This is a genomic window from Hyunsoonleella ulvae, assembly GCF_016827605.1.
GTDB classification, from domain to species: domain Bacteria; phylum Bacteroidota; class Bacteroidia; order Flavobacteriales; family Flavobacteriaceae; genus Jejuia; species Jejuia ulvae.
Genome location: NZ_JAEPJQ010000001.1, coordinates 575,207 through 805,892, shown reverse-complemented (window position 1 = coordinate 805,892; position 230,686 = coordinate 575,207). Strand labels below are relative to the sequence as shown.

The window sequence follows — 230,686 nt, the reverse complement described above, 5'->3', positions numbered from 1 at the left end:
TAAATCAAATTGATTTAAGGCATATTGTTTTAGAAACAGATGCACCTTATTTGTCTCCAGTGCCGTACAGAGGAAAACGAAATGAAAGTGCCTACATAACACATGTTCTTGAAAAATTATCAGACATATATAATGTACCTAAAAGGGACATTGCGAAAATCACAACTCAAAATTCAAAAGATGTTTTTAAAATATGAGTGATAAAAAGCCTAATATTTTACTAGTATATACGGGAGGCACAATAGGCATGGTAAAAGATGCTGAAACAGGAGCTTTGCATGCATTTAATTTTAATAATTTATTAAAGCAAATACCAGAACTCAAATTATTGGATTGCAAGATAGAGACCACATCTTTTAAGAATCCTATAGATTCGAGTAATATGAATCCAGAATATTGGGTGCAAATTGTAGATACTATAGAGCGTTATTACGATGCGTTTGATGGTTTTGTGGTGCTTCATGGCAGTGATACGATGAGCTATACAGCATCGGCAATTAGTTTTATGTTGGAAAATTTATCAAAACCAGTTGTTTTTACAGGAGCCCAATTACCTATCGGGGACTTAAGAACAGATGCTAAAGAAAATTTAATTACCTCAATTCAAATTGCTTCATTACAAGAGAATAATGTACCAATAATTAAAGAAGTGTGTTTGTATTTTGAATACAAGCTTTACAGAGGTAATCGTACCACAAAAATAAATGCTGAGCATTTTCAAGCATTTAATTCTTTAAATTACCCATATTTAGCCGAATCAGGGGTGCACTTAAAAGTAAAGCATGAGTACTTATTAAGACCTACGCTTAACAGCACCTTTAAAGTACACAGAAAACTCGATAACAATATTGCATTGCTTAAGCTTTTTCCGGGCATTACACCATCTTATTTAAACAATGTGCTTAATACTCCAAATTTGAAGGCTTTAATTTTAGAAACCTACGGATCTGGAAATTGTACAACTGATACATGGTTTCTTGAAGCATTAAAAGAAGCAATATCTAATAATATACATATTATCAACGTTACGCAATGTGTTGGAGGAGGCGTAAATATGGGACAATATGAAACTAGTAATCATTTAAAACATATAGGAGTAATATCTGGAAAAGATATGACTACTGAATCTGCAATAGCTAAAACAATGTACTTGTTGGGCAAGTTAGAATCTCCAGAATTGTTTAAAAATAAGTTTGAAATACCGCTTAGAGGAGAAATAGCCTAAAATTAATTAGAAAGGTTTCATTGTTTGGTTTTTTTTTTGTTATTTGCTCACCCTTAAAAATTACGATTAAGCCACAGAGAGGTGGCCGAGTGGTCGAAGGCGCACGCCTGGAAAGTGTGTATACCTCAAAAGGGTATCGAGGGTTCGAATCCCTTCCTCTCTGCTCAATTATATTTAATATTTAATTGTATTTTTTATATCTTTAACACTTTAACTAATAAAATTAAGATTTTAGAACATGAAAAGATTATTTTCTATCCTTGCCATTACAGGAATGATGGTGTTTGGAACAGCAAATGCAACTACTAGCGCAACGGTAAATACTGCAGCTACAACAGTTGTAACTACTCAAGAGACCGATGATGCAGCGCCTGCTGAGGAACTTGGTTTTCATCAAGGATTAAAAAAGCGTTTTATTGAAGGAGGTCCAGGATTTATGGGCATTGTATTGTTGTGTTTAATTCTTGGATTAGCAATTGCTATTGAGAGAATTATCTTTTTAAACCTTTCAACAACCAACACAAAAAAATTAACTCAAAATGTAGAAGATGCATTAGCCTCTGGAGGTGTTGAAGCTGCTAAGGAGGTATGTAGAAATACTAAAGGGCCAATCGCTTCTATCTTTTATCAAGGTTTAGACAGAACTGATGAGGGTATTGAAGCTGCAGAAAAAGCTGTGGTTGCTTATGGTGGTGTTCAAATGGGACAATTAGAGAAAAATGTGTCTTGGATATCTTTATTTATTGCATTAGCACCAATGCTTGGTTTCATGGGTACGGTAATAGGTATGATTCAAGCATTTGATAAAATTGAAGCCGCTGGAGACATGAACCCTTCACTTGTAGCAGGAGGTATTAAAGTAGCACTTTTAACAACTGTATTCGGTCTTATAGTAGCAATTATTCTTCAAATATTTTACAATTACATTATTGCTAAAATAGATAGCATCGTTAATGATATGGAAGATTCTTCTATTTCTTTAATGGATATGCTTATCAAACACAAAAAGTAATAATTTAAAATTGTAACTATTATGAAAAAAATATTAACCATAGTATTAGCAGTTGTTGGAATTCTTTCTATAGCATTTCTGGCAATGATAATATCAGCAGGTGATGAAGCCGTAAAAGCAGGAGAAGCTAGTGGATCGGTTGATTCTATCATGTTTGTAGCCTACATCATACTAGGATTGATTGTTGCGTTTGTTGTAATATTTAGTTTAAAGAATATTTTAACAAATCCTGATACCCTTAAAAGCACGTTAAGAAGCTTAGGTATATTTGCGTTGTTGGCAATCATTTGTTACTTCGGTCTTGCAAAAGGAGTAGAAACACCTCTTAAAGATGGAGGAACATTATCAGCGAGTGGATCAAAATTATTAGGAGCAGGGTTATATCTGTTTTATTTCTTAATCTTAATTGCTGGAGCATCAATGTTGTTTTATGGAGTTAAAAAAATGATTAAATAATTATGGCAAAACGAGCAGCACCTGAAGTTAATGCAGGCTCAATGGCCGACATTGCCTTCTTATTATTAATATTTTTCTTGGTAACAACAACCATTGAGAAGGATTCGGGAATTAACCGAAAACTACCTCCAATGGAAGATAATACTGAGCCTCCAATAATTAAACAGAAAAATATTTTTACGGTATTGGTAAACAAACAAGATCAATTACTTGTTGAAGATGAGCCAATGGAGATTAAAGATTTAAGAAAAGCCGCAAGGGAATTTTTAGATAATAATGGAGATGGATCATGTGGTTTTTGTAAAGGAGCTAAAGATCCAAAATCGTCTGATAATCCTGATAAAGCTATTATTTCTTTAAAGAACGATCGAGAGACGTCTTATGCAGCGTACATAGCAGTACAAAACGAGTTGGTAGCTGCTTATAATGAACTAAGAAATAGAAGAGCATTAGAACTTGGAGCCTCTCAAGGATTTCCTAATATGAACTATATTGAGATGAACCAATTGCATGACGATGTAAGATGGAGCGGAAATAAAACAAAGTTGAAGAAGCTTATCGATAAGATAAAAGTTGAGATTCCTCAAAAGCTTTCGGAAGTAGTTGAATAAATAAAACTTAAAGATATGTCTAAGTTTAAAAAGAAAAAAGATGGAGGGCTTGCGCCAATTAATACTGCATCTTTACCAGATATTGTTTTCATGTTATTATTCTTCTTTATGGTGGCTACTGTGATGAGAGAAGATACGCTTAAAGTAAAAAATACGCTACCTTTAGCAGATCAAGTTGAAAAGTTGGATAAGAAGAACCCAGTGAGCTACATTTACATGGGGAAACCTAGTGAAAACTATAAGAAGTATGGTACTGAAGCTAGAATTCAGCTTAATGATGATTTTGCATCAGTAAGTGATGTTGCAGCTTTTATTGCTGCAGAACGAGCTGCGTTAAGAGAAGAACTTATTCCTTTTTTAACGGTTTCTCTTAAAGTTGATAAAGATGCAAACATGGGAATTGTTGGTGATGTAAAGCAAGAGCTTAGAAGAGTAAATGCTTTAAAAATAAACTATACTACTGGTACAGGAGATGCATTAACCAACATGGAATAAAAAAATAATCTTATAATTTTATAAAAGTCAAGATTTAATATCTTGACTTTTTTTTATCCCATTATAAATCGACTGCTAGTTATTAGGCATAATATTTACTAACTTTATAGAATAATTTTAGTTAGAATTTAATATAACATGTTATTACACAAGTCTAAAAGCCTTACCTTTTTTAACCCTCAAATTTTAAATAATTCTGGTACTACTTTTTTTGATATGGGTATCTCTGCTGGATTTCCTTCTCCTGCAGATGACTTTAAAGAACAACGATTATCTTTAGATAGAGAACTTATTAAAAATAAGGAAGCTACTTTTTTTGCCCGAGTAAGTGGGCAATCTATGATAGGAGCAGGACTAGATGACAACGATTTGTTAGTTATAGATAGAAGTTTGGAACCTAAACATGGTAAAATTGCTGTATGTTTTTTAGATGGGGAATTTACCGTAAAACGATTAAAGGTAGAAAAGAGTGGTATTTGGTTACAACCTGAGAATCCAGATTATTCCCCCATAAAAGTAACGGAAGAGAATCATTTTGTTATTTGGGGAATAGTAACTAATGTGATAAAAAAAGTATAATGTTAAAATATAAAAGGCGAAACATTTATCTTGTTTCGCCTTTTTTGTAAAACTATATGGATTCTTATAGCTCTAAGGCTTTTTTGATATCGTTATCCATTAATAGTTCTGTTGGATTTTCAAGAGCTTCTTTAACAGCAACTAAGAAGCCTACACTTTCTTTTCCATCTATAATCCTATGGTCATAGGATAGAGCCACATACATTATTGGTCTAATTTCTACCTTGCCATCAATTGCCACAGGGCGCTCAACAATATTGTGCATTCCTAAAATTCCACTTTGTGGAGGATTAATAATTGGTGTAGATAACATACTTCCAAATACCCCACCATTTGTAATGGTAAATGTACCTCCAGTCATTTCATCAACAGTAATTTCTCCTTCTCTAGCACGAATAGCTAAACGTTTCACTTCAGATTCTACACCTCTAAAGCTTAAATTTTCGGCATTTCTTATAACAGGAACCATTAAGCCTTTAGGTCCAGAAACCGCAATGCTAATATCACAGAAATCATAAGAAATCATTTCCTTACCATCAATCATGGAATTTACAGCAGGGTACATTTTAAGTGCCCTAACTACTGCCAAAGTAAAGAAACTCATAAACCCTAAGCTAACTCCATGTTTAGTTTTAAAGGTTTCTTTATATTCTTTTCTGAGTTCAAAAATAGGAGACATGTCAACCTCATTAAACGTAGTTAACATTGCCGTTGTGTTTTTGGCCTCAACCAAGCGCTCTGCTACTTTACGGCGCAACATGGACATTTTACTACGTGAAGAACCACGACTGCCACCAGAAGGTGTTCCCATAGAAGGTACAGCCTTTACAGCATCTTCTTTTGTAACCCTTCCGTCTTTGCCAGTGCCCTTTATTGCGGCGGCATCCATACCTTTTTCTGCAAGAATCTTTTTAGCTGCTGGACTAGCGCTACCTGTTGCATACGTTTTTGCTTCAGGGGCTGGTGCTGCTTTTGTTTCAGTTTTTGGTGCTTCTTCTTTTTTCTCTTCTTTTGGAGCGTCTCCTCCTTCTGGTTTTGCTGCACTTGTATCAATATGACAAACTACTGCTCCTACGGCAACAGCATCACCTTCTTCAGCTTTTAATGTAATAGTACCACTAGCTTCAGCTGGAAGTTCTAATGTGGCTTTGTCACTATCTACTTCAGCAATAGCTTGATCTTTTTCAACATAATCCCCATCTTCTACTAACCATTCAGCAATCTCTACTTCAGTAATAGATTCTCCTGGAGACGGTACTTTCATTTCTAAAATCATGTGTAAATAATTTTAATTATTTTTTAATTTATTTTTATTCTATATCGAAAACAGTATTGATAACACGTTGTTGTCTTGCTTTATCTCTTGTGCTCGAACCTGGTGCCGGTACTGAAGCAAAAGATCTGGAATTTACTTCAAGAGGTACCAATCGCATACGTTGTAACATGTAACTCCAAGCACCCATGTTTTCTGGTTCTTCTTGTGCCCAAACATAGGTTTTTACATTTTTATAGCGGTCTATAACCTTTTGAATTTTATCCAAATGCAACGGGAATAATTGTTCAATTCTAACTAATGCGATATTGGTGGAATTCAATTCCTCTCTTTTTGCCAAAAGGTCGTAATAAAATTTACCAGTACAGAAAACGAGTTTTTCAACGTTATCTGGGTTTATAGTATCATCGATAACTTCTTCAAAACCACCAGTAGCTAATGCTTTAATGGAGGATATTGCTTTTGGATGGCGTAATAAACTTTTAGGCGTGAAAACAATAAGTGGTTTTCTGTAATCACGTTTCATTTGACGCCTTAGTAGATGGAAAAAGTTTGCAGGTGTTGTACAGTCTGCGACAATCATATTATCGTTACCACACAACTGCAGGTAACGTTCAATTCGCGCCGATGAATGCTCTGAACCTTGGCCTTCATATCCATGAGGTAATAGAACAACAATTCCGTTTTGTGCCTTCCACTTATCTTCGGCTGCAGATAAATACTGATCGAATATAATTTGTGCACCGTTACTAAAATCGCCAAATTGAGCTTCCCAGATGGTTAGCGTATTTGGGTTAGCCATGGCGTAACCATAATCGAAACCAAGAACACCATATTCAGATAGGAATGAGTTATAAATATCCATATTCCCCTTATTGTTGGGGTTGGTGTTTAATAAATTTACACGCTCTTCAGATATGACATCACGCAGAATAGCATGTCTATGACTAAATGTACCACGTTCTACGTCTTGTCCAGAAATTCTAACATTGTAGCCTTCTTCCATTAAACTTCCGTAAGCTAACGTTTCGGCCATTCCCCAATCCAAGTTGTCGGTTTCAAAAACCATTTTGGCTCTTCCTTCAAGAATACGTTCAGCTTTACGTAAAAACTTTTGTCCTTCAGGTACTGTAGATACTACTTTAGAGATATGCTTAAGACTTTCTTCTGGGTATGTTGTATCTTCACTTAGAAGCATTGCATCAATGCCTTTACGCTCAAAACCATCCCAGCGTTCCTGCATAAATTCACGAACTTTAGATGATTCTGCTTCTTTTGATTTTTCGTATTCCTTTTCTAAAGTGTCTTTAAATTCTTTAACTATCGCATCTGAATAGCCTTTATCTATGGTGTTTTCAGCGATTAATTTATCAGAATATATTTTAAATGGATTAGGGTGCTTTGAAATGTTCTTATATAAATTAGGCTGTGTAAAACGAGGTTCATCCCCTTCGTTATGGCCATATTTACGATATCCTAATAAATCAATGTATACATCTTTTTTATAACGCATACGATAATCTAATGCCATTTCTACAGCATGAACCACAGCTTCAGCATCATCAGCATTTACATGCATTACAGGAGATAGGGTTACTTTTGCTACATCAGTACAGTATGTACTCGATCTCCCGTCTAAATAATTTGTAGTAAAACCTATTTGGTTATTTACAACGATGTGAACTGTACCTCCAGTTTTATAGCCATTTAATTGACTCATTTGTCCAACTTCGTAGGCGATACCTTGCCCAGCGATTGCTGCATCTCCATGAACTAAAATTGGTAATATTTTTGAATCGTCCCCATCATAATCACTGTCTATTTTGGCACGTGTAATACCTTCGGCAACAGGGCCTACAGTCTCTAGATGCGAGGGGTTTGGCACTAAGTTCATCTTAATAGACTTACCGTTTTGATAGGTTTTATCTAAAGTTAAACCCAAGTGGTATTTTACATCCCCATCAATATTTTCATCTTCAAAATCTTTTCCATCAAATTCACTAAAAAGTTCTCGAAGTGGTTTTCTAAAGATATTTACAAGTGTGCTTAAACGTCCACGATGCGCCATCCCTAAAACACATTCCTTTACACCATATTTTTCAACTGACATGTAAAGTGCGTTGCTTATGGCAGGAATTAAAGATTCTCCTCCTTCCAGTGAAAAACGTTTTTGACCAACATACTTGGTTTGCAGAAAGTTTTCGAAAGTAACCGCTTGATTTAACTTAGAAAGGATGTACTTTTTAGTTTCTGGTGAGTATGACGGATGATTGTCATTTGTATTTAGTTTATCTTGCCACCATTTAATTACTTCAGGATTACGCAAATACATATATTCAACCCCAATAGAATCAGCATAAATACTATTTAAGCGTTTTAAAATTTCTCTTAGAGGTTGCGCTCCATGACCTAAAACTTCAGCAGCATTAAATACCGTATCCAAGTCACTTTCAGACAATCCAAAGTTTTCTAAAGCCAATGTTGGCGTATAAGTTCTCCTGTCCCTAACAGGATTTGTCTTGGTAAATAGATGCCCTCTACTTCTATAACCATCAATAAGTCTGGCTACCTGAAACTCTTTTTGAATGTGTTCTGGAATTTGAGTTGAAACACCTTCAATAATCTCGCCATCTAATCCGTAATTTTCCGAACCAAAGTCATAGCCCTGAAAAAAGGCTCTCCAGCTAGGTTCAACACTATCAGGGTTTTGCAAATATTGGTCGTATAAATCTGCAAAATATGCTGTGTGTGCAGCATTTAAGAAGGAATATTTATCCATGGTTATAGTATCCTATCGCTTGTTGAAAAAACATTCTTCAAAAATACAACTTTTAGGAAAAAAAGATAGGTGTTTCAAAGTATTTGTAAAAGCTTAGAGGTGTTTTAACAAATCCACTAAAATAACCGTTAAAATTTTAGAGATTTTCATATAAATGGTTTGAAAATTTAAGGAACAAAAAAACACCTTTAATTTAAAAGGTGTTTTTTTGGGTTAGTTACAATGTGTTTTTATTTGTTAGGGTAATGCAAAGGGATAATTTACGGGATAATTACTTGCTTTTGCAAGATTACCAGATGCCACAAAGTTAGAACCAAAAGCTTCGTCTATGGCTTCTAAGAATTTGTTAGCCATAAGAGCGTATCCTCTAGCATTAAGATGTATACCATCTAAGCCAATCGCACCCCCTGTAACCAAACCTGCTGTTAAGGTAAAGTCATCAAAACTAATTCCAGTACTGGCTAGTTCGCTAAGTATGGCATTTAAATTAACTAAAGCAATGTTTTCATTAGAATTAGCCACACTTTCTATGGTAGCATTATAAGCATCTGTTGCAGTTATAATTTCAGATAGTTCATCACTATCTAACGCATCTTTATCATCAATACCGTTTACAGCAGCTAAAACTAATCCTGCTTGTTCTGGTGTTGGAGTGCCTCCTTGTTGTAATAGCCCTAAAACTTGAAGAACTTCAGGGGTTAAAGCTACAGTGCCATAACCTTGTGCTAATGCAGCTTGGTCTATGGTTAAAACTAGTAACTCATCTTCTGTCATTTGTCTAAAGCCCAACGGATTTGTTTGCGTAACGGGTACATCAATGATCCATCTATTAGGGCCTTCATTAAATGTAATGGCATATTGTGCAGCCAGTGCTTGCGCTTGTTCAATAGGGACCCCCTGCAAAACAGCTCCTTGTAGAAAAATACCACTTACAGCTTGAAATACACCAGTTAATTGTGCAGCTGTAGCAGCATCCAGAACTAAGGCGTTATTTGGTACAGTTGTAAAAAAAGGCAAATCAGTAACATAGGGCACATTGGAAACAACACCTTTGGCCCCGTTTGAGGTTAAAGCACCTACTAAAGCGTTAAAGGAAGCGTCAAAAGTTGCGGTATCTGTAATAGGATTTGAACCATCTCCACCTGAAGTAGCAAAACCTAAAACATCATTTCCTCCAATTTCTGAAAGCGTGAAGAAAGTTGGGTTTTGAGCCAAAGCATCACCTAAAATCGTTGCTGTTGGACTAGACGCCATTCTTACATAGTAAGGATTTGCTAATTCTAGGGATAAATTTGCAGGATTACCATAACCGTCAAATAATAAATGAAAACTTTTGGCTCCTGGCACCCCCATATTAGTAAAAGTACCACCTAAATTTGCTGTACCTTCAGTTGTTGGTGTTGCAGGTAATCTTTGAGGTCCTGTACCATTAAAAAATAATCTTGGTAAGAATTCAGGGTTTGGCATTCCTCCTATAAGTAAACCTCCAATATTATCATCCATTAAAGGTTGCGTAAGTTCATTACCACCAACTTTCATAAATTGTTGCGACAGAATGTTTGGAAAAGAATTTTCTTGACCAGCTATAAACAATGCGCCATCAGTAAAACCAGCTGTAAATGATGCGCCTACCGCCACATAGTTAGAAAAATCTGCAGATCCAGAAGTTAATTCAGGAAGTATTATTTCTTCAGTACTATTTTTATTTCTTAGTTCTTCTAACTCTTCGTTCTCACAAGCTAAAAAACTCAGTGCTAATATTGATAAAATGATGTATTTTATATTTTTCATTGCTTAAATTTTTAAAGATTGTTGATGGTTAACGCTACATAATACTGAGATCCTATGAAACCTGTTCCAAAGGCAGTAAAATATTCATCCGCTAATAGATTAGTGGCTCCAGCCTTAATAGTTGTTTTTAGGTTTGGTATCCTATAGTTAACTTGTGCATCTAATACATTGAATGCAGGTATTTCTCCATCACCAAAGGAAGCTTCCCAGAAGTAATTATCGCTCCATCTCCAAGCAAGGTTAAATCCAAAGTTTTTGAACAGCTCTGTTTTTCCAAAGCCTAATTTTACTTTATGTTCTGGTGTATTGAAATTGGTCCTAAAATCTGGATTACCAGCAACATCAAAGTCTAATCGAGCCCATGTGTAGTTGGCGCTTAAGTCAAAATCATCAAATACTTTTGTTGATACTCCAATAGCGGCACCATAGGAGTTAACTGTTTCTTCAGTATTTGTATATGTTTGATAACCTACTACATCTCCGTTACTCAAAGCTGCTAATATTTGTTGGGTATCTGCATTAAGACCTGCTACTGAAGCTGGGTTATTTGGATCATAGCCTGTTAGGTCAAAGTTAGATACATTACCATAAAGTGGTGCAATTACAGATTCATTGGCTAGAAAGTCGTTGTAGGTACTATAGTAGGCAGATGCGTCTATTATAAAACCACTTACTTTTCCTCTATATCCAAGCTCAAAAGAACTAACCTGCTCAGGTTCTGCAAAACTTGAGTTACCAATAAAATTACTGCCATTAGATGATGGATCATGGGTTCCTAAACCATTGGCAATTGAAGCAAAAAGCGAATTAGTATAAGCTGCTGCTCCTGTTTGGGTAATACTTGATGGTTGACCAAGGTTGTTTTGTGCAAACTGGCTTACGTCATAATCTCTAGAATAGCGTTCTCCAATATCGGTTGCACCACCAATTAAAGTTCCTAAGGCAGTTCTTAATCCAATGTATAACGATTGTGTATCTGGGTTTCTAAATCCAGTTTGGAATGAAGCTCTGAAATTATGATTTTCGTTAACTGTTAATCCAGCTGAGATTCTAGGAGAGAAGAAGCCGTCAAACAATTCTGATTTATCATATCTGATAGATCCTGTTAATTTGAGTTCCAAACTTTCATTTAAGTCAACAGAACGTTGTAGTTGGGTGTAAATTCCTAATTCTGAATATGTAATGGGACCATTAGCATCAGCATAAATAGTACCAAAAGAATTTAAACGATATGTTCTATATGAACCTCCTACTTGTACTTCAGCAAAATCTACTTTATCCTTGAAATTGTAGTTTAAATCTCCATGATAAATTTTGGAATTATCTTTAAATGCAGAGCCTGTCAAGAAATCAGTGTCTGATGTAACTTGATTGAAAAGACGTTGAAATTCATCTGATTCTAAATCAGGTCTTCCTTCTTCTGCAGCTATTCTTGCAGCATTATGGGCTTGTGCATCAGTAGCACCTCCTAAAACAGAAGCAGCATAAGTACCAATATAATCTCCAAACCAATCTTGATGAGATTTCCATGCTTGTAATAAATTTGGACCTGCAACATCCATTACATAAGTGTCGCCAGCTTTATCAGATGTTACATAGCCTCTTATGAAAAAGTCATCATTTCTAACTTCTAATTTATGTTGCTGTAATGAAAATCCATCTATTCTATAACGTTGTGCTCCCTGGTAAATGGTAGATCCTGTTCCTACTTTTCCAACATATTGGATTTCAAAATCGTTACCCCAAGGGCGGAAATATAACCCCCAATCAGCTTTAACACTTTCAGCATCATAATCCGTTAGATCTATTTCTCTATAACCAGTTCTACTAACATTTACATCTGGTATTATACCTTTTATACTTGCTGGTGCCGCATCTCTAATATTTGTAGTTACATTATCGCCATATACGTTAACTCCATCATAATTAATGTTAGATTCTCTCGTGCCACCGGGAGTATCTTTATCGTCATAGTTAGTCGCAAACCAATCGGTGCCTTTTAGATATCCAAAGTTTACCTTGGCTGCAAAATGATCACTAAATTTATGTGAAACACTTATGCCTACATCTGTATAATCGTTATTTCCTGCTGCTTCTTGAGATGTAATACCTCGTTTAATATAACCTCTCACACCTTCATGGTCAAAAGGGTTTTTACTAGTCATAAATAATATCCCGTTAAAAGCGTTGGCGCCATAAAGTGCAGATGATGCACCTGGTAAAAGCTCTACACTTTGTACGTCGGTTTCTACCATTCCTAAAAGGTTACCTAATGGAAAGTTAAGTGCAGGAGCAGAATTGTCCATACCATCTACTAATTGCATAAAGCGCGTATTGGCAAAGGTTGCAAATCCCCTTGTATTAATTGATTTGAATGTAAGACTGTTGGTGTTTATATCCACACCCTTTAAATTTTCTAGTCCGCCATAAAAATCAGCTGAAGCAGTGTTTTTTATAGCCTTAATACCAAATCTTTCCACGGTTACAGGAGATTCAAAAATACGCTCGGGTGTACGTGATGCTGAAATTACAACTTCATCAAGTTCATTACCTTCTTTTAAAATAATATCAACGTTTTGGTTATTTGAGGTTATCTCTTGGTTTACCGTTTCAAAACCTACACTACTAGCTTGGATTGTGAATGGAGGATTTTGATTAGCTGTCAAAGTAAAATTACCATCAAAATCAGTAACCGTACCAGTGGTTGTACCTAGTACTATAATATTGGCTCCTGGTATAGGTTGACCACTATCGTCCTTAACGGTCCCTGTAATAGTTGTTTGGGCAAAACTACTTGCACAAAACAACAACAAAATAAATTTGAGTATTGTTTTCATTTATATTAATTAGTTTACTTAATAAAGGAGTTTATTATTTGGTTGGCACTAAAAATATAAAAAAATTATGCACGCATAGTATATTTTGTTAAAAAAAAGCAGTAAAATTTATATTTTTAACAAAAAACAGGAGTAAAAATGAATAATATAAAAAAATAAATAGGGATTCTAGTTTTAAAATCCCTATTTAAAAATTATTCCACAGTAACAGATTTTGCAAGATTTCTGGGTTGGTCTACATTTTTATCTAACATTACTGCTATATGGTAAGATAATAATTGAAGAGGTATAGTTGTTAATAATGGAGATAAAGCTTCTATGGTTTCGGGAACTTCGATAACATGATCAGCTAGTTCTCTAACTATAGTATCTCCTTCTGTAATAACTCCAATAATTTTACCTTTTCTAGATTTTATTTCTTGAATATTGCTCACTACTTTATCATAGTGTTCAGCTTTTGTAGCAATAACAACGATTGGCATATTTTCATCAATCAATGCTATAGGGCCGTGCTTCATCTCTGCAGCTGGATAGCCTTCAGCATGAATATAGGATATCTCCTTTAGTTTTAAAGCACCCTCTAGAGCTACAGGGAAATTATAGCCTCTACCTAAATATAAAAAGTTAGAAGCATCTTTGTATATTTTGGATACCTCTTTTATATGAGCATCTGATTCTAAAGCTTTCTCTACTTTCTCAGGAATCATTTCCATTTCTAATAAGTAGCGACGGAAGTCTGAACTTGAAACAGTGCCTTTGGCTCTAGCCAAACGTAAAGCAATTAAGGTTAAAACTGTAATTTGAGTAGTAAATGCTTTGGTTGACGCAACTCCAATTTCAGGTCCAGCATGTGTATAGGCCCCTGCATCTGTTTCTCTTGCAATAGAAGAACCAACTACATTACATACACCAAAAACAAATGCACCTTTGGCTTTAGCCATTTTAATAGCTGCTAAAGTATCAGCTGTTTCTCCTGATTGTGAAATAGCTATAAGTACATCGTTTTCAGTTATAACCGGGTTTCTATATCTAAATTCTGATGCATATTCAACTTCAACAGGAATACGTGCTAAATCTTCAAAGATATACTCTGCAACCAAACCAGCATGCCATGAGGTACCACAAGCTACAATAATAATACGATTAGCATTTAAGAACTTTTTCATATTATCTTCAATACCAGCCATTTTTATGATAGCTTCATCTCTTAGTAAACGACCTCTATAGGTGTCATTGATTGCTTTTGGCTGCTCGTGAATTTCTTTAAGCATAAAGTGTTCGTAGCCTCCTTTTTCAATCTGCTCTAAGTTCAATTGAAGTTCTTGTATATATGGGTCTACTAAAGAGTCGTCTTTTATTTTTCTAACTTTTATGCCTTTATGAAATCTAATGATAGCCATTTCTTCATCTTCCAGATAAATAGCATTTTTAGTATATTCTATGAAAGGGGAAGCATCACTAGCGATAAAAAATTCATCTTCACCTATCCCTACTGCAAGCGGGCTTCCTAGACGCGCTACAACTACTTCTTCTGGTTTGTTTTTATCGAATACCGCTATGGCGTATGCGCCAACAACTTGGTTTAAGGCAATCTGTACTGCTTTACCTAATTTGACGCCCTCTTTGGTTTTAACTTCTTCTATAAGGTTAATAAGGACTTCTGTATCAGTATCAGATTTAAAGGTATAACCTCTTTTTATAAGCTCCTGTTTTAATGACTCGTAATTTTCAATGATTCCGTTATGGATAATCACTAGATCTCCCGAATTTGAAACATGTGGATGGGAATTCACATCATTAGGTACGCCATGGGTAGCCCATCGGGTATGCCCAATTCCTAGATTACCTGATTTAGTAATATTAGTTGCAACAGATGCTTCTAAATCAGAAACTTTTCCTTTAGTTTTTGATACCTTTAAATCTGTACCATCATATAAAGCGATACCTGCACTATCGTATCCGCGATATTCCAAACGTTTAAGACCTTCTATAACAATTGGGTAAGCATCCCTATGACCTATATATCCAACAATTCCACACATAGTTTTTAATTTGATTTTGGGGTTATATAATTAATGGCAAATATGAAAAATAAATATTTATAACTCATAAATATTTATGTGAACGTATTGTTTTATACGATAAAAGCCACTTCACTTTTTGAATTAATTCTCAATAGAGAACATGCAACAAATATCCTAATCTATTTTAATTCAGTAAAAAACACTTCCAATCGGAATTTTTTACTTGTTCCATCACTAGTTGTAGCCGTTGTGTTGCTGCCGTGTAATACAGTACCTCTGGGTGTAATAATAGCGGTTGCAGGTGTGCCTGTAACGTTATCTACACTGTTTAATAACGAGGTGTTTAAATTAATATTAACATTGTTGGTAAGCACTAACCCTAATTTGTTAACATCGGCATCTCTAACTAAAATGTTGTTTAGTAGATCTGTGACTTTAAGTTTGTATTTAGACACGCCATTTTCATCAGTTATCCTTCTACCTAAGCTAAATGTTCTTGATATTAGAGGATTGCTAGCATCTGTAGTAATATCTGTATTGTAATCTAAAATGGGAGCGTTGTTTTCTAAATCGTAAAGATATAGCCTGTCATACCTGTGATAATCTTCACCATTGAGGTCTTTTGGGTCTTCAGGTGTTATAAAAGCATTATCTTCATAAACAACTAGATGCGCTTCATTTATTAAGCGCTTAAGTCTGTATTGTTCGTTAATTGGGTCCAATACATTACCATTTTCATCAGTTTCCCTAAAAAACGTTTTAAAACATTCCAGAGCATCCTCTCCACAATCTCCAATGCCACTAAATAGTTCAATAACAGCCATAGCACCTTCAGTGCCTTTTAAATATAATTTTTCATCGCCCTCGGTAGTATTGGGTGTTGTAGGTAAAATAGAGTTGTAGTTATTTATAAATGTATTTAATCTGTTACCAGTAAAGTTAAGTGTATAACTTCCCGTGTCTCTATCAGTATCTGCATCGGTGCCATCATCGCTGGAGTAATTTATTGTAAGGGTTGCTCCGCTGTCTGCTAAATTTAGCAATACCATACTACCTTGATTATTTACTGCTTGGGCTTTTATGTACAACCCTCTAAAATGATTAAGAAAATTGTTAGAGTTGCTAAGAGTAGGTAAACCAGCTTGATCCAATATTAAGGATTGCCAACGGTTTTTACTCGTTTGGGTTGTTGCTAATTCAAGAACAAGAGCTGGAGGTAAAAACGTCGACGGAGTGTTCTCAATCTCTGTCTCTATCTCTCTTGCATCAGGAGATATGGTGTATAGGCTGTCACAAAACATCAAGCCTTTATGTTCGTCAAAATTAATTGTGCCGCTTTCAATTTCAGAAAAATTATCAATATTGTTTATTGTTCCATCAGCTTTAGAAAAATAGTTTTGAGAGTTGTTTTCTAAATCGTTTGGATTGAAAGTTCTCAAAAAATATGTATTCTCATATACCTTTAAACTTATTTCTTTGATATTTTCTGGATTGTTGTCTTCAACAAATAATGAGTCTATTTTATATTCAGGTTTCCCATCTGTATCTATACTTGTTTGCGTACTAAAATAAGGGATGGTAAGCGTTACGGATTCTATTACAGGATTTACTCCAAACATAGTAGCGCTATTTGTAGCAAAACTAGATGGAACAACTTGTGTAACTATGCTAGCAGTGGTTTGCCCATAAATTGGATCGTTGAAAAAACCAAGCAAGTTGGCCGTTAACCCATTTATCTGTTGTGCTGATAAGTTCTTGTTGTATGTTTTAATAGGAATTTCGTAAGCACTAGCATTGAAGTTAAAATTATTTTCTCCTAGAACACTACTTTCTATAGAACTGTACTCTGTATCACAACTTAATGCTATTAAAAAAATACCCAATAAGGCAACAGCATAGCGAGGGGCTTTCAATATCTTATTCATAAATATCTAAAGGATAATTTGGAGTATTAACCTAAAACTTCAGTGTTAAAAAACTCAGTGTATGCTTCTCCAAATTCATCTTTACTTTTATATTCTAACACAGGCTTGTTAGAATCTTTAATATACTTTTCTAAATGTTCTGGTAAAACTTCAGAACCCATAATTAAAGCATCAGAGTAATCCACTGCAACTTGCATTAAGTTGTTATATGAAGGCTCCTCTAAAGATTTTATAGCTTCTTCGTTTATGTTGTCAAATTTAATCTTATTGACCATATCTTTATTTAACGTATTGTTAAAACTTTGATTGTATACTGAAGTTACTATTTTACTCTCATTAAATAGAGGCTCGTCTTTATAATATTCTCTTAAGTAAAGTGGAAGTAATGAAGCTAGCCAACCGTGGACGTGTATTACATCTGGAGACCAGTTCAACTTTTTTACTGTTTCTATAACACCCTTGGCAAAGAAAATGGCACGTTCGTCATTATCAGAAAACAATGCGCCGTTTTCATCGGTTAACGTTGCTTTTCTTTTAAAATATTCGTCGTTATCTATAAAATAGACTTGAATACGTTCTTTAGGTATAGAAGCTACTTTAATGATGAGTGGCATATCCAAATCATTAATTACCAAGTTGATACCGGATAATCTTATCACTTCATGTAATTGGTGTCTTCTTTCGTTAATATTGCCATATCTTGGCATAAAAATTCTAATTTGACCACCTTGTTGATTAACCATTCTAGGCGCCTCGAACGACATTGAAGAAATTTCAGTTTCAGGTAAATAAGGCACTACTTCAGATGATACATACAATATCCTCTTATCTTTCATATATGGTTTGCTTTTGAAGATTCAAAAATAAAAACACGCAAAAGTACAAAAATTTATGCAAAGTCCCCGTAAAATCTTAAGTTTGCACGCGTTAATTTTTATGAAAAGTTGAAGGTTTACACTGAAAAAAATACAATTAGTAATGCGGTTGAGGCATTAAAATCAAAAGGTTTATCCGTTGGAATGGTACCCACGATGGGGGCATTACATGAAGGACATTTACAGTTGGTAATTAGAGCGTTAAAAGAAAATGATACGGTAGTAGTAAGCATTTTTGTAAACCCAACGCAGTTTGATAATAAAACCGACCTAGATAAGTACCCCAGAACTTTAGAAAAAGATGTTGAGTTGCTCAAAACGGTGAGTAATCATACTATTATTGTTTATGCACCTACAGTAGATGATATTTATGAAGGAAATACAGTGTCACAGTCTTTTGATTTTGATGGTTTGGAATTTGAGATGGAAGGTAAATTTCGTCATGGACATTTTGACGGTGTGGGTACTATTGTAAAGCGCTTTTTCGAAATTATAAAGCCCAACAAAGCCTATTTTGGCGAGAAGGATTTTCAGCAACTTCAAATTATAAAAAAACTTGTAGAAAAACACCAATTACCCGTAGTAATTGTGGGTTGTAAAATTCATCGTGAGACTAACGGGCTTGCAATGAGTTCTAGAAATACTAGGTTAAAACCAGAGTATTTAGAAGCGGCACCATTTATCTATAAAACCTTAAAAATTGCCAAAACAAAATTTGGCACAAAAAGTGCAGGAAAAGTATCGGAATGGGTTGATAACCAGTTTGCAACTCACGATTTATTAGAGTTAGAATATTTTTTAATAGCAGACGCTTCAACCCTAAAACCAGTAAAACGAAAATCAAATAAAAAAACGTATAGGGCGTTTATAGCTGTTTATGCTGGCGAGATTAGACTTATTGATAATATCGCTTTAAATTAATTAACTTTGCCTCATGCAAATTCAAGTAGTAAAATCTAAAATTCATAGAGTTAAATGCACAGGTGCAGAACTCAATTATATAGGTAGTATCACTATTGATGAAGACTTAATGGATGCTGCGAACATTATACAAGGCGAAAAAGTTCAAATTGTAAATAATGATAATGGAGAACGTTTGGAAACCTATTGTATTCCAGGACCACGTAAAAGTGGAGAGATTACTTTAAATGGTGCGGCTGCTAGAAGGGTTTCAGTAGGTGATACTTTAATATTGATAACCTATGCATTTATGGACATAGAGGATGCGAAAGTGTTTAAGCCATCGCTTGTGTTTCCAGATGAAGCCACAAACTTGTTAAAATAGAAGTTTGAATCTTAAAATAAAAAGAATATTAACCATTGCACTCCCTTTATTATTGGGAGTGTTTTTAGTTTGGTATTCTTTATCGCAAATTTCAATTAAAAAGCTTATTGATTATTTTCAGCAAGCAAATTATACATATATTATTCTTGGTGTATTTTTTGGTTTGCTTAGTCATTTATCAAGAGCCTATCGTTGGCGATTCCAATTAGAGCCAATGGGTTATAATGTTAAACTGGGAAATAGTATTATGGCTGTTTTCGCAACCTATTTAATTAACTATACAATTCCAAGAGCTGGAGAGGTGGCACGAGCTACAATTTTAACAAATTATGAAGACGTACCGTTTGAAAAAGGTTTTGGAACTATAGTTGCAGAACGTATTGCAGATATGATAGTAATGTTAGGGATTATTGCTATAACATTATTTCTGCAATTCGATTTTATTTATGGTTTTTTAGTTGAAAAGTTCGACCCTTCAAAAATCATACTAGCTGTGGCTGGATTATCGGTGCTTCTCGTTTTCTTTTTCAGATACATAAAAAAAAGCACATCAAAAATAGCCCTAAAAATAAAGAGTTTTGTGAATGGTTTGGTGGAAGGTGCTTTGAGTATATTTAAAATGAAGAAGAAATGGGCATTTATTTTTCATACCCTATTTATTTGGGCTATGTACGTATTAATGTTTTATGTAACTTCATTTGCTTTAGAGCAAACCAGTAACGTGCCTTTTGCAGCTATTTTAATTGGTTTTATAGCCGCTAGTTTTAGTATTGCAGCAACCAATGGAGGTATAGGTTCTTACCCTGAAGCCATAGTGCTAGCGTTTTCTTTGTTTAATCTTCCAGAAGAACCAAGTAGAGCTTTTGGCTGGATAATGTGGGGTTCACAAACTTTACTCATTATAATTTTTGGAGGACTGTCTTTAATTTATTTACCCGTTTTCAATAGAAAGAAAACATCAGGACATAATTAGGACAGGCTTTTAATCTCTAGCTTTATTTACTACCTTGGCGGTATAAAAAAATCTCAAATCATTTTAGAAATGAAAAAAGCTATTAATCTCATTTTGATGTTTTTGCTTGTGCTTAATTGTGTAAATGCCCAAGTAAAGTATGAGAACTTTCAATCTTCAAAATTAGGGGGAGAACGTCAAATTAAAATCCAATTGCCTAGAGGCTACAATACAAATGAGGAAAAATACTATCCTATTTTTGTGGTATTGGATGGCGATTATCTATTTGAAGCGGTAGCAGGTAATGTAGATTATTATTCTTATTGGGAAGATATGCCAGAAGCCATTGTGGTTGGGATAAACCAAGTGGATACCCGTTATGATGATTGTTTATATTCAGAGCAAAACTCTTTGCCAGTTGAAACGGGAGCTGCTTTTTTTGAATTTTTAGGTATGGAATTAGTGCCTTATATTGAAACTAATTACAGGACAGCAAACTTTAGGGTAGCAGTTGGTCATGGTAATACCGCAAATTTTATTAATTATTACCTTTTAAAGTCTAATCCGTTATTCCAAGGCTACATTGTTGTAAGCCCAGAGTTAGCCCCTAACATGCTAGATTATATTCCAGAGAGTTTATCCAAAATGGAATCAAAACTGTTTTATTATTTAGCAAATTCTAGTGCAGATAGTAAATCTTTAAAGCAAATGTCTGAAGCTTTGCACTCTGATATATCTGCGATAGAAAACAAGAATTTATCATATAGTTTCAATAGTTTTGAAAACGCCACGCATTATTCAGCACCTGCGCACGCCATTCCCAATGCACTTCAAAATATGTTCAAGGTATTTCAACCCATTAGTAAGGAAGAGTATAAAGAAGAAATTTTAGAATTGGAGATTTCTCCAGTAGTGTATTTAGAAGAAAAATATCAAGCCATACAGGATTTATTTGGTATAGATAAGCAAATACTTATCAACGATTTTAGAGCCATTGCTGCAGCCATAGAAAAAACTGAATTATTTGAATATTACGAACCATTAGGAAAGCTTGCCAGAAAGCAATACCCAAAAACATTATTGGGTAATTACTACATAGGAAGATTTTACGAAGAAACAGGAGAACCAAAAAAAGCAATGAAAACCTACCAATCTGCCTATACCTTGGATGAAATAGCAGGTATTACAAAAGATAAAGTTTTAGAGTTGGCAGATGCCATAAAAGAAGATTTTGGATACTAAATATAAAATTCAAAGTTCCAAGCACCAAAACCCAAAGGAGAGAAAAAATACATTTAAACGAAAGCATTATGCTTTGTACTTCTAACTTCCAACTTAATACTACATGGCAAAAGTAAAAACTACATTTTTTTGTCAAAATTGTGGCACACAATATGCCAAATGGCAAGGGCAGTGCAACGCATGTAAAGAATGGAATACTATTGTAGAAGAAGTATTGCAAAAACCTGAAAAAAACGATTGGAAAACTCAATCTAATCCTAAAAAAAGAGCATCACAACCTTTACAGATAAAGGATATAGATCTTTCGGAAGAAGCACGATTAAGTAGTCTGGACAACGAATTTAATAGAGTTTTAGGTGGAGGCATCGTACCAGGGTCGTTAACCCTTTTAGGAGGGGAGCCAGGTATAGGGAAAAGTACCTTATTGCTTCAAATTTCATTGAGGTTACCCTACAAAACGCTTTATGTTTCTGGAGAAGAAAGCCAGAAGCAAATAAAAATGCGTGCAGAACGTATTAACCCAGAAAATAACAATTGCTATATCCTTACGGAAACCAAAACTCAAAATATATTCAAGCAAATAGAGGCGTTAGAACCCGATATTGTTATCATAGACTCCATACAAACATTACATAGTGATTATATAGAGTCGTCCTCTGGCAGTATTTCCCAAATAAAAGAATGTACTACGGAGCTTATAAAGTTTGCCAAAGAAACGGCTACACCAGTAATTTTAATAGGTCATATAACAAAGGATGGCAATATCGCAGGGCCTAAAATTTTAGAACATATGGTAGATACGGTATTGCAGTTTGAAGGCGATAGAAATCATGTGTTTAGAATTTTAAGAGCGCATAAAAATCGTTTTGGTTCAACAAATGAGCTGGGTATATACGAAATGCAAGGTTCGGGGCTTAGAGAGGTATCAAACCCTTCAGAAATTTTAATCTCCAAAAAAGATGAAGAGCTTTCTGGGAATGCCATTGCGGCAACCTTGGAAGGAATGCGTCCTTTAATGATTGAAGTACAGGCTTTGGTAAGTACGGCAGTTTATGGTACACCACAACGAAGTGCTACTGGGTTTAATGCAAAACGCTTAAATATGCTATTAGCAGTTCTAGAAAAACGTGCTGGTTTTCGCTTGGGTGCCAAAGATGTATTTCTAAATATCACTGGAGGCATAACCGTTGATGACCCCGCAATTGATTTGGCAGTAGTAGCAGCTATTTTATCTTCAAATGAAGACCAACCATTACAAAATGATTTTTGTTTTGCCGCTGAGGTTGGACTTTCTGGAGAAATACGGCCCGTACAGCGTGTTGAACAACGCATTTTGGAGGCTGAAAAATTGGGCTTTTCAACTATATTTATATCAAGATACAATAAAATAGCATTAAAAAACACATCGATTAAGATTCAGTTGATTTCAAAAATTGAGGATTTGGTTGATAGTATAGTCTAAATTTTTTGTCCAAAACTTTCCTTTCATAAAATTTGAAAACTATCACTTCATTCTTGTTTGTCGGAAAAAATATGCTTTTTATCCGATTTTTTGTTGTTTTTGTCGATTATTTAATCTAGATTTGCTCCAATTACTTAATCCACAAATAGTAAAATATTAGTTTGAAATAGTCTTCCCTCAATTTATTTCAAATGTAGTTCAGTTAGTTTAATCTATCTGATACAACCTAAATCGACCATTATATGAAGCTAAAACTACGTTTAAGTGTTTTACTGCTTACATTTTGTGTTGTTCTTGGCAATGCACAAAAAAAAACGAGGGAAAACGCTGCTAAAGCATCAAACCATCAATTAGAAGATTCTGATAAAGATGGTATTGCTAACATCATAGATCTAGACGATGATAACGATGGTATAAGTGATGTAGATGAATCTTTTGGTAAAAACCCTGATGAAGACATAGATAAAGATGGTACGGTCAATTTTAAAGATCCCGATTTCGAAGCTCTGAATAATTACGGTATCTGTAAAAGTTTAGATAGAGATAATGACGGTGTTCCCAATCACCTAGATTTAGATAGTGATAATGATGGTATTTTAGATAATATCGAAGCACAATCTAGTATAGGATATAAACCGCCTAGTGCCGCAACAAATCCTGAAACAGGAATTTGTAACAACTATAACAGTGGACTTAAACCCATAGATACTGATGGTGATGGCACATACGATTATTTAGACAGTGATAGTGATGGCGATGGTACTCCAGACATTGAAGAAAATGGTATGGCAAATTCCATTTCTAATTCCGATAAAGACTTTGATGGTTTAGATGATGTATTTGAAGGAAACAAAAAGAGAGATGGATATAGCATTCAAGATGAAATAAAAAACAATATTTTACCAGATAGCGATAACGATTTAAGCTTTAATGGAGATTTAGATTATCGTGATTTGTATGATATCAATCCGCCAGAAAAAGCCGCTATTCATTTTGATGGGATGGACGACTATGTTTCAGGAAAGGCAATACTTTCTAAATTCAATGAAACAAATGCTAAAGGTATTACATTAATGGGTTGGATTAAGAATGATGCTGAAGATGAAAGCACCGTTTCGTCTTTCCTTTTTGGAGAGGATAACGCCTTAGAATTAAAATCAGTGGGGTCTACTTTAGAGGTTGAAGGACACTTTAAAACACCGTTTGGTCGTCTACATACTGTGAAATTTTCAAGGAAATATGGCTTAAAAAAGGGGATATGGAGACATGTAGCGGTTGTAATTGATTTTGAAAATGATACCGCAGACATCTCAATAGATGGTATGTGGGTACATCATCAAAATTTAGCTTATCCAGGAAAACAAGATATAGTTGGATTTTACAGTGAGGTTACAAAAACAAGCGAAAAATTCATGATGGCTAAAGAGCATGATGCGTCTAATGTATATTATACAGGTAGCATGGACGAAATTCGTTTGTTCAATACTACCTTGAGTGATAAAGAGATTAAAGCTATTGTGTTTCAAGAAATTAAAAATGAAAACGGAGTGCTTAAAGGTACTATCACACCAAATCAAATAGGCTTAGTAGATTGGAAAGATTTACAAATGTACTACCCAATGACGGCTATCGTAGACGCTAAAGTTGAAGATAAATCCAATAAAAGCAATACGGCAATTATTCATAACATGGCAGCCTTAAATCCGCAAACAGCACCAATGCCTTTTGTAACGAAGCAAGATGGGTATTGGTATGAAAAAAGCACTTGGCTATATGGAGATGAATGGGCAATTCCAGGTGATGGTACTATCGATAATATGTCCAACTCAGATGAGGATTATAAATGGGGGATTTATCATGTAAGAAATAATGTAGTGTTGAATAAGCCCTTAAAATTATCAGAGGACGCAAATACTGTAAATGATTTTAAGGCAATGGCATTAATAGTTGATAAAAAGCATTATCAAAACGATGAAGACTTGGTTTTTACCATAGGAGATACAAAACAAAGTGTACAATTAAAGATAACGAGTTACCTTGATTTGGAAGGAACTTTAAATTTAGAAAGAAACTCTTTGTTAATAGAGGCAGACACTAAATTTAATGACGTGCTAGCAAGAGAAGATGTGACCGATTAAAGTGCTTTAATAAAAAAGAGAAATATAATATTTATCAATATAAAATCAGTTGTTATTCAGATTTATGCCTAACCAGTAAAAATATGAGACAACTTAACACTATATAATTTTGATTACCCCAAATCTGTTAATTATGAAACTAAAACTACTTTTTAGTCTGTTCTTAACCTTTTTTGCGTTTAATTTTTCTTTTTCGCAATATTCTGACGTGCAAATAATCGTTGTTTGGGATAACGATGCTTATGAAAATAAGCTAGAAGTTTACAATACATCAAACGACTTGATTGCTACTATTTGTGATGATAATCAGTGTTATGTTTCATCTCAGCAAGGTTCTACAAATGATTACGGTTCAAAGTATAACTTAGGCTGTGTTGCAAATGGTACTAATTATTACATAAAATTATACGATATAGCCAATGACGGATGGAATTCTTCAAGTTATGTATCAGTTACAGTAGCAGGAACAGAGGTAATAAATGATAATGGTAGTGCCGCAAATTCCACAGGACACGATATTTATTTTAATGTTTCAGGAGGAGATGCCAATTGTAGTTCACAGCCAGATACAGATGGAGATAGTATAATAGATAATTTAGATTATGATGATGATAATGATGGAATACCAGATGCCATTGAGAATTTAGGAGAAAATAGATTTGAATGTTCATTACCTGAATTAGCATTTGAAAATGGAGTTTATGATGCAGCAGCAAGCACAGGACCAATAGATACAGTTGGTGCTGTTTATAGGTTTAGTAATTCTATCCAAGGATATGACATCTTGATGGAAATCACAGAGTTAACAAATACTACAATTGACAATATTGATGATGATACTGTAGATACACCTAGTAATTTACAAACAAGACTAACTTTTTCTGGAACAGGAACACCTGGGGCCACATTTAATTTTACTATAGTAAATGCAGGAACTACTACACCGTCAACTGAAATTTTTAGAGTTAATGGGATAACTTGGGACTGTGATGGCTTTGGTGGTGTAAAAGAGTCAGTAGTATATTATAACCCTGCTGCATACGGTATAGAAAATCCATCCTCATTAGAAATATTAGATTTGGGAGGAGATATTCAAATAAGTGCATCTGGACTGCAAGAAGGACCAGGTTTCTCTGACTTAAAAGTGCTTAGAGCTTATTATCAGTTTGTTGGAAATTCTTTTTCCATGAGAATGCAAGCTATAAAAACCTTTTCATTCACGAGCACACGATTGTTTGGGATGTCATTCACACAATGTCAGTTTTTAGATTTTAATGCAAATTCATTAAATATTGTAAGGGGTGAAGATACGGATGGAGATGGTTTCTTTAATCATTTAGATATAGATGCAGATAACGATGGAATTCCCGATAATGTTGAAGGGCAGTCTACATTGGGTTATATTTTACCAACAGGAACAATAGATCCTGTAACAGGAATAGATCTAGCCTATGGAAGTGGAATTTATCCTCAAGATACTGATAATGATAATATTCCAGATTTTATTGATTTGAACTCCGATAATGATAATTATGATGATATTCAAGAAAATGGGATGGCAGATACTTTTACGGCTGTAGATGTTGATTCAGACGGATTAAATAATGCATTTGAAACTACTGGTGTTAATGATAACATCTGGGATGTAAATGAAGATATAGAAGACCCAACAGATTTATCTATATTACCAGATGCAGATTTTGACTTAACCTTAGGAGGAGATTTAGATTATAGGGATTTGTTTGATATCAACCCTCCAACTTATGCATCCATTGATTTTGATGGCGTAGACGATTATTTGTCAGCAAATAGTTTTATAGATGGCTTGGGTAATGTTACCATCATGGCTTGGGTAAAAACAGATTCTGGAAATACGACAGACATGGTAATTGCTGGAGAAGATACGGGGTGTAAATTATGGTTAGATAATGGTAATAGACCTATGTTTACTATAACAACCGATGGTAATGCCCCAGTAACTATAGGTTGTAGTTGTACAGCAATTGCTTATGATGAATGGCATCATGTTACTGGCTCCTACTCTAGTGCCACTGGCGATGTATTTTTATATGTTGATGGTGTTCAGAGTGATTCAGGAAATGTTGGAAATACAGGTGCTAATATTAGTAGCACAGAGAATTCAAACGATAATTTTGAAATTGGGAGACTGTCAACAGAAGATGTTTCAGACCATTTATACTTTAAAGGAGATATAGATGAAGTAAGGGTGTTTGATACAGCACTTACATCCAGTCAAATCAGTCAGATGGTATATCAAGAGATACAACAGAGCGGTGGTGTAGTTGGAGGAGAAACAGTAATAAAGCCTATACACGATACTAGTACTAGTAACACGATACCTTGGAGTAATTTGATTGCTTATTACCCTATGACCAATATTGTTATGGGAAGAACAACAGATTATTCAGGATATGATAAATGGTTATACATACATTACATCTCTACTATTCAAGATCAGACAGCTCCAATGCCTTATTTGGCATCAAATTCAGGGTCATGGACATCAGAGTCTACTTGGGAGCATGGTAACGTATGGGATATAGAAAACCCATCATCCGTTAATGCGCATGGAATAGTGCAAATATCAAACGACGTTACTATTGATGAAGATATTTCATTTTCAAGCTTACTCGTAGATTCTGGAGCAACTTTAACCGTTGAAAGTGATCATTCCATTACGAATACCTGGTACCTAGACCTAAGCGGTACCCTAGACCTTTTAGGGGATTCTCAGTTGGTACAGACCATGACGAGCGATCTCGTTACCTCATCAGAGGGTAAGGTGCTAAGACGCCAAGAGGGGACATCGAGTCCATACTGGTACAATTATTGGGCATCTCCCATAGGGACATTACGAGCCACTAGCTATAAGGACAACAATACGTCAAGTAACAATACAAATAATTCCCCCTTTAATGTTCGTATGCTCAGGGACGAATCTGGTTTAGCGTGTAACTTTACTACAAATTACACGGCCAACGGCAATATAAGTACCTATTGGCTTTACACCTACATAAATGGATTAACCTACTACGATTGGGCCCAGATTACGCAGAGCACTGACATAAGTGCTGGTATAGGTTATACCCAAAAAGGTACCGGTACAGCCCTGCCAGAGCAGCAATATTTATTTGAAGGTAAGCCTAACAACGGTACAATCCTAGTAGCCGTAGAAGATAGAGGTGGCGCAGGTTCTGTAGCAGGAACAAGTAAGACCGAGTTTTTATTGGGTAACCCCTATCCATCAGCATTAGACGTTCATGAATTTATAGACGATAATGTAGGCGTGATAGATGGAACTTTACAATTGTGGCAACAATGGAGCGGTACGTCCCATAATTTAGATGCTTACAATGGAGGCTATGCTCAGATAAATAAAACAGGAGCGATAAGAGCCTCACAGTTTATTGGTTTAGAAGGTGCCACAACAGGAGGCCTAGAGGGAACAAAAGTACCAACACGATACTTGCCAGTAGGTCAAGGATTCATTACCGAGATTGTAGCTGATGGTAACGTAGAGTTCAACAATGGGCAACGTATTTTCATAAAGGAAACCGATGCAGATGGTAGCTACAATAATGGGTCGGTATTCCTGAAAAATAATAATAAAAAATCCAAAACAGAACAAACCAAAACAGCGGAAGTTAAAACAGACAGTCTTCAGAAGATGCGTTTAGAGTTTAAAGCTGTAACAGGTCCAGATACAAAACGAGAATTATTGCTAGGTTTTAGTAGCCAAACTACCGATGGTTATGATTATGGTTATGATGCCGAGACCCATGATGCAAGTAATAATGACTTAAGTTTGGTTATGGAAGGCAAGAATATGAACATTCAGGCCTATGGGGAGATAGCTCCAGATAAGGTGGTGCCATTGAATTTTAGGTCATCTGGGGACCATGCGTTCGAGATTAGAATATCAGAGCTGGAGAACATGCCAGAAGACCAGGAAATTTATTTAAGGGACTACCTGACAGGAGAATATTTTAACCTAAGGAACAATCAGCCCTATAGTTTTACTTCAGAGCAGGGAATCTTTAATGATAGGTTAGAAATCGTATTCCAGTCAGAAGCGGTTACTTTAAGCAATGAAGAAGCAATAGCTCAGGAAAACTATGTGTATTATGATGTTTTAGATAACAGATTATATGCTAAGAAACTCAATGGAGAGGTAAAACGGTTTGCGCTGTATAACATAAGAGGGCAATCCATAATGGAGCTACAGGATGTGGGCAGTACAGTCCTTGAAAATGGACTAGAAATGCCCAACAGTGCAAGTGGTACGTATATCGCTGTATTGAGTATGTATACTAATGAGGTAATTGCTAAAAAATTAGTAAAACCATAAAAAAGAAAACATGTATAATGACGATGCATTTGAACGATAAAATTGTAGCTAGCAGATTTTTTAAGTTTAGATGCTTTATTCAATATCATTAGCATGTTCTAATTTAATAGTGACTTATTTATGTTAAATGAGTCCAATTAATAAAGAGTTTAAACATAAATGAATAATGAATTTTGTATTTATTTAAATATCTAACAAGTGTAGATTTTTAATTCATATCTGCATTTAAAGTTACCCAAATCTATTAATTATGAAAATGAAATTACTACGTATTGCATTTTTGATTTTACCTTTTTTTGTGTTTTCACAAACACCGGGTTTAATTGTAAGAGATGGTGCTGGAAATATTCCCCCTCAAAGTTCATCTTCTGTTTTAGATCCTAATGGTGATGGGTATGTCTCTGCAACCAATACTGGGTTTACAACTACAGATATAGGAGTGGCAAGTGAAATTCCCTATTATGCTGTTCCCGTTATTACTGCAGAATCTTCAGGAGACATCTCAATGGGGCCCAGTGGTGGATTTAGCGACTTTGTTCAAGATGAAAATGGAAACGCATTTTATCAATATTTTGATGGAACTAATTTACTTACAAGATTTCGTTTGGGTAACATTGTTGCGGGAGCAAAAGGTTATAGTGTTTTAATAGATACAGATAGTAAGTTTGGGGTTTCTGATCCCACTTATACTACATCCAATCCAGGATTTGAATATGAAGTTGTTGTACAAACTGGATTCACTATTTCTATCTATGACGTGAATAATGGAAATAGCTGTAATCTTCTATGGGAAAGAACCTTGTTAACAAATCCACAGCATGTTCAAACCTCAGCGGCATTAACTAATAATGATGGTGATAGCGATTATTTCATTGATTTTTATGTGCCATTATCCGCCTTCTCGGGCGGAAGTACCCCTTTAACAAGCACTACGCCTTTACGATATGATATTGCTACGGTAATGGCACCTAAACCGTCATTATGTGGACCTTCTTCAGACACATATCCTTCAGGTAACCTTATAGTTACACCTCCCTGTACGCCTCAACAAATATTAGATGGAACTTGTCCTACAGGTTTGTGTACTAATGCGCCAACGGTTAATTCTCCAATAACAGTTGGGGCAACGACCATTTCTGGAAGCTGGACGGCTGCAAGTTACTCTACACAAAGTACGGCAACGATTACCGTATTTAATAACGGAACAGCTATAGGAACCACTACAGCAACCTCTGGAGGAAGCTGGAATTTATCTGTTAGCGCACTTGCAGACGGAGATGTTATTAATGCCTCTGCTGTTAGTACTGGAGAAGCTACTTGTTATGATAGTAATAATGTACAGGTTTCTAATGAGGTTGCTTGCAGTGCAACTTCTAGCTGTTTTGACATCGACGATATTTGTACAACACATAGAGGAATTAGAATTGGAACTAACAATGCTATTACAGGAACTGTTATTCCTGCAGGTGTTACAGCAAGGGTTTATAGATATAGTAGCACAGGAGGCGTGGTTCTTGAGTTTGAGCACACATTTGCTACATCAGTTACGCAATGGGGTTGGGATGGGAGCGTTTATGACACTGGTAACGCCTGTTCTGGAACTGCAGGAGGAGATATACCAGCTGGAAGTTATTTTATAACCTATCAAGAATCAGGGAAATGTGAATCCAGATGTTACGATTTTTGTACGTATGTGAATAATAACATTGAATCAGATACACCAGTAGCAACAATAGAAACTAATCCCATATCGCCAAATACTTCAGAGGTAACTGGTACTGCACCTGCAAATTCTAGTGTAGTTTTAGCAGTGTATAAAAATGGTTCAGCTGTTCCAATAAATTTAGGTATAACAACAGCGACAGCAGCAGGAACTTATTCGTATGACACCACCAATTCATTTTTGCAAGTAGGAGATGTGGTGGAAGTAAGAGCAATTCTGCCTAGTACGGTTGATAGTAGTCAAGATAAATGTTCAATTCCTGTTCAAAGAAATGTGATTTGTGATGTGCTATTACCTTTTATCTATAATGATAATGGTAATGTAGTTGCGGGAAGCCCACTACAAGGAAGTGCTTCTGTTGAAGGAGGAACAATTAATGTTTATGATAATGCGACTAATGTATTATTAGGAACTACCACAGTAGGGGCTGGAGGAAATTGGACGTTGTCCTCACCAACTCCTGTTGCAGGAACAGTTTACTATGCTACGTTAACTACAGCTTGTGGTACCAGTGGAAATTCTAATTTGGTTACAGCACTTGCGCCAGTTTCTAATCTGCGTTGCGGAACCATAAGCCCTATATCCAATATTAATGTAACAACGGTTAGTGGAACTTTAGCAAGTGCTGTTGCAAATACGATAGTTTCACTATATATAGATGGATATTATTTGGGTGAAGTGACTACATCTGGAACAACTTGGTCTATTCCAGTAAACACTACGGTAGCAAACCAAATTTATGAAGGAGGTGTTTTAAGTATTGGAGTTAAAGAACCCAATACATCTGAAATTATTTGTCCTTCTACTTATACTATTCCTTGTTTTGGGCCTAGTGCGCCTATTACAGACAAAACTAGTTACACCGTTTTTACTAATCAACCACAAAGTATAATTATCTCAAATTCTGCAGAAAATACCTTATATTTTATTGAAAATGCTTCAGAAATGAGTATGAGCGATAGTATTTTTGGAGATGGTGGCTCTATTACTTTAACACTTGAACCAATAACCTCTATAGGAACATACAATTTTAGTGTAATAGCATTAGACTATCTAACTAACCAATGTAAAGCTTCAAGCAATATTACCATAAATGCAATTAATATTTTAGCAGTAGATGACTTTTTTTACAACACATCAGTCACAAATATTTTTGGTGGAATTGCTGGAGATGCTACGATAAATGATATATTGAATGGAAACCCCGTAGTAGATTCTGATGTTACTATGTCTATTATAGCAGATGGTGGATTAACAGGCGTTTCCATTGATACATCTGGAAGTGTAATTGTTCCAGCAGGAACAACAGTTGGAACTTACTCCGTAACTTATCAAATTTGTGAAGTAGCAAATGCCGCTAACTGTTCTTCGGCTATAGCTACTGTAACAGTTTACAATGATTCAGATGCAGATGGTCTTTCAGATGTAGTTGATTTAGATGATGATAATGACGGAATTTTAGATACTGATGAATGTCCAGGAATTATGTATAGTGAAACAATTGGTGGAGATATTGCTAGTCCTGTTTTTGTTGATGGCATGTCATGCGCAAAATCTATTAATGAAGAAGAAATTGTAGTAGGAAGTTTTTCTGTGCCAGCAGGTTATACGGTAACTGATATATCAATAAGAATTAAATTTGAAATGTTCGATGGGGTATTTGCTGGAACACCAGGAGATAAATGTAGTGGTTCACCTGGTCGTATTTATGCAGACGAAAAATATTTTGGATTAAAATCACCGAGTGGTGCTGTTATTAACTTTGTTGACTATGGAGATTACGGCTCTGGAGCTGGTTCTGGGGTGTCTTTTATTGATGCAGATCAAGTATTTAATAGTACAGGTACAGTAATTGCAAGTGATGCAGATCCAACATACAATCTACCACAATCTGGTACGTTTTTGCCAAAAAATAGTCTAACATCTTTGTACCACGAAGATCCAAATGTGGGAACATGGAATATAATAATTGGAGATGATTATGCAGATGATTATTTATTCGTAGACTTTGTTGAAATTACTTTAACAGCGGTGTATCGATTTTGTGATTCTGATTCAGACGGAAAATCAGACCATTTAGATATAGACTCTGATGATGATGGAATACCAGATAATGTGGAAGCGCAACCCACAGTTGGTTACATAGGGCCAAGTGGAAATGGTTCAGCAATTACAGATACTAATAATGATGGTGTAGATGATAATTATGGACCTGGACTATTATCTATAGAAGATACCGATGGTGATGGAACACCAGATTATTTAGACACAGATAGCGATAACGATGGTATCCCAGATATCGAAGAGAACGGTATGCCAAATACATTAACAGGCTCTGATACAGATAATGATGGGTTAGATGATGCCTTCGAAACTACAAACATTAATGACACTAATTTAGACGTAAATGAAGACATTGAAGATCCTACAGATTTAAGTATTTTACCAGATACAGATTCAGACCTTACTTTAGGTGGAGACTTAGACTATAGAGATGTTTTTGATGTTAACCCGCCACCTAGTGCATCTATAGATTTTGATGGTATAGATGATTACCTAACCAGAGCATCGTTTTTAAATGGGTTAGAGAACTTAAGTATCATGGCATGGGTAAAATCTGATGGAGGTAATACCACAGATATGGTAATTGCAGGCGAAGATACTGGTGTTAAGCTATGGCTGCAAAATGGAATAAAACCAATGTTTACTGTTAGAACAAGTAATAGTACAACCACAACAATAGGTTGCGGTTGTACAAGTGTAAACCAAGACGAGTGGCATCATATAGCTGGTATTTATTCGGGTAGTACAGGAGATTTATCGTTGTATGTTGATGGAGAACTATCAGGTTCGGTTAATATAGGAGCTACAAGTGCTGTTATAGAAAGTTCTATAAGTACTAATGGTAATTTTGAGATAGGCAGATTATCTTCAGAAAATGTTACAGATAACCTTTACTTTAAAGGCGATATTGATGAAGTACGCGTTTTTAATGTGGCGCTTACAGCAGACCAAATAAGCCAGATGGTGTATCAAGAAATACAAGAAAACGGTGGTTTTACAGAGGGTACTATTGTGCAAAAGACCATTAAGGATGTTAGCACAAATGTAAACGTACTTTGGAGTAATTTGATTGCTTATTACCCTATGACAGATATTGTAACAGGAAGGACTAATGATTATTCACAAAATAACGAATTTCTATATCTCCGGAATATTACCACCATACAAGAGCAAACAGCACCAATGCCTTATGTTACCGGTAGTGATGGTAATTGGAGTTCAGATGCTATATGGTTACATGGCAATGTTTGGGACCTCACAAAATTAACATTAAATACTAACTATAGTATCGTAAAAATATCAAATAATATAACAGTTGATCGAGATACCGAACAGTTAGGGTTGATTATTGATGATGGTAATACACTTACAGTAAATGGAGATCATCTTATTCGTAACACATGGTACTTAGAATTGAACGGTGCATTAGATTTATTGGGAGACTCCCAATTAGTTCAAACCCAAACTAGTGATTTGGTAACATCTGCTACTGGTAAGGTGTTAAGACGACAGGAGGGTACCTCAAGTGCCTATTGGTATAACTATTGGGCGTCTCCTGTAGGAGGACAAGGCGTAACTACACTTACAGATAACAATGGAGCGATTAACAATGCAAATAATTCAGTGTTTAGCCTAAACATGTTAAAAGACCAATCAGGGTTTAACTGTCAGTTTATCCAAAGCTATACAGCCAACGGCAACATAAGTACCTATTGGCTTTACACTTATATTAATGGATTAACCTACTATGACTGGGCAAAGATAGATACAAGCACAGCTATAAGTCCGGGAGTAGGTTATACACAAAAGGGAACAGGAGTATTAAGCCCAGAACAACAGTATATATTTGAAGGTAAGCCCAACAACGGTACTATCCTGGTAGCCGTAGAAGATAGAGGTGGTGCAGGTTCTGTAGCAGGAACAAGTAAGACCGAGTTTTTATTGGGTAACCCCTATCCATCAGCATTAGACGTTCATGAATTTATAGACGATAATGTAGGCGTGATAGATGGAACTTTACAATTGTGGCAACAATGGAGCGGTACGTCCCATAATTTAGATGCTTACAATGGAGGCTATGCTCAGATAAATAAAACAGGAGCGATAAGAGCCTCACAGTTTATTGGTTTAGAAGGTGCCACAACAGGAGGCCTAGAGGGAACAAAAGTACCAACACGATACTTGCCAGTAGGTCAAGGATTCATTACCGAGATTGTAGCGGATGGTAACGTAGAGTTCAACAATGGGCAACGTATTTTTATAAAGGAAACCGATGCAGATGGAAGTTATAATAATGGGTCGGTATTCCTGAAAAATAATAATAAAAAATCCAAAACAGAACAAACCAAAACGGCGGATGTTAAAACAGACAGTCTTCAGAAGATGCGTTTAGAGTTTAAAGCTGTAACAGGACCAGATACAAAACGGGAATTATTGCTAGGTTTCAGTAGCCAAACTACCGATGGTTATGATTATGGTTATGATGCCGAGACCCATGATGCAAGTAATAATGACTTAAGTTTGGTTATGGAAGGCAAGAATATGAACATCCAGGCCTATGGGGAGATAGCTCCAGATAAGGTGGTGCCATTGAATTTTAGGTCATCTGGGGACCATACGTTCGAGATTAGGATATCAGAGCTGGAGAACATGCCAGAAGACCAGGAAATTTATTTAAGGGACTACCTGACAGGAGATTATTTTAACCTAAGGAACAATCAGCCCTATAGTTTTACTTCAGAGCAGGGCATCTTCAATGATAGGTTAGAAATCGTATTCCAGTCAGAAGCGGTTACTTTAAGCAGTGAAGAAGCAATAGCTCAAGAAAACTATGTGTATTATGATGTTTTAGATAACAGATTATATGCTAAGAAACTCAATGGAGAGGTAAAACGGTTTACACTGTATAACATAAGAGGGCAATCCATAATGGAGCTGGCTGATGTGGAACGAACAACTTTAAATGATGGATTAGAACTTCCTAATACAGCCAGTGGCACCTACATAGCGGTGTTAAGGATGGATAATAACCAAGTAGTTACTAAAAAATTCATCAAGAATTAAAAACAAAATACTTTAAGTAAAAAGCCAAACAATATGTTTGGCTTTTTTTATTTAAAAACAAATCAATTTCGTGATAATTCATTAAATTCGCGAACTTATAAGATTTGAGTATAAATGAGCACGAAATTTGCTGAATATAAAGGACTTGACTTACCAAAAGTAGCTAGCGACATTCTAAACTATTGGAAGGAAAACTCTATTTTTGAAAAAAGTGTAACCACAAGAGAAGGAAACGAACCTTACGTGTTTTATGAAGGGCCGCCATCTGCAAATGGGCTTCCAGGAGTACACCACGTTTTAGCACGTGCCATCAAAGATATTTTTCCACGTTATAAAACCATGAAGGGTTACCAAGTAAAGCGAAAGGCGGGTTGGGACACGCATGGATTACCAATAGAACTTGGTGTTGAAAAAGAACTGGGTATTACTAAAGAAGATATAGGAAAAACCATCTCGGTTGAAGAATACAATGCCGCTTGTAGAAAAGCGGTAATGAAATATACCGATGTTTGGAACGACCTTACCGAAAAAATGGGCTATTGGGTAGATATGGATGATCCATACATTACTTACGAGCCTAAGTATATGGAATCTGTATGGTGGTTGTTAAAACAGATATATGACAAAAAGTTGTTGTACAAAGGATATACTATCCAGCCATACTCACCAAAAGCAGGTACAGGTTTAAGTTCGCACGAGTTAAATCAACCTGGAACGTATCAAGATGTAACCGATACAACAATTGTAGCACAATTTAAAGTAAAACCAGAATCGCTTCCTGAGTTTTTACAGAATGAAGGAGATATTCATTTTTTAGCTTGGACCACTACGCCTTGGACATTACCAAGTAACACAGCACTAACAGTGGGTCCAAAAATCGATTATGTTTTAGTTGAAACATATAACCAATACACATTTCAACCTATAAATGTAATTTTGGCTAAAAAATTGGTTAACTATCAATTTTCAGGAAAGTTTACACAAGTAGATACCAAGCCAGAATTGTTAAACTATAAATCTGGAGACAAAAAGATTCCATTTTATGTGGTTAAAGAATTTATAGGTAAAGATTTAGTGGGGATAACCTATGAGCAATTATTGCCATATACACTTCCAAATGATAATCCAGAAAACGCATTTAGAGTTATTTCTGGAGATTTTGTTACCACTGAAGACGGTACAGGAATTGTACATACAGCACCCACGTTTGGTGCAGATGATGCTCTGGTAGCAAAACAAGCTACGCCAGAAGTGCCACCAATGTTGGTAAAGGATGAGAACGGCAATTTGGTGCCGCTAGTAGATCTACAAGGAAAGTTTCGTCCGGAATTAAAAGAACTGGCGGGTAAATATGTAAAAAACGAATATTATACCGAAGGAAGCGCTCCAGAACGTTCAGTTGATGTAGAAATAGCCATTAAATTAAAAGAAGAAAATAAAGCCTTTAAGGTTGAAAAATACAAGCACAGCTACCCAAATTGCTGGCGTACCGATAAACCTATTTTATACTATCCATTAGATTCTTGGTTTATTAAGGTTACCGATGTAAAAGATAGAATGCATGAGTTAAACAATACCATAAACTGGAAACCTAAAAGTACAGGAGAAGGACGATTTGGTAATTGGCTGGCTAATGCAAACGATTGGAATTTATCACGTTCACGTTATTGGGGAATTCCTTTACCTATTTGGAGAACCGAAGATGGCACCGAAGAATTATGTATAGGTTCAGTTGAGGAATTAAAGGCAGAAATGGCGAAAGCCGTTGAAGCAGGAGTTTTAGAAAAAGATATTTTTGCAGATTTTGAAGTAGGTAATAACTCAGAAGAGAATTATGCCAAGTTAGATTTACACAAAAATATTGTTGATGAAATTACCTTAGTATCTCCCTCGGGACAACCTATGAAACGTGAGAGCGATTTAATAGATGTGTGGTTCGATTCTGGTTCTATGCCCTATGCACAATGGCATTATCCGTTCGAGAATAAAGAATTTATTGATGAGGGCACAACCTTTCCAGCGAATTTTATAGCAGAGGGCGTTGACCAAACAAGAGGATGGTTTTACACGTTGCATGCCATAGGAACTATGGTGTTTGATTCCATTGCCTATAAAAATGTAGTTTCTAATGGATTAGTACTAGATAAAAACGGACAAAAAATGTCTAAGCGTTTAGGAAATGCTGTAGATCCTTTTGAAACATTAGGTACTTACGGTGCAGATGCCACGCGTTGGTACATGATTTCCAATGCAAATCCATGGGATAATTTAAAGTTTGATTTAGATGGTGTAGAAGAGGTAAAACGTAAGTTTTTTGGAACACTTTACAACACATACTCGTTCTTCAGTTTATATACCAATTTGGATAAATTTAGTTATGCTGAAGCTAATATTCCATTAGCAGAACGCCCAGAATTAGACCGTTGGATTCTATCAGAATTACATACGTTAATCCAAAAAGTAGATGCGTATTATGCGGATTACGAGCCTACAAAAGCGGCTCGTGCCATTTCAGATTTTACACAAGATTATTTAAGTAACTGGTATGTGCGCTTAAGTAGAAGGCGTTTTTGGAAAGGCGATTACCAAACCGATAAAATTTCGGCGTATCAAACCCTATACACATGCATGACAACAATTGCGAAGTTAGCAGCGCCAATAGCACCATTCTTCATGGATAAATTGTATTTAGATTTAAATGCAGTAACCCAAAAAGAAGCTTTTGAGAGTGTACACTTAGCAGATTTTCCAGTATACGATGCATCATTTGTTGATAAAAGTTTAGAGCGAAAAATGGAAGCAGCACAAACAATATCTTCGCTGGTATTATCGTTGAGAGCTAAAGAGAAGATAAAAGTAAGACAGCCGCTTCAAAAAATTATGATTCCAATTGATAGTGCACAACGGAAAGAAGAAATTTTGGCGGTATCTAACTTAATAAAGCATGAGGTAAATATTAAGGATATTGAGTTGTTAGAAGATGCTTCAGATATATTGGTAAAACAAATAAAACCAAATTTTAAAGTACTAGGACCTCGTTTTGGGAAAGACATGAAAGCCATTGCGGGAGCAATTATGAACTTTAATGCTGAAGATATCAACAAAATAGAGCAAAATGGAAGTTTTGATGTTGAAATAAACGGAAAAAATATTACATTAGGACTCGAAGATGTAGAAATAACTTCTCAAGACATAGAGGGGTGGTTAGTAGCAAATGAAGGGACCTTAACAGTGGCTCTAGATGTTACAATTACCGATGATCTAAAACAAGAAGGTATTGCGAGAGAATTAGTAAATCGTATTCAGAATTTAAGAAAGGATTCTGGGTTTGAGGTTACCGATAGAATAGATGTAAAATTACAACAGGATGAGCAGCTTAAGCAAGCTGTAGACTCCAATATAGAATACATAAAAACTGAAACATTAACCGAAGAACTTGAAATTATTGACCAAATAAATAATGGTATTGATATTGCTTTTGATGATGTAAGTACCAAATTATTTATTACAAAACATTAAACCTATGGCTTCAAATACAGTAAGATATTCAGATAATGAATTAGCAGAGTTCAAAAAGCTAATACAAGAAAAAATAGAAAAAGCGCAACATGACTTAGAGTTAATTAAAAGTGCTTACATGAACGACCATAATAACGGTACAGATGATACATCGCCTACATTTAAAGCGTTTGATGAGGGTAGTGCTGTTATGAGTAAAGAATCTAATTCACAATTGGCTATCCGTCAAGAAAAATTTATTCGCGATTTAAAAAATGCATTAATCAGAATAGAAAATAAAACCTATGGTGTGTGCCGTGTAACAGGTAAACTAATTAATAAAAAACGTTTAGAGTTAGTACCGCATGCCACTTTGAGTATAGAAGCTAAGAATATGCAGAAATAGTAAATTCCTTTTAATAAAGGAATTTCATAAAATCTAAGGCGTCAGTTTCGTAAATAGAAATTGACGTTTCTTATTTAAGGTCGTTTGTCATCCCTGCATAACCAAGAATCTATTTTAAGATATGTCCCTAAAAAGATCCATTTTAATAGTAATTATAATCTTACTTGTAGACCAAATAAGTAAGATATACATCAAAACGCATTTTGCGCTTAACGAAAGTGTGGAAGTGTTTTCATGGTTTAAAATTTATTTTATTGAAAATGAGGGTATGGCTTGGGGCACGCGTATAAGCGATATTATTCCAAACCTATCAGACAGAATAGCTAAAACCTTTTTAACGGTATTTAGGATAGTTGCCATTTTTGGTATAGGTTACTGGTTGTATACAGCTACCAAAAAGAGAAGTTCGAAAATTTTAATTTGTGCCATATCCTTAATTTTTGCAGGAGCGTTAGGTAATATAATAGATTCAGTATTTTATGGTGTTTTATTTAATGATAGCGTTAATCAAATAGCTGTTTTTTTACCAGAAGAAGGAGGCTATGATACGTTATTGCATGGGAAAGTGGTAGACATGTTATATTTCCCCTTTTATAAAGGCTATCTTCCAGAATGGGTGCCAAAGTATGGTGGCAAATTCTTCACGTTTTTTGATCCTGTGTTCAACATAGCAGATATGGCTATAAGTACTGGGTTTATAATGCTAATTGTATTTAACAAACGCGCTTTTGCTAAAAAAGATTAATTGTTAACGTGATGTGATTTTATTTTTATTTAATTGAAAATACACAAGTTAATATCTGTTGTCAGGGGTTGAGCGCAGTGGAAACTTAAATGAAATAACGTTATTTATAATATTTTTTAGTGTAGCAAAATAAGTCCAACTAAAATTGATTTTAAGATAATTAGCCTGCTTTAATTAACTTTTGAAAAAATAGCTTCCAGATCTTTAATATGCACAGGTTTTGATAAATAATCATATACTTCTGGGAAAGATTTTGCTTTACTTATATCCGCAGGGTTTATGGAGGAGCTAACCACATATAGCGAAACCTCCTTTTTAAGCTTACTTTTAATTAACTTAAAGTGTTTTAAAAATTCCCAACCATCCATAATAGGCATGTTTAGATCTAAAAAAATAATTTCAGGAATGTTGTTGTACTCAGAATCCCTAACCTTGTCTTCAAAGTAGTTTATGCTTTGTTGTCCGTTATTAAAGACAATTAGGTCGGAGCATAGTTTTTTAGTTTGGATAATCTTTTTGAGTAGATTGATGTATATACTATCGTCATCAATAATACAAGCAAGCTTTACATTAGAGGGTGCCATAAGCTAAAATTCAATTTTAAAAGTGCTACCTTTATTAACTTCGCTAGAAACAGAAATTTGGCCATTTAAGGCTTCGACCTGATTTTTGGTTATAAATAATCCTATCCCTGTAGCATCTTTGTTGTAATGAAATGTTTTGTACATACCAAAAACTTTATCTCCAAATTTATCCATGTCTATTCCCAAACCATTATCAGTAATTTCAAGGATTTTTTTTGTGTCTTTAACACTAGACTGTATGGTGATTACTGGATTGCGTTCTGGGTGCTTGTATTTAATAGCGTTTGTAATAAGGTTTAAAAGAATACTCTCCAAATATGCGGGAATGTATTGTATAGCTTCTAACTCAGAAAAATTAGTATGTATAGTTGTGTTCTCTTTAGCAATAATCTGCCCAATAGAGTTTACAACCTGATTGAGTACATCATCAAAATAGACTAAAGATTTACTTTTATTAGTACTGGTTTGTATGGTTACAACCTCATTAAGATGTTCTATAGTTTCATGTAAGCTAAGAGCAATGTCTTTAACGTTCTCAATTAAGGTTAGCTTTTCTTCACAGCTTTCATAAGTATCAATTAATTCAGAAATAAGTGTAAGATTACTGGTATGGGATCTAAGATTATGAGATACAATATGGGCAAAGTTGAAAAGTCTCTTGTTTTGAGAAGCTATGATGTTAGAAGTTCTTTGCAAACTTAATTCTTTAGCTTTAGAAGCATCTATGTCTTGGAAGATGCCACGCATTCCTATAATGTTTTTAAACTCATTAAAAACAGGTTTTCCCATGGCCCTTACCCAAAAAGAACGATTGTTCTTAGTGAGCATTTTTATTTCAACATCAAACTTTTTTCCCTCAATGGCACATTCAATGAATGTATTTTGTGCCAATTTTTGGTATTCTTTTGGATAGTACTTTGCAGAATTTTTTAATGAAGGGATGTAATCTTCAGGGTATTCTAAAATTCTTCTTGTTTGTTGATCCCAATAACTTTTTTGCTTTACAAAGTCTAGATACCAACTCCCGGTTTTGGTCATTTCTGCAGTTTCTTTGTAATAGAATTTGTTCTTAGTTACTTTCTTATTTGTTTTAAATTTTCTTTTGTTGAAAAAAATGAATTTAGAATTTCCATGAGATTTCAGGGAAACATTGTTATTTGTTGTGCATACAAATTCCTTGTACTTGCCGTTTACAGATTTTAGAAGCATACTTTGTCTAAAATCGGTACCATTTTTTATGAAGCTAAAAAAATTATTCCGGAATAAATCGTGATCTTCCTTGTGGATAATATGGTTTAAGAAGAACTTTAGGCTAATTTTTACTTCTTGTTCTGAATACTTAAGGCTGGATAAAAATGCTTTAGACCATAGCAATTCTTCAGTGTCTTTGTATTCCCAGTAGCCGATATCTATTTCGTCTACTGTTTTACTGGTTAGTTGGTTTAGTAACATTGTCTGTATAGTGTGAGAGTTTGACAATAATTTCCGTAAACATAACATAAAATTAACATATGTTAAAAATATTTTCGCACTTAATCGATGAAATACATCATTTAATCGAAATAATTTCAAAAGGAGTCACACAATAATCTAACCCAATATCTCCCTCAAAAATATCTTCAATGTTATTTTCAGCTTCAAAAAACGACAATCCAATTTTAATAGTTTCAGGGTTGCATTTGCTTAAAAATATGTCATAAAATCCTTTTCCATAGCCTACACGATTTCCCTGTATATCAAAAGCTAAAAGAGGAATAAAAACAACTTCTAATTTTTTATTTGAGATTTCAATACCATCAACAGGTTCAGGAATATTATAGCTGTTTTTTTTGATGACTGTACTGTCAGTTAATAGATAGTGGGTCAATGTATTCGTTTTAAAATCACTTTTGGAAATCACAACATTTTTATCCTTACCAGAAAGGATGTTTAAAATATAATCGGTGTTAACCTCTTTTTGCTCTTCAATAGATAAAAAAATATGGTAAAAGGAGTAATCCCAAATAGGTAAATTCAATAATTGATTGGCAATGGCAATACTATAATCCTGAATTTGATCTTCCGAAAGCTTAGAACGAAGGGTTTTATATTTTTTTCTGAGTTCTTTTTTAGTCATAAAAGCGATATAAATATTGTAGTTGAGAGAAAGGTGTCTTCTTGTTTCTTGTTCGAGATGACAAATTATTTTTTGCCAACATGAATACTAAGTTTTAACTTCAGAAGAAATATGAAATAACGCATCGCCTTGATACACTATTGGTAGTTCATTAACATTGATTACAAAACCAGAGCTTTGCGCCCTAACAAAATAATTAAACTTCCCATAGGGGTCGGTAATATTTCCAATGATATCCTCCTTTTCTACTTGAGAACCTACGGGGATAGAAGCTTTAAACATTCCAGAGTACTTGGCACGTTGCCATTTGCTTTCTTCAATAAAAACACATTTCTTTTTTGGTTTAGAAGCTTTAAAAACTGTTTTTAACATGCCCAAATGTTTCAATAACCGTTTAGAACCATTTACACCCGAATTAGTTACAACATCGTCTATATGAAAGGATTTGCCACCTTCAAAAAGTAATAAATCTTTCCCCAGTTTAGAACATGTAGTTCTGAAGGATTTGGTTAAGTTTTTGGAGTATAATACAAAAGGTGCTCCAAACACTTCAGCTAATGCGTTAAGATGTTTTTGGTCTTTGGTATATCTTAGCTGAGGAGCATTAAATCGCCCTGAGCCCCCAGTGTGAAAATCGATAATTAAATCTGCATGAGGCACTACCTCGTGTATCAGCTTATGTGCCACACGACTAGCCAAAGAACCATTGGTGCTGCCTGGGAAAACACGATTGAGGTCTCTGCCATCAGGAAACTCACGTTTTAAATTTATGAATCCAAAAATATTAATAACTGGCATGCAAATTATAGTTCCTATTTTAGGTTGGTTGATGCCCTTGGCGATAAGCTGACGAATAATTTCAACACCGTTAACTTCATCCCCATGAATACCAGCAGTAAATAAAACCGTAGGACCTGCTTTTTTAGACCGACTAATAATCACAGGTACATTTACTGGAGATGCAGTATGCAGATTAGCAACATCAAAATTAACCTCTTTGGTTTCTCCAGGTTGTACTTCGGTGCCTAGAATAATTAAAGGTGTTTTTTCTACAGTCATTAAGCGTTGCTTTTTAGATGTTGATATTTTATTGTTTGGAATTTAGATGCTAATGTCTATTTCTTTCAATGTAAGTTATAATGCTTCTGGCTATATTTTTTCCAGTGGCACCTTCTATGCCTTCCAGACCTGGCGTAGAATTTACCTCTAAAAGTAAAGGTCCACGGTTGGACTGTAGCATGTCTACACCACAAACAGGAAGCTTTAAAGCACGAGACGCTTTCATGGCTACCTTTATTTCGGCTTCGGTAAGCTTTACTATCTCGGCCGATCCTCCACGATGTAAATTAGAGCGAAACTCTCCTTCTTTTCCTTGGCGTTTCATGGCACCCACAACATGGCCATCAACTACCAGAGCTCTTAAGTCGGCACCTTTGGCCTCGCCAATATATTCCTGGACCAAAGCACGGGCTTGAAGTCCGTTAAAAGCCTCTAGAACAGATTCAGCAGCATTTTTGGTTTCAGCTAAAACCACGCCAAGCCCTTGTGTGCCCTCTAAAAGTTTTATAATTACAGGAGTGCCACCTACATGCGATAACACCTTTTCAACGTCTCTAGAGTAATTGGTAAATACTGTTTTAGGCATGCCAATGCCCGCTTTAGATAAACGCTGAAAGCTACGTAGTTTATCACGAGAACGAATAATGGCATCAGAAGTTACAGAGGTAAATACATTCATCATTTCAAATTGGCGAACTACTGCACAGCCAAAAAAGGTAACAGAAGCACCAATTCTGGGGATAATAGCATCTACATAATCCAAATAACGGTCTTTGTAAAAAATGGTAGGCTTTTCTTTTTCAATAATAATGTCACACTTCAATGGGTCGATAACTTCCATATCGTGTCCACGGTGTTCTCCCTCCTCAACAAGCCTGTTGGTAGAATATAAATTTGCATTTCTGGAGAGTATAACTATGTTCATAAAAGTGCTTAAAGAGTAAAGTCACAAGTATTTAAAGTTTGCTACGCATTACTTTTAACTTTAGGCGCTATAGCGTACTTTAAATTCTAGGCACTTATCTCTATGTGCAAGATAACAAAAACAATAAGGAATTTTTTAGGTTTTCACGATTTAATATACCTTTACAGATATGGATACCCCCAACTTAGAGATACAGTTAAAAACCTTACCAAATCAGCCTGGAGTATATCAATACTACGATAAGGATAATACACTAATATACGTAGGGAAAGCCAAAAACTTAAAGAAGCGGGTAAGCTCTTACTTTACCAAGAACCACGAATACGGAAAAACTAGAGTATTAGTAAAAAAAATAGCGAGCATAAAGCATATAGTGGTAGAAACCGAAACCGATGCGTTACTTTTAGAAAACAATCTCATAAAAAAGTATCAGCCTCGTTACAATGTGATGTTAAAAGACGACAAATCTTACCCATGGATTTGTGTAAAGAACGAACGTTTCCCAAGAGTGTTTTCCACCAGACGTGTGTTTAAAGATGGTAGCGAATATTTTGGGCCATATACCAGTATGAAAACCGTAAAGACCTTGCTAGACTTAATTAAAGGCTTATATGCGTTACGCACGTGCAATTATAATTTAAGTCAAGAAAAAGTAGAGGCTGGTAAATATAAAGTGTGTTTAGAATATCATTTAGGAAATTGCAAGGGCCCTTGTGAAGGGTTAGAATCCGAAGGAGCCTATCACAGCAATATAAAAGCGATAAAGCAGATTATAAAAGGGAATTTTAAAGATTCTTTATCTCAGTTTAAAAACCAAATGAAGGTTTATGCCGAAAATATGCAATTTGAGGAGGCACAAAAAATAAAGGAGAAAATAGAGGTTCTAGAAAACTATCAAGCAAAATCTACCATTGTAAATCCTAAAATTAGTAATGTAGATGTGTTTTCTATTACTAGTGACGAAAGTTATGGTTACGTTAATTTCTTGCAGCTGTCGTATGGTTCTATCATTCGTTCGCATACCTTAGAGATAAAAAAGAAGTTGGAGGAAACAGATGCAGAACTTTTAGAGTTAGCCATAACAGAAATAAGGCAGCGATTTAATTCTAACTCCAAAGAAATATATGTGCCTTTTAAGGTAGATTTAGGAGAAAATGTTAAGGTAACGGTGCCCAAATTAGGTGATAAAAAACATATTGTGGATTTATCCTTGCGAAACGCAAAGTATCACAGGATGGAGCGTTTTAAGCAAATGAAAATTGTAGATCCAGATAGACATGCTAACCGTATTATGGCACAAATGAAAGCCGATCTACGATTAAGCGAGGAGCCAAGGCATATAGAGTGTTTTGATAATTCCAATATTCAAGGTACTAACCCAGTGGCAGCATGTGTGGTATTTAAAAATGGGAAGCCAAGTAAAAAAGATTACCGCCATTTTAATATAAAAACGGTAGAAGGGCCAGACGATTTTGCTTCAATGGAAGAAGTAGTACATAGGCGTTACAAACGTTTGCTTGAAGAAGGCCAGCCCTTGCCACAATTAATTATTATAGATGGCGGAAAAGGGCAGTTGTCATCAGCATTAAAGAGTTTGGATGTATTAGGTTTAAGAGGAAAAATTGCTATTATAGGTATTGCAAAACGATTGGAAGAATTATTTTATCCAAACGATCCTATTCCATTATATCTTGACAAAAAAAGTGAAACATTAAAAATAATACAGCAATTGCGAAACGAAGCCCATCGTTTTGGTATAGAGCATCATCGTAATAGACGTAGTAAAAATGCGTTGAATACAGAATTGGAAACTATTCCAGGTATTGGTGAGAAAACAGTTGTGGAATTGTTGAAACACTTTAAATCAGCTAAGCGTGTGGCGCATGCAAAGTTGGATGAATTGGAAGGTGTAGTTGGAGTGTCTCGGGCGGAAAAGGTTTATAGTTATTATCATGAGAAGTAAACTTCTCAAAATATTATTAGGTTTGAGTATAATCTTTTGTCTAGGACTAACTTACTTAAACACACGTTTTTTCATTGAAAAGCAAACATGGAAGTATGGAGAAGGAACTCATATAGGAGATTGGTTAAGTGAAAATAATTTTAGAATAGAAAACGGACATATTTCTTCTTACCGAGGTAAGGCTAAAATAGTTTTTTCTAATGGTAAATATCTAATCATCAGGGACGTCAAAGCAAAAGGAAAGGGAATCTATGTAAATAAGAATCTGTAAAAAATGAATCCAAAACCAATCATATTGACCCTATTTCTATTTGTAATGTTTTCCGCAAAAGCGCAAAGCAATCTAGAGGAAAAACCTCAACCCAAAGTAGGTTTAGTGTTAAGTGGTGGAGGCGCAAAAGGTTTGGCACATATAGGTGCTTTAAAGGTCTTAGATAGTCTTGGTGTTAAAGTAGATTATGTGGCAGGCACCAGCATGGGAGCCATTGTTGGAGCATTGTATGCAAGTGATTACACCGGAAAAGAACTGGACTCTATTTTTAACAATATAGATTTTGACAAAATAATTAGTGATGATTTACCAAGGGCTTCCAAAGCATTTTACGAACGTAACAATTCAGAACGATACGCCATAACTTTGCCTTTTGATAATTTAAAAGTAAAACTACCTTCAGCACTTTCAAGAGGACAAAACACCTATAATTTGTTGTCAAAATTATTACTTCACGTAAGTGCTGTAAATGATTTTGAAAAGCTACCAATTCCATTTTTTTGTATCGCAACAAACGTTGAAACTGGGCAACAGGTGCAACTAGAGCAAGGTAACTTAACTCAAGCAGTTATGGCAAGTGGTGCTTTACCATCACTGTTTCAACCTGTGAAAATTGGCAATCAAATATTAATAGATGGTGGTGTAGTAAATAATTATCCCATACATGAACTTAAAGCCAAGGGTATGGATATAATAATAGGAGTTGATGTTCAAGATGATTTACTCTCAAGAGAAGAGTTAACATCAGCACCAGATGTACTTATTCAAATCAATAATTTCAGAACAATTAAAGATATGAAGACAAAATCGGGTAAAACCGATATTTATATTCGCCCCGATATTAAAGATTTTAATGTAGTGTCGTTCAATGAAGGCAATAAAATTATCGCAAACGGAGAAAGAGCAGCTATAGATAAATTAGAGGCTCTACAAAATGCAGTGCATGTTACACCTAAACCAGATAATAAAAGCATTACTAAAAAGGTAAGAGACAGTTTGTTTATTAAAAATATTTACATAAACGGTAATGAAAAATATACGCGTGCTTATATCTTAGGAAAATTAAAACTAAAAGGACACGAAAAAGTTGCGTATAGCGATTTTGCTAATGGCGTAAATAACGTAGTTGCAACTAACAATTTTGATGCCTTTCATTATAGACTCATACCTTCAGCGTTACATAGTGAGTTTGATTTGGTTGCCGATGTAAGAGAAAACAAAACCACTACGTTTATTAAACTAGGAGGGCATTACGATGATCTATATAAAAGCGCAGCCCTAATAAATCTTACTAAAAAGCGATTGTTTTTTAATAATGATATAGTTTCCTTGGATTTTATACTTGGAGATAATGTACGCTATAATTTTGAGTATTTAATCGATAAAGGGTTTTACTGGAGCATAGGTCTACGTTCGCGTTATAATCAATTTAGAAAAGGCATAAGTGCCCAATTGCTACTAGATGATACCCAAATTACAGGAACTGGGTTAAATCAAATAGATGTGTTGTTGCAAGACCAAACCAATCAGTTTTACCTAAAAACCTTGTTTAGGAAAGATTTTGGACTAAGTCTAGGGGCAGAACATAAACGCTTAGAAATAAAATCAGAAACCATAGCCAATACAAACCAAGATGCGTTTTTATTTGAGAGAACAGATTATTTTAGTGTATTTGGAAACTTAGAACTAGATACCTACGATAATAAATATTTTCCAAAAAAAGGCGTGTATTTTAACGGTGATCTACATATGTACTTATTTGCATCTCACTTCAACGAGGGTTTTGATAGCTTTTCTATAGCAAAGGCAGATATAGGTTATGCGGTAACTGTTGCCCCAAGACTTTCACTTAATTGGACAGCTGGTGGCGGTTTTAAATTTGGAGATAAATCTACAACAACCTTAGACTTTGCTCTTGGTGGTTATGGTAACAATCTTATTAATAACTTTATTCCGTTTTATGGTTACGATTTTATTGCCTTGACTGGAAATAGCTATGTAAAAGCAGGTTTAAGTCTGGACTACGAAATCTTTAGTAAACATCATCTTACCTTAGAAGGAAACTGGGCAAACATAGAAGATGATATATTCGAAACAGGGGAATGGTTTACGTTGCCAGATTACAGAGGTTACGCTTTAGGGTATGCCATAGATAGCTTTTTTGGACCTATCCAAATAAAATACAGCTACTCTCCAGAACAAAATGATAGTGTTTGGTATTTTAATGTAGGCTTCTGGTTTTAATTAAAAAAGTATTTCTATTGTTCTGTCTTTAGGGTGTTTTATTTCAAGAGGTTGTTTTTTGTCGCTACCACAACCTTTCGGTAATCTCAGGGCAGATGTTCGGTAATGCCTGCCGGTAGGCTTTCGCTAGTCGCCCTCTGTGAGGAGCCCCAGTACTTTGCAGGGTGCTCATTTACCAACAAAAAGCATATACCTCTACGCCTTTGTTTATCAGTAGGTAATAGAGCGAAGGTTTAAGTAGTTCCATTTTTTTTACGATATTTGTATAGATATGGAGCTTTTATTTAAAGATTTACTACAATTTCTTCATTACCTTATCAAGAGAAATCCTGAATAAGCAGGCATTTTTGTCTTTACCAGAAAGACATAATCTTTTTAATTTATTATCTTTAGTATCATTCGGTTAACCTATTATAAGGTTACGCTAAAAATTAGAAAAATGCCATTTTATCATAAATTAGGGAGTATTCCCCCAAAACGACATACCCAGTTTAGAAAACCAGATGGGAGCTTGTACTACGAGCAGCTATTTGGCACCATTGGTTTTGATGGGATGTATACAAATAGTTATCATGAGCAACGGCCAACACAAGTAAAAGCTATAAAAAGCCAATACAGTGTGGCCCCAAAAATAGCCCAGGCCAATAATATAAAGTCTTATAAGCTTAAAGGCTTTAAAGTTGTGCCAGAAAACGATTTTTTAGAAAGTAGAAAAACAGTTTTAGTTAATAGTGATTGTGCTATAATATTAGCGGCTCCAAAGCAATCAATCCAAGATTACTTTTATAAGAATACCAATGCAGACGAGCTGATTTTTGTGCATAAAGGCACAGGGAAATTAAGAACGATGTTTGGTAATATCGATTTTAAATATGGCGATTATCTGCTGATTCCAAGAGGGATTATTTACAAAATAGACTTTAATACTGAAGATAATCGGTTGTTTATAGTGGAGTCAAAAAGACCAATTTATACACCAAAACGTTACAGAAACTGGTTTGGCCAGCTTTTGGAGCATTCACCATTTTGCGAACGTGATATAAGAAGGCCATATGAGTTAGAAACCCATAACGAATCTGGAGAGTTTTTAATAAAGGTTAAAAAGCAAGATGATATCATTGAAATGATATACGCGTCACACCCATTTGATGTTGTTGGGTATGATGGTTACAATTATCCATATGCCTTTTCTATACACGATTTCGAACCTATAACAGGGCGTATACACCAACCGCCGCCAGTACATCAAACCTTTGAAACAGATGCTTTTGTGGTATGTAGCTTTGTACCAAGGTTATACGATTATCATCCCCAATCCATACCAGCACCATATAATCACAGTAATATCGATAGTGATGAGGTGTTGTATTATGTAGATGGTGATTTTATGAGTAGAAACGATGTAGAAGCAGGGCATATCTCTTTACATCCAGCAGGTATACCACATGGCCCTCATCCAGGAGCAACAGAGCGTAGCATTGGAAAAACCAAAACAGAGGAGTTGGCAGTTATGGTAGATACCTTTAAACCACTTATGGTTACAGAAGAAGCTATGAAAATAGCAGATGATAACTACCATAAATCATGGTTGTAGAAGCTTCTCCTAACCCCTTCTAAGCAGGGGAAATAGCATTGAAAATTTAATGCTAAATGGTAATGCAGTTCAAAAAATATAAATTAATAAACTCCGTTAAGTCCGTTTTGGGGTTCCCTCCTTTTGGAGGGTTAGGGAGGGCTTATAATTATGAGTAAAAACATAAAATCAGTAAACTACGGTTTAGAAAAAATATTTGAAGGCGCACAAGATTTCTTGCCGCTTCTAGGTACCGACTATGTAGAATTTTACGTAGGCAATGCAAAACAAGCAGCACATTTTTATAAAACCGCTTTTGGTTTTCAAAGTTATGCATATAAAGGTTTGGAAACAGGATCAAAAGATGAGGTAAGTTATGTGCTAAAGCAAGATAAAATTAGGCTAGTGTTAACAACGCCTTTAAATAGCAAGTCGCCCATAAACAAACACATTGTAAAACATGGCGATGGCGTAAAAGTAATAGCACTTTGGGTTGAAGATGCTAAAAAAGCTTACGAGGAAACCACAAGCAGAGGTGCCAAATCTTATATGGAACCAACTGTTGAAACAGATGAGTTTGGTGAGGTAGTGCGATCTGGAATATATACCTATGGGGAAACAGTACATCTGTTTGTAGAACGTAAAAACTACAACGGTGCATTTTTACCAGGATTTAGAACCTGGGAAAGTGATTATAACCCTGAGTCTGTTGGGTTAAAATATATAGACCACATGGTAGGTAATGTAGGTTGGGGACAAATGAATACATGGGTAAAATGGTATGAAGACGTTATGGGGTTTGAAAACTTTTTATCCTTTGATGATACACAAATCCATACAGAATACTCAGCACTAATGAGTAAGGTAATGAGTAATGGTAACGGACGAATAAAGTTTCCTATTAACGAACCTGCAGAAGGTAAAAAGAGGTCTCAAATAGAGGAATATTTAGATTTTTATGAAGGTGCAGGCGTACAACACATAGCTGTGGCTACAGATGATATTATCACAACAGTCTCTCAATTGCGAAGCCGAGGTGTGGAGTTTTTATCGATTCCGCCAGATGAATACTACAGAGCAGTTCCCGGGCGCTTAGAAGAACATAATCATGAACTCAGGGAAGATATTGAAACCTTAAAACGTTTAGGTATTATGATTGATGCAGATGAAGAAGGGTATTTGTTACAGATATTCACTAAACCCGTTGAAGATAGGCCAACGTTGTTTTTCGAAATTATTCAACGTATGGGGGCAAAAGGTTTTGGAGCAGGAAATTTTAAAGCACTTTTTGAGTCTATAGAACGAGAGCAGGCTAAAAGAGGAACCCTATAAACAACATAACGGCACGATTTTAAGACTGATTTCTATCGTGCCGTTTTCAACTAAACTAACTCAAACACCTATTACAAAATTCTAAAGCCTACACCTATAAGCAAATAATTTGCTTTAGAGCTTATATCAGAGTCGCCTGTGTAATAATCATTCACTTGAATGTTATACTTGGCTTGGGCATATATCTTTTCTGTAAAATTATAAGAACCACCTACAGCTAAGGAGATTCCAAATTTCTGATAGTTTCTGGCGACATCTTCCAAGAGGTATGTAAATGTTGGGCCAAAAAGTGCACTAAATGCTTCTGTAACTTCATATGCAGCAATTGGGCCAAGGTACAGTACATTACCTTCGCTATTAATGGCCAATAGTAATTCTGGAAGTAAGTTTACTTTTTCAGCTAGCTCTATTTCACTCTGGGCGCCAATATAAAATCCGCTACTTTTAAAGTCTAAATCGCGTTTTTCCCCATCAACTTTAAAGATAGAATTGATGTTTAAATACCCCGCAGTAGCCGACAAATTAAAATCTTGAGCAAAAGTGGTTGCAGATACAAGAAATAATAAACAAACGGTTAATGTGTGTCGTTTCATAAATTTTGGTTTTAATTAATTACACACATACATCGAACTGTATCAAAAATGTGAGCATACCAATTTTAAAAAGAGGTTTGCAAATCATATTCTAACATAACTATAACAGTTGATACAGCAGGGTTTTGGATAAAATTTCTATTTTTGGAATAGTAATTGTAATTTCTAAAATAAAACAATAAATTTTGCGAGAAGAAGTTACATTATAATTACCCAAATAAAATGAAAAAATTACTACTTATATTAATAGCTTTCTCTGTTGCTCAGATGTCTTCTGCGCAACAAGAATCCGCTTTTGGAGATGGCGAATGGTTTAAATTTAAGATGAGCTACAGCGGTTTTTTAAAAGCAGGAAATGCAACCCTTGCTGTTAAGGACTCTAAGTTAGGGGATAAAGAGGTGTACCATGTTGTTGGAAAAGGGTGGACAACAGGCATGATTAAATGGTTTTTTAAGGTAAAAGACAGGTATGAAAGTTATTTTGATAAGAACACCATTATGCCATATAAGTTTGTGCGTAATATTGATGAAGGAGGGCATACCAAAGATATAGTAATTGATTTTGACCATGAGAACCAAAAAGCCCATGTGAATAATAGAAAGCACAAAACAAAAAAAGTAATAGATACAAAGCCCAATATTCAAGACATGGTATCAACCTACTACTATTTACGTAATAGTATAGATATAACTAAACTTAAAGTGGGTGATGAATTTAAAGTAGATATGTTTTTTGATGAAGAAAACTATGGGTTTAAATTGCAATATTTAGGAGAGGAAATTATTGATACAGATTTTGGAGATGTAAAAGCTTTAAAATTTAGACCTTATGTAATGGCAGGACGAGTGTTTAAGGAGGAAGAAAGTTTAACGCTATGGGTGTCAAAAGACAAAAATAAAGTACCTTTGCGCATCAAAGCAGATTTGGCTGTGGGGTCGCTTAGAGCAGACTTAGAAGCCTTTAAAGGGTTGAAGCACCCGTTTCAAATAGTTGTTAAAAATTAATGAAATCAGACTCTCATATAACCAACCAACTAAAAGCCAAGTACGATTCCATAGATCAAGATTTAGAAGTTCATTTAGAAGGATTGCTTCATAGTAAACCAATTAGTTATTGGGACTACATCCAAACAGATGTGTTATTGAATCTGCAAAAACCCAGAACCAATTTTCCAGATGAAAAGGTGTTCATTATGTATCATCAAATTAGCGAATTGCTATTTAAAATGATACTTTCTGAGATTGAGCAGGTAGCAGAAAATAATTTTGGAGTTGAAGTTTTCACAGATAAAATAATGCGTATAAGCCGTTATTTTGATGTGCTTACGTCCTCTTTCAGTATCATGAAAGATGGAATGAATATAGAACAATACAATCAATTTAGAACCACGTTGACGCCAGCTAGTGGATTTCAAAGTGCTCAGTATAGACTTGTAGAATTCGGCTCTACAGAATTAATTAATCTTATAGATAAACGTTTTAGGGATAAAGTAAGCAAAGATATTTGTTGTAATAATGCCTTTGAACAATTGTACTGGCAATCTGCTGGTAAAGACTATGAAACAGGTAAAAAGACCTACACTCTATCAGCTTTTGAAGAACGTTACAAAGACGAGTTTATAAGATTTTCTAAAACATACGAAGACAAAAACTTATGGTCTAAATACAAAAGGCTTCCAGAAAAAGATAGAAAAGATAAAGCTTTGGTAAAAGCCATGAGGCATTACGATTATACCGTAAATGTAAAATGGGTAATGGCACATTATAACACGGCAAACCACTATTTAAATATAGGAGGAGAAACAGCAGAAGCAACAGGAGGTAGCGAATGGGTAAAGTATATGCATCCAAAATATCAAAAAAGAATATTTTTTCCAGATTTATGGACAGAAAAAGAAATAGAAGATTGGGGGACAAATATTTAGTATTTCTAATTATAATAGTTGCTGTTTTTGGTTGTAAAAGTGAACCAAAAACAGAAATTGAAACACAAGACTTGGCTGTTATAGAAGCGCCAGAGCCAAACATTGAATTTGGATTTACATTGGACGATTATATTGTTAAACGAGATACTATCCGGAGTGGCGATACTTTTGGAGTTATTTTAGAACGTAACAATGTTGGGTATCCTAAAATTTTTAACATAGCAGAAAAAGCCAAAGACACCTTTGATATTAGAAGAGGGCTTCAAGTGGGGAAACCTTATACATTATTATGTGCAAAAGATTCTTTGGAAACAGCCACATGTTTTATATATCAGCCTAATTTAGAGGATTATGTGGTAATAAACTTTCAGGATTCCATTCAAGCTTATAGAAGCAGAAAACCTATTAAATATGTAGAAAAAACAGCTACAGGTGTTATAGAAGACAATATTTCACTTACCTTAGAAGAGCAAGGATTAAGTCCGCGTTTGGCATATAAAATGGCCGATGAAATTTTTGCATGGACTATTGATTTTAGAAGGCTTCAGAAAGGCGATAGATTTAAAGTAATATATACAGATAAATATATAGACGATACCATTTATACAGGAGTAGATAAAGTAAAAGCGGCATATTTTGAACACAACCATGAGCCCTTTTATGCCTTTGAGTTTATGACGGATACCACCAAGGGAATTGTAGATTATTTTAATGAGGAAGCCAAAAATTTAAGACGTGCATTTTTAAAAGCGCCAGTAAAATTCAGCAGAATATCATCTCGGTATAATTTAAAGAGACGTATAGCGGTTTATGGGTATCGTGTAAGGCCTCACAAGGGTACAGATTTTGCGGCACCTATAGGTACGCCTATTATGGCGACCGCTAATGGTACCGTAACAAGATCAGAACGAAGAGGAGGTAATGGAAACTATGTAAAAATTCGTCATAATGCCACTTACGAAACACAGTATTTGCATATGAGTAAGCGAAAGGCCAAAGTGGGGCAGTTTGTAAAGCAAGGCGATGTAATTGGATGGGTTGGAATGACAGGAAATACAGGAGGTCCCCATGTATGCTATCGCTTCTGGAAGAATGGTAAACAAGTAGATCCATTTAAGCAAAAATTACCAGAAGCAAAACCCATTTCAGATTCTTTAAAAGTGAAGTATTTAGAGTTTATTCAACCTATAAAGTACAAGCTAGATAATATAAATTTTAAACCTCAAATTACAGAAGAATTAAAAGATGAAACTGTAATTTACCAATCAAATTCATAATATGGCATTACCAAACATAAATCCAACAACCACAGATGCTTGGAAAAAGCTTAAAACTCATTTTGAAGACACCAAAAATCTTCACATGAAAGATTTATTTGCTCAGGATAAGGATAGAGCAAATACGTTTACCATAAAATGGGACGATTTTTATGTAGATGTTTCAAAAAATAGAATTACCGAAGAAACACTTAACTATCTTTTAGAATTGGCTGAAGATGTAAAGCTAAAGGATGCCATACAAAGTCAATTTACAGGCGATATCATAAACGAAACAGAAGGGAGAGCAGTATTGCACACCGCCTTAAGAGCACCAGAATCAGCAACCGTAACTGTAAATGGAGAAAATGTAATACCAGAGGTTTACAAAGTAAAACAAAAAATAGAAGCCTTTACTAATGAAGTGGTAAATGGAGAAAGAGAAGGCTATACAGGTAAACCGTTTACCCATGTAGTGAATATAGGTATTGGTGGTTCCGATTTAGGGCCAGCCATGGTAGTAGATGCGCTGCAGTATTACAAGAATCATCTAACCACCTATTTTGTGAGCAATGTAGATGGAGATCATGTGAATGAGATTATAAAAAAACTAGACCCAGAAACTACATTATTCGTTATAGTATCCAAAACGTTTACTACGCAAGAAACTATTTCAAATGCCAATACCATAAAATCGTGGTTTTTAAAGTCAGCATCAGAACAAGATATCGCAAAGCATTTTGTAGCGGTATCTACGAATTTAGATGCAGTTTCAGGATTTGGAATAGACAGTGATAATATTTTCCCGATGTGGGATTGGGTAGGTGGCCGTTTTTCCCTATGGAGTGCAGTGGGGCTATCCATAAGTTTGGCAGTTGGTTATAATAATTATGCCAGTTTGTTAGAAGGAGCCCATAAAATGGATGAGCATTTTAAAAACGAAGATTTTAAAAGTAATATCCCAGTAATTTTAGGGTTAATAAGCATTTGGTACAATAACTTTTTTAATGCCGAAAGTGAAGCAATCATTCCTTATTCTCAATATTTAAATCAGTTTGCCACCTATTTGCAACAAGGCATTATGGAAAGTAATGGAAAAAGTGTGGATAGAAATGGTAACCCAATAAGTTATCAAACAGGAACGTTAATTTGGGGAGAACCAGGAACCAATTCGCAACATGCGTTTTTTCAATTAATACATCAAGGTACAAAACTTATTCCAGCAGATTTTATTGGTTTTGTAAAATCACTGCATGGAAACCAAGATCATCAAGATAAGCTTATTTCAAATTTCTTAGCACAAACAGAAGCGCTTCTTAATGGAAAAACAAAAACACAAGTTGTTGCAGAAGATACAAAAGAAGCAATTATTCCATTTAAGATATTCGAAGGGAATAAACCAACAAACACCATATTTATTAATAAGTTAACACCAGAAAGTTTAGGTAAACTTATTGCTATGTACGAACACAAAATCTTTGTACAAGGCGTTATTTGGAACATCTTTAGTTATGATCAATTTGGTGTGGAATTAGGAAAGCAATTGGCAAGTAAAATATTGAAAGAATTTGTTGGAGAAGCCCAAAATGAGCATGATAGTTCTACTTCAAATCTCTTAGCATATTATAAGCAAATCTCTTAAAACGTTATAAAATTCTTAATAAAAGCACCGATATTGTGAATATCGGTGCTTTTTTGTTAATAATAAATGTTAAAATTATTAACATTTAAATAATATACTTCTTTTAAATATCAGTATTTTTGCACTGACTAATTTCAAATTATTAAATAATTTTTCAAAAATTATGAAAAAAACTACTAAATTTTTGTTTTTGGTAACAGTTTTGTTTTTTATTACTGTTGCTACGGCGCAAAGTACCATAACAGGTACCATTGTGGAGGCAGGTACAAATCTGCCGCTCCCAGGTGCAAATGTTATTGAGAAGGGTACTACTAATGGGGTAACTACAGATTTTGATGGTAATTTTACGATTACCACAGAGTCAACCTCAGGGGAAATTGTAATAACCTATATTGGTTACAATTCTAAAACAATTGCCTTTTCTGGCGATGCTACTTTAGGTAAAGTAGAAATGGAGTCTAATCAAGTAGGTCTTGAGGAAATTCAAATTATTGCATCTGTTGCGGTTGATAGAAAAACACCGGTTGCAGTGTCTACTGTAAGAAAGGAAAGTATCCAATTAAAACTTGGTAATCAAGAGTTTCCAGAAATTTTAAAATCCACGCCAGGTGTTTTTGTAACACGTAACGGTGGTGGTTTTGGAGATGGAGAAGTAACCATGCGGGGTTTTAACTCTGAGAATGTTGCCGTACTAATAAATGGTATTCCTGTAAATGATATGGAAAATGGGCGTGTGTTTTGGAGTAATTGGGCAGGTCTAGGAAGCGTTACATCTTCTATACAATCGCAAAGAGGTTTAGGGGCAGCTAAAATAGCTGTGCCTTCTATTGGAGGTACGATAAACACGATTACTGAATCTACAGATTCAGAAAAAGGAGGGTTTGTTGGTTTTGATGTTGGTAATGATGGTTATACCAGATATGGCGCTAAGGTATCTACCGGACTTCAAGAAAATGGTATAGCGGTAACAGCTTATGCCGACAGAACAGTTGGTGACGCCACTTATGCCGATGGTACTAACTTTAATGCTGTATCTTACTTTTTGAATATATCATACAAATTAAATGAACAACACAAATTTGCATTTAATGTATTTGGGGCTAAACAACGCCATGGCCAGCGCCAAAACCGCTCTTTAATAAATGATTATAGAAAGAGTGAGAGAGGTATTCGTTATAATCCAGATTGGGGTTTTAAAAACGGACAAATAACAAACATAGAAGATAACTTTTATCATAAGCCTTTGGCATCTCTAAATCACTATTGGAGAATAAACGATATCACTACATTATCTACATCTTTTTATGGATCTACTGGTACAGGTGGAGGTGGTGGAACTGCTGGAGACGAACAAGGTAAGTTTACTAATGTGGATTATAAGATAGGGAATTTTGGACCCGTAAATTTAGATAGAATAGTAGATGAAAATATTGCTAGAGGTGCGGAAGGTTCTAATGCTATCCTAAGGGCTAGTAGAAACGATCATGTATGGTTAGGGGCTCTTAGTGTTTTAAATACAGAGCTAAATGATTATATAGATTTGAACGTAGGTGCAGATTATCGTTATTATGTTGGTGAGCACTTCCAAGAAGTAACAGATTTGTTAGGAGGTCAATATTTCTTAAGCAATGATGATATAAATAACCCTAATAGAGCTACTTTGGTAGGAGACAAAATAAACTATCACGATAAAGGTTATCATCAATGGATTGGTGGTTTTGCTCAAGCAGAATATGATAAAGATAATTTTACAGCGTTCGCAGCAGTCAATTTTAATAATAGCAGGTATCAAAGAGAAGATTTCTTTCAAAAATTAGATGAAGATCCTGCACAATTAACAGATGCTGAAAACTTTTTTGCCGTTGGAGGTAAATTTGGTGCAAGTTACCGTTTCGATAGTATGCATAACGTGTTTTTCAATGCGGGCTACTTCGAAAGAGTACCGTTTTTGGATGATGTTTGGTTAAACTTTAGTAATGATGATTTTAATGCAGGTGTAGAAAATCAAAAAATAACAAGTTTTGAAATTGGTTATGGTTTACGTTCGGAAAAATTAGCGGCAAATGTGAATGTATACAACACTATTTGGAAAAATAGAACGTTGACCTCAGATCAAGGAACTGGAGAAAACCTTATAACTGCAAATATTAATGGTTTGGAAGCTTTGCACCAGGGTGTAGAAGTAGATTTTGAATACCGTCCTTTTGATTTTGTAACTTTAACAGGTATGGTGTCTTTTGGAGATTGGACTTGGAATAATAACGTAATAGATGTTCCATTTTTCGATATTGATAGAAACCCTGTCCTTGATTCTGAAGGAAATGTTAGAACAACCGATATTTTCCTAAAAGGAGTTCCTGTTGGACGTTCTGCGCAAACAACATCTGCTCTAGGTTTGCAGGTAAGAATATCTCCTAAAACATCGTTTACATGGGATTACAATTATTACGATAGATATTATGCAGATTTCAATTTGGAATCTAGAAACTCGGAGGCAACTTTAGAAACCAAACCATGGAAAGTACCTAGTTACTTTTTATCTGACGTAATTTTAAAACATGATTTTGAATTTGGTCCTTTTAATGCCTCGATTATAGGAAGAATTAACAACTTGTTTAATGAGGAGTTTATAAACAGAGCAGATGATGGTGTAGATAACGATGCTGCTACTGCTTTAGTATTCTTCGGACAAGGAAGAACCTTTAGTATAAGTACGAAAATTAATTTCTAAAAAAGCTACGAAATGAAAAAAATTATAAACTTAATTATGATACTAGCTCTTGTTCTAGTATCGTGTGAAAGATCACTAGAAGATACTTATGATGAGTTGGGTCTAGATAATACTGTTGTTGGGAATACCGAAATTACCCTTTCAGATGACGACTACGAAGAAATTGGTGTTGCTGATAGTTTTTTTGAATCTATTGATGATGCTAAAGAATTGATTCCAGATTACCTATCAAACTTATATCCAACTTGGGGTAAAGGGTCTTCCGTATTGGTAAGTTATGAAGTAGAATTTGGTACAGATTTACAAGAAGTTGAGGCCTATACAAATGCCACAATTTATCAATTAGACCTTGATGATTATGCTACCACAGGAGATGAGGGTGCAGCGTTTTGGCCAGAGGTTAATTCAGATGATTATATTCCTAATATTCTGGATGTTGAGATTGACTCACCTATGGATGGTGATTATGTTTTAGCAAGGTATGAGCAGTTTTTTGAAGCCCCTGTTGTTGGTCTTGCCAACGTGTATCAAGCATCATTTCCCACCAATTATGATGATTTCGAAAATATTGATTTTCTTGGGACTCAGGGTTGGACAGTAGGTTCCGCAAACGTGCAAGGTTCTGGTTTTCAGAGTGGTGCTTTTGCAAATGAGGATTGGTTGATTTCTCCAGAGATCGATCTAACTGGTCAAACAGACTTAAGGTTTCAAATCAATCAAGAAATCGACTTATTTGGTAGCCCAATCGATTTATTTGATATTATAGTATCTACAAACTATACGACTGGAACAGATCCTATGGCAGCTACTTGGACAGTGCTGGATTTTGACAAAACGGCTTATGGCAACTTAACTTTGTCCCCAGATTTAGATTTTTCTGCTTATGATGGAGAAACCATTCATGTTGCATTCAAATATTCCTCTACAGATGATGACTCACCAAGATGGAGGGTAGAATCATTCGCAATAAAAACTATTGGGGTAGAAGGTGATACCGATAGAAAAGGTGCATATTACAAATACAATGGATCTCGTTGGGAATTGGATGAAGAGTCTTATTATCTTAGTTCATCAGATTACGATGGTATGGGAGAAGAAAGTGGAAGACCGGGTAGATTTGATAACTTTAGTAATTCGGTTGCTCCCGAAGATTTTTTACCTAGATTTTTGGATAATACACCGCCATATAATTTTGCTCAAGAGGAAGATCAAGTATTTTTAATTTACAGATTTTTTAACGGAAGTACTGTGTTAAGAGGTAATTCTTATACATTTATTAATGGTAAGTGGACACCGCACCAAACTCAGTTACAATTTGGACACGATGGCAATAAATGGATACCAGATAATACCATTAAATACGCCATGAGCAGTTCTGATTATGATGCCATAATTGAGGCATTATCAACGGCCTATCCAGATGCTACGAGTAGTATGGCAGATTTCGGAAATATGGATAGAAGGGCAGGTAACAGTGCAGAGTGGACTAATGAAATGGTGCTTGAGGCTATCGCTGTAGTGTTAGATAACATTAATCCTGGAGCTGAGGTTGGGCAGAAATACATTGTAACTATTGATGTTTTTAATGGTTCGAGAACTACTGAAGACTTCGCAGTAATTAAAGATGAAATGGGTGAATGGGTTTACCAATAATATATAATTTAAAAATACATAAATGAAAAGATTTTTTTTAATACTCATAGCGACTTGTTTTATTGGGTGCGCTAGCGATGACAGGCCAACTATAGATGTAGGTTTAGGTTTAAATGTACCAGCTGAGTTGGAATTATATTACGCAACACTTAATTTAAACCAAGATGCAGAGGAAAATTATGACGCTGTAAGAAAGCATACGGTAGACAATCATACTAATATTTTGTCTTATGGTAGAAGACATGATTATTTATATGACGCTGACGAAGATTTGTCTAATCCTGATAATGTAACTTTAATGTATACTGGGGAAAGCAGGTATTGGGAAGAATATACCTCTAGTAGTAATGATTACGAACCGCAAACTTTTAATACCGAACATGTATATCCACAATCTTTACTAAGACTTGCAGATGCTGTAACAGATTTACATCATTTAAGGTCAGTGGATGCCGATGTAAATAGTGATAGAAGTAACCTGCCATTTGTAGATGGTAGCGGTGCTAACCAAAGAATTGGTGATGGATGGTATCCTGGTGATGAATGGAAAGGCGATGTGGCTAGAATGATTTTATATCTTAACGTGAGATATAGAGAAAAAATCGAAAAAGTAGGAACCGCAGAGTTATTCTTAAAATGGAATGTGGAAGACCCAGTTTCCCCTTTTGAAATACAACGCAATGAAGTTATTTTTTCCGCTCAGGGCAATCGTAACCCATTTATTGATAATCCGTATTTAGCAACTCTGATTTGGGGTGGTGACCCTGCAGAAAACAAATGGCAATAAAAATACATTATACTATTAAACCGCTTCGAAAGAAGCGGTTTTTTTGTAAACTAAAATCACTATTTTTGACAATAATTTAAATGAAACACCATGTACGAAACAATTCAAGTATTACATTCTTATTGGGCATATTTAGTGCTTTTAGTTTTAGTAATTGCCGTAATTAATGCTATTGCAAAATCTGTTGGCAAGAAAGAATACAGTCCCAAAGATTTTAGAATTTCATTATTTACATTGATTGTTTCACACATTCAATTATTAATAGGGTTGGTTCTGTATTTTGTCTCACCTAGACTTCAACTTTTTAGCGAATTAGGTATGGGAGGTGTTATGAAAGATGCTGTAAATAGACTATATCTTGTAGAACACCCAACCATTAATATCATTGCTGTAGCTTTGATAACAATAGGCTATTCAAAACATAAAAAGAAGTTAACATCTGCACCTAAATTAAAAACAATTGCTGTTTTTTATACAATAGCTTTAGTGCTATTCTTATCAAGAATACCATGGAGCACTTGGTTAAGCTAAAGATATTTTTTCAGTTAAAGACAGTTTTTTTAAGTTGTTCTATTTAGGAGAGGTGTCCGATAGCGCTGCTGGGACTTCTTTAATCAAATACATATAAACAGGAAAATGGTCGCTATAGCCATTGCTAAATCCACTGTAGTTCCAGCTTCTATAAGGGTATCCTTTGTATTTTCCATTCGACGTAATTAAATAGTTTTTGTTAAAAACACCAGCTTTGTAATACCTAAGAGACGAATACTCTTTTTCTAATAGGGGTTTGGATATTATAATTTGGTCAAACAAGCTCCAGTTATCTCTATAAGCTGTTGTGCCTAAGCCATCTCGATAAAAATTTTCGTAAGGGTTATACAAACCTTTAAAACGTACATTTTTTCGTTTTCTTTCCGTATTTAATATATGCTTTATACTAGGATTATTAGGATTGTCGTTGAAATCTCCCATGATACATATTTTGGCATAGGGGTCTTGGGTTTGCAACGAATCTATAATATGTTTGTTTAATTTAGCTGCAGCGATACGTTTTGGTCTGCTTCTGGCTTCTCCACCTCGTCTAGAAGGCCAGTGGTTTATAATAATATGAATTATCTCATCTTCCAATTGTCCGCTTACAACCAATTGATCTCTTGTGGTCACACGCGTTCCATCCTGATCGTCGTAAATCTTTAATTCATAGGTTCTTGAATTGGTAGGTGTAAATAAGTTTTTTTGATATAATAAGGCCACGTCTATTCCACGCGCATCAGGCGAATCATAATGTACAATACCATAGTCTTTTTTAATCAAAAGGGAATCATTAATAAGATGTTCTAAAACAGTGCTATTCTCAACTTCGCAAACCCCAAGTATAGCAGGAGCGTTTTGAGTGTCTTCCATTCCAATTTCAGATATTACACGAGCCATGTTTTTTATTTTTTGGAGGTAAACGTTTTCTCTATTCGCTTTTAATTCCATAATAGGACTATACTCATCAAATTTTAAAGGATCGTTTATAGTATCAAATAAGTTTTCTAAATTGTAAAAAGCAATAGTGTGTATTTTAAATGTTTTATCCTGCGCAAATGAAGATAAAGAGGCACTTAAAAAAATGATAAAACAAGTAAGTTTAAAAAAATTCATGCTTTAAAAGTTGTGGTTTTTATATCGCAAAACCCAAGCCAAAGTTAAATTAATGATTTAAATTTATTGGAATCAATCAGTTACTTTTTCTTATTATTGATGTCTCAATATTGAACGTAAGCTAAAAACCCAATCGAAAAACAGTGAAAAAAACATTATACGATTTAACCAAAGAGGACTGGAATACACTTTTCCCGATTGAATTGGTTGACCATAATCCTGAGTGGAAAAATATCTATGAAAACGAAAAACAGCGGATTTTAGAAAAGGTAGGACAAAAAATAATATTAAGAATTGAGCACTTTGGAAGTTCTTCAATTACATCAATAAAATCTAAACCGTATATCGACTTAATGATTGAAATTCCAAAAGATTTATTGTTTGACGAACAATTAATCGACCAATTCACTGAATTGGGCTATTCTCATTTCAAAGTTCCTGCAAGAGAAAATATTGAGGAATATTCAACATTTGGAAAAGGATATAATATTGATGGAAAAAAAGAACAGATTTTTCATATTCATATGTGTCCGAAAGATAATGTGATGTGGAAACAAATAAACTTTCGAGACTATCTAAATGCGAATAAAAAACGAGCAAAAGCATACGAAGATTTAAAAATTGAATTAGCGTCTAAGTTTAAAAACGATAGAGGCTCGTATGTAATAGGAAAGACAGATTTCGTCAAAGAAACATTGGAATTAATAGAAAAAGAGCCTACACACAAAAGGTATTAATTGTATTGCTAGTTTTTTGCTCACTTGTCAAAGTTTTCGCGGACTCTCTAATCAATAATAATTTGCTTACTTTTAGCTAAACAAACACGCAACAAAGTTTATACAGAGCCGTTAGATATGAATAAAATTACCCTCATATTTTTATTCGGATGCTTTACTTTTTTTGGTTTTTCTCAAGAAGCTGTTATTAAGGGAAGTGTTAAGGATGCGGTATCTTTTCAGCCTATTTTAAATGTTACGGTAGAGGTAGAAGGTACGGAGTTAGTAATGCTCACAGATGTTCAAGGAGAATTTATCTTTGATACTAATGTACCCTTTGGAGAACAAATACTTAAAATTTCTAAAACAGGCTATACCGAAAAACGTTTTCCAATCATAGTAAACGAAGGGCAAGCGGTTGATATTAGCGATATGACTCTAGAGCGAGATGCGTCTCAAAGTCAAGATTTATTTACCATTACATTATCAGATGATGAGCTGGATAATGATGCTTTAGGTGCTGATAATATTACAGGTCTATTAGCTTCATCTTTAGATGTATTTCAGCGTACAGCTGCTTTTGAATTTAGCCAATCCTTTTTCAGATTAAGAGGCTTAGATTCTGAAAACGGTACAATACTTATCAACGGTATTTCAATGAATAAACTATTCAACGGTAGGCCACAATGGAGTAATTGGGGAGGTTTGAATGATGTGATGCGAAATCAGGAACTAACCACAGGTTTGGCACCATCAGACTATAATTTTGGAGGTGTTTTAGGTACAACAAATATTAATGTTAGGGCATCTCGGGCTAGAGCTGGCGGTCGCCTAACCTATTCTTCTTCAAATAGAAGTTACACCAATCGTTTAATGGCAACCTATGCATCTGGCTTACTAAAAAATAATTGGGCATATACTATTTCCATAGGCCGACGTTGGGGCAATGAGGGTTATCAAGATGCTACGCTCTATGATGCTAATTCTATTTTTCTATCCGTAGAGAAGAAACTTAATGAGAAACATAGTGTGGGTTTTACAGGTATTTATGCACCTAACCGTCGAGGAAAATCATCGCCAAATACACAAGAGGTTTTTAATATTAAAGGCATTAGGTATAACGAATATTGGGGTTGGCAAGATGGCAAAAAACGAAACTCACGTATCAAAGAAGTAGAAGAGCCTATTTTTATGTTACATCATTATTGGAATGTATCACCAAAAACAAAATTAAATACCAATGCAGCCTATCAGTTTGGAAAACTGGGTAACAGCCGTTTGGATAATAATGGTACAGATTTGGTAAATGGTGTTCCAGAAGGAGGAGGCGCTAACCCCAGTGCTGCTTACTATCAAAACCTACCAAGCTATTTTGAACGTAACTTTCCTAACGATTTACAGTTTGCTTTTTTAGCGTTAAAAGAGTTTCAAAATGATGGTCAGGTGGATTGGAATACGTTTTATGAAGCTAATATTTTAAATACCCAAAATGGTGGAAATGCAAGATATGCACTATATGAAGATCGGGTGGACGATACACAACTTACATTTAATTCTATTTTAAATTCAGAAATAAATGATCATATTATTCTAAATGCAGGGTTAAGTGCTCAATTTCTGAAATCAGAGAATTTTGCTGAGGTTTTAGATTTATTGGGAGCAGAAACATATCTTGATGTTGATCAGTTTGCAGATGATACTAATGATGCGCAAAACGATTTGCAAAACCCTAATAGATTGGTAAGTGTAGGCGATAAATTTAAATATAACTACAACTTGTTTGCCAATGTGTTTAGTGGATTTGCCCAAGCCCAATTTCGATATAATAAGGTAGATGTTTTCATGTCTGGAAGTGTTACTAGCACCCAATATCAAAGAGAAGGGTTGTATCAAAACGGGGCATTCCCAGATAATTCTTTAGGAAAAGGAGAGCAATTGCACTTTACAGGTTTTGGAGCTAAGGCAGGAGTAACCTATAAAATTTCAGGGAAACACTTACTAAATTTTAATGGAGGTTATGTTGCCAGGGCACCATCACTACGAAATACATATTCCAATTCACGAGAGAATCACAATGTTGTACCAAATATTACAGAAGAAAAAATACTATCAGCCGATGCGAGTTATGTTTTTCGTTCGCCAATTATAAAGGGAAAATTAACAGGATATTATACCAAAATTAGGGATGCCAATGAAATCTCTTTTTTCTTTGCTGATGGCATTGGTGGCGATAACGTAGCGTTTATCCAAGAGATATTGCAGGGAATAGATAAGCAACATATTGGAGTAGAACTAGGTTTGGAAGCACAGGTAACACCAACTATTAAATTAAAAGGCGTGGCTTCTGTGGGGCAATTTACGTACGCCAATAACCCTAATCTATTTTTAACAACAGAGGCTGATGATGAATCTATTGCTGCTGGTTTTGTAAATGGCTTTAAGGATTTTGGACAATCTAATCTTAAAAACTACAAAATTGCTGCAGGGCCACATCGTGCGTATGCTGTTGGATTCGAATACCGCGACCCAGATTTTTGGTGGTTTGGAGCTACGGCAAATATTTTTACAAATACTTACATTGATGTGAGTCCGTTAACACGCTCTTTAAACTTTACTACAGATTTTGATGGTAATGTATTTAATGATTATGATGAAGCTTTAGCACGAGAATTATTAAAACAAGAACGTTTTGATGATTATATGGTTGTGAATTTAGTAGGTGGAAAATCATGGAAAATAGGAAGTGATTATATAAGTGTATTTGCAAGTGTAAATAACGTGTTGGATGAGGTGTTTAGAACAGGAGGTTTTGAGCAGGGACGAAATGCCAATTTTAGACAATTACGGGACGACCAAGCTTTGGATACACCAGTATTTGGATCAAAATACTGGTATGGTAGAGGCGCAACGTATTTTTTGAATGTTAATTATAGATTTTAGGCCTCCCCTAACCCCTCCAAAGGAGGGGAATGCGCACTCTTGCGTAATTTGTTCCTTCCCTTTGGGGAGGTTAGGAGGGGCTTTCGTTTAATATAATATTATGAAAAAATTTAACAATCTTTTAATGGGAATGCTGGTGTTACTGGGATGGTGTTGTGTACAAGATGATGATTTTAATGTCCCAAATATTGCTACAGAGGATCCAGATATTCCTGTAGAAAAAATCACTACGTTTAAAGCAATGCAATCCCTGTATGAACAAGCTGTAAATGGAGGAAACAGCACTGTGATGATTGAAGATGATGTGTATATTGAGGGGTATGTAGTATCATCAGATAAAGGAGGTAACTTCTTTGAGGAATTGATTATTCAAAATAAAACAGATGACAGTAACCCAGATAACGATCCTAGGCTTGGCTTTAAGATAGACATTAATCAAAGTAGTCTTTCTGACACCTACCAATTTGGACAAAGAGTATTTGTGAAATTACAAGGTTTAACCATTGGAGAAACCAGTGGTGTGATAACCATTGGTAAAGGTAATGGTGTTGAGGTACAGCAAATCCAAGCTTCCGAATATCGAGATATTGTGTTGCGAACTAATACGATTGCGGAGATTCAACCCAAGATTGCAGAACCTCAAGAGTTAACCACGGCCGATGAAAACACCTTAATTCAACTAAATAATATGCAACTTAATCGTTTTGAACGTGGGGCGACGTTTGCCAGCGAATCGTTTGATGAATTTGATGGTTTTAGAGTCCTGGAAAGTTGCGATTCTGGAGTGCAAATCATTATGCAAACCAGTACGTTTTCAGATTTTAAATCCTTGATTGTACCGCAGGGCAATGGAAGTATGGTTGGGATTTACAGTAGGGACTTTAGAGATGATTTTAACGTGATGCTTCTTAATAGCTCATCTGATCTTAATTTTGAAAGTGCAGAGCGTTGCGATCCTCTAGAATTCTCATGTGGTATAGCATCAAGTTTTGGGACGGAAAATTTATTTTTTGAAGATTTTGAGTCACAACGTAACAACCGTCCCATTGAAGGTAATGGCTGGACAAATTATATAGAAGTAGGTACTGAGGCATGGGAAGCATGGTCTTCTACGGCCACAAATGCCTCCTTAGGGCGTTCCTGTAGATTTCAATCTGCCAGTTCTGGCGATAGCAGTAATATTGGTTGGTTAATTACACCAGCTATCAATTTGGATACTCAGGATGGAGAGACTTTACGTTTTAAAACTTCTAATAGTCGTGCAGACAGCAGTTACATGGAAGTGTTTTATGCTGATGATTGGGATGGTACAGAGGAAGGGGTAGTTGCAGCCACATGGCAAATTTTAACTGATGCTTATGTGGTAAAGGATAGCGATGCTTTTGTGGAATGGTTACCTTCAGGAAATGTAGATTTATCGTGTCTTTCAGGTACCATTCATATTGCTTTTAAATATACAGGAGGTGGTCAAGATAGTTTTGATGGTGTTTATGAGTTAGATGATGTGAGTGTCGATTACCTACAGTAATAAAGATTTTTGTTTTTAATCCATCAATACTGATATAAGTCATTAAATTTTAAAATGGGTAGGAATAGTTTTGTTGTAACATAAAACTATTTAAAAAATGAAACGTAAATTAATAACCGTATTTACAGTTTTATTAATTGGCGGTTTAGGTATTTCCCAAGAGCATGAAGCAACAAGCCACAAAGAAGATACAAACCAAAGAGATAAAAAACATCGAATAGCCTTTGTTTTAGCACATTCTTATATTTCCTTAGAAAATAACGAAATACTATCTATACCTACTTTTGGGTTAGATTATGAGTATTGGTTAAGTAAACGTTGGGGAGTTGGTGTTTTTAGTGATATTGAGTTAATATCTAAAGAAGTAAGTCCAGCAGTAGATGGTATGAATATAGAACGGGAATGCCCTTTAGTTGTAACTCTGGATGTATTGTGGAATCCTGTGGAGCATTGGGAATTTGTTGTAGGGCCCGGATTAATCTCAGAAAGGGGGGATGTACAGTCCCTAGTAAGAATGGGTGTGGAATACGACTTGGAGTTATCGCATCATTGGGATGTAGCGCCCAACCTTTTCTACGACCAGAAATTTGATGGTAATTATGCTATTTCTATAGGTATTGGTATCGCTAAGAGTTTTTAAAACCCACTATTTTTTTAAAATAGTATACACAGGAAAATGATCACTATACCCGCCTTTATATTTCTTGCCCACATAAGTTCTAAAAGGGGCACCTTTAAAATGTCCTTTAAACTGTTTTAAAAAATCGGCATCAAAAATGTTGGCTTTAAAGAATTCAAATTCCTTTTTAGAGCTTTTAAAAAAGTTGGTAGAGATTAAAATTTGATCGAACACAAACCATTGACGCCTATGTTTTACAGTGCCTCGTGTAAAGGAACGTAAAGTTTCAAAGGGGTTAAACAAGCTGTGGTCTTCAGTTAGGCGTTTTACACTTTCATTGTAAGGATCGTCATTAAAATCACCCAAAACCATGATTTTAGCATCTTCATTTTTTGAGGTTATTCCATCTATAATTTCACTTACCTTTTCAGAAGCAGCTAAACGCTTAAACTCGGTTTCTTGTTGCCCTTCTCGCCTAGAAGACCAATGGTTTACAATTAAATGCACAAGTTCGCCATCTAAGTTACCGTTAACCAATAAAATGTCGCGTGTGTAATCAGGAGAGCCATCATCATCAGTTAAGATTACAGAAAATGTTTCGGTATGTAAAGGCTTAAATACTTTGGTGTCGTAAATCATAGCCACATCAATACCACGTTCGTCTAAAGAGTCAAAATGTACATAGTCATAATCTAAATCATCTAAGTGTTTAGAATCTAGTAAGTCTTCAAGAACTCTTGCATTTTCAACTTCGGCTAATCCTATAATGGCAGGATGTTTTCCTGTTTCTTCTCTTCCAATATTAGAAATGGCAAATCCTAATTTGCGCAATTTATTCTTGTAGCGTTTAGGAGTCCATCGCTTTACAGAATTCGGCAAAAAGTCATTATCGTTAGTGAATTTACTGTTTCTTAAATCAAATAAATTTTCAATATTGTAAAAGGCCACAGTTTGCATATCGTGGCGTACTGGGATATCATCAAAATCGTCTGTCATGGGTCAAAAATAGGCTTAAAATTAATAAAATAAAGAATTTACAAATTCTTTATTTAAGATTCTCGTATTCACGAGAATGACAGTTTCAAAGGAAACCCCGATACTAAAATATCGAGGATTTTTTTTCAGACATAAAATCCATGCAATTACGTAACTTTGTCAACACAATTTTTTTATAATAGTAGTGCATATATGGGATTAGAAAAAGCTGTTTTAATTGGTATTATAACTAAAGATCAAGACGAAGCCAAACTTAAAGAGTATTTGGATGAGTTGGAGTTTTTAACCTTTACTGCTGGGGGTTATGCCGTAAAACGGTTCACTCAAAAAATGGATATGCCTAATCCTAAAACTTTTATAGGTTCTGGGAAAATGGAAGATGTAAATGCATTTATTAAAGAAAATGATATTGACACTGCTATTTTTGATGACGAACTTTCTGCAGCACAAGAGCGAAACATTAGTAAAATACTAAACGTAAAAGTTTTAGACAGAACCAACCTAATTCTAGATATTTTTGCGCAACGTGCACAAACGAGTTATGCTAGAACCCAAGTAGAATTGGCGCAATGCGAATATTTGTTGCCACGATTAAGAGGTATGTGGACTCACCTTGAACGCCAAAAAGGGGGTATTGGAATGCGTGGACCAGGAGAAACCGAAATAGAAACCGATAGACGTATTGTACGTGATAAAATAGCCTTATTAAAAAAGCGCATAAAAACCATTGACAAACAAATGGAAGTGCAACGTGGTAATCGTGGAAAAATGGTACGTGTAGCACTTGTAGGTTATACCAATGTAGGTAAATCCACGCTTATGAATGTTGTTAGCAAAAGTGAAGTATTTGCTGAAAACAAGTTGTTTGCTACACTTGACACAACTGTTAGAAAGGTAGTGATTCAAAATTTGCCATTTTTGTTAAGTGATACTGTTGGGTTTATTAGAAAATTACCAACACAGTTGGTAGATAGTTTTAAGAGTACGTTAGATGAGGTTAGGGAAGCCGACTTATTATTACATGTAGTAGATATTTCGCATCCAAACTTTGAGGAACATATAGCATCTGTCAATAAAATTTTAGGGGAAATTAATAGTAGTGATAAGCCAACTATTATGGTGTTTAATAAAATTGATGCTTACCAACCAGAGCCCATTACTGAAGATGATTTAGAGACCGAAAAAACTAAAAGACACTATACACTTGAAGAGTGGAAAAGTACATGGATGAGCAAAATAGGAAATAATGCTTTGTTTATTTCGGCCATTAACAAAAGCAATCTTGAAGATTTTAAAAAACGGGTTTATGATGAGGTAAGAGAGATACACGTTACACGATTTCCATATAACCACTTTCTATATCCTGATTATAATTACGAGGATATGAAATAGATTTAGATATATCTTTAACGATTATTGAACCGTATCCTTTTTCTTTTTACCCAACAAACCACCTAGCACGTTTTTAATTGCGTCTTCGGTAGATTTTGTGTTATCTGTTGTAGTAGAATCTTGTGTTTTCTTCTTTATTATATCGTTTAACACATCCTTAACCACATTATCTTGTTCTTTTTTAATAGAATCTGTTTTTGTTTTATTACCTCCAATTACACCACCAATTAGGTCTTTCACTTTATCCTTACCTTGATTTAATAATTTTTGTTTTTGGATTTCAATGAGTTGGTTGGTAAGGTTTTTTACACCATTGGTTAAATCAGTTTTAACCGTAGGATTGGTAAAAGCTCCAGTAATATTAGCAGTTACAGGAATGGTAATATTGTTAACCTCGGTATCGTTTATTTGCCCTACAAGTCGATTTACTTCACTACCAAGATATTTGGTAGGTACGTTAAATACTGCGTTGTAGTTGATGGTTTTATCAAAACCGTGTGCTCCAGAAACTTCAATAGCTATATCTTTATACTTAAAATCAAAAGGTTGTACCGCTACTTTTCCATCTGCAAATTCTAGCTTCGTTTTTATATCCTTTAAGTCTAATTTATCAAAGTCAATGAAGTTTAGGGAGCTTTCCAATTTGTTCAAGAGCCCATCTTTAGTATTGATGTTTGTGGTAAGTAACTCAGCCAAAGCGTCTCCTGAAACTGAGCTTAAAACAGGAGAAAAATCCTTATCTAAAGATCCTGAAAGATTCAGTGAAGTGTTTAATTTTCCCTGTAATAACTTAGCAATGGGTGCAAGATTTTGTAGGAGCTCCATGCCTTTAAACGATTGGGCAATATCAAAATTATTAGCGCCTAATTTTAAATCGAATACAGGTGTTTTTTCTTTTGTTGTTACTGCACCATTTATAGATAGTTTCCCATCAAAAATAGAGGATGACATATTTTGTAACTCTGCTTTTTGATCTTTTATAAACAATGTACCTGTAACGTTTTTAAGGTTTAAATTATCATACAACACAGTTTTTGCATTAGCATTTATGGTACAATCTAAAAATGCCGGAATTTTAAGGGATTCCTCGTCTGTAGTGGTTTTGTTATTTTCAGATACAGTTTCATCTTCAGACATAAAATCACTAACCTTAAATGTATTAGAGTTTACATTAAAGTTACCTTTTAGCGTATTATCGCTTAGTAAAAACCCAAGTAAGTTTTTAATGGTGCCTGTAGCATCAAGATCACTATCTCCAGTTTTGGCCTTAAAATTATTAAGTGTTACTGTACCAGGTTTAAAGGTCATGTTTGCTTGCGAAATATGGATGGGGTTCACGATGTCTTCAGAAGAAAATACAAAATCTGTAATATCAACAGAACCATTGTTTTTAATACGATTGTAAGCATTGGTTTCAATGGCGTTCATATCAAAAGCAGTATTTATTTTTCCTTTTAAAATCCCCGTAAGTGTGTTTTCTAGATCTACAGGATACACTTTTGTAATATTGGCTAAATTTAAAACGCCATCAATGTTAGCGTTTACTAACATGTTTTTAGTGAGGTTTTTCAAAGTGATGGATGATTTAAACACATCTTCATCAATTTTAAAATTTAAGGTTTTAATATCGATATAGGTGTCATCTACATTTCCTGTTTCATTTTTAATTTTGGTGTCTATGGTAATGTTGCTAACCCGTTTTGGTAAATCTGGGTATTTAAAGGAAGCATTGTTGGACGAAATACTTATATCTATGTTTGGGATGGTTTCTTCAGAGCTTAAACCTTTTATGGCACCCTTTACCTTAAAATCCCCAGTGGTTTGCACGTTTTCAATGCTTTTAGAGTATGCTTTTGGGATTATAGCTAAAAAGTTTTTAAAGTCAGATTCTGGGTTTTCAAACGTAATATCAATCTGTTGTCCGTTATCAACTTGTTGTACAAACCCATGAAATTCTAATGGGAGATCGTTAATGTAGCCTTTGTTGTCTTTAAAGCTGTACTTTTTGTTTTCTAAATTTAAATCGATTAGAGCGTCTAATTTTATTGGGTTGTTACTCAAATAATTGGTACTGTCTAATGTAATGCTAACATTGGCTTCACTTTTCGTGTTCAATTCTGAGGTTTCAGCAGAAAATGTACCGTGGCCTTCGTGATTAAGCTCGGTTACATGAATCAAAATATCTGCACCTTCGTCTATATAAGAAAAAGCACTGTTGTTAATGTTGTAGTCTTCAATGCTAAATGCAAAACTGGCATCACTTTCAGGCGTGGTTTGTTTGCCTTCTTCTTCCTTAGTGATATCGTAATTGGTGTTGCCTAATTTATCCGTTTTTAGGGTTAAAAGTGCTTCTTCTACAGCAATAGAATTTATAATGATAGGGTCGTCGCTGGGGTTTTTAAACAGCTCTTTAATCGACATGGTAAACGCAATGTCTTTAGCCGTGGCAAACGTTTCATCTTTAAACGGTTCAAAATTAGTAATTACCAAATCGTTTACACTAACATGGGCTTGAGGAAAGCTTTTAATAAAACTTAAATTTACATCGCTAAATTCTACCTTGGCATTTAAATTTTGATTGATGAAACGCTTAACCATATCTTTAATTTGCCCCTGAAAAGCAAAAGGTATGGCTATTAAAAGCGCAATTATAATTAAAAGTGTGATACCGATAATCTTTAAGACTTTCTTCATAAATTAAAACTTTGCTATAATATACGTAAGACACAGGTTTTACGACTAAGTAACTAAAAGTTTAATAAAAATTTAACCTAGGTAAGTGGCTTGCTAGCAGGTATGGTTACAGTAAATCTATCTCTTGGTTTACTTTTAAATTAAAGCGTTTTCTAAATAAAAACACACCTAAATAAAGTAGCGGTGTATCTAAAACAGCAACAAAAACCTTGAATAAGAATCCGCTAACCAGTAAGCCTTTAAAATTAGCCCAATCTATAATGCCAAACGAGCACAATAAAAATACTATGGTAAAGGTGTCTACAAATTGCGAGAACCATGTAGAAAAATTATTGCGTAGCCAAAGGTGTTTACCTTTGGTTAAGCGTTTCCAGAAGTGATAGATTTGTATGTCTACAAACTGTGCAAATAAATAAGTAAGCATACTGGCGAATACAGCTATAGCTGAATTTCCAAAAACTCTACCAAACAAAAAATTACCCACATAAGACCAAGAGGTAGCAGGAACCTGCATAGCTACATAAATAATTAACAATGAAAACAATGAAGCAAAAATACCAACCACTACTACATCATTAGCTCGTTTTTTACCATAGATTTCACTTATTAAATCTGTAATTAAAAATGTAATGGGATAAGGTAGGATACCAACTGAAATTTCAAACAGCTTACTTCCAAAAATCTCAATATCAAACGGGTGCCAATAAAAAAACTTTTGAAAAATAAGGTTAGATACCACCAAGGATGTGATAAACAAGCCTCCTAAAATTAAGTAAATACGTTGAGCGCTAAGTTTGTCTTTTTGTGTCATCTTTCTTCTTAGCTAATTTAGCATTTTATTATATGTGTTCTTAATAGGAGCTTATTTTTATTATTCGCAATTAGTTTTACTCTAAAGATGATTGTCTAATCTCTTAACATTAGGGTAACATTTTAATCATTTAGGATTAATGCTTTGGTAACATCTTAATTACAATAAACTAGTTTATTTGCACCAAATAATTTGATAAAGTAATTATGAAACATTTTCTATTCACTATGGTTTTATTTGTAACGATGTTTGCATCTGCACAAAACGGGACTATTAATGGAAAAATTACAGATGCAGAGGAAGGTGATAATCCACTACTATTTGCCAAAGTTACTATAAAAGAAACAGGAGCTAGAGTGATGACGGATGAAAAAGGTGTTTTTAAGTTTGATAACATAAAAGAAGGGAGTTATACTTTGGTTTGTAGTTTCACTGGATATGAAACAAAAGAAATTAAAGCTGAAGTAAATTCTAAAAACACAAATACTATAACATTATCATTAGGTGCTAGTGTTTTATCTCTTGATGATTTAACAATGGTATACGCTTCTTCAGAACAAAAAAATACTACTACAAAAAACAACTAGAAACAACTAGAAGATTTTTTAGTTAGCATAAGTAAAAGTCCTTTTTGTATTTACAAAAAGGACTTTTGTTTTTTAGACTATTAAATAATAATAGAAGCTAATTTTCAAGTTAACAAGGTGTTTTGTAGGCAATGTTAACTAACCGTAAACTTTCTTGTTAAAAAAGTAGCTTTTAGGTAATGTTAAGCTAACACTTTTATTACAGTTCTTTAATCGTCAGGTAACACAATGTTTACAAAACGGTAGTTTCTTTGCAGCGAGAAATTTAAACAAAATAATGAGACATTTTACACTATTATTACTACTCTTTACAACTGTGCTGTCTTATGCGCAAACAGGATCTGTTAAAGGAAAATTAACAGATAAAGAATATAATAATGAGCCTTTAGCGTTTGCAAACGTATTAATAAAAGGCACAACAAAAGGAACCACCTCAGATTTTGATGGTTTATATGAATTGGCAGATTTAGATGCTGGAACTTATACCTTGATTTTTAGTTTTGTTGGTTATGAAACTCAAGAAATAGAAATAACGATTATTGCTGGAGAGGTTAAAGAACTTAATGTGGTAATGGGGGCTAGTGCAGCATCGCTTGATGAGGTTGTTATAACAACTACCACTAAGCGCGAAAGTGAAACAGCATTATTATTAGAACAAAAAAATGCTGTTGCTATAAAGCAGAGTATTGGAGCTCAGGAACTCTCCAGAAAAGGTGTTAGTGATGCTGCAGGCGCTGTTGCTAAAATTTCAGGAATATCTAAGCAAGAAGGTTCTAATAGCGTTTATGTGCGTGGTTTGGGTGACCGTTATTTAAACAGTACCATGAATGGTTTGTCACTTCCTTCCAATGACGTCAATAAGAAAAATATCGATTTGAATTTATTTTCGTCTGATGTTATTGAAAACGTTGGTGTAAGTAAAGCGTATTCAGCAAGATTTTATGGCGATTTCTCAGCTGGTAATATAGATATTACTTCTAAAGAATACACTGGTCAAGGATTTTTTGATGTTGCTCTTGGTGCTTCTGTAAACTCTAGAGCAGTTGGAAAAACTTTTTTAAGAAATGAAGGCCCAGGATATGTTGGGGACTATGCTAGATATAATCACAATCCGTTTGCTGTTATTTTATCCCACGGAGTAGATCCAATTGAAGCTGAAACACCAGCTATTAATATGGGGATTAGTCTTTCTGGAGGGAAATCATTCACATTTAAAGATGACTCTCGTTTAAGTCTGTTTGTAACAGCTTCATTCGATAATAGCTTCTCTTACAGGGAAGGTTTGGTTGCAGATTATACTGCTGGTTATAACAAGCTGTTTCCAGAAACTGAACAATATGATTATTCCACAACCTCTACAGCAATGGCAACAGCGTTGTATAGAATTAATAGCGACCATAAATTAAAATTATCTTCTTTGGCCATTAATAGTTCGTCTGATCAAGTAGGTTTTTATGGAACTGGGGGGAATGGAATTCTATATGATTTCTCTGATGAGCCAAGTGGATATTTTCAGAGTAACTTACAGTTTAACCAAGATATTGTATTAGTAAATCAATTAATTGGTGAGCATAAATTTGATGATAAAATAGCTGTAGAGTGGGGTATAGGGCATAACCGCGTATTTGCTCATGAGCCAGACAGAAAGCGTTTTTCATTATTAGGTTATGATAATTTATTAGACACAGACCCTAATACAGTACCTAGTTTTGATCAAAATAACAATTTTAATAACCAGCGTTATTTTCAAAATATTGAGGATGAAGAGTTAAACAGTAGATTATCCCTTTCTTACAAACCTACTGAAACTGTAAAGTTGATTATTGGTTACGATGGGAAAACAAGAGAGAGGCATTTTGATAACATTCGTTACGGTTATAAAAACATCAACACATCTACTTTTGGTATAAATAGTATCACTAATTTTAATAGCATATTCAACTTACAGAATTTTCTAGATGGTGTGTATCAAACACATGTGTTTAATCCAATAGATCCAATTAACGGTGTTACCCAGACTAATTTCCCAGGAAACTTAGAGAATACTTATAAGGGTGTTCAAGATATCTATGCAGGTTATGTTTCAGCCGAGATAAACCTTAGTGAAAAATGGTTAGTAATTCCAGGAGTGCGTGTTGAAAACTTTAATCAACGTATCGAGTATGATGCTATTAACTTGCGACCTAATGATCCTGGTTTTTCTGAGTCTTCTGAAAACTTCATATTGCCAAGTTTAAACGTTAAATATGCTATTACTGATGACCAGAATTTACGTTTTGCAGTTAGTAAAACAGTATCGGTTCCAGAATTTAAAGAAATTGCACCATTTGTTTACGAGGGTATTAGTTACAGAATTGGTGGTAACCAAGACTTACTAGGAACACGTACTGGTGTAAATCTTACCGATAAATCATATTCAGATATTTACAATCTTGATTTAAAATACGAATGGTTTATTAGTAAAAGTGAAGTACTTTCTGTAGGCGTATTTGCCAAGCAAATTAACGATCCTATTAACTTAGTACTTGCTGCAGACGCTACAGGAACCCAGCGTTATTTTAGAACAGGTGAGAAAGCAGAGATTTTAGGAGCTGAAATTGAGTTAAGAAAAAATTTAATACTAAATGAAGATGAAGACGCTATTCTTTCCTCTGGTTTTAACTTCACTTATATGCATACAGAACAAGATCTTTATAACTCTATTGAAGGGTCTTATGGAACATCATTTAACAGAGATACAGATGAATTGGAAGGAGCATCTCCAATTATTGTAAATGCAGACTTAAGTTTTAAACCTACAATCAGCGAAAACTTTAAGCCAGCTGCTAATTTAGTTTTCAATTATTCTTCTGATAGAATATTTTCTTTAGGATCTGGTGATGTTGGAAATGTAATTGAAAAAGCAGTACCTACTTTAGATTTCATCCTTAAAAACAAGTTAGGAGAAAAGACAGAAATAAACTTTAGTGCCAAAAACCTATTAGATCCAAAAGTAGAAATGATACGTGAAAATACTGGTGATGGAGATGTTTTACTTTCTAGTTTCCAAAGAGGTATTACTATTGGCCTTCAATTTAAATACAATTTTTAATAATTAAATAAATCAATAACGAACAAAAAACTTTAATATTTAAATCAAAATGAAAATGAGAAATAACCTTTTACTAAGTTTAGTTGCATTAACGTTACTTTTTACGTCTTGCGCTAACGATGATACAGCAGATATTGTATTAAACATTACTAATAATAATGCTGGTAATGGAGGTGGTACTCCAGTAGATACAGATGTATTTTTATCAGGAACATATACTAATGACTTAACATTAGATGCTAATAAAAATTATAAAATCAATGGTTCTTTAGTAATAGCTGATGGTGCAACACTAACTATTCCTGCAGGTATGACAATTGAAGCTCTTGCAGCTGGATCTGACGTTTATGTAGCTATATCTCAAGGAGCTCAAATTATAGCAGAAGGAACAGCGGATAATCCAATTGTATTTACTTCAGATGCTTCTAATCCTGAAGCTGGAGACTGGGGAGGTTTAATCCTTTTAGGAAAAGCACCTATTAACTCTGTAACTGGTACTGCAACCTCTACTTCTGAAATCGCTGGTTTACCTTACGGTGGTAATGAAGCAGGTGACAATTCTGGTTCGTTAAAATATTTAAGAATTGAATATTCTGGCGGTTCTGCTGATGGTCAATCAGAAAACAACGGTTTGTCTTTTTATGGTGTAGGTAATGGTACTCAGGTAGATTACATCCAAATCTACGAAGGTAAAGATGACGGTGTTGAGTTCTTTGGTGGAACTGTAAATGTTAGCCATGTTGCTGTAATGAATTTACAAGATGATTCTATCGATTGGACTGAAGGGTATTCAGGTACAATCACTGATGCTTATATTCAACATATCCAAAACCCAACAGAAACTTTCAACTCTGATAAAGCGTTTGAGTGTGATGGATATAATGATGATTTTGGGAACAATTCAAACCCAATTTTCTTTTCTAGCCCAACTGTAACTAATGTAACTATTGTTGGTGTAGGATCAGATAATACATTTCAAGATGGTAAAATAATTGATCCAACTGCATACGAAGCTGTTCGTTTAAGAAGAGGTACAGCGGCTATTTTTACAAATATAAGTATCACTGGTTTTGGAGAAGCGTTTGATATTGACGGCAATGATACTTCAGATCCAACGGGTCAAGCGATTGTTGATGATGAGTTACAGGTTAACAATGTAACATTTGTAGATGTAACCACAAAGTTTAAAAATGATACTGGTGTTGATACTTTAACAGAAGGAGATTTAATTTCTGGTGAAGGTAACGGTACGGGTACTGATTTTGCAACTTGGGGATCTGGTTGGACTAGATAGTATTTTACATTTTTAAGACATAAAAAAGCATCACGTTATCGTGATGCTTTTTGTCTTTATCTAGTTTGGAGTTTATAGAGAGGCCACATTTTTAGAATAATCAACCTCTTTTAATTTGCCATCTATTATATAAGTCCACTTGCCAACTTTTTTACCTTCTTTGTAATATGCGGTAACTGTCTTTTCTCCTGCCTCATTATAACTAATCCATTGTCCTTGAAGTTTACCATCAGCGGTGTAAGATCCTGTTTGGCTTACCTCTCCGTTATCGTGATAATAAACAACGTCAATTAAATTTGTTTCTTTATTTAAGGTTAATGTTCTCTCTTTTTGAGCAAATACTGAAGCACTTATAAATAAAGCAGCTAAAATTGTTATATATTTTTTCATGTCTGTGGGGTTTTAATTAATAATTACTTTACAAATATAGTATTTATTTTACTTTTTCAAAACATTAACGTAACATTAAATTAACATTAAACCTGCAAGCACTTGTTTGTCAAATGATTAAAATATTTAAAAATAGCATTTCTTAACATTGAATTTCCTCAAGACCGATTTTATATTAGAATATAGTATCTTTTATTCAATCGTATACAGTTAGAACATAACATTCCGTTAACATAGAGTTCATTTTAAAATAAGACATTTGCTTATTAAATTTTTCTAGCTTAATACATGGAGAACATATATATCTACATGCTAGTTGCCTTGGCATTTTTGGCAATTGCAGATTTAATAGTAGGTGTTAGTAACGACGCTGTAAATTTTCTTAATTCAGCTATAGGGTCGAAAGCCGTTTCATTTAAAACCATCATGATAGTTGCCAGTTTAGGTGTTGCCGTAGGAGCACTTACATCTAGCGGTATGATGGAGGTAGCTAGGAAAGGTATTTTTAATCCAGGCGAATTTATGTTTGATGAAATTATGGTCATTTTTATGGCTGTAATGATTACAGATATATTACTTCTGGATTTTTTCAATACACTTGGGCTGCCAACCTCTACAACGGTTTCTATCGTATTTGAGCTTTTAGGTGCCTCTGTGTGTATTGCGATTATTAAAATAATGTCTAAAGATAGCCAGCAAACTATTTTAGATCTAGGTAATTATATAAATAACGAGAAAGCTATTGAAATTATACTAGGTATTCTACTTTCTGTAATAGTAGCATTTACCATTGGAGCCATTATCCAGTTTGTTTCAAGATTATTGTTGTCATTCGATTTTTCAAGTAAGCCTAAGTTTTTTGGTGCTATTTTTAGTGGTTTTGCTATCACATCAATTTTGTATTTCATTTTAATCAAGGGTATTAAAAATGCATCTTTTATGAGCAGTGATATAAAAACCTTAATTGCTGAAAATAATTTAGCTTTAATAGCTATTAGTTTTCTGGTTTTTACCTTGGTATCGATGGCTTTAATACAATTTTTTAAGCTAAATATTTATAAGATAATTATTGTTATTGGGACTTTTGCTCTTGCTGTAGCCTTTGCAGGTAACGATTTAGTTAATTTTATTGGAGTGCCTATTGCTGCATATAATTCGTTTGAAGCATGGTCTGTAAGCTCCGTTTTACCCACAAATTTCCCAATGTTGGCTTTAAGCGAACCGGTAGCAACAGAACCATACTTACTGCTTATTGCAGGCTTAGTAATGGTGTTAACGTTATGGTTTTCTAGTAAGGCTAAAGCGGTTGTAAAAACATCGGTAGACCTTTCTAGGCAGGATGAGGTTAATGAGCGTTTTGAACCTAATTTCCTATCTAGAAATATTGTGAGACTAAGTATTAATGCCTCTAACCAATTTAACAGTTTGCTATCAGAATCGGCAAAAAAATACATTGATAAACAATTTACGCAAAGTAATTACAATGCTGCAGTAAAAGCTAAGGATAAACCTGCGTTTGATTTGGTAAGAGCATCTGTAAATTTGATGGTAGCTAGTGTATTAATCTCTATTGCAACTTCTATGAAGTTACCGTTATCTACTACCTATGTTACGTTTATGGTAGCCATGGGAACCTCTTTGGCAGACCGTGCTTGGGGCGCTGAAAGTGCTGTGTACCGCGTTGCAGGTGTGCTTAATGTAATAGGAGGATGGTTTTTTACTGCGTTTAGTGCTTTTGTCGCTGCAGCCATTATGGCTTTTATCCTTTATTTTGGAAAAGGTTATGCGTTAACTGGTTTGTTAATTTTGGCAACTGCACTCCTTATAAAAAACTACTTAACACACCGTAAACAGTCAAAGGAATTAAAGGAAGAAGATACATTGCAAAAAGCAGAGAGTAGTTCTACGCAAGGGGTTATTGTAGAGAGCGCCAGTAATATTGCAAATGTAGTAAGACGCGGTAACAAGATTTACACCAGTGCGGTAAATGGTTTGGCTACCCATAACCTTAAAGATTTAAAGAAGAATAAAAAACAAATAGAGAAATTGTCTTATGAAATAGACGATTTAAAGGATAACATCTATTACTTCATAAAAAACCTTGAAGATCCCAGTGTAAATGCCAGTAATTTTTACATAAGTGTTTTAGGGTATCTTCAAGATATGGCACAGTCTTTAACATATATATCTAACGCTAGTTTTAAACATGTTAACAATAACCATAAGAAGCTTAAGTTTAGCCAGATAAAAGAGTTAAAAGAAATAGATTCCCATTTAGAGCAGCTTTTTGAGCACACTAGAAAGGCATTTGATACAGAGACATTTGAAGAAATCGGGATAATTTTAAGTGAAAAAAATAAGTTTTTTGATTTAGTTACAGATAAGATCCAAAAGCAAGTAGAAAGAACAAGATCAGAAGAATCGAGTCCTAAAAACACAACGTTGTATTTTAGTCTGTTACTCGAAACTAAAGACTTGTTAAAAGCGACTTGGTCGTTACTAGATGAATACCATAATGCACACGATGCTAGTGTAAAACCTGCTACTATCACAGATCAAGAGGAATAATAAAACGTTTTACTTTAAAATTCCTTTTTCCCAAATTCACTATCTATAAAGGTCGATTTGTTTTTACCTTGTTTAAAGGTATAAGATAGGTTTAATATAATCATGTCCACTTCATAAATGTAATTAGTGGTTGTAAAAAACTCATTTGCCCTAGCGGTGGTAATGCGCTGTTCGTTAGTGTCCAGCAACCCTAAATCTATATGCTGCCATTGTAGCGTTGCAGTAAGCCTATTATTCATAAATGATTTTTGGAATGTAAGATTGGGTGAGTAAAATCGAGAATCTTCGCCTTGAGCTGTATTTCTATCAGATAGATAATTAAATGTAAACTGAAGTGATGCATTATCCCAAAATTGCCATGTTGAATTTAGATTAATGGAATAAATTGTAGCATCATTATTGATAGTCCTGTTATCAAAATTACCTTTGATGCTGTAATTATAAATATTTGCGCCTATAAAATTGCTCCACGTTTTGGTGGGCTTTAATGTTGCACCTAGTTCTAGCCCAATAGCTTTGGCATTTCCAACATTAGAATATATTCTATTTAAAATAGTATCATTAAATACTGTATTAACCCGGTTTACTACGTTATTAATATGTCTAAAATACCCGGTTGCAAAAATAGAATTGCCACCTTTTAAATCTTTGGTCACGCCTATCTCAACTAAATCAATAAACTCGGGTCTTAAATTTTTATCGCCTTGTTCTAGGGTTTCAGAATGCTCACGTTCAGCAAACGGGTTCATTTTAAATGTAGAATTACGTTCCACACGTTTGCTATAAGCAGCTTTTATTTTTGTACTCCTATTGATTGTATATTGAAATGAAGCGGACGGGTAGAGTCTTACAAAATCGTAATTCAAAGTTTCATCAACAGTATTGGTTTTGTCTTTTAATCGGAACGATCTATCCATCACTTCTAATCGAGATCCGGCAGCATATTCCCAGTTTCCGTTTTGTCCTGAAAATTGAATATACCCAGAGTGAATGGTTCTTTCTAAATCTACTTCACTTGAAAATTCCGGAACCAACTCAAAATCATCATTAAAACTAGTACGTCTTTCATAAATAAAATCCCCCGTATGGGTTAAGTCCCTGTATTGATATCCTGTTTCTAGAGTACCAAAATTAAAAGGTTTGAATTTGTAATCTAATTGAAAACGTACCCCGTTAAGCGGATTGTCATTAGTATTAAATTCATCTTGAAATAAAATAGAACGATCAGGCTCTCCTAAGTTTTGATTTACCGTTGGTCCACCCAAAAGCGTATACTCATAAAGTAGTGATGCAGATAATTCTGAACTATTTTTAAAACTATGTATCCAGTCTAAACTTCCTAAAATAAAATCGCCTTTGCGTTCTCTAAGGTTGTGATTAAAATACTGGAATGTATAATCTCTATTATTACTGTTTGCGGGTGTTACAGCATGATTATCAAAATATACGATATCAGCTAAACGTGCCTTGCTTCGTTTTCCTGCAAAAAAACCAAAGGAAAAGATGTTGGTTTCGTTGGGTGTAAAATCTAAAGTAAAACGGCCACTATAATTGGTTTCGTCAAAACTACGTTCGCCTGTTGATGGGAAACGTGTTAGGGTATCATTTATAATTGTAAACACATCGCCTTCTCGCCTTCCACCTAAATCATTTCTTTGATAATTTACACCTAAAGAGATGTTCCAGATATCATTTCTAACATTATACGTGGCATCAATACCATGGCGTTTATGTGATACATCGTTACCATACGTTTCAATGGATGGTAAACCGCCCTTAATATTTACTTGTCCAAAGGCTCCATTTGTTACACCTTTATTAGTTAAAATATTAATAATTCCAGCTTTGCCCTCTGGGTCGTACTTGGCAGATGGGGCCGTGATTACTTCAACTTTTTTTATTGCATTGGCTGGCAGCTGCGCTATAAGGTTGGTTGCACTCCCTTGAATTGGTTTACCGTTTAACAATACCACAAAACCAGAACTACCACGAACAGTAATTTCTCCTTGACTGTCTATGCTTACGGATGGTAAGTTTCTAATAACATCAATTCCAGAGCCACCCTGGGCATTTTTAAACTTTGAAGCTTCAAAAATTTGCCGGTCAATTTTATTTACCACAGATTTTTTTTCTGCATTTACAACCACTTCATTTAATTGTGTGCCTAATACCAATTGTATAGTCCCTACATCAATGGCCTCTCCTTTTTTTGTAATAGTAATGTTCTCAATTCGCTTTTTTTCGTAACCTAAAAAAGAAGCTTCCAAATAATAGCTTCCTTTTTTAATGTTTTTAAAAGTAAAAGCACCATTGTTATCTGATATTACTCCAGCTATTAAAGTTCCATTTTTTAATTCAAACAAAGCAGCAGTAGCATACTCTAGGGGTGTGTTTTGTTCGTCAACTATTACACCTTTTATTTGCGAAAAACCATTGTAGGTTAGAAGTAAATAACCAATAAGTATTAAAATAGATTTTTGATGTAATAGCATATAAGTTCCTTTGTTTAAAAAGCCAACACAAATGTAAATAAACCTATGGGTTAAGCATTGGTTATGGTATTAAAATAGAGGTATTAGGGACTTAATTTTTTCGTTATGTAATTAAAGAACATGTATCTGTGTTTTTCTGAAAATAAAATAGTATTTCAACGTCCAAAACAACACTTTTATCGTATATGTGACAAACCTAAAGTTATTATTATGAAAAAATTTTCTATTACACTTTTAATTGCAGTAGTTACATTGTCTTGTGTTTCAAAGAAGAAATACATAGCCTTACAGCAGGAGAATGGCGAAATTAAAAGCGAATTACAAAAAACTAGAGTTGCTAAAGAAGATTTAGAAGCAAAATTCGACAAAATTCAAGCTAGAGTTGAGACGTACAATTCTAAAATAGCATCGCTTAAACAAGAAAATGATGTAAAACTAGATGCTGTTGGAAATGTTGCTGTAATTTCTAACGATACGAAATTAAAAATGCGAGAAACGCTTAAAAATGTTGATGCAGAAAAGTTAGCACAAGCAGAGACGCTTAAAGATTCTATGAATTTGGCTGTTGCTTACAACTTAGAAAAAGCTATTAGTGAAAGTAATATTGATGAAGATGAGGATTTCGCCGTAAATATTAATGAAACTGTGGTAATGATTTCTATTGCAGATAACATGTTATTTAATACTGGGAGTTACAGATTAAGTCCTAAAGCGGATACTGTACTTAAAAAATTAGCTGATGTTATCAATTCAGAACCTAGTTTGGATATTATGGTAGAAGGGCATACAGATGCAAGAACCATTAACACAGAATTTCTTGCTGACAACTGGGACTTAAGTGTGATGAGAGCTACTTCAGTAGTGCGTAAACTCCAAGAAAAATATAATGTATCTCCAGAACAGTTAATTGCAGCTGGGAGAAGTAGTTATCAACCAATTGCAGAGAATGATTCTAGAGAAAACAGAGCAAAAAATAGACGTACAAAAATTATTATTTTACCAAACATAGATAAGTTTTTTGCTTTAATGTCTGAAAACGATACTACTATTGCAGAACATAACATCTTAGATTAATTAATCCATTTATCTAAAATTAGAAAAGCACTTCACGTTGTTGAAGTGCTTTTTTTGTGGTGTGTAGCGTTTGACAAAAAACTATATTTGCCAACTTAATTTAAAACTAATTATTATGATTCCAGTAAACGAATATTTTGATGGTAATGTAAAATCATTAGGCTATAAATTTAATACAGGAAACTCTACTATAGGTGTAATGGAAGAAGGCGAATACGAGTTTGGAACTAGTACTCATGAAACTATGACGGTTATTGAAGGCGAGATGCTTGTAAAACTTCCAAATTCTAATGAATGGAAAACCTTTACGGCTGGAGAAAGTTATGACATCGAAGCCAACGAGAAATTTACTGTAAAAGTTTCGAGCCAGACGTCTTATTTGTGTAAATACGCATAGTTTTTACAGGAGCAATTACAATACAGTTATTTTAAATAAAAAAGCATCATTCCTTGGGATATGATGCTTTTTTTTAATTTATAACTTCCTCACAAATCAGGAAATTGTTTATCCTTCACAACTCGCACACTCTTTTTTCTGTTTGAATTTTTGAGCGGCATTCATACTGTGTTGATAGTATAGCGACTTTAATCCTAGTTTCCATGCCGTAACATAAATTTTGTTAATGTCTTTCACAGGCATATCTGGATGCACAATAATATTTACAGACTGTCCTTGGTCTATATGATTTTGTCTGTTTGCCGCTTGATATACAATAGTTAGCTGGTCTATTTCAGAATAGGTTTTAAACACATCACGTTCAAGTTCTGTTAACTCTTCTTCTAAGTGTTGTACAGATCCGTCATGATCACGAATGCTGCGCCATATCTCAGGCGTGTTTAAGCCTTTTTCTTCTAATAGATTTAACAAGTAAGGATTCTTAATCGTTGTTTTAATTTTTGCAATATCCTTTACATAAATGTTAGACCAAATAGGCTCGATACCTTGAGATACTTGTCCTAAAATAAATGCCGAAGATGTTGTTGGCGCAATGGCGTTTAGTGTGGCGTTGCGTCTACCATACCCTTTTAACACTTCTGGTTCGCCAAATAGAGTGGCTAATTCTTTTGATGCTTTATACGATTTCTCTTCTATCGTTTTAAATATCTCACTATTTAAATTGAAAGCTTCCTGGCTATCAAATGGTAGCATTTTAGACTGTAATAATGAATGCCAACCTAATGCTCCTAAACCTAATGCTCTGTTTGATTTTGCAAAATTATAGGCACGCTCCATGAACATAAATGTCTGTCTGTCATCTAGATCATCAGAGTCCCTGTATTCTTCTAATTTTTCGGTAAATTCGGTAATAACAGCATCTAAGAAATATACCATGGTTTCAACAGCATCGGTATCTTTCCATTTATCATAATGCAATAGGTTTACTGATGATAATACACATACAAAAGACCATTGGTCGTTTGAAGGTAGCATAATTTCTGTACATAAATTACTAGCTACAATTTTATGATTATTTTCTTTATATACATCTGCCGCTTGGTTATTAGCATGATCTTTAAAGAAAATGTATGGATATCCTATTTCTCCACGACGTTGTATTACTTTGGCCCAAATAGAACGTTTCTCAACATCACCTTCAATCATCTCTTCCATCCATTTATCAGTCACAGAAATACCATGTGTTAATTCTTGGATAGAATTACCTTCTGTACCAATTTCTAGGAACTCATTTATATCTGGGTGCTCTACAGGTAAATATGGAGAAAAACGTCCTCTTCTTACAGATCCTTGGCTCACAACATCTACCATTTTTTCAAAAAGTTGCATAATGTGTACCGCACCAGAAGACGATCCGTTATTTTTTACTGGCGCACCTCTATGTCTTAAGTTTCCAAAGTACCCTGAAGTACCACCTCCTAGTTTAGACATCATTCCTACTTCAGATTGGGTATATAGAATATTACCCATGTCATCAGCAATATTAGAGCCAAAACAACTTATTGGTAAACCTCTCTTTTTCCCAAAATTAGACCATACTGGAGATGCTAAAGAGAAAAAGCCTTCTGCCATGTATCCGTAAAATTTATCTGAAAAGCCATCAATTTTTAAAATTTGTTCGGCTCTGTCTGCTATTTCACGAATGCGTTCTTCAGGTGTAGCATCATCAGTTAAATACCCTGATGCTAAAAATTTACGGCTATTTTCTGTTAACCATTCAAATTTTGGTGCTGTTTGGGTTTGATTTGCATTCTTAATTTGCTCTTTTCTGGCATTAAGAAGTTGATCGTATTGAGATTGTTCTGTTTTTTGCTCTTGTTGTTGGTGGTTTTTGATTTTCATGGTTTAAAAAAGGTCGTCGCTAGTTATACTTTTAGTTCTTTTGCTGTAGTTAATGGATCGTTTTACAAAGAAATCGCCGTGCTTGGTTCCGATAATTTCGTCATCAAACCATTCGGTTTGAGCTATTAATTCGTTGTTTACTTCAAATACTTTATCAATGCCTATACTTTCTAAGGAGTCGTTAAAACGTTTTTTAATAAATTCGTTTACAACGTTTTTTGGAAGGAAGTCTAATTCTCCGTCTTCAAAAATCCAGTCGATGATATCGCTTTCGGCTTTATAAGCTTCCATGCAAATGGTTTGTATTTTTGCATTATAATCTTCCCCAAACCAACTTGGATTTTCTTTTTTGATGATTTTAATAACGTCTATACCAAAATCGCCATGTATTTGTTCTTCTTTTGATGTGGCCTCAACAACATTTGATATGCCTTTAAGCATGTTCTTATGTTTATTAAATGCCATAATGATCAAAAACTGGGAGAACAACGATACATGCTCAATAAAAAGTGAGAATAATAAAATAGATTCTGCATATTCTTGAATGTTTTCACTCTTAGAGTTTTTGAGGGCGGTTTCTAAGTAGTGTACACGTCTCATGATTACGGGCTTCTTCTTAAGGGCTTTAAACTCTGCATTTAAGCCTAAGATCTCCAATAGATGTGAATAGGCATCGTGATGGCGTACTTCGCTTTCTGCAAACGTGGCACCAACAGAACCTATTTCTGGTTTTGGCATCTTGTGGTAGATATCTCCCCAGAACGATTTAACCGCTACTTCTATTTGAGAAATAGCTAGCATAGTATTTTTTATGGCAGATTTCTCGGTAGGGGTAAGTTGTGCTTTAAAATCCTGAATATCGCTGGTAAAGTTAAATTCTGTATGAATCCAGTACGAATGTCTAATCGCATTTACATACTCGTATAAATCTGGATACTCATAAGGTTTTAGGTTAATACGCTTTTCAAAGATGTTGGATTGTCGTTTTCTAGCCTGTTCATCTCTGTATAATATAAATGCCTTTGCCGCATCATGAAAAGCACTATCCATGAGTTTGTCTTCTACAATATCCTGTACCTGTTCAACGTTGGGAACATATCTAGCATCTACAGCTTTTCTTGCCAATAGGGATTCGAATACCCTATCAGAAATATCTTTGGCATCTTGTCGTGTACCATGGTTTACCGAAAGCATCGCTTTTTCTACGGCATTAGTAATTTTGTCTAGTACGAAAGGTGTGGTTTCGTAATCTCTTTTGATGATATGTGTTATTTCCATGCGTTGATATAGGTTAAATATTGACGTACAAAATCCTGCAGGGGAACCCTGTAAAACAAGCCTCAAACTAGGCTCATTTTTTTAAAAAATTCATTGAAAAACACCCTTTTGGTAAAATGCCTTCAACAAAGATTATAAATTGTTAAATGTATTTTGGTTAAACTTAAAATACATTTTTAACAAGTTTATTAACAAGTTAAAATTGTGTTTTTACTCAGAATTGAGTTCAACAAAGATTGCAAAATGATTTATATGTTTTTAAGGGAATACAAAAACGTTTTCAACAAGTTTTTAACAAACAAATAACTGCTTGCTAATCAATAAGTTTACAGAAAAAATTAGTTATTTCACTGTTTTTCAATGAATTACGTTTTTTAGAATCTTAAAAAGTTTACAAAAAAAAATAAAAGTTTTTTAGATAAAACCCTCTGTAAATAAAGGGTTTTTAAGGTGGTTTGTAGGTTGTTTTTTATGATGTTAAAAAGTCTTCGGCAACTTTTTCTAATTCGGCATACCAGTCCTCGCCAAATTTTCTTATGAGCGCTTCTTTTACGAATTTATAGATGGGGATCTGTAATTCTTTTCCAAGTGTGCAGGCTTCATCACAAATTTGCCATCTATGATAATTTACACTAGAAAATTCTGTGTAATCCGTCACACGAATTGGGTATAAGTGGCAGGATATTGGTTTCTTCCAAGAGATTTCTCCTTGATTGTAAGCTTCTTCAATACCACAAAGTGCAACATTATTTTCGTCGAAAATAACATATGCACAATCAGCACCATTAATAAGAGGTGTTTCTAATTCTCCATCTTCGGTTACTATGGAGGTACCCTGGTCTTCAATGGCTTTTCTTCCTTCTTCCCTTAAAAATGGCTTTACCTTAGGGTATATGTCTTCTAAAATTTTAACCTCATCTTTCTCTAAAGGAGCTCCAGCATCCCCATCAATACAGCATGCGCCTTTACATGCACTCAAGTTGCATAAAAAGTCTTCTTTTATAATGTCTTCTGAAACAATGGTTTTGCCTAGCTGAAACATGCTGTTCTAAAATTGAAGTGCAAAAATAACTAAACTTTACAATGTAATTGGTATGGCGATTTAATAATAAATATAGACCTTTGTATAAACATTAACTTCCTGAAGTTATGCAGCTTAATTTTAAAGAAATTTTTACAGCCTTTATGGTGTTATTTGCCGTAATTGATATTGTAGGTAACATTCCTATTGTAATTGATTTACGAAAAAAAGTAGGGCATATACAAAGTGGAAAAGCCTCTTTAATTGCTGGTTGTATTATGATCCTTTTTTTATTTCTGGGAAAAAGTATTTTAAATTTAATTGGTATTGATGTTAATTCCTTTGCTGTTGCAGGTGCTTTTATTTTGTTTTTTATAGCTCTAGAAATGATTTTAGGTATTACACTATACAAGCAAGAAGAAACCAACCCGATGACAGCTTCTATTTTCCCATTAGCGTTTCCGCTTATGGCTGGTCCTGGTAGTTTAACGACTTTGCTTTCGTTACGTGCGGAGTTTCAAGTCCAGAATATTATTATTGCCATAGTTTTAAATGTTGTTTTTATTTTTTTGGTACTAAAGACTTCTTCTAAGATAGAGCGTTTTTTAGGAGCTAATGGCATAAGTATTATCAGGAAAGTGTTTGGCGTTGTATTGTTGGCCATTGCAGTGAAATTATTTACTCATAACATAAAAGCTTTATTTGCTTAATTAAATCGTAACATATGAAATATATAGCGTATACTATTATAGTTTTGGCCTTTGCTTTGGGTGTTTATAATGCTACTAAGCTAAACTTTGAAGCACTTTTTGAAGGTGAGAGTATTGTAGGGCTCATTACCATTTTGGCGTCGTGTTGCGCCATCTTTTTAATGTTGATTTTGTTGACGTCAAAGCGCATTGAAGAAAAGGTAAAGCAAAAACGATAGCCAATGTACGATGCTTTAATTATTGGTGGTGGCACTGCAGGTATGTCCTGTGCTTTGGTGTTGGGTTCTGCAAAACATAAAGCTTTTGCTAAGGATAAAACTATAGGTATTATTACACACCAAAAGTCTTCGCATTTACAAACCGCATTGTTTAATAACGTGTTGGGGTTAGCGCCCGGAACCACTGGTGCATCCATTTTAGAAAGTGGTAAAAAGCAGCTTGCTGATGTATACCCGCATGTAAACCAGATCGAAAAAGAAAAAGTATTGGAGGTATTAAAAACGGAGGATGGTTTTAAGGTTAGAACTAATAAAAATACATACCTAGCAAAAATAGTTGTGGTTGCCGTTGGCTATACCAATTTAATGCGAATTAAAGGTTTGGAAGTATATGTAGAGCCTCATCCCAGGGCCCAACTGGAAAAAGATCGCATTTGGTTGAAAAATACAGACCATTTAATTGAAGATAATTTGTATGTTGCTGGTACTTTAGCTGGGTGGCGTAGCCAGTTTGCCATAGCTTCAGGAAGTGGTGCGCAGGTAGCTACCGATATTTTAACCCTTTGGAATGGCGGAAAACATACTAAGGTGCATGATAAGGTAGAGTTTTAATTCAAAAAAAAAAGCAGACTCTGATATTGCTCTGCTTAATATGTTTCTAAGTTGTATTGACCTACCAGAACTTCCACCAAGGTTTGCTTTCGGTTTCTGCAACTGCCATTTCTACTTCGTTGGCAGCATCCTTCATTGTTGTAGCCAATACGGTGTATACTTCCACCCAAGCGTTTTTAACGTCTGGAGTAAATGCATCGCCTAATCCAGTTTCTAAGGTATAGATTAATGCAGTGCCTACAGTGTCGTAATGACTATCTTTAACACCATAACCTACATGGTTTCTGCCTAGGTTTTGTACTGCTGGAACTATGGCTTCTAAGTTGTTAAGTCCGTTTACGGCAGTCCCAATCATGCTCATCAATTTAGCGCCTTGTTCTTTCATGTCGCCTTTAAATAAAGGCTTTAATGCTGGATCTAAATCAAAAAGTTTAGCATAAAATATTTCTGCTGCTTTATCGGCAATAGGAACTACTTTTTTAAATGTACCTTGAACGAGTTCAATTGTTTTGGCTTCCATAGGGTTTGAGTTTGCTTTTGTTTATTTTAAGGAAACGAAACTAATTGGTAATCCATAAATTAAAAATGGATAGTGACAGACCAAAACATGTTTTTAAGTAGTGAAAAAAATGCGATATAGCATATGCGACTAAATCAACATAAAATAGCATAAGAGGTTCTAAAGTTCTTTAAGGGGAAGCAGTGGGCTGAGCGGTAGGTTTTTTAAGAATGTGGTTTTAAATGATTTATTCTCCGTCACTTAGCCGAATAACCTCATCAATCATAATATCACGTTGATTGATAACCTCTTCAAAAGCGCCGTCTCCAAATAATTGATCGGCAAAGGTAGCCTTGAGGTATTGTTTTACTTCTTCATGATAGGCTACAAAAGTAATATTAGACCCCGTTCTTACATTTAAATAATCCTGAAATTCTAATAGCATATCATCAGTAACCTTAAAACTAGCTATAAAATCTTTGCGGTTGTAGTTGCTAAAAGCATTCCGGTCCTTCTCTAACATTTCAAACGCAAAATATCCAAAAACACCTCTGCGTTTCAAATATGTCAAGGTTTCATTGTTCATGGATTTGTCTACAGGTACAAATATATCGGGAATAATACCGCCGCCACCGTAAACAACTTTTCCTTTTGGTGTGGTAAATTTTAAAGAGTCTGCAATCTCAATTTTTGTCTCATCAGTGAGTTCTCCGTTTTCTATGCGCTTGTAATAGTCTTCATAGTATTCACGATTGCCTTTATTGTATGGGCGTTGAATGGAGCGTCCTGTTGGTGTGTAATATCTGGATACAGTTAAGCGTACTGCGCTACCATCTCCTAAATCCATTTCACGTTGTACTAAGCCTTTTCCGTAGGAACGACGTCCTACGATTGTACCTTTGTCGTTGTCTTGTAATGCTCCGGCAACAATCTCGCTCGCCGATGCCGAGTTTTCATCTATTAAAACAAAGACTTCTCCCGTTTCAAAATCGCCTCTGTTAGTGGCATAGCTTTTTTCTATATCGCCACGTTTGTTTTTAGTGAATAAAATAAGTTTATCGTCCTCTAGGAATTCATCCAAAATCAGTTCTGTAATATCCAGTCGGCCTCCGGGGTTGTCCCTTAAATCTAAGGCGATTTTAGTGGCACCCAGAGCAATAAGTTTATCTAATCCTTTTTTAAATTCCTTATAAGTGGATTCTGCAAACTTGTTTATTTTGATGTATCCTAGATTTTCGGTTAACATGTATGATGCATCAACGCTTTTAATAGGTATTTTTCCGCGTTTTACTTTAAATGTTAACAATTCGGGTTCGCCTTTTCTAAATATTTTTAGCTCTACTTTAGAATTTAATGGCCCTTTTAATTTTTTTACTAATTCGCCATCCTTTAGGCTATTGCCTATTAGGGTGTCATTGTCGGCCATAATAATACGATCCCCGCCTTTAATGCCAGCTTTAGCACTTGGGCCGTTTTCAATAGGACGTATTACCGCTATGGTATCTTTATAAGTATAAAAACTAACGCCTATGCCCACAAAATTCCCGCGCATTTCATCGGCAACACGCTCCATATCATCTCTTGGGATATAAACAGAGTGCGGATCTAGATTTTCTAAGATGCCATTAACTGTAACATCAACAATGCTGTCGGTGTTGATATCATCTACATAGTCGTATTCAATGTAATCTATGAGCCTATTAAGCTTATCTTTTTTGCTCTTTGCTGTAAAAAAACGATCTGGTGCATCGCTAAAATTTAACTTTCCACCAATAAAAATACCAGTTGCAATGGCAACTCCAAGTATTAAGGGCAGGTATTTTCTATCAAATTGCACTATTCGTTTAAATCTTCTATAAATTGTACATCTACTCCAGCACGTTCTAAAAATTTTAATCCAGAATCATCTTTGTAAGCTCGTGAATACACAACTCTTACAATCCCAGATTGATGTATTAATTTACTGCACTCTCTGCATGGCGACAGTGTAACGTAAAGTGTTGCGCCTTTGCACGATTGCGTAGATGCTGCTACTTTTAAAATTGCATTTGCTTCGGCATGTAATACATACCATTTGGTGTAGCCTGCATCATCTTCACAATAATTCTCAAATCCTGTTGGTGTGCCATTGTAACCGTCAGAAATTATCATTCTATCCTTTACAATAATTGCGCCAACTTGTTTGCGTTTACAATACGATAGTTTTCCCCATTCTTCAGCCATTCTTAAATAAGCTTTATCGTATTTTAATTGTTTTTTGTTCTGCATCAATTTTTATTTTTGGCGCTTACTTTTAGTTGAGTTTCCCTAGATTAAACAATCTAAATAGTATACCAACTTTACATGTTTGTGTTAGGCTTGTTTTCGACCATAATCTGGGAGTTTCAACAAATATCTAATCTTTAATGTAAAAGTCTATAACGAAAATAAGATGTTCATAGTGTAATTACTAATGTACGGACGTTAAAGTTTTACAAAACTAGTTATTTAGCTCGGGCTTAGTTTAAAAAATCACTATCCATCAACATGGGAATTACCAAACCAATAACTATAGATGATATTACCATTACCCAATCGCGTTTAGAAAACCTAAATATAGTTTGCGTTAAATAACCCAGAAATAACACTATAAATACTATGATAACTTGGGCTATTTCAATGCCTAATGCAAACTCTAAAAGTAAAACTAGTTTATTGTCTGTTTCTCCTAGAAGCATATGGAATTCTCTAGCAAATCCCAATCCGTGGATTAATCCAAAAAATAATGTTGTTATAAATAAAACACCTACACGTTCTTTTTGGGCACCTTTGCCAGCAGTAAATACGTTATAAAGTGCGGCGATGAGTATGGTAACAGGGATTAGAAATTCTACAAGAGAGCCATCTACTGTTACTACATTGTAGGCGGCTAACACTAAAGAGAGTGTATGCCCAAGGGTAAACATAGATACTAACAACAGTACACGTTTCCAATCTTTAAAAAGATAGGGAATAGCAAGTAGCATTAAAAATAAAACGTGGTCGTAACCGTTAATATCAAGCACGTGCTTGATGCCGTACTCTACATTGAAAAGAAAATTATCAAACATTTTAACTAGATTTTAGGGTTCATCAAATATACAATTAATCAAAACATAAATATATATTTGCATAGCAAGTGTTAAATTTAAGTATCGTATGTCTTTAAGGGTATTATACATTCTGGGTTTGTGTTTGGTAGTTATGGCTTGTAATAATAAGTCCCAACAGCCTACTGAGCTGCTAACCGAAAATACTGAAAACGGTAGTATCACTAAAGCTGATATTGAAAAGTTAAAATATTTAGAATTTGCTTTAGACCCCAAGGTGGAAGTTTTAACTGAACCATGGCAGCCTTATGACCAATTGCGAACAGCAATGGAAGGTGTTAAAAACGCTGATTTTTCTTTTTTTGAAGAAGAAAAAGCTATTTCAGGACTGCTAAGGGAGTTACGTAAAACCATACCCGATACACTCAATACGCAATCTGTATTATCTAGAATAACTATAGTAGAGAATATGCTGTACAAGTTTGAAGATGCGCGCACATTGCATACTACTACTAAACCCGAACTAGCTGGGGTTTTAAAAGAATTATTGGTGTCTTACTCTAATTTAAATTTTCAGCTCAATAAGAAAATTGAGAAAGACGGGCAGCGTATTGCGCGGCCTTATTGAGGTTTTCATGATTATCACATCTATCTACTCACTCACATCTTGTAGATGAAAAAATTAATATTTCGATTAATTATACCTTTTACTTTAGTTTCATTTGGAGCTGTAACAAAATGGTGGTATGGAATTGCGATAGATGCAAAAGATGTTTATTTCTATGGATTTCCTTTAATTTATAAGTGTGAAGGATTTCACACATCTATGTCAACTCAATATTTTCTAACTGAAATGGTGATCAATTTACTAGTCTATTTTATTTTTTGGTTGATAATAATCTTATCTGTCAACCATTTTTGGAAAATCAATATTCCCAAAAAGATTTCTAGAATATTTTGGATTGGATTTTGGGTTTTGCTCTCAGGATTTATTTATTTATCCAACGATTTAGATGACCGATATTTAATAAAACGTAGTTTTGACGTAAAAATATTTGATAATGGAATTACAATTTTTGAAAGCCATTATATCGATAGGGAGAAATATCAATTAGAAATAAAAAGTTCGAATTAAAAACAACAGCTTAGGATTCTTAACTATGAATTTGATTGATGAAAACAAAAAAAGGATATCATAACGATTACGATGTCCTTTTTTTTTTTTGATGTATTTTAATGTACTTATTGCTTGGGTTGTTCAGCTTGGGCTTGCATTATTTGTTTTTGTCTTAACAATTCTTTTTTGGTAAGGTTTACCAAATTAAAATTAGGAGAAGCCTTTAAAGTGTCATCTAAAATATCAACTGCGGCATCAATATTGTTTTTTCTGTCTTGTTGAAAAAGTTGTAGGGCTTTTAAATACATAAAGCCACTTTTAAGTGCTACTTGATATGGTGTTTGCTGTTCGTAGTATGCATGCATCATGTCTGGTTTAGCATTAGCCAAACCATAGTTAATATGCTTTAAGGCTTCATCTAATTTTTGAAGCTGCATATTTAGCTCTGCCAATTCGTAGGCAAGGGCAGGGCTTGGTTTTCTCTTAAACATTTCGTTAAAATGTACTAAAGCACGCTCAGGTTGTTTAACTGCTTTTAAAGACATGGCTTTTACTTCAACAGCAATATCAGAATCATCAACCTTGGCATCAATGCCAATTGTATTTAAAGCTTGCATATATTTCCCTTCAGACATGTAAATGTAGGCTAAGGTGTCTTTTCTCGCTTCAGACGGTGCTAATACATTTAAATGCGTCATCGCATTAATAATCCCTTGAACATCGCCTTGCAAGCGCATTTGTTTGCCATAGGCCTCAAAATGCTTTATTAATTCAGCGTTACTTTGTGCTCCTATTTGAAGTGTTATTGCAAACAACGCCAACATCATAATTCGTTTCATCATTCTTTAGTTTTAATTTGATGCCCAAAACTATAAAAATTTGGGACTTAATCTCTTAAAAGTTTATTAATTGTTGTAATAGGAGATGTATAGGTTTACAGTTGCATATGTGGTATAAGGTTAGCTTTGAGGTTTTGTCTTGCTTTAGGGTTCGTTACAGGTAACATCCCTTAATTTTTTATGGTCACATGAAGTTTTAGGAAAACTCATTTTTTTTAGCTACATTTAAAATACTAAAAACTAAATATTATGGGAATTAAGAGTTTTCAAGGTGCTAGGAGACAACAATCTACGACTGCGAATGATACACCTTTAAAGGTAAGGGACTACATGACAAGGAATTTAATAACCTTTACCCCAGACCAAAGTATAGAAACAGTAATGCAGGCTTTAATAAAAAATAGAATTTCTGGAGGGCCAGTGGTTAATGATAAACATGAATTAATTGGGATTATTTCTGAAGGTGATTGTATAAAACAAATTAGTGAGAGTCGCTATTACAATATGCCGATGCAAGACCAAACCATAGAAAAACACATGGCTAATAATGTAGAAACTATTGATGGTAATATGAATATTTTTGATGCTGCCAAAAAGTTTTTAGAAGCTAAACGGCGTCGTTTCCCTATTGTGGAAAATGGAAAATTAGTAGGGCAAATAAGTCAAAAAGATGTTTTAAAAGCAGCCATGAAGCTTAAGGGGCAAACCTGGAAATAGTTACAAGCGCCTTTTCTTTTGTGATATTGCTTCAGGTAAATCGGTAATAATAATTTTTTGTGTGTCATTGCTTTCTAAAGCTGCGATTTTTGAATAGTTGTAGCCGTTTATAGCTGTGTCTAAAGCTTTCCACTTTGCAATACCACCAACGGTAACGGTTTCTCCTACTTCTAATATCCTTTCGGTATAACGTAGGGTTTTATTAAATCCTAAAATAGTGGTGCTTTCTATGTTATAGGCTTGCAGTAAATTTTCAAATTCGGGCGAAGGGTCGTTTAAAAAACCTGACGAAACACGTTTATCTTCCTCTAGATACATATTAAAGTTTAAAGGATTTGTTTTTGGTTTTATCATAGCCACCTCTCCCTTTAGCTCGATAAAAAAGTCTTGAATGTTTTTTTCATCAATTAATGTTTTCCAATAGGAATTTTTGCCTCGTTGTTTTTTTTGCTGAATCTTAAACTCGAAAGCTACACATTTGCGCTTACTAAATGGTGCTACAAATGGCTCGTGTACATGCAAAACTTTACCAGTGACTTTAGTAGGTTCGTTGGTTCTAAATTGAAGGATGCTCTTTGCCTTTAATTTGTTTAAGCTTCTTAAAATTTTTTGTTTTTTGCTGAAATAATATGATAATACACCAATTACAATGATTAATGTAATTATAAGTATAGGAATTATTGCTGCTTCTGGCATAAATTAGTTGTTTGGTTAGCATATAAACGATGCTATTGTTACGTTATTAGCGTTGTCGTTTTACCAAAGCATAATAATCGCCCTCTATAGGCAAGTACCCTTGGTCGTAAACAAAATAATATACTTTTCCAGCTTTTGTGGTGTAAATGCTTGTAAAATAATTAAAATCGAATCCCATTTCTACAAGTGTAGCTTTAGAGCGAGTAACTTTACCGTCAGGGTTGAGCTTTTCTAAAATTCTATGGTTTTTTCGTAAGCGGTTATTGGTATTTCTAATTAAATTTTTACTGTCTTTGTTAATGCGATTATTATAGGTGTTTCTACAGCCATCGCTACAGAACTTTTTATCTATCCTACCTACAATTTTTTCTCCGCATTCTAAGCATTTCTTCTGATTTACTGTTTCCATTGGTATATAATATAAGGAGTATTGTATAAATTAGTTTCTTTGAGCGGAATAATCTCCGCTTTAAGTTCATACGCATGTATAAGTAAATCTTCTCCGTCAATTGCATTTGGAATACCTCTGTCTTCATACAAGACTGAAACTTGATGTCCAAAGTGAAGAATGATACCTTTTTTAACTACATCGGTTTTACTTAAGTATTTTACAATTCCTCTCGGGCCACAATAAGGCACTTTTAAACCTTCTCTACGTTTTCCATAAATAGCAAGTTCTGCACAATCTGTTGTAACACGTAGGTCAGTTTGATGTCCAAATTCTGTTAAAAATTCAGGGGAAAGCACAAAAGGGACATTCAATAATTCTTCTAAGTACCCTAGATAACCTGTTCTTTTTGTATAAATGATTTGATATATTTCTTCCTTTAAGAGGTGCAATGGTAATTTTGTGTTAGGTAATTCTCTTGGTTTAGAAAGGCTAAATAAGTGTGTGCCCACAGAAATTTTTTTAAGCATTTCTGTAGTTGCAACATATTTCGCTGTATATGCTATTTCCTGTGTAGTGTCATATGCATACTCTTTATAGATTGGTAGAATTTCATAAATAGAATCGTTTTCACTGAATGGAAAATCATTCAATGAATGTATATGAATAGTTTTACGATGATTTTGTGCAATTGTTTTTAAACAACAACTAATCAGTAAAAGGTTTATAACCAGGAAATAGTATTTCTGAAATACAGGTGTCATTATATTTTTCTCCTTTATAGGTTTCTAAAATATCAATTTCAATTTTTGAAGTATACATAAACATATCTCCAGAATCAGTATATTTTACCATATCATAAAAAGTATTAGTATTAATTTCTTGATATGGTATATCTTCTAGGTCTAGCTTATATGTAAAATTTCTTTTTATTGTGTCATACGATGTGTAATGTTGCGTAATTGCTACTTTTTTGAGCCTATTATTGTTGTAATAGGTCTCTTTAGATTTTAAATAACCCGTGGTAAAAACGATTGAAGAGACTTCAACACTATCTTTAAACGTAAATGTTAGTTTTGGACTTTTATCTTTAGTTTTTGCACACCAACATGTGGAAAAATCTACATCAACTAAATTATCTTTGCTATACTTTTGTTCCAATAGAGAAGAAGTAATAATCTTTTTTATTTGTTCTCTTTTAGGTAATTTTTTTAATATGTACGCAGAAGATTTATGTGTTTTGAGTTCATATTGAACTTCAAGATTCGGTGCTTCTTTAAAGTTAAAGTCTGTTATTTGAAATGTATAATGTCCGTTTTCTTCCTCAAAATTAATCCCATTAACTTTTAAAACCTTTCCATGCAGCATCTTTAAACCAGAAACATCCAACGATATATTCACACCTGTTGTTTTTCTACCACCCCAATATTGTGCTGCAGAGAAATCATAAATAAAAGTTCGTTCGTTAAACACTGGATAAAATGATTTAGAATAAGCAATATCTACAAAACCCACTTTGAATTTATAGTGAACCTCTAGCTTTACCTCTTCATTTTTTTTCATTTCAAATTTTACAAAGTACCATTTCCTTCTTGTATTATCTTCACTTGTCTGTAAATCGATTTGAGATTCTTGTTGTAGCAACTTACCATTCTTTTTAAAATTGATAAAGCTTACATTATTATCATTCCAATCATGAGTTTCATAGATTGAAGCAAATCCAAAATCTATGGGGAATGCATAAAAAATATTTTCATCTCTAAATTCTCCACCTTGCAGAGTGTACGCAACTTTAACTTCAGCATAATCTCCATCAATTCTTATAACTAAATCCTCGTTAATAATTTTTATATAGGGCATATTTATAAATTTTAAATCGCCAACTTTTTTAATAGTAGATTCATCAATAGGTCCGCCATTAGGGAATAGGAATAGCGGAAAAAAGCATAACATAAATACACAATAACATGTTTTCATAATACTATTTTTTATTTTCCATTTTATACCAGCGTAGTTGTAACTGTTCAGGCTCAAAATAAAAATCATTTAAATAAGTTAAACCTATTTTTAAAAGTGCATTGTGTGATGCTAGATTACCAACGTGTGTTGTGGCATAAATTCTAGAAAGCCCCATTTTGCTAAACGCATAATCAATTGCTGCTTTTCCAGACTCTGTAGCATACCCTTTGCCCCAATATTTTGGTAGCAATCGATACCCTACATCATGATATTTGGTAAATCCATTCATATTAAACTCTGTATTTAAACGAATTCCTGACCAACCAATAAACTCGCCAGAAGATTTTTCAATTGCTGCCCAACGTCCAATACAATGATCTTTATATTGGCGTAAAACACTTTCTAGAATTTTTTGCGATTCGGTTTTTGTTCTAACAGGCTTATTACCCAAGTATCTATGTACTTCAGGATTAGAGTCTAACTTAAACATGTTATTTAAATCTGTTGTTCGCAGTTCTCTTAAAATTAAGTGTTCTGTTTCAAGATGAAAAGTCATAAATAAACGGTGTTACCAATCTCCCGCATAACTTAAAGTTATATCAGAGGATGATTTTAAAAGTTCAAATTTATATCTAAGTATTTGCCTGATATGTAAATAATCATGAGCTAACCAATTCCTTAAAAATAGTTCGGCGGACAAATACCCAAGTTCAGGATGATTTAGGCTGTTATTCCAATTCACATCTTTTAATTGTTTTAACCATATAATTGAATTGGTACGCTCTTCTAAAAAAGAGTTTAATGTTGTATTATAATCTTTGTTTTTATAATTATGAGATGTAACCCATCCTTCAGGGTCAATTGGAATTAACTCCTTTTCTGGATAATATAATGCGTGTTTTATTCGCGCTTTAAAATCGAGAATTTCTTCATCCAGAAGATGGGCTACAATTTCTAAAAGGTTCCATTTTTCCGGTTTTGGTCGCCATTGATAATCTTCTTTAGGGATGTCTTTTAGAAGATTTTTAAAAACTACACTATTATATTTTAATTGCTCGAAAACAGCCTCAAAGCCCATTTTTACTTGTGTTTTTGGTAAATATAGCAAAAAAACAACCGTTTACAAACGACTACAAACATTTACAAACGAAATTAAATGTGTAATTACCGAATAAACTTTTGCTGCTGTTACATCTTTGCAGTGTCGAAACATAAGACCTGTTTATCGATAGGCAGGTTCGATAGTATTAACTGTTAAATATTTAAAAATTAAAATTATGAACGCACTTAGAAACAAAGTACAGTTGATTGGTAGATTAGGACAAGATCCTGAAATTGTAAACTTTAGTAATGGTAACAAGATTGCCAAATTTTCGCTAGCTACAGACGATAGTTACAAAGACAAAAGCGGTAACAAAGTAGAACGTGCTTATTGGCATAACATTGTTGTAAGAGGTGGCTTGGTAAATGTAGTTGAAAACTATATTTCTAAAGGCAAAGAAGTTGCCATAGAAGGTAAGTTAACCAATAGAACTTATGAAGACAAAGATGGTAATCAACGTTATATTACAGAAGTAGTATGTAACGAATTACTAATGCTTAGTAAATAAAACCTTTTTTTGTTCCAAAAATAGAAAGGCACTTTGAGGGAAGTGCCTTTTTTATTTGAATTAGATTTAGCCTACGATAACATTGATGTTATCACTATTAAAATAGCCGCCCCTATTTTCTTTCCGCTCTAAAGATTGATTAATGATTAAGTGAGCCACATTTATCATATTCCTTAGTTCACATAACGAAGTCGTTACTTTAGATTCACGATATAAATCTTCTACTTCTGTGTAGATAACATCCAAACGCTTAATAGCTCGTTTTAAACGTGTATTATTTCTAACAATCCCAACGTAATCACGCATTAAGGCTTGTAATTCCTTTAAATTATGCTGAATTAAAACATGTTCTTCTGGAATCACGGTGCCTTCATCATTCCAATGCGGAATGTTGAGGTCTATCGTTTCAATAGAGTGTTTTGTATGGTATTTGTATATGTTATGGGCGTAAACCAAAGCTTCTAACAACGAATTTGAGGCTAACCTATTTGCGCCATGCAGTCCAGTTCTGGAACATTCGCCACAGGCAAATAAATTTTTAATAGTGGTTTTTCCTTTTGCGTTTACCTTAACACCACCACACAAATAATGCGATGCTGGCACTACAGGGATCCAGTCTGTTTTTATATTAATATGTCGTCTTAGGCACTCGTTGTAGATGTTAGGAAAATGTTCTATGAAAGCATCTATATCTAAATGCGTACAGTCTAAATACACATGTGATGCTCCAGATTTTTTTAATTCACTATCAATACTTTGTGAGACAATATCTCTGGAAGCTAATTCAGCACGCTCATCATAGTCGGGCATAAACCTATAGCCGTCTTTATTTCTTAAATAGGCGCCAAAACCCCTTACGGCTTCAGAGATTAAAAACGAAGAGCCTCCTTCGGCATCATACAAAGCAGTTGGATGAAATTGCACAAATTCCATATCCTTAATACGTGCCTTGGCTCTGTAAGCCATAGCAATGCCGTCACCAGTAGCAATAACAGGGTTTGTAGTGTGGCCATAAACACAACCTATACCACCAGTTGCTAATAATGTACTGTCTGCCTTAACCGTAAAAACATGTCCTGTTTTTTCATTTAAAACATAAGCGCCATAGCACGTGTTATCCTCAGCTTTTTTATCTTCTATGTGGTGTTTTGTAATAAGGTCTATCGCAAAATGATAGGGTAGTAATTCTATGTTTGGTAGTTGATGTACTCGTGTTAATAGTGCACGTTCAATCTCAAAACCTGTAATGTCTTTATGGTGTATAATACGATATTCAGAATGTCCGCCTTCTTTACCTAAACGGAACTCGCCATCTGCATTGGTGTCAAAATTTGCGCCCCAAAGTAAAAGCTCCTTTAATCGTTTTGGGCCTTCTTTTACCACCATTTTTACCACATCCTCTTTACAAAGACCATCGCCAGCCCTTAGAGTGTCTTTTATATGCTTTTTAAAAGAGTCTTGGTCTTTATCTAAAACAATTGCTACACCGCCTTGGGCGTATTTGGTGTTAGATTCGTCCTCACTATCTTTAGTTACTATAACCACTTTTCGGTCTGGAAATTCTTCAGCAATTTTAACGGCAAATGTTAAACCTGCTATACCAGAGCCAATTACTAAATAGTTAGTAGTAATCATAATTTATTTTGAAAGCTCTAACATGCGTTCTATAGGTAATAGTGCACGATCGATAATCTCAGGATCTACTTGAATTTCAGGAGACTCATGTAGCATACAATCATAAAGCTTTTGCATGGTATTCATTTTCATGAAATGACATTCGCTGCAAGCACACGTATTGTCTTCTTTTGCAGGAGCAGGTACTAATTCTGTATTAGGCATTTCCTGTTGCATTTTATGTAAAATACCAGCTTCAGTAGCTACAATAAACTTTTGGTCTTGGTGCTCTTTTACATAATTTATCATGCCAGAGGTAGATCCAATGTAGGTAGCGGTGTTAAGTATGTGGGTTTCTGATTCTGGGTGTGCAATAATTTTATAATCTGGATATTTTTTATGGAGTTCTATGAGTTTATCCATAGAAAACGCTTCGTGTACAATACAACTGCCATCCCATAACAACATATCTCTACCTGTTTCATTGATAATGTAACGTCCTAGATTTTTATCTGGAGCAAAAATAATAGGGGTGTCCCTAGGAATTGAATTCACAATTTTAAGCGCATTAGATGAGGTGCAAACAATATCACTTAATGCTTTAATTTCTGCAGAACAGTTTACATAGGTTATCACAACATGATTAGGATGGGCTTCAGTAAATTTTTTAAATGCTTCTGGCGGACAGGAATCTGCCAAGGAGCAACCAGCATTTAAATCAGGAAGTACTACTTTTTTATCAGGACTTAGTATTTTTGCTGTTTCTGCCATAAAATGCACACCTGCAAATACAATCATATCAGCATCAGTCTCAGCAGCCTGTTGTGATAAACCTAGGCTATCGCCCACATAATCTGCAATATCTTGTATTTCGCCAACCTGATAATAGTGTGCTAAAATAACAGCGTTTTTTTCTTTTTTAAGACGGTTTATTTCCTTTACTAAATCCATTAATTTAAATGTTAATCAAAAATAGAGTTGGCTGAGGGTAGTTTATATTTTTAAAGCACAAATATCTTAATAAAAATGCATCATGACCCCGTATTTTGAATAAAAGTATGATGTAATAAAAGACCTTTAATCTTTTAATTAAATTGTTAGTTGATTATTAATAAAAGTAACAATTTTTAATAAAATCAAAAATTGGAATCTCTGGAGGTAGGTTCATAAAGTGTTCTCTAAATTGTGAATAAGTGCGAGTAGAAGTTTTTTACTTAACCTTTTAAACAACATATAAATTAAAAAGATGGCGTCTTTACCTGTTTTTATTTAAAAATTCACAACTAGAATTCTTATAATTATAAATATTGACAAAACTTAAAATGGACTGGTAGTTTCAACAAACCTTTAGTATTTTTGCGGGTAGTTTAACTAAAGCTGAATATATGTCTGTAGAACCAAAATTAAATAGATTTAATCAAACCGTACTGTCCAAATACAATATATACAATAGTATATTTATGACATTACCTTTTGATGCGGTAACCAAAACAGGTGTTTTACTGCCATTATTTCACGAAACATGTGAAAAAGGTTTTGCAAACGGAGATGACCCAACAACTATTGTCAATACGTTTTTCGAAAAATATCAGGCAAGAAGAAATGAAAAGAGTCAAATAGATCTTCTTTTTAGGTTTATACAATATATAGAGCGACAAGTAGTATTATTTGATGCTATAGAAGATGCAGCCTTTCCCGTAGTAAATAATATGGATGGTGTAGGTACTCTAAGAAACTTAAAGGGTAATGCAAGATCTGAAGGAAAACTAGAAGAGCTTAAAGACTTTTTAGAAGAATTTAAAGTACGAATCGTTTTAACAGCCCACCCTACACAGTTCTATCCAGGGTCTGTTTTAGGTATTATTACAAACTTAACTCAAGCCATTAAAGAGAACGATCTTAACGGTATAAATAACTTATTTGGGCAGTTAGGAAAAACGCCTTTCTTTAAACATAAAAAGCCAACACCATATCAAGAAGCTAAGAGTTTAATCTGGTATCTTGAGAATGTATTTTACAAAACATTTGGAGATATTTATAATTATATACAAACCAATATTTATGATGATGGTAAGAAGCATAACGATATTATAAATATTGGATTCTGGCCAGGAGGTGACCGTGATGGTAACCCGTTTGTAAAACCAGAAACTACACTAAAGGTTGCTAAAAAACTTAAAAAAGCGATCCTTAAAAAATACTATCAAGATTTAAGGGATTTAAGGAAAAAATTAACCTTTAGGGGGGTTGAAGAGCGTATTATTCGTTTGGAAACTATCATGTACGAATACAGTATTGATCTTAAAACCAAAAAGGCTATTTCTGCAAGTGAATTAAGAAATGAACTGTTAAGCATTCGTGATATTATTGTTGAGCAACACCAATCTCTATATGTCAACGAGGTTAATAATTTAATAAACAGAGTACACCTTTTCGATTACAGGTTTGCGTCATTAGATATTAGACAGGATAGTAGAATTCACCATAGCGTATTTACTACAGTTATAGATAGTTTAATTGCCAGAGGAGATTCATCTTTCCCAAGCAATTATCATGATTTATCTGAAGCAGAACAAATTGAAATACTTTCTAAAGCTACAGATGATATTAAGGATTTAGATGCTTTTGAAGATGAGATGGTTAGAAATACGCTTAAAACCATTGCCATTATAAAAGACATCCAAAAAGCAAATGGTGAGCGTGGTGCTAACAGGTATATTATTAGTAACAATCAAACAGCACTTAACGTAATGCAGTTATTTGCCATGTTAAAAATAGTAGCCTTCAAGGAGGATTTAACTGTTGATGTTGCGCCATTGTTTGAAACCATTCCAGATTTAGAAAACGCTCCTGGTGTTATGGAGCAATTATACCAAAACCCAGAATATAGAGCACATTTAAAAGCTAGAGGAAATAAACAACATATTATGCTTGGTTTCTCTGATGGTACCAAAGATGGCGGCTATCTTATGGCAAACTGGGGTATTTATAAAGCTAAAGAAGCCTTAACGGCGATGTCTAGAAAGTATGATGTTACTGCTATTTTCTTTGACGGACGTGGTGGACCACCAGCACGCGGAGGAGGAAAAACACATAATTTCTATTCTTCATTAGGGCCAACTATCGAGGATAAAGAGGTGCAAATTACCATTCAAGGACAGACGGTAAGTTCTAATTTTGGAACCAATGATTCTTCTCAATACAACCTAGAACAATTAATTAGTTCTGGTATTAAAAACAGAATTGATGGTGATAAGAATCGTTTGTCTGATGAAGATAGGGCGGTAATGAACGATTTAGCTGAGACAAGTTACCAGATGTACAAAGACTTTAAGAGCCACGAATGCTTTATTCCATATTTAGAGCGTATGAGTACCTTAAAATACTACGCTAAAACAAATATTGGAAGTAGACCATCAAAACGAGGTAAGTCTGATAAATTGGTATTCTCAGATTTAAGAGCCATTCCTTTTGTAGGGTCTTGGAGTCAATTAAAACAAAATGTACCAGGTTTTTATGGGGTAGGGACTGCTTTAAAGAAGTACGAAGATAATGGCGAATGGGATAAAGTTGTAAATCTTTACAAAAACTCTAAGTTCTTTAAAACACTTTTAGAGAATAGTATGATGTCTCTTACCAAATCGTTCTTTGATTTAACTAAATACATGGCGAAAGATGAAGAGTTTGGTGGGTTCTGGCAGATTATTTTTGACGAATACCAAATAACAAAAAGGCTATTGCTTAAGCTTACAGGTTATGAGGAGTTAATGGAAAATGAGCCTGCAGGAAAAGCATCTATTCAAGTTAGGGAGTCTATTGTATTGCCGTTATTAACTATACAGCAATATGCGCTTAAAAAGGTACAAGACTTTGATAAAGCCGATGTACCTAAAGATGATCCCCAGAGGTTAATTTTTGAAAAAATAGTAACACGCTCTCTATTTGGAAATATTAATGCTAGTAGAAATTCGGCGTAAACACCAATTTACATATTAAAGCTAAAAACCCTAATTTGCAAAATAGTGAATTAGGGTTTTCTTTTAACGCTTAATGATGAAATTGATAGTATTTGATATAGATGGAACTTTATTAGACTCTGTTAGGGTTGATGACGATTGTTTTAAAGACGTTTTTAAAACATTATATAATATAGATCTTTCAACGGCTGATTGGAGTAAATTTAAGCATGTAACAGATACTGGGTTAACTGTCGAGATTTTTGATAAATGGTTGCATCGCATACCCACACAAGATGAAATAAATCTTATTAAGCATGAATTCTATAAATTACTCAACCATAAAATTCATGAAATAAGCACAGTTTATGGAGCACTAGAATTTATTGATTATATATCATCTCACACTGATTTTAAGATTGCTTTTGCTACTGGAGGTTGGGAAGAAACAGCAAAACTTAAATGCAGTACATTTGGTTTACAGTTAGAGCAATATATTCTAAAGTCCTCTAACGACCACTTTGATAGAACGAAAATCATGCAACTTGCCATTGATGAGGCATTGTTAAGAACCAAGACAGATGGTTTTGATAAAATTGTATATTTTGGGGATGGACTATGGGATTATAAATCAACTTTAAAATTAGGGATAGATTTTATTGGTGTAGATTATCACGGGAGTGGTAAGCTTAAAAAGGCAGGATGTGAAACAATACTAAAGGATTTCTCTGATTTTGAATTTATATTAAACCTCTTAAAATAAAAATGCCTCACAATTTGCGAGGCATTTTTTGTACTAATATTGTTATAACTATTAGTGTTCGTTTAATCTAAAGTCTGGATAAGCGTCCATACCATGTTCATGGGCATCTAATCCTTCTAGCTCTTCTCTTTCAGACACTCGTATACCAACTGTTTTCTTCATTAAAAAGAATATGATGAAAGATGATGGTATACAGATAGCAGCATAAGATAAAATACCAACCAATTGGCTTATAAATTGATCTACACCAGCTAATTTACCAAAGATACCAACCGCTAAAGTACCCCAAATACCACAAATTAGGTGTACAGCAATAGCTCCAACAGGATCGTCTAATTTAATCGCGTCAATAAATGCTACTGCAAATACAATCAATGCACCAGCAATTGCTCCTATCACTATCGCATTCTCAGGGCTCATTTGGTCAGCACCAGCCGTAATACCAACTAATCCACCTAAAATACCGTTTAAGAACATAGTTAAATCTAAATTCTTATACTTTAGGAATGATACAAAAGCAGCTACAACACCACCTGCAGCAGCAGCTAAACAGGTAGTTACTAAAGTTAAAGATGTTAACTCAGGATCTGCAGATAACACGGAACCTCCGTTAAAACCAAACCATCCTAACCATAAAATTAATACACCGGCTGTAGCCATAGGAATGCTATGTCCCGGAATTGCCTGTGGTTTTCCGTTTTTAAATTTCCCTATTCTAGAACCTAATAACCATACAGCAATTAAAGCTGCCCAACCACCTACGGAATGTACTAAAGTAGAACCAGCAAAGTCATAAAAAGGTGTTTCTCTCATTTGTAAAAATCCACCACCCCATTTCCATGAGCCAGCAAGTGGATATACGATACCTACATAAAGCACGGTAAATAACATGAATGGGCCTATTTTCATACGTTCAGCTACAGCACCCGATACAATAGTAGCAGCTGTTGCGGCAAACATCCCTTGGAACAAGAAATCTGTCCACCAAGTGTAACCACCGTCTGCATACTCAGGAGTCATTCCGTTCTCAGGTGGCGCAATACCAAAACCTGCAAAATCGAAAAAACCAGCAGAGCCTTCTTCAAAACCTGGATACATTAAGTTAAACCCTAGAATATAATATAATAGCAGTCCAACGGTTATGATGAATATGTTTTTAAATAAAATGTTGATGGTGTTTTTTTGTCTCGTTAATCCAATCTCTAAAAATGCAAATCCTGTATGCATAAAAAATACTAGTGCTGTACAGATCATCATCCATACATTATTTGCTGTAAATAATCCTTCCATAATAATTAGTTATCTATATAAATTTTTGGTTTTATTTTAAAGTATCTCCTCCTTTTTCTCCTGTTCGTATTCTGTAGCATTCGTTCACATCAGAAACAAAAATCTTTCCATCACCTACTTCTCCAGTAGCGGCAGAATCTAAAATGGTTTTAATGGTAATTTCCTCAAAATCATCATTTACTACAATAGAAAGATACCTACGCTGAATATCGCTGGTGCTATAAGATACACCTCTGTATACATGCCCTTCTTTCTCGTTACCTAAACCTGTTACGTCCCAATAAGTAAAAAAATTAACACCCACAGCATGCAATGCATCCCTTACAGTGCTATATTTTGACTTTCTGATAATTGCTTCGATTTTTTTCATAATGTGGCTTTATTTTAAATAGTTAGCTTTCAAAAATAGAAAAATATTAGACTGACTAAGTATTATGCTCTATTAATAGAAAACTATTATTGGTTTATTAAAAAACATACAAAAAGGATGCTTTTTTTTTATCAAAAGCATCCTTTTTTATCAAACTAAATAATTTCAGATTCTGTGATCGAATCTATATATCTAAGATTTTTTGAGTATCTTAATCTTCTATTTCTCTTTGTCTCTTACCTGGGTACGCCAAAGCACCGTGCTCAGATAAATCAAGACCTTCAATTTCTTCTTTTTCAGTAACTCTTAATCCAAGTGTTTTCTTAAGAATAGTAAGGAATATCCATGACATTACTACAGCCCATATAGCGTATGCTAAAGCACCGATTAATTGAGCTAAGAACTGGTTTGCACCACCGCCGTTAAATAATCCGATACCAGCATCGCCATCAATTCCCCAAAGACCAATCACTATTGTTCCCCAGAAACCAGCTACGCCATGTACTGAAAACGCACCAACAGCATCATCGATTTTAAGTTTTTGCTCAACAAATTCCATGGCAAATACTACAATAATACCACCAATAAAACCAGCAGCAATTGCACCAAACTCACCCATGTTGCCACAACCAGCAGTAATACTAACTAAACCAGCTAAAGCTCCATTTAGTGTCATATCTAAGTTTGGTTTTTTGTACTTGATCCATGATAAGAATAAAGCACCAAGAGCACCAGCAGAAGCAGCTAAGTTGGTTACTAAAACTACCATAGAAGCACCTGTAGCATCATCTCCACCCCAAGCTAATTGAGAACCTCCGTTGAATCCAAACCATCCAAACCAAAGGATAAAAACACCTAGTGTGGCTAATAGTTTGTTATGTCCTGGAATGTTTACGGCTTTGCCATCAATATATTTTCCTAATCTTGGACCTACCAAGGCAGCGGCAATTAAAGCAGCCCAACCACCAACAGCATGTACAATAGAAGAACCTGCAAAATCAATAAACTCAGCTGGCATGATACCATCTGTATTGTTTAGCCATCCGCCGTTCCATTCCCATCCACCAGCAACAGGGTAAATAAAAGCAGTCATGATTAATGAGAAAATAATGTAAGTTGTGTATTTAGTTCTACCAGCAATAGCTCCAGAAACAATAGTAGCAGTAGTAGCACAGAATACTGTTTGGAAAAATAAATCAGCTGGCCCTTGGTTAAACATGAAACCGCCATATTCGTTTTCTCCCCAGTGGAACCAACCTCCTGCTACATCAGTACCGTACATTAAAGAGTATCCAATAAACCAGAATACAATAGAACCAACTGCTATATCTAACACGTTTTTCATAGCAATGTTTACCACGTTTTTAGAACGTGTCATACCAGACTCCACTAATGTGAATCCTGCTTGCATTAAGAATACTAGAATACCTGAAATAAGCATCCATAACATTCCCATATCGCCTTCAACGGCGGCTGTATCTTGCATTAAAAGGGGCATGTTTAATAATGACATAATATTTATTTTTAATGGTTAGTAATAAAATAGAAAGAGTGAGTTCCTTTTTCATAAAGAACTCACTCCATTCTTTATTTTTTTTGAGTTTTTCTCATATATATTAGAAAGAGTAGATTGCGGCTAATACGAAAGAACCTAAGCTTTTTTGAGCCATTAAGTCACTATCTAAAAATGCGTTATCAGAAGCACTGTCTAATCTAATTTCAGGCTTAATAGTTAAGTTGTCTACCTCTAAGCTTCCTGTTAAAGTTAAAGCTAATACGCTAGAATCAGCTACACCAGTACCTATAGCACCAAAAGCACCGTCTTCTGCGAAATACTCACCTCTTAATCCGATAGTAAATGTATCAGAAGTAGCTAATTGTGGGTAAAGTGCAACACCTGTAAATCCACCACCATCATTTTCTAAGCTTAAATGTGCAGCGTTAATTCCTAAGTAGAAATCATCAGATAAATCAAATCCACCTGTAAAATCGATTTCAAAAAATGAAGGGTCGTATAATACATTTAAGTACTGACCTGCATATCCTAACTGAGCACCAACAGCATAGTCACCAGTTACGTTAAATTCAGTAATGTCAGTGTCGTTAAACACACCTAACATTAAGCTAGCATCTTCTCCTAAAGCAAAATCAGCTTTTAAACCTGTATGGCTAAAAGGTCCATAAGAGAATAAGTAAGATGTACTATAGTTAAAGTTAGCAGTTGGAGAAATTACCTCGTAACCTAAGAATGTGTTAAAGTTACCCATAGTTAAAGTTACACTTTCACTAACGTTCCAATATGCATACAATTGGTTAACAATGTCACCAGTGGCAGAATATATAGGAGAAGCAAAAATTGCATCTGTTCCTCTAGGGCCAAACACTAAATCTGCAACAAAACCAGCTTTCTCACCTTCGTAAGCAAAAACTACGTTTGCCATACCAAGAGCAAATCCAGGTAAGTTAGCAAAAGAAGACCCAGGAGCTTGGTATAGAGTAATTGGCTCACCGTCGCCGTCAACAGTTTCGATATCGTTTGGTCCAGTTAAGTTAGTTCTGTAGTAAGCATCAATACTACCACTAACCGTGAAAGATGGTTTTTCCTCTTCTTGTGCAAATACAACAGTTGCAAAAAGAAGCATTGTAAGGGTAAATAATTTTTTCATAATTGTTTTAATTTTGGTTATTAATTTTTAAAAATTTATTCCTTAAGACGGGGCTAAACTATCTAAAAAAGATTTACCCCCATAAAAAAAAGGGGGTATTTGCCCAATTTTTATGATTTATCAAATTTTACCCCCTTTTTTTTAAAGGGTATTATTTTTTTAACGAAATTTTATGAAATATCAATAACAGTATTTTTTGAAAAATCATCAAGTTTTGTTTTGTTTTGGTGCGTTTTTTTTTAACAAAATCAGCTATTATTCACGATAATTCACAAATTCTTATTTATGCTTAAATTTTGTTAATTGAATATTTATTAAAATATCTCATAATTATTGATAGAAACTTATTTTAAAGTTGAGTTCGATTAAAAAATCGAAATAATGAAATAGCCCTTAATAGAAATATAAAATCAATGCCTACCTTTGTAGTTCGACGCTTTTTAAAATTAAATATATCGTTGATTATGCTGAAGAAACAAGGTCTATATTCCCCCGAATTTGAACATGAAAATTGTGGTGCGGGTTTTATTTGTAATCTTAAAGGAGAGCGAACAAATCAAATCATACATGATGCTCTAGAAATTCTTGTGAAGTTGGAACACCGTGGTGGTGTTAGTGCAGATGGTAGAACAGGTGATGGCGCAGGATTGTTAATAGATATCCCTCATGATTACTTTAAGCGTGTTTGTGATTTTGAAATCCCAAACCAGAGGGAGTATGCGGTGGGTATGGTTTTCCTTCCAAAAGTTGAAAACCAATACAATTATTGTAAAGATGTGTTTGAGCAAGAGGTAAAAGCTCAAGGGCTTTCTGTTTTAGGTTGGAGAAAGGTTCCGGTAGACTCTACGCAATTGGGACAAATTGCATTAGCTTCTGAGCCTAATATAGAGCAATTGTTTATAGCTAAGACAGAAGCTATAGATGAGGCTACATTTAAGGCAAAACTTTATGCTGCCCGTAAAATTACAGAACATGAAATAAGCACGTCTAAAATTTCTGAAAGTTCTTATTTCTATGTACCGAGTTTATCAAACACTACCTTAATATATAAAGGTATTATAATGCCCGAAGATATTGGGCCTTATTACACAGATTTACAGCAAGAAGATCTTGTAACCAGATTAGCGTTAGTACACCAACGTTTTTCTACCAATACGATGCCTACATGGGAATTGGCGCAACCGTTCCGCTTTATGTGTCAGAATGGAGAGATCAATACACTAAGAGGTAATGTAAGTAGAATGCGTGTGCGTGAAGAAATCATGAAAAGTGATGTTTTTGGCCCACAAATAGAAAAATTATTTCCTATCATACTTCCTGGTAAATCAGATTCAGCATCCATGGATATGGTGGTAGAACTGTTAACGCATACAGATCGTTCCCTACCAGAGATTATGATGATGATGATTCCTGAAGCTTGGGAAAAACATGCTACCATGAGTGATGACAAAAAGGCGTTTTATGAATACAACTGTTGTATCATGGAGCCTTGGGACGGTCCAGCATCAGTGCCATTTACTGATGGTGACTACATAGGAGCATTATTAGATAGAAATGGTTTAAGGCCGTCTCGATATACTGTTACCAAAAGCGGGAAATTAATCATGGCCTCAGAAGTAGGAGTGGTAGATGTAGAGCCAGAAGATATTGAAATGCACGGAAGATTAGAGCCAGGAAAAATGTTCTTGGTGGATATGAATGAGGGACGTATTATTGATGACGAAGAAATAAAAACAAAAATAGTTAATCAGCGTCCATATAAAGAATGGTTGGACAAAACACGTTTACATTTAAGGGATGTGCCTTATACAAACGATACTTGTCCTATTGAAACTATAGACATTAAAACAAGACAACGTTTATTTAATTATACGTTTGAGGATATACAAGAGGTAATCACACCAATGGCTCAAAATGGAAAAGAAGCTCTTGGTTCTATGGGTATAGATACGCCTTTAGCGGTGTTGTCAGATAGGCCTCAATTAATTTCAAACTACTTCAAGCAGTTATTTGCTCAAGTTACAAACCCACCATTAGATGGTATTCGCGAAGAGATTGTAACAGATATTAGTTTAAATCTTGGTAAAGACCGTAATATTTTCAGTATTACTGAGCGACAGTGTAGAAAATTAAGAATTCAAAACCCTGTAATCTCCAATGCTGATTTAGAGAAAATAAGAACAATTAAAATTGAAAGTTTTAAGGCTGAAACCATTCAAATGCTTTATCCAAAAGCGCAAGGTATGAATGGTTTAGAAGATGCTTTAGACGATATCATCGTTCAGATAGAAAAAGCTTTAGAGCGTAAAACCAATATTATCATCCTATCAGATAGAGGAGTTAATGAAGAGTTTGCACCAATACCATCTTTATTGGCATGTTCTTACGTAAACCATCAGATGAACCGATTACGCAAGCGTTCGTATTTTGATATTATTATTGAATCTGCAGAACCTCGTGAACCTCATCATTTCGCAACCTTATTCGGCTATGGTGCAAGTGCCATAAATCCGTATATGGTAAACGAAATTATTAGAATGCAGGTAAAAGAAGGCTTTATTTCTAATATGGACGAGCAAAAAGCTGTAGATAATTTCAATAAAGCTATTGGAAAAGGGCTTCTTAAAATCATGAATAAAATTGGTATTTCCACGTTGCATTCGTACAGAGGCTCACAAATTTTTGAAATTGTTGGTTTCAACTCAGAATTCGTTGAAAAATATTTCCCTTACACAGCATCTAGAGTTGAAGGTATAGGGTTATATGAAATAGAAAAAGAAATTAGCCAACGTTACAAATTAGCATATCCAGATAAAGCCATTGATAAAAAATTAGGTTTAAACATTGGAGGCGATTATCGCTGGAGACGTAATGGGGAGCGCCACATGTTTAATCCAACAACAGTTGCTAAATTACAGCAGGCGGTTAGATTAAGTGACCAAGCGAGTTATGATACGTATTCAAAAACAATAAACGAACAATCTGAGAATTTAATGACCATTCGAGGTTTGTTTGAGTTTGATAACTTAGATCCAATTCCTATTGAAGAAGTAGAACCTTGGACAGAAATCGTTAAGCGTTTTAAAACAGGAGCGATGTCCTACGGATCTATTTCTCGAGAGGCTCATGAGAATCTTGCTATTGCTATGAATAGAATTGGAGGAAAATCCAATTCAGGAGAAGGAGGAGAAGACAGAAATCGTTTTCATCCAGATGTAAATGGAGATAGTAGAAATTCCGCTATTAAACAAGTAGCCTCAGGCCGTTTTGGTGTTACATCACACTATTTAACAAACGCCAGAGAGATACAAATAAAAATGGCACAAGGTGCTAAACCAGGAGAAGGTGGGCAATTACCTGGCGAGAAAGTATTGCCTTGGATTGCAAATGCACGTAACTCTACACCTTTTGTGGGGTTAATTTCTCCACCTCCACATCACGACATTTATTCCATCGAAGATTTAGCACAATTAATCTTCGACCTTAAAAATGCAAATCGCGATGCTAGAATTAATGTAAAGCTAGTGTCAGAAGTAGGTGTGGGTACTATCGCAGCAGGTGTAGCAAAAGCAAAAGCAGATGTAGTATTAATTTCAGGATATGATGGTGGTACTGGGGCCTCGCCTCTAACGTCATTAAAGCATGCAGGATTGCCATGGGAGCTTGGCTTATCAGAAGCACAACAAACATTAGTACTTAACAATTTAAGAAGTAGAATAGTTGTAGAGTGTGACGGACAGTTAAAAACTGGTCGTGATGTAGCCATAGCTGCGCTTCTAGGAGCTGAAGAATTTGGTTTTGCAACGGCTCCGCTAGTGGCATCAGGATGTATTATGATGCGTAAGTGTCATTTAAACACCTGTCCTGTAGGTATCGCAACCCAAGATAAAGAGTTGCGTAAAAACTTTAAGGGAACACCAGAACATGTTATTAATTTCTTCTATTATGTAGCTGAAGAATTAAGAGCTATCATGGCGCAATTAGGGTTTAGAACCCTAGCTGAAATGGTGGGACAAACCCATAAAATCAATGCCAACAAAGCCATTAAGCATTATAAAGCTAAAGGCTTAGATTTATCTAGTATCTTACACAGACCTGCCGCTTACAGTGAGCTAACTGTTAGAAATACAGAGCAACAAGACCATAATTTAGATAACGTTTTAGACTTTACGATATTAAAAGATTCACATAGAGCTTTATATCGAAAAGAAAAAATGGTTCTTGAATATCCAATCAATAATATAAATAGAACTGTTGGAGCCATAGTTAGTAACGAAATTTCTAAGATTTATGGACATTTAGGATTGCCAGAAGATACTCTAAACATCAACTTTACAGGTTCTGCCGGACAGAGTTTTGGAGCTTTTGGAGCATTTGGTTTAACATTTACATTAGAAGGTAATACTAACGATTACCTAGGTAAAGGTTTATCTGGTGCTAAACTTATAGTTAAGAAACCTGAAAATGCAGATTTTGAAGCTAACAAAAACATAATTGTTGGAAATGTTTGTTTGTTTGGAGCAGTAAACGGTCAAGCTTACATTAACGGTATTGCAGGAGAACGTTTTGCGGTAAGAAATTCAGGAGCCACAGCGGTAGTAGAAGGTGTTGGAGATCACTGTTGTGAGTATATGACGGGCGGACGTGTTATTGTTTTAGGAAAAACAGGAAGAAACTTTGCAGCTGGTATGAGTGGTGGTATTGCCTATGTCTATGATCCAGATAACAAATTTGTGAATGGATTGTGTAATACTGAAACTATAGAGTTTGAAGATATTACAAGTGAAGATGCCAATGAACTAAAAGCATCTATTGAAAAGCATCAATTGTATACCAATAGTAAAATTGCAAAAACACTATTATCAGATTGGGATACAGCTTTGGGCAACTTTGTAAAGGTTATGCCAATTGAATACAAACGTGCATTGAAGCGTTTAGAGACTGAAGAACAAATGGTAGAAGAATTAACAGCTTAGAATCATGGGGAAAGTAACAGGTTTTAAAGAATTTGAAAGACAAGATGAAACGTACACGCCTGTAAAAGACCGTGTAACACATTATAAAGAATTTACAGTGCCTCTTTCAGAAGAGGAGATTACAAAACAAGGATCCCGTTGTATGGATTGTGGTATTCCGTTTTGCCATAGTGGTTGTCCATTAGGAAATCTTATTCCAGATTTTAACCATATGGTACACCAAGGCGAATGGCAAAAAGCCTCTTGGATACTACACTCTACAAATAATTTTCCTGAATTTACAGGACGCTTATGTCCTGCACCATGTGAAAAATCATGTGTATTAGGTATCATAGAAGATCCTGTATCTATTGAAAACATTGAAAAACAAATTGTAGAACGTGCTTTTAAAGAAGGTTGGATTAAACCACAACCACCAAAAACAAGAACGGGTAAAACTGTTGCCGTGGTTGGTTCTGGCCCTGCTGGATTAGCAGCTGCACAACAATTAAACAGGGCAGGGCATACTGTAACTGTTTTTGAACGTGATGATGAAATAGGAGGGTTGCTCCGTTATGGTATTCCTAACTTTAAAATGGAGAAGGAAATCATAGATCGCCGTCTAGCTATTTTAGAAGCAGAAGGTATTACGTTTAAAACAAATGTAAATGTAGGTGTAAACTATGATGTTGAAGATTTAAAAGCCTTTGATGTTGTAGTACTGTGTGGTGGTGCTACTGAAAGACGTAGTTTGCCAACGCCTGGCATTGATGCAGATGGTGTAGTACAAGCTATGGATTTTTTAACACAACAAACAAAAGTATTGTTTGGTAAAAAAGTAGAAAACCAGGTTATGGCTACTGATAAGAATGTGATTGTAATAGGAGGAGGTGATACCGGTTCAGATTGTATCGGGACATCTAACAGACATGGAGCTAAATCGGTGGTTAATTTTGAAATTATGCCTAAACCACCAGGACATCGTTCCCCAACAACGCCATGGCCTTTTTGGCCTTTACAGTTAAAAACATCGTCTTCTCATGAAGAAGGTGTGGAACGTAATTGGTTGATTAACACTAAAGAGTTTATTACAGATAAAGATAATAAGCTTACAGGTTTAAAAACTGTAAATGTTGAGTGGAAAATGGTGCCAGGGCAACGCCCTCAATTAATTGAAATTGAAGGTACCGAAAAAACATGGCCTTGCGATTTAGCATTATTGGCATTAGGTTTTACAGGTCCAGAAAGCACATTGGCCGACAAGTTAGGTATTCAAACTGATGCGCGTTCTAATTACAAAGCAGAGTATGGCAAGTACCAAACTAATATACCTAATATCTTTACGGCTGGAGATATGCGCCGCGGACAATCACTAATCGTTTGGGCTATTTCTGAAGGAAGAGAAGCAGCAAGACAAGTAGATTTATATTTAATGGGTAAATCTGATTTGCCAACCAAAGATGCGTCAGGCGATTTAGTAGGATTACATTAAAACTACGAGCCTAATATATAACATAAAAAATGCGAACTAACAGTTCGCATTTTTTGTTTGTTTTAGTATGATATTTATATGTTTTTACAATCTGGATAAGGTAAAATTTAATACGAAATACTTCCTTTTCGGTAAATGAATTTGGAGTTTAAAAAGTCAATCATATTTTTTAGTTCCGATTCCACAGCATTTTGAATCATATTTAAATCAGATGGTGTTTCTTTCGGTGTAGTAGAATATGGTAATGCTCTGTTTTGTTTTTTTGTTAAAGCATCTTTATCCCCTTTTAATTTGTACCACCTATCATGCCATTGGTTTAGACCACTAAAAACTTTAGAAAACATAATCTCATGTGAAGTGTTGTCTCTTATTTCTAGCGAAATCATTAACCTAGATTTACTTTCTTTTGAATAAATTACAGCGCTAGCGCTTACACTTTTTTTAATTTCGTTACCATTATCGTCTTTACCAGTTACTATCTCTCTTTCGTAATCTACATTTGTAGATTTTACACTTCCATGTTGTACATCAATGTCAGATATTTTTAAGTGGATGGAAAAATCAGTTAAGGTTTCTGGGGCATAAAGTTTTAAATGGGGTAAAGCACCATTATTTAAAGTCTGTGAAACTCTATCGGTAATTAATAATTGGAGTGATTTATCTAAACGCCTGTATTTTTGAGATTTTATATCCTCTGGCCTCACATTTAGAGTATATATAGAATGCTCTAAAGCATTTTTTTCTTTTTTATCTGCGTCTTGATGCCCTTTAAGGTATACATTGGTTATGCCATAGTAGGCCCTTACTTTTTTCCAATCGGATTTTGTTTGAGCTTTACTTTCAAGGTTCTGAGCTAATTCATAATAATATGGTGCAATGGCGGCCTTATTCTGTTCATAAGAATTCTGTAGGTCTTCATCTATTTTTTTATCAACAGATATTGATTTATAGTCCTCTAAGTTTTCTGAAGCAGTTATGAGTTCATTTACCTTTCTTAAATATTTTAAATGATGAATTAGTTTAAGTTGCTCTTTAACTCTTTCTATAAAGTCTTTTGTTGTGATAGATTTTTCAAGTTCTTGCTGTTCTTTAGACCACTCATTAAATGTAGAAGTAACAAAATCGTTAGTTAGTAATTTTTTAAACCTTTTTATTTGACCTCGCTTTTTTGTTTTAGAGATACCGGTCATTAAACTCAACATGGCAAGTTGATTATCATTTTTTTTTAAATAAGTTTTTGCTAGGCTTTTATACGAAGATGCTTTTAGAGAAGTGTTTATGGCTCTGGAAAAATCCCAGTGTTTTGGATTATCCTTCATGGATAAATTTGTTATTATACTTAGTTTATCCAGTTCTTTCTCGTTAGTTTGACCATAACTAAAAGTTATAATGAATAGAAATATAAGTAGTAAATGTTTGTTGTAGTTTTTCATTTTTAGTAGATGTTTAAATTTTGATGATGATTTATGTTTGTTATAGTTTTATTTATAGCGCATTGATAAGCATCTCTAGGTTAAAAAACACCAAAGAGAGAGGGGCTGTTGCATTTTTGTCCCAGTTTTCAGGATCCTTTTTAATGTATTTAGCGCATTTATTTAAACCTGACTGTATGGTGTTACATAACTCTTGTTTAGACCTACTTTCAAGCCCTAATTTGGAAGGCAAATCTTTATAGTAAAATTCCTTTTCTTTTATAAACCCAGTGAACTCATAAGCTAAGGCTAGACTTTCTCCATTTTGTATTTTCTTAAAGTGGTGTTCTAAATATTCTAAATCTGTTTTTAAAAGTTTTTTAGTGTAATCATAAAAATTTAGCATATCGTTTTGCAATAGCTGTATTTGCTCAATAACCCAATCTTTATCTTCAGCTTTAGGATGAAGCGTCAGATAAGTTTCAAATTTTTCAATAGCTTGTAAATGAAAATCATTCGCCTCGTACATTAATGCCAAGTTAAATGCAGCATTAAAGTCATTTTGATGCTCCTTGTAGAAATCTTCAAATAATTGCTTTGCTTTTCTGTATTTTTCGCCTTCAATAGCTTCCACACCAGTAAGGAACAGGTGTGCTTTTTCAAAGTCTAAATTTTGGATGCTACTTTGTGGTTTTGGATAGTAAACTTTAAAAAACTTCGTAAATGCCCTAGTAAGCTCAAACTCGTTTTGTGTATTTAGGTATTTACCACCAGATTGGCCAGCTAAATATTGTAGATCGCGTTCTGCGGGCGACCCTGGTTTAATATCAAAACCAATGGTAAAATACTTAACAGGAATATTAGCATTACCAACAAAAGAGCTTATTTGCGAGGATGCATTGTTATATGAATTTTTACCATGAGTGCTGCTTTTAGGGTTATTAGGCTGTTGTTTAGTTCTACTTCTGGTTGGAGTGTTTGTAGTAGGGGTGTTAGCACCTATGGTTACCATTGTAGTCCCTGTACCATAAACATCTTTAGGTCTTATCTGCCCACAAGTTGCCACCCCATCACTCAAAACAATGAGTTTGGAAACATCGCCATCTCCATAGTTAGAGCTGTAATCTTGAAGCCGTTTTTTAGCTGAAATTACAGCTTCGTGTAAGGGCGTGCCTCCTCCTGGTCTTCCAATAGCTTTAAGTTGTTGTGCGATATCTTTATAATCGCTACTAAATTTTAAGTTTTGCTGTTTGGTAGGATCTTCAACACAGCCTCCAGAGAATGTTAAAAAAGCAACTTGTTGATTTTCGCCATCTCCTTTTAAAATGGAAGATGTTGCCTTTAAAGCAGCTTCTTTGGCCTCTTCCCATTTGGGTTTTCCACTTTCTCCTTTTGTAGCCATGCTTCCAGATTTATCTATAAGAAATATAGTAGACGACTTGTTTACTATAGAATCTTTTAAAGGCATGTCTAATTTAGAGTGGGTTTGGTAGTGTGCTGTTTTTGGAACATGCCATACTACAGAAAGTATGATACAGCATAGTGTACTTAGTCCAATAAACTGTTTCATAACTATTGTTTAAAGATTCCTAAATAATTCATAAAAGGCTCCTCTCCCGTTTCTAACTTCGAAAAATCCGTATCAGAATATGTAGTGCTTAGCAAGGTATTGATGGCACCTAATCTTTTTATTGCCAATGGATGTGATGTGTAGATGGTTTCCATTAAATTTTTTACCAAAAGATCCATCCCGTCTTTTCCCAAAGCACTATAATCTGTCTCATCTAAATCTGTTTGTATATTGTTTACCATACCCAAAGTGGAGGTAAAGATTTTATTCATAAACTTTTGATTACCTGTATAGTCTTTCATGATGTTCCAGAAGTTTGCAGCTTCTCTTGGGTCGTAACCTGCTTCTACCATATAGTAAAGACCAGCTCTATCAGATTGTGTTTCATTCTTTTTATTAAATAAACTCATTACCGTATCGGGAGTTGTATGCTCTAAAGCCGTATCTAAAGCACCACCCAGAACAGAATCCTCGTTCAGATTTATTTTCTTCTTAAAAGTCTTCTTTATCCATTTAGAGGTTTTTTTACCTAAGTTGCTATTGGTAAACCTTGTGGTTTTATACCTTTTTATGCCATGTTCGTAGGTTACGTGAGCAATTTCATGACCTAAAACAGCAGCTATTTGGGCTTCATTTTCCATTAGTTTTAATAAGCCGGTGTGAATAAAAATCATGCCATTTGGTAGGGCAGAAGCATTTGGTATCTCGTTTTCAATAACATAAAATCTAAAAATCACGTCATGTTTCTCAGAAAAGCTCTCTTCTTTAGCATATGCAGGGAGTACGCTATTCCCTATCATGTTAATGTATCCTTGAATACGAATATCATCTAACAACTTAAATTCCAAGTTTCCCATTTTTATAGTGCCATTGTGTAGTCCATGAGCAGCTTTAAACACATTACTTGGTATACTTTTATATTGATTGAGGTTAGAGGCATCAAAATCGTTTCTTAAACTCATCATAAACTCTTGGTCAACCTTACCATAAGTGTTTTTACATACTTCTATTTTGGAGGCCATATAAACGCCGTCATTATTTTGCTCGCCATAAACAGTTAGGAAACTACCTAACTGTAGTTCATCAAAACCTAAAAAACTTCGTCCTTTACTACAGGCGCAATCTGATTCTCCTTTACACTCAATAGTGGTGTCATTCGTTAATGCTACTTTTCTTCCATCGATAACGGCATTATCCCCCTCGAAAGATTCAAATACACCTTCAAATTTTTTAACCTCACCATGATCATCTTTATCCAATATAACTTTTGTTAATACACGTTTTCTGTTTTCAATTGCTATGCCCACATTTACAGTGCTGCCTATCGAGATGTTTTCTTTTGGGATAGATTTTTTTTTGCCGACGAGAAATTTTGTTTTGTCGGTAACATCAAAAACAAAGTTTTCTTCATCGTAGTTTATAGTAATGGTTTTATAGGGTGCTGCGAATTCAAAAACTGTGGCTTCTTCCCAGATTTCTTCCTTTTGCGCAAATAGGAATTGAGTACAAAATAGGAGTACTCCATACCATAAAGGCTTTAGATTAGTTTTCATTATTGGTTGCTTTTTAGTGGTTATTAAAATAGTACACTAACAAACCTAGATAGTATGATTTCTGAGTAAATACGGGAACCCGTAAAACAGGAGGGTTTTGCGCTAAGGCGCATAAATAATAGTTTAAATAAAAAAGAAGTAAGAATTATATTAAACCTAAATCTTTGGCATTGGCGATTAACTGTATTGTAGTTTTTGCCTTAAGTTCATCTTTCAATCTGTTAAGTCGTTTTTCAATAGAACTTAAACTACTTGGAGATATATCCTTAGATTTTAGATACGCAGAAATTTCCTCTTGTGTCTTTCCTTTAGAGAGCTCACGAAGTATAATAGTGTCAAACTCCTCAAGGGTAAAGACCTCATTTTTTTGAAACGTAGCCGTTACTTCAGAAGATATAAAGTGTTTTCCTGTTTTTACGGATTTAAGCGCATCAATCATATTTTTAGTGCTGTTACGGCCTTTAAAAACGTAGGCTGAAATATCGTACCAATCTATTAACTTTTTAACAACCGTAGGGCGCTCCTCTACAGAATATACTACTATAGGGATGTTATAGTTTTGGTTGCGCAATTTTTTAATTAATTGTTCTCCAGATGAAATACTACTATTTTTATAGTCTTTTTTAAAGGAAAGGTCGGTAATTATTAAATCGAATGGAGCTTGATCTTGTTCTGCTTTTAAAAACTTTAAATAGGCATCATCACAATATTGGGTCATTGTGATATTTTTAATATCTAAATCCTGTTCTAGTTTTAGGGACATGCCGTGCCCAATACTGTCTATATCTTCAACAAGGAGTATTTTTTTAAACATGAATGCGCGCTATTTAGGAATTGTAATGGTAATAGTTGTTCCATTACCTGTTTCAGAATCAAATGTAATTTTCCCATTAACACCTTCAATACGGGAAACCGTATTTTTAAGCCCAACACCTAATTTTTGATCTTCTTGTAAACCAATACCATTATCAGAATAACTAATACGTATTAGTTTACTTTCATTTTTAAAATTTATAGCAACTACTGTAGCTTCACTATGCTTTTTCATGTTTACCATAAATTCTTTAAGTGTTCTATGTATAGCGATACATTTGTGGTCTGATAGGTTTTCCCAAGAGATAGAATTTAATCCGCTTACAACCACATTGGTCTCTTTGTTGTAAAAGGTACTTAGCGCATCTTTAAGCTCTTCAGCAAATGCAGCACCGGTAGCAATTTCCCTGTTATCGTGGGATATTGATCGGGTTTGGCCATATATTTTTTCTAAATTATCCAGTAAATAATTTTTGTCTTTATTGGGGTTTTGTTCTATGGTTGCCATTAAACCATAGATATCGTTAGAGAGCTCATCATGCAACCGTTTACTAATGAGTTGTTCTGTTTTGTAAACCTCTTTTAATTTTTCTTTTTTGTGGCGTTGCCTTAAGGCATAGTATAAGGATATACCGGCAATTAAAAGCAAACCACTAAGCGACAAAAACAGTGTTTTTTGTGTTTTTTGTACGGCTAATGCTGCTTTTTCTTCTACGGCTTGTTGTTGTAATTGTTGTATTTGTGCTTTTTCTTGCTCATCGTCGTATTGCATTTTGGCAAACTGGGTTTTTACTTTTAGCTCTTGATTGTACAAACTGTCTTTTAAAAAGATATAGCGGTCTTTATAAGTTACCTGTTTAGGATATAATGCCATATAAAGTTTCAAAGCATCAGTTTCAGCCCTAGGACTTCTCAGCACTTTAGAAATAAGTATTAAAGTATCTAGATATTTGCTCGCTTTATCAGGGTTTGTTTTAGAGTGGTATTTTGCTAAATCAGTATAACTTTGTAATTGTCCGCGTTTGTCGTTTATTTCTTTACGAATATGTAGTGCTTTTAAAAAAGCTGGCAATACTTTTTTATTACCGTTTAGCCATTGCGCATAACTTAAATTATGTAATGCCCTAGCATAAAGCTCAGAGTCTTTTTGTAATAGGGAATCCTTTAATATTTTTTGTAGTATTGGTATGGCATCAACATGGCGATTTTTTTCAATATATGAAAAGGCTAAATTATTTTTATAACTAATGACGTCACTTTTAGATTCAGTTATTTCAATAGCTTTTTTATGATATCTTATGGCGTCAGAATAGTTTAATAATTTAAGATTATTTGTTCCCAACTCATTATATGCAGAAGCTAAATACTTTTTATCTGTATTCTTATTTAGATAAATTATAGCTTCTGTTAAACTTTCTTTAGCACTGAAAAAATTAGTTTGATTTTTTTGTAATAGAGCAATACTTAGTAAGCTTTTTCCAACTTTGGAAGAATCTCTAATAGCAATAAAATTATTTTTGGCACGGCTATAATAGTAAAAAGTACTGTCAGATAAAGTAGTAAACTCATCATAATAATAACCTAAATTGTAAAATGCTCTGCCATTGTAGTGTTTATTATTTAGTGTTTGAGACTGTTTAAGTAATAATTTATTGTAATAGCAAAAGCTATCCTTCTGATGTAGTCCTAAATGAACGATACTTTTCTTAAAGATAATAGTTAGGTGTATAGAATCTAATTTGCGTTGTTGGGAAATTTTAAAAGCCTTGTTGAGTAGACTTAGTTGGTCATCAAGTTTTGACTGCTTTTTGCTTAATTCTAATAAAAGATGGGGGGCAAGCTCTTTTTCAGGCATTTTATTGTTTACACAACCTAAAAAGCACATAATAAAGATAAATGCTAGGAGGGTATTATATTTGATTGAGAGACGCAAAGTAGAAAATATGCCTTATGAAGTATTATACACTAAATATCCTATAAATCTAATAAAAAAAACCGTACAAGATGTACGGTTTTTAATTAATAATCAAGATAAGCACAATATATTAGTCGTCTGTGGGTACTGGTTTTACTTCTTGATCTCCTCCCTCAGTTTGCACAGGTACCAATTCCTCATTTTCAGCTTCCAAATCTGTTTTTGTACATGAGGTTGCAGATATAGCTAATAAAACCCCTAAACACACTATTTTAAATACACTTTTCATAATATTAAATTTTAAAAATTAAACTTGCGGTTAAGAAAGTTTTGGGACGTTTACATACTTGCTAAAGTGTTAACCGGTATGACTTTTCAAGTACATGACAAAGGAATAGTTTAGGGGTATGAAAGTGCTGTCATGACCGTCATGAAGGATATGACGTACTGCATTTTGACAGATTTTTTAAGTTTTTTATTTACATTTGGCGTATGCCAATCACAAGACTCTCAGAAACATACCTGCCCGCATTTATTTATATTACAGACCTGATCTTGGCTGATGAACCTGAAATTGACTATAAGAAAATAGCAGATGAAGGGGTGGCAGATAGAAAGGAAATTGATGCACGAACCATAAAGCGTGCTTTTGATCTTAGAGAAGCATTGCAAAAAGATAAACTAGAGCAAAAAGTTTACAAACCATCAGTAAAAACATTAAATACGCTTTGTGGTTATTATTTTGAAAACCCTGAAGAACGATTTTTAAAAATTGCTAAAACACATCAAAAAGAAATACAAGATTATTATAAACAGCATACACCTAAGCATGAAGTAATACAAGCAGTTTTTAAATCTAAACCTGAAAAGATTGCTTTTATAGAAGAGCAGCAAGAGCAGTATATATCGTTTAAAAAAGATGTAGAAGAACAAACGTTAAAAACCTTAGTGGCCAACATGGAACAGAAGTTACTAATGCGTTTTGAGAATTTACAGGAAAAAATGAATGATGATTTGGCTATTAAAACCAGAATGATTGCACATTTAGAAATAAAAATTGAAGAATTGCAACGTAAATTAAAACAGGCAAATTTTGCTAACAATACTTTGGGAGCTATAGGCTTGTTTTTCGTATCAATTAACTATGATGCGGTAAGTACTGAAGATATTTTTGAAGAATTTTTAAATGATTTTGAAGGTTTAGAAGAGGATTTGGTTGATGATTTGATTTAATAGAAAAGGATGAACTTAAAAACAGAACGTAAAATAAAATTTTGGCTTGCTACCATCTCTAAAATTTTAGTAATGGCTCTAGTGCTTTTTAAGCTCACGGATTATGTGTTTGACGAAGAGAAAACAGACAATACTACAAACAATGATGCTTTAATTGATACTTCTCAAAATAAAGAAGTAGCAGATTCCATACCTAAGGTTGATACAGATAAAATAGAAAAAACGAAAATGCAGGTAGTACCTGCTAAGTCCAAAACCTCAGAACAGAAAAGTAGTGGGGCTATAACACAAAAAGCACCACTAACTACAGCAAAATTACATTTAGTAGACGATAGTTTTGTATGGCTAAAAGACAAACGTAAATTTTTTTTAAAGCTTGCTAATTCTGGAGCTGCTGCGGCAAAAGATGTTACAGTTAATGCTACCCTTTCTTATGGAAAAGAGCAACAAACAATTTCTGTAAAACAAGAAAGTAGTATAGATGCTAATGGTACAGTAAGTTTAGATTTTACTAGTTCTAACCTTCTTTACACTACCTTACCCAAAACTATTTTGTTGTGTGTAGCCTTTAATAATGCCAATAAACAAAACCATTGGTGTAAATATATTTTGGGCAATAAAATAACAGGGGATGGGGCCATAGAAATGCGCTCGGTGTATTACAAAACCTTATCAGTATCCAATGGCACCTATAGTAAAACACCTCCTAGCTGTGTACTCCCTAAAAGCACGCAGAATACATCCAGTAACAAGAATAGAAATGACAACTCTGTTGTATTAGATAAAATTAAATCTAGTGCACAATTATTTATTAGGGGATTAAATAGTAAATCTCAAATAACTATTAAAAATACATCAACCCCTAAATTATACACCACGTTAAACTCCATAGAAGCAAGTTCGTACAGTTATGGTTTTAGTACAGATGTAGAGATTGTATCCCATACAAAAACCGAAGCATTGGTAAGACTTACATTAACAGAGCAAGGACGAGAGAACTACATTAAACAGCAAGCGGCTTACCAAGCTCAAAATAGTTCTAAAAATAGTAGCCATTTCTTTAGTTTTTTAAGACTAAAAGGTAATAGTTGGGAGGGTAAATTGGTTAATGTAAATGGTATTTGGAAGTTTGATAACTATTAAATAGCTTACCTAAATTTAAAATCTCAATTATTCTAATTGCCTAATTATTCATTTGAAAACATCTTTTTCCAAAATGTGTTTCTTAACGATTTTTTTACTCATTTTATCTTAATTAACGAAGTTGTAGCCTCGTTTTATGGCTACCCGTAATCATGAAAAACGTATTGAAATTATGTTTGTGGTAAACATAAAACAAATACATCATGAAAAAAATAATATGCGTCTTCGCTTTAATTATTTCTAGTCACTTTACAGTTAATGCTCAAATGTCAGAGGCAGGCTCTTTTGGAGCAGGTTTGGCTTGGACGTCCTTAAATTATGGCGCATCATTAAAATACAACTTCACTGAGACGCATACGGGACAACTCATTGTAGGTTCGGCTAATTACGGTTTCTCTTTCTCTGGTCAAAGTAGTTTGTCTATTACAGGAAGGTATGCCTACAATTTTACATCTGGAGATTTAGATTTCGCTGAATACCAACCGTATGTATACGGACAAGTAGGATACTGGACGTACAAATATGATTTTTTTGGAGGATCATTCAACCAAAATTCTATAGCTATAGGTGCGGGAGGCGGTATAGAATGGACCTTTAACGACTTTATTGAAGGCTTAGCGTTTTCTTTCGAATTAGGTTACACTAATATTTCCTTCGATGGTGTTGGATCTATTGGCGGCTTTAATGGCGGTGGCGGTATCCACTATTACTTTTAAAAATAAACACTTAAAAATTTATTAATCCATAAAACAAAAACAATGAAAACAAAAATTACAATTTTAGCAACTGCATTACTCTTATCCTTTATATCTGGAGCGCAAAATATCATTACAGTTGATAACTCTGTGGGAGCAAATGCGCAATACAGTGATTTGCAAAGCGCAATTTCTGCAGCTAGTAATGGAGATACTATTTATGTGCACGCCTCTGAAACTAATTATGGTATCATTAACATCAATAAACAACTCACAATTATTGGTTTTAGCCATGGGGATGCAGATAAAAAAACCTTTATAGATGACATAGTACTCTTAGACAATGCATCAAATAGTAAATTTAGTGGACTATATATAACTGATGATGTATATACCAATAACAGTACGGTACTTACAGGAATAGTTATTGAAAACTGTTATATTGATAGTGTTTTGTTGTTTTCTAATGCAGGAGTTGATGATATACTGGTTAGAGGAAACATTATTTATCAAATAGGTAGCACAAGTGCATCAAGTAATAATAATAATTATACAAATGCTATAATATCTAACAATATAATTCTGTATTACATTGGGCTTAAAAATTATAATTCTATTACTATTAAAAACAATGTTTTTTTAGGTCCTTATTTTGATTATCCAGTATATAATGCCCGTAGTGTAGATGGTAGTGTAACAGCTCAAAATAATATATTTTATTTTAACAGGTCTAGTAGTTTCGATCCAAATGCAGCAGGTGTAATTTTCGAAAACTGTTTAACTTATAATCTGGGATCTGGAAGTATTACGGCGCTTTCTGGCTCGAATAACATAAACGACCAAAACCCAAATTTTGTGAGTGCAGACGATACAAGTTTTAACCCGGCTATAGATAATTATAATTTACAAGCTGGTTCTCCAGCAATTGGTTCAGGGACAGGAGGCGTAGATATGGGAATTTATGATGGTAGTGTATTTAGCTTTAACAACTCTGGTTTTACAAATGGCATTCCTACTGTAAAAATTACAAATATCACTGATAGAATTGCTCCAGAGGCTAACTTAAGTGTAACTATCGATACAAATGCTAATTAATATGGGACGACTTTTATCGAGTGTCTTTTTACTATTTAGTGTTTGCTTTTGCTTTTCGCAAACCATAACTAATGCCGAGTATTTTTTTAATACAGACCCAGGAGTTGGTAACGGTACAGCATTAGTTATAAATAGTAATACGGGACAACTAACGCAAACATTTTCCATTCCTACTACAGGCCTCTCAGATGGATTTCACAGTTTATATGTTCGTACATACAATAGTGATAACAATTGGAGTTTGTATGACAGAAAAAGCTTTTACCTCAAAAGTTTTTTAACTTCAAATATAACGGCGGCTGAGTATTTTTTTAATACAGATCCAGGAGTAGGAAACGGAATAGCTTTAACTGTAAATAGTAATACAGGGCAATTAACGCAAACATTTACTATTCCAACGAATGCATTATCTGAAGGGTTTCATAATCTTTACATTAGAACCTTAAATACTGATAATAGTTGGAGTTTATACGATAGAGAGGTATTCTATGTAAAGCATTTTGATGCATATACAATTACAGCTGCAGAATATTTTTTTAATACTGATCCCGGTATAGGAAATGGAACATCATTGAGTGTGGATACCAATTCTGGAACCTTAACGCAAACGTTCTCTATTGCGACTACTGGATTACCCGAAGGGTTTCATAATTTTTATTTAAGAACCCAAGATAGTTCTGGGAATTGGAGTTTGTATGATAGGCAAGTTATTTATATTAAAGATTTTGATGTATCTCCTGATGAAATTAGTGCAGCCGAGTATTTTATTGATACAGATCCAGGTGTAGGAAACGGAACTTCTGTAGTTTTTAGTAATCCATCTTTATCTACCCAAACACTCAATATCGATTCATCTGGACTAGCAGAAGGAGATCATATTTTTTATATAAGGGTTCAAGATACAAATGGAGACTGGTCTATTTATGATTCTGCGAGTTTTAATATTGATGCGAGCCTTAGTACAGAGAGTAGTTTATTTAGACTCACAAAACTATATCCAAATCCGTTTTCTGATAGGTTAGTGATAAATACACCTAATAATATCAAAATAACAAAGACAGAGATATATGATGCAATAGGGAAAACAGTCTATTCAAACACAGGGCATAAAAATATTTTAGATTTAACTAGTTTGAATCAAGGTATTTATATTTTGAATATAAAAACTGATACAGGCAGTGCGTCCTTTAAAATAGTAAAAAACTAAGTTGCTATTTCAACAAGATTCCTCTTAGGGAATTATTAAAAAGCAAATCTTTATCGATTTGCTTTTTTTATTGTGCATCCCGCATAAATTCTTCAACTTTATCTACCATATTTATGCTTCCACAAATAAAAGGGACGCGTTGGTGTAATTCCGTAGGCTCTATATCCATAATTCGGGTAAAGCCATCACTTGCTTTTCCGTTAGCTTGTTCAGCTAAAAAAGCCATAGGATTACATTCATAAAGCAATCGAAGTTTACCATTAGGGTTTCTGGAACCTTGAGGATATAAATACACGCCACCTTTGATCATATTTCTATGGAAATCTGAAACTAAAGAACCAATATATCTAGATGTATATGGTCGCTCTCCTTCTTCGGCTTGACAATATTTTATATAGTTTTTTATGCCTTTAGGGAAATCAAGGTAATTCCCTTCATTTACAGAATAAATAGTGCCATCTTCTGGGAACTTCATATCGGGGTGAGATAAATAGAAAGACCCTATTGCAGGGTTTAAAGTAAACCCATTAACACCGTCTCCAGTGGTATAAACAAGCATGGTAGAGGTCCCATAAACCACATATCCAGCAGCTACTTGTTCACTTCCCTTCTGTAGAAAGTCTTCTAACTGTACAGGTGTACCTATTGGAGTTACTCTGCGGTATATTGAGAAAATGGTTCCAACGGAGACATTTACATCAATATTAGAAGAGCCATCTAAGGGATCTATAAGTACTACATATTTGTTTTGGTGATTTTCATCTTGGCTATTTATGGCAATAAAATCATCTTCTTCTTCGCTAGCCAAGCCACAAATTATGTTACGTCGCGTAAGGGTTTGTATAAATTTATCATTAGCATAAACATCTAATTTTTGTTGATCTTCACCTTGAATATTTGTATCTCCTACAGCACCAATAATATCCACCAATCCTGCTTTGTTTACTTCATGATTAACTACCTTGGCTGCTAAACGAATAGAGTTTAAAAGACTTGATAATTCCCCAGATGAATATTTAAATGATGACTGGTTTTCAATAATAAATTCTCCTAAAGTTTGCTTCTTTTGCGACATAAATGTTTGAGTTTAGTAATACAAATATCTATAAAATTTCAAGAATTACAACGTTTTCGTAATTTATAAGTATAATAAAATATGAACTTTAAACTATATTTGAATTCTATACAGATAAGTTATGGAATTGATAATTAGAGACTCGAAAAAAGAGGATATGTCACAGGTATTAAACCTAATAAAAGAACTAGCTGTTTTTGAAAATGAACCTGAGGCTGTTGAAGTTACTATAGAAGATTTAGAACGTGATGGTTTTGGTAAGCAACCCCAATTTCACTGCTTTGTTGCTGAGGTCGATGCTAAAATAGAAGGTATCGCTTTGGTGTATAATCGCTATTCTACGTGGAAAGGTAGAGCTATTCATCTAGAGGATTTAATAGTAAGTGAAGCTATGCGGGGATATGGTTTAGGGTCTAAATTATTAGATGAAGTTGTTAAATATGGACATAAATTAGGTGTTAAACGTATCAATTGGGAGGTTTTAGATTGGAACGAACCCGCAATTAAGTTTTATGAAAAAAATGGCGCTAATGTAATGCGTGATTGGAATGTAGTACAATTAAACGAAGAAGGTATAAAGCAGTATATTTCTAAATTATAGCATGCAAGTATTTAAGTTTGGTGGCGCTTCAGTAAAAGATGCTAATGGTATTAAAAACATGGCAACAGTCTTGCAAACCGTTGGCTACAAAAACACCCTAGTAGTAGTTTCTGCAATGGGTAAAACTACTAATGCTCTTGAGGCTGTGATATATAATTACTTTAATAAAAAAACGCATCTTAAGAGTGCTTTACAAGAGGTAATTAAATTTCACAATAATATTTTACTGGACTTATTTGAAAACGAATCCCATCCCGTTTTTAAAAAAACAAATATGCTTTTTAGAGAGCTTGATGCTATTTTAAGCACTAATAAATCGCCAAATTATAATTTTGTTTACGACCAAATTGTCTGTTTTGGAGAATTAGTATCCACTACCATTATTAGTGCTTATCTGGATAGTATTAATATAAAAACACAATGGATTGATGCCAGAATGCAGGTTAAAACAGATAGTTACTACAGACGCGCTAATGTAAATTGGGAGGAGACACAGCATAACATTGCTTCTAACTTTAAAAAGAGTAGTTTAAATATTACCCAAGGTTTTCTGGGGAGCGATGCTAACAATTTTACAACCACATTGGGAAGAGAGGGAAGTGATTACACTGCAGCAATTTATGCCTATTGCCTTAATGCCAAAAGTGTAACAATTTGGAAAGATGTTCCAGGTGTTTTAAATGCTGACCCTAGATATTTTGATAATGCCCAATTATTGCATCAAATATCTTATGAAGAAGCCATAGAATTAGCCTTTTATGGGGCTTCAGTTATTCATCCTAAAACTTTACAACCACTTCAGCGTAAGGAAATCCCGTTGTATGTTAAATCTTTTTTAAATCCAAAAGAAGAAGGTACCCGTGTAGGTAAAGGCACTGCCTTACAACCAAATATACCATGCTTTATAGTGAAAAAGAATCAGGTGTTATTGTCATTATCCTCCTTAGATTTTTCATATATCGTTGAAGACAACATTAGCGAAATTTTTCAGTTACTGCATACCTATAAAATGAAAGTAGATGTGATACAAAACTCAGCTATAAGCTTTTCGGTTTGTATAGATAATATTTTTAATAACCTAGAGCAACTATTGCAACATCTTAAGGCTAAATTTAAAGTAACCTGTCATGAAAACGTTGCTTTATATACCATTAGACATTACAATAATGAGGCTTTAAAAAAGTTAGAAGAAGGCAAGACGCTGTTATTAAAACAATTAACACAAGAAACAGTACAAATAGTTACCAAATAGTTTTATTTATTACTTTTACGCTAATGGGGAAACAGCAAGATATTGGATTGGTAACAGCAAAAGAAGTTGCTACGGCTATACAGCTTGATAAGTATGGGTTTTTAGGTACTTTTATAGGTTGGATACTCATGAAGGTACTTAAAATTTCTACGCTAAATAAAATCTACAAGCGTAATAAACATTTAAGCGATCTTGAATTTTTAAATGCTATTTTAGAGGATTTTCAAATTAAGTTTGAAATACCAGAAGAAGATATAAAACGCTTACCCAAAGACGGTGCTTACATTACTATTTCTAATCATCCTTTGGGTGGAATAGATGGAATTTTATTGTTAAAATTAATGTTAGAGCAACGTGCAGATTTTAAGATAATAGCTAATTTTTTATTGCATCGTATTTTGCCGTTAAAGCCCTACATTATGCCTGTTAATCCTTTTGAAGACAGAAAGGATGCAAAATCCAGTATAGCAGGTTTTAAGAATGCTATTTTGCATTTGCGTGAAGGTCACCCACTAGGTATTTTCCCAGCAGGTGAGGTTTCAACTTATAAAGATGGAAAATTAGTAGTAGATAAACCTTGGGAAGAAGCAGCCATGAAGTTGGTTAAAAAGGCAGAAGTACCTATTGTACCTATTTATTTTCACGCAAAAAACAGCAAATTATTTTACAAGCTTTCTAAAATAAGTGATACGTTTAGAACAGCAAAACTACCTTCGGAGTTGTTAACCCAAAAGCGAAGAACCATAAAAGTTAGAATAGGAAAACCTATTTCGGTAAAAGACCAAAAAGAGTATACTGCATTAGAGGATTTTTCAGAATTCATCAGAAAGAAGACTTATATGCTGTCTAATGCTTTTGAGGATAAATCCAAAATTCTAGATAATATATCATCATCATTAAAAGTACCTAAACCTCCAAAGAATATAGTCACACCAGTTGATAATACTATAATGATTGAGGAGGTGGAATCCTTGAGGCAGGATAAGTCCAGACTTTTAGAAAGTAAAAATTATGAGGTGTTTTTAGCAGATGCTAAAAAAATCCCCAACATCCTAAGAGAAATAGGCAGGTTAAGGGAAATTACATTTAGGGAAGTGGGAGAAGGTACCAACGAAGCCATAGACTTAGATGATTTTGATAACTATTACCATCATATGTTTTTGTGGGATAATGACAAGAAAATTATAGCAGGAGCCTACAGAATGGGGTTAGGTTCTAAAATATTTGCACGATATGGTATAAATGGTTTTTACCTACAGGATTTATTTAGATTTGAGCCAGAACTTTATAAAATGATGAGTGAGTCCATAGAAATGGGGCGTGCTTTTATCATTAAAGAGTACCAGCAAAAACCAATGCCTTTATTTTTACTTTGGAAAGGTATTGTCCATACTACCTTGCGCTATCCCGAACATAACTATTTAATAGGAGGGGTAAGCATTAGTAACCAATTCTCAAACTTCTCAAAATCCTTGATGATTGAGTTTATGAAGTCACACTATTACGACCCTTATTTGGCACAATATGTACGTCCTAAAAAGGAGTTTAAAGTAAAATTAAAGGATGCAGATAAAGACTTTGTTTTTGATGAAACAGCAGCAGATTTAAACAAATTTGATAAGTTTATCGATGAGATAGAACCTGGAGCTTTAAGACTCCCAGTTCTCTTAAAGAAATACATAAAGCAAAATGCAAAATTGGTAGCATTTAATGTAGATCCACTCTTTAATAATTCCGTGGACGGATTAATGTACATTAAAATAGCTGATTTACCTGAGAGTACTGTTAGACCCGTAATGGAAGAATTCCAAGCTGAGTTAGAACAAAAGCTTATGGAAAACAATGAGGGCTAATTTCTTTCTTTTAGTAGTTATTTTAACCAATTTAATTGGGTATTCCCAGACGCTTTCAGGTACTGTTTTAGATTCCAAAACCAAAACCCCAATTGAAACAGCTACTGTTTATTTTGATAATACAACCCTAGGAGTAATTACCAACAGTGATGGTAAATTTTCTATAAAATATTCTGATGCTATAAAATCACCCTTAATTATATCCTTTTTGGGTTATAAAAAACAGGTCGTTACTAATTATAGAACGAGTAATACTTTAATGATTTTACTAGAAGAAGACTACGAAAGTTTGGAAGAAGTTGTTGTAAATGCCAATGACGGACTAACACGAAAGCAAAAGCTTCGATTTTTTAGAAGAGAATTTTTAGGACTTTCGAGGTTTGGTAAATCTTGCACTATTCTAAACGAGGATGATATTATACTACGTTACAACAAAAAAGAAAGAGTATTAACAGCTCATTCTAAAGCTCCTTTACGTATTACAAATAACGCATTACAATACAATCTAACTTACGATCTAAATTCCTTTACATTAGAATTTAATCCCCCAACTCCAAACCAAGGAGCCTTCAGTGTGAAAAGAGTAGGATTTCTAGGTAATTCGTATTACCAAGATTTTGAGGATTTTGATAAGAAAAAAGCACGCAAAAATAGAAGAAAGGCGTATGATGGTTCTAAACTACAATTTATGCGTGCCCTTTATATCCAAAAATTTAAAGAAAACAAATATCAAATCTATTCTAAAAATACCCCTGTAGATCCATGGAAATACTTTCATGTAGAACCAAAAGGCAATACCGAAATAAAACGTGTTTCATTATCGCAACCTTTAAATATTCTTTTTAAGAGTTGGGGAAAATCGAGTATTAAGTTTGAGACACCTTCAATTTTAATTGACTATTACGGTAATTATACAGAAGCAGATAAGGTAATTTTCGCTGGTAAAATTGCAGAGCAGCGCGTTGGAGATTTATTACCTTTTGGTTATGGGTTAGACATTATTGAACAATGAACACCATTAAGTTCATAAAAGACTATTATAGACCTATTCAACCAAGTGTCGGATTATCAGACAACAGTATTATCTACACAGAAGTTCATCCAGAAAAACAGTTGCAAAATTTCATTTACTGCTTTTGGCAGTTAAAAACCAAGCAGCAACTGGAATCTTCATTTATTTATCGTGTGGTATCAGACGGTTGTATCGATATCTTTTTCAATCATAATAACCTAAAGGAAAGCTTTGTGATGGGTTTTTGTAGAAAATATACTGAATTCCCAATCGGAAAAGAGTTTAACTATATTGGTATTCGGTTTTTACCATCAATATTTCCTTTAGTATTTCAAATTGATGCTAAAACATTGAGCAATCAAGACCAAGCGTTGAAGGATATTCTTCCTGAGATTGCAACCCAATTAAAAACAAGTATTAATCCTTCAGAATCTTTTTCAACTGTAGCTAAAAAATTGAATTACATTGTTGCACCCTATATTTTAAATCAATCATTCGATTTTGACAATCGATTTTTTAAAGCACTACAGCTCATATTCAAAACCTCTGGAAATATTGAAACCGAAAATGGCTTGGATACAGGGTTGAGTCCTCGTCAACTAAGACGCGTATTCAATTATTACATCGGCACAACACCAAAAGCATTTGGTAAAGTAGTACGGTTTCAGCACTTTTTAAACATGAAACCATCTTCCCAAAGCTTGAAAGCCCAAAAACTATTTTTTGATGTTGGGTTTTACGATCAAGCACATTTCATCAAAGATTTTAAAACCTTTTACGGTGTAACACCATCGCAAGCGTTTAAGTAAGCTTGTCCGTTTTTTACAATTTTTCCTCTAGCATAGCTTCTAAATTTGTATCAACAAAATATTAGAACTATGAAATGAGCCACTATGACAATTTGTAATACCTACCAAAATGTTTGATGGCGATTTACATCGAACCGATAAGAAACAATAAATATATACAGATGAAACGAATTATCATTTTAGCTTTTGCAGTAATTACTGGAATAGCGCAAAGTCAAGTTGAACATCAAAAATTAAATACTATGAAACTAAATGCAGGAATTATTACAGAAAAACTAGAAGAGACCAAAGCCTTTTACACCGAAATTTTGGATTTTGGAGTAGCTTTTGAAAACGATTTTTACCTTTTGATGCACACACCTAACGGACAAGCAGAATTGAGCTTTTTGAAACCAAATCACCCAAGTCAACAACCTATTTTCAAACCCGCTTTTAATGGTAATGGTGTTTACATAACCATTGAAGTTGAAAATGTAGACGAGTTTTACAAAACAATAAAGGAAAAAGGTGTTGATATAGCTTTTGAATTAAGAAGTGAACCTTGGGGCGACAGACATTTTGCCATTATAGATCCCAATGGTGTGGGCATTGATTTAGTAACTTATACAAAACCTGAGTGAAAAAATGGAGACAATGCAAACATTACACAAAGCGAAAAATATAGGAGCAACAATTGAAAGAACTTTAAATGATATCGGCATTTTCACTTTGGCAGATCTAGCTGAACGAACTCCTAAACAAGCCTATATAGACATTTGTGAGATGCACCCTAATAAAACCATTCCTAAATGTTATTATTTGTATTCGTTACAAGGTGCGGTAATGGATTTAAATTGGAGAAAGCTTCCTGAAGATGTGAAAGCAGAATTATTATAATGAAAAAAAGAGGTCTAGTTTTAGGCCTCTTTTATATTGAATATTATGTGATATTAATTTTACTTCAAACTAGAAAACACAAACTTCATCTCAGTAGCAATTTGTAAACTACGCTCTAAATAAGTTTCTGTTTGCTGTGGTGTACCATCAGACTTTTTTGGGTCTTCATACGTAAGTGCAATACGTCCATCGCTGCCAAACACCATTGGGCAACCTTCATCTGCAGAAGAACACGTCATGATCGCAGCAAAACCAGAAGTTGGATTAAATTCAGTATCGTACTTTTTTGAAAATGCCACTACTGGATGGGCAGTCTCTGAAAATTTAACGGAATAAACTGGATTATCTTCCTCTGAAAGTTTCCCAATTTTAAAACCTTGGTTTGTTAAAGTCTCAGCAACCTTAGGAAACATTGCAGTGGCCTCTGTACCTCCAGAATAACAAAACACATTGCTAATATTAAAATAAGTAGCCATAGTTTGTGCCCAAATTTGCGTTAGATGACTTCGTCTCGAATTATGTGTACAGATAAAATTTAAACGAATAGCTTCTCCTGAAACAATTCTATTTTTAATGTAATCTGATAATTGATTTAAAATTACTTTTCTTTCTTCAGAAATTGAATCTGTATCTAAAGTTTCAATAAGATTAGAAATATCTTGGAATAATTTGTTTTTCATGTTTTTATCATTCCTAAATTTAGACTATCACTTATGATAAACTTTGTTAGGAATCTTTTTTATGCTTAAAATTCTTTTAGACTCCTTTATACAGGAAAATAAAAGCTATAGTTTTTTTAAATAAGATTGCGAGATATTATGGGAGTTATTAACAACACCCACTATTTGGGGCACAACACGATTCGCCAACTGCTTCTTTTTCATCTACACTTATACCACAAGCCTCTTTTGCTTTACAGTCTGTTTTTTTAACGGCTAATTTAACAATTAAGTTATGGCCGCGTATTTCGAAATCGTTAACAAACAATTGCGCAGTATGGAAGGTGTCGTTACTGTATTCAAACTTAACTTCGGCATTTAACACAAAAGGTTTTATGCGCCCTACTTTATTTAAAATACCTAAAGCTTTTAAAACAGACATATATTCTGTTTTTTCATGTTCTTGCGGACTTTCCCAAAGCTGAATTATAGTTTCTTTCCAACTATCAGTTCCAGCACCACAGTCCACAGAGTCTATGGTAACATGCTTTACTTCAGTAATATGATAATTAGCACCAACAAACATACCTTCAGCATACTCAAAAAGTAGTGTTTTGTCTCTATGTGCTTCTAAAATTGAAAATAAATCTTGTGTTTTCATTTTTATTATTTTTATCCATTAAACCTTAACAGCAATTTGATGCTGTTGTGTTAAAAAAGTTGTTGAGTTGCATCTGGAACTCTTGAAACCGTTCTACATTTAAACAGTAACAAATACTCTTACCTTCAAAATTTCCCTTTAATAAACCAGCTTCGTTAATTACCTTTAAATGTTGTGAAATTGTGGGTTGAGATAAACCTATTTCATCTACAATATCATTACAGATACAAGAGTCCTGCTTACTAATATATTGTAGAATAGAAATACGTGCTGGATGAGCAAACACCTTGGCTATGGTAGCCATTTCATTGATCTCTTCTGAATAGATATGTAGTTTTGATGCTCCCATAAATATCTAATTATAATTACAAATATATAAATAAAACGTAATATTGCAATATTACAATAATAAATTGACTAAAAAAAGTCCAAAGAAATTTAATCAATGGACTTTAATCTATATTTATAGTGCTTTGAACCAATTTTGAAAATGCTCTCCTAAAACAGGAGTAAGTTTTTTATCTCCTCCTAAAGCACCAACTAAACTCATAATCCATAATATTAGCAGGACAATCCAAAGTATAATATTTAAAATAGGAATAAAGCTCCCCACAAAAGATATTAAGACTAATCCTAGCATTTGTCTAATATAAAATGAACCCAGTTCGGTTTTATTACTACTATTCATAATCAATGCTATTATCCATCCAATAAATGTAATGTGAGCTATTATTGCCACGTTCTTTCCATCACTTAATACTTCTTTAGCATCTTCAGCAAATTCAGTAGCAGTCTCTTTGGCGTCACTGGCAAATTCTTTCGCTTTTTCCTTGGCTTCGCCTGCCATTTCACTGGCTTTATCCGCTGCTTTTTTAGCACCATCTTTGGCATCATCTAGCATATCGTTTAAATCGTCACTTAAGTTTTTTTCGTCTGACATGATTTTTATTTTTTTGATTAGTATTTAAATGTAATAAAAAATAAGGTTATTACTAAGGTATTTGTATTTCAAAGTTTAAAATCGTTACTATTTATCGGAACAACATTAGTATACCTCCAATGGCCGTAACAATAATTATAAATTTTCTGTAATTAACATTCGAGATTTTCTTTACCAATTTAGCACCAAGAAAAAAGCCTATTAAAATTGCTGGAATTAATGTTAAATTAAGAACAAGGCTTTCTTTTGTTACTGTTTTCCATACAAAGAAATGAAACGGCAGTTTAAATACATTAATGATAAAAAACAACCAAGCACCAGTGCCTATAAACTCATTTTTTGGCAAGCGCATAGCCAAAAAGTAGATATTAGAAATAGGTCCTGCTAAATTGCCTATCATAGTAGTAAATCCTGCTAAAAACCCCGCAGAATTAGAAAAAGCTTTGTTTTTAGGAATTGAGTTAGTGTTTTGTTTTTCAAAAAACAGCATGATTCCCAAGGATGCTATGATAATAATAGCCATAACACGCTTGAATACAGTTTCAGAGATAATATCTCCTACCCAAACTCCAACTAAAACCCCAATTATCATAGAAGGTATAAGCTTTTTTATAAACCGCCATTGGGTGTGTCTGTTATAGTAGCTTACAGCAACAATATCGGCAGAGATGAGCATTGGTAATAAAATTCCAGTAGACGCTTTTTCTCCAAATACAAAGGCCAGAATTAATATAATAACAATGCCAATGCCTTTAATTCCAGATTTAGAAAAACCTAAAATAAATGCAGCCAGAATAATAGCCACCCATTGTAGTTGAGTTAAACCGTGTGATTGAAGAATTTCTAGGTAAGACAAGAGTTGTTTCTTATAAATGCTAAATTACAAAAAAGCACTATCTATAGGTTCCCAAAGCTCAATTTTATTACCGTCATTATCTAAAATCCAACCAAATTTACCATACTCATACTCTTCCATATCCCCAACAATTGTAACGCCTTCTTGTTTTAATACGTCTAATAATGCCTCTAGGTTTTCAACACGATAATTAAACATAAAGTCCTTCTTAGAAGGTGCGTAATATTTGGTGTCTTCAGGAAACGGACTCCATTGTGTAGAGCACTTTTTTCCTTCATTATCCTTCCACCAGAAGGTACAACCGTAATCATCAGTGTTAAATCCAAGATGCTTCTTATACCATTCTTTCGCCGCTTTGGGATCTTTGGTTTTAAAAAATAACCCACCTATTCCAGTAACTCTTTTTTTCATTTTAAAGTATATTGTTATAATTTTTATCAGTAGACCTACCTACTCGTATATACAACTAAAGTTTATGTTGTTAAGTAAATATTATTTTTTCTTTATGGCACTTTCATAAATTTCAATCCATTCCTCACAAGTCATTTTTTTAACGAGTGCTTCAATCAAATCAAAAGGGATATCATCTAAATATTTAAAACGAATACAGCTTTTGCCCATATCTAGTTTTCGTTTACAGTGTTTAGGATATTCGTCTACAAACCAATCGTGCAATTCCTGTTTAGCATAAATACCGCTATGGTATAGGTTAATGGAGTTTTTTTGAGATGCAAAACTCATAAATGGTAATGGTGTTTTAGGGCCGCAATGATACCCATCGGGATATACAGAATGTGGTACATAATAGCCTATCATTTTGTAAATGATGCCTTCTTCAAATCCCTTAGGGAGGTTTTTATTGATAAGCTGTCTAAGCTTCTCTAAAGTAGCACGTCTTTCTTTTGGGACCTGACTAATGTAATCTTCAGGAGATGTAGCTTCGTATTGCATAAGTTTCTATTTACGTTGAAGTATTAAACCTGAAATTAAAGAAATAATAAACCCTATAGTGGTAACAAGAGCTACCATAAATAGTGCAGCAATAAAACTTGTCATCTCCATCAATTCATCTTCACGCCCTTGAGCAATTAACATTTTTGCATATTCATCAAAAAAGTTTGGGTTTATGATTTTTGTATAAATATAGTCGGCTATTCCAATGCCAATACCTACTAAAACAGAAATCAGTAAGCCAATAACTATTGCTTTTCCCAGTGAAATTTTACCATCATTTACCTTATCTCTATAATGCTTAATTCCAAAGTAAATAAAGGAAAGGGAGATAAAAATTGAAATATAACCTAGTATTTCAAGGATTCCGAAGTCTATATTCTTACTAAATGCCAGATGGACTATAAAAATTAAAAATCCTGTAATGCATCCCAATAATCCATATTTTAAAACTGTGGCTTTCATACTTTTCTATTTTAGTTATTAAACATGTTGATCAATTAAAATAGTATTACCATCAGGATCAGTTAAAACAAGGCTAGCAGGTCCAGATGTGTTGCCGTCAGCCTCTCTTTCTAATGTTATATTGTTGTTTTTTAAGTGTTTTTGTATGTCTCTAACATCGTCAAAGGTTTCAAGTGTATTAGCATTTTCGTCCCAACCAGGATTAAAGGTTAAAATGTTTTGCTCAAACATACCTTGAAATAGCCCTACAAGAGCATTACCGTTTTTCATGATAAGATAATTGCGTTCAATATCTCCAGCAAAAACACTAAAACCCAAATGCTCGTAAAATGCTTTGGATTTATGGATGTCTTTTACACTCAAACTCACAGAAAATGCACCTAATTTCATATTACTTATTTTTTAATGAATTAATTTAAAAACAAAACTAGGAATGTCAGTAGAAAAAAGGGTCATACTAAAGTACCAAACCATTAGTATCTTAGTTTAAAAGTATGAATTTTTAAATAATCTGGTAGGATTTTGCAATTTGTAGTGCTTGTGTTCGTCGTTTTGCATTTAGTTTTACTAGCAGATTAGACACATGGGTTTTTATGGTGCTTTCTGATAGGAATAACTTATCAGCTATTTCTTTGTTGGATAACCCTTCTGAAATCGACTGCAATACTTCATATTCCCTTGATGTAATTTCTAACTCTTGTATTTTTTTATAATCTATTGTTTTTAATTCAGGCTTTAATTGATGTAGACTTTTTTTATTAATATAAATTCCAAGTATTAAAAAAAGAACAGCGATAATGACTATAACTAACTCAATTTTAAGATGTCCTGCATAGATAGAGTAGGTACTAATTTGAAATAAAAGTACTATTGCCAATATTAATCCTGAAAAAACGATAATGGTTTTTTTCATAGACTAAAACTAATAAAATTCCTTAAAAATTGCATTGCTCAATATAGCTTAAATCTGTTTAGATTTTAGTATTTTGCTTCTTCATGACTACATCCAAAACATTTTATATTGCTCTTGGAAGTAACAAAGGCAATAAGTTTAAAAACTTGCAGCTAGCTGTAGATGCTATTTACCAACACATAGGTAACATAAAGCTCATTTCTAAAGTTTATAAATCGCCAGCTTTTGGTTTCGAAGGCGATGATTTTTTAAACTGTTGTTTGGTTTTAGAAAGCGATTTTAAACCCCAAAATGTTTTAGATAGATTATTGGAGATTGAAACTAATTTAGGAAGAACCCGAAGTAAAAAAGAGGGTTATGAAGCAAGAACTATCGATTTAGATATTGTGTTAGCAGAGGATGATGTTATTAATACTAAAACACTGCAGGTGCCACATCCAGAAATGCAAAAACGCAGGTTTGTATTATTACCTTTAAATGATATAGCTTCAAAAGTAATACACCCAAAATTAGGAAAAGAAATATCAGTTCTTTTAGAAGAATGTGAAGATGAATCTCTGCTGGAGCCCAGTAATATTTGGTTAAAGAATCCAAGCAGACAGTACAACTTTTCTAAATATAATTATATAGCTGTAGAGGGTAATATAGGCGCAGGGAAAACAAGTTTAGCTACAAAAATAGCTCAAGATTTTAATGCAAAATTAATATTAGAACGTTTTGCAGATAATCCCTTTTTACCCAAATTTTATGAAGATGCTAATAGGTACGCATTTCCTTTAGAAATGTCGTTTTTGGCAGATCGGTATCAGCAAATTTCAGACGATTTATCACAACTAGATTTGTTTAAGCATTTTATTGTTAGCGACTATTACGTTATTAAATCGTTGATTTTTTCTAAAATTACTCTAAAAGGAGACGAGTTTACCCTATATAGAAAGCTGTTTAATTTAATGTATAAAGACATTAAAAAGCCAGAACTCTATGTGTATCTCTATCAGAACACAGAACGGTTACAAGAGAATATAAAACAACGCGGACGCGAGTATGAACAGAATATTGAAAATGACTATTTGGAGCATATTAATTCAGGATATTTGGAGTTTTTAAAAACCCAAACCGACTTAAATGTGAAAATTATTGATATTACTGATAAAGATTTTGTGAATCAAAGAGAAGATTATCTGTGGGTGTTAAAACAATTGTTTTAGATGGTTAATTGTCATAGTTGACATAAAAAAACCTGCGAATTGTAAGGTTTACAGCATTGTTCAGGACAGATAATAAAAAATAGGTTATTATATTTGAAAAAAAAGTATTGTTTTATGAAAAAAGTAAATTTAAAAATACAGTTAATATTAGCTTTCTCTATTTGTGTAAGTTTATTTTCTTGCAGCAGTGATGGAGATTCTGTGAATGATGATCTAGAAATAGTTATTCCAGATGATACTGATCCTGAACCTGACCCAGATCCTCTAGTAGCAAGTGATGAAGATACAAGAGAAATTACCACTTGTACACCAGAAGGCGCAAATGCTACCAGAACTTCGGACGATTTACCAAACCCTGTAAATGTAGGAACTATTGATGATAGAACTTGTTACTCTAATTATAGTGAAAGTATCATTGATGGCGTTACATGGGGAGTTTACAATATAACAGACGGCTCTAATAATCAAGACGCAGCGAATACCCTACAGCCTAGAATGGAGCGCTCGTTACCTATAGCCAACTCTAATGTAGGATCATCTGTAAAATTTACAGGAGACTTTAGAATTCTTGAAGTTGGTGATGCAGGTTCTTTTAGTCAAGATGGTTCTTACATAGCACAAGCTAAAGGACAACATACTGGTGGTGGTGGATCTCCAGATCCTGCTATTTGTTTATATAGAGCACATCCTGTTTACGGTACAGGTAGTAATGCTGATAAGCAAGTGGCATTTGATATTTATGCCGAACGCATCTTAGAACGTGGTGGTTCAGGAAGCGGTAGAGAAGTAGTTCTGCTTAAAAGAGTTAATAAAAATGAAATAACCTCTTTCGTGTTAGAGGTAGGTTTTAAAGTAGACCCAAGCGATTCTTCTAAAAAAGTACATTATTGTAATGCTATAATTGGAGGTGAAGCCTTTAATTGGAATATCCCTGATCCTGAAAGAGGAACGCAATCAAAAATTAGATATGGTGCATACCGAGTTAGAGGCGGCAGAGCACAGATTAGATGGGCGAATACTACGCATGATAGAGTTCAAAACTAATTTGAATTTGAGTTAGAAGCGTATTAAGTACATACTATAAAAAAGGCTACCTGAAAAGAGGTAGCTTTTTTTATGACAACTGATATAAATACGTTATAATATTACTGTTTGGCTTGTCTAAGAAATAGTTTACTAGGTGTTGCTCTTTTTTGGTTCTTAAATTAAACGGAACTTTTGTTAAATTGACACCGCTATTTTGTTTTAAGCGAATACCTTGCCCAGCTATGATATCCTTGTTGGGTATAAAATTACCTTTTGGAATGTGTTCTGTAAGAATAAGATATTTAAAACTTTCTAATTTATTAACAATGTCTTGTATTTCACTATTAGATAGATGTTGAAGCACATTTCTTAATATAGCACAATCACCTGAAGGTAGTTCATCTTTTGAAATATCTAAACATTGAAACTCTAAGTTGTCATATTTAAATAAGGTTTTATTTCTTTCAATAAGTGGCTCAACTATATCTACCGCAATATATTTCTCCGTAAACTCTACTAGGTGCTTACCAATATTAAAATCACCACAGCCCAAATCGCATACAGTTAAAGGTTCTGTGAAAGATTTTAAAAAATTAATGACAGCTTCTAAATATGGTTTTACAATAGTATTATCATGAGAACCGAAACCCGAGTAATAGTCATGTGCGTCACCGCCCCAAAGGTGCTTGTCATATATTTGAGTCATGACATCTTTGGTGGGCCAAGGCTTTTTTGTTGTTTTACTCACAATTTTAGCTCAATTTAATTTTTACTTAATAGGAGAGGTGTAAGTTAAAGTTCTGGTTTTTAATAATTTCATCTTTGTCAATTATTGCAATACCTTGCTCGTATAAATCAATAGAGAAATTAATATCACTATCTTTTTTTATGATAGTCCAAGCCTCTATCATTTCAGAGCTCCAATAAATATCATCAAAAACAAAAATTGAAGGTGTACGCATTTTCGTTTTTAAGGCATAAAAATATTCTAGAGTTGGTTTCTTTTTATGATTGCCATCAATAAAAATTAGGTTGTACTTATGCTCTTGTTGCATCACTTTTGGAAACGTATCGTCATACAGTCCTTGAATAACCTGAAAATTGTCTTCAGTAGTAATTGTACTAAATTGATTTGAAGCTATTTCACAAAGTTTTGGTAAGCCTTCCATAGTTGTGAAAAATCCTTGTTTATTTTTTAAAGCCTCCAATAAATATGTTCCAGAGATACCCAAATTAGTGCCAATTTCAAAAACAAATGGATTATCTAATTTTTTTGCTATCTCATATAATAGCTGACACCACTTAGGTTTAGATGCAGCTTTGGCACATATTTCTGAAACTAATGCAGTTTCGTTTAAACCAAAAATATCATATTTCACTTTTCTATCATCCTTCAAAAGGGAGTGTCTGTAGTATTCACATCTCTTAAATACTGCTATGTCATCATCAGTAAATTTTTGCTGTTTTACACTAGCAAAAACGTGTATAAAAAGTTGAAGTGTGTCATTTTTAATTTTAGACATTTCATCTAAAGTTTTCTTCTGCTCTAACCGTCTTTTAAGTATTAATTTATGTTTGTTTATTTTTTTTGCAATCATCTTTTATGCTTTCATTTTGCTAAATAAATCCCAAATTACCACACCACAACTAACAGAGATGTTTAAAGAATGTTTGGTGCCAAATTGGGGAATTTCAATTACAGTATCACTGGCACTAACAACATCTTGAGCAACGCCTTTTACTTCGTTGCCAAAAACTAAGGCATACTTGGTGTTATTTTCAACGTTAAAATCGTTGAGCATGACGGCATTTTCAGCTTGTTCAATACTACATATTTTTACCTTTTCGGTTTTTAGTTTTTCAACTACATCCAATGTGCTTTCAAAATATGCCCAGTCTACAGTTTCAGTACTTCCCAATGCGGTTTTATGGATGTCTTTATGGGGCGGTTTTGCAGTAATACCGCAGAGATAAATCTTTTCAATTAAAAAGGCATCGCTCGTTCTAAATACTGAACCGATGTTGTTCAAGCTCCTGATATTGTCAAGAATAATGATGATTGGTGCTTTTTTTGCTGATTTAAAGCCGTCAACACTTAATCTGTCTAATTCACTATTTTTTAGTTTCCTCACTTTTTGTTTCACTTCAGACTTGTCAAGTTCCGAAAACCTAACAGGTCTTTTTATTAATTGTTGAAATCTCACTTTAATTGTAGATAACTTGTAGTTTTTCAGCTTAAAAAAACATGAAATTAATAGTACATTGCATGCTACAATTTTGTCAAAAGTAACACTTAAAAACAACTTTCCATTGGCTAAAAAAGCAAAAAAAGAAACCCCTTTAATGAAACAATACAATGCTATTAAAGCTAAATATCCCGATGCTTTATTATTGTTTCGTGTAGGTGATTTTTATGAGACTTTTGGGAGTGATGCTGTGAAAGCCGCTGGTATTTTAGGTATTATTTTAACCAAACGTGGTGCGGGTAGTGAGAGCGAAACAGAGTTGGCAGGATTTCCGCATCATTCGCTTAATACATATTTGCCAAAGCTGGTAAAAGCAGGAGAACGTGTTGCTATTTGCGATCAGTTAGAGGACCCAAAGCAAACTAAAACAATTGTAAAACGTGGTGTTACGGAATTAGTAACTCCCGGAGTTGCTTTAAATGATGAGGTTTTAGTATCAAAGTCTAACAACTTTTTGTGCTCAGTATATTTTGATAAGAAATATATTGGTGTGTCGTTTCTGGATATTTCAACAGGAGAGTTTTTAACCTCTCAAGGAAATGCAGAGTATGTTGATAAGCTACTTCAAAATTTTAATCCTAGTGAAGTTTTAGTTTCTAAACAAAAAAAGGCATTGTTCCTTGAAACTTTTGGAGATGACTTTCATACATTTTATTTAGAAGACTGGGTATATCAAACCGATTATGCTTACGAAACTTTAACCAAGCATTTCAATACAAAAACACTAAAAGGTTTTGGTATTGAAGATTTATACGAAGGTATTATAGCTTCGGGATCCATATTACACTATTTAGGAGAAACACAGCATCATAAATTGCAGCATATTACATCTATTGCACGTATAGCGGAAGATGATTATGTGTGGATGGACAAGTTTACCATCAGAAATTTGGAGTTGTATAATTCTACAAACAATAATGCCGTTACACTGTTAAATGTGATTGATAAAACCATATCTCCCATGGGTGGAAGGTTGTTAAAACGCTGGTTGGCATTACCACTAAAGCATATTGACAAAATTAAACAACGCCACGAGGTAGTCGATTTTTTGGTTAAGCAAGAGGATGTCTTCCAAAAGATTCAAAATCATATCAAACACATTGGAGATTTAGAACGTTTAATTTCTAAAACCGCCACAGGAAAAGTAAACCCAAGAGAGGTTATACAACTTAAAAATTCGTTAGAAGCTATTGTGCCTATTAAAAGTGTGGCTTCAGGTTCTAAAAATGAATCTCTAAGAATTATTGGAGATAATCTTCAAAGTTGCGACATTTTAAGGGATAAAATTAAATTAACACTTAACGAAGAAGCACCTGTAAATGTTTTAAAAGGACATACCATTGCAACGGGGTTTTCTTCAGAATTGGATGAACTCAGGGATTTGTCAAAATCAGGAAAAGATTACTTGGACAATATGCTAGAGCGGGAGAGTGAGCGTACAGGAATTACATCACTTAAAATCGCATCTAACAATGTGTTTGGCTATTATATTGAGGTAAGAAATACGCATAAAGATAAGGTTCCTGAAGATTGGATTAGAAAGCAAACCTTAGTGAGCGCTGAGCGTTATATTACTGAGGAGCTCAAAGAGTATGAAGCTAAAATTTTAGGAGCAGAAGAGCGTATTTTGACGATTGAACAGCAATTGTTCTCAGAGTTGATAGCATGGATGCATCAATACATTAAAGCTGTGCAACAAAATGCTTACTTAGTAGGACAGTTAGATTGTTTATGCGGTTTTGCACAATTGGCAAAAGATAATAATTACGTGTATCCAAAGATTGACGATACTTTTGATTTGGATATCAAAGATGGCCGTCACCCAGTTATTGAAAAACAATTACCTATTGGAGAAGCCTATATAGCGAACGACGTGTTTCTAGATAGAACGACTCAACAAATTATCATGATTACTGGACCAAACATGTCTGGTAAGTCTGCAATTTTAAGACAAACTGCCTTAATTGTATTATTGGCACAAATAGGAAGTTTTGTACCAGCAAAAGAAGCTAAAATAGGTGTGGTAGATAAAATTTTTACCAGAGTTGGGGCGAGTGATAATATTTCTATGGGGGAATCTACATTTATGGTAGAAATGAACGAAACAGCTTCTATTTTAAATAATATATCTGATAGAAGTTTGGTGCTTTTAGACGAAATAGGACGAGGTACCAGTACCTATGATGGTATTTCAATTGCTTGGGCCATTAGCGAATATTTGCACGAACATCCTGCGAGGCCAAAAACACTTTTTGCTACCCATTATCACGAACTTAACGAAATGTGTGAAACCTTTGGGCGTATAAAAAATTACAATGTCTCTGTAAAAGAGCTCAAAGACAATGTTTTATTTTTAAGAAAATTGGTTGAAGGTGGAAGCGCACATAGTTTTGGTATACATGTAGCAAAAATGGCGGGAATGCCCCAGCAAGTGTTGAGACGTGCCAATAAAATTTTGGAGAAGTTAGAAAAATCACATTCAAGCGAAGAGTTAACAGATAAGGTAAAAACCCTAAGCGATGATATGCAATTAAGTTTCTTTAATTTAGATGACCCGTTGCTTGAAAACATCAAAGACGAAATTCTACATACCGATATTGACACACTTACACCTGTAGAAGCACTTATGAAACTTAATGAAATTAAGCGAATACTTGTAAAAAAGAAACAAGCTTAAAAAAGTTGCATTTATTTTTCAGAAAGGCTTTGCTTTTTCTAGAAATAGTTTAAATTTGCACCTGCCTAACGAGCAGGTAGGTTCGCAATCGAGAGATTGCATGTTCATAAATATACTGCGAAAGTAGCTCAGGGGTAGAGCATCACCTTGCCAAGGTGAGGGTCGCGGGTTCAAATCCCGTCTTTCGCTCTGATACTTTCTTAAAATATACCAATTAAGTTGCTGAAGTGGTGGAATTGGTAGACACGTTGGACTTAAAATCCAATGGCCATTATGGCCGTGCGGGTTCAAGTCCCGCCTTCAGTACAAAGAAAATCCGTAACTAATTATTAATTAATAAGTTGCGGATTTCTTGTTTTTATAATTGTACGGTTAAATGGTTTTTTGGATTATTCTTTGTAAAAACCTGCTGCTTTTTCCAACTTCTGTTTCATTCTATCTCTAAGACGTTTTGGTTTAATAACTTCAATAGAATCGCCAAATCCTAAAATTAAGCGTTCAAGCTCAAAGTTAATCTGAACAAAAATATTAAAAATGATACCATCTTCAGTTTTCTTTATTAGTCGCTGGGAGCGATGGAAAGGTTTAGTGATTACATAAGGCGCATTTTTTTTGTCAATCCAAAACTGAATTCGCTCTGCTCGGGTATTAGAAACTGTTACACCAATAACATCTCTGTAATATTCATCTCCATTAAAATTATCATTCTTATAAGTAATCGAAGTATCATAGTCAATAGAAACTATTCTATCTAAAGCAAAAGTAACTATAGTTTTTTTAGCTTCAACTCCGGGTCTTCCTATTAGAAACCAACGGTTATTAAACTCTTTTAATATGTAGGGATGAAATATGATTTCAGAAGCCTCTCTAGCTTTAAAAGACTGATATTTTATTTTTAAAACCATTTTTTTGATGATTGCCTGATATAAAACATCCAAATGCTCTAAACCTTTTAATTTTTCATTTTTATCCAAATGAATGATAGCGGATTGGTCTGTCTTTTCCGTATACACTTTATCTTCCAAGCGTTGAATGATACCCCCTAATTCAGAAAATAAAGAGAAATCTTTAAACTGTTTTAGCATTTCTACAGTTTCAGAAAGCACATTCATGTCATTCTCATTCAAGGGAATATCAGTTAGGGAGTAATCTTCGTCTTCGTATTTGTAGAACTTTTTGTTATAGACAACTATAGGTGCATTGTAGCCTAATTTATCGCTGCGCATCATTTGAATGTCCAACTGAACTGTTCGCTTACTAACATTAATAGCTCTACCTTCATATTCATATAAGGCATCAGAACAGGCTTCTATTAAATCATCTAATGTCCATTGCCTATAATTGTTTTGAAGACATTTGTCAATGGTCTTATAGCGTATAAGTGCATTTTTATTTAAAGCCATAGATGAAATTTTAATGAAAAATAAGGAATAAATTTATCTACGCAAAAATATTGCGCATATAGATAAAATATTTGTATCGGAATCATGAATAAGTCTTTTGAAAGACTTTAAAAGTAGTGCTCCGTTAGACGGGGAAGCTAACGGAGCTTAAAGAAAACAAGATATGGAAAATACAAAAAAGATAACAGGACATGATTTAATCAATTTAGGGTTTAAGTCAGGGAAATGGTTTAAAGAAGCTTTAGACCATATTAACGAAAATAAATTAGGAGGTGATGCTTTGCGTCACTATCTAGAGCAATTTAAATCTCCTGACCCTATTGCTTTGCATGTAGAAAGCATTCCGTTTTCAATTAACATTAAAGCTGAAAATGAATTAGAAGTAACAAATGTGAATTCTGTTGTTGAAACTATGGAAGAGCTTATGAAGACGCCTACTTTGGTTGATGGAGCAATTATGCCAGATGCTTGCCCAACAGGCTCAAAAGGAACAATCCCAGTCGGGGGCGTTGTAGTAGCTAGAAACGCAATTCACCCAGGTATGCACAGCGCAGATATTTGTTGTTCGGTGATGTTGACAGATTTTGGAAAAGCAGACCCAAAAGATGTTTTAGATGCAGCTCATAGTATAACTCACTTTGGTGCAGGTGGACGTTCTAGAGAAAACCAGTTTAGATTTCCTATGGATTTGTTAGCTGAGATAGAAGCGAACTATTTTTTAAATGACCAAAAATGTATTTCATCCGCAAGGTCTCATTTAGGAACACAAGGCGATGGAAATCACTTTTTATTCGTTGGCAAATCTAAAAAGACAGGTAACACTATGATGGTAACGCATCATGGTAGTAGAGGATTTGGAGCTAACTTATATTCCAAAGGGATGAAAGTTGCTGAGAAATTCAGAAGAGAATTATCACCAGAGACCTTAAAACAAAATGCATGGATTCCTTTTGAAACAGAAGAAGGGAAACAATACTGGGAAGCTTTGCAGATTATTAGAAAATGGACAAAGAAAAACCACGAAGTGTTGCATGATGCCACTTTGTCGACATTAGGAATTGATAAAGAAAATAGGTTTTGGAACGAGCATAATTTTGTATTTAAAGACGGTGATTTGTTTTACCATGCAAAAGGAGCTACGCCTTTAGATAAAAAGTTTATGCCAGATATTACAGGACCAAGATTGATTCCTTTAAATATGTCTGAACCAGTTTTAATTGTTGAAGGAGAAACAACAAATTCTAATTTAGGTTTTGCACCACATGGAGCAGGGAGAAATGTGAGTAGAACACAACATAGAAAAAGTAAAACGGGAACGTTTCAAGAGATATTTAATGAAGAAACGCAAGGTTTAGATGTTAGGTTTTTCTCTGAAGAGATTGATATTACAGAATTACCAAGTGCCTATAAAAATGCAGAAACTGTGCGACATCAAATGGAAGAATTTGGTTTAGGAAAAGTAATAGATGAAGTGATGCCTTATGGATGCATCATGGCAGGCGATTGGAAGAAAAATGCACCTTGGAAAAAGCGAAAAAGAAATAGATAATGAAACTGTTTAAAGCTGTATCAGATATTTTTAAAATCGCTATTGTTATTCCTTTGATAATTATAGGAGTTATCGTTTTAATTCCCTTTGGAATAATATTTTATTTACGGTATTTGATAAGTAAAATAAAGGACAAAAAAAATCTAAAAAGATTGTGTCATGAAAATGATAATCAAATATTTTTTATGTATGCTAGGTATAATAATGTCGATTTTTCTTCCTTGCTAAAGGATAAATTTGAAGAACTAACTTTTGTTGAAGTTAAAAATCATTATGAGAATGATATTTTAATCAATCATATGATTGAAGATTGTAATGGTCAAAATTTCCCAAGGTTGGTTAAAATTAAAAACGGACAGCTTTTTCATAAAATTCATTTCGGTACTTTCAAGCACTTTTATAAAAGAAAAAATGATGCAAAATCTTTCATAGATATAATTGAAAGGTCTGTAAAAAATTTAGAAAATGAAAACAAAAATATTAAATAAGCTCTCAGAAATAGAGCGAAATAAAAACATAGAAATCTTATTCGCAGTTGAATCAGGAAGTAGGGCTTGGGGCTTTGCTTCTCCGGATTCCGATTATGATATACGATTTGTTTACAAATACTCAGAAGAATGGTATTTAAACCTTTGGGAGCAAACCGATACCATACAATTTATGACTGAAGATGATTTGGATGGTTCAGGTTGGGATATCCGCAAAGCATTGCGACTTTTGGCAAAGTCAAACGCATCTTTCACAGGATGGTTATTTTCGCCAATTGTATATCGGGCAGATAATGATTTCTTAAATGCCATAAAAAAAGTTGCAAATGCTAACTTTAACCCTGTTTCTGGATTTTATCATTTTCATAGTATGAATAAAAATTTTGAGGAAACATTGGGCTCAGAAAAAATGACATTGAAGAGTTTCTTTTATGCTATCCGAACTGCGCTTTGTGCTAATTGGATTTATAAAAATGAAACGATTCCACCTGTGTTGTTCAGGGAGATGTATTCATTAATCGATGATAGCTATCATTCAAAATTAGATGCACTTATCGCTTTAAAAAGTGAACGTGTTGAAAAAAGCAATGACCCTGTAGAAGCAGATTTAATACATTTAGTAAAACATATAGTTAATGAAAATAACAGCGTTAAAGATAAATTAGCTAATAGAAAATCTAATCCAGCTGATTTTAATGAGCTGTTTTTAAAAACACTAAAATAATGACACTAGAAGCATTAAAAGCATCAGGGCATATTATTTTTGAATGTATAAGTGGAAGTAGAGCTTATGGATTGGACACACCTACATCAGATACAGATATAAGAGGTGTGTTCATTCTTCCTAAAGCACAATTTTATGGGTTGGATTATATTGGTCAAATCAATAATGAATCTAACGATATTGTTTATTACGAACTACGAAAGTTTATAGAACTTTGTTCAAAAAATAATCCCAATATCTTAGAATTATTGAATGTGCCTGATGAATGTATACTTTACAAGCACCCGATATTTGATGACATAAAATTAGATGATTTTTTGTCTAAACAATGTGAAAAGTCATTCGCTAATTACGCTTATGCTCAAATCAAAAAAGCAAGAGGTTTAGAAAAGAAAATTGTAAACCCAGTTGAAAAGGAACGCAAGTCAGTTTTAGATTTTTGTTTGGTGTATGAAAGCGGAAAAACAATGCCTTTGCGCACTTTCTTGGAAATTAAAAACATAAAACAAGAAAATTGTGGGATAGCTAATATTTCACATCTTAAAGATTGTAATAATCTATATCATAGTTTAGAGATTCCTTATAAAGGCATCATAAAGAATGAAAGAGCCAATGATGTTGCTCTAAGTTCTATACCGAAGGGAGAAGAAGCTATAGGTATGCTATTCTTTAACAAAGATGGTTATTCAACATATTGCAAAAAGTACAAGGAATATTGGGATTGGGTTGAAAAACGCAATGAAGAACGCTATAAAACAACCGTGTCTCATGGTAAAAATTACGATTCCAAAAACATGATGCATACGTTTAGGCTATTGCACATGGCAAAGGAGATAGCTTCCGAAAGAATAATTAATGTAAGGCGTTCGGATAGGGAATTCCTATTAGATGTAAAGCATGGTAAGTTTGAATATGACGAGTTGGTGAGTTGGGCAGAACAGCGAAAATTAGAATTAGAAGCGTTATATGCTGCTTCTAGTTTGCCTGAAAGACCAGACTTAGATAAAATAAACGATTTATTAATTCATACCAGAGAGCGTTTTTATAAAGAAAAGAATTGATTTGAAAAAAAGTCTCATATTTGCAAAGCAAATGATATTACAAAGATTACATACAAGTCAACAAATAGAGCCGTGTCTCTATGTTTTTCGTTCAGAATATAGTGAGCGATTAGGACGCTATGTGGTTTTTTGAAGTAATTAGCAGCAATTATTGACCATAAATCATTATAAATTTTAGGCGTCCAAGTAAAACTGGGCGCTTTTTTTATGGAAATTTTTAAAATAATGTTTAGAAGCTAGAAAAAGGTAACATAGAAAATTGAAACTGAAAACAATTGGGAGACAGACTGTTGTATAAAATGTTCAATATCCGTAGATATACGGACAGGAATTCTATTGTTTAAAAACAACATAAGTAATTGATAATCAATAATTTAAATTGAAATTTTTCTTGTATGTTTCAAAAATTGGTTTCATATTTGCAATGTCAAAAAACAACAAATAATAAAAGAATAATGACATCTCATTTACAACATAGTTTATCATTTAGTTTATGTCTTCGCTCGCCGAAGTACTTAGAGCTGTTTTATAGTTATGAGCAAAATATGTTGCGATTTAGGGAGAATACTTATGTTATGAATTGATTTAATATAACACAATAAAAAGTAGAGCACCTCCCAAAAAGAGGTGCTTTTTTTATGGATATGATTTGGAAGGACAAGCCAATAGGTGGTGGTCGCTGTCTTGAAAACAGTTAGGAGTTAACGACTCGTGTGGGTTCGATTCCCACTCCTTCCGCAAAACTGAGAGGATGAAGCCTGTCCTGAGCGTAGCCGAAGGGATGATTGGTTTACTCGCTTTGGAAGCGAGAGGTTGTCACGCTAGAGCGTGATCTCTCAGACAAAATAATGGAGAGTAGGTAAATATTGGTTTGTTACGCTTGACTGCTAATCAAGTTCACGCCGAGGCGTGATGAAGGTTCGATTCCTTTGCTCTCCGCAATAAAGAAAGACAAGGTGGCTGAATGGTTAAGGCTACGGATTGCAAATGAGTTTACGAATTCAACGAATCCTATTTATCAAATAGCTTTCGTTGAGTTAAATCCGTCATTTATGAGTTCGAATCTCATCCTTGTCTCCAAAAGGAAGTGTTGAGCAATTGGTTGGCTCGCCAGACTGTAAATCTGGTCTCTTCGGAGCTTGTAGGTTCGAGTCCTACCACTTCCACTTGTACCACAATAGTTATTCGACTGTCTCTCGAATAGCTATAGGTTATAATTGGTAACCGTGTGGTACTTTCTCTGGGAAGATAACGGTGGTTGTTTGTTCGCTTTGGAAGCGAGAGGTCGCAGGTTCGAATCCTGCTTCTCAGACGAAACAATCAAATCAAGTTTACTTGAATTTGATTAGCACTGAGACCTAGCAGGAAAAACGAAGTTAATCCTGCTTCTCAGACGAAATGTTCCGTTGGTCAAATGGTTAAGACGCCACACTTTAACTCAGGTGTATAGATTTGATAAATCAGATTCGTTGAATTCGAATGCTCATTTCTATGTGGAATTAGGGGTTGGTCCGAGACATGCTCGGAATCCTACGGAATACGATTAATAAATGTGGGGATGGTGAAATTGGCAAACACGCCTGACTTAGAATCAGGATTTTGAGAGTTCGAATCTCTCTCCCCATACTATGCTCCACTAGCCCAACTGGAAGAGATTGTCGAGTAAAAACAATTGCTTTTACGAAGGCACCGAGCGAAGCTCTGATTTAAGCCCCGTGTAGTCTTGGTTCGAAATGCATAGCATTCATGAGTACATATTTATTGAAATATTTACCATACGAACTAATCCAAGGTGGAGTATATAGACTCGTGATGTAAATGGTGAGCATATCCCGCTAAAGGCGGGAAGGTATAGGTTTGAGTTCTATCGAGTTTACAACATATGGTGTCTTTAGTTTATTTGGTAAAACATCTCACTGTGAATGAGAAGAACAGGGTTCGAATCCCGAAGTCACCCCAAAAGGAACAATAGCAAAAGCCTGTCCTGAGCGAAGTCGAAGGGTTGGTCAATGCGACGGACTGAAATGAACTTGAGAATTCAACGAACCCTATTTATCAAATAGAATTCATTGAGTTAAAATCCGAAGATACAGAGCCTGTGCCGGACTTGATTCGGTATTCGATTCCTGTTTGTTCCATAATTTAGGAGTATAGTTTAATGGATAAAATATTGGGTTACGACCCCCAAAGATGCGAGTTCGAATCTTGCTATTCCTGCTAATTTTAAAAATAAATTAAATAGTAAATTGAGTATTAGTAATCGCCTAACGCTTAAAGCTGAAGCCTAGGATTAGAAATTGTTTCTGATGCTGAATATGCTGATGAATGTTGTGACTTGAAGTGGGCGACTAATACAGCTGCAGTGACTCAGTTACTTATTGATTAAATCTCAATATCATTAGATATAAAGAGCCCTTAATACAATTAAAATTCAATTGAATTATAGGTTTTTCTTTTTACCTTAATTATTGTTACAAATCCGTAATACTGTACCTATCTCTTTCTATTACTATTCAATCTTGTAATCTTTTAGTAATTTATTGAAAGCTTCTCCTCCCCAGTCTTGAGTAAGTTTTGGGTTTATAGATTTGGCTTCAATTATTTTCTGATTTATATCCTTGCGACCATAATTGATTAAAGCTTTTGTTGCAGCTAAATAAATATGAGCGTTCCATTCTTTATGAAGAATATCTAATAGCGGTTGAACAAATAATTGTCGTCTTAAACTCCCTGCTTTGTTTGCATACAAAGGGAAATTGTGAACATTAGATTTTTTAATATTGTCATGAATCAATTGATAGCCAAAGTCTTTATCTTTTTCTAAAATCAAATCTAACATGGTTTCCGTAAGGCTTTTTGATGACTCGAATTCGTCATATCCATAATCAAGAATAGAAATATTATTAGGGTTTTTAAGTGTTTCTTTTGTTAATGCAAATGCTCTCTCGGAATCTATATTATTTAAATAGCTGTATACGTCAGGGGAAATTCTTTTTTCGTCCTTCCATAGTCTCCATAGTAAGTCATTATAAAACTCAGACTTAAACTCGTTTAAAGCAGCAAAGACATAATTTAAATGGTATTTTCTTATACTTTGATGTTCTACTTGGGCAAAAGGGATTTCAAGTAATTTACATGCTTCTTTGCTTTTGTAACTGGCTATAGCTCTGTATAATTGTGCCCATTCATTACTGTAATGCGAGTTATCTAGAGTCTTACCTAAATTAGTTTTGAGTAATGGTAAAAATGAAGGATGAGGGAAATTACTAATAGCCTTATAAGTGTAGAAAAAACCACTTTCCTCTGAATCGTAATCAATCTTATTGTTTAAAATTAACTCTATGTCTTCTTCTTTATTGTACTTTGCAAGTTTTACAAGAGCACTTTGGTCTTTATCTTCTATAACTAGATTTCTAATTTTCTGATAATGAGAATTGGTTGCATCTATTCTTTCAATTGCTCTAGACCTAGAACTGAGATTATTTTTCTTGTAAATGAGAATACTGTCTAAGAGCCTAAACTCTTTTTCGGTTAATCCAGCGGAATCATTATCTACAGGAGGGCGTCTAGCCATACTTATAAAAAAATCTCCGACTTTCTCCTGACCTCCTATACACCCAAATTGAGTGCTAACGAGTTCATCATCATTTAAATGGTCTAGTATTATTGGAAGCAAATTAACCGTTTTATCATTTGATAACGCCCAAAATGCATAACACCTAACAACCGCATTTTTATGGTCGGTTAAAATTATTAATTCATCCTTATTTGCTGTTTTTCTTAGCTGAGAGAAATTGTCATATTGTTTTGGTCGGATTCCTCCATAGTAAACAGCTGACCCCATTAATTCGTTTACATTTTCAATCTTTTTGACAATTTTTTTGGTTTGCTTGCTGATTTTAAGGTTTGTGTTTTGTTCTTGACAAGATACCAGTATGGGGAGCATAATGATGAGTAATACAAATAAATGTCTCATAAGTTTAGAATTGATGATTATGGCTAATAATTATTAGCAAAAACTGTACCTCTCTTCAATACGTTTTACCAAAATATTAAATGGATTGATTAATTAATCTAATTTTCTATTTATGTAAAAACAATTATTTAAATTGACATACTTTAACTACATAAGAAGCAAAAAGTATGTCTGTAGACACATTAAGTTACAAATACAATTCACTTTCTAGTATAGAAAAAAAGCAAGGTAAGGAGAACCTTCTGCTTTCAAAATTTAATGAGGTTGACAAAGGAAGTTCTCCTTGTTTTTTCTGGGGGAAATTGAATAACCCTTATGAGTTGTCAAGATGTTTGATAACCTTATCTAATATTGTTCAGTCAAGTTTTAATTTATCGCCTTTTCAATTAGCATTATTAAAAGACCCAATAGTTACGGCAGGTAACAATCAAATAAGATTTGAAGGGTTTTCCCATTGTGCAGGGGTTTATGCGAGAGTTGATGTATTGGAAAATGGACAAGATGGAGAATTTATAGAGAATGGAACTACCAATGTTGATTTTAATACACCTTTAATTTCAGAACTGGGTAAAATCAAGAAAAATGACGACCTTATTTTATCTGTTGGTCAAAAAGAAGTCGGGTTTCACAAAGGAGGAGAAAGTTTTGTAGAACGTAAAGTACCATTACCTAGTAAATGGATTAAGGGTTTAACAACAGTACAACATTATTTTTCAGAGTCCGATTATGCGCAAACTCTAAATCGAATTCAAGCCATTCAATTATTTAAAACTATTCCTGCTGGAAAAGTAAAGACAGACTATTATCTTATAAAGCGAGGGAGCAAATATTTATTTAGCCCTCTTAAGGCATCAAATGCTGTTTGTATAGGTGGTATTCATAGATTGAAATTACTTCAGTCACTTATTCCATTGATAAATGAACTAAAAGTTTTTCCGCATCAGGACATGCAATCAGTAACTTTTATTTTATGTTTTGACGAATTGAATTTTGTGTTTTCTGTTTCAAGAGATTTTTGGAGAGGCTTTTCAGGTGAGGGTGCTGCTTTAGAATCTTTAATAGAAGACTTGCCAGATTCATTAGTGCAAGCATTTGATAATTACTCTTATACCAATCAGGAGTTTAATCCTGCATTAATGTCTTTTGAGGAAGGGATAGATATATCCAAAATAGAAAAACTGTCCACTAAATTATCAGCTATGGGATTATTGGGGTATGACTTAGCTAAAAATGGGTTCTTTTACAGAAGGTTACCTTTTAAGCTAGAAAGAATTTTGTCATTGAACCCAAGACTCAAAGGTGCAGAGAAGCTTTTAGAAGAAAATAAGGTTCAAATTACGCTAAAGAAAGATAACAAAATAGAAGCTAAAGTAGAGGGGAGTGGCGTTCAACATTATGTCGTTATAAATGGAGACGAACAAAGATGTACTTGTACTTGGTTTAGTAAAAACCAAGGTGAGCGAGGCGCTTGTAAACATATTTTAGCAGTAAAGAAAAAAGCAAAAGATATTTGAATATGCTTGAAAAAGAATTAGAAACTATTGTCCTTAAGGAAAGAGACATCATCCCATTTTTAAAAAAACTTACGCCAAAAGATAAAAAGGAACTTGTTCCGTTTCTAAGAGCTTTTAGAAAAGAGGTTTTTGGATATAAAATTGTTAAAGAAAAAAGCAAATTCGGTATATTCGAATCGTATAAACCTTCTCATACTGAAACTCAAAGAGAACTTACAAATAAAGCCTGTTTTGTTTGTTTTAATAAAAGTGATGCTAAAAAAGCGGGACTAGCCCATTCCTGTACGGATGATTATTATTTGGAAAATATCATCCCTTGGTACCTTCCCAAATGGTATGGAGACCTCATTAATGAAGAACTACCATGGCATGTAAATTATGATAAATTAATGGTGTTGTTCAAAAAAGGTCTTTTGCAACCATCTCAATCTTTAATTGTGGCAAAACTTCCAAATGCCATTGTTGAAAATAAGCGAGAGAAAAATAAAAACAGAAATTTTTATAAGCCTGAAGTTCTTCATAAGTATAAAGAGACATTAGATGAACATATATGGTTTTTGTTTGAAGAAGAATCTACAATTAATAACTACTATAACTATTTACATCTAGAGAATTATAAAGGAGGGAATGATATATGGATTGATACAATTGCCAATCTAACAGATGAAAATAAGTTGGACAGAAAAAGGGTTTTAATTGCTACAATCTATTCATCCACCAAAGGGTTTAATAAAACACTCAGCGGTTGGTTTTTTGATTTGTTAATAAAATTAAGTCCTTCTCAAGATGAAATATTGAATTTACAAGATGAATTTTTTACAGCTTTAAATTCACCTCATTCCAAGGTAATAAATACGGTTCTTAAATATTTTAAACTAGTTGCTAATCATAAAAAGTTTAAGCATGAAGTCTTTGTTGAAAATGCATCAATTCTTTTAAACTCTGAAACAAAATCCGTAGTTAATTCAACACTTATGATTTTAGATAAAATTGCTAAAACTCATAAAGCTTTCAATATTTTTGTATGTGAAAAAGCAGCAGAAGCTTTGATAAATGTTGATGAGAAAATTCAATTAAGAGCAGCGAAAATAATAGAGAAATACGGAGACCCTAAAAAACAAGAGCTGTTTGATGAAGTAAATCTATATGCAGATAGTCTATTCCACTCGTCAAGGGAGATTTTAAAGGCATACATTGAAACCTCAGAAGAAGTTGAAGAAGAAATCTATGATATAGAAGAAACGGAAATTTTATCAATAGAAACAGAATTGCCCAAGCTTGAATCATTAGATGATTTAATCTTTTTTGTAAGTCAGTCTATTGATAATAATGAAGTGTATCATATAGATTTATTGCTTAGCTATTTGCCAAAACTTTATCCGCTTTTAAATAAAGATAATGTTGCTAAACTGGAGCCTATATTTAAGCGTTCTTTTGACCTTTCCATGAATTTTGATTGGAATAGCCGGATTGGAAATTTGGAATCGGAAGCAGCCTACTACATAAATGATTTTGCTGAAATTTTAATGAAAGAGTATCCTTCTGAACTCGCAAGTTTTAAAAAGGCTAAGACCCAAAAAATCAAAAAGTTTAAGGAAGATAGATACTATAGTTCCCATTATAAGGAAAGATTAAGACAAATAGAAAACCAACCTATTCCAGATTACATATATCAAATACACCATTTTTTATTTATAAAGTCTAAATCTCTAATTAAGAAAGGTTTGACTCTAGATCTAATGTCTACACCAACACATGCACCATGTTGGATTGCTCCTAATACTTTAATTGACAGAATCATTTCATATGAAAAAAGCAATGAAGAGATTAATCGTTACGATTTTCAAATTGCGATGGGGAGGTTGCCAATAAATGAATATTCATTTGATATTATTGAGAATATTAATATGATAAAAGACATTGATATTAAAAAGGTTTTAAAGTATCATCTTAACCAATTGAAAATTCAAGATGTAGATATTTCAAGACCAGAATTATGGCTTCAAAGTGTGTTGAGTAGAAATGATGCTGAGGAAATTAAATACTTTCAAAAATATTTAGTCAATCCATTAAACAAAGAAATGGGGTTTTATAATTGGGAGTGTAAACCTAGGGATATTTATCACAATAGATATGACTACAGTAAGGGTAAACAAGGATCAAGAGAATTCCTTAGAACTAGCAAAGAGTTAAAATTTAAAGATTTTAATAATCAAAAGAGTGAATCAGAATCAATTGTTTCAAGTATTATAGGTGTATTCAATAAAAAGAAAAAGAAGATTAAAGTTAGCAGTATTTATGATTACATGTACTTTAAAAAGCAAAAATATTATACTACAATTCATCCGCATGATGATGTGAAATTTTTATTTCTCTTACCAAATAATCCAAGTATGTTCTTGAGTCATGTTATTCATAATAATCTTAAAGAATCTACTTTTTTTGATGAAACCAGTAAAAAGAATATGGTCAATTTGCTAAAAGGACTTTATGAAATCTGGTATAGAAATGATTTTAAGGAATCTACATATCTGTTTTTGGCAACCGGACTTTTGTGTAGTCATAAAGTGGCAAGAGAACTTGCTGCTGAGATATGGATTAAAGCAAACTCTGAAAACAAAATTAACAATTTATTACTAGGTCAAATTTTAGGTAAATTAGAATTGGGTGAGTATGCCCCTCTTAAACGATTTACAGACTTATTGACAGCAAACTTATTCAATATATCCAAGAAGCATAATGACGCATTGTTAAGTCTTTTAGATAACATGATTGGGAATATGAATGATGAGCCTATCAGAGGAGTTAAGAAATTACTAGAGATATTCGTGGAATTAAAGCTAAGCTCACCTAAAGTAGAATTAAGTCAGTTATCAAAAGATAAACTAGAAAAGTGGGAAGAAGTAAAAACACTTAAAACTACTATTGGCAAATTACAGTTAAGTTAAACAAAATATTTATTTTTGCGTATAAACTACGCATATGAGTAAGCAGTCTATAAAACTTTCTGTCGATGCAGTTGTATTTGGTTATGAAGAAGGGGAAATTTCAGTGTTATTAATTAAACGAAAGTATAAACCCTTTAAAAGTAAATGGGCTATCCCTGGGGGATTTGTTTTAAATGATGAATCCTTAGAGGAAGCTGTAGAAAGAGAACTGCAAGAAGAGACGGGGGTTAAAATAAATTACCTTGAGCAATTGTATACATTTGGGAAACCAACACGAGACCCTAGAGGGAGAGTGGTATCTATTGCTTATTTTGGTTTAGTGAGACCTAATACATTTAAAATATTTGCATCCACAGATGCTTCTGAAGTTCTATGGTTTAATATTAATGAGCTGCCTGAGCTTTCATTTGACCATGAGGAGATTTTAAATATGGCCATAAAGAGATTACAAGATAAAATCACTTATGAGCCCATAGGTTTTGAGTTGCTTGATAAGAAATTCCCATTTTCAGATTTAGAAAAACTATATACTACACTATTGGGTCGAGAAATTGACAGGCGTAATTTTAGAAAGAAAATAATAAGCCTAAATGTGCTTGACGAACTTGCTGAAAAAGTATCAAAAGGTTCAGGAAGACCTGCTAATTTATTCCAGTTTAATCAGAAACGTTACTTCCAACTTAAAAAAGAGGGGATATTTTTTGAAATTTAAATATATGTAAATCAGATATTTAGTTTATTTGTGTAAAAAAAACGCAAAATATATTTGGTGGATTTATTTTCTCAATCTATATTTGTGTTATAATTACGCAAATTAATAATTTAAAACCCAAAGTTATGTTAGGAATAAATTATATCAAATTCGATTCAATGAACTATGTGATTCATTATAAAGGAGGTAAAATCAAGAAAGAAGGAAGAGGTTTATCATTCTTTTATTTTTCTCCAAATTCATCAATTGTTTCTATTCCTGTACAGAGTAATGATTTTCAATTTGTATTCAATGAAACTACAAAAGACTATCAAGAAGTTACTTTACAAGGGCAGGTTACATATAAGATTCAAAATCCAAAACAACTAGCAGAAACGTTAGATTTTACTGTAAATAAGAAAAAACAGTATTTGAAGAATGACCACGAAAAAATTCAACAACGTATCATTAATGAGGCTCAAACAGCTAGTGCATCTATTATACAACGTTTAAGTTTGAAAGAAGCATTGCGACAGCTTGAGGCAATTGAAACTGAAATATTTGAGAGTATTCAGAAATCTAAGACTGTTCAAATGCTTGGTCTAGAAATATTAAGTGTAAATGTGCTAGGTGTCACTCCTAATCCCGAAATGGCTCGTGCTTTAGAAGCTCAAATGAGAGAGTCTTTACAAAAGGAAGCTGACCAAGCTATATACGAGCGTAGAAACTTTGCAGTGGAGCAAGAACGTATGATAAAGGAAAGTGAACTTAATACTGAGATAGCTGTTGAAGAGAAGCAAAAACAAATTGTTGAAAAGAAGATGGAAACAGATGTCGTAAAGCAGCAAAACGAGCAGAAACTTAAAGAGATGGGAATGACTTCTAGCATAGCTTTAGAAGAACAGAAAAAAGAGTTAATAGATATTCAGGTAACCAATGAAAAGAAAGAGGCTGACATGAATGAGTATGTTCTTAATGCTAGATTGAAGCCTTACAAAGAACTAGATTGGAAAACGCTAATGGCTATCAGTAATAATGGAAATGACCCAAGTAATAACATAGCTTTAGCTTTCAGAGAGTTGGCTGAGAATGCTGATAAAATAGGGAATCTTAATATATCTCCTGAGTTATTAGATGCTATTGTGAATAGTAAATCATAAGGGAATGAACTTTGAACGAGTAATCATAATAAGAGATAAAACTAGGCTTGAGCAGCTGATTGAAAGGTTTAATTCAAAAGCCCAAGCCAAGTTTTATATTGAGCGGTCTGAAGGGAATTTTGGATATTATGAGATAGAACATGATACCTTCTATCAGTCTCTGAATAAAATCCAAAAGACCATTTCAAAACGCTTGAAATATAAAGTTATTGACCGCTCGTTTTTGCCCACCTATATTTTTACTGAACAAGATTTGGTTCTGGCTATAGGTCAAGATGGTTTAGTAGCTAATACAGCTAAGTATGTGAATGGTTTACCGATAATAGGAGTGAATCCTGATTCTGAACGCTATGATGGTGTTTTATTGAAACATACTCCAGATGATTTAAGCACAGTTATAAAAAATGTTCTAAAAGGCGAATATGCAACTAAACAAGTAACTATGGCTAAAGCAGTATTAAATGATGGTCAGACTTTGTTAGCTTTTAATGATTTTTATATAGGAGCTGATTCTCATGTATCATCTAGATATGATATTGAGTTTAAAGGTAAAAAAGAAAGACAGTCATCAAGCGGGGTTATTGTTTCTACTGGTGCAGGCTCTACAGGTTGGTTGAGTTCAATATTTAATATGAAGAATAATATAATTGGACATAGTACAGTAAGTGAAAGAGAAAATCGAGCCCAAATGGATTGGGGTGATAATAAATTAGTATTTGTGGTTAGAGAACCGTTCTTAAGTAAGGTTACCCAAACAAATATTGGTTTTGGAATAATAACTAAAAAGCAAACATTAAAAATTGAATCTAATATGCCAACTAAAGGCGTTATTTTTAGTGATGGTATCGAATCTGATTTTTTGAATTTCAATTCAGGAAGCCATGTTGAAATTGGGATAGCGGATGAAAAAGCAAACTTGATTATATAAATGAAAATAAAAGTCATACAATCTGATATTACAGCAATAAAAATTGACGCTATTGTTAATGCTGCTAACTCTTCATTGTTAGGTTGGTTCTGGAGTTGATGGTGCTATCCACCTAAAAGGAGGCTCAGAAGTTTTAAAAGCCTGTCAAGAAATTAGGAATAAACAAGGGAAATGTAAGATTGGAGAAGCGGTTATAACTACAGCAGGAAGTTTAGAGGCTAGATATGTAATTCACACAGTTGGTCCTGTTTGGAATAAAGGAGGAATAGAAAAAGAAAAGCTATTAAGCAAATGCTATATAAATTCAATGAATCTAGCAATAGAAAACAATATTAGAAGTATTGCTTTTCCAAATATAAGTACAGGAATTTATAAATTTCCAAAAGTTTTAGCTGCTCAAATTGCTTTACAAAGCATAAATAGTTTTAAAGAACAAAAAGTAGTTGAAGAAGTCACTTTTGTTTGTTTTGACAGAGAAAACTTCGAGCTGTACAGTAAATTATTAAAACAATGAAAACTATAAAATTATACAGACCAATTGGATTAAAGGAATTAGAACTAATAATTGCAAGTGATTTCTCCAAATTTCCCCCAAGGTTAGATTGGCAACCTATATTTTACCCTGTGATGAATGAAGAATATGCTTGCGAAATTGCTTTAAAATGGAATACTACTGATGAATTTTCTGGATATTCAGGTTACGTAACTAAGTTTGAAGTGAATGCAGAATATATTGATGGTTTTGAGGTGCAAAATGTAGGCGGAAAAATTCATAATGAATTATGGATTCCATCAGAGGAAATGGAAAATTTTAATAATCAGATACAAGGAAAAATAGAAATTACTAAAACCTTTTTAGGGAAACAGTTTAAAGAAACTCATGATAAAGTCATAAATGATATTATCAAAAATACTGAAGTCAAGTAGTCATGGATTTATTAGAGAAAATAAGAGGCGGAATAATTGGTGTTGCGGTTGGTGATGCTCTAGGCGTGCCTTATGAATTCTTATCCAGAGATGAAATGAAAGAACGACCTGCAAAGGAGATGATAGGTTATGGGAGTCATAATCAACCAGCTGGTACTTGGTCAGATGATAGCTCTCTTACATTTTGTTTGATGGAGGGATTATTAGAAGGTTACAATACGAAAAATATAGCAGATAAATTCATCGAGTGGTATGATGAATCTTATTGGACGCCTCATGGACATGTATTTGATATAGGGGTTACAACAAGGCAATCTATCTTCTACATGAAAAAAGGACATACCCCTGAAATTTGTGGTGGAATGGATGAATATTCAAATGGCAATGGTTCTTTAATGAGAATCTTACCACTAGTGTATTTTATAAAAGATATTGAGGGGATTGATGAAAGGTATCAAATAGTTAAAAATATTTCGTCCTTAACACATGCACATTTACGCTCTGTTATTGCCTGTTTTATTTATGTAGAATACGCACTAGAGCTACTTGTAAATAGTAATAAGATTGAAGCATATCAAATCATTAAAAATAGAGTGAAGACTTTTCTAAACACTAAAGATTTAAATCCGCAAGAATTAGGGTTTTACTTTGATATTCTTGAAGATGATATTTATAGTATTGAAGAAGACCGTATTTCGGGAAGTGGATATGTCGTAAATTCTTTGAAGGCATCACTTTGGTGCTTTATAAACATGAATAATTACGAAGATGCAGTAATGAAAGCAATAAATCTTGGAGAAGATACAGATACAACAGCAGCGATTGCAGGTGGTTTAGCAGGTTTGTATTATGGTATAAACTCTATACCAAAAACATGGAGAGATAAGCTTGTTAAATATGATGAAATCGAAGATTTAATATTTAGATTTCATAAATCATTAGAAAATGAAACTGAGAGTAAAGACATATAAAGAACAACTAAAAAAATGGCCTCAAAAAGGACATCATATTATGGCGCAATATGATGAAAATAAAATCATCGTATATCAATCCTATGGACCAGAAATCGGAAACTTTGCAGCTAAAAACCAGTTTTTCGGTGGTGCTTTCAGCTTAAACCGAATGACTTGGATTAAACCTAATTTCCTTTGGATGATGTACCGTAATGGCTGGGGAACGAGAGAGGGACAGGAGGTGGTGTTGGCTATTCATCTTAAACGTGAAGTGTTCGAACGTTATCTAAATGATGCCGTTTATTCAAGTTATCAAGCTGATATTTACAATGATAGAGAGAATTGGCAAGATGCCGTAAAAAACTCGAATATTAGATTGCAATGGGATCCAGACCACGACCCATACGGTGCTAAATTAGAACGAAGAGCGATTCAGCTTGGAATAAGAAATGAAGATATTGAGAAGTATGCAAAGGATGATATTTTAGCAATTGAAGATATATCTGAATTTGTAAAACAACAATACCAACATGTTCTAAATAATGAATTGGATAAACTCATTATTCCAGATGAAAAGCCCTATATCCCAAAAAACATGGACACTTCTATAAGATTAAAGTTAAGTTGCATGTAACAGTAAGTAGTATAACTTCATAATCTATATTAAATAAAAAACCACCTAAGAGGTGGTTTTTAAAAATCATTAAATTTAGTCGTTATTAGTGATTTGATTTTAATTTATCTGCTTATTTCTTTACGGCATCGCCAGCTGTTTTTGATATTTCAATCGCAAAGGTGTGGCATAGTTTTAACGTCTCTTTTATAGAATTAATCGTCGTTCTTGGATTAATTAGGCACATTCTTAACACAATTTGATTTTGAAGAATTGTTGTAACGAGCATAGCACTTTTTTGATTACCAATGCGCTGCGATATCGCCTGGTTAATTCTATCTAGTTCATTTTCCTTATAATCCGTATCTACAGGATTGTATCTAAAGTTAATAATTGCAAGGTTTGCTGGAGCTACGATTTCCCAGTACTTACTTTTTCGAATTAACTGTTCGGTTTTTTCAGCCAATTCAATGTTATAGGTTACCGCTTCCCTAAAAGCTTTTAAACCAAAAGTTTTAATTGACATATAAAACTTTAAAGCTCTAAATCTTCGTGTTAATTGAATTCCATAATCATAGAAGTTAATTTCTGACTGGTTACCCTCTATATCTTTTAAATATTCGGGTTTTTCAGTAAAAGTATTACTCAGCCATTTGTGATTTCTAACTAGAAGACATCCTATTTCATATGGCTGATAAAACCACTTATGTGGATCAATTGTTATGGAATTGGCTTTTTCTATCCCTTTTAAAGCAAGAGTACCTTTAGTTGATAAAATAGCCCCGCCTCCATATGCTGCATCAACATGTAGCCATATCTTTTCTGCTTTACAAATCTTGGATATTTCAAATAAATTATCCACAGAACCTGTATTTGTTGTTCCTGCATTGGCTATTATACAAAATGGTTTAAATCCCATTAATTTATCTTTGGCAATTGCATTTCGCAATTTATTTAAGGACATTTTAAATTCTAAGTCTGTCGGTATAATTCTTACCTGTTCTTTTTTAAGACCAATAACTCTAATTGCCTTTATATTTGATGAGTGTGTTTGATCGGACATATAAATTGTTCCATTTTCAAAGTTTTCACCAAGCTTTTCTCTTCTTGCTGTTACTAATGCAGTTAGGTTTGCCATTGATCCCCCGCTGGTAAAAATACCCCCTCCCTTTTTTACAGGAAAATTAAATAGTTTTAAGAGCCAATTTATACAGACAATCTCTAATTCAGCAGCAGCAGAGGTAGACCATCCACCAGAAAATATGTTAAATCCCGTAGCCAAACTATCGGACATTGCACTAATGAAATTACTAGGGCTTGGAACGAAGGAAAAAAACTTTGGATGAGCAACATTTGTGGTCTCTGAGAACACCTTTTCTTTTACAAACTCTAGGACATCAATCGCATTCATGGGATTTTCAGGAGCCTCCTCAAGAAACACGCTATCCATTTCTTCTCTTGTTGATACAGAAACAGGGGCTTTTAAATGCTGCGTTTCAAAGTGTTCCACAATAGTGTCAACTATTTGATATCCATAGTCTAGCATTTCTTGTTTTGATAAAACCATTTCTTTATTGGTACCTTCTGTTTCTTTATTCAAAAAAGGTTTATCTATCATGTTCTATGAATTAAATATTAGGTTATTAAATTTTTACCTCATTGGATTTAGAACTTTCAATTATCCCATAAGGATATAACAGTGCGGTTATCTCTTCAATTTCTTCATAAGTCCCTGTAAATGCTATTATAGTATGCCTTTTTTGTAAATTTAATATTTGTAATTTATATATCCTTATAAATTGGGCCAGAGCGTCTTCATTTAATAGGATATCAGTACTTATTTTATAAAGAATAACACTTCTACTAATCATTTGAAATAAAATTTATGTTATTGGAAATAACTAAAGTTTAAACCAATTTTTAACTATTTCTCTTTCTGTATTTAAGTTATTTATATGTTCAAACTCATTTTTTTCGGCATTATATTTATAAGGTTTTTGCCATAATTCAATATTTTCTGCAATCTGTTTTATAGCTTCACAAATAAACTCTATTTCATCATTCGTCATGGTAGGATGAATGGACATACGAATCCAACCTGGGCGTTCTACTAAACATCCTTCTAGGATTTTATGCTCAATAGCCTTAGAGGTAGTTTCATCAACATTTAAGAGGTAATGACCATAAGTACCGGCACAAGAACATCCTCCTCGGGTCTGAATTCCAAAGCAATCATTCAAAAGTTTTACCACCAAATTATAATGCACATTTTCTATATAAAAAGAAAATACCCCTAGCCTGTCTTTGTGTTTTGGAGCTAAAATTTTTAGGTTGTCTATTTTAGATAGTCTTTTAAAAATAATCCTGTTTAATTCATGCTCTCTATCCAAAATATTTTTTACGCCCATTTGCTCTTTTAACTGGATAGACAATGCAATTTTAATAGCCTGTAAAAAGCCAGGAGTTCCCCCATCTTCTCTAGTCTCTATATCATCTATGTAATCATGGTCGCCCCAAGGGTTTGTGTAACTTACTGTGCCACCACCAGGATTGTCCGGCACTAAATTATTATAGAGTTTTTTATTAAAAATTAGTACCCCTGATGCTCCTGGGCCTCCTAAAAATTTATGTGGAGAAAACGTAATAGCGTCTAAATATTGGTCTTTATGTTCTGGATGCATGTCTATATGAACATATGGGGCAGAACATGCAAAATCTACAAAGCACAATCCATTATTTTTATGCATTATTTCAGCAATATCATGGTAATTGGTCTTAATGCCTGTTACGTTAGAGCAACCTGTTACGGCAGCGATTTTTATTGGAATATTTTTATGTCTTTCCAGTAAATCCTTTAAACTTTTTAAACAAGGTAATCCATCGCTATTTGAAGGTATCACTATCACTTTTGCTATGGTTTCCAGCCATGAGGTTTGGTTAGAATGATGTTCCATATGAGACACAAAAATAATAGGTCTCTTTTCTTCTGGAATTTGAGTATGATCTTTTAAATTTTCGTTGAGTTTAATCCCTAAAATACGTTGGAATTTATTAATGGCGCCTGTCATTCCCGTACCGACGGTAATTAATACATCGTCCTTAGATGCGTTTACATGATTCTTAATAATATTTCTGGCATCATGATAGGCCAAAGTCATAGCCGCTCCTGTGGTTGAGGTCTCGGTATGGGTATTGGCTACGTAGGGACCTATTTCATTTGATATTTTTTCTTCAATGGGTCTATACAACCTTCCGCTTGCAGTCCAGTCTGCATAAATAATCTTTTTTCTGCCGTAAGGCGAATCAAACGCTTCATCTATGCCAATAATGTTATTTCTGAATGGTTGAAAAAAACGCTCTAATTTAGATGTCTTTTTTTGCTTATTGCCATATATATGTTTCATATAATTCACTGCGCAACTAATTATGTCATTATTATTTTAAAAGAACTACCCTAAATTGAGCTAAGATTCAGGGCAGTTCTAACACTAAAAACTAATAAAATGTTTTTTATAAAGTCTGCTTATTTTTAAATTTTGAGGTGCTTTCAATTAACCATTCATAACTTGATGATTGATTAAAAAAGGGCTGATTGAAACCAGCCCTTTCACTCTTTCTTAAATCAAAAATTGACTGACTAACTCAAATAATTATTAGAAAGGTGTTACTAATTACTGTTTTTACATTTCAGGTTTAAAAACTACTTCATAGGATTTATTGTCTTCCAACAAATCCTTTGTTATACTTTGAATATCTTCTATTGTTATAGCTTTGACAATGTTCTCAAAATTTTCTGGAGCGTTTCTGTTATAGCCGTCTATAATGAACGTTTTCATTGCAGACATTTCATATTGGTTAGAGCTTTTACTTTCTTCTCTTTCTTTTATTAAGCTGGCCAATGTTTTATCTAAATCTTCTTGCTTTATATCTCCAGTTTTAATGGTTTCAATCTCCTTATGAACAATGCTTATTAGTTTTTCGGCTAAATGTGGGTTACAATCAAAGCTAACTGAAAGAAAAGCTAATGATTTAGGTTCTTTAAGCAAAGAGCCTCTTGTACTTGCACTATATGTACCACCTTCTTCCTCCCTCAAAGACTCCAGATACCTTAACTGAAGAATACCGACTAAAGCCTTCATCACTATCGAGTTTTTAATGGAGTAGGGCATTTCTTTTTTAAAAGCAATTCTAACAGAAGTTTTTAAATCTTCCATAGGTAAATAAATGTCTTTATCAATGTTTGGATTTAACCATTCTGTTGAGTTGTCCTTATAATTTTCAGTTTTTGAATTAGTTGTTGGAATACTGGCAACATATTGCTCCAACAAAGGCTTAAGAGCATCTTCTTGTGTATCCCCAACAATAAAGAATTGAAAATCTGAAGCATCTGCATATCTAGTAGTGTATATGTCTTTAATTTTTTCAAAACTGATGTCATCTACATAATCTTGATTGAACACTCTTTTATATGGATTATTATTACCGTATAACGTCATGTTTAAGCTGTCTTTCATTTTAGATTTTAAATCTTGGCCTTTAAATGCCAAATAAGTATCCAATTGTTGTAAAAACACTTTATAAGCCGATTCATCAAAGCGAGGTTTGGTAAAGCGAAGATTTAATAGTTGAAGCATAGTTGCTACATCTTTAGTTGTTGAAGAACCATAAATAGATTCTGTAATGTCACCTAAAAAGAACTTTACCATAGCTGTTTTACCAGCTAAAACCTTAGGAAGTTCTGTTGCTGAAAACTCACCCAATCCAAACATTGGCATTACATTGGTCATCACACTTGCAGATGGTAAATCGTCTATGGCTAATAATGACGTACCACCATAACTGTGTCCACTTAATGACACCTTGTTTTTATCTTTATCAACAAATTGATAATGCACACGTATACCATTACTTAGAGTGAAGGTTGTAAAACCAAGTGCCTTATTTTTCTTTGTAGACTCAATTTTACCTGGTTTTAGTTTAACCCCAGTCATTAGAGGTTTTACCTCTGCTTCCTCTTTATATGGCTGTAATGACTCATCATTCTCAATGGCATCAATAATTTGAACTGCTTCAGTTTCAGATAAATTGTTTTTACCTTCTACACCAGTAACAATAACACTTCTGTTGTTGGGAGTGTAAAGCTCCTGCATTTGTTTTAGTAAGTCATCTTGTGTGATGTTGTTAAGAATGGGTTTAGCAATTTCATATTTTTTTGCTAAATCTGTTAAAGGGGTATTTTCTAAATAATTAGCTTTAATTGAGTTTATAATTTTTCTGTGAGATCTATCACCCAACCTTGCAATTTGCTTTTCATATAAGCTTTTATACTTTATAACAGCTCTATTAATTTCCGATTTAGTAAATCCAAATTTTACAGCTCTGTTAATTTCAGTCATAGCTAGTTTAAACGCCTCTTGCTGTTTGTTTTCTTTGGGTGTAACATTCACTCTAAACGTTTTATGCGCTCTGGTTAGATTAGCATAACTTGGAGATACATTTACAAATGGCGCATCTGGTTCCTGTGATATTTTACTAAAGCGTTCTTTTAAAATGTTAAAAATGAATCCATTTACTAGTGCATCCTTTAAGTATGTGGCTGTGCTTTTATCAGTAGTTTTTTTATGTCTTATACTAAACTGGATGTTTGCTATTGAAACTTCTTTATCCATAGCGATAGCATAATCTAACTTATCATTGTCGTCAATTTTAACAACATAGCGTTCTGGTGGATTTTTTACCGCAGGAATGGATGAAAACTTTTCCTTTATTTTAGTCTCCATTTCACTTACATCAAAATCACCAATAATGGCTATAGCTTGTAAATCGGTTCTGTACCAATCATGATAGAAGTCTCTTAGTGACTTATATTCAAAATTTTCAACAATCTCCATTTTACCAATTGGAAGTCTATTAGCATATTTGGAATTTCCATAGGCCGTACCAATAGTTTGTTGCATAATCCGCATTCCACCATTTTGTCTTGTACGCCATTCTTCTTTAATTACGCCTCTTTCCGCGTCAATTTCTTCTTCGGTTAATAATAAATAATTTGACCAATCGTGGAGGATGTGCAACCCTGTATTTATAAGCTCAGGTGTTGTTGGTATATTGTCTATATTGTAAACTGTTTCATCAAAACTTGTATAGGCATTGATATCTTTACCAAATACAATCCCTTCTTTTCCTAAAGTATCAAAAATGCCTTTACCCGGAAAATGCTTAGTTCCATTAAACGCCATGTGCTCTAAAAAGTGAGCCAATCCCTGTTGGTTATCATCTTCAAGTATGGATCCTACATTTTGAATAATGTAGTAACTAGCTACATCTTCAACAACATCTGTACTATGCAAGTAATAGGTCATTCCGTTAGGTAGAACACCTTTTTTGATACTCTCGTCAAGTGGAAGAGGTGTGTTTAAGTTTTGTGCATTAAGGTTTAAAAATAGTAATACACTAACTAGACTTATTATATTTTTCATTTATTCTTTCTATGTGTTTAAGTTATGTCGCCTAAATTTCATTTCCCCCTTGCTAATAAAATGTTAAAAAAATATATAAGCTAAAACGGGGTTCTCTGGTTTTATAAGCAGAGGTAATTTTAGAAATTCGAAGGGTTTAACTTTTAAATCTGAAGCCCTATAAATATGCTGTTTATCAATTACTTGTGTAAAATATACTCAAGAGCATATTTTACGCAATAGTTTGTTTAATAGGTTTTAATCAAAGTCTCAATAAAAGCAGGTCATTGCTTTAGTTAATTGTGGGTTCATAGAACTTTTCTTAAAGAAACACTTTGTAAGTTTACTTACTCGCTAATGCTTTGCCTTATGTTTTTAGAAATCACTTTTTATTTAAAAAGATATTTTTCAAAGTTTCTTCTAACGCATTACCTCTTAAGCCTTTATTTATCTTTAGTATTTTTCCCTCTGGAGAAACTAAAACAATATATGGGATACTTTGATATTGGTATAATTGCATGGTTTCCTTTTTTTCATCCCATAATTTTATATAAGGCAATTGTTCTTTTTTCAAAGCTTTTTCCCAAGCTTCCTTTTTCCTGTCAATAGAAACAGAAACTACTTGAAACCCTTCATCTTTAAATGTATTGTAAGCCTTTTTTAAATGAGGTATCTCCTGTCTGCATGGGCCACACCAACTGGCCCAAAAATCAATAAGAACATAAGACCCTTTAAAGTCGGAAAGTTTTACAATTTTGTTTGTATCGTCAACCAGTGTAAAATCTGGAGCCATAGCACCAACAGAGGAACTTTCTTTTAATTTCACTTGTTCTTTTAAAAGCGAAATATAATAGGAGTCTTCAATATTTGGAGAAAACTTATTTAGCAAGTCTTTAATAAATGGAGCAGATTTAGTTTCATAATTTTGATAAACGATATAGGAAAGGGCGATACTTTCTTTGTTGTACTCGATAGCATCTATTATATTTTTCCCTCTTTCCGTATATAACGAATCTATTATATTACCATAATATTTCAATGTTTTTAAATTATCTTCACTTTTCTCTACGTTATTGTAAAGATGAAATGCGTCGTTATATGGTTTTGAATATTTTTCCAATTCAATACTGGCGGGGAAGTTAGCCTCCAAGTCCTTGTATTCTTTTGTGGCTGGAGACCCCGTAACTTCTATGTTTTCTAAATTTTCGTTAACAATTGATGCTGTAATGTTAATTGTTTTGCTATCTACAAAGAAGTAAGTCTTATTCACTCTCATACCACGGTCTTTTTTATTTGATAACTGGGGTATAAAAAGACCTTGCATTTTAGGATCACTTATGTCTAATTTATGTTCAAATACAAAGTTGTCGTTATTGGCCTGAACAGTATCTAAAGGCTGGTATTTAGCGTCCATTAAAACAATAGAATTATTTCCCAACCCCTTAATTGTTCCTTTTATTACTGATTTGTTTTGCTCTTTAGAACTGGTGCAGGACACCATGACGGTTGAAATAAAAGTTAAGACGTATATTAGGTTTGATATTTTTTTCATTGTTGTAAATTTTAAAAGGGTGTAAAATTAGTTTTGATAAATAGTTTCAAGAAGGTTTTCCAATTCATGGTGCTTTAAATGTTGATCAACAACCTTACCTTCAGGATCTAAAACATAGGTTGTAGGTAATTGCTTTACTTTATAAAGGCTCCTAATTTCAGAATTTTTAAAACCTTTTAAATCCGATACTTGTACCCAAGGAATTTTATCTTCTTCTATGGCTTTTACCCACTTTTCTTTATTCTCATCAAAGGATATTGAAATGATATTGAAGCCTTTATCTTTATATTTTTCATACAAGGGAATAATATTTTTATTGGCTACTCTACATGGAGCACACCAACTTGCCCAAAAGTCTATAAGTGTATACCCTCCTTTAAAATCTGCGAGAGTGTATACTTTTCCGTTTGGGCTTTTTAGCGAAAATGCAGGCGCAGTTTTACCTATTATTCTGTTTGCTTCTATGGTTTTTAGTTTATCGCCAATAAAATCTAACATAGGATTTCCTTTGTGTGCATCAATGTTTACAATATTAAAAAAGTCTTTTAGTTCTTGATAACTTAAAATAGGACCAAGTCTGACTAAATCTTTCAATAAGTAAAGCGATATGTAAGATTCTGGATGGGTTCGTATATAATTTTTTTTAATGTTTAATTGCTCTGTAAAATATTTGGTCGATAGTGTATTAAGCTCTGCTTTGGTTAGTGTTGTGTCTTGCGATATTTTACTTAATTTTTCATTTAGCGGATTAAGTTTTTTTAATAACTCGTTGTATTTATATTGTAATGAGTTTTCTGGTGCTTGAATTAAAGCTTCCTTGTTTTCAATATGAAAGGTGTAATTTAAACCAGGTTCATAAAAAAATAAGGGTGTTGACACCTTACGATCATTCGTTCTAAGTTTTAAAAGTTGTTTGTTTTTAAAAGAAAGATTAAAACTAAAGGTTTGGTTTACTACGCTAGTTGAATCTAAAATGGTATAACCGTTTTCCAGACCAATTAGCTTTATTTGCTGTACGTTGTCATTATCGGTTATTTTGCCAATAAGATTAGGTTTTATAGACGGTTTACAGCTAGTAAATAAAAGTAGTATAAGCAGTGAAGCATTTAGTATTTTCATGGGGTTTCTTTTTTATAAATGATTCCAGATTTAATGGAAAGATGTAGGTCTTTTAAGTTTTCTATATTATTTATAGGATTTTTATTGAGGACAATTATATCTGCTTTTTTCCCATTTTCTATAACGCCTCTATCTGTTAATCCAATACTTTCGGCTCCTATTTTTGTGGCGCTGTATAGTGCTTCTTCTGTAGTAAATCCGCATTTATCAATAAGTAATCTTAATTCTTTATAAAAAGGAATTTCAGGTTCGTATATATAGGGCCAATCGGTTCCTACACTTACTTTAACTCCTAGTTTATGTGCTCGTTGTGTAACGTTTACACCATTGTGCATCCTGTTGTTTTCTGCTATATAGTTAGTCGCATCAAGAATAACATGGTTATCCTTCATGATGTATAATAAACTATCCAGCTTATCATAATTAATATCTTTGGCTAAATCTGCTCGGGTTATAGTGCCAGTAGTATTTAATCCATACATCATATCCCAAGCATGAGACATGGTATTCACTTTTGCTGTTGCAATTTGTAATGGAGAAGCTGGAAATACTGCAGCATGACTCCAAGATTGAAGCCCTTGTTTTTTTGCTTCTTTAACTATTTTTGTAACTAACGAAGGTTTTAAGTTTGCATAAATTTTAATACCCGTAACACCAGCTCCCTTTGCTCTAGCTATTGCCAAAGGCATGTTTGTTGAATCTACAATGGTTTGCGCCCAAGGTCTGTCTCTTTTGCTTCTAGTATTGGTTGAATAACTTCGTATCATACCAAAATACTTTGGTCCTGCAAATTGTGAAGCATAAAAAATTGAAGGCGCAGGGATTTGATTTAAATCGCTTGCTCTGGCATAATCTGAAAGAATAATGGCATTTCCTGCCATATCACGTACCGTGGTAATGCCAGAATACAACATTTTATTTAATTGCTTTTCCATAAAAGCATTGTTCTCGTTTCTGCCTTCTTTAGGAGCTGTGGCTAAATGTACATGCGTGTCTATTAAACCAGGTAAAATATACTTTCCGTTGAGGTCTATAACTTTGGCATTGTCATAAGTTTTGGCATCATTTAAGTAGTTTACTTCTTTAATGTTATCCTTTTCAATAACAATGGTTCCTTTTTTAATGAAGCCTCCTTTAGGAGTTAGGTTTATAATAAACCCGTTTTTTAAAACCAATAAAGAGTCCTTTTTTGCTTGATACTGCCCATAAGATTTGTTAATACCAATACATAGCAAAAGGACTAAACTTAGTTTCAATATTTTTTTCATTCTATATAATTTATATCAGGGAGACTAAAAAAATAAAGGTGGTTGATTAATGGTACCACCTTTATTAATTGAAGACTAACTCAAAAAAAAAATAAAATTTTATTTAGTACACCTCTTAAATTATTTAGGGTTTCTGCTCATATATTTATAAACCCTATAAATTAAAAAGCAGATGAACAATAGCCCTAATAGGTAAAGAGCTTGCCATAAAAGTAAATTCATATTAATATCCATCATTTTGATCTAAACCAGATCTGTCTATTTCTAGTTGCGGAATTGGTAAGGCAAAACGATCCGCATTTGGAGCTAATGATGTACCGTCTGGTCTTGTAAACCCAAGTCCCAGTCGTTTTAAATCGGTAAATCTAAAACCTTCAAAAGCAAGTTCACGTCTGCGTTCATCTAAAATTTCATTTGATAGATCGCTACCTACATAATCACCCAAGCCTCTAGCATTTCTTAAAATATTTAAATGATTTAATGCCATACCTGCATTTCCTGTTTTGTCAAAGGCTTCTGCAAGAATTAGGTGTAATTCTGGAACGCGAATCAATTTAATATCTATTGCCCCTGGATTAAAAGTAGCTGCATCGGCAGTTCTGGTACCAGCATGCTTTATGGGATAAAAAGCTCCTGAGCCAAAGGGCTCTGGTTCAAAATAAGTAGCAAACCTAATGTCATTGGTTTGATCGTAAAGATTTATAAGGTCATCAGACACAAAATACGGAAAACTGAAAAATAAAGGTATGGATAATAAGGCGGCGTTAAAGCTAACATCCGATTCTTCAAAGCGAATTCTGAAAATGATTTCATTTGAATCGTCCTGCTGCCATTGATTTTGTAAGGCTGTAGCATCGGTATCAAGCATATACCTGCCATCTGTTAAGGCACGCTCCGCATAGGTAATGGCATTAGAAAAATCGTTTGTTTCGTGATATACTCGAGCCGTTAATGCTTCAATAGCTGTTTTAGACATTCTATAAGAATTAACATCGTTTTCAGCCAAACTTGCTGCTTCTAATAAATCGTTTAATACAAAATCTATTACCTCTTGATTCGTGTTTCTAGGCTTTGTATCTAGAAGTGCCTCCGTTTCGAATTTGTATGGAATTGCTAAAGCGTTAGCATCTGTATTATAAGCTGGTGCAAAGAAGCGATACAAGTTATAATACAACATGGCTCTAATACCAAGTGCTTCTGCGAGAAAAGCATCTTTGTTAGCTAAACTACTTGTCCTCGCAACTTTTATAATAGCATTAACGTTATTAATCGCTTTATAAGACTCTCTCCAAAACCCTTCAATTTGAAATGTCGTAGCATCATACGCTAATGGATAAATATCAGCATGAGTATTTTCAAAAGTAAAACCATTAGGATCTCCCGCAATGATATCATCATTTATGGCTTCCGGAATAGAGTAAATGCAAAAGTTATATCCTAAAAAATCTTCTTGCATGATACCGTAAACCCCATCAAGAGCAGTCCTAAAACCACCTTCTGTTTGAAGCAAATTTTCTGGAGATACTTCATCAAGTGGTTCTTTCTCTATAATATCATCAGAACAGTTTGTAAGTCCGATGGTTACTGAAAATATAAATATAAATTTTATGATTGTTTTCATGGTTTTTTAATTAAAAGTTAGCATTAATACCAAAAGAAAATCCTGTATTAATAGGTGCGGATAAGCCGATACCTCCACCTGCTGAGGCAAACTCAGGATCTATATAATCCACATCTGTAATAGTAAGGATGTTTTGGGCTTGGGCAAAAACCCTTAAACGCTCGATACCTATTTTCTTTGAAACGGTTTTATTTAACGTATAGCCTATAACAATGTTTTTAAGCTTTATGTAACTAGCGTCCTGCACGAATTGAGTAGACTGCTCGAAATCTGAAGTTAATATCCTTGTTGTAGGCCTTCTAGAGTCAACCGTTCTAACCGCAATATTTGTTTGATCGCCAGGATTTTGCCATGCGTTTAATACATCAATATGTTGATTTAGATTTACATTATTATATAAGCTGTGCAAGCCAGTATTTAAAATATGATTGCCTCCTGAAAATGAAACTAAAAAAGAAGCATCGAAATTTTTAAAAGTAAATGCATTGGTTACACCACCATGATATGTTGGTATTGCGGTTTTATCGCTTGCTTCTCTTAATTCTGTAATTTCGTTTCTGTTACCGCCACGGCGATTTGTGTCATAATCTATAAGATTCCCGTCGGTATCTCTATATTGGTTAAAACCGGTGTCTGGATTTACGCCCGCCCAATCTACAAGATATAATGCGTTTATAGGACTCCCTGGTTTGTAAGCTACATTACCTCTTAAGATGAGGTCTCGATCTTCAACCAAAGAAACTACAGTTCCTTCGTTAGTTGAAAACGTAATATTAGTCCTCCATGTAAAATTATCATTTTGAACATTGATGGTGTTTAATGCAATTTCGAAGCCTTTATTTTCAAAATTACCAATATTAGCGTCCAAGAAGTCAAATCCTGACGTTAGCGGTGTGGGAATTTGAGCGAGTAAATCCTTAGTGGTTCTGATGTAATAGTCAAAAGAACCGCTAATTCTATTATTAAACAATCCAAAGTCCAATCCGAAGTTGGTGTTCTCATTTTTTTCCCAGGTTAAATCAGGATTAGCTCCTCTTGATAAGGTAGGGACACCAGCATCATCATAGTTAAATCTATATTGATAGAGGGATTGAGAGGAGAAGTTTCCAATAAAATCGTTACCAGAAGTTCCTGTAGTAAAACGTAATTTTAAATTGTTTATCGTTTCACTTTCTTTAAAAAGCGTATTGTGAAGATTCCAGGAAGTACCGATAGCCCAGAAATTGGCATATTTATTATTGTCTCCAAATCTGGATGAACCGTCTCTTCTGTAAGATAATGACAAGTTGTATGTATTGTTAAAAGAATAATTTAACCTTGAAAAATAAGAAATAGACCCGGCATGTGTTTCAGTATCAAAAATTGTTGGAGGATTGGCTGCTGCACTTAAAGTTTGAACTGCATCAGACTCGAAACCTCTGCCGATTCCTGTAAAACTTGATATTTCATTTTCATTAAATTCATTACCTAATAGAAGATTGAAATTATGTTGATTAAAAGTTTTATCAACGGTCGCCATAAGTGTTGCCGTATAGTTGTTGTTATCACCATTAGATAAATTTAGTTCTCCACCTTCGACAATCTCGTTTTCATAGGTAGTATTCTTGGATGTGTTATAATTGGCTCCTAAAATACCGTTTAAGGTTAACCACTCTAAGGGTTTATATATTAAATTAACACTTCCACCAATATTTTTTCTTACTGATCTCGTACTCGTATTGTCTCTTACAAAAAGAGGATTCAATGGTTCGCCTCCACCGTTTGTTAAAAAAGAGATTAATCTTGTGGGGTTTCCAGAATCATCAAATGCTTGTTCCCAAGGGTTTAATAAAAAAGCATTAGAAAAAGGGTTACCTACATCACGTCTGTCTTGATTATTAACATTTCCAAAATTTCCGGACAAGGCTAATTTTATTTTTTTGCTAAGCTCAAAATCTGCCCGCATTGTAGCCGTGTAACGTTCATATTCACTACCAAAAATATTATCGACGTTGCTGTAGGATATGGATGTGTAGTAGCTTGAATTATTACCGCCACCTGAAATCGCAATATCATGATTCTGGCTCACTTCATTACTTACTAACAAATCGGTCCAATTAATATCATTACCTGAATTTCTGCGTTCATCCAATAATGCCGCATCCGAGTCGTAAAAACCTAAAGATTCCTCGTAATCAAGTTTTTGAGAGGCGTTCATGAGATCATCAGTAAATGATGTGTTAGGGTTATTAAAACCTAATCTTGTATTTACAGCAACTTGTAATTTGCTATTTTTTGTTCCTCTTTTAGTGGTAACTAAAATAACGCCATTAGAACCTCTGGAACCATAAATAGAAGTAGCCGCTGCATCTTTTAAAACACTAATGCCTTCAATATCATTAACATTTAGAGCAGATGAAGCCAAACCTGCTGGCATTTGAACACCATCTATAACTATTAGTGGTTCGGTATCCGCATTTATAGAGCCAACACCTCTAAGAAGAATGGATGGAGGCGTATCTGGATTGGAAAAGCTTTCCTGTACAAGTAAGCCTGGTACAACACCAATTAAAGCATCAGCAAAAGATACATTTTGAGTGGTTTGTAATACACCTATATCAACCTTATCTACTGCTCCAGTAAGTTTTTCTCGAGATTCGCTACCGTACGCTACAACAACAACTTCATCCAGTTTAGAAGCATCTTCTTTCATGGTAATGTTAATTGTGGTTTGATCCTCGATAACAATTCTCTGTGTGAGAAAACCAACATAACTAAATTTAACAATATCATCTTTTTGAACCGCTATTTCATATCCACCATCAAAATCGGTGGTTGTTCCTCTAAAGTTATTGTTTTCATCGCGATGTACTAAGATGGTAACGCCAGGTAATGGCACGCCATTTTCGTCGGTTACCTTTCCAGAAATTGTTCTATTCTGGTTTACAGGAGGTCTTTCTTTTAAAATAATTGTTTTATCTGCTGTGAGTTCGTAGAGATAATTGCTAAAAGAGAGGCATCTAGAGAGTAAGTCGTGCGCCGTAATAATGCCTTTGTTTAATTTAACGCTAGGCGCGTTTTTAAAGCTTTCTGTTCGATAAACAAACCGATAATCTGTTTCTTTTTTTATCAATTCAAAAACATCTATAACCGACAGTTCCTGGTCATGATCAATGTTTATTTTAATATTTTGAGTAAACCCAGTAATAGGGTTTAAACCAAATGTTAATGTGCAACATAAAAGAACGAATAATCTCATAATCCAAATAAAGAGTACTTTCCTAATATAAATAGGAACTCTAGTAAAATTAATTTCCATAAATTTGCTTGTTTTAAGTTAGTTATACTTCATAATTAATTAACACTTAAGAGAGACAGAGATTGGTACGGTAGGATGTCTAAACTCTGCTCTCTTTTTTATTTTACCGTAACTGTTTTTTCTGATACTTCGAAGCGTACGGCAGCATTCGAGTTTTCAATCATTTTTAAAATATCTTTAATATTCTGGTCTTTTGAGAAAATACCTCCAAAAAGGTCTTTTTCTATAGCTTTATTTTCAAACAGCACATCAAAATCATACCATCTGGATAGTATGGTCATAATATCTTTAAGAGGTTTATCTCTAAAACTGAAGATACCTTCTTTCCAAGAAACTTCATTGTAGATATCAACTTTTGAAATTTCTATGGTTTCATTTAGTTTATTGAAATTTGCTTGCTCACCTGGAGCTAATACTTTAATATTATTTTTTGTATGTAATGCTACTTTACCTTCAACCAGTGTGGTTAAAATTTGATAATCGTCCTTATATGCTTTAATATTAAATTCGGTTCCCAAAACCTGAACTTCTTGTGTTTCATTAATTACTTTAAAAGCAGAACCATTATGGTTTGTACTAGATGACACATCAAAATAAGCTTCACCATAAACTAATTCAACTTCTCTGGCCTCTCCATCTATAAAACTTACAGGATATTTAAGTTTAGATTCAGAATTTAACCAAACTTTTGTGCCATCAGATAATTCAATAAAAAATTTTCCGCCTCGAGGAATAGTTAAATAGTTATATACTAATTGCTGGGAAGAATTATTATAAACAATGCTCTCACCATTACTAGTAGCATTTTGAGTTTGAAAAGAGACGCCTTTAACTAAAGCAACTTCCTCTCCAGTTTCCATAGTTAGGATTGCCTTATCTGTGCCGATTTTTATTTGATTATTTACTATTATTGATTCTTCAACTTGAGAATTATTATTATTAAAAATAAAAGTTAGTGATATTAAAAGTGCTATTGACGCTGCGATTGCGCCATATTTAATGAAGCGCACCTTTTTAACTTTGGAATTATTTGCAATTTGCCTTTTAATTTCATCTAAGGAAGACTCCCTGTTAAAAGGTGTTTTTAAGTTTATTAAATAATTAACTTTAATATACTCATCAAAGTAGGCTTTATTGTTTACATTATTTAACCACGCTTTTAAATCTAAAAGTTCCTGATGAGAAACATCATTCTCTATAAATTTAACGATTAAATGGTCTATTTGCTTTTGATTCATTATTTGGTGCTTTTAGTATTATGTCTTCAACAATTGCAAAAACCCTCCATTTTTATTTAAATTTACTTAGTTTTACCCACAATATTTTATGTAAATGGATCAAAAGAGTGAAGATTTAAGTGTTATTTTAAAATCTTTAAAGCAGGGGAACTTAAAATCTTACGAAACTATTTATAACAGGTTTTATGATGAGCTTTGCATATATGCTCTTAAATATACGCCTGATCGTGATTTAATCCAAGATATTGTTCAGGATACTTTTTTAGATCTTTGGAATCAACGAAAAAAATTGAAAATTAAATCTTCACTTAAAGGCTATCTATACAGAATTGTTTATTACAAACTTATGGACGCCTTTAAAAATAACTCTAAAGAAAATGATGAGTATTTGTCTTTTTATCAATCCTCTGTAAAAGAAGCAACAACTGCTATAGAGGAAGATGACAATTATAAAGCTGAACTATTAGCAAAGCTGGACTTATGCCTTAATAAACTGCCTAAGAGATGTAAAAAGGTGTTTTTGGATAAAAAGATTTCTGGTTTAAAATATATTGAAATATCTAAAAACTTAGAAATTTCTATTAAAACGGTTGAAGGTCATATTAGAAGAGCATATGCTTTAATAAAAGTGTGTATGCACGAGTTGAATGTTTCCTCATCTTAATTGAGTACCATAATATTGTATTCTAATATGACTTTAATTGCTGTTGTTTTAAATTTGGCAGCATAAACTTTATAAAACCTTTATTGTTTTTTAAAAAAGATTAATTGATTGGTTTGAGAATAGGCTAATGTTCTGTATTCGCTTTATCTAAATGGATAAGGCTTTTTTATTTTCAAATATGTATATAAATAAAAAAACCACCCAAAAGGTGGTTTTTAAAGTTTTTAAAGTGACTTAGTTACTTATGATTAGTGACTCGCCTTTAATTTTTCTGCTTCTTTCTTTACGGCGTCGGCAGCATCATCAGCAGCTTTTCCAGCAGCATCAACAGCTTTATCTACTGTTTCTCCAGCTTTTTTAGCTGCGTTATCTACAGCTTCTCCCGCTGCTTCAACTGCATTTTCTCCAGCTTCCTTTGCAGCGTCTACTGCACCTTCAACGGCATCACCTGCCTTTTCAACTGCTTCTCCCGCAGCATCAACAGCATCACTTGCAGCTTCTTTAGTAGCTTCTGCAGCATTTTCTACAGCTTCTTCTACAGATTCCGCTTTTTTAGTATCTCTACAAGACGTGAAAGACATTCCTAATGCTAATAATAAAGCTGTTCCTAAAACTAATTTTTTCATTTGTTGTTATTTTTAGTGTTAATTATTTAGTAAGCCTTTTGATATCAAATAATTAAAAAGCATACAGTTTGTTTTGATTTTTCGTTAAGAAAAACACCCTAATATACGCAAATACTCTAGTATTTGGATGACGGCACCACTATTTTTCTTTACAAACTTCAAGTTTTTAGACCCTAAATCTTTACGATAGTCACTGTTTTCAAGCAATTTTATTAATGTTTCATTGAATTCTGATTGGTGCTTTACAGAAAACATTCCTCCATTGTTAATAAGCGCTTTTGCTTCGGGGAATTTTTCATGATTAGGTCCAATTAGTATAGGTACACCAAATACTGCTGGTTCAAGAGTGTTATGTAGGCCTGTTGTTCCCATGGCCCCACCAACATAGGCTATATCGGCATAACTATATATTTTTGATAAGTAACCAATGGTATCGATGATAAATACATCATAAGTGTCTAAAATTTGCTCTTCCATTTTAGAATACAGAATGGACTTCGCATTAGTTTTTGAGATAAAACTATTGATGTGAGAGGTTTTTATATTGTGAGGCGCAATAATATATTTTACATCGGCATACAGTTTATCATTAATAAAACTGGTAAACAACGCTTCATCTTCAGGCCATGAGCTACCAACTACTACGCATAGTTTGTCGTTTTTAAACTTTTCAATAAAATCAAGGGTATTGTTTTTGAGTAATTGATTGCCTACCCTGTCATATCTTGTATCCCCTGAAACGGTTACATCTTTATAACCTACGGATTCTAAAAGTGTTTTAGAGTCCTTGTACTGAACAAAAATATGGTTAAAGGCAAAAAGTGCTTTTTTAAATAGTTTGCCATAAGGCTTAAAATAGATTTGATTACGCCTAAAATTTGCAGAAATCAAAATGGTATGTGTCTTTTTTTCCTTTAGTGTGTTTAAATAGTTAGGCCAGATGTCATATTTTACAAACACTGCAAGGGTAGGTTGTAGTAACTCTATAAATCGCGTTGCATTTTTTTTAGTGTCTAAGGGTAAATACACAACTACATCAGCGATCGGGGAGTTTTTTCGTATTTCAAAACCTGAAGGAGAGAAAAAACTCAATACAATTTTATAGTTGCTATGCTGTGCTCTTAGTTTTTCAAAAACAGGTAACCCTTGTTCGTACTCACCAAGGGATGCACAATGAAACCAGATGGTTTTGTCTGTAGCTTTAACTTGTTGTTTTAGAATATGAAACGTGTGTTTTCTTCCTTTAACACCTAATTTAATTTTGGTGTTAAACAGTGCTACGATTTTTAAAATAAAACCAGTAAAATAAATGCCTATACTATATATAAACTGCAAGCTCGTTATCTTTCTCGCTAAAATACATTTCTTTAAAAGAAATCAATGAATGGCTTTGATGAATTTTGTAATTTTGTTAGCCGAAACCTCAAGTCGGGTATAATTAAAATAGGGTCGTGAAATTTTTTATAAGACTCTAAAATTTTGAATATGAAGAAAATTCAAATGGTAGACCTTAAGGGTCAGTATCACGATATAAAAGATATTGTAACTACTTCAATCAATAATGTAATAGAGAATACTGCTTTTATAAACGGACCTAAGGTTCATGAGTTTCAAAAGAATTTAGAAAATTATTTAGGGGTAAAACATGTAATCCCATGTGCTAATGGTACTGATGCCTTGCAAATTGCTATGATGGGGCTGGGTTTAAAACCTGGAGATGAGGTAATCACTGCAGATTTCACTTTTGCGGCTACTGTTGAGGTTATTGCATTGCTCAATTTAACTCCAGTTTTGGTGGATGTAAATGTAAATGATTTCAATATTGACATTGAAGCTATAAAAAAAGCAATTACTCCTAAAACCAAAGCAATTGTTCCTGTGCATTTATTTGGACAGTGTGCTAATATGGAAGCTATCCTAGAGATTGCACAGGCACATAATTTATATGTTATTGAAGATAATGCTCAAGCCATAGGTGCTAACTACAGGTTTAAAGATGGAAGAAAAGCTAAAGCTGGTACAATAGGGCATGTGGGAGCAACTTCATTTTTCCCATCAAAAAATCTTGGAGCTTACGGTGATGGTGGTGCCATTTTTACTAATGATGATGCTTTAGCACATACTATTAGAGGTATAGTTAACCATGGTATGTATGAGAGGTACCATCATGATGTGGTTGGTGTTAACTCTCGTTTAGATAGTATGCAAGCAGCAGTTTTAGATGCAAAGTTGCCTAAATTAGATGCTTACAATAAAGCTAGGCAAACAGCAGCGAGAAAGTACAATGAAGCTTTTAAAGATATAAAACAAATCGTTACTCCCAAGTTAGGAAATGGTTGTGGTAAGGATATTTGTGAAACATGTGATTGTCATGTATTTCATCAATATACCTTAAGGGTAATCGATATAGATAGGGATGCGCTTGTAAAGCACTTAAATGAAAAAGGAATTCCATGTGGTGTGTATTATCCAATCCCGCTTCACAAGCAAAAAGCATACGTAGATAGTAGGTATAAAGAGATGGATTTTCCAGTAACCAATCAATTGGTACAAGAAGTTATTTCTTTACCTATGCATACTGAATTGGATAACGAACAAATTGAATTTATTACATCAACCATAATAAAATTTATAAATGAGTAAAATACTAGTAACAGGAGGTTTAGGGTTTATTGGCTCCCATACAGTTGTAGAATTACAAAACGAAGGTTATGAAGTTGTTATTATAGACGACCTATCGAATTCCTCGGAAAACGTACTTGAGGGCATTACTGCTATAACAGGAAAGAAACCCGTTTTTGAAAAAATAGACTTAAAAGAAAAAGTGGATGTTGAAGCTTTTTTTGCTAGACACAACGATGTGGTTGGTGTAATACATTTTGCTGCAAGTAAAGCCGTAGGAGAGAGTGTGGAGGAACCATTACTTTACTATGAGAACAATATTTCTACCCTGGTTTATATATTAAAAGAGTTAAAAAAATTACCATCTGCTAGTTTTATATTTAGTTCTTCGTGTACCGTTTATGGGCAAGCAGATGAGTTGCCAATTACCGAAAATGCTCCTGTTAAAAGAGCAGAATCGCCTTATGGTAACACAAAACAGATTGGAGAAGAGATCATACAAGATAGTTGCAAAGTTATTCCAACACTTAAAGCTATCGCACTTCGCTATTTTAATCCTATTGGAGCACATGAATCAGTAGAAATTGGAGAGTTGCCTATGGGAGTGCCTCAAAACTTGGTACCATTTATTACACAAACTGCAATTGGTTTAAGAGAGCAATTGTCTGTTTTTGGAGATGATTATCCTACGCCTGACGGTACCTGCATTCGTGACTATATTCACGTGGTAGATTTAGCAAAAGCTCATGTTGTTGCGCTCAATAGGTTAGTACAAGGTAAGAATAAAGAAAATTATGAAACCTTTAATCTGGGAACAGGTAAAGGGAGTTCTGTGCTAGAGGTTGTTGAGTCGTTCGAGCGCGTTTCAGGAAATAAATTAAATTACAAAATTGTAAGTAGAAGGGAAGGTGATATCACTGCTGCCTATGCAGATACAACTTTAGCCAATGATGAATTGGGCTGGAAAGCAAAACTTTCATTAGATGATGCCTTGCGTTCTGCATGGAATTGGGAGCAAAAAGTTAGGTCTTAATTGCTGTAACTCTTATCGTATAGATTCAAGTCATTCTTTTAAAGGATGACTTTTTTATTGTTTTATAACATGATATTTAATGCTTGTCAAGGATGAATAAGGCATAGTTCCTTTTACCCAATAGAGTATTAAACTGATAACAAAAAAAATCTGAGATTAAAAATTTTAATCTCAGATTTACATATTTTAAACTTTAATATTAGTTTGTCTCTTTCTTTTTCTTCAGCATCATTACCACCAAAATTATCATTCCAGTAGTTACTGATAAATCTGCTAAATTAAAAATACCTGTTCTTATGGTATCCGTGATGTGTATGTAAAGAAAATCGGTTACGCTACTGTAAGCGAAACGGTCATATACATTAGCGATACCGCCACCAATTATACTTGAAAAGGCAAATAATGACCAATTATCAAGAGTTTTATCCTTAATGATATGACGAAGGACCAACCCCAGAACAATAACCGGTAATATCAGTAATAATATTAGTTTTAAGGTGTCATTTAATTCACTGCCCATCCCTAAAAAAGCTCCCTCGTTTTCAACATTCATCAGTTGGAAAAAGTCTCCAATAATGGGTGTGGAAGATCCTTTCTCAACATACATTCTAACCATAACCTTTGAAATTTGATCAACGGCAATAGTTAGAACAATTGTAATAAATATGTATGCGGTACGACGTGTAAGTTTCATCTAAGAAATAGCTTCAAAAGTTGCAGATTCGGTTTGAGCTTCTCGGTTAATTTTTTTAACTAACCCTTGTAGCACTTTACCGGGGCCTACTTCAGTAAATAAGGTAGCACCATCAGCAATCATTTGTTGTACAGACTGTGTCCAACGTACAGGAGCTGTAAGTTGGGAAATTAAGTTGGATTTAATTTCGTTTTCATCGCTTACTGCACTAGCAGTTACATTCTGGTATATATGGCAGTTTGGTGTATTAAATGAGGTATTTTCAATGGCTGAAGCAAGCTCCTCGCGAGCAGGCTCCATTAAGGGGGAATGAAACGCACCGCCCACGGGCAACACTAAGGCACGACGAGCACCTTCTTCTTTTAAAGTTTCGCAAGCTTTGTTTATAGCTTCTATTTCTCCAGAAATTACTAATTGGCCGGGGCAATTATAGTTAGCTGCCACAACAACACCTTCAGTTGTAGCACATACCTTTTCAACAATATCATCATCTAAACCTAAAACAGCAGCCATAGTACTTGGTTGTAATTCGCAAGCTTTTTGCATTGCCATTGCGCGTTGAGAAACCAGTTTTAGTCCATCTTCAAAATTTAATGTGCCATTGGCTACCAGTGCAGAAAATTCTCCGAGAGAATGCCCTGCAACCATATCGGGCTTAAAATTATCTCCTAGAGTCTTTGCCAGAATTACAGAATGTAAAAATATAGCAGGTTGGGTAACCTTAGTTTCTTTCAGGTCCTCAGCTGTTCCTTCAAACATGATATCAGTAATAGAAAAACCAAGAATGTCATTAGCCTGTTCAAATAATTCTTGAGCAAGGGATGAGTTTTCGTAAAGGTCTAATCCCATTCCTGAGAATTGAGCACCTTGACCTGGGAATATATATGCTTTCATAAATTTATCAAATAATAGCCGCAAAAATACAACTTAAATTGATAAAATTATTTCATTTATCATTTTGTACGCGTTTAAAGGTAACGTTGCTTTAAAATATTTAGATGATGTATGGCATGCCCTATTATTGTAAAGCCATAAGCACCTGCACTAATTTTTATGTTTGAGCATATACCTGTTTGATGTAATGTTGATGTATTTAAACTTTCAAATAGCGCTATCGTTCCCTGTCTTACTAATCGAAATTCATTAAGTAAACTATCAATGGTACGACTATTAGCTTTGGAATGCTTCGCATATTGATTTTCATCAAACCCCATGATGTTTTGAGGCTCACATCTTGAAATAACCAGCACACGATAAGAAAAAATACGTTCGGTATCTATAACATGCTGTAATAGTTCTTTTGGTGTCCACTTTTCACTTTGGTAACGTAAGTTTTGATGTTCTATTAAAGCTTCTTTGTAACTATCAAAAAGCGAGATATTGTTCTTTAATCCGTTTAAGAGGTCAATATCATTATCAACAAGTTTAATATACCTATCGTAAAATTCTGGTATAAATTTTAAATCTTTTACTTGCATCAATTCAAGGTTTGTGAGTTATATAATAATCAGTAATGTGCTGTGGTATGTCTACACCCTCTGTTAAAAGTGTATCGTTTATTGGAGCTTCTGCTATTTGTTTTATAGGGATAACACCAGCCCAAATAGGAAGGGAGAGATCCATTTTTTCGTCATTAACACCTTCAGCTCTAACTTTGGCTGATGCCGTTTGTATTTCGAGTTCTAGAACTAACGTGTTATTAAACTCTTTAGAATTCATAGTACGTAAACTATCCCACCTATTTGGGATCATATAGTCCATTACACATTTCAAAGCAGCCTCTTTAGTTTTAGAATTTTCAATTTTTCGCACAGAGGTAAAAAGGGTTGCCGATCTGTAATTTACAGAGTGATGAAACCCCGAACGTGCCAACACTAAACCATCTAAATGCATTATGGTTAAGGTTGCTTCTTTGGCCTCTAAAAGCGTAAGTAGCATTCTGTTTTTAAGAGAACCGTGAAGATATATTTTATTTTCAATTCTTCCGTATGCCATTGGTACACATATGGCTTTTCCGTGGTAATTGTATGCTACATGAGCAATAAATCCAGAGTCTATTATTTTGTTGATTTCCTCTATCTTGTACATAGCTCTGTTAGGGCCTCGTTTTACTTTGTTTAGGTCCGACACATTGTAAGTAGACATAACTGTTAGTTTTTGATGAATGATTGTATATGAAACAAAATTAGTAGTTTAGTGGACTATCTAATTGGTCCAGTTTTAATTTTTTTAATAGTCCAGATATGATTCCTTACAAAACTCTGTTGAAAATAGACAGAAATAATAAACAAGCATTGTATATACAGTTAACCAACCAGTTTATAGATTTAATAAAGTCTAAAACATTAACAGCTAATGCCAAATTACCGAGTAGTAGATTTTTATCAGAACTCCTAGGGGTACACAGGCAAACAGTAGTGGCTTGTTATGAAGAATTAAGTTTACAAGGTTGGGTAAAAAGTATAGTAAAAAAAGGGACCTATGTGAATGAGAATATACCTGTGTTGCAACAAAAATGGGTAGATGGTGCGGTTACTGCCAAAGCAGGACAATCAGGTTTTCAGTTTTTTAAGTCTTCATTTTTAAATAGAAGTTTTCCTCAACATCTTGATAAAGACTATATGTATGTAAATGATGGAGTTTCTGATGAGAGGTTAGCGCCTGTAAATGAGATAGCTACACTATATAGAAAACTGTCAAGTAAAAAGTATGTACTGGATTATATGGGATATGGTACCACTTACGGAAACATTACATTGCGTGAGGTTTTGGTAGATTATTTAAATACTACAAGAGGCTTAAATATTACCATTGATAACATTTTAATTACTAGAGGTAGCCAGATGGGCATGTTTTTGGCGTCGCAATTATTAATTGATACTACTGGTTATATCGTGATTGGAGAAACCAATTATAGTTCGGCCGATACTACTTTTCAATATGCAAATGCTAAATTATTACGTGTTAGTGTTGATAAAGATGGCTTAAGTACCAAAGAGGTTGAGGCTCTTGCAAAGATGTATAATATAAGTGCTGTGTATACCACGCCACATCATCATCATCCCACTACGGTAACGTTATCTGCTCAAAGACGCATACATCTTCTAAACCTTTCTAAAGATTATGGCTTTGCCATTTTAGAAGATGACTACGATTATGATTTTAATTATAATCATGCTCCTATTTTACCACTGGCTAGTCATGATGTGAATGGTAATGTAATTTACGTAGGTTCGGTGTGTAAAACAGTAGCTCCTGTTTATAGGGTAGGGTATTTGGTGGCTTCTAAAGATTTTGTAGACGAATGCGCTAAATTGCGTCGCTTTGTTGATAGGCAAGGTGATGCTATTTTAGAACTTACTTTTGCCAAGTTTATTAAGGAGGGGAGTTTGGATAGACACATCAATAAGGTGTCTAAAGTATATAAAACACGAAGAGACTTTTTTTGTAAACTTTTAAAATCTGAATTGGGAGACTATTTGTCCTTCCAAATCCCTAAAGGCGGTATGGCAATTTGGGCTACGCTTAATAAAAGGTACTCTTGGGATAGTGTTGCCAAAATAGCATTAAAGCACAAATTAGTTTTTCTTGAATGGCAGCGATATGATATGGCTCATCTAAATCACAACGCTATAAGAATAGGGTTTGCCTGTTATGATGAAAACGAAGCCACAGATTTTGTAAACAGGTTAAAAAGCACGATGTTAGAACTGTCTAGGGATTGCCCTTAAATTAAGCCTTTTCATAGGTGATAAAAGAGAACTCGTACTCATGATCGGCATCCTTTTTATTAAAGACGTTATTTGTTTCTTTCCAAGTAGACATGTCTATATTAGGAAAGAAAGCATCAGCCTCGAAATTTTTATGTACGCGAGTTAATTCAATTTTATCAACTAAATTTTTGTCTAGAGCTTGCTTGTATATTTGCCCGCCACCAATTATGTAGGGTTGTGTATCCTTTTTTGAAGCATCAATGGCATCTTCAATAGAATGCACAACAATAACGCCTTCTGGGGCTTTATAATCTTGTTGGCGTGTAATTACAACGTGGGTTCTGTTTGGGAGTGGTTTAGGGAAGCTCTCAAAGGTCTTTCTTCCCATTATAATGTGGTGCCCACTGGTTAATTTCTTAAAACGTTTTAAGTCGTCACTTAAATGCCAAATAAGTTTGTTGCCTAGGCCTATGGCGTTATTTTCAGCAGCTGCAACAATTATAGTAAGCTCAGATGTTTTTTTAGGAGCTGTTTGTTTCGCAGGATTTAATTCATTAAACACCTCACTTTTTGCTTTAAGTTCTTCCTCTTTTCTAAAACTTTCCTTTAATTTATCTATGCGCTGTTGTTGTTTTGATACTAGTTTTTCTAATTGTTTCTGCTCCCAGGCTTTTCCCATAAACTTGTTCGTGACAAATACATTAAACAGGTGGTATAAAAGCAGGAAAAACCAGATTAAAATAGCATATACAAACCAACTAATGCCAGCAATGGTAAAATCTTTTCCAATACCTAAAACGGTATTGGCAACAATTAGTAACACGCAACCTATTAAAAACAATACAAAGTGCGCATACAAGCGTTTTTTTTGTTTAATGCGTTTTTGCGCATTTTCAATTAGTTCTAGTTGCGCCTTGTCAATTTGTGGTGGTTGTTTTTTCTTGCCGAACATATCGTTGATTAAGAGTGTAAAGTTAAAGTTTTTTTAGAGAAAGAGATAATTGAAATACCGAAAACGTTTTAGTTTGGAAACCTCTGAAAATCAGTGGTAAAACAATTATTTTTATTGTTAATCCCTTAATTTTGCTCTTGGTTTTTTCTCATACTATAAATTAAATAGAGTGCATATTAACAAATTGATAATTCTTTCGATATAAGCGCTTTAAATGCATGTATCAACACAATCTTTTATAAATTTGCTGCATAATTAAACACTTATATTATGGCTATTAAAAAACAGTATTTAAAGAGTAAACCTATATGTAAAGTAACTTTTTCAATTGAAGCACCTGAAGCAAAAAAGGCTATTTTAGTGGGGAGTTTTAACGATTGGAACGTTAAAAAAGCACCGCTTAAAAAATTGAAAAACGGTACATTTAAGGCTACTGTAGATTTAGAAAAAGATAACTCTTATGAGTACAAGTATATTGTAGATGGTGAGTATGTAAATGATACTGCTGCTGATGCTTATGCTTGGAACGATTTTGCAGGTGCTGAAAATAGTGTTGTTACTGTATAAGTTTAAAAAACAGGTTAAAAAAAGCGCTTCCTATTGGAGGCGCTTTTTGTTTGAACTTTTTTGATAGCTAATAAATTACGGCTGGTATTAAAACTTATAGCTTAAACCAAGCGTCCAGTAGGTTTGTATATCATTGTCAACACTGTCAAACGTTTCTCCAGCATTGCCTAATATATTTCTAGAGTAGTTTAAGGCTTCTTGCTTGTTGTTTCTTAAACCAAAATCAAAACCAACACCAATCATTTTCCAAAGCGTGTAGCTAAATGAGTTGGTCCAGGTCCAGTTAGATAAATCACTAGATTTGTAACTTTGAAAAGCAGATAGGTTTGTTTTAAAAGCTACTGCACCAATTTGTCTTGTATAATCAGCAACAATTTTAGCACCTAAAGATGATTCGAAAATAGTATCATCATCAGCAAATACAAAGTTGTAGTTTAATGGGTGTACAACCACTACTAAGTTTTCAATTGGAGTCCATGTGGCACCGATACCAAGGTCTAAATATCCAGGATCGTTAAAGTTATTAAGTATGGTTGTTCTATATTCTAATAAAACAGAAGCTGCTAAATTTTTAGCAATGTTTCTACCATAAAGCGATGATAAGTTAAATACGTCAGTAGTAGGTTCAAAATCGTCACTATCAAGAGGATTGTCTTTATTGTCTAGTTTTACCCAACTTAAGTTTGTAGTTAAAGAATTTCTCCAAAAGAATTTTTCTTGTATTAAGTTAGCGAAACCGTTAAAGGTAAATCCAATATTTCCAGAGTTGTTATTGGGAAATCCTTGTGCATACCAGTTATTAAACCCAGAAATACTTCCTCCAATAACACCAAAAGCACCAGTTTTCCATCCGGGAAGGGCGTCAATTTTAGCTTGAATAGCATTGGCTTCAGCTTGTGCTGCATCTGCTTCTGCTTGTTTTTCTGCTTTTTGTTTTTCTAATTCTTCTTTTGTTTGTGCTTCTATTACAGAAACACTAAGTAGTAAAATTGCGAAAAATAATAGTTTTTTCATCATTTGTTAGTTTTTAGAATGTGGGCAAATATATATTAATTTTAACAAATGTTAATTCAAAAAAACTTTTGAATAACACTATGCTTTAGACGCTTTTAAAGTAATAAAGTCACATATTTTATTTCTTCTTGTAAAGAGGAACAGAAGAGCAAGCTTCTCCGTACATAATAGATCTTGCTACGGGTTTTAGCTTATTAGATAGCATAATATAAGCATTTTGGGGTACTGGTTTGTTAGAGCAACCTTTTATAATAATAGGTTTGCCTACATATTCTGAAATATCTAGATTGGTGATAATATCTTGATAGATTGATGTTTCTAATTGTTCTAAATTGCCAACAATTATCTTTTTTGCGTAAGGTTCTAAATTGATGCTTAATAGCATATATGCCCACCCGGGAATAATAGCATCTGTGCTGCATGTTAATACCACGTAAGTATCCTCGTAAACACTCCAATCAAATTCTAAAACTTGTTGCCTGAAGTCTTTTTCACGAAGTACAAACCCTTCGAACAACCAATCTTTAATATCAAACAATACACGCTTGCCTTCGGGATAAAAATCCTCAAGGTCTAAGGTTACTAATTTGCTATTCGCTACGCGATTTATAATTTCGTCTGGCATAGTAGAGCAATTAATATGAAATTTACTGATTATTGTATTTTTTAAACTAAAAACTGAATTAAAGCATTCCTAGTTCCAACTTCGCTTCTTCGCTCATCAAATCTTGAGACCAAGGTGGATCGAACGTAATTTCTACCTCTGCATCGTTTACATCATTTAAAGATTTTACTTTTTCTTCAACTTCTAAAGGTAAAGTTTCTGCTACGGGACAGTTAGGCGTTGTTAACGTCATTAATATTTTAACATCGTAATCTTCATTGACAAATACGTCGTAGATTAACCCCAATTCGTAAATATCTACTGGTATCTCTGGATCGTAAATCGTTTTTAAAACGTTTACTATTTTTTCGCCTAATTCGGCTGTATCTATTTCTTTACTCATTTTCTTTAATTTCTTTAATCGTTTATTTGTTTAAATGTTTAATTGTCGCATCAACGATTAAACGAATCAACACATAAACTAATTAAGTTGTGTTTGGTATGCTATAGCATACATTTTTAATTGTTTTACCATACTAACCAAACCGTTAGCCCTTGTAGGTGATAAGTGCTCTTTTAAACCAATTTTATCAATAAAATCAGTATCAGCATCAATAATATCTTTTGGGTGCTGATTTGAAAACACACGTATTAAAATGGCAATAATACCTTTGGTAATGATGGCATCGCTGTCTGCTGTAAATGCTATTTTGTCGTCATTCATTTCGGCATGTACCCAAACCTTACTTTGGCATCCTTTAATGATATTGTTGTCAGTTTTATATTGGTCGTTTATTAGGGGTAATTCTTTCCCTAAATCTATCATATATTGGTAACGCTCTTCCCAATCCTCAAACATTGAAAATTCGTCTATGATTTCGTTTTGAATGTCTTCAATACTCATACGTTAAATTTTATACAAAAATACAACAAGAATTGTTGCTATTCAATGTTTTCAGTTATTGATAAGATTTCTTTAACTAAAGATGATATTTCCTTGGGTGGATTACCATGATCGAAAGGTGCAGACTCATAAGTTGTTCCGTTTGAAGTAATCTTTAATCCTGCCAAAGGTGCCCCATCGTATCGAAACGCTTTGCTTGGTGCTGTAAGGTTGGATATGTTTTGTATATCTATACCGTTGCTTATTTTAATTAGCTTTTGCCAGAATACAGTGTCGCAAGCTGTTTTTAAAGATTTTCCTTTTCTCTTTTTTGAAAACACAATAGAATCTTTCTCTATTTTGATAGTTTTAAATGCGCTTCTTGACGTTGCTGAATACTCAAAACTCATTTTGTTGTGTTCCTGGAGTTTAGTAGCTGATAATAATGGTCTTTTGTTTTTGAATAAGACAAACCCTTCTTCTGTAAATAATATATTATTAGACTTTTGCAAAGTTTTTAGTAACTCGCTCTCTACTTTGTTTTTTTCTTCGGAGCACAACATTTTTGTAGCTCCTAATTCGCTAAATGTCAATGTGTTTTTATTTAAACTGTAGTGGCCGAAAAATCGATTACATCCTGAAAAGCCTGATACCTTTTTAGTGTTTTCGTTAAAAGATACACTGAGTTTATGAATAGATATATCTTCTTGGTTTAAAGTATTTATGGCAAACGAGTCATTAAGTGTTTTTACAATGGTGTTCCTGTCTTGTATATCTTGCAGTAGCTGATATTCGGTTGGTCCCCAACAACAGCGTAATACCATCATGCTAAAAAATGATAACATTATTCTCATTCTGTTTTGATTTTTTTTAAATGAAACTACAAAAAAGACGCCAAAGTTAGCGTGTTTTTCTTCCTGACATGATAACACTTCTCCATATCACTTATTATTGGGTAGAAATTACTGTGTTGGAGTTCAGCTCAAGTAAGGATAGGGTATGGGATGCGTGTGTTACGACAACATCATTTTAGCTTTTTTCACACCTTCTACCAATGCATCTATTTCTGCTTTGGTATTATAGAATGCAAATGATGCTCTTACAGTTCCTGGGATTTTATAAAAGTCCATTATGGGTTGCGCACAATGGTGTCCTGTTCTTACGGCAATTCCTAATTTATCTAAAATTGTACCTACATCGTATGGATGTATACCTTCTAGATTAAAGGAAATAACAGCAGTTTTTTGCTCTGAGGTGCCATAGATTTTTAAGCCCTCTACAGCTAAAAGTTGTTTTGTGGCGTATGTTAACAACTCATTTTCGTATGCGGCAATGTTCTTAAAGCCTATGCTGTTCATATAATCTATGGCAGCACCAAAAGCGATACCTCCACATATGTTTGGTGTACCTGCTTCAAATTTGTGGGGCAGATCTGCATAAGTAGTTTTTTCAAATGTTACTTCAGCAATCATTTCTCCACCACCTTGGTAGGGTGGTAGTTTTTTAAGCCATGCTTCTTTACCGTATAATATTCCAACTCCTGTTGGTCCACATATTTTGTGCGCTGAGGTAACATAGAAATCTACATCTAATGCTTGTACATCTGATACTAAATGTGGTGCGGATTGTGCACCATCAATTAACACTGCAGCGCCTACCTCGTGAGATTTTCCAATGATATATTCTATTGGGTTTATGGTGCCCAAGGCATTTGATACGTGATTTACAAACACCAATTTTGTGTTTTTAGACAACAGGGCATCAAACTCTGATAGGATTAATTCCCCATTGTTATTCATGGGAATTACTTTCAGGGTGGCTCCTGTACGTTCGCACAACATTTGCCATGGCACTATATTACTATGATGCTCTAGAGCTGAAACAATAACTTGATCGTCTTTTTTTAAGAATGACGAAAAGCCATTGGCTACTAAATTAATACCGTGTGTGGTGCCTGATGTAAAAATAATTTCATGGGCATACTTGGCATTGAAGTGTTTTTGAATTTTTTGACGCGCTTCCTCGTATAAGTCTGTAGCTTCTTGGCTTAATGTGTGTACGCCACGATGTATATTGGCATTGTAATTTGAGTAGTAATCTACAATAACATCAATAACTTGTTGGGGTGTTTGCGATGTTGCTGCATTATCAAAATACACTAAAGATTTACCATTTACTTTACGGGAAAGTATCGGAAAGTCTTGTCGTATGTTTTCTACATTAAACATGGCAGGTAATTTTACCCCGTATTCGCCGTTCGACTATTCTCATAGTCTAACTTTTTTTGTCAAAAAAAGATATTGCGGATAGCAAGAAATAGGTTAAAATAAAAATTTTATAGATCGAACCCAATATCTACTCCAAGCTTATTAGCGATAATTTTTGTGATACGCTGTTTAAGTTCTGGAATTTTAACCGATTCTAACACATTATTACTAAACGCGAACATTAAAAGGGCACGAGCTTCTTTTTCAGGAATACCACGCGAACGCATGTAAAACATGGCGCTTTCATCTAGCTGGCCAATAGTACAACCGTGAGAACATTTTACATCGTCCGCAAAAATTTCTAACTGTGGTTTGGTGTTTATTGTTGCTTTATCGCTTACCAAAATGTTGTTGTTGGCCTGAAACGCATTGGTTTTTTGCGCTTCTTTTTCTACAACAACTTTACCGTTAAATACGCCTGTTGAACGGTCGCCAAAAATACCTTTGTAGTCTTGGTGGCTCTCACAATTTGGTTCTATGTGATGCACCAAAGTGTTATGGTCTACATGTTGTTTTTCGCCAATAATGGTAATGCCTTTTAGGGTAGAATCGATACGCTCACCGTTTTGGTAAAAATTTAAATTGTTTCTGGTAAGTTTTCCTCCAAAAGCAAATGTGTGTACTGAAGCTAAACTTTCTCTCTTTTGTTTGATAAAGGTATTGTCTATTAAAGATGCGGTTTCTTTATCATTTTGGATTTTATAGTAATCTACTATAGCACGTTTATTTGCAAAAATTTCGGTAACGCTATTAGTTAGTACAGGGTTATCTGTTAAACTTTGATGACGCTCTATAATTTGTACATGTGAATTCTCATCAACCACAATTAAATTACGTGGTTGCAACATAGTTGCGGATTCGTTTCCTGTTGAAAAGTGTATGATTTGTATAGGTTTTTCTACTACTTTATTCTTTGGAATATGTATGTATGCTCCTTCTTGGGAAAACGCTGTATTTAGTGCTGATAAGCTGTCTTTCTCAGCTGCCTTATTAAAATAATTTTCAATGATTAGTTGGTACTTAGGTTTGCTTAATGCTGCAGACATTAAACATACATCTATACCATCGTGCGTGGTTTGCGATAGGTGGGATGAATATTTACCATCAATGAAAATGATTTTATAGGTATCAATATCATGTATAAAATATTTCTTTACTTGATGATACTCCAAAGCATTTTCTTGTTTTGGAAAAACGCTGTAGTCTTCTTTTAAAATATTATTTAGAGAAGTGTACTTCCAAGCCTCATCTTTTTTTGATGGAAACCCTTTTTCTTCAAATATCTTGATAGCATCAGACCTAACATCGTGGGCATAAGCGTCTATATCCACTTTATTTTCGAATGCTAGAAATGATGATATTAATTTTTCTTTTAAATCCATGTTCTTCAGTATTCAGTATTCAGTTAGCATGATTGTTTACTAAGGCTGCTCACTGGTTACTGGCGCTATGCGCCAACTTCTTCTTTAATCCAATCGTAACCTTTTTCTTCAAGCTCATGAGCCAGTTCTTTTGGTCCTGATTTTACAATTTTACCGTTGTGTAATACGTGAACAAAATCTGGAACTATATAGTCTAACAATCGCTGATAGTGGGTTATAACGACTACTGCGTTGTCTTTACTTTTTAATTTGTTTACACCATTGGCAACGATACGAAGTGCATCGATATCTAAACCAGAATCGGTTTCATCAAGAATAGCTAGTTTTGGCTCTAACATTGCCATTTGAAAAATCTCATTACGTTTCTTTTCTCCTCCTGAAAACCCTTCGTTTAAAGAACGTGACAAGAATTTTCTATCGATTTCCAAAAGTTCTGATTTTTCGCGAATTAATTTCAACATGTCTTTAGCAGGCATTTCATCTAAACCTCTAGCTTTACGTGATTCGTTAATAGCGGTTTTCATGAAATTTGTTACCGATACTCCAGGTATTTCTACTGGATATTGAAATGATAAAAACACGCCTTTGTGAGCACGTTCTTCAGCTGCCAATTCTTCTATATCTTCATCCTCGAAAATGATATTACCTTCAGTAACTTCATAATCTTCCCTTCCAGCAATAACAGATGCTAGCGTACTTTTTCCAGAACCGTTGGGTCCCATAATGGCATGTACTTCGCCTGGTTTTACTTCAAGGTTAATGCCTTTTAAGATACTTTTGTCTTCAACACTTGCGTGTAAGTTATTTATTTTTAACATAGCTTTTAGCTTCCTAATTTTACAGTATTATTTTTGGTGTCATCAATAGGTTTTACATTGATGATTTCAACAACTTCGACCTTATTCTCCCAAAGAATGGTTTCGTGTTTTTCGTTTGTGATTTTTCCTCGTATTTCTACCTCAACCATATCGGTTGGTTCAGTTTTGTATTGTTTTGCTTGTTCGTCTAGTTCTTTTAAGGTGTCTGTAATTAATACACCATAGATTTGTGCATGTGTTTGTAATACTGCTGCACCACCATAATACACAAACTCTCCTTTTAGAAGTGTTAATCCATCACTTTGTTTCGCAGTTCTTTCAGAGCTTTCAGTTGCTGTCTGGGCTTCTTTTTTGTCTAATTTCGACTCGTTTTTACAACTTAAGGTTGCTGTGAGAATTAATGTGATAAAAAATATTTTTTTCATTTTAAAATCTTTTTAACCAACACTTCCTTCTAAACTTATTTCTAATAATTTTTGGGCTTCAACTGCAAACTCCATTGGTAACTTGTTTAGTACTTCTTTGCTAAATCCATTTACGATTAGTGCTATTGCTTTTTCTGTATCTATACCACGTTGGTTACAATAGAATATTTGATCCTCTCCAATTTTGCTGGTTGTGGCTTCATGTTCTATTTTTGCAGATTTATTTTTTGCTTCTATGTACGGGAAGGTGTGTGCACCACACTCATTACCCATGAGTAAACTATCACATTGTGAAAAGTTACGTGCATTTTCTGCCCTTGAATTAACTTGTACTAAACCACGATAGCTGTTTTGTGATTTACCAGCTGATATACCTTTGGAAATTATTGTTGATTTGGTATTGTTACCTAAGTGAATCATCTTGGTTCCTGTATCTGCTTGCTGATAATTATTAGTTACAGCGATAGAGTAAAACTCGCCTACTGAGTTATCGCCTTTTAATACACAGCTAGGGTATTTCCATGTTACTGCAGATCCTGTTTCTACCTGTGTCCAAGAGATTTTTGCATTAGTTTCGCATAAACCTCGTTTTGTAACGAAGTTATATACACCACCTTTACCTTCTGCATTGCCAGGGAACCAATTTTGTACTGTGGAGTATTTTATTTCTGCATCGTCTAAAGCTATTAGTTCTACTACGGCTGCATGCAATTGGTTTTCATCACGGCTTGGGGCTGTACAGCCTTCCAAGTAACTTACATAACTACCTTCATCAGCAATTACCAATGTTCTTTCAAATTGCCCTGTTCCTGCTTGGTTAATTCTAAAGTAAGTTGATAATTCCATTGGGCATTTTACACCTTTTGGAATATAACAAAACGAACCATCACTAAATACGGCTGAATTTAAAGCCGCATAAAAATTATCTTTTTGGGGAACAACAGTGCCAATATGTTTTTTTACGAGTTCAGGGTGTTCTTTTATGGCTTCTGATATACTCATAAAAATAATCCCTTGTTCCGCTAAGGTCTTCTTAAATGTTGTTGCTACAGAAACTGAATCTACTACAACATCCATAGCGACACCAGCTAGTTTCTTTTGTTCATCCAAAGAAATCCCCAACTTTTCAAAAGTGGCTAATAATTCTGGGTCTACTTCATCTAAACTATCATACTTTGGTTTGCTATTTGGTGCGGAATAGTATGAAATACCCTGAAAGTCTGGTTTTTCGTAATTAACGTTTGCCCATTCAGGCTCTTCCATTGCTTTCCAAACACGAAATGCTTCCAAACGCCACTCCGTCATCCATTCTGGTTCTTCTTTTTTGTGTGAAATAGCTCTAACTATATCTTCGTTCAATCCATTAGGGAAAGTTTCAGATTCTATATCTGTGTAAAAACCATATTCGTATTCTTTGGTTTTTAGTTCCTCGCGAAGATCATCTTCTGTATATTTACTCATTGTAAGTTCAATGTTTTAAAGTTGAAAGTTATAAAGTAGAATTGAGATATTTAATAAGTCCACTAATTAACTTTGAAACTTCATTTACTTTTAACTTTAATATTTCAAATTGTTCTTTATTTACATAACTTAAGTCGTAAGCTAGATATAATTGCGAACGAAATTCTCCAGCTGAGGCTTTAGCTATGTATAAAAAACGGATAAATTCTTTAGTTGTCTCTCTCTCTCAAAGCCTTCAGCTATATTTGAAGATATTGAAACACTAGACCTTCTTATTTGATCTCTTAATCCAAAATCTTTTGAAAAAGAATTATTACCATTGGTTAAATCATAAATTACTTTATTTAATTCTCTTGCTTTCTGCCAAGAAATAATTTCTTCAAAAGAATTAAATTTTGCCATCAGTCACACTACTCTAGAAACTTTAATACTTTCATACTTTTAACTATAACGAAAATGATTCTCCACAACCACAAGTTCGGTTGGCATTTGGGTTGTTAAAAACGAATCCTGTTCCGTTTAATCCTCCTGAATATTCTAAAGTAGTACCGATTAGATATAAAAAGCTCTTTTTGTCTACAATGATTTTTACACCGTTATCCTCAAAAACTTTATCGTCCTCTTGCTGTTCTTTGTCAAATTTTAAATCGTAAGATAAACCAGAACAACCTCCGCTTTTTACGCCTACTCGAATATAGTCTGTTGATGCATTATAGCCGTCATCGGCCATAAGCTCAATCACTTTCTTTTTAGCTGTATCAGAGACTTTTATCATATTCTTTTGTTTGTTAAATTTAGTATTGTCTTGATTAATGTATTAAGACAGTTTCTAAATAGAGCACAAATATACGATATAAGTCAGGGAAAATAGAATAACCTAACATTATATTAGCATATAGTTTGATAGGTTTTTGTTATGCTAATTATTAGATTAACTTATGATTGTTATTGTAGGGATAAATCTACTCTGGATAATTTTGTTTTGGTGTTCTAGAGGCCAAAGTATTTGTGTAATCTTGAGGACACTTTTTGTGGTTTAAAGTAACTATCAAGTTGGTTGGTTTTCCTTAATACAGGAATACTTACCAAACGGCCGTTTTTTGTGTAAATGAAGTGTTCGTGGCAGGATTTACAGACTAGTTCGACTGTTTCATTATCAATATCTGCCACATGTTTCAGGTTATGACCAAACATGGCGCAAAAACGATTTGTAGGTTTTTCTTGCATCATTGTTCTTAGGGAGATTGGGAATATAAAGATGCGTAAAAAAAATCAAATTAACGTTTAAAAGTTAATTTATTCGATGAAATGCAATTGAAGATTTAGTATTAAATCAGTCTTACATATTAAACAGCTTTTTTAAAATTTTGTTTTTCTACAATGTTATCCATAGCGTTAAAACAAAAAAGTTTTCCACATGTTTTGCAGACTATCCTAGATTGTGACTCATCTTTTTCGTCTGATACACGTACATAATTGTGTCCATACATTGTACAAAAAAGATTGATATTTTGCTTAGGGAGCATGATCTTTATTAAGATTATATAATGTTAAGATAGTAAAAAAAGTATTTAAATAAAAATTTACGTACAAACTAAATAGGAATAGTTGTAATTTAATTTACGAACTCATAGTCAGTAAGTGACATTAAGAACGCCTTTAAATCGGCTTTATCTTTTTCTGTGAGTTTAACACCACCTTGGGTTACTTTTTTCATCAAGGGGTCTATGGTTGGAGAATTTTTTAAGCCTTCGCTATAGTGATCGATAACTTCTTCAATGGTTGTAAAGCGTCCATCATGCATGTATGGGGCAGTGAACATTAAGTTTCTCAGGGAAGGCGATTTAAATTTCCCATTGTCTGCCGGGTCTCCAGTAACTGCACCTAGACCTAAATCAGTAAAAGCTTCATCAAGCCCATTGTTGTGAAATGCATTGTCTGTCCAGAGCGGGTTTTTGTCACTCCCATGGCAATGAAAACAATCACCTCTGGCTTCATCCATAAATACATTAAAGCCGTTGAGTTCTTCAGGTGTCAAATCCGCTTCGCCTAAAAGGAATTTATCAAATTTAGAATTAGCTGAAATTAAGGTTCGTTCAAATTGAGCTATAGCTTTGGTTACTAGCGTAGAATCGATTCTGGATGTTCCAAAAGCTTGTTCAAAGAGCAATGGGTAATCTTTATGTTGTTGTAATTTTTGTTCTACGTTTGCCCAAGAGCTTTTCATTTCCAAAGGATCTGTAACTGGTACAAAAGCTTGGTGTTCTAGACTAAATGTATTGCCATCCCAAAAGAATTTTTCATCATAATTCCAGGCTAGATTAAATAGTGGCATAGAATTTCTGTTGCCCAAACTTCCATCGATACCGATACTAAACCTTGAAGCATCGCTAAATGCATTTTCTGGAGCATGACAATCAGCACAGGCTTGTGTATTGTTTCCAGACAGAATGGGATCGAAAAATAATTTTTTGCCCAGGGCAATACCTTCTAGAGTTTGTGGGTTGTTAACGGGTGTAATTGGTGGAATAATATTGTCTTGAAATAACTTGGGAATTTCTAATGCAGCGGGTTTGGGTTTGTATGTGTCTTCATTTTCGTTTGAACAGGAAAGACAAATGAAGCTAGTGAGTAAAATGATATGTAAAACATTTGTGCTCAAAAGATTAATCTATTGATGTTAAACTAAATACATTTTGTCCGTTTTCAAACATCATTATTTGTGCAGAAGAATTTGGCATTAATGCTTGATTTAAAGTGTTTAAATCCCATTCATTTGGCGTTTTAAACCATTCTGCAATATTCATTTCAATATTTAAAACTGTATTATTTGTTATGTTTATTGGGCCAAGGTTTACTTCGAAAAAAGTGTCTTTTGGAAAAGTTGGATTATCTCCAGGATTATCTACTGCTCTAATGGCATGATAGTTAAACCCTTGTTCCTGATTTGAAGCATTTATGAACTTACCATCAAACTGCATGTAATGATAGCCACCTCCTAACATTGCTGGTACACTGAAATTTGCAGCATTTAAATCTGTGTAGCCGTTCTCAACGTAATTGTCCTCATTGTCGAAACCAAATGTAAATGATACGTTGCTGTAGTTGCCACTTGGGATTTTGGATGATGGCGTAAATGAAAGATTTGTATTATTTGTAACATCTACTAGGTTGTAGCCCGGTAATTTTAAAACTTCATTGTTTGTGGTAGTGAAAGTGACTTTTGACACAAGGTAGCGTAATCGTTCTATACTTAAATTATCGCCTTTGGCATTGGTAAATTTTATGGTGTTAAAATCTGAGTCTGCTACAGGTGTGCCATCCCAAGAATGACTAAAGTTTAAGGTTATATTGGTTTGACTGGTAACTATATCTCCAGTGTCGCTTTCACAGGATAACAGTGTAGACCAAATTATTATTAAGGCTATTATTTTATTCATCACTATTTTATTTTAAAAATAAGGAGATCTGAAAAACCTTTGTTTTCTGGAATATCTATATCTGAACTGTTGGATTCTCCAACAACAATTACAGTACCGTCGCTTAATTCAGTAACGTCAAATGCTAAATCTGTATTGGAGCCGCCAATGGTTTTTTGCCATTCTAGGTTTCCTGAATTACTGAGTTTTAAAACTAACGCATCATTCTGTCCGTTATTATTGGTAAGGTCTATATCTGAGCTTCTTGAGTTTCCTGATATTAAAAAACCACCATCAGACGTTTTTGTGATAGATCGCGCCGTATCAAAATTTGTACCTCCAAAAGATTTTTCCCATAGTAAATCGCCATCTGTGGAGATTTTAATCACAAAAATATCAGCCGCTCCATTATTTTTAGAGACGTCTTTGTCGCCACTTCTGGTGTCTCCTATTATGATTAAATTATCATCATTTGATATTGTAACGCCCCATGCCTCATCAATTTCAGAGCCTCCAAAGGATTTTTCCCAAAGTAAATTACCATCCTCGGATATATTAACAACCCAAAAATCATAGGTGCCCTTGTTGTTTTTTATGTCTACATCGTCACTGTCTGATGATCCTACAATTATGTAATTATCGTTCTTGGTTTGAACTACATCATAAGGTGTATCGGTAAAGGTGCCTCCAAAAAACTTACTCCATTGTTTTTCGCCATTTGTGTCAAGTTTTATGGCCCAATAATCCCCGCCGGCATGCAAAGTGCCATTGGCTTTGCTATTACCTTGGCCGTTGGAAGCTGATACGTCCAAAACGCCTGTTATTAAATAGCCATTGTCGTTTGTTTCTGTTAGGGCGTAACCTATATCTGCTCCCAAAAAGCCGTAAGATTTTTGCCAGATTATGGTTCCTGAAGCATTGAGTTTACAAACCCAAAAATCATTTGCTCCGGCATTTTCGGTAAGGTTACCGTCTATACTTTTACTATAACCTAGAATAGCATAACCGCCATTTTGCGTCTGTATTATATCTAGGCCTCTATCGTCGTCTGTACCCCCATAGTTTCTTTGCCATTGTAGTGTATCGTCTTTATCGAATTTTAAAAGCCAAAAATCAAAAGACTCATTTGTTTTATTAATAATATCCCCATCTATGCTTTGTGTGTATCCTAAGATAGCATAACCTCCATCTGTAGTTTTTAAGACGGATTGCGCACTTTCATTTAAACTGCCTCCTAGTGTTCTTACAAAACTTACGGTTTTTGAAACTATGTTGTTGGGTTCATTGTCCTCATTTTTTGAACAACTAAGTAATGAAGTAAATATTATTAACAGCAAATAGGAACGATATGATTTGATGGTTTTCATTGATAGCGGAGCGGGGTAATTAGTCGCTTTTTCTAACTACAAAAAGTCCTCTGTTAATATCGCTTATTACGATATTGCCACTTTCAAAAAACGGGTATACATTCCAGGCGCCATCAAAATCAGTACCGTCATTTTCTGGATAAGTATCAAAAAAACCAATTTCTGTATAAGACTTATTGTCTATATTATTGATATCTAAAACCCTAAGTCCAGCCCTGTAGCTTGCTTGGTAATATGTGTTTCCTTTGATGTACCCGTTATGATCTATGGACGGGTTGTTTGCCAAATATTCAAAATGGTAAAGAGGGGTGTCTAAATCTTCAAAATCAAAAGTGATGATCCGGGTGTTGTTGCCTACTCTAATTTCATCCAACTCATCTCCAAGAATAAAGTATCTCATGTCCTCAGTAAACCATCCTTGGTGTGCGTATCTTACATTGGGATACGATATGGTTGAAATTTTTACTGGATTATTTTTATCGGTAACATCAGCAATAACCACTTCGTTTTCATTACTGCCAATTAAAATTTCTCTTCCCGTATAATCGGTATCAGGACCATTATAAGTAACAACTTGTGCATCGTGGGAGTACCCATCATCAGCAAAACCACCTTCAATAACTGGGGATTTAGGGTTTTGTATATTTATAAAAATAGGGCCTCCTGCGTAGGTAGAATTTCTATTGCCCCCAACTGCGTATGCGTAACCACTTTCTTCATTTATAACTATATTATGTTCTCGTCCAATTTCTTCAAGGCGCGCATCAGATGTAAAAGTTTCAGGTGGATTACTTACATTTCTCAATCTGGTTAGGTCAAATACTTGCAAGCCATGGTTATCCTCTCCAATATTGTTGTCGGCAACAATAAATGCATGGTTTTGGTAAACCTTTACGTCTCTCCAAGGACTTGCAGTTGTAGCTGTAGGTATGTTTCCTAAATAGATTGGGTTATTTACATCTGAAATATCAACAAATGCTGTGTTTCGGTCAGTAGCAATAAGTGCATATTCTTTACCAGTACTTGGGTCTGTCCATCCCCAAGAGTCATTTACGGCTGCAGCTTCAAATGTTTCAACTGGGATATTGACTAATAAATCATAGCCGTTACAGGGATATATGCCTGCAAAACCTCCCTCACATTTAACCATTCCATCAATATCTGTGTCTTCCGAGATGGCTGGTTCAGCTGATTCATTATTGCAAGAATAACTAATCATTGAAAAAATGTAAGCGAAGAGAGTGATTTTTACTAACTTTCTAATATATGACATGAGGAGCATTTTTTTCTTTTTCTATAGCTTGAATGAAAACGCAAATTATATAATTGATATAGCAATTTTTCATTCCAAGTTACACAAATTTAACGTATAAAAATTAAATGGTTTATTAGAGAAGTTAAATTAAAAAGCCTTCTTATTTTTGCAGTTATGATAGAAGATAAAAATCAACAACGAACGGATTTGGGTAATCTTGGAGAATTTGGTCTCATTGAACATCTTACCAAAAACTTCAAGATACATCAAAAAACTACTGTTAAAGGTATTGGAGATGATGCAGCTGTTATGGATTTTAAAAATAAACAGGTGGTTGTTACAACGGATTTATTGGTAGAGGGCGTGCATTTTGATTTGAGTTATGCGCCGTTAAAGCACCTGGGTTACAAATCTGTAATGGTAAACCTATCTGATGTTTATGCTATGAATGCCCAAGCAACACAAATTACTGTTTCGATAGCGGTGTCTAATAGGTTTCCTTTAGAGGCGCTAGAGCAGTTGTATGAAGGTATTGAAACTGCTGCAAAGATTTATGATGTTGATGTTGTAGGTGGAGACACAACGTCTTCAACCACTGGGTTGTTAATTTCTATTACTGCGTTGGGAGAGGTTTCTAAAAATGATGTTGTTTACAGAAAGGGGGCTAAACCTAATGATTTGCTAGTGGTTTCTGGAGATTTGGGAGCTGCTTATATGGGGTTGCAGGTTTTAGAGCGGGAAAAAGAAGTGTATAAAGTGAATCCTGCAAATCAGCCAGATTTGAATATGTATACGTATATTATTGAGCGTCAACTAAAACCAGAAGCAAGAAGGGACATAGTACAATTGCTTAAAGATTTGGAGGTTAAGCCTACATCGATGATAGATATAAGTGATGGATTGTCTTCTGAAATACTCCACATATGTAAGCAAAGTGATGTAGGGTGTGATTTGTATGAAAACAAAATTCCTCTTGATCCTCAAGTAATATCTACATGTGAAGAATTTAATATTGATAGCACTACAGTTGCTTTAAATGGGGGAGAGGATTACGAGTTATTGATGACAATAAGTCAAGCAGATTATCCAAAAATAAAAGCCAATCCAAACTTAACGGTAATAGGTTTTATAACCGAAAAATCAGCTGGTATGCATTTGGTAACGAGGGCGGAAACTAAAATAGAACTAAAAGCGCAGGGTTGGAAGAATTTTAGTGCGTAAAAACAAGTAAGTCTTTGTTGAGGTGTTTCGTTTTAAGTCGTATTCTATTTTTGTTTTGATGTATACGTTCTAAGACGTCATTAATTTCCTTAAATTTAGGGGTAAGTTCTACAAGGTTGCCTTTACTGTTTGTTGTAAGTTGCTTTTTGCAATATACACAAGTATATTCTTTTACATGTTGCGTTACATGTCTTGAGACTTGGTAATTATGTCCAAATACCTTACAGTGAATATTCTTCATTTTGTTCGCATATTAATAATCTTTAGAGAGCAGCGTGAATTTATTAAAAACGGAACAAAATATGTTAATAAGGAGTTAGTAAATCGACGAAGCGAGTGTTTTTTCCTTTGAACGATTCACTCTAGATTGATGTATGCGTTCTAAAATCGCATTAATTTCTCTAAATTTAGGTGTAAGTTCAACTAAATTTCCATTACTGCTGGTTGTTAATTGCTTTTTACAATGTGTACAAGTGTATTCTTTTACATGCTGTGTTACTTTTCTAGTAACTTGATAATTGTGTCCAAAAACACTACAGTAGATTTTGGGCAAGAAGGCATTTCTAGTACTTTTGTTTTGCATAGGTTAAGTTTTTTGAAGGTTGGATAAGGGGCTTTAAAGTTATAAAATAAATATAATATATTCGATATAAAGCTAAATTATTCGATGAAATGCATTATTTCTTGTAATAATTCTTTCCTGTTTTCGATAAAACTCATGTGTCCATCTGGAAATTCCACTACTTTAATATCTGTATTTTTAGTTTGATTTTTTAAGGTTTCATAATCTAAGATTGGATCCTTTTTGCCTATAACCATTAGCTTTTTATACCTTTTGTGTAGTAAAAGGTAAGTTCTGTCCTCTCTTATTTTCATGCCTTCTAAAGCTGCTATAATGCCTTGCAATGGTGTTTTTAAAGCTTCTTTTTTTAAATGCACAATTTCATCTAAAAAAATAGCCCTGTTTTTAGATGTGAATAAATTAGGAATTGCAATTTTTATAAATGTGGTATGGTTTTCCTTAACGGCAAGAATGGCTCTATCTCTGTTTAGTTTCTTCTCAAAGCTATCTGCTTGGGCTGTAGAGTTTATAAGTGCTAAAGCTTTTACGCTATTTGGGTTTTTTTCGGTGTAGGCCAATGCTACATAACCTCCCATGGAATGCCCAAAAACAGAACACTTTTCTACCTTTAGGTGTTCAAGGATAGCCTCAACAGTTTCCGCCATAAGCTCCATAGAATGTACATATCCTAAACACCCTGTTTTGCCATGTCCGAGTAAGTCAATACAAACAACTCTATTGTTTTTTGATAATGTGGTTACATATGGATCCCAAATACTACTGTTTTCAAGAAAACCATGAAGAAAAACAAGCGCCTCCCCTTGTCCGGTATCCGAATAAAAAATAGGGGTTTCTTTATATTCTAAAATCATAATTAATTTATCTTAGGCAAAGATAAAGTCACTACATGAAAAAAACTAAGGCATTATTAGTTACTAGTTTTGCATTATTCTCGTTGTTTTTTGGAGCCGGTAATGTATTGCTTCCTCCCTTTTTGGGCTATAATGCTGGTAGCGACTGGTTTTGGGTAAGTATTGGTTTTATGTTTACGGCTGTGTGCATTCCTATTTTGGGTATATACGCACATTCTAAACTTCAAGGAACGTTATTTGATTTTGGGAAAAAAGTATCTCCAAAGTTTAGTTTTTTGTATTGCATCATTATTTATGTGATAGCCATAGCGATACCAGCACCAAGAACTGCAGCAGCAACCTTTGAAATGGCTGTAATGCCTTATCTTAACATAGATGCTTTACCAATGAGTATAATTTACTTTTTATTGGTTTTAATTTTTGTGCTCAATCGTTCAAGAATTTTAAACGTAATTGGTAAATATTTAACGCCAATCATAGTATTGGCTTTGCTCTGTGTTATTGTAGTGAGTTTATTAGGTATAACTTCCGAAACAAAAGCGACTTTATTCGATTTACCAGTACTAAGTGGTATGTTAGAGGGATATCAAACTTTTGATGCCATAGGTTCTGTAGTGGTAGGGGCAGTAATTGTAATTTCTATAAATACAAAATTTGATTATAGTTTTGAAGAAAAGAAACAATTGATTAAGCATGCTGGTGTCATTGCAGGTCTTGGTTTGTTGTTGATTTATTTGGGTTTAATTGCTTCGGGTGCTTTTTTTGGTTCTAATATTAACTTAAATACAGCCCTCAGTAATGATATGCAAAGAGCGGATTTGCTTAGGAGTATCTGTACATCAACATTGGGTAATTTAGGTAATTCTGTTTTAAGTGCTTTAATTGCTTTGGCGTGCTTCACAACGGCAGTTGGAATAATTACTGGTGCTGCTGATTATTTTAAGGGATTATTCAAAGATTCGCAAAAGGCATATATAATTACAGCAGTGTTATCATCGGTAATTGGTGTATTGGTAGGACAGCTAAATTTTAATTCAATAATAACCATAGCCATACCCTTTTTATTGCTGATTTATCCAATAACAATAGTTCTAATTTTACTTAATGCTATTCCAGAAAAATTTGCATCAGTTACTGTATTTCGATTTGTGGTTTTGGTAACATTTGTTTTTTGTATTCCCGATGTTATTGGGTTTGTAGCGCCATCACAAACTTTGGGAGTTATAGTAAAATATATTCCTTTAACAGAATATAGTTTTGGATGGGTGTTACCAGCACTGGTAACATTTATATTATGTAATCTTTTTTCAAAAAAAAGCTTAAGACTTCACTTTTTTAATAGCTGAAAACGCTTTGTCAACAAACTCATCTTCCACTAAAATAGTAAATTCGTTAGTGGTGGAGAGTACTTCATATAATACAACGCCTTCCCAAGCTAGTCGTTTAAAGAAATGGTAATACAACCCTGCAATTTTAGAATTATCCTGTGGTAGGTTAATGCTGATGGCAGACAGATTTTCTTGTACAGCAATAAAAAATTCGTTTTTTAAATGCTCATTAACAAAATCATTTAAACTGCTAGAAACAACAATATTACTCTCATGGATACCCCGGGTAAACGTATAAAATAGTTTGTCTTCCTGATTAATGCGATTTAATATCTTAGCATGATTGTCAATCAGCGTAGAGGAATTTTTAACTGTAAAATCTGTAAGGTTTGAGCGTACTGTAATATCGCCTAGGTTTTGAATAACACGTTTCATTTTTATAGTGTTACCTAAAGTTGGAGGAGGATTATAGCGTCTTAACGCCATCATTATAGCACCAGGCTTCACGTCTTTCTTAAGCATTTTGCTTATGGGTTCGGTAAGTTCTACAGCCAAAGCACTAAAATTAATAATGTTTCTGGCTAAAGCTTCTTCTAAATATGGTTGCGTAATTAAGATGTCTTCTACACAGTTTGAAACAGTTTTCATGTTAAATATTTAACAATTTGTGCAAAAATAAACTTTTTTTTATATTAATGATTGCATTCTTCATTTGAATTTTACATTTGCACTGCAAATTCATAGATAAATGAAAGTTTTAAAATTTGGAGGAACGTCCGTTGGGTCAGTGGAGAATATGACCAATGTTAAAAACATTATCAACGATGGAAATAAGAAGATAGTAGTACTTTCTGCAATGTCCGGTACTACCAATAGTTTGGTTGATATTGCCAATAACATCAAGGTTTCTAACACTGATAAGGCTTTGCAGGATATTAATGCGCTTCATGAGAAATATATTTTAGTGATTGATGCGCTCTTGTCTGATGCGACATTGAACGGTTTAACTAAAACTTATGTTGCAGAACGTTTTAATTTTTTAATCGAGTGTACATACAAGTCGTTTTCCCAGCTTATTGAAAATGAAATTTTAGCGCAAGGGGAATTGATGTCTACCTTTATGTTTAACTCTTTTTTACAACAAGAAGGTATAAATTCTTGTTTGTTGTCGGCACTAGATTTTATGAAGATTGATGCGCATAAAGAGCCATCTTTTAATTATATCCAAAATAATCTACAAACTGTTTTAAGTGAAGCAGATACTGCTGAAATATATATTACCCAAGGCTTTATTTGTTTGGATGATACTGGGGAAGTTTCCAACTTGCAACGAGGAGGCAGTGATTACACAGCTACCATAATTGGAGCAGCTATAAAAGCTGAAGAGGTGCAAATCTGGACAGATATTGACGGGATGCATAATAACGATCCTAGGTTTGTTGAAGGTACTAAGCCAATTTCAGATTTATCTTTTGATGAAGCTGCAGAGTTAGCGTATTTTGGAGCTAAAATTTTGCATCCCCAAACGATACTTCCGGTAAGGAAGGATGGTATTCCCGTGCGTTTAAAGAATACAATGGATCCCATAGCTAAAGGAACTTCAATTACGGGAAATCATGTTGAAACAGGTATTAAGGCTATTGCCGCAAAGGATAATATAACTGCGATAAAAATAAAGTCTGGACGTATGTTACAGGCGCATGGGTTCTTGAAAAAGGTATTTGAAATTTTTGAAACCTATGAAACGTCTATAGACATGATTACTACTTCTGAGGTAGCTGTATCACTAACTATTGATGATGATAGAAATTTAGAACAAATTGTTTCTGAGTTGGAAAAATTTTCAAATATTGAAATTGATACAAATCAAAGTATTATTTGTTTGGTGGGGCATGCTATAGTAGATCATGAAGGCACGCACAAGCTGTTTAAGATTTTAAAAGATGTAAATATTAGAATGATATCTTATGGGGGAAGTAGAAATAATATTTCCTTACTTGTGGATACTGAGAACAAGATAAAAACACTTCAAAAACTAAATGGTTATTTATTTGAATTAGTCACTCTTTAATAATATTAGTGTTTAGATAAAAGGTCGCTCAATTTGAGCGACCTTTTTTTAGGTATTCATCAAATCTTCTATTTCATCAATCTCAATAGGGATGTTTTTCATCAAGTTCACAGGATCGCCAGTTTCTTGGATTACCACATCATCCTCTAATCGAACCCCAAATCCTTCCTTGGGGATATAAATTCCGGGTTCAACTGTAAAAACCATATTGGCTGTCATGGGTTCGGTTATGATGCCATAATCATGCGTGTCTAATCCCATATGGTGGCTGGTGCCATGCATAAAATATTTTTTATACGCTGGCCACTCTGGGTCTTCATTTTGTATATCAGCTTTATCTAGTAATCCTAGGTCCAGTAATTCAGAGGTCATAATTTTCCCTACTTCCACATGGTACTCTCCCCAATCTGTTCCGGGGACAAGCATTTTGGTAGCTTCGTTTTTAACTTGTAAAACCGCTTTATAAACTGCTTTTTGTCTATCAGAAAATCGTCCAGATACTGGAATGGTACGTGTCATATCGCTTGCGTAATTTGCATGCTCTGCCCCAACGTCCATTAAAAGCATATCGCCAGCCTTACATTCTTTGTTATTTTCGATGTAATGTAGCACATTTGCGTTATTACCAGAAGCTATTATTGGGGTATAAGCAAATCCTTTTGAGCGGTTTTTAATAAATTCGTGGATATACTCTGCCTCAATTTCGTATTCCATAACGCCTGGTTTTACAAAATTTAAAATACGCTTAAACCCTTTCTCTGTAATGTTACAAGCTTGCTGAATTAAATCGATTTCCACTTCTTCCTTAACAGAACGTAAACGTTGCATAATCGGGTTGCTTTTAGCTACAGCATGTGCTGGATATTTAGCTTTTAACCATTTGGTAAAACGGTCTTCACGGGTTTCAACTTCAACTGAAGCGCGGTAATGTTCGTTGGTATTTATGTAAACCGTATCACATTGCGTCATAATTTCAAACATTACCTTTTCCATATCCTGTAACCAATATATGGTTTTAATACCGCTGGTTTCGAAAGCTCTTTCTTTGGTCAATTTTTCACCTTCCCAAACAGCTATATGCTCATTGGTTTCTCTTAAAAAGAGAATTTCTCTGTGTTTTTCTTTTGGACAATCAGGGAATAATACCAAAATACTCTCCTCCTGGTCAACGCCACTTAGATAAAAAATATCTCTATGTTGCTGAAATGGCATGGTGCTATCGGCACTAATGGGATAAATATCGTTGGAGTTAAAAACAGCCAAACTATTTGGTTTCATTTTTGTAGAAAATTTCTTTCTATTTTTTATAAAAAGACTGTTTTTTATCGGTAAATATTTCATTTTATCGGTTTTTTTGTTTTCTTTTGTGATGTAAAAATAGCTATTATTTCGTTATATTTGAATGACCTCTTGGCCCTGAATTAAAATCTTTTAAAAAAATTAGTAATGAAAAAAACCATATTCACAAAAATTGTTCTTGCATGCATCTCAGTTCTGTTTGGTTGTATGAGTTTATTGTCCCAATCTATGATGATAGAGGCTTCACTGGATAAGCAGGTCAGAAATTCTGATCTAATTATCGAAGGCAAGGTAATTTCACAAAAATCTTATTGGAATGAAAATCGTACCTACATATACACATCAAATATTGTTGAGGTTTATAAAGTTTTTAAAGGTAAATCAACAACTGATACAATAGAGGTAATTACCAGTGGGGGTACTGTAGGGAATGATGCTTTAGTGGTAAGTCCCAGTTTAAAACTTAATCTATCAGAAATGGGGCTCTATATGTTAAAGAGTTTTAATGAAGGAAAACATCAATTTAAATCTTATGGTTCTTCTCAGGGCTATTACAGGTATAATTTGGAAAGTCAGGTAGCGGTTAATCCGTTTAATAAAAAACAAGGTATTTCTTCTAAATTCTATAAAGAAATTACACAGTTAACCAACCAAAATTACAAGGAGTTAAAACCTTTTAATGTAACTGCTTATTCTAAACTTAATCAAAGCAAAAGTTCAACTTTTGTACCATCTGGCATTACTTTCTCGCCAACTACAGCAACTGCTGGAACCCAGACGGTTTTAACAATATCAGGAACTGATTTTGGCGCTACTCCTGGAAGCGTATGGTTTTCCAATGCAGATGATGGGGGAGGAACCTTTACTAGAGCACTTGACAATCAGATTTTAACATGGAGCGATACTCAAATTACAGTAGAAATTCCCTCAGGTGCTGGTACAGGACCTATCAGGGTAGAGGATTCTAGTAATGATGCTGCTGTTTCAGTTTCAGTTTTAACGATAACCTATTCTGAGTTAAATGCAGTATTTGATATTGATGACCAAACAGGAAGTGGAGGAAGCAATGGACCATTAACACCTTTTGCTTATCCTGTGAGACATATAGGTGAAAATGGAAATGGAGGATTTACATTTGAGTTACAAACGAATTTTTTTAATAATACCGAACCTAATAATGCTGGTGCTAGAGCTGCTTTTGAAATGGCACTCGATAAGTGGCGTTGTGAAACAAATGTTAATTGGGATATAGCAACTTCTGCTACTTCGGTTGATGTAGTTGCTAGAGATCAGGTTAATGTAGTAAAATTTGATAATCAAGGTACTGCGGATGATTTACCAGATAATGTGTTGGGTAGATGTACAAGTTGGTATTCAGGATGTGGTGCTGTAGGGGACCCTTCTACCTGGAATGCACATGTGGCAGAGATGGATATCGTATTTGACGATGAGGTAAATTGGTATTATGGAGTTGGTCTTCCTAATCTGTCTGAGTTTGACTTTGAAAGTGTTGCATTACATGAGCTTGGCCATGCACATCAATTAGGTCATGTTATTGATTTGGTTAGTGATGGAGATAATTTAGATGATGTGATGCATTTTGCAATCTCAAACTCGGAGCAACAACGTGTATTATTGGCGAGTAATGTTACGGCTGCCTCTAATGTACACTCAAGAAGTACAACGGTAGATGCATGTTCGCAACCATTAATGACAGATTCATCAACCTGTAATTTAGGTGTAGAAGATGAGCTGTTAAACCAAACTGTGAAGATTTACCCAAATCCTGCTAGTACCCAACTCTTCATAAGTAATGCGCACATTTTACCATTAAAAAGTGCTACGCTTTTTGATTTAAATGGTAGGCAAATTATAAGTTATGATATCTCTCAAGCTTTTAAAGTTGAAACTTTAGATATTACAAATATACCAGTGGGTGTGTACTTTGTAAAAATAACTTCTGATGATGCCTCAATAACTCAAAAGCTTATTATAGAGTAGTAGAGGTAAATGAAATAATCGAAAAGCATCACATAATGTGATGCTTTTTTTGTTGGTTGCATCAAGATAACGAAACAATAATACTTAGTTTTTTGAAAAACTAAGTATTATTACTTAAAATCATTCTAAATAACAAAAACATGACATTTGTTATTTGCCTAAGAATCCATCGGTAATTACCTTTGCAATTCTTAAATATATTATAATATAACAATGGGTGGATTTTTTAAATCTTCGATTGGAAGAAAAGTTGCCATGGCGCTATCTGCGTTCTTCCTCATGTTTTTCTTGCTGCAACACTTAGCAATTAATTTATTATCAGTGATAAGTCCTGATGCTTTCAATGAAGTATCCCATTTTATGGGGACAAATCCGTTAGTGCAATTTGCGTTACAGCCAGTGTTGATTTTTGCAGTGGTTTTTCATTTTGTAATGGGATTCATTCTGGAATTAAAAAATAAAAAGGCAAACGGTGTTTCTTACGCTAAAAATAATGGAGGTGCTAACTCTAGTTGGGTAAGTAGAAATATGATTTATAGTGGCTTAGTGGTTTTGGCATTTATTGTTTTACACTTTATTGATTTCTGGATTCCTGAAATTAATACAAAATACATTGTAGGGGATATGTCTGGTTTACACAATGGCGAGTATAGATATTTTCATGAATTAGTTGAGAAGTTTCATAGCCCACTTAGAGTTGGTGCTTATGTAATTTCTTTTGTGCTTTTAGGATTGCATTTAGCTCACGGCTTTACATCAGCGTTCCAATCTGTTGGTTCTTCAGCCGGTCGTAAAAAAACATTGCAAACTATAGGTAAAGCTTATTCCATAATAGTTCCGTTAGGTTTTATTATCATAGCTTTATATCATCATTTAAATCCTCACCATTAATCTTAATATAATTATGGCTTTAAATTCAAAAGTACCAAAAGGTCCAATTAAAGATAAATGGACAGATTATAAAAATAAAATCAATCTAGTAAATCCAGCCAACAAACGCCATATAGATATCATCGTTGTTGGTACAGGTTTGGCAGGAGGTTCTGCAGCCGCAACGTTAGCGGAATTGGGATATAATGTTAAAGCCTTTGCTTATCAAGATTCCCCGCGTCGTGCACATTCCATTGCTGCTCAAGGAGGTATTAATGCAGCAAAGAACTACCAAGGCGATGGAGATTCAACATACAGACTGTTTTATGATACTGTTAAAGGAGGGGATTATCGCTCTAGAGAAGCAAACGTATACCGTTTAGCTGAAGTTTCAGCTAATATTATAGATCAATGTGTGGCGCAAGGCGTGCCATTTGCACGTGATTATGGTGGGTTACTAGACAACCGCTCTTTTGGTGGTGTATTGGTCTCTAGAACCTTTTATGCTAAAGGACAAACAGGTCAGCAATTGTTGTTAGGAGCTTATTCTGCAATGAACCGTCAAATTGCACGCGGTAAGATTGAAATGTTCAATCGTCATGAGATGTTAGATGTGGTTATTGTAGATGGAAAAGCACGAGGCATTATTGCCCGTAATTTAGTTACTGGAGAGATTGAGCGTCATTCGGCGCATGCAGTTGTTGTGGGGTCTGGTGGTTATGGAAATGTATATTTCTTATCAACCAATGCTATGGGTAGTAATGTAACTGCAGCATGGAAAATACATAAAAAAGGTGCATATTTTGCCAACCCATGTTACACGCAAATTCACCCAACATGTATTCCTCGTTCTGGAGATTACCAGTCTAAATTAACATTAATGTCCGAATCGTTACGTAACGACGGACGCATTTGGGTACCAAAAAACATTGAGGACGTTAAAGCAATACGGGAAGGTCGTAAAAAGCCAACTGATTTGTCAGAAGAAGAAAGAGATTACTATTTAGAACGTCGTTACCCAGCTTTTGGAAACTTAGTACCTCGTGATGTGGCATCAAGAGCAGCCAAAGAGCGCTGTGATGCTGGTTATGGTGTAAACGCTACAGGAGAAGCGGTTTATTTAGACTTTGCGGCAGCTATTGAAAGATACGGTAAAGAAGAAGCAAAAGTAAAAGGTATTGATAACCCTTCAAAAGAAAAAATTACCGAGTTAGGAGAGAAAATAGTAGAAGCCAAGTATGGTAACTTGTTCCAGATGTATGAGAAGATTGTAGATCAGAACCCATACAAAACACCAATGATGATTTACCCAGCAGTGCATTACACTATGGGTGGTGTTTGGGTAGATTATAACTTAATGACTACCGTTCCTGGATTATATTGTATTGGAGAAGCGAACTTCTCCGACCATGGTGCAAACAGACTTGGAGCTTCAGCATTAATGCAAGGTTTAGCCGATGGTTATTTTGTGTTACCATATACTATAGGAGATTACCTTTCTGATGATATTAGAACTGGTAAAATTCCAACAGATACCAAGGAATTTGATGAAGCTGAAAAAGAAGTGAAAAGTAGAATAGATTTCTTTGTAAATAATAACGGAACCAAATCCGTAGATTATTTCCACAAGAAGCTAGGCAAGATAATGTGGGATAAATGCGGGATGTCCCGTAATGAAAAAGGCTTAAAAGAAGCCATGGTAGAGATTAAAGTCATTCGTGAAGAATTCTGGAAAGAAGTATCAGTTCCAGGTGGTGCAAATGAAATGAATCCAGAATTAGAGAAAGCAGGTCGTGTTGCAGACTTCTTAGAATTGGGAGAGCTATTTGCTAAGGATGCTTTAACTAGAGAGGAATCGTGTGGAGGACACTTTAGAGAAGAATCTGCTGAAGAATCAGGGCCGCAAAAAGGAGAAGCTAAACGTAATGATAAAGACTTTGCTTTTGTTTCTGCGTGGGAATATAAAGGAGAACCAGCTGATGCTGTTTTACATAAAGAAGAATTAGAATTCAAAGACATTGAATTAAAACAAAGATCTTATAAATAAGAAAGCTATGTCAGGAAAAGGAATGAATTTAACATTAAAGATTTGGCGTCAAAAAGATGCAGAATCTAAAGGTAAGATGGAAAGTTACAACGTAACTGATATTTCAGAGCACATGTCTTTTTTGGAAATGATGGATGTTTTGAATGAGCAATTAATTGCTAAAGGAGACGAACCCGTTGCTTTCGATCATGATTGTCGTGAAGGCATTTGTGGTATGTGTTCTATGTACATTAATGGGGAAGCCCATGGACCTGATAGAGGTATTACAACATGCCAGTTACACATGAGAATGTTTAACGATGGAGATACTATCACTATAGAACCATTTAGAGCAGCAGCATTTCCAGTAATTAAGGATTTGGTTGTAGATAGAAGTGCTTTTGATAGGATTCAACACGCAGGGGGGTATATTTCGGTAAATACTTCGGGAAATACGCAAGATGCTAATGCGCTTCCAATTTCTAAACATGCAGCAGATGAAGCTATGGATGCAGCAACTTGTATTGGTTGCGGTGCGTGTGTAGCTACTTGTAAAAACTCTAGTGCAATGTTGTTTGTAGGTGCTAAAGTATCACAATATGCATTATTACCTCAGGGACAAGTTGAAGCGGCTGATCGTGTAAAAAATATGGTCGCACAAATGGATTTAGAAGGTTTTGGTAACTGTACTAATACTGGTGCTTGTGAGGTGGAATGTCCTAAAGGAATTTCATTAGATAATATTGCTAGAATGAACAGAGAGCTAATCAAGGCGTCTGTTTAAATAAAATACTTCAAAAATTAGTATATAAAGAGACTCATGGATTATTTTCATGGGTCTTTTTAGTTGTTAAAAGTAAGCCTTTAACTGAATATTCCCTGTATGGATGGTTTTGCTGGTTTCTGTTTTTCTACCAAAATAACTCAAATTTAAATCTAAGAACTTGGTTAATTTCTTTTGTGCCAATAATGTCCAAGTGAAGTTATTTCCTGGTTGTAAACCTTCTAGCATTTGAAAGGCTACAGGTGTGTTTGGATTACCAGTATAGTTATTTGAAAAATAATTAACCTCCCCGTTTATAGCACCTTTTTCATTTTTTGATAGGTTAAAACCTAAACCAAACTTTTGTTGTTTTAAGTTTTCTAAATTTCCAATAGTGTTGTCTTTTACAGTATATTGATAAAACACATCAAAACGACTATTTTCATTAAACAGGTATGATAGTTTAGGATTGAGTAGGGCTTCATCAAAATTAAAATTTTTGCTCGTGAAGTTTTCGCTGGAACTCTCATTTGAGCCTATTACAGATTGAAGTGTTATTAACCAATTTTCTTTTATCTTATGATTAAAGTTTAATTGATGGCTTCTTAGATTATTTTCTAAAAGCCCAACTGAAAGCGTATTGCTGGATTTATTTGAAAGATACGTGTATGAGGTTGTATAGTGTTGCTTACCTCGATTAAAGAATAATACATTTCTAAAATTAAGTTGTAAACCTAGTTGGTTGTCTGCATCACTTTTAAAAGGGTTTAAGTTGAAGTTATTACCATCCCTTTGAATTTTTCTATCAATTAAATAACTAGTTTGATTGTAAAAATGAGACCAAAATTTTTGAGATTTTTTTTCTGAAACTCGCCATTGAGATGGGTTTATGGTTAGTGTTTGGCTAAACCTGTTTTGATGTGTTTTAATAAATACACGATTTGGCAACAACACACGTATATAGGTGCCTTGATCTTGAAATTGTGCAATTTCAAATTCTTCCAACTCTTGGATACCATTGTTGTTATAATCTATCCAGGTATACGAACCTTGTCCGGGTTCTACTTCAACATAAGTAAAATCTTGTTGGGGCAGCGTTCCAGAATTGGTTTCAAAAACCGTATTACTTTGTATAATATTTTTAAACAGTTTTTGGTTGTATTGTAATCTTGAGTTTAAAGAGTTTTCATCTTCAATAGTGTCGTCTTCATGATTCAAGGTTCTGTAATTGGCATACAGGGAT

At 34.1% G+C, this 230,686-nt stretch carries 194 protein-coding genes and 11 tRNA genes (2 of these 205 cut by a window edge); 104 read left to right on the top strand and 101 right to left on the bottom strand.

Translation table 11 applies throughout. The annotated features are described in order from the left end of the window. The 8 genes from JS605_RS03740 to JS605_RS03705 all read left to right on the top strand — a co-directional run. On the top strand, positions 1-197 hold the final stretch of the coding sequence (locus JS605_RS03740; protein ID WP_203256322.1) for a TatD family hydrolase. 571 nt of this gene lie to the left of the window's left edge; the window shows 197 of its 768 coding nt (coding positions 572-768); its start codon lies off the left edge, out of view; it ends in the stop codon at positions 195-197. Continuing rightward, the gene (locus JS605_RS03735; RefSeq protein ID WP_203256321.1) at positions 194-1,225 is read left to right on the top strand and encodes an asparaginase; all 1,032 of its coding nucleotides are present in this window, start codon (positions 194-196) and stop codon (positions 1,223-1,225) included. Before JS605_RS03740 ends, JS605_RS03735 begins: the two co-directional genes overlap by 4 nt. A gap of 75 nt (positions 1,226-1,300) precedes the next feature. Beyond that, positions 1,301-1,388: transfer RNA gene (locus tag JS605_RS03730), tRNA-Ser, on the top strand. 75 nt (positions 1,389-1,463) lie between these two features. Next, a complete protein-coding gene (locus JS605_RS03725) occupies positions 1,464-2,237 on the top strand; it encodes a MotA/TolQ/ExbB proton channel family protein (RefSeq protein WP_203256320.1) in 774 nt (257 codons plus the stop codon). A 21-nt stretch (positions 2,238-2,258) separates the two neighbouring features. Next, positions 2,259-2,693: a hypothetical protein gene (locus tag JS605_RS03720; protein ID WP_203256319.1), complete on the top strand. Its 435-nt coding sequence runs from the start codon at positions 2,259-2,261 to the stop codon at positions 2,691-2,693. Between the two features lie 2 nt (positions 2,694-2,695). Next, positions 2,696-3,304 carry an ExbD/TolR family protein gene (locus JS605_RS03715; protein WP_203256318.1) on the top strand — a complete coding sequence of 203 codons (609 nt, stop codon included), beginning with the start codon at positions 2,696-2,698 and terminating at the stop codon, positions 3,302-3,304. 15 nt (positions 3,305-3,319) lie between these two features. Continuing rightward, positions 3,320-3,799, top strand: a complete 480-nt coding sequence (locus JS605_RS03710; RefSeq protein ID WP_203256317.1) for an ExbD/TolR family protein — start codon at positions 3,320-3,322, stop codon at positions 3,797-3,799. A 138-nt stretch (positions 3,800-3,937) separates the two neighbouring features. Next, complete coding sequence (locus JS605_RS03705; RefSeq protein WP_203256316.1) at positions 3,938-4,378, top strand: LexA family protein; 441 nt, start codon at positions 3,938-3,940, stop codon at positions 4,376-4,378. Between the two features lie 64 nt (positions 4,379-4,442). Here JS605_RS03705 and odhB read toward each other — a convergent pair whose 3' ends face one another. The 7 genes from odhB to JS605_RS03670 form a co-directional block, all read right to left on the bottom strand. Beyond that, positions 4,443-5,654: a 2-oxoglutarate dehydrogenase complex dihydrolipoyllysine-residue succinyltransferase gene (odhB, locus tag JS605_RS03700; protein WP_203256315.1), complete on the bottom strand. Its 1,212-nt coding sequence runs from the start codon at positions 5,652-5,654 to the stop codon at positions 4,443-4,445. A 34-nt stretch (positions 5,655-5,688) separates the two neighbouring features. After that, on the bottom strand, positions 5,689-8,430 hold the full coding sequence (locus tag JS605_RS03695; protein ID WP_203256314.1) for a 2-oxoglutarate dehydrogenase E1 component: 2,742 nt from the start codon (positions 8,428-8,430) through the stop codon (positions 5,689-5,691). 237 nt (positions 8,431-8,667) lie between these two features. Then, complete coding sequence (locus JS605_RS03690; RefSeq protein WP_203256313.1) at positions 8,668-10,221, bottom strand: SGNH/GDSL hydrolase family protein; 1,554 nt, start codon at positions 10,219-10,221, stop codon at positions 8,668-8,670. Between the two features lie 11 nt (positions 10,222-10,232). Next, positions 10,233-13,058, bottom strand: a complete 2,826-nt coding sequence (locus JS605_RS03685) for a TonB-dependent receptor (RefSeq protein ID WP_203256312.1) — start codon at positions 13,056-13,058, stop codon at positions 10,233-10,235. Positions 13,059-13,252: 194 nt separating this feature from the next. Next, positions 13,253-15,100 (bottom strand): glutamine--fructose-6-phosphate transaminase (isomerizing), encoded by a 1,848-nt coding sequence (glmS, locus tag JS605_RS03680; RefSeq protein ID WP_203256311.1) that lies wholly within the window; start codon positions 15,098-15,100, stop codon positions 13,253-13,255. A gap of 161 nt (positions 15,101-15,261) precedes the next feature. Then, positions 15,262-17,007 (bottom strand): DUF4270 domain-containing protein, encoded by a 1,746-nt coding sequence (locus JS605_RS03675; RefSeq protein ID WP_203256310.1) that lies wholly within the window; start codon positions 17,005-17,007, stop codon positions 15,262-15,264. A 26-nt stretch (positions 17,008-17,033) separates the two neighbouring features. After that, positions 17,034-17,843, bottom strand: a complete 810-nt coding sequence (locus JS605_RS03670) for a glycogen/starch synthase (RefSeq protein WP_203256309.1) — start codon at positions 17,841-17,843, stop codon at positions 17,034-17,036. A 108-nt stretch (positions 17,844-17,951) separates the two neighbouring features. On the opposite strand from JS605_RS03670, the gene panC reads away from it, so the two are divergent. The 11 genes from panC to JS605_RS03615 all read left to right on the top strand — a co-directional run bounded on the left by panC (position 17,952) and on the right by JS605_RS03615 (position 40,829). Further along, positions 17,952-18,803 carry a pantoate--beta-alanine ligase gene (gene panC / locus JS605_RS03665; RefSeq protein ID WP_203256308.1) on the top strand — a complete coding sequence of 284 codons (852 nt, stop codon included), beginning with the start codon at positions 17,952-17,954 and terminating at the stop codon, positions 18,801-18,803. A gap of 13 nt (positions 18,804-18,816) precedes the next feature. Beyond that, positions 18,817-19,167 carry an aspartate 1-decarboxylase gene (gene panD / locus JS605_RS03660; RefSeq protein WP_109351728.1) on the top strand — a complete coding sequence of 117 codons (351 nt, stop codon included), beginning with the start codon at positions 18,817-18,819 and terminating at the stop codon, positions 19,165-19,167. 4 nt (positions 19,168-19,171) lie between these two features. Continuing rightward, positions 19,172-20,140, top strand: a complete 969-nt coding sequence (locus tag JS605_RS03655) for a lysylphosphatidylglycerol synthase transmembrane domain-containing protein (protein WP_203256307.1) — start codon at positions 19,172-19,174, stop codon at positions 20,138-20,140. A gap of 69 nt (positions 20,141-20,209) precedes the next feature. Next, positions 20,210-21,361, top strand: a complete 1,152-nt coding sequence (locus tag JS605_RS03650) for an alpha/beta hydrolase (protein WP_203256306.1) — start codon at positions 20,210-20,212, stop codon at positions 21,359-21,361. A 103-nt stretch (positions 21,362-21,464) separates the two neighbouring features. Continuing rightward, on the top strand, positions 21,465-22,823 hold the full coding sequence (radA, locus tag JS605_RS03645; RefSeq protein ID WP_203256305.1) for a DNA repair protein RadA: 1,359 nt from the start codon (positions 21,465-21,467) through the stop codon (positions 22,821-22,823). A 242-nt stretch (positions 22,824-23,065) separates the two neighbouring features. Beyond that, positions 23,066-24,961 carry a LamG-like jellyroll fold domain-containing protein gene (locus JS605_RS03640; RefSeq protein ID WP_203256304.1) on the top strand — a complete coding sequence of 632 codons (1,896 nt, stop codon included), beginning with the start codon at positions 23,066-23,068 and terminating at the stop codon, positions 24,959-24,961. A gap of 133 nt (positions 24,962-25,094) precedes the next feature. After that, positions 25,095-29,330 carry a LamG domain-containing protein gene (locus JS605_RS03635; protein ID WP_203256303.1) on the top strand — a complete coding sequence of 1,412 codons (4,236 nt, stop codon included), beginning with the start codon at positions 25,095-25,097 and terminating at the stop codon, positions 29,328-29,330. Positions 29,331-29,580: 250 nt separating this feature from the next. Continuing rightward, positions 29,581-36,180, top strand: a complete 6,600-nt coding sequence (locus tag JS605_RS03630) for a LamG-like jellyroll fold domain-containing protein (protein WP_203256302.1) — start codon at positions 29,581-29,583, stop codon at positions 36,178-36,180. Between the two features lie 114 nt (positions 36,181-36,294). Continuing rightward, positions 36,295-39,699 carry an isoleucine--tRNA ligase gene (gene ileS, locus JS605_RS03625; protein WP_203256301.1) on the top strand — a complete coding sequence of 1,135 codons (3,405 nt, stop codon included), beginning with the start codon at positions 36,295-36,297 and terminating at the stop codon, positions 39,697-39,699. A 4-nt stretch (positions 39,700-39,703) separates the two neighbouring features. Next, positions 39,704-40,084 carry a TraR/DksA family transcriptional regulator gene (locus JS605_RS03620; protein WP_203256300.1) on the top strand — a complete coding sequence of 127 codons (381 nt, stop codon included), beginning with the start codon at positions 39,704-39,706 and terminating at the stop codon, positions 40,082-40,084. Between the two features lie 121 nt (positions 40,085-40,205). Beyond that, positions 40,206-40,829, top strand: coding sequence for a lipoprotein signal peptidase (locus JS605_RS03615; RefSeq protein WP_203256299.1), 624 nt, complete (start codon positions 40,206-40,208; stop codon positions 40,827-40,829). A 170-nt stretch (positions 40,830-40,999) separates the two neighbouring features. Here the strand turns inward: JS605_RS03615 and JS605_RS03610 are convergent, their stop codons facing one another. The 5 genes from JS605_RS03610 to rimK form a co-directional block, all read right to left on the bottom strand. Further along, positions 41,000-41,413 (bottom strand): response regulator, encoded by a 414-nt coding sequence (locus JS605_RS03610; protein WP_203256298.1) that lies wholly within the window; start codon positions 41,411-41,413, stop codon positions 41,000-41,002. A 3-nt stretch (positions 41,414-41,416) separates the two neighbouring features. Further along, positions 41,417-42,865 carry a PAS domain-containing sensor histidine kinase gene (locus tag JS605_RS03605; protein WP_203256297.1) on the bottom strand — a complete coding sequence of 483 codons (1,449 nt, stop codon included), beginning with the start codon at positions 42,863-42,865 and terminating at the stop codon, positions 41,417-41,419. 97 nt (positions 42,866-42,962) lie between these two features. Then, entirely contained in the window at positions 42,963-43,529 is a 567-nt protein-coding gene (locus JS605_RS03600; protein WP_203256296.1) for a 5-formyltetrahydrofolate cyclo-ligase, read from the bottom strand. Positions 43,530-43,616: 87 nt separating this feature from the next. Beyond that, entirely contained in the window at positions 43,617-44,588 is a 972-nt protein-coding gene (locus JS605_RS03595) for a succinylglutamate desuccinylase/aspartoacylase family protein (protein ID WP_203256295.1), read from the bottom strand. A 49-nt stretch (positions 44,589-44,637) separates the two neighbouring features. Next, entirely contained in the window at positions 44,638-45,513 is an 876-nt protein-coding gene (gene rimK / locus JS605_RS03590) for a 30S ribosomal protein S6--L-glutamate ligase (protein ID WP_203256294.1), read from the bottom strand. Positions 45,514-45,682: 169 nt separating this feature from the next. Here rimK and uvrC point away from each other — a divergent pair, with 169 nt between their 5' ends. The 5 genes from uvrC (at position 45,683) to hppD (ending at position 52,896) form a co-directional block, all read left to right on the top strand. Next, the gene (uvrC, locus tag JS605_RS03585; protein WP_203256293.1) at positions 45,683-47,476 is read left to right on the top strand and encodes an excinuclease ABC subunit UvrC; all 1,794 of its coding nucleotides are present in this window, start codon (positions 45,683-45,685) and stop codon (positions 47,474-47,476) included. Positions 47,477-47,498: 22 nt separating this feature from the next. After that, positions 47,499-47,747, top strand: coding sequence for a hypothetical protein (locus JS605_RS03580; RefSeq protein WP_203256292.1), 249 nt, complete (start codon positions 47,499-47,501; stop codon positions 47,745-47,747). Positions 47,748-47,750: 3 nt separating this feature from the next. Continuing rightward, on the top strand, positions 47,751-49,991 hold the full coding sequence (locus tag JS605_RS03575; RefSeq protein WP_203256291.1) for a patatin-like phospholipase family protein: 2,241 nt from the start codon (positions 47,751-47,753) through the stop codon (positions 49,989-49,991). Positions 49,992-50,430: 439 nt separating this feature from the next. Continuing rightward, positions 50,431-51,585: a homogentisate 1,2-dioxygenase gene (locus JS605_RS03570; protein ID WP_203256290.1), complete on the top strand. Its 1,155-nt coding sequence runs from the start codon at positions 50,431-50,433 to the stop codon at positions 51,583-51,585. 150 nt (positions 51,586-51,735) lie between these two features. Beyond that, the gene (gene hppD, locus JS605_RS03565; RefSeq protein WP_203256289.1) at positions 51,736-52,896 is read left to right on the top strand and encodes a 4-hydroxyphenylpyruvate dioxygenase; all 1,161 of its coding nucleotides are present in this window, start codon (positions 51,736-51,738) and stop codon (positions 52,894-52,896) included. 71 nt (positions 52,897-52,967) lie between these two features. Here the strand turns inward: hppD and JS605_RS03560 are convergent, their stop codons facing one another. Continuing rightward, a complete protein-coding gene (locus JS605_RS03560; RefSeq protein WP_203256288.1) occupies positions 52,968-53,489 on the bottom strand; it encodes a porin family protein in 522 nt (173 codons plus the stop codon). A gap of 222 nt (positions 53,490-53,711) precedes the next feature. Here JS605_RS03560 and JS605_RS03555 point away from each other — a divergent pair, with 222 nt between their 5' ends. The 8 genes from JS605_RS03555 to JS605_RS03520 all read left to right on the top strand — a co-directional run bounded on the left by JS605_RS03555 (position 53,712) and on the right by JS605_RS03520 (position 64,014). Beyond that, positions 53,712-54,494, top strand: a complete 783-nt coding sequence (locus JS605_RS03555) for a DUF3108 domain-containing protein (protein ID WP_203256287.1) — start codon at positions 53,712-53,714, stop codon at positions 54,492-54,494. Continuing rightward, positions 54,494-55,414 carry a tryptophan 2,3-dioxygenase family protein gene (locus JS605_RS03550; RefSeq protein ID WP_203256286.1) on the top strand — a complete coding sequence of 307 codons (921 nt, stop codon included), beginning with the start codon at positions 54,494-54,496 and terminating at the stop codon, positions 55,412-55,414. Before JS605_RS03555 ends, JS605_RS03550 begins: the two co-directional genes overlap by 1 nt. After that, a complete protein-coding gene (locus tag JS605_RS03545) occupies positions 55,372-56,691 on the top strand; it encodes a M23 family metallopeptidase (protein WP_203256285.1) in 1,320 nt (439 codons plus the stop codon). Before JS605_RS03550 ends, JS605_RS03545 begins: the two co-directional genes overlap by 43 nt. A gap of 1 nt (position 56,692) precedes the next feature. After that, on the top strand, positions 56,693-58,312 hold the full coding sequence (gene pgi / locus JS605_RS03540) for a glucose-6-phosphate isomerase (RefSeq protein WP_203256284.1): 1,620 nt from the start codon (positions 56,693-56,695) through the stop codon (positions 58,310-58,312). A 163-nt stretch (positions 58,313-58,475) separates the two neighbouring features. Then, positions 58,476-61,043, top strand: coding sequence for a TonB-dependent receptor (locus JS605_RS03535; RefSeq protein WP_203256283.1), 2,568 nt, complete (start codon positions 58,476-58,478; stop codon positions 61,041-61,043). Positions 61,044-61,055: 12 nt separating this feature from the next. After that, on the top strand, positions 61,056-62,696 hold the full coding sequence (locus JS605_RS03530) for a choice-of-anchor J domain-containing protein (protein ID WP_203256282.1): 1,641 nt from the start codon (positions 61,056-61,058) through the stop codon (positions 62,694-62,696). Between the two features lie 22 nt (positions 62,697-62,718). Then, positions 62,719-63,483 carry an endonuclease I family protein gene (locus JS605_RS03525; RefSeq protein WP_203256281.1) on the top strand — a complete coding sequence of 255 codons (765 nt, stop codon included), beginning with the start codon at positions 62,719-62,721 and terminating at the stop codon, positions 63,481-63,483. A 90-nt stretch (positions 63,484-63,573) separates the two neighbouring features. Further along, positions 63,574-64,014 (top strand): hypothetical protein, encoded by a 441-nt coding sequence (locus JS605_RS03520; RefSeq protein WP_203256280.1) that lies wholly within the window; start codon positions 63,574-63,576, stop codon positions 64,012-64,014. A gap of 39 nt (positions 64,015-64,053) precedes the next feature. Here the strand turns inward: JS605_RS03520 and JS605_RS03515 are convergent, their stop codons facing one another. Continuing rightward, positions 64,054-65,130 carry an endonuclease/exonuclease/phosphatase family protein gene (locus JS605_RS03515; protein ID WP_203256279.1) on the bottom strand — a complete coding sequence of 359 codons (1,077 nt, stop codon included), beginning with the start codon at positions 65,128-65,130 and terminating at the stop codon, positions 64,054-64,056. A 143-nt stretch (positions 65,131-65,273) separates the two neighbouring features. Here JS605_RS03515 and JS605_RS03510 point away from each other — a divergent pair, with 143 nt between their 5' ends. The 4 genes from JS605_RS03510 (at position 65,274) to JS605_RS03495 (ending at position 70,954) form a co-directional block, all read left to right on the top strand. Next, positions 65,274-65,867: a GrpB family protein gene (locus JS605_RS03510; RefSeq protein WP_203256278.1), complete on the top strand. Its 594-nt coding sequence runs from the start codon at positions 65,274-65,276 to the stop codon at positions 65,865-65,867. A 117-nt stretch (positions 65,868-65,984) separates the two neighbouring features. Continuing rightward, complete coding sequence (locus tag JS605_RS03505; protein ID WP_203256277.1) at positions 65,985-68,786, top strand: TonB-dependent receptor; 2,802 nt, start codon at positions 65,985-65,987, stop codon at positions 68,784-68,786. Positions 68,787-68,886: 100 nt separating this feature from the next. After that, the gene (locus tag JS605_RS03500) at positions 68,887-70,314 is read left to right on the top strand and encodes a DUF5689 domain-containing protein (protein WP_203256276.1); all 1,428 of its coding nucleotides are present in this window, start codon (positions 68,887-68,889) and stop codon (positions 70,312-70,314) included. A 97-nt stretch (positions 70,315-70,411) separates the two neighbouring features. Then, positions 70,412-70,954 (top strand): hypothetical protein, encoded by a 543-nt coding sequence (locus JS605_RS03495; protein WP_203256275.1) that lies wholly within the window; start codon positions 70,412-70,414, stop codon positions 70,952-70,954. Between the two features lie 6 nt (positions 70,955-70,960). Here the strand turns inward: JS605_RS03495 and JS605_RS03490 are convergent, their stop codons facing one another. Next, positions 70,961-71,929, bottom strand: coding sequence for an endonuclease/exonuclease/phosphatase family protein (locus JS605_RS03490; RefSeq protein ID WP_203256274.1), 969 nt, complete (start codon positions 71,927-71,929; stop codon positions 70,961-70,963). A 192-nt stretch (positions 71,930-72,121) separates the two neighbouring features. Here JS605_RS03490 and hflX point away from each other — a divergent pair, with 192 nt between their 5' ends. Further along, positions 72,122-73,321, top strand: a complete 1,200-nt coding sequence (hflX, locus tag JS605_RS03485; protein ID WP_203256273.1) for a GTPase HflX — start codon at positions 72,122-72,124, stop codon at positions 73,319-73,321. A gap of 21 nt (positions 73,322-73,342) precedes the next feature. Here the strand turns inward: hflX and JS605_RS03480 are convergent, their stop codons facing one another. Beyond that, a complete protein-coding gene (locus JS605_RS03480) occupies positions 73,343-76,015 on the bottom strand; it encodes an AsmA-like C-terminal region-containing protein (RefSeq protein ID WP_203256272.1) in 2,673 nt (890 codons plus the stop codon). A 106-nt stretch (positions 76,016-76,121) separates the two neighbouring features. Then, positions 76,122-76,826 (bottom strand): queuosine precursor transporter, encoded by a 705-nt coding sequence (locus JS605_RS03475; protein WP_203256271.1) that lies wholly within the window; start codon positions 76,824-76,826, stop codon positions 76,122-76,124. A 206-nt stretch (positions 76,827-77,032) separates the two neighbouring features. On the opposite strand from JS605_RS03475, the gene JS605_RS03470 reads away from it, so the two are divergent. The 3 genes from JS605_RS03470 (at position 77,033) to JS605_RS03460 (ending at position 81,798) form a co-directional block, all read left to right on the top strand. Further along, positions 77,033-77,413: a carboxypeptidase-like regulatory domain-containing protein gene (locus JS605_RS03470; protein WP_203256270.1), complete on the top strand. Its 381-nt coding sequence runs from the start codon at positions 77,033-77,035 to the stop codon at positions 77,411-77,413. A 277-nt stretch (positions 77,414-77,690) separates the two neighbouring features. Next, positions 77,691-80,504 (top strand): TonB-dependent receptor, encoded by a 2,814-nt coding sequence (locus JS605_RS03465; protein ID WP_203256269.1) that lies wholly within the window; start codon positions 77,691-77,693, stop codon positions 80,502-80,504. A 55-nt stretch (positions 80,505-80,559) separates the two neighbouring features. Further along, positions 80,560-81,798 (top strand): multidrug transporter, encoded by a 1,239-nt coding sequence (locus JS605_RS03460; protein WP_203256268.1) that lies wholly within the window; start codon positions 80,560-80,562, stop codon positions 81,796-81,798. A 72-nt stretch (positions 81,799-81,870) separates the two neighbouring features. On the opposite strand, the gene JS605_RS03455 is transcribed toward JS605_RS03460, so the two are convergent. Continuing rightward, positions 81,871-82,188, bottom strand: a complete 318-nt coding sequence (locus JS605_RS03455) for a toxin-antitoxin system YwqK family antitoxin (RefSeq protein ID WP_130936336.1) — start codon at positions 82,186-82,188, stop codon at positions 81,871-81,873. A gap of 288 nt (positions 82,189-82,476) precedes the next feature. Between JS605_RS03455 and JS605_RS03450 the strand changes: the two genes are divergently transcribed. After that, on the top strand, positions 82,477-84,756 hold the full coding sequence (locus JS605_RS03450) for an inorganic phosphate transporter (RefSeq protein WP_203256267.1): 2,280 nt from the start codon (positions 82,477-82,479) through the stop codon (positions 84,754-84,756). Between the two features lie 14 nt (positions 84,757-84,770). Here JS605_RS03450 and JS605_RS03445 read toward each other — a convergent pair whose 3' ends face one another. Next, positions 84,771-87,248 carry an outer membrane beta-barrel protein gene (locus tag JS605_RS03445; protein ID WP_203256266.1) on the bottom strand — a complete coding sequence of 826 codons (2,478 nt, stop codon included), beginning with the start codon at positions 87,246-87,248 and terminating at the stop codon, positions 84,771-84,773. 210 nt (positions 87,249-87,458) lie between these two features. Here JS605_RS03445 and JS605_RS03440 point away from each other — a divergent pair, with 210 nt between their 5' ends. Beyond that, a complete protein-coding gene (locus JS605_RS03440; RefSeq protein ID WP_203256265.1) occupies positions 87,459-88,322 on the top strand; it encodes an OmpA/MotB family protein in 864 nt (287 codons plus the stop codon). 115 nt (positions 88,323-88,437) lie between these two features. Next, a complete protein-coding gene (ppnP, locus tag JS605_RS03435; protein WP_203256264.1) occupies positions 88,438-88,719 on the top strand; it encodes a pyrimidine/purine nucleoside phosphorylase in 282 nt (93 codons plus the stop codon). Between the two features lie 108 nt (positions 88,720-88,827). Here ppnP and JS605_RS03430 read toward each other — a convergent pair whose 3' ends face one another. The 3 genes from JS605_RS03430 to JS605_RS03420 form a co-directional block, all read right to left on the bottom strand. Next, the gene (locus JS605_RS03430; protein WP_203256263.1) at positions 88,828-90,621 is read right to left on the bottom strand and encodes a ribonucleoside-diphosphate reductase subunit alpha; all 1,794 of its coding nucleotides are present in this window, start codon (positions 90,619-90,621) and stop codon (positions 88,828-88,830) included. A gap of 3 nt (positions 90,622-90,624) precedes the next feature. Then, positions 90,625-91,899, bottom strand: a complete 1,275-nt coding sequence (locus tag JS605_RS03425) for a ribonucleotide-diphosphate reductase subunit beta (RefSeq protein WP_203256262.1) — start codon at positions 91,897-91,899, stop codon at positions 90,625-90,627. Between the two features lie 469 nt (positions 91,900-92,368). Continuing rightward, the gene (locus tag JS605_RS03420) at positions 92,369-92,941 is read right to left on the bottom strand and encodes a DUF3109 family protein (protein ID WP_203256261.1); all 573 of its coding nucleotides are present in this window, start codon (positions 92,939-92,941) and stop codon (positions 92,369-92,371) included. Between the two features lie 107 nt (positions 92,942-93,048). On the opposite strand from JS605_RS03420, the gene JS605_RS03415 reads away from it, so the two are divergent. Genes JS605_RS03415 through JS605_RS03405 form a run of 3 tightly spaced genes read left to right on the top strand, consistent with a single transcriptional unit; the run spans position 93,049 to position 94,460 of the window. Beyond that, positions 93,049-93,630, top strand: a complete 582-nt coding sequence (locus JS605_RS03415) for a MarC family protein (RefSeq protein WP_203256260.1) — start codon at positions 93,049-93,051, stop codon at positions 93,628-93,630. 14 nt (positions 93,631-93,644) lie between these two features. Next, positions 93,645-93,848, top strand: a complete 204-nt coding sequence (locus JS605_RS03410) for a hypothetical protein (protein ID WP_203256259.1) — start codon at positions 93,645-93,647, stop codon at positions 93,846-93,848. 3 nt (positions 93,849-93,851) lie between these two features. Next, positions 93,852-94,460, top strand: coding sequence for an NAD(P)-binding domain-containing protein (locus JS605_RS03405; protein WP_203256258.1), 609 nt, complete (start codon positions 93,852-93,854; stop codon positions 94,458-94,460). 61 nt (positions 94,461-94,521) lie between these two features. Here JS605_RS03405 and JS605_RS03400 read toward each other — a convergent pair whose 3' ends face one another. The 4 genes from JS605_RS03400 to JS605_RS03385 form a co-directional block, all read right to left on the bottom strand. Next, positions 94,522-94,980 (bottom strand): globin family protein, encoded by a 459-nt coding sequence (locus tag JS605_RS03400; RefSeq protein WP_203256257.1) that lies wholly within the window; start codon positions 94,978-94,980, stop codon positions 94,522-94,524. 226 nt (positions 94,981-95,206) lie between these two features. Then, a complete protein-coding gene (locus JS605_RS03395) occupies positions 95,207-96,796 on the bottom strand; it encodes a S41 family peptidase (RefSeq protein WP_203256256.1) in 1,590 nt (529 codons plus the stop codon). Further along, the gene (locus JS605_RS03390; RefSeq protein WP_203256255.1) at positions 96,796-97,227 is read right to left on the bottom strand and encodes a deoxycytidylate deaminase; all 432 of its coding nucleotides are present in this window, start codon (positions 97,225-97,227) and stop codon (positions 96,796-96,798) included. The genes JS605_RS03395 and JS605_RS03390 overlap by 1 nt, the downstream gene beginning before the upstream one ends. 230 nt (positions 97,228-97,457) lie before the next feature. After that, a complete protein-coding gene (locus JS605_RS03385) occupies positions 97,458-98,048 on the bottom strand; it encodes a HupE/UreJ family protein (protein ID WP_203256254.1) in 591 nt (196 codons plus the stop codon). 88 nt (positions 98,049-98,136) lie between these two features. Between JS605_RS03385 and JS605_RS03380 the strand changes: the two genes are divergently transcribed. Both JS605_RS03380 and JS605_RS03375 read left to right on the top strand, forming a co-directional pair. Continuing rightward, positions 98,137-98,655, top strand: coding sequence for a hypothetical protein (locus tag JS605_RS03380; protein ID WP_203256253.1), 519 nt, complete (start codon positions 98,137-98,139; stop codon positions 98,653-98,655). A gap of 45 nt (positions 98,656-98,700) precedes the next feature. Beyond that, positions 98,701-99,162: a hypothetical protein gene (locus JS605_RS03375; protein ID WP_203256252.1), complete on the top strand. Its 462-nt coding sequence runs from the start codon at positions 98,701-98,703 to the stop codon at positions 99,160-99,162. 107 nt (positions 99,163-99,269) lie between these two features. Here the strand turns inward: JS605_RS03375 and JS605_RS03370 are convergent, their stop codons facing one another. Next, complete coding sequence (locus tag JS605_RS03370; protein WP_239000241.1) at positions 99,270-99,986, bottom strand: hypothetical protein; 717 nt, start codon at positions 99,984-99,986, stop codon at positions 99,270-99,272. 246 nt (positions 99,987-100,232) lie between these two features. Between JS605_RS03370 and JS605_RS03365 the strand changes: the two genes are divergently transcribed. Further along, positions 100,233-100,700, top strand: coding sequence for a CBS domain-containing protein (locus JS605_RS03365; protein ID WP_203256251.1), 468 nt, complete (start codon positions 100,233-100,235; stop codon positions 100,698-100,700). On the opposite strand, the gene JS605_RS03360 is transcribed toward JS605_RS03365, so the two are convergent. From JS605_RS03360 to JS605_RS03335, 6 genes are read right to left on the bottom strand one after another with little or no spacing between them, the layout of a single operon-like run. Next, positions 100,701-101,396 (bottom strand): hypothetical protein, encoded by a 696-nt coding sequence (locus JS605_RS03360; protein ID WP_203256250.1) that lies wholly within the window; start codon positions 101,394-101,396, stop codon positions 100,701-100,703. It abuts the gene before it with no gap. 46 nt (positions 101,397-101,442) lie between these two features. Beyond that, a complete protein-coding gene (locus JS605_RS03355) occupies positions 101,443-101,805 on the bottom strand; it encodes a hypothetical protein (RefSeq protein ID WP_203256249.1) in 363 nt (120 codons plus the stop codon). Beyond that, complete coding sequence (locus JS605_RS03350) at positions 101,793-102,437, bottom strand: hypothetical protein (protein WP_203256248.1); 645 nt, start codon at positions 102,435-102,437, stop codon at positions 101,793-101,795. Before JS605_RS03350 ends, JS605_RS03355 begins: the two co-directional genes overlap by 13 nt. Positions 102,438-102,492: 55 nt before the next feature. Then, entirely contained in the window at positions 102,493-103,761 is a 1,269-nt protein-coding gene (locus JS605_RS03345) for a discoidin domain-containing protein (RefSeq protein WP_203256247.1), read from the bottom strand. A gap of 4 nt (positions 103,762-103,765) precedes the next feature. After that, the gene (locus JS605_RS03340) at positions 103,766-104,299 is read right to left on the bottom strand and encodes a GNAT family N-acetyltransferase (protein ID WP_203256246.1); all 534 of its coding nucleotides are present in this window, start codon (positions 104,297-104,299) and stop codon (positions 103,766-103,768) included. A gap of 12 nt (positions 104,300-104,311) precedes the next feature. Then, positions 104,312-104,851 carry a DinB family protein gene (locus JS605_RS03335; RefSeq protein ID WP_203256245.1) on the bottom strand — a complete coding sequence of 180 codons (540 nt, stop codon included), beginning with the start codon at positions 104,849-104,851 and terminating at the stop codon, positions 104,312-104,314. 169 nt (positions 104,852-105,020) lie between these two features. On the opposite strand from JS605_RS03335, the gene JS605_RS03330 reads away from it, so the two are divergent. After that, on the top strand, positions 105,021-105,353 hold the full coding sequence (locus JS605_RS03330; RefSeq protein WP_203256244.1) for a single-stranded DNA-binding protein: 333 nt from the start codon (positions 105,021-105,023) through the stop codon (positions 105,351-105,353). Between the two features lie 66 nt (positions 105,354-105,419). Here JS605_RS03330 and nadB read toward each other — a convergent pair whose 3' ends face one another. Continuing rightward, positions 105,420-106,988 carry an L-aspartate oxidase gene (gene nadB / locus JS605_RS03325; RefSeq protein WP_203256243.1) on the bottom strand — a complete coding sequence of 523 codons (1,569 nt, stop codon included), beginning with the start codon at positions 106,986-106,988 and terminating at the stop codon, positions 105,420-105,422. A 3-nt stretch (positions 106,989-106,991) separates the two neighbouring features. Further along, on the bottom strand, positions 106,992-107,918 hold the full coding sequence (gene nadA, locus JS605_RS03320) for a quinolinate synthase NadA (RefSeq protein WP_203256242.1): 927 nt from the start codon (positions 107,916-107,918) through the stop codon (positions 106,992-106,994). Positions 107,919-108,352: 434 nt separating this feature from the next. Between nadA and JS605_RS03315 the strand changes: the two genes are divergently transcribed. Both JS605_RS03315 and JS605_RS03310 read left to right on the top strand, forming a co-directional pair. Beyond that, complete coding sequence (locus tag JS605_RS03315; protein ID WP_203256241.1) at positions 108,353-110,944, top strand: phosphoenolpyruvate carboxylase; 2,592 nt, start codon at positions 108,353-108,355, stop codon at positions 110,942-110,944. Between the two features lie 76 nt (positions 110,945-111,020). After that, a complete protein-coding gene (locus JS605_RS03310) occupies positions 111,021-111,686 on the top strand; it encodes an HAD family hydrolase (RefSeq protein ID WP_203256240.1) in 666 nt (221 codons plus the stop codon). Between the two features lie 51 nt (positions 111,687-111,737). Here the strand turns inward: JS605_RS03310 and JS605_RS03305 are convergent, their stop codons facing one another. The 4 genes from JS605_RS03305 to JS605_RS03290 all read right to left on the bottom strand — a co-directional run bounded on the left by JS605_RS03305 (position 111,738) and on the right by JS605_RS03290 (position 116,012). Further along, positions 111,738-112,976 carry an ammonium transporter gene (locus tag JS605_RS03305; RefSeq protein ID WP_203256239.1) on the bottom strand — a complete coding sequence of 413 codons (1,239 nt, stop codon included), beginning with the start codon at positions 112,974-112,976 and terminating at the stop codon, positions 111,738-111,740. Positions 112,977-113,007: 31 nt separating this feature from the next. Continuing rightward, positions 113,008-113,346 (bottom strand): P-II family nitrogen regulator, encoded by a 339-nt coding sequence (locus JS605_RS03300; RefSeq protein WP_203256238.1) that lies wholly within the window; start codon positions 113,344-113,346, stop codon positions 113,008-113,010. A 211-nt stretch (positions 113,347-113,557) separates the two neighbouring features. Next, positions 113,558-114,859 (bottom strand): ammonium transporter, encoded by a 1,302-nt coding sequence (locus JS605_RS03295; RefSeq protein ID WP_203256237.1) that lies wholly within the window; start codon positions 114,857-114,859, stop codon positions 113,558-113,560. A gap of 103 nt (positions 114,860-114,962) precedes the next feature. Next, entirely contained in the window at positions 114,963-116,012 is a 1,050-nt protein-coding gene (locus JS605_RS03290; RefSeq protein WP_203256236.1) for an outer membrane beta-barrel protein, read from the bottom strand. A gap of 464 nt (positions 116,013-116,476) precedes the next feature. Between JS605_RS03290 and gltB the strand changes: the two genes are divergently transcribed. Next, the gene (gltB, locus tag JS605_RS03285; RefSeq protein WP_239000240.1) at positions 116,477-120,988 is read left to right on the top strand and encodes a glutamate synthase large subunit; all 4,512 of its coding nucleotides are present in this window, start codon (positions 116,477-116,479) and stop codon (positions 120,986-120,988) included. Positions 120,989-120,992: 4 nt separating this feature from the next. Beyond that, positions 120,993-122,459, top strand: a complete 1,467-nt coding sequence (locus JS605_RS03280; protein WP_203256235.1) for a glutamate synthase subunit beta — start codon at positions 120,993-120,995, stop codon at positions 122,457-122,459. 107 nt (positions 122,460-122,566) lie between these two features. Here JS605_RS03280 and JS605_RS03275 read toward each other — a convergent pair whose 3' ends face one another. The 6 genes from JS605_RS03275 to JS605_RS03250 all read right to left on the bottom strand — a co-directional run bounded on the left by JS605_RS03275 (position 122,567) and on the right by JS605_RS03250 (position 130,011). After that, positions 122,567-123,892: a hypothetical protein gene (locus JS605_RS03275; RefSeq protein ID WP_203256234.1), complete on the bottom strand. Its 1,326-nt coding sequence runs from the start codon at positions 123,890-123,892 to the stop codon at positions 122,567-122,569. A gap of 52 nt (positions 123,893-123,944) precedes the next feature. Next, a complete protein-coding gene (locus JS605_RS03270; RefSeq protein WP_203256233.1) occupies positions 123,945-125,441 on the bottom strand; it encodes a vWA domain-containing protein in 1,497 nt (498 codons plus the stop codon). Between the two features lie 2 nt (positions 125,442-125,443). Then, positions 125,444-126,994, bottom strand: a complete 1,551-nt coding sequence (locus tag JS605_RS03265) for a M48 family metalloprotease (protein WP_203256232.1) — start codon at positions 126,992-126,994, stop codon at positions 125,444-125,446. Between the two features lie 145 nt (positions 126,995-127,139). Next, positions 127,140-127,808 carry a helix-turn-helix domain-containing protein gene (locus tag JS605_RS03260; RefSeq protein ID WP_203256231.1) on the bottom strand — a complete coding sequence of 223 codons (669 nt, stop codon included), beginning with the start codon at positions 127,806-127,808 and terminating at the stop codon, positions 127,140-127,142. A gap of 9 nt (positions 127,809-127,817) precedes the next feature. Continuing rightward, the gene (locus tag JS605_RS03255) at positions 127,818-129,662 is read right to left on the bottom strand and encodes a tetratricopeptide repeat-containing sensor histidine kinase (RefSeq protein ID WP_203256230.1); all 1,845 of its coding nucleotides are present in this window, start codon (positions 129,660-129,662) and stop codon (positions 127,818-127,820) included. 190 nt (positions 129,663-129,852) lie between these two features. Next, a complete protein-coding gene (locus tag JS605_RS03250) occupies positions 129,853-130,011 on the bottom strand; it encodes a hypothetical protein (protein ID WP_203256229.1) in 159 nt (52 codons plus the stop codon). Positions 130,012-130,214: 203 nt separating this feature from the next. On the opposite strand from JS605_RS03250, the gene JS605_RS03245 reads away from it, so the two are divergent. The 5 genes from JS605_RS03245 (at position 130,215) to JS605_RS03225 (ending at position 135,095) form a co-directional block, all read left to right on the top strand. After that, on the top strand, positions 130,215-130,955 hold the full coding sequence (locus JS605_RS03245) for a hypothetical protein (protein WP_203256228.1): 741 nt from the start codon (positions 130,215-130,217) through the stop codon (positions 130,953-130,955). Positions 130,956-130,964: 9 nt separating this feature from the next. After that, a complete protein-coding gene (locus JS605_RS03240) occupies positions 130,965-132,098 on the top strand; it encodes a hypothetical protein (RefSeq protein ID WP_203256227.1) in 1,134 nt (377 codons plus the stop codon). 203 nt (positions 132,099-132,301) lie between these two features. Further along, on the top strand, positions 132,302-132,814 hold the full coding sequence (locus JS605_RS03235) for a hypothetical protein (RefSeq protein WP_130936298.1): 513 nt from the start codon (positions 132,302-132,304) through the stop codon (positions 132,812-132,814). A gap of 42 nt (positions 132,815-132,856) precedes the next feature. Next, the gene (locus JS605_RS03230; RefSeq protein ID WP_203256226.1) at positions 132,857-133,888 is read left to right on the top strand and encodes a right-handed parallel beta-helix repeat-containing protein; all 1,032 of its coding nucleotides are present in this window, start codon (positions 132,857-132,859) and stop codon (positions 133,886-133,888) included. Position 133,889: 1 nt separating this feature from the next. Then, positions 133,890-135,095 carry a T9SS type A sorting domain-containing protein gene (locus JS605_RS03225; protein ID WP_203256225.1) on the top strand — a complete coding sequence of 402 codons (1,206 nt, stop codon included), beginning with the start codon at positions 133,890-133,892 and terminating at the stop codon, positions 135,093-135,095. Positions 135,096-135,162: 67 nt separating this feature from the next. On the opposite strand, the gene fbp is transcribed toward JS605_RS03225, so the two are convergent. Then, entirely contained in the window at positions 135,163-136,170 is a 1,008-nt protein-coding gene (gene fbp / locus JS605_RS03220) for a class 1 fructose-bisphosphatase (protein WP_203256224.1), read from the bottom strand. Positions 136,171-136,291: 121 nt separating this feature from the next. On the opposite strand from fbp, the gene JS605_RS03215 reads away from it, so the two are divergent. The 7 genes from JS605_RS03215 (at position 136,292) to JS605_RS03185 (ending at position 142,573) form a co-directional block, all read left to right on the top strand. Next, positions 136,292-136,771, top strand: coding sequence for a GNAT family N-acetyltransferase (locus tag JS605_RS03215; protein WP_203256223.1), 480 nt, complete (start codon positions 136,292-136,294; stop codon positions 136,769-136,771). Between the two features lies 1 nt (position 136,772). Next, entirely contained in the window at positions 136,773-138,023 is a 1,251-nt protein-coding gene (locus tag JS605_RS03210; RefSeq protein ID WP_203256222.1) for an aspartate kinase, read from the top strand. 23 nt (positions 138,024-138,046) lie between these two features. Further along, positions 138,047-139,876: a GNAT family N-acyltransferase gene (locus JS605_RS03205; RefSeq protein ID WP_203256221.1), complete on the top strand. Its 1,830-nt coding sequence runs from the start codon at positions 138,047-138,049 to the stop codon at positions 139,874-139,876. Then, positions 139,866-140,888, top strand: coding sequence for a carboxypeptidase-like regulatory domain-containing protein (locus JS605_RS03200; RefSeq protein WP_203256220.1), 1,023 nt, complete (start codon positions 139,866-139,868; stop codon positions 140,886-140,888). Before JS605_RS03205 ends, JS605_RS03200 begins: the two co-directional genes overlap by 11 nt. Next, positions 140,885-141,697, top strand: a complete 813-nt coding sequence (locus tag JS605_RS03195) for an AraC family transcriptional regulator (RefSeq protein ID WP_203256219.1) — start codon at positions 140,885-140,887, stop codon at positions 141,695-141,697. Before JS605_RS03200 ends, JS605_RS03195 begins: the two co-directional genes overlap by 4 nt. Before the next feature lie 242 nt (positions 141,698-141,939). After that, entirely contained in the window at positions 141,940-142,317 is a 378-nt protein-coding gene (locus JS605_RS03190) for a VOC family protein (RefSeq protein ID WP_203256733.1), read from the top strand. 13 nt (positions 142,318-142,330) lie between these two features. After that, positions 142,331-142,573, top strand: coding sequence for a TfoX/Sxy family DNA transformation protein (locus tag JS605_RS03185; protein ID WP_203256218.1), 243 nt, complete (start codon positions 142,331-142,333; stop codon positions 142,571-142,573). 59 nt (positions 142,574-142,632) lie between these two features. Here the strand turns inward: JS605_RS03185 and JS605_RS03180 are convergent, their stop codons facing one another. The 10 genes from JS605_RS03180 to JS605_RS03135 all read right to left on the bottom strand — a co-directional run bounded on the left by JS605_RS03180 (position 142,633) and on the right by JS605_RS03135 (position 148,018). Beyond that, entirely contained in the window at positions 142,633-143,253 is a 621-nt protein-coding gene (locus JS605_RS03180) for an arsenate-mycothiol transferase ArsC (RefSeq protein WP_203256217.1), read from the bottom strand. 148 nt (positions 143,254-143,401) lie between these two features. Beyond that, positions 143,402-143,893, bottom strand: coding sequence for a DUF6428 family protein (locus JS605_RS03175; protein ID WP_203256216.1), 492 nt, complete (start codon positions 143,891-143,893; stop codon positions 143,402-143,404). A 25-nt stretch (positions 143,894-143,918) separates the two neighbouring features. Then, positions 143,919-144,242, bottom strand: a complete 324-nt coding sequence (locus tag JS605_RS03170) for an ArsR/SmtB family transcription factor (RefSeq protein ID WP_203256215.1) — start codon at positions 144,240-144,242, stop codon at positions 143,919-143,921. 114 nt (positions 144,243-144,356) lie between these two features. Next, positions 144,357-144,833, bottom strand: a complete 477-nt coding sequence (locus tag JS605_RS03165) for a YtxH domain-containing protein (protein WP_203256214.1) — start codon at positions 144,831-144,833, stop codon at positions 144,357-144,359. Positions 144,834-144,924: 91 nt separating this feature from the next. Then, positions 144,925-145,689, bottom strand: coding sequence for a sulfite exporter TauE/SafE family protein (locus JS605_RS03160; protein ID WP_203256213.1), 765 nt, complete (start codon positions 145,687-145,689; stop codon positions 144,925-144,927). A 24-nt stretch (positions 145,690-145,713) separates the two neighbouring features. Next, positions 145,714-146,100: a VOC family protein gene (locus tag JS605_RS03155; RefSeq protein ID WP_203256212.1), complete on the bottom strand. Its 387-nt coding sequence runs from the start codon at positions 146,098-146,100 to the stop codon at positions 145,714-145,716. A gap of 81 nt (positions 146,101-146,181) precedes the next feature. Continuing rightward, on the bottom strand, positions 146,182-146,640 hold the full coding sequence (locus tag JS605_RS03150) for a DUF1801 domain-containing protein (RefSeq protein WP_203256211.1): 459 nt from the start codon (positions 146,638-146,640) through the stop codon (positions 146,182-146,184). Between the two features lie 6 nt (positions 146,641-146,646). Then, a complete protein-coding gene (locus JS605_RS03145; RefSeq protein WP_203256210.1) occupies positions 146,647-147,105 on the bottom strand; it encodes a DUF4199 domain-containing protein in 459 nt (152 codons plus the stop codon). A gap of 18 nt (positions 147,106-147,123) precedes the next feature. Further along, on the bottom strand, positions 147,124-147,495 hold the full coding sequence (locus tag JS605_RS03140; RefSeq protein WP_203256209.1) for a VOC family protein: 372 nt from the start codon (positions 147,493-147,495) through the stop codon (positions 147,124-147,126). Positions 147,496-147,607: 112 nt separating this feature from the next. Next, positions 147,608-148,018, bottom strand: a complete 411-nt coding sequence (locus JS605_RS03135) for a response regulator transcription factor (protein WP_203256208.1) — start codon at positions 148,016-148,018, stop codon at positions 147,608-147,610. A gap of 83 nt (positions 148,019-148,101) precedes the next feature. Between JS605_RS03135 and folK the strand changes: the two genes are divergently transcribed. Next, positions 148,102-149,226: a 2-amino-4-hydroxy-6-hydroxymethyldihydropteridine diphosphokinase gene (gene folK, locus JS605_RS03130; protein ID WP_203256207.1), complete on the top strand. Its 1,125-nt coding sequence runs from the start codon at positions 148,102-148,104 to the stop codon at positions 149,224-149,226. Between the two features lie 114 nt (positions 149,227-149,340). Beyond that, entirely contained in the window at positions 149,341-150,270 is a 930-nt protein-coding gene (locus tag JS605_RS03125) for a hypothetical protein (RefSeq protein ID WP_203256206.1), read from the top strand. 70 nt (positions 150,271-150,340) lie between these two features. Here the strand turns inward: JS605_RS03125 and JS605_RS03120 are convergent, their stop codons facing one another. The 3 genes from JS605_RS03120 to JS605_RS03110 are packed head-to-tail and all read right to left on the bottom strand — an operon-like array spanning position 150,341 to position 152,384. Next, positions 150,341-151,000: a class I SAM-dependent methyltransferase gene (locus tag JS605_RS03120; protein WP_317194108.1), complete on the bottom strand. Its 660-nt coding sequence runs from the start codon at positions 150,998-151,000 to the stop codon at positions 150,341-150,343. A gap of 25 nt (positions 151,001-151,025) precedes the next feature. Continuing rightward, a complete protein-coding gene (locus JS605_RS03115; RefSeq protein ID WP_203256205.1) occupies positions 151,026-151,850 on the bottom strand; it encodes an O-methyltransferase in 825 nt (274 codons plus the stop codon). 3 nt (positions 151,851-151,853) lie between these two features. Further along, entirely contained in the window at positions 151,854-152,384 is a 531-nt protein-coding gene (locus tag JS605_RS03110) for an RNA methyltransferase (RefSeq protein ID WP_203256204.1), read from the bottom strand. A gap of 178 nt (positions 152,385-152,562) precedes the next feature. Here JS605_RS03110 and mutS point away from each other — a divergent pair, with 178 nt between their 5' ends. The 3 genes from mutS to JS605_RS03095 all read left to right on the top strand — a co-directional run bounded on the left by mutS (position 152,563) and on the right by JS605_RS03095 (position 155,481). Beyond that, positions 152,563-155,175: a DNA mismatch repair protein MutS gene (gene mutS, locus JS605_RS03105; RefSeq protein WP_203256203.1), complete on the top strand. Its 2,613-nt coding sequence runs from the start codon at positions 152,563-152,565 to the stop codon at positions 155,173-155,175. 117 nt (positions 155,176-155,292) lie between these two features. Beyond that, positions 155,293-155,364: transfer RNA gene (locus JS605_RS03100), tRNA-Gly, on the top strand. Positions 155,365-155,396: 32 nt separating this feature from the next. Next, positions 155,397-155,481 (top strand) — tRNA-Leu (locus JS605_RS03095). Between the two features lie 83 nt (positions 155,482-155,564). Here JS605_RS03095 and JS605_RS03090 read toward each other — a convergent pair. Further along, entirely contained in the window at positions 155,565-156,578 is a 1,014-nt protein-coding gene (locus JS605_RS03090) for a helix-turn-helix transcriptional regulator (RefSeq protein WP_203256202.1), read from the bottom strand. Positions 156,579-156,741: 163 nt separating this feature from the next. On the opposite strand from JS605_RS03090, the gene JS605_RS03085 reads away from it, so the two are divergent. The 12 genes from JS605_RS03085 (at position 156,742) to JS605_RS03030 (ending at position 162,617) form a co-directional block, all read left to right on the top strand. Beyond that, positions 156,742-158,127 carry an RtcB family protein gene (locus tag JS605_RS03085; RefSeq protein ID WP_203256201.1) on the top strand — a complete coding sequence of 462 codons (1,386 nt, stop codon included), beginning with the start codon at positions 156,742-156,744 and terminating at the stop codon, positions 158,125-158,127. Beyond that, positions 158,127-158,615: a hypothetical protein gene (locus JS605_RS03080; RefSeq protein WP_203256200.1), complete on the top strand. Its 489-nt coding sequence runs from the start codon at positions 158,127-158,129 to the stop codon at positions 158,613-158,615. Before JS605_RS03085 ends, JS605_RS03080 begins: the two co-directional genes overlap by 1 nt. Beyond that, positions 158,593-159,339 (top strand): nucleotidyltransferase domain-containing protein, encoded by a 747-nt coding sequence (locus tag JS605_RS03075; RefSeq protein WP_203256199.1) that lies wholly within the window; start codon positions 158,593-158,595, stop codon positions 159,337-159,339. The genes JS605_RS03080 and JS605_RS03075 overlap by 23 nt, the downstream gene beginning before the upstream one ends. Continuing rightward, complete coding sequence (locus JS605_RS03070) at positions 159,339-160,400, top strand: nucleotidyltransferase domain-containing protein (RefSeq protein WP_203256198.1); 1,062 nt, start codon at positions 159,339-159,341, stop codon at positions 160,398-160,400. Before JS605_RS03075 ends, JS605_RS03070 begins: the two co-directional genes overlap by 1 nt. A gap of 651 nt (positions 160,401-161,051) precedes the next feature. Further along, positions 161,052-161,138: transfer RNA gene (locus JS605_RS03065), tRNA-Ser, on the top strand. A 112-nt stretch (positions 161,139-161,250) separates the two neighbouring features. Then, positions 161,251-161,339 (top strand) — tRNA-Ser (locus JS605_RS03060). 11 nt (positions 161,340-161,350) lie between these two features. Continuing rightward, positions 161,351-161,480: transfer RNA gene (locus JS605_RS03055), tRNA-OTHER, on the top strand. Between the two features lie 3 nt (positions 161,481-161,483). After that, positions 161,484-161,566, top strand: a tRNA-Tyr gene (locus JS605_RS03050). A 74-nt stretch (positions 161,567-161,640) separates the two neighbouring features. Further along, positions 161,641-161,712, top strand: a tRNA-Pro gene (locus JS605_RS03045). A 240-nt stretch (positions 161,713-161,952) separates the two neighbouring features. Further along, positions 161,953-162,026, top strand: a tRNA-Leu gene (locus tag JS605_RS03040). 259 nt (positions 162,027-162,285) lie between these two features. Next, positions 162,286-162,359 (top strand) — tRNA-His (locus tag JS605_RS03035). A gap of 185 nt (positions 162,360-162,544) precedes the next feature. Beyond that, positions 162,545-162,617, top strand: a tRNA-Arg gene (locus JS605_RS03030). Between the two features lie 292 nt (positions 162,618-162,909). Here the strand turns inward: JS605_RS03030 and JS605_RS03025 are convergent. Next, positions 162,910-164,376, bottom strand: a complete 1,467-nt coding sequence (locus JS605_RS03025; protein ID WP_203256197.1) for a hypothetical protein — start codon at positions 164,374-164,376, stop codon at positions 162,910-162,912. Between the two features lie 167 nt (positions 164,377-164,543). Between JS605_RS03025 and JS605_RS03020 the strand changes: the two genes are divergently transcribed. The 9 genes from JS605_RS03020 to JS605_RS02980 all read left to right on the top strand — a co-directional run bounded on the left by JS605_RS03020 (position 164,544) and on the right by JS605_RS02980 (position 174,131). Then, positions 164,544-165,890: an SWIM zinc finger family protein gene (locus tag JS605_RS03020; protein ID WP_203256196.1), complete on the top strand. Its 1,347-nt coding sequence runs from the start codon at positions 164,544-164,546 to the stop codon at positions 165,888-165,890. Positions 165,891-165,892: 2 nt separating this feature from the next. Beyond that, positions 165,893-168,838, top strand: a complete 2,946-nt coding sequence (locus JS605_RS03015) for a DUF6493 family protein (RefSeq protein ID WP_203256195.1) — start codon at positions 165,893-165,895, stop codon at positions 168,836-168,838. A 34-nt stretch (positions 168,839-168,872) separates the two neighbouring features. Next, a complete protein-coding gene (locus JS605_RS03010; protein WP_203256194.1) occupies positions 168,873-169,550 on the top strand; it encodes an NUDIX hydrolase in 678 nt (225 codons plus the stop codon). Positions 169,551-169,708: 158 nt separating this feature from the next. Continuing rightward, positions 169,709-170,689 (top strand): SPFH domain-containing protein, encoded by a 981-nt coding sequence (locus JS605_RS03005; RefSeq protein ID WP_239000239.1) that lies wholly within the window; start codon positions 169,709-169,711, stop codon positions 170,687-170,689. A gap of 4 nt (positions 170,690-170,693) precedes the next feature. After that, the gene (locus JS605_RS03000) at positions 170,694-171,617 is read left to right on the top strand and encodes a diacylglycerol kinase catalytic domain-containing protein (protein WP_203256192.1); all 924 of its coding nucleotides are present in this window, start codon (positions 170,694-170,696) and stop codon (positions 171,615-171,617) included. A 106-nt stretch (positions 171,618-171,723) separates the two neighbouring features. Further along, positions 171,724-172,131 (top strand): macro domain-containing protein, encoded by a 408-nt coding sequence (locus tag JS605_RS02995; protein ID WP_317194126.1) that lies wholly within the window; start codon positions 171,724-171,726, stop codon positions 172,129-172,131. Then, the gene (locus JS605_RS02990) at positions 172,128-172,544 is read left to right on the top strand and encodes an ADP-ribosylation/crystallin J1 (protein ID WP_203256191.1); all 417 of its coding nucleotides are present in this window, start codon (positions 172,128-172,130) and stop codon (positions 172,542-172,544) included. Before JS605_RS02995 ends, JS605_RS02990 begins: the two co-directional genes overlap by 4 nt. 2 nt (positions 172,545-172,546) lie before the next feature. Beyond that, entirely contained in the window at positions 172,547-173,515 is a 969-nt protein-coding gene (locus JS605_RS02985) for an ADP-ribosylglycohydrolase family protein (protein ID WP_203256190.1), read from the top strand. Then, entirely contained in the window at positions 173,490-174,131 is a 642-nt protein-coding gene (locus JS605_RS02980; protein ID WP_203256189.1) for a DUF4291 domain-containing protein, read from the top strand. The genes JS605_RS02985 and JS605_RS02980 overlap by 26 nt, the downstream gene beginning before the upstream one ends. A 112-nt stretch (positions 174,132-174,243) precedes the next feature. Here JS605_RS02980 and JS605_RS02975 read toward each other — a convergent pair whose 3' ends face one another. From JS605_RS02975 to JS605_RS02930, 10 genes are all read right to left on the bottom strand, one after another. After that, positions 174,244-175,728 (bottom strand): pyridoxal phosphate-dependent decarboxylase family protein, encoded by a 1,485-nt coding sequence (locus JS605_RS02975; RefSeq protein WP_203256188.1) that lies wholly within the window; start codon positions 175,726-175,728, stop codon positions 174,244-174,246. Between the two features lie 25 nt (positions 175,729-175,753). Next, positions 175,754-175,981 carry a hypothetical protein gene (locus JS605_RS02970; RefSeq protein WP_203256187.1) on the bottom strand — a complete coding sequence of 76 codons (228 nt, stop codon included), beginning with the start codon at positions 175,979-175,981 and terminating at the stop codon, positions 175,754-175,756. Between the two features lie 30 nt (positions 175,982-176,011). After that, positions 176,012-177,514, bottom strand: a complete 1,503-nt coding sequence (locus tag JS605_RS02965; protein ID WP_203256186.1) for an aminotransferase class V-fold PLP-dependent enzyme — start codon at positions 177,512-177,514, stop codon at positions 176,012-176,014. A 276-nt stretch (positions 177,515-177,790) separates the two neighbouring features. Next, positions 177,791-180,589 carry a M16 family metallopeptidase gene (locus JS605_RS02960; RefSeq protein WP_203256185.1) on the bottom strand — a complete coding sequence of 933 codons (2,799 nt, stop codon included), beginning with the start codon at positions 180,587-180,589 and terminating at the stop codon, positions 177,791-177,793. Between the two features lie 361 nt (positions 180,590-180,950). Continuing rightward, on the bottom strand, positions 180,951-182,120 hold the full coding sequence (locus tag JS605_RS02955; RefSeq protein ID WP_203256184.1) for a TlpA disulfide reductase family protein: 1,170 nt from the start codon (positions 182,118-182,120) through the stop codon (positions 180,951-180,953). A gap of 27 nt (positions 182,121-182,147) precedes the next feature. Next, positions 182,148-183,239, bottom strand: a complete 1,092-nt coding sequence (locus JS605_RS02950) for a TlpA disulfide reductase family protein (RefSeq protein ID WP_203256183.1) — start codon at positions 183,237-183,239, stop codon at positions 182,148-182,150. Then, positions 183,236-184,507: an amidohydrolase family protein gene (locus JS605_RS02945; protein ID WP_203256182.1), complete on the bottom strand. Its 1,272-nt coding sequence runs from the start codon at positions 184,505-184,507 to the stop codon at positions 183,236-183,238. Before JS605_RS02945 ends, JS605_RS02950 begins: the two co-directional genes overlap by 4 nt. A 223-nt stretch (positions 184,508-184,730) precedes the next feature. Continuing rightward, a complete protein-coding gene (locus JS605_RS02940) occupies positions 184,731-186,128 on the bottom strand; it encodes a RagB/SusD family nutrient uptake outer membrane protein (RefSeq protein ID WP_203256181.1) in 1,398 nt (465 codons plus the stop codon). A gap of 10 nt (positions 186,129-186,138) precedes the next feature. Then, a complete protein-coding gene (locus JS605_RS02935) occupies positions 186,139-189,426 on the bottom strand; it encodes a SusC/RagA family TonB-linked outer membrane protein (RefSeq protein WP_203256180.1) in 3,288 nt (1,095 codons plus the stop codon). A 98-nt stretch (positions 189,427-189,524) separates the two neighbouring features. Continuing rightward, positions 189,525-190,664, bottom strand: a complete 1,140-nt coding sequence (locus tag JS605_RS02930; protein WP_203256179.1) for a FecR family protein — start codon at positions 190,662-190,664, stop codon at positions 189,525-189,527. A 94-nt stretch (positions 190,665-190,758) separates the two neighbouring features. Here JS605_RS02930 and JS605_RS02925 point away from each other — a divergent pair, with 94 nt between their 5' ends. Next, positions 190,759-191,328: an RNA polymerase sigma factor gene (locus JS605_RS02925; RefSeq protein WP_203256178.1), complete on the top strand. Its 570-nt coding sequence runs from the start codon at positions 190,759-190,761 to the stop codon at positions 191,326-191,328. Positions 191,329-191,576: 248 nt separating this feature from the next. Here the strand turns inward: JS605_RS02925 and JS605_RS02920 are convergent, their stop codons facing one another. Together JS605_RS02920 and JS605_RS02915 are read right to left on the bottom strand one after the other, a co-directional pair. Beyond that, entirely contained in the window at positions 191,577-191,954 is a 378-nt protein-coding gene (locus JS605_RS02920; RefSeq protein ID WP_203256177.1) for a hypothetical protein, read from the bottom strand. Between the two features lie 84 nt (positions 191,955-192,038). Continuing rightward, the gene (locus JS605_RS02915; protein ID WP_203256176.1) at positions 192,039-193,289 is read right to left on the bottom strand and encodes a 3-deoxy-D-manno-octulosonic acid transferase; all 1,251 of its coding nucleotides are present in this window, start codon (positions 193,287-193,289) and stop codon (positions 192,039-192,041) included. A 150-nt stretch (positions 193,290-193,439) separates the two neighbouring features. Between JS605_RS02915 and JS605_RS02910 the strand changes: the two genes are divergently transcribed. Further along, complete coding sequence (locus tag JS605_RS02910) at positions 193,440-194,597, top strand: DegT/DnrJ/EryC1/StrS family aminotransferase (protein ID WP_203256175.1); 1,158 nt, start codon at positions 193,440-193,442, stop codon at positions 194,595-194,597. Beyond that, complete coding sequence (galE, locus tag JS605_RS02905; protein WP_203256174.1) at positions 194,590-195,609, top strand: UDP-glucose 4-epimerase GalE; 1,020 nt, start codon at positions 194,590-194,592, stop codon at positions 195,607-195,609. The genes JS605_RS02910 and galE overlap by 8 nt, the downstream gene beginning before the upstream one ends. 199 nt (positions 195,610-195,808) lie before the next feature. Here the strand turns inward: galE and lspA are convergent, their stop codons facing one another. From lspA to JS605_RS02885, 4 genes are all read right to left on the bottom strand, one after another. Continuing rightward, the gene (gene lspA, locus JS605_RS02900) at positions 195,809-196,303 is read right to left on the bottom strand and encodes a signal peptidase II (RefSeq protein WP_203256173.1); all 495 of its coding nucleotides are present in this window, start codon (positions 196,301-196,303) and stop codon (positions 195,809-195,811) included. Next, entirely contained in the window at positions 196,304-197,197 is an 894-nt protein-coding gene (gene fabD / locus JS605_RS02895; RefSeq protein WP_203256172.1) for an ACP S-malonyltransferase, read from the bottom strand. A 74-nt stretch (positions 197,198-197,271) separates the two neighbouring features. Then, the gene (locus tag JS605_RS02890; protein ID WP_203256171.1) at positions 197,272-197,781 is read right to left on the bottom strand and encodes a DinB family protein; all 510 of its coding nucleotides are present in this window, start codon (positions 197,779-197,781) and stop codon (positions 197,272-197,274) included. Between the two features lie 4 nt (positions 197,782-197,785). Continuing rightward, complete coding sequence (locus JS605_RS02885) at positions 197,786-198,448, bottom strand: pyridoxamine 5'-phosphate oxidase family protein (protein ID WP_203256170.1); 663 nt, start codon at positions 198,446-198,448, stop codon at positions 197,786-197,788. A 98-nt stretch (positions 198,449-198,546) separates the two neighbouring features. Here JS605_RS02885 and JS605_RS02880 point away from each other — a divergent pair, with 98 nt between their 5' ends. Then, the gene (locus JS605_RS02880) at positions 198,547-200,034 is read left to right on the top strand and encodes an aminotransferase-like domain-containing protein (protein WP_203256169.1); all 1,488 of its coding nucleotides are present in this window, start codon (positions 198,547-198,549) and stop codon (positions 200,032-200,034) included. A 1-nt stretch (position 200,035) separates the two neighbouring features. On the opposite strand, the gene JS605_RS02875 is transcribed toward JS605_RS02880, so the two are convergent. Next, entirely contained in the window at positions 200,036-200,968 is a 933-nt protein-coding gene (locus JS605_RS02875) for a dihydrofolate reductase (RefSeq protein ID WP_203256168.1), read from the bottom strand. A gap of 270 nt (positions 200,969-201,238) precedes the next feature. Between JS605_RS02875 and JS605_RS02870 the strand changes: the two genes are divergently transcribed. Then, complete coding sequence (locus JS605_RS02870) at positions 201,239-201,535, top strand: isoamylase early set domain-containing protein (RefSeq protein ID WP_203256167.1); 297 nt, start codon at positions 201,239-201,241, stop codon at positions 201,533-201,535. Positions 201,536-201,622: 87 nt separating this feature from the next. Here JS605_RS02870 and JS605_RS02865 read toward each other — a convergent pair whose 3' ends face one another. The 17 genes from JS605_RS02865 to JS605_RS02790 form a co-directional block, all read right to left on the bottom strand. After that, complete coding sequence (locus JS605_RS02865) at positions 201,623-202,549, bottom strand: DUF3078 domain-containing protein (protein ID WP_203256731.1); 927 nt, start codon at positions 202,547-202,549, stop codon at positions 201,623-201,625. A 118-nt stretch (positions 202,550-202,667) separates the two neighbouring features. Next, entirely contained in the window at positions 202,668-203,174 is a 507-nt protein-coding gene (locus JS605_RS02860) for a DUF2480 family protein (protein WP_203256166.1), read from the bottom strand. Between the two features lie 58 nt (positions 203,175-203,232). Further along, on the bottom strand, positions 203,233-203,556 hold the full coding sequence (locus JS605_RS02855; RefSeq protein WP_203256165.1) for an SUF system Fe-S cluster assembly protein: 324 nt from the start codon (positions 203,554-203,556) through the stop codon (positions 203,233-203,235). 78 nt (positions 203,557-203,634) lie between these two features. Further along, positions 203,635-204,057 carry a SufE family protein gene (locus JS605_RS02850; RefSeq protein ID WP_203256164.1) on the bottom strand — a complete coding sequence of 141 codons (423 nt, stop codon included), beginning with the start codon at positions 204,055-204,057 and terminating at the stop codon, positions 203,635-203,637. 38 nt (positions 204,058-204,095) lie between these two features. Then, positions 204,096-204,890, bottom strand: coding sequence for an META domain-containing protein (locus JS605_RS02845; protein ID WP_203256163.1), 795 nt, complete (start codon positions 204,888-204,890; stop codon positions 204,096-204,098). Positions 204,891-205,049: 159 nt separating this feature from the next. Beyond that, positions 205,050-206,264: an aminotransferase class V-fold PLP-dependent enzyme gene (locus tag JS605_RS02840; protein ID WP_203256162.1), complete on the bottom strand. Its 1,215-nt coding sequence runs from the start codon at positions 206,262-206,264 to the stop codon at positions 205,050-205,052. A 107-nt stretch (positions 206,265-206,371) separates the two neighbouring features. After that, a complete protein-coding gene (sufD, locus tag JS605_RS02835; protein ID WP_203256161.1) occupies positions 206,372-207,685 on the bottom strand; it encodes a Fe-S cluster assembly protein SufD in 1,314 nt (437 codons plus the stop codon). A 65-nt stretch (positions 207,686-207,750) separates the two neighbouring features. Then, positions 207,751-208,503: a Fe-S cluster assembly ATPase SufC gene (gene sufC / locus JS605_RS02830; protein ID WP_203256160.1), complete on the bottom strand. Its 753-nt coding sequence runs from the start codon at positions 208,501-208,503 to the stop codon at positions 207,751-207,753. Between the two features lie 5 nt (positions 208,504-208,508). Beyond that, entirely contained in the window at positions 208,509-208,928 is a 420-nt protein-coding gene (locus tag JS605_RS02825) for a hypothetical protein (protein ID WP_203256159.1), read from the bottom strand. 12 nt (positions 208,929-208,940) lie between these two features. After that, a complete protein-coding gene (gene sufB, locus JS605_RS02820; RefSeq protein WP_203256158.1) occupies positions 208,941-210,389 on the bottom strand; it encodes a Fe-S cluster assembly protein SufB in 1,449 nt (482 codons plus the stop codon). 28 nt (positions 210,390-210,417) lie between these two features. After that, positions 210,418-210,576, bottom strand: a complete 159-nt coding sequence (locus JS605_RS17615) for a four helix bundle protein (protein WP_317194125.1) — start codon at positions 210,574-210,576, stop codon at positions 210,418-210,420. Further along, complete coding sequence (locus JS605_RS17610; RefSeq protein ID WP_262896311.1) at positions 210,573-210,791, bottom strand: four helix bundle protein; 219 nt, start codon at positions 210,789-210,791, stop codon at positions 210,573-210,575. Before JS605_RS17610 ends, JS605_RS17615 begins: the two co-directional genes overlap by 4 nt. 43 nt (positions 210,792-210,834) lie before the next feature. Then, positions 210,835-211,164: a HesB/IscA family protein gene (locus tag JS605_RS02810; RefSeq protein WP_203256157.1), complete on the bottom strand. Its 330-nt coding sequence runs from the start codon at positions 211,162-211,164 to the stop codon at positions 210,835-210,837. Positions 211,165-212,004: 840 nt separating this feature from the next. Beyond that, the gene (locus JS605_RS02805) at positions 212,005-213,051 is read right to left on the bottom strand and encodes a cytochrome-c peroxidase (RefSeq protein ID WP_203256156.1); all 1,047 of its coding nucleotides are present in this window, start codon (positions 213,049-213,051) and stop codon (positions 212,005-212,007) included. Positions 213,052-213,055: 4 nt separating this feature from the next. Continuing rightward, the gene (locus tag JS605_RS02800; protein WP_203256155.1) at positions 213,056-213,829 is read right to left on the bottom strand and encodes an MbnP family protein; all 774 of its coding nucleotides are present in this window, start codon (positions 213,827-213,829) and stop codon (positions 213,056-213,058) included. A 2-nt stretch (positions 213,830-213,831) separates the two neighbouring features. Further along, positions 213,832-215,175 carry a hypothetical protein gene (locus JS605_RS02795; RefSeq protein ID WP_239000238.1) on the bottom strand — a complete coding sequence of 448 codons (1,344 nt, stop codon included), beginning with the start codon at positions 215,173-215,175 and terminating at the stop codon, positions 213,832-213,834. A gap of 19 nt (positions 215,176-215,194) precedes the next feature. Further along, positions 215,195-216,448 (bottom strand): choice-of-anchor B family protein, encoded by a 1,254-nt coding sequence (locus JS605_RS02790; RefSeq protein WP_239000237.1) that lies wholly within the window; start codon positions 216,446-216,448, stop codon positions 215,195-215,197. Positions 216,449-216,604: 156 nt separating this feature from the next. Here JS605_RS02790 and thiL point away from each other — a divergent pair, with 156 nt between their 5' ends. Next, complete coding sequence (gene thiL / locus JS605_RS02785; RefSeq protein WP_203256153.1) at positions 216,605-217,651, top strand: thiamine-phosphate kinase; 1,047 nt, start codon at positions 216,605-216,607, stop codon at positions 217,649-217,651. Here the strand turns inward: thiL and JS605_RS02780 are convergent. From JS605_RS02780 to JS605_RS02770, 3 genes are all read right to left on the bottom strand, one after another. Then, complete coding sequence (locus JS605_RS02780) at positions 217,641-217,892, bottom strand: hypothetical protein (protein WP_203256152.1); 252 nt, start codon at positions 217,890-217,892, stop codon at positions 217,641-217,643. The genes thiL and JS605_RS02780 overlap by 11 nt on opposite strands. A gap of 75 nt (positions 217,893-217,967) precedes the next feature. After that, a complete protein-coding gene (locus JS605_RS02775; RefSeq protein WP_203256151.1) occupies positions 217,968-218,234 on the bottom strand; it encodes a hypothetical protein in 267 nt (88 codons plus the stop codon). Between the two features lie 77 nt (positions 218,235-218,311). Further along, positions 218,312-219,085: an alpha/beta fold hydrolase gene (locus tag JS605_RS02770; protein ID WP_203256150.1), complete on the bottom strand. Its 774-nt coding sequence runs from the start codon at positions 219,083-219,085 to the stop codon at positions 218,312-218,314. Positions 219,086-219,120: 35 nt separating this feature from the next. On the opposite strand from JS605_RS02770, the gene brnQ reads away from it, so the two are divergent. Further along, positions 219,121-220,431: a branched-chain amino acid transport system II carrier protein gene (gene brnQ / locus JS605_RS02765; RefSeq protein WP_203256149.1), complete on the top strand. Its 1,311-nt coding sequence runs from the start codon at positions 219,121-219,123 to the stop codon at positions 220,429-220,431. Here the strand turns inward: brnQ and JS605_RS02760 are convergent. Beyond that, complete coding sequence (locus JS605_RS02760; protein ID WP_203256148.1) at positions 220,405-221,061, bottom strand: hypothetical protein; 657 nt, start codon at positions 221,059-221,061, stop codon at positions 220,405-220,407. The genes brnQ and JS605_RS02760 overlap by 27 nt on opposite strands. A gap of 100 nt (positions 221,062-221,161) precedes the next feature. Here JS605_RS02760 and JS605_RS02755 point away from each other — a divergent pair, with 100 nt between their 5' ends. Next, the gene (locus JS605_RS02755) at positions 221,162-222,484 is read left to right on the top strand and encodes an aspartate kinase (protein WP_203256147.1); all 1,323 of its coding nucleotides are present in this window, start codon (positions 221,162-221,164) and stop codon (positions 222,482-222,484) included. 48 nt (positions 222,485-222,532) lie between these two features. Here the strand turns inward: JS605_RS02755 and JS605_RS02750 are convergent, their stop codons facing one another. Next, positions 222,533-223,825, bottom strand: coding sequence for an aminopeptidase P family protein (locus tag JS605_RS02750; RefSeq protein WP_203256146.1), 1,293 nt, complete (start codon positions 223,823-223,825; stop codon positions 222,533-222,535). Between the two features lie 105 nt (positions 223,826-223,930). Here JS605_RS02750 and JS605_RS02745 point away from each other — a divergent pair, with 105 nt between their 5' ends. The 4 genes from JS605_RS02745 (at position 223,931) to JS605_RS02730 (ending at position 229,464) form a co-directional block, all read left to right on the top strand. Continuing rightward, positions 223,931-225,784 (top strand): T9SS type A sorting domain-containing protein, encoded by a 1,854-nt coding sequence (locus JS605_RS02745; RefSeq protein WP_203256145.1) that lies wholly within the window; start codon positions 223,931-223,933, stop codon positions 225,782-225,784. A 213-nt stretch (positions 225,785-225,997) separates the two neighbouring features. Then, positions 225,998-226,675 (top strand): succinate dehydrogenase cytochrome b subunit, encoded by a 678-nt coding sequence (locus JS605_RS02740; RefSeq protein WP_203256144.1) that lies wholly within the window; start codon positions 225,998-226,000, stop codon positions 226,673-226,675. A gap of 13 nt (positions 226,676-226,688) precedes the next feature. Further along, positions 226,689-228,701 (top strand): fumarate reductase/succinate dehydrogenase flavoprotein subunit, encoded by a 2,013-nt coding sequence (locus JS605_RS02735; protein ID WP_203256143.1) that lies wholly within the window; start codon positions 226,689-226,691, stop codon positions 228,699-228,701. A 22-nt stretch (positions 228,702-228,723) separates the two neighbouring features. Then, the gene (locus JS605_RS02730; protein WP_203256729.1) at positions 228,724-229,464 is read left to right on the top strand and encodes a succinate dehydrogenase/fumarate reductase iron-sulfur subunit; all 741 of its coding nucleotides are present in this window, start codon (positions 228,724-228,726) and stop codon (positions 229,462-229,464) included. Positions 229,465-229,530: 66 nt separating this feature from the next. Here the strand turns inward: JS605_RS02730 and JS605_RS02725 are convergent, their stop codons facing one another. Next, positions 229,531-230,686, bottom strand: the 3' end of a protein-coding gene (locus tag JS605_RS02725) for a hypothetical protein (protein WP_203256142.1). The gene runs 2,273 nt beyond the window's last position; the window shows 1,156 of its 3,429 coding nt (coding positions 2,274-3,429); its start codon lies off the right edge, out of view; the stop codon is at positions 229,531-229,533.

Bases quoted from the DNA above. Each gene is read 5' to 3' on its own strand.
- JS605_RS03735 (WP_203256321.1), top strand. From the start codon at position 194: ATGAGTGATAAAAAGCCTAATATTTTACTAGTATATACGGGAGGCACA.
- JS605_RS03725 (WP_203256320.1), top strand. From the start codon at position 1,464: ATGAAAAGATTATTTTCTATCCTTGCCATTACAGGAATGATGGTGTTT.
- JS605_RS03720 (WP_203256319.1), top strand. From the start codon at position 2,259: ATGAAAAAAATATTAACCATAGTATTAGCAGTTGTTGGAATTCTTTCT.
- JS605_RS03715 (WP_203256318.1), top strand. From the start codon at position 2,696: ATGGCAAAACGAGCAGCACCTGAAGTTAATGCAGGCTCAATGGCCGAC.
- JS605_RS03710 (WP_203256317.1), top strand. From the start codon at position 3,320: ATGTCTAAGTTTAAAAAGAAAAAAGATGGAGGGCTTGCGCCAATTAAT.
- JS605_RS03705 (WP_203256316.1), top strand. From the start codon at position 3,938: ATGTTATTACACAAGTCTAAAAGCCTTACCTTTTTTAACCCTCAAATT.
- odhB (WP_203256315.1), bottom strand. From the start codon at position 5,654: ATGATTTTAGAAATGAAAGTACCGTCTCCAGGAGAATCTATTACTGAA.
- JS605_RS03695 (WP_203256314.1), bottom strand. From the start codon at position 8,430: ATGGATAAATATTCCTTCTTAAATGCTGCACACACAGCATATTTTGCA.
- JS605_RS03690 (WP_203256313.1), bottom strand. From the start codon at position 10,221: ATGAAAAATATAAAATACATCATTTTATCAATATTAGCACTGAGTTTT.
- JS605_RS03685 (WP_203256312.1), bottom strand. From the start codon at position 13,058: ATGAAAACAATACTCAAATTTATTTTGTTGTTGTTTTGTGCAAGTAGT.
- glmS (WP_203256311.1), bottom strand. From the start codon at position 15,100: ATGTGTGGAATTGTTGGATATATAGGTCATAGGGATGCTTACCCAATT.
- JS605_RS03675 (WP_203256310.1), bottom strand. From the start codon at position 17,007: ATGAATAAGATATTGAAAGCCCCTCGCTATGCTGTTGCCTTATTGGGT.
- JS605_RS03670 (WP_203256309.1), bottom strand. From the start codon at position 17,843: ATGAAAGATAAGAGGATATTGTATGTATCATCTGAAGTAGTGCCTTAT.
- panD (WP_109351728.1), top strand. From the start codon at position 18,817: ATGCAAATTCAAGTAGTAAAATCTAAAATTCATAGAGTTAAATGCACA.
- JS605_RS03650 (WP_203256306.1), top strand. From the start codon at position 20,210: ATGAAAAAAGCTATTAATCTCATTTTGATGTTTTTGCTTGTGCTTAAT.
- radA (WP_203256305.1), top strand. From the start codon at position 21,465: ATGGCAAAAGTAAAAACTACATTTTTTTGTCAAAATTGTGGCACACAA.
- JS605_RS03640 (WP_203256304.1), top strand. From the start codon at position 23,066: ATGAAGCTAAAACTACGTTTAAGTGTTTTACTGCTTACATTTTGTGTT.
- JS605_RS03635 (WP_203256303.1), top strand. From the start codon at position 25,095: ATGAAACTAAAACTACTTTTTAGTCTGTTCTTAACCTTTTTTGCGTTT.
- JS605_RS03630 (WP_203256302.1), top strand. From the start codon at position 29,581: ATGAAAATGAAATTACTACGTATTGCATTTTTGATTTTACCTTTTTTT.
- ileS (WP_203256301.1), top strand. From the start codon at position 36,295: ATGAGCACGAAATTTGCTGAATATAAAGGACTTGACTTACCAAAAGTA.
- JS605_RS03620 (WP_203256300.1), top strand. From the start codon at position 39,704: ATGGCTTCAAATACAGTAAGATATTCAGATAATGAATTAGCAGAGTTC.
- JS605_RS03615 (WP_203256299.1), top strand. From the start codon at position 40,206: ATGTCCCTAAAAAGATCCATTTTAATAGTAATTATAATCTTACTTGTA.
- JS605_RS03610 (WP_203256298.1), bottom strand. From the start codon at position 41,413: ATGGCACCCTCTAATGTAAAGCTTGCTTGTATTATTGATGACGATAGT.
- JS605_RS03605 (WP_203256297.1), bottom strand. From the start codon at position 42,865: ATGTTACTAAACCAACTAACCAGTAAAACAGTAGACGAAATAGATATC.
- JS605_RS03600 (WP_203256296.1), bottom strand. From the start codon at position 43,529: ATGACTAAAAAAGAACTCAGAAAAAAATATAAAACCCTTCGTTCTAAG.
- JS605_RS03595 (WP_203256295.1), bottom strand. From the start codon at position 44,588: ATGACTGTAGAAAAAACACCTTTAATTATTCTAGGCACCGAAGTACAA.
- rimK (WP_203256294.1), bottom strand. From the start codon at position 45,513: ATGAACATAGTTATACTCTCCAGAAATGCAAATTTATATTCTACCAAC.
- uvrC (WP_203256293.1), top strand. From the start codon at position 45,683: ATGGATACCCCCAACTTAGAGATACAGTTAAAAACCTTACCAAATCAG.
- JS605_RS03575 (WP_203256291.1), top strand. From the start codon at position 47,751: ATGAATCCAAAACCAATCATATTGACCCTATTTCTATTTGTAATGTTT.
- JS605_RS03570 (WP_203256290.1), top strand. From the start codon at position 50,431: ATGCCATTTTATCATAAATTAGGGAGTATTCCCCCAAAACGACATACC.
- hppD (WP_203256289.1), top strand. From the start codon at position 51,736: ATGAGTAAAAACATAAAATCAGTAAACTACGGTTTAGAAAAAATATTT.
- JS605_RS03560 (WP_203256288.1), bottom strand. From the start codon at position 53,489: ATGAAACGACACACATTAACCGTTTGTTTATTATTTCTTGTATCTGCA.
- JS605_RS03555 (WP_203256287.1), top strand. From the start codon at position 53,712: ATGAAAAAATTACTACTTATATTAATAGCTTTCTCTGTTGCTCAGATG.
- JS605_RS03550 (WP_203256286.1), top strand. From the start codon at position 54,494: ATGAAATCAGACTCTCATATAACCAACCAACTAAAAGCCAAGTACGAT.
- JS605_RS03545 (WP_203256285.1), top strand. From the start codon at position 55,372: ATGGACAGAAAAAGAAATAGAAGATTGGGGGACAAATATTTAGTATTT.
- pgi (WP_203256284.1), top strand. From the start codon at position 56,693: ATGGCATTACCAAACATAAATCCAACAACCACAGATGCTTGGAAAAAG.
- JS605_RS03535 (WP_203256283.1), top strand. From the start codon at position 58,476: ATGAAAAAAACTACTAAATTTTTGTTTTTGGTAACAGTTTTGTTTTTT.
- JS605_RS03530 (WP_203256282.1), top strand. From the start codon at position 61,056: ATGAAAAAAATTATAAACTTAATTATGATACTAGCTCTTGTTCTAGTA.
- JS605_RS03525 (WP_203256281.1), top strand. From the start codon at position 62,719: ATGAAAAGATTTTTTTTAATACTCATAGCGACTTGTTTTATTGGGTGC.
- JS605_RS03520 (WP_203256280.1), top strand. From the start codon at position 63,574: ATGTACGAAACAATTCAAGTATTACATTCTTATTGGGCATATTTAGTG.
- JS605_RS03515 (WP_203256279.1), bottom strand. From the start codon at position 65,130: ATGAATTTTTTTAAACTTACTTGTTTTATCATTTTTTTAAGTGCCTCT.
- JS605_RS03505 (WP_203256277.1), top strand. From the start codon at position 65,985: ATGAATAAAATTACCCTCATATTTTTATTCGGATGCTTTACTTTTTTT.
- JS605_RS03500 (WP_203256276.1), top strand. From the start codon at position 68,887: ATGAAAAAATTTAACAATCTTTTAATGGGAATGCTGGTGTTACTGGGA.
- JS605_RS03495 (WP_203256275.1), top strand. From the start codon at position 70,412: ATGAAACGTAAATTAATAACCGTATTTACAGTTTTATTAATTGGCGGT.
- JS605_RS03490 (WP_203256274.1), bottom strand. From the start codon at position 71,929: ATGACAGACGATTTTGATGATATCCCAGTACGCCACGATATGCAAACT.
- hflX (WP_203256273.1), top strand. From the start codon at position 72,122: ATGGGATTAGAAAAAGCTGTTTTAATTGGTATTATAACTAAAGATCAA.
- JS605_RS03480 (WP_203256272.1), bottom strand. From the start codon at position 76,015: ATGAAGAAAGTCTTAAAGATTATCGGTATCACACTTTTAATTATAATT.
- JS605_RS03475 (WP_203256271.1), bottom strand. From the start codon at position 76,826: ATGACACAAAAAGACAAACTTAGCGCTCAACGTATTTACTTAATTTTA.
- JS605_RS03470 (WP_203256270.1), top strand. From the start codon at position 77,033: ATGAAACATTTTCTATTCACTATGGTTTTATTTGTAACGATGTTTGCA.
- JS605_RS03465 (WP_203256269.1), top strand. From the start codon at position 77,691: ATGAGACATTTTACACTATTATTACTACTCTTTACAACTGTGCTGTCT.
- JS605_RS03460 (WP_203256268.1), top strand. From the start codon at position 80,560: ATGAGAAATAACCTTTTACTAAGTTTAGTTGCATTAACGTTACTTTTT.
- JS605_RS03455 (WP_130936336.1), bottom strand. From the start codon at position 82,188: ATGAAAAAATATATAACAATTTTAGCTGCTTTATTTATAAGTGCTTCA.
- JS605_RS03450 (WP_203256267.1), top strand. From the start codon at position 82,477: ATGGAGAACATATATATCTACATGCTAGTTGCCTTGGCATTTTTGGCA.
- JS605_RS03445 (WP_203256266.1), bottom strand. From the start codon at position 87,248: ATGCTATTACATCAAAAATCTATTTTAATACTTATTGGTTATTTACTT.
- JS605_RS03440 (WP_203256265.1), top strand. From the start codon at position 87,459: ATGAAAAAATTTTCTATTACACTTTTAATTGCAGTAGTTACATTGTCT.
- ppnP (WP_203256264.1), top strand. From the start codon at position 88,438: ATGATTCCAGTAAACGAATATTTTGATGGTAATGTAAAATCATTAGGC.
- JS605_RS03430 (WP_203256263.1), bottom strand. From the start codon at position 90,621: ATGAAAATCAAAAACCACCAACAACAAGAGCAAAAAACAGAACAATCT.
- JS605_RS03425 (WP_203256262.1), bottom strand. From the start codon at position 91,899: ATGGAAATAACACATATCATCAAAAGAGATTACGAAACCACACCTTTC.
- JS605_RS03420 (WP_203256261.1), bottom strand. From the start codon at position 92,941: ATGTTTCAGCTAGGCAAAACCATTGTTTCAGAAGACATTATAAAAGAA.
- JS605_RS03415 (WP_203256260.1), top strand. From the start codon at position 93,049: ATGCAGCTTAATTTTAAAGAAATTTTTACAGCCTTTATGGTGTTATTT.
- JS605_RS03410 (WP_203256259.1), top strand. From the start codon at position 93,645: ATGAAATATATAGCGTATACTATTATAGTTTTGGCCTTTGCTTTGGGT.
- JS605_RS03405 (WP_203256258.1), top strand. From the start codon at position 93,852: ATGTACGATGCTTTAATTATTGGTGGTGGCACTGCAGGTATGTCCTGT.
- JS605_RS03400 (WP_203256257.1), bottom strand. From the start codon at position 94,980: ATGGAAGCCAAAACAATTGAACTCGTTCAAGGTACATTTAAAAAAGTA.
- JS605_RS03390 (WP_203256255.1), bottom strand. From the start codon at position 97,227: ATGCAGAACAAAAAACAATTAAAATACGATAAAGCTTATTTAAGAATG.
- JS605_RS03385 (WP_203256254.1), bottom strand. From the start codon at position 98,048: ATGTTTGATAATTTTCTTTTCAATGTAGAGTACGGCATCAAGCACGTG.
- JS605_RS03380 (WP_203256253.1), top strand. From the start codon at position 98,137: ATGTCTTTAAGGGTATTATACATTCTGGGTTTGTGTTTGGTAGTTATG.
- JS605_RS03375 (WP_203256252.1), top strand. From the start codon at position 98,701: ATGAAAAAATTAATATTTCGATTAATTATACCTTTTACTTTAGTTTCA.
- JS605_RS03370 (WP_239000241.1), bottom strand. From the start codon at position 99,986: ATGATGAAACGAATTATGATGTTGGCGTTGTTTGCAATAACACTTCAA.
- JS605_RS03365 (WP_203256251.1), top strand. From the start codon at position 100,233: ATGGGAATTAAGAGTTTTCAAGGTGCTAGGAGACAACAATCTACGACT.
- JS605_RS03360 (WP_203256250.1), bottom strand. From the start codon at position 101,396: ATGCCAGAAGCAGCAATAATTCCTATACTTATAATTACATTAATCATT.
- JS605_RS03355 (WP_203256249.1), bottom strand. From the start codon at position 101,805: ATGGAAACAGTAAATCAGAAGAAATGCTTAGAATGCGGAGAAAAAATT.
- JS605_RS03345 (WP_203256247.1), bottom strand. From the start codon at position 103,761: ATGAAAACATGTTATTGTGTATTTATGTTATGCTTTTTTCCGCTATTC.
- JS605_RS03340 (WP_203256246.1), bottom strand. From the start codon at position 104,299: ATGACTTTTCATCTTGAAACAGAACACTTAATTTTAAGAGAACTGCGA.
- JS605_RS03330 (WP_203256244.1), top strand. From the start codon at position 105,021: ATGAACGCACTTAGAAACAAAGTACAGTTGATTGGTAGATTAGGACAA.
- nadB (WP_203256243.1), bottom strand. From the start codon at position 106,988: ATGATTACTACTAACTATTTAGTAATTGGCTCTGGTATAGCAGGTTTA.
- nadA (WP_203256242.1), bottom strand. From the start codon at position 107,918: ATGGATTTAGTAAAGGAAATAAACCGTCTTAAAAAAGAAAAAAACGCT.
- JS605_RS03315 (WP_203256241.1), top strand. From the start codon at position 108,353: ATGTCTGTAGAACCAAAATTAAATAGATTTAATCAAACCGTACTGTCC.
- JS605_RS03310 (WP_203256240.1), top strand. From the start codon at position 111,021: ATGAAATTGATAGTATTTGATATAGATGGAACTTTATTAGACTCTGTT.
- JS605_RS03305 (WP_203256239.1), bottom strand. From the start codon at position 112,976: ATGGAAGGATTATTTACAGCAAATAATGTATGGATGATGATCTGTACA.
- JS605_RS03300 (WP_203256238.1), bottom strand. From the start codon at position 113,346: ATGAAAAAAATCGAAGCAATTATCAGAAAGTCAAAATATAGCACTGTA.
- JS605_RS03295 (WP_203256237.1), bottom strand. From the start codon at position 114,859: ATGTCATTATTAAACATGCCCCTTTTAATGCAAGATACAGCCGCCGTT.
- JS605_RS03290 (WP_203256236.1), bottom strand. From the start codon at position 116,012: ATGAAAAAATTATTTACCCTTACAATGCTTCTTTTTGCAACTGTTGTA.
- gltB (WP_239000240.1), top strand. From the start codon at position 116,477: ATGCTGAAGAAACAAGGTCTATATTCCCCCGAATTTGAACATGAAAAT.
- JS605_RS03280 (WP_203256235.1), top strand. From the start codon at position 120,993: ATGGGGAAAGTAACAGGTTTTAAAGAATTTGAAAGACAAGATGAAACG.
- JS605_RS03275 (WP_203256234.1), bottom strand. From the start codon at position 123,892: ATGAAAAACTACAACAAACATTTACTACTTATATTTCTATTCATTATA.
- JS605_RS03270 (WP_203256233.1), bottom strand. From the start codon at position 125,441: ATGAAACAGTTTATTGGACTAAGTACACTATGCTGTATCATACTTTCT.
- JS605_RS03265 (WP_203256232.1), bottom strand. From the start codon at position 126,994: ATGAAAACTAATCTAAAGCCTTTATGGTATGGAGTACTCCTATTTTGT.
- JS605_RS03260 (WP_203256231.1), bottom strand. From the start codon at position 127,808: ATGTTTAAAAAAATACTCCTTGTTGAAGATATAGACAGTATTGGGCAC.
- JS605_RS03255 (WP_203256230.1), bottom strand. From the start codon at position 129,662: ATGCCTGAAAAAGAGCTTGCCCCCCATCTTTTATTAGAATTAAGCAAA.
- JS605_RS03250 (WP_203256229.1), bottom strand. From the start codon at position 130,011: ATGAAAAGTGTATTTAAAATAGTGTGTTTAGGGGTTTTATTAGCTATA.
- JS605_RS03245 (WP_203256228.1), top strand. From the start codon at position 130,215: ATGCCAATCACAAGACTCTCAGAAACATACCTGCCCGCATTTATTTAT.
- JS605_RS03240 (WP_203256227.1), top strand. From the start codon at position 130,965: ATGAACTTAAAAACAGAACGTAAAATAAAATTTTGGCTTGCTACCATC.
- JS605_RS03235 (WP_130936298.1), top strand. From the start codon at position 132,302: ATGAAAAAAATAATATGCGTCTTCGCTTTAATTATTTCTAGTCACTTT.
- JS605_RS03230 (WP_203256226.1), top strand. From the start codon at position 132,857: ATGAAAACAAAAATTACAATTTTAGCAACTGCATTACTCTTATCCTTT.
- JS605_RS03225 (WP_203256225.1), top strand. From the start codon at position 133,890: ATGGGACGACTTTTATCGAGTGTCTTTTTACTATTTAGTGTTTGCTTT.
- fbp (WP_203256224.1), bottom strand. From the start codon at position 136,170: ATGTCGCAAAAGAAGCAAACTTTAGGAGAATTTATTATTGAAAACCAG.
- JS605_RS03215 (WP_203256223.1), top strand. From the start codon at position 136,292: ATGGAATTGATAATTAGAGACTCGAAAAAAGAGGATATGTCACAGGTA.
- JS605_RS03210 (WP_203256222.1), top strand. From the start codon at position 136,773: ATGCAAGTATTTAAGTTTGGTGGCGCTTCAGTAAAAGATGCTAATGGT.
- JS605_RS03205 (WP_203256221.1), top strand. From the start codon at position 138,047: ATGGGGAAACAGCAAGATATTGGATTGGTAACAGCAAAAGAAGTTGCT.
- JS605_RS03200 (WP_203256220.1), top strand. From the start codon at position 139,866: ATGAGGGCTAATTTCTTTCTTTTAGTAGTTATTTTAACCAATTTAATT.
- JS605_RS03195 (WP_203256219.1), top strand. From the start codon at position 140,885: ATGAACACCATTAAGTTCATAAAAGACTATTATAGACCTATTCAACCA.
- JS605_RS03190 (WP_203256733.1), top strand. From the start codon at position 141,940: ATGAAACTAAATGCAGGAATTATTACAGAAAAACTAGAAGAGACCAAA.
- JS605_RS03185 (WP_203256218.1), top strand. From the start codon at position 142,331: ATGCAAACATTACACAAAGCGAAAAATATAGGAGCAACAATTGAAAGA.
- JS605_RS03180 (WP_203256217.1), bottom strand. From the start codon at position 143,253: ATGAAAAACAAATTATTCCAAGATATTTCTAATCTTATTGAAACTTTA.
- JS605_RS03175 (WP_203256216.1), bottom strand. From the start codon at position 143,893: ATGAAAACACAAGATTTATTTTCAATTTTAGAAGCACATAGAGACAAA.
- JS605_RS03170 (WP_203256215.1), bottom strand. From the start codon at position 144,242: ATGGGAGCATCAAAACTACATATCTATTCAGAAGAGATCAATGAAATG.
- JS605_RS03165 (WP_203256214.1), bottom strand. From the start codon at position 144,833: ATGTCAGACGAAAAAAACTTAAGTGACGATTTAAACGATATGCTAGAT.
- JS605_RS03155 (WP_203256212.1), bottom strand. From the start codon at position 146,100: ATGAAAAAAAGAGTTACTGGAATAGGTGGGTTATTTTTTAAAACCAAA.
- JS605_RS03150 (WP_203256211.1), bottom strand. From the start codon at position 146,640: ATGCAATACGAAGCTACATCTCCTGAAGATTACATTAGTCAGGTCCCA.
- JS605_RS03145 (WP_203256210.1), bottom strand. From the start codon at position 147,105: ATGAAAGCCACAGTTTTAAAATATGGATTATTGGGATGCATTACAGGA.
- JS605_RS03140 (WP_203256209.1), bottom strand. From the start codon at position 147,495: ATGAAATTAGGTGCATTTTCTGTGAGTTTGAGTGTAAAAGACATCCAT.
- JS605_RS03135 (WP_203256208.1), bottom strand. From the start codon at position 148,018: ATGAAAAAAACCATTATCGTTTTTTCAGGATTAATATTGGCAATAGTA.
- folK (WP_203256207.1), top strand. From the start codon at position 148,102: ATGACTACATCCAAAACATTTTATATTGCTCTTGGAAGTAACAAAGGC.
- JS605_RS03125 (WP_203256206.1), top strand. From the start codon at position 149,341: ATGAAAAAAGTAAATTTAAAAATACAGTTAATATTAGCTTTCTCTATT.
- JS605_RS03115 (WP_203256205.1), bottom strand. From the start codon at position 151,850: ATGATTGCAAAAAAAATAAACAAACATAAATTAATACTTAAAAGACGG.
- JS605_RS03090 (WP_203256202.1), bottom strand. From the start codon at position 156,578: ATGGCTTTAAATAAAAATGCACTTATACGCTATAAGACCATTGACAAA.
- JS605_RS03085 (WP_203256201.1), top strand. From the start codon at position 156,742: ATGGAAAATACAAAAAAGATAACAGGACATGATTTAATCAATTTAGGG.
- JS605_RS03080 (WP_203256200.1), top strand. From the start codon at position 158,127: ATGAAACTGTTTAAAGCTGTATCAGATATTTTTAAAATCGCTATTGTT.
- JS605_RS03075 (WP_203256199.1), top strand. From the start codon at position 158,593: ATGAAAACAAAAATATTAAATAAGCTCTCAGAAATAGAGCGAAATAAA.
- JS605_RS03070 (WP_203256198.1), top strand. From the start codon at position 159,339: ATGACACTAGAAGCATTAAAAGCATCAGGGCATATTATTTTTGAATGT.
- JS605_RS03025 (WP_203256197.1), bottom strand. From the start codon at position 164,376: ATGAGACATTTATTTGTATTACTCATCATTATGCTCCCCATACTGGTA.
- JS605_RS03020 (WP_203256196.1), top strand. From the start codon at position 164,544: ATGTCTGTAGACACATTAAGTTACAAATACAATTCACTTTCTAGTATA.
- JS605_RS03015 (WP_203256195.1), top strand. From the start codon at position 165,893: ATGCTTGAAAAAGAATTAGAAACTATTGTCCTTAAGGAAAGAGACATC.
- JS605_RS03010 (WP_203256194.1), top strand. From the start codon at position 168,873: ATGAGTAAGCAGTCTATAAAACTTTCTGTCGATGCAGTTGTATTTGGT.
- JS605_RS03005 (WP_239000239.1), top strand. From the start codon at position 169,709: ATGAACTATGTGATTCATTATAAAGGAGGTAAAATCAAGAAAGAAGGA.
- JS605_RS03000 (WP_203256192.1), top strand. From the start codon at position 170,694: ATGAACTTTGAACGAGTAATCATAATAAGAGATAAAACTAGGCTTGAG.
- JS605_RS02990 (WP_203256191.1), top strand. From the start codon at position 172,128: ATGAAAACTATAAAATTATACAGACCAATTGGATTAAAGGAATTAGAA.
- JS605_RS02985 (WP_203256190.1), top strand. From the start codon at position 172,547: ATGGATTTATTAGAGAAAATAAGAGGCGGAATAATTGGTGTTGCGGTT.
- JS605_RS02980 (WP_203256189.1), top strand. From the start codon at position 173,490: ATGAAACTGAGAGTAAAGACATATAAAGAACAACTAAAAAAATGGCCT.
- JS605_RS02975 (WP_203256188.1), bottom strand. From the start codon at position 175,728: ATGATAGATAAACCTTTTTTGAATAAAGAAACAGAAGGTACCAATAAA.
- JS605_RS02970 (WP_203256187.1), bottom strand. From the start codon at position 175,981: ATGATTAGTAGAAGTGTTATTCTTTATAAAATAAGTACTGATATCCTA.
- JS605_RS02965 (WP_203256186.1), bottom strand. From the start codon at position 177,514: ATGAAACATATATATGGCAATAAGCAAAAAAAGACATCTAAATTAGAG.
- JS605_RS02960 (WP_203256185.1), bottom strand. From the start codon at position 180,589: ATGAAAAATATAATAAGTCTAGTTAGTGTATTACTATTTTTAAACCTT.
- JS605_RS02955 (WP_203256184.1), bottom strand. From the start codon at position 182,120: ATGAAAAAAATATCAAACCTAATATACGTCTTAACTTTTATTTCAACC.
- JS605_RS02950 (WP_203256183.1), bottom strand. From the start codon at position 183,239: ATGAAAATACTAAATGCTTCACTGCTTATACTACTTTTATTTACTAGC.
- JS605_RS02945 (WP_203256182.1), bottom strand. From the start codon at position 184,507: ATGAAAAAAATATTGAAACTAAGTTTAGTCCTTTTGCTATGTATTGGT.
- JS605_RS02940 (WP_203256181.1), bottom strand. From the start codon at position 186,128: ATGAAAACAATCATAAAATTTATATTTATATTTTCAGTAACCATCGGA.
- JS605_RS02935 (WP_203256180.1), bottom strand. From the start codon at position 189,426: ATGGAAATTAATTTTACTAGAGTTCCTATTTATATTAGGAAAGTACTC.
- JS605_RS02930 (WP_203256179.1), bottom strand. From the start codon at position 190,664: ATGAATCAAAAGCAAATAGACCATTTAATCGTTAAATTTATAGAGAAT.
- JS605_RS02925 (WP_203256178.1), top strand. From the start codon at position 190,759: ATGGATCAAAAGAGTGAAGATTTAAGTGTTATTTTAAAATCTTTAAAG.
- JS605_RS02920 (WP_203256177.1), bottom strand. From the start codon at position 191,954: ATGAAAAAATTAGTTTTAGGAACAGCTTTATTATTAGCATTAGGAATG.
- JS605_RS02910 (WP_203256175.1), top strand. From the start codon at position 193,440: ATGAAGAAAATTCAAATGGTAGACCTTAAGGGTCAGTATCACGATATA.
- galE (WP_203256174.1), top strand. From the start codon at position 194,590: ATGAGTAAAATACTAGTAACAGGAGGTTTAGGGTTTATTGGCTCCCAT.
- lspA (WP_203256173.1), bottom strand. From the start codon at position 196,303: ATGAAACTTACACGTCGTACCGCATACATATTTATTACAATTGTTCTA.
- fabD (WP_203256172.1), bottom strand. From the start codon at position 197,197: ATGAAAGCATATATATTCCCAGGTCAAGGTGCTCAATTCTCAGGAATG.
- JS605_RS02890 (WP_203256171.1), bottom strand. From the start codon at position 197,781: ATGCAAGTAAAAGATTTAAAATTTATACCAGAATTTTACGATAGGTAT.
- JS605_RS02885 (WP_203256170.1), bottom strand. From the start codon at position 198,448: ATGTCTACTTACAATGTGTCGGACCTAAACAAAGTAAAACGAGGCCCT.
- JS605_RS02880 (WP_203256169.1), top strand. From the start codon at position 198,547: ATGATTCCTTACAAAACTCTGTTGAAAATAGACAGAAATAATAAACAA.
- JS605_RS02875 (WP_203256168.1), bottom strand. From the start codon at position 200,968: ATGTTCGGCAAGAAAAAACAACCACCACAAATTGACAAGGCGCAACTA.
- JS605_RS02870 (WP_203256167.1), top strand. From the start codon at position 201,239: ATGGCTATTAAAAAACAGTATTTAAAGAGTAAACCTATATGTAAAGTA.
- JS605_RS02865 (WP_203256731.1), bottom strand. From the start codon at position 202,549: ATGAAAAAACTATTATTTTTCGCAATTTTACTACTTAGTGTTTCTGTA.
- JS605_RS02860 (WP_203256166.1), bottom strand. From the start codon at position 203,174: ATGCCAGACGAAATTATAAATCGCGTAGCGAATAGCAAATTAGTAACC.
- JS605_RS02855 (WP_203256165.1), bottom strand. From the start codon at position 203,556: ATGAGTAAAGAAATAGATACAGCCGAATTAGGCGAAAAAATAGTAAAC.
- JS605_RS02850 (WP_203256164.1), bottom strand. From the start codon at position 204,057: ATGAGTATTGAAGACATTCAAAACGAAATCATAGACGAATTTTCAATG.
- JS605_RS02845 (WP_203256163.1), bottom strand. From the start codon at position 204,890: ATGAGAATAATGTTATCATTTTTTAGCATGATGGTATTACGCTGTTGT.
- JS605_RS02840 (WP_203256162.1), bottom strand. From the start codon at position 206,264: ATGTTTAATGTAGAAAACATACGACAAGACTTTCCGATACTTTCCCGT.
- sufD (WP_203256161.1), bottom strand. From the start codon at position 207,685: ATGGATTTAAAAGAAAAATTAATATCATCATTTCTAGCATTCGAAAAT.
- sufC (WP_203256160.1), bottom strand. From the start codon at position 208,503: ATGTTAAAAATAAATAACTTACACGCAAGTGTTGAAGACAAAAGTATC.
- JS605_RS02825 (WP_203256159.1), bottom strand. From the start codon at position 208,928: ATGAAAAAAATATTTTTTATCACATTAATTCTCACAGCAACCTTAAGT.
- sufB (WP_203256158.1), bottom strand. From the start codon at position 210,389: ATGAGTAAATATACAGAAGATGATCTTCGCGAGGAACTAAAAACCAAA.
- JS605_RS17610 (WP_262896311.1), bottom strand. From the start codon at position 210,791: ATGGCAAAATTTAATTCTTTTGAAGAAATTATTTCTTGGCAGAAAGCA.
- JS605_RS02810 (WP_203256157.1), bottom strand. From the start codon at position 211,164: ATGATAAAAGTCTCTGATACAGCTAAAAAGAAAGTGATTGAGCTTATG.
- JS605_RS02800 (WP_203256155.1), bottom strand. From the start codon at position 213,829: ATGAATAAAATAATAGCCTTAATAATAATTTGGTCTACACTGTTATCC.
- JS605_RS02795 (WP_239000238.1), bottom strand. From the start codon at position 215,175: ATGAAAACCATCAAATCATATCGTTCCTATTTGCTGTTAATAATATTT.
- JS605_RS02790 (WP_239000237.1), bottom strand. From the start codon at position 216,448: ATGTCATATATTAGAAAGTTAGTAAAAATCACTCTCTTCGCTTACATT.
- thiL (WP_203256153.1), top strand. From the start codon at position 216,605: ATGATAGAAGATAAAAATCAACAACGAACGGATTTGGGTAATCTTGGA.
- JS605_RS02780 (WP_203256152.1), bottom strand. From the start codon at position 217,892: ATGAAGAATATTCACTGTAAGGTATTTGGACATAATTACCAAGTCTCA.
- JS605_RS02775 (WP_203256151.1), bottom strand. From the start codon at position 218,234: ATGCAAAACAAAAGTACTAGAAATGCCTTCTTGCCCAAAATCTACTGT.
- JS605_RS02770 (WP_203256150.1), bottom strand. From the start codon at position 219,085: ATGATTTTAGAATATAAAGAAACCCCTATTTTTTATTCGGATACCGGA.
- brnQ (WP_203256149.1), top strand. From the start codon at position 219,121: ATGAAAAAAACTAAGGCATTATTAGTTACTAGTTTTGCATTATTCTCG.
- JS605_RS02760 (WP_203256148.1), bottom strand. From the start codon at position 221,061: ATGAAAACTGTTTCAAACTGTGTAGAAGACATCTTAATTACGCAACCA.
- JS605_RS02755 (WP_203256147.1), top strand. From the start codon at position 221,162: ATGAAAGTTTTAAAATTTGGAGGAACGTCCGTTGGGTCAGTGGAGAAT.
- JS605_RS02750 (WP_203256146.1), bottom strand. From the start codon at position 223,825: ATGAAATATTTACCGATAAAAAACAGTCTTTTTATAAAAAATAGAAAG.
- JS605_RS02745 (WP_203256145.1), top strand. From the start codon at position 223,931: ATGAAAAAAACCATATTCACAAAAATTGTTCTTGCATGCATCTCAGTT.
- JS605_RS02740 (WP_203256144.1), top strand. From the start codon at position 225,998: ATGGGTGGATTTTTTAAATCTTCGATTGGAAGAAAAGTTGCCATGGCG.
- JS605_RS02735 (WP_203256143.1), top strand. From the start codon at position 226,689: ATGGCTTTAAATTCAAAAGTACCAAAAGGTCCAATTAAAGATAAATGG.
- JS605_RS02730 (WP_203256729.1), top strand. From the start codon at position 228,724: ATGAATTTAACATTAAAGATTTGGCGTCAAAAAGATGCAGAATCTAAA.